Source organism: Rouxiella sp. T17, assembly GCF_036663475.1.
Lineage (GTDB): Bacteria > Pseudomonadota > Gammaproteobacteria > Enterobacterales > Enterobacteriaceae > Rouxiella.
Window position 1 is genome coordinate 1 of record NZ_JAWUEA010000038.1, and the last position, 230686, is coordinate 230686.

At 54.0% G+C, this 230686-nt stretch carries 183 protein-coding genes, 2 tRNA genes, 1 pseudogene, 1 riboswitch and 1 other annotated feature (1 of these 188 cut by a window edge); of the genes and pseudogenes, 63 read left to right on the forward strand and 123 right to left on the reverse strand.

The genetic code is table 11. The features are described 5' to 3' along the window. Nucleotides 1-2 precede the first annotated feature (2 nt). The 9 genes from SC206_RS16500 to SC206_RS16540 all read right to left on the reverse strand — a co-directional run bounded on the left by SC206_RS16500 (nt 3) and on the right by SC206_RS16540 (nt 8112). Nucleotides 3-76 (reverse strand) — tRNA-Arg (locus SC206_RS16500). Between the two features lie 8 nt (nt 77-84). Then, nucleotides 85-177: transfer RNA gene (locus SC206_RS16505), tRNA-Ser, on the reverse strand. Between the two features lie 325 nt (nt 178-502). Beyond that, nucleotides 503-688 (reverse strand): carbon storage regulator CsrA, encoded by a 186-nt coding sequence (gene csrA / locus SC206_RS16510; RefSeq protein ID WP_013574027.1) that lies wholly within the window; start codon nt 686-688, stop codon nt 503-505. A 255-nt stretch (nt 689-943) separates the two neighbouring features. After that, entirely contained in the window at nt 944-3571 is a 2628-nt protein-coding gene (alaS, locus tag SC206_RS16515; RefSeq protein WP_332738786.1) for an alanine--tRNA ligase, read from the reverse strand. A 138-nt stretch (nt 3572-3709) separates the two neighbouring features. Next, a complete protein-coding gene (recX, locus tag SC206_RS16520; RefSeq protein WP_442976119.1) occupies nt 3710-4210 on the reverse strand; it encodes a recombination regulator RecX in 501 nt (166 codons plus the stop codon). A 219-nt stretch (nt 4211-4429) separates the two neighbouring features. Then, nucleotides 4430-5494, reverse strand: coding sequence for a recombinase RecA (recA, locus tag SC206_RS16525; RefSeq protein WP_332738790.1), 1065 nt, complete (start codon nt 5492-5494; stop codon nt 4430-4432). Nucleotides 5495-5623: 129 nt separating this feature from the next. Beyond that, nucleotides 5624-6118: a nicotinamide-nucleotide amidase gene (pncC, locus tag SC206_RS16530; protein ID WP_332738792.1), complete on the reverse strand. Its 495-nt coding sequence runs from the start codon at nt 6116-6118 to the stop codon at nt 5624-5626. Between the two features lie 407 nt (nt 6119-6525). Then, on the reverse strand, nt 6526-7596 hold the full coding sequence (gene mltB, locus SC206_RS16535) for a lytic murein transglycosylase B (RefSeq protein ID WP_332738794.1): 1071 nt from the start codon (nt 7594-7596) through the stop codon (nt 6526-6528). A 174-nt stretch (nt 7597-7770) separates the two neighbouring features. Further along, complete coding sequence (locus SC206_RS16540) at nt 7771-8112, reverse strand: zinc ribbon domain-containing protein YjdM (RefSeq protein WP_332738796.1); 342 nt, start codon at nt 8110-8112, stop codon at nt 7771-7773. 451 nt (nt 8113-8563) lie between these two features. Between SC206_RS16540 and mutS the strand changes: the two genes are divergently transcribed. Beyond that, nucleotides 8564-11119 (forward strand): DNA mismatch repair protein MutS, encoded by a 2556-nt coding sequence (mutS, locus tag SC206_RS16545; RefSeq protein ID WP_332738798.1) that lies wholly within the window; start codon nt 8564-8566, stop codon nt 11117-11119. Between the two features lie 223 nt (nt 11120-11342). Here the strand turns inward: mutS and rpoS are convergent, their stop codons facing one another. From rpoS to cysG, 13 genes are all read right to left on the reverse strand, one after another. Further along, a complete protein-coding gene (gene rpoS, locus SC206_RS16550) occupies nt 11343-12341 on the reverse strand; it encodes an RNA polymerase sigma factor RpoS (protein ID WP_332738799.1) in 999 nt (332 codons plus the stop codon). A 51-nt stretch (nt 12342-12392) separates the two neighbouring features. Further along, entirely contained in the window at nt 12393-13421 is a 1029-nt protein-coding gene (gene nlpD / locus SC206_RS16555) for a murein hydrolase activator NlpD (protein ID WP_332738801.1), read from the reverse strand. A 258-nt stretch (nt 13422-13679) separates the two neighbouring features. Then, on the reverse strand, nt 13680-14306 hold the full coding sequence (locus SC206_RS16560) for a protein-L-isoaspartate(D-aspartate) O-methyltransferase (protein ID WP_332738803.1): 627 nt from the start codon (nt 14304-14306) through the stop codon (nt 13680-13682). Beyond that, nucleotides 14296-15063, reverse strand: coding sequence for a 5'/3'-nucleotidase SurE (surE, locus tag SC206_RS16565; protein ID WP_332739161.1), 768 nt, complete (start codon nt 15061-15063; stop codon nt 14296-14298). The genes SC206_RS16560 and surE overlap by 11 nt, the downstream gene beginning before the upstream one ends. Nucleotides 15064-15138: 75 nt before the next feature. Continuing rightward, nucleotides 15139-16185: a tRNA pseudouridine(13) synthase TruD gene (truD, locus tag SC206_RS16570; protein ID WP_332738804.1), complete on the reverse strand. Its 1047-nt coding sequence runs from the start codon at nt 16183-16185 to the stop codon at nt 15139-15141. 3 nt (nt 16186-16188) lie between these two features. Then, nucleotides 16189-16662, reverse strand: a complete 474-nt coding sequence (gene ispF, locus SC206_RS16575; protein ID WP_332739163.1) for a 2-C-methyl-D-erythritol 2,4-cyclodiphosphate synthase — start codon at nt 16660-16662, stop codon at nt 16189-16191. Further along, the gene (ispD, locus tag SC206_RS16580; protein ID WP_332738806.1) at nt 16662-17381 is read right to left on the reverse strand and encodes a 2-C-methyl-D-erythritol 4-phosphate cytidylyltransferase; all 720 of its coding nucleotides are present in this window, start codon (nt 17379-17381) and stop codon (nt 16662-16664) included. Before ispD ends, ispF begins: the two co-directional genes overlap by 1 nt. Further along, nucleotides 17378-17707 (reverse strand): cell division protein FtsB, encoded by a 330-nt coding sequence (gene ftsB, locus SC206_RS16585; RefSeq protein ID WP_332738807.1) that lies wholly within the window; start codon nt 17705-17707, stop codon nt 17378-17380. The genes ispD and ftsB overlap by 4 nt, the downstream gene beginning before the upstream one ends. 139 nt (nt 17708-17846) lie before the next feature. Continuing rightward, nucleotides 17847-18182, reverse strand: a complete 336-nt coding sequence (locus SC206_RS16590) for a DUF3561 family protein (RefSeq protein ID WP_332738809.1) — start codon at nt 18180-18182, stop codon at nt 17847-17849. Nucleotides 18183-18272: 90 nt separating this feature from the next. Next, nucleotides 18273-18878: an adenylyl-sulfate kinase gene (cysC, locus tag SC206_RS16595; RefSeq protein ID WP_332738811.1), complete on the reverse strand. Its 606-nt coding sequence runs from the start codon at nt 18876-18878 to the stop codon at nt 18273-18275. Between the two features lie 2 nt (nt 18879-18880). Beyond that, nucleotides 18881-20308, reverse strand: coding sequence for a sulfate adenylyltransferase subunit CysN (gene cysN / locus SC206_RS16600; protein WP_332738813.1), 1428 nt, complete (start codon nt 20306-20308; stop codon nt 18881-18883). A 12-nt stretch (nt 20309-20320) separates the two neighbouring features. Further along, a complete protein-coding gene (gene cysD / locus SC206_RS16605) occupies nt 20321-21229 on the reverse strand; it encodes a sulfate adenylyltransferase subunit CysD (protein WP_332738815.1) in 909 nt (302 codons plus the stop codon). Nucleotides 21230-21238: 9 nt separating this feature from the next. Next, the gene (gene cysG, locus SC206_RS16610; RefSeq protein ID WP_332738817.1) at nt 21239-22663 is read right to left on the reverse strand and encodes a siroheme synthase CysG; all 1425 of its coding nucleotides are present in this window, start codon (nt 22661-22663) and stop codon (nt 21239-21241) included. 207 nt (nt 22664-22870) lie between these two features. Between cysG and SC206_RS16615 the strand changes: the two genes are divergently transcribed. Further along, nucleotides 22871-23971, forward strand: a complete 1101-nt coding sequence (locus SC206_RS16615) for an aminopeptidase (RefSeq protein ID WP_332738819.1) — start codon at nt 22871-22873, stop codon at nt 23969-23971. A 106-nt stretch (nt 23972-24077) separates the two neighbouring features. Here SC206_RS16615 and SC206_RS16620 read toward each other — a convergent pair whose 3' ends face one another. From SC206_RS16620 to SC206_RS16635, 4 genes are all read right to left on the reverse strand, one after another. Continuing rightward, a complete protein-coding gene (locus tag SC206_RS16620; RefSeq protein WP_332738821.1) occupies nt 24078-24830 on the reverse strand; it encodes a phosphoadenylyl-sulfate reductase in 753 nt (250 codons plus the stop codon). Nucleotides 24831-24841: 11 nt separating this feature from the next. After that, a complete protein-coding gene (gene cysI, locus SC206_RS16625) occupies nt 24842-26557 on the reverse strand; it encodes an assimilatory sulfite reductase (NADPH) hemoprotein subunit (RefSeq protein ID WP_332739165.1) in 1716 nt (571 codons plus the stop codon). Nucleotides 26558-26571: 14 nt separating this feature from the next. Next, entirely contained in the window at nt 26572-28374 is a 1803-nt protein-coding gene (gene cysJ / locus SC206_RS16630) for an NADPH-dependent assimilatory sulfite reductase flavoprotein subunit (RefSeq protein WP_332738823.1), read from the reverse strand. A gap of 394 nt (nt 28375-28768) precedes the next feature. Next, nucleotides 28769-29800, reverse strand: coding sequence for a hypothetical protein (locus SC206_RS16635; RefSeq protein ID WP_332738826.1), 1032 nt, complete (start codon nt 29798-29800; stop codon nt 28769-28771). 169 nt (nt 29801-29969) lie between these two features. Between SC206_RS16635 and queD the strand changes: the two genes are divergently transcribed. After that, nucleotides 29970-30329, forward strand: a complete 360-nt coding sequence (gene queD / locus SC206_RS16640) for a 6-carboxytetrahydropterin synthase QueD (protein WP_332738829.1) — start codon at nt 29970-29972, stop codon at nt 30327-30329. A 77-nt stretch (nt 30330-30406) separates the two neighbouring features. Here the strand turns inward: queD and queE are convergent, their stop codons facing one another. The 6 genes from queE to relA form a co-directional block, all read right to left on the reverse strand. Beyond that, the gene (queE, locus tag SC206_RS16645; RefSeq protein ID WP_332738831.1) at nt 30407-31078 is read right to left on the reverse strand and encodes a 7-carboxy-7-deazaguanine synthase QueE; all 672 of its coding nucleotides are present in this window, start codon (nt 31076-31078) and stop codon (nt 30407-30409) included. 117 nt (nt 31079-31195) lie between these two features. Then, complete coding sequence (locus SC206_RS16650) at nt 31196-35149, reverse strand: hypothetical protein (RefSeq protein ID WP_332738833.1); 3954 nt, start codon at nt 35147-35149, stop codon at nt 31196-31198. Nucleotides 35150-35357: 208 nt separating this feature from the next. Next, nucleotides 35358-36653: a phosphopyruvate hydratase gene (gene eno / locus SC206_RS16655; RefSeq protein WP_332738835.1), complete on the reverse strand. Its 1296-nt coding sequence runs from the start codon at nt 36651-36653 to the stop codon at nt 35358-35360. Between the two features lie 72 nt (nt 36654-36725). Continuing rightward, on the reverse strand, nt 36726-38363 hold the full coding sequence (gene pyrG, locus SC206_RS16660; protein ID WP_332738837.1) for a glutamine hydrolyzing CTP synthase: 1638 nt from the start codon (nt 38361-38363) through the stop codon (nt 36726-36728). Nucleotides 38364-38716: 353 nt separating this feature from the next. Continuing rightward, nucleotides 38717-39529, reverse strand: coding sequence for a nucleoside triphosphate pyrophosphohydrolase (mazG, locus tag SC206_RS16665; protein ID WP_332738839.1), 813 nt, complete (start codon nt 39527-39529; stop codon nt 38717-38719). 178 nt (nt 39530-39707) lie between these two features. Continuing rightward, nucleotides 39708-41951 carry a GTP diphosphokinase gene (relA, locus tag SC206_RS16670; protein ID WP_332738841.1) on the reverse strand — a complete coding sequence of 748 codons (2244 nt, stop codon included), beginning with the start codon at nt 41949-41951 and terminating at the stop codon, nt 39708-39710. Between the two features lie 465 nt (nt 41952-42416). Here relA and barA point away from each other — a divergent pair, with 465 nt between their 5' ends. Further along, entirely contained in the window at nt 42417-45173 is a 2757-nt protein-coding gene (gene barA / locus SC206_RS16675) for a two-component sensor histidine kinase BarA (RefSeq protein ID WP_332738843.1), read from the forward strand. 55 nt (nt 45174-45228) lie between these two features. Here the strand turns inward: barA and SC206_RS16680 are convergent, their stop codons facing one another. The 4 genes from SC206_RS16680 to dgt all read right to left on the reverse strand — a co-directional run bounded on the left by SC206_RS16680 (nt 45229) and on the right by dgt (nt 51206). Next, nucleotides 45229-46536 (reverse strand): amino acid deaminase, encoded by a 1308-nt coding sequence (locus tag SC206_RS16680; RefSeq protein ID WP_332738845.1) that lies wholly within the window; start codon nt 46534-46536, stop codon nt 45229-45231. Nucleotides 46537-46689: 153 nt separating this feature from the next. Next, nucleotides 46690-47829, reverse strand: a complete 1140-nt coding sequence (locus tag SC206_RS16685; RefSeq protein WP_332738847.1) for a glycerate kinase — start codon at nt 47827-47829, stop codon at nt 46690-46692. Nucleotides 47830-48017: 188 nt separating this feature from the next. Further along, nucleotides 48018-49481, reverse strand: coding sequence for a serine endoprotease DegP (gene degP, locus SC206_RS16690; protein ID WP_332738849.1), 1464 nt, complete (start codon nt 49479-49481; stop codon nt 48018-48020). Between the two features lie 207 nt (nt 49482-49688). Continuing rightward, nucleotides 49689-51206: a dGTPase gene (gene dgt, locus SC206_RS16695; RefSeq protein ID WP_332738851.1), complete on the reverse strand. Its 1518-nt coding sequence runs from the start codon at nt 51204-51206 to the stop codon at nt 49689-49691. Nucleotides 51207-51426: 220 nt separating this feature from the next. Between dgt and mtnN the strand changes: the two genes are divergently transcribed. Together mtnN and btuF are read left to right on the forward strand one after the other, a co-directional pair. After that, complete coding sequence (mtnN, locus tag SC206_RS16700; RefSeq protein WP_332738853.1) at nt 51427-52131, forward strand: 5'-methylthioadenosine/S-adenosylhomocysteine nucleosidase; 705 nt, start codon at nt 51427-51429, stop codon at nt 52129-52131. Nucleotides 52132-52161: 30 nt separating this feature from the next. Further along, nucleotides 52162-53154 carry a vitamin B12 ABC transporter substrate-binding protein BtuF gene (gene btuF / locus SC206_RS16705; RefSeq protein WP_332738857.1) on the forward strand — a complete coding sequence of 331 codons (993 nt, stop codon included), beginning with the start codon at nt 52162-52164 and terminating at the stop codon, nt 53152-53154. Here the strand turns inward: btuF and erpA are convergent. After that, a complete protein-coding gene (gene erpA, locus SC206_RS16710) occupies nt 53137-53511 on the reverse strand; it encodes an iron-sulfur cluster insertion protein ErpA (RefSeq protein WP_332738859.1) in 375 nt (124 codons plus the stop codon). The genes btuF and erpA overlap by 18 nt on opposite strands. 159 nt (nt 53512-53670) lie before the next feature. Beyond that, nucleotides 53671-55104, reverse strand: a complete 1434-nt coding sequence (gene clcA / locus SC206_RS16715) for a H(+)/Cl(-) exchange transporter ClcA (protein WP_332738861.1) — start codon at nt 55102-55104, stop codon at nt 53671-53673. Nucleotides 55105-55359: 255 nt separating this feature from the next. On the opposite strand from clcA, the gene hemL reads away from it, so the two are divergent. Beyond that, nucleotides 55360-56640 carry a glutamate-1-semialdehyde 2,1-aminomutase gene (gene hemL / locus SC206_RS16720; protein WP_332738863.1) on the forward strand — a complete coding sequence of 427 codons (1281 nt, stop codon included), beginning with the start codon at nt 55360-55362 and terminating at the stop codon, nt 56638-56640. Nucleotides 56641-56752: 112 nt separating this feature from the next. On the opposite strand, the gene SC206_RS16725 is transcribed toward hemL, so the two are convergent. From SC206_RS16725 to hrpB, 8 genes are all read right to left on the reverse strand, one after another. Continuing rightward, on the reverse strand, nt 56753-58321 hold the full coding sequence (locus SC206_RS16725; protein ID WP_332738865.1) for a hypothetical protein: 1569 nt from the start codon (nt 58319-58321) through the stop codon (nt 56753-56755). Between the two features lie 153 nt (nt 58322-58474). Next, nucleotides 58475-59848 (reverse strand): phosphoglycerate transporter PgtP, encoded by a 1374-nt coding sequence (gene pgtP / locus SC206_RS16730; RefSeq protein ID WP_442976118.1) that lies wholly within the window; start codon nt 59846-59848, stop codon nt 58475-58477. 380 nt (nt 59849-60228) lie between these two features. After that, on the reverse strand, nt 60229-62217 hold the full coding sequence (gene fhuB, locus SC206_RS16735; protein WP_332738867.1) for a Fe(3+)-hydroxamate ABC transporter permease FhuB: 1989 nt from the start codon (nt 62215-62217) through the stop codon (nt 60229-60231). Further along, a complete protein-coding gene (gene fhuD, locus SC206_RS16740) occupies nt 62214-63098 on the reverse strand; it encodes a Fe(3+)-hydroxamate ABC transporter substrate-binding protein FhuD (RefSeq protein ID WP_332738869.1) in 885 nt (294 codons plus the stop codon). The genes fhuB and fhuD overlap by 4 nt, the downstream gene beginning before the upstream one ends. 61 nt (nt 63099-63159) lie before the next feature. Then, a complete protein-coding gene (gene fhuC / locus SC206_RS16745) occupies nt 63160-63972 on the reverse strand; it encodes a Fe3+-hydroxamate ABC transporter ATP-binding protein FhuC (protein WP_332738871.1) in 813 nt (270 codons plus the stop codon). Between the two features lie 70 nt (nt 63973-64042). After that, complete coding sequence (gene fhuA, locus SC206_RS16750) at nt 64043-66265, reverse strand: ferrichrome porin FhuA (protein WP_332738873.1); 2223 nt, start codon at nt 66263-66265, stop codon at nt 64043-64045. Nucleotides 66266-66551: 286 nt separating this feature from the next. Next, nucleotides 66552-69164, reverse strand: a complete 2613-nt coding sequence (mrcB, locus tag SC206_RS16755) for a bifunctional glycosyl transferase/transpeptidase (protein ID WP_332738875.1) — start codon at nt 69162-69164, stop codon at nt 66552-66554. 150 nt (nt 69165-69314) lie between these two features. Continuing rightward, the gene (gene hrpB, locus SC206_RS16760) at nt 69315-71753 is read right to left on the reverse strand and encodes an ATP-dependent helicase HrpB (protein ID WP_332738877.1); all 2439 of its coding nucleotides are present in this window, start codon (nt 71751-71753) and stop codon (nt 69315-69317) included. Between the two features lie 137 nt (nt 71754-71890). Between hrpB and thpR the strand changes: the two genes are divergently transcribed. The 6 genes from thpR (at nt 71891) to folK (ending at nt 76926) form a co-directional block, all read left to right on the forward strand. Beyond that, nucleotides 71891-72442 carry an RNA 2',3'-cyclic phosphodiesterase gene (gene thpR / locus SC206_RS16765; RefSeq protein ID WP_332738878.1) on the forward strand — a complete coding sequence of 184 codons (552 nt, stop codon included), beginning with the start codon at nt 71891-71893 and terminating at the stop codon, nt 72440-72442. Nucleotides 72443-72457: 15 nt separating this feature from the next. Then, the gene (gene sfsA / locus SC206_RS16770) at nt 72458-73171 is read left to right on the forward strand and encodes a DNA/RNA nuclease SfsA (RefSeq protein ID WP_332738880.1); all 714 of its coding nucleotides are present in this window, start codon (nt 72458-72460) and stop codon (nt 73169-73171) included. 200 nt (nt 73172-73371) lie between these two features. Then, the gene (gene dksA / locus SC206_RS16775) at nt 73372-73827 is read left to right on the forward strand and encodes an RNA polymerase-binding protein DksA (protein WP_332738882.1); all 456 of its coding nucleotides are present in this window, start codon (nt 73372-73374) and stop codon (nt 73825-73827) included. Between the two features lie 65 nt (nt 73828-73892). Beyond that, nucleotides 73893-74771 carry a tRNA glutamyl-Q(34) synthetase GluQRS gene (gluQRS, locus tag SC206_RS16780; RefSeq protein ID WP_332738884.1) on the forward strand — a complete coding sequence of 293 codons (879 nt, stop codon included), beginning with the start codon at nt 73893-73895 and terminating at the stop codon, nt 74769-74771. Between the two features lie 356 nt (nt 74772-75127). Further along, complete coding sequence (pcnB, locus tag SC206_RS16785) at nt 75128-76450, forward strand: polynucleotide adenylyltransferase PcnB (protein WP_332739171.1); 1323 nt, start codon at nt 75128-75130, stop codon at nt 76448-76450. Then, nucleotides 76447-76926: a 2-amino-4-hydroxy-6-hydroxymethyldihydropteridine diphosphokinase gene (folK, locus tag SC206_RS16790; RefSeq protein ID WP_332738886.1), complete on the forward strand. Its 480-nt coding sequence runs from the start codon at nt 76447-76449 to the stop codon at nt 76924-76926. The genes pcnB and folK overlap by 4 nt, the downstream gene beginning before the upstream one ends. A 19-nt stretch (nt 76927-76945) precedes the next feature. Here folK and SC206_RS16795 read toward each other — a convergent pair whose 3' ends face one another. From SC206_RS16795 to qseB, 3 genes are all read right to left on the reverse strand, one after another. Next, complete coding sequence (locus tag SC206_RS16795; protein ID WP_332738888.1) at nt 76946-78610, reverse strand: glucan biosynthesis protein; 1665 nt, start codon at nt 78608-78610, stop codon at nt 76946-76948. Between the two features lie 75 nt (nt 78611-78685). Then, nucleotides 78686-80110 carry a quorum sensing histidine kinase QseC gene (gene qseC / locus SC206_RS16800; RefSeq protein WP_332738891.1) on the reverse strand — a complete coding sequence of 475 codons (1425 nt, stop codon included), beginning with the start codon at nt 80108-80110 and terminating at the stop codon, nt 78686-78688. Further along, complete coding sequence (qseB, locus tag SC206_RS16805; protein WP_332738893.1) at nt 80107-80787, reverse strand: quorum sensing response regulator transcription factor QseB; 681 nt, start codon at nt 80785-80787, stop codon at nt 80107-80109. The genes qseC and qseB overlap by 4 nt, the downstream gene beginning before the upstream one ends. A gap of 181 nt (nt 80788-80968) precedes the next feature. Here qseB and panB point away from each other — a divergent pair, with 181 nt between their 5' ends. The 3 genes from panB to panD all read left to right on the forward strand — a co-directional run bounded on the left by panB (nt 80969) and on the right by panD (nt 83155). Next, entirely contained in the window at nt 80969-81763 is a 795-nt protein-coding gene (panB, locus tag SC206_RS16810; protein WP_332739172.1) for a 3-methyl-2-oxobutanoate hydroxymethyltransferase, read from the forward strand. A 62-nt stretch (nt 81764-81825) separates the two neighbouring features. After that, nucleotides 81826-82680: a pantoate--beta-alanine ligase gene (gene panC, locus SC206_RS16815; RefSeq protein ID WP_332738895.1), complete on the forward strand. Its 855-nt coding sequence runs from the start codon at nt 81826-81828 to the stop codon at nt 82678-82680. Between the two features lie 94 nt (nt 82681-82774). Further along, the gene (gene panD / locus SC206_RS16820; protein ID WP_332738897.1) at nt 82775-83155 is read left to right on the forward strand and encodes an aspartate 1-decarboxylase; all 381 of its coding nucleotides are present in this window, start codon (nt 82775-82777) and stop codon (nt 83153-83155) included. Between the two features lie 115 nt (nt 83156-83270). On the opposite strand, the gene SC206_RS16825 is transcribed toward panD, so the two are convergent. Further along, nucleotides 83271-84041, reverse strand: coding sequence for an ABC transporter permease (locus SC206_RS16825; protein WP_332738899.1), 771 nt, complete (start codon nt 84039-84041; stop codon nt 83271-83273). Beyond that, nucleotides 84041-84964: an ABC transporter ATP-binding protein gene (locus SC206_RS16830; protein ID WP_332738901.1), complete on the reverse strand. Its 924-nt coding sequence runs from the start codon at nt 84962-84964 to the stop codon at nt 84041-84043. Before SC206_RS16830 ends, SC206_RS16825 begins: the two co-directional genes overlap by 1 nt. A gap of 148 nt (nt 84965-85112) precedes the next feature. Here SC206_RS16830 and can point away from each other — a divergent pair, with 148 nt between their 5' ends. Beyond that, nucleotides 85113-85766, forward strand: coding sequence for a carbonate dehydratase (gene can / locus SC206_RS16835; protein ID WP_332738903.1), 654 nt, complete (start codon nt 85113-85115; stop codon nt 85764-85766). A gap of 249 nt (nt 85767-86015) precedes the next feature. Here the strand turns inward: can and hpt are convergent, their stop codons facing one another. Then, nucleotides 86016-86552 carry a hypoxanthine phosphoribosyltransferase gene (hpt, locus tag SC206_RS16840; RefSeq protein WP_332738904.1) on the reverse strand — a complete coding sequence of 179 codons (537 nt, stop codon included), beginning with the start codon at nt 86550-86552 and terminating at the stop codon, nt 86016-86018. A gap of 289 nt (nt 86553-86841) precedes the next feature. Next, on the reverse strand, nt 86842-88440 hold the full coding sequence (gene cueO, locus SC206_RS16845; RefSeq protein WP_332738906.1) for a multicopper oxidase CueO: 1599 nt from the start codon (nt 88438-88440) through the stop codon (nt 86842-86844). 304 nt (nt 88441-88744) lie between these two features. Between cueO and SC206_RS16850 the strand changes: the two genes are divergently transcribed. The 3 genes from SC206_RS16850 (at nt 88745) to speD (ending at nt 91017) form a co-directional block, all read left to right on the forward strand. Continuing rightward, nucleotides 88745-89092, forward strand: a complete 348-nt coding sequence (locus SC206_RS16850; RefSeq protein WP_332738907.1) for a YacC family pilotin-like protein — start codon at nt 88745-88747, stop codon at nt 89090-89092. Nucleotides 89093-89288: 196 nt separating this feature from the next. After that, complete coding sequence (gene speE / locus SC206_RS16855; protein WP_332738909.1) at nt 89289-90194, forward strand: polyamine aminopropyltransferase; 906 nt, start codon at nt 89289-89291, stop codon at nt 90192-90194. Between the two features lie 28 nt (nt 90195-90222). Further along, nucleotides 90223-91017 (forward strand): adenosylmethionine decarboxylase, encoded by a 795-nt coding sequence (gene speD / locus SC206_RS16860; protein WP_332738911.1) that lies wholly within the window; start codon nt 90223-90225, stop codon nt 91015-91017. A gap of 53 nt (nt 91018-91070) precedes the next feature. Here speD and yacL read toward each other — a convergent pair whose 3' ends face one another. The 6 genes from yacL to pdhR form a co-directional block, all read right to left on the reverse strand. Then, nucleotides 91071-91436 carry a protein YacL gene (gene yacL / locus SC206_RS16865; RefSeq protein WP_332738913.1) on the reverse strand — a complete coding sequence of 122 codons (366 nt, stop codon included), beginning with the start codon at nt 91434-91436 and terminating at the stop codon, nt 91071-91073. A 115-nt stretch (nt 91437-91551) separates the two neighbouring features. After that, nucleotides 91552-94149, reverse strand: coding sequence for a bifunctional aconitate hydratase 2/2-methylisocitrate dehydratase (gene acnB / locus SC206_RS16870; protein ID WP_332738915.1), 2598 nt, complete (start codon nt 94147-94149; stop codon nt 91552-91554). Nucleotides 94150-94860: 711 nt separating this feature from the next. Next, entirely contained in the window at nt 94861-96285 is a 1425-nt protein-coding gene (gene lpdA, locus SC206_RS16875) for a dihydrolipoyl dehydrogenase (RefSeq protein WP_332739174.1), read from the reverse strand. A 253-nt stretch (nt 96286-96538) separates the two neighbouring features. Then, a complete protein-coding gene (gene aceF, locus SC206_RS16880; protein WP_332738916.1) occupies nt 96539-98461 on the reverse strand; it encodes a pyruvate dehydrogenase complex dihydrolipoyllysine-residue acetyltransferase in 1923 nt (640 codons plus the stop codon). 14 nt (nt 98462-98475) lie between these two features. Further along, nucleotides 98476-101139, reverse strand: a complete 2664-nt coding sequence (gene aceE / locus SC206_RS16885) for a pyruvate dehydrogenase (acetyl-transferring), homodimeric type (protein WP_332738917.1) — start codon at nt 101137-101139, stop codon at nt 98476-98478. A gap of 210 nt (nt 101140-101349) precedes the next feature. After that, nucleotides 101350-102120 carry a pyruvate dehydrogenase complex transcriptional repressor PdhR gene (pdhR, locus tag SC206_RS16890; protein WP_332738919.1) on the reverse strand — a complete coding sequence of 257 codons (771 nt, stop codon included), beginning with the start codon at nt 102118-102120 and terminating at the stop codon, nt 101350-101352. A 476-nt stretch (nt 102121-102596) separates the two neighbouring features. On the opposite strand from pdhR, the gene SC206_RS16895 reads away from it, so the two are divergent. From SC206_RS16895 to SC206_RS16905, 3 genes are all read left to right on the forward strand, one after another. Continuing rightward, on the forward strand, nt 102597-103970 hold the full coding sequence (locus SC206_RS16895; RefSeq protein ID WP_332738921.1) for an amino acid permease: 1374 nt from the start codon (nt 102597-102599) through the stop codon (nt 103968-103970). A gap of 217 nt (nt 103971-104187) precedes the next feature. Continuing rightward, nucleotides 104188-105624, forward strand: coding sequence for an MFS transporter (locus SC206_RS16900; protein ID WP_332738923.1), 1437 nt, complete (start codon nt 104188-104190; stop codon nt 105622-105624). Next, a complete protein-coding gene (locus SC206_RS16905) occupies nt 105617-106573 on the forward strand; it encodes a glycoside hydrolase family 43 protein (protein WP_332738925.1) in 957 nt (318 codons plus the stop codon). Before SC206_RS16900 ends, SC206_RS16905 begins: the two co-directional genes overlap by 8 nt. Before the next feature lie 28 nt (nt 106574-106601). On the opposite strand, the gene ampE is transcribed toward SC206_RS16905, so the two are convergent. Next, complete coding sequence (gene ampE, locus SC206_RS16910) at nt 106602-107456, reverse strand: beta-lactamase regulator AmpE (protein ID WP_332738927.1); 855 nt, start codon at nt 107454-107456, stop codon at nt 106602-106604. Nucleotides 107457-107528: 72 nt separating this feature from the next. Then, nucleotides 107529-108095 carry a 1,6-anhydro-N-acetylmuramyl-L-alanine amidase AmpD gene (gene ampD, locus SC206_RS16915; RefSeq protein WP_332738929.1) on the reverse strand — a complete coding sequence of 189 codons (567 nt, stop codon included), beginning with the start codon at nt 108093-108095 and terminating at the stop codon, nt 107529-107531. A 92-nt stretch (nt 108096-108187) separates the two neighbouring features. Between ampD and nadC the strand changes: the two genes are divergently transcribed. The 4 genes from nadC (at nt 108188) to hofC (ending at nt 112445) form a co-directional block, all read left to right on the forward strand. Next, nucleotides 108188-109081 (forward strand): carboxylating nicotinate-nucleotide diphosphorylase, encoded by an 894-nt coding sequence (nadC, locus tag SC206_RS16920; protein WP_332738932.1) that lies wholly within the window; start codon nt 108188-108190, stop codon nt 109079-109081. Between the two features lie 202 nt (nt 109082-109283). Beyond that, complete coding sequence (gene ppdD, locus SC206_RS16925; protein WP_332738933.1) at nt 109284-109814, forward strand: prepilin peptidase-dependent pilin; 531 nt, start codon at nt 109284-109286, stop codon at nt 109812-109814. After that, nucleotides 109811-111268 (forward strand): type II secretion system protein GspE, encoded by a 1458-nt coding sequence (gspE, locus tag SC206_RS16930; protein ID WP_332738934.1) that lies wholly within the window; start codon nt 109811-109813, stop codon nt 111266-111268. Before ppdD ends, gspE begins: the two co-directional genes overlap by 4 nt. Further along, nucleotides 111249-112445, forward strand: coding sequence for a protein transport protein HofC (hofC, locus tag SC206_RS16935; protein ID WP_332738935.1), 1197 nt, complete (start codon nt 111249-111251; stop codon nt 112443-112445). The genes gspE and hofC overlap by 20 nt, the downstream gene beginning before the upstream one ends. A 102-nt stretch (nt 112446-112547) precedes the next feature. On the opposite strand, the gene SC206_RS16940 is transcribed toward hofC, so the two are convergent. Next, nucleotides 112548-113588 (reverse strand): GMP reductase, encoded by a 1041-nt coding sequence (locus SC206_RS16940; RefSeq protein WP_332738937.1) that lies wholly within the window; start codon nt 113586-113588, stop codon nt 112548-112550. 267 nt (nt 113589-113855) lie between these two features. Between SC206_RS16940 and coaE the strand changes: the two genes are divergently transcribed. Genes coaE through yacG form a run of 3 tightly spaced genes read left to right on the forward strand, consistent with a single transcriptional unit; the run spans nt 113856 to nt 115440 of the window. Further along, the gene (gene coaE / locus SC206_RS16945; RefSeq protein ID WP_332738939.1) at nt 113856-114485 is read left to right on the forward strand and encodes a dephospho-CoA kinase; all 630 of its coding nucleotides are present in this window, start codon (nt 113856-113858) and stop codon (nt 114483-114485) included. Further along, a complete protein-coding gene (zapD, locus tag SC206_RS16950) occupies nt 114478-115230 on the forward strand; it encodes a cell division protein ZapD (RefSeq protein ID WP_332738941.1) in 753 nt (250 codons plus the stop codon). The genes coaE and zapD overlap by 8 nt, the downstream gene beginning before the upstream one ends. 9 nt (nt 115231-115239) lie before the next feature. After that, entirely contained in the window at nt 115240-115440 is a 201-nt protein-coding gene (gene yacG / locus SC206_RS16955) for a DNA gyrase inhibitor YacG (RefSeq protein ID WP_332738943.1), read from the forward strand. A gap of 224 nt (nt 115441-115664) precedes the next feature. Here the strand turns inward: yacG and SC206_RS16960 are convergent, their stop codons facing one another. The 4 genes from SC206_RS16960 to secM all read right to left on the reverse strand — a co-directional run bounded on the left by SC206_RS16960 (nt 115665) and on the right by secM (nt 120579). Then, nucleotides 115665-116327 carry a hypothetical protein gene (locus tag SC206_RS16960; protein ID WP_332738945.1) on the reverse strand — a complete coding sequence of 221 codons (663 nt, stop codon included), beginning with the start codon at nt 116325-116327 and terminating at the stop codon, nt 115665-115667. Between the two features lie 246 nt (nt 116328-116573). Further along, the gene (gene mutT / locus SC206_RS16965; RefSeq protein ID WP_332739176.1) at nt 116574-116969 is read right to left on the reverse strand and encodes an 8-oxo-dGTP diphosphatase MutT; all 396 of its coding nucleotides are present in this window, start codon (nt 116967-116969) and stop codon (nt 116574-116576) included. A 136-nt stretch (nt 116970-117105) separates the two neighbouring features. After that, complete coding sequence (gene secA, locus SC206_RS16970) at nt 117106-119826, reverse strand: preprotein translocase subunit SecA (RefSeq protein WP_332738947.1); 2721 nt, start codon at nt 119824-119826, stop codon at nt 117106-117108. Nucleotides 119827-120033: 207 nt separating this feature from the next. After that, entirely contained in the window at nt 120034-120579 is a 546-nt protein-coding gene (secM, locus tag SC206_RS16975; RefSeq protein WP_332738949.1) for a secA translation cis-regulator SecM, read from the reverse strand. A gap of 28 nt (nt 120580-120607) precedes the next feature. Here secM and SC206_RS16980 point away from each other — a divergent pair, with 28 nt between their 5' ends. Then, nucleotides 120608-121153, forward strand: coding sequence for a DUF721 domain-containing protein (locus SC206_RS16980; protein ID WP_332738951.1), 546 nt, complete (start codon nt 120608-120610; stop codon nt 121151-121153). Nucleotides 121154-121166: 13 nt separating this feature from the next. Here the strand turns inward: SC206_RS16980 and lpxC are convergent, their stop codons facing one another. The 20 genes from lpxC to leuO all read right to left on the reverse strand — a co-directional run bounded on the left by lpxC (nt 121167) and on the right by leuO (nt 144849). Then, complete coding sequence (gene lpxC / locus SC206_RS16985) at nt 121167-122084, reverse strand: UDP-3-O-acyl-N-acetylglucosamine deacetylase (protein ID WP_332738952.1); 918 nt, start codon at nt 122082-122084, stop codon at nt 121167-121169. Between the two features lie 111 nt (nt 122085-122195). After that, nucleotides 122196-123350 carry a cell division protein FtsZ gene (gene ftsZ, locus SC206_RS16990; protein WP_332738953.1) on the reverse strand — a complete coding sequence of 385 codons (1155 nt, stop codon included), beginning with the start codon at nt 123348-123350 and terminating at the stop codon, nt 122196-122198. Nucleotides 123351-123422: 72 nt separating this feature from the next. Beyond that, nucleotides 123423-124679 carry a cell division protein FtsA gene (gene ftsA / locus SC206_RS16995; RefSeq protein WP_009634688.1) on the reverse strand — a complete coding sequence of 419 codons (1257 nt, stop codon included), beginning with the start codon at nt 124677-124679 and terminating at the stop codon, nt 123423-123425. Continuing rightward, a complete protein-coding gene (ftsQ, locus tag SC206_RS17000; protein ID WP_332738976.1) occupies nt 124676-125581 on the reverse strand; it encodes a cell division protein FtsQ in 906 nt (301 codons plus the stop codon). Before ftsQ ends, ftsA begins: the two co-directional genes overlap by 4 nt. A gap of 1 nt (nt 125582) precedes the next feature. Continuing rightward, nucleotides 125583-126512, reverse strand: coding sequence for a D-alanine--D-alanine ligase (locus tag SC206_RS17005; protein WP_332739179.1), 930 nt, complete (start codon nt 126510-126512; stop codon nt 125583-125585). A 16-nt stretch (nt 126513-126528) separates the two neighbouring features. After that, nucleotides 126529-128004 (reverse strand): UDP-N-acetylmuramate--L-alanine ligase, encoded by a 1476-nt coding sequence (murC, locus tag SC206_RS17010; protein WP_332738978.1) that lies wholly within the window; start codon nt 128002-128004, stop codon nt 126529-126531. Nucleotides 128005-128091: 87 nt separating this feature from the next. Beyond that, the gene (murG, locus tag SC206_RS17015; protein WP_332738980.1) at nt 128092-129159 is read right to left on the reverse strand and encodes an undecaprenyldiphospho-muramoylpentapeptide beta-N-acetylglucosaminyltransferase; all 1068 of its coding nucleotides are present in this window, start codon (nt 129157-129159) and stop codon (nt 128092-128094) included. Next, nucleotides 129156-130370 carry a cell division protein FtsW gene (gene ftsW, locus SC206_RS17020; RefSeq protein WP_332738982.1) on the reverse strand — a complete coding sequence of 405 codons (1215 nt, stop codon included), beginning with the start codon at nt 130368-130370 and terminating at the stop codon, nt 129156-129158. The genes murG and ftsW overlap by 4 nt, the downstream gene beginning before the upstream one ends. After that, nucleotides 130370-131686 carry a UDP-N-acetylmuramoyl-L-alanine--D-glutamate ligase gene (gene murD, locus SC206_RS17025; RefSeq protein WP_332738984.1) on the reverse strand — a complete coding sequence of 439 codons (1317 nt, stop codon included), beginning with the start codon at nt 131684-131686 and terminating at the stop codon, nt 130370-130372. Before murD ends, ftsW begins: the two co-directional genes overlap by 1 nt. 2 nt (nt 131687-131688) lie before the next feature. Next, the gene (gene mraY, locus SC206_RS17030; protein ID WP_055774873.1) at nt 131689-132771 is read right to left on the reverse strand and encodes a phospho-N-acetylmuramoyl-pentapeptide-transferase; all 1083 of its coding nucleotides are present in this window, start codon (nt 132769-132771) and stop codon (nt 131689-131691) included. Continuing rightward, a complete protein-coding gene (gene murF, locus SC206_RS17035) occupies nt 132765-134126 on the reverse strand; it encodes a UDP-N-acetylmuramoyl-tripeptide--D-alanyl-D-alanine ligase (protein WP_332738989.1) in 1362 nt (453 codons plus the stop codon). The genes mraY and murF overlap by 7 nt, the downstream gene beginning before the upstream one ends. Continuing rightward, entirely contained in the window at nt 134123-135610 is a 1488-nt protein-coding gene (gene murE, locus SC206_RS17040) for a UDP-N-acetylmuramoyl-L-alanyl-D-glutamate--2,6-diaminopimelate ligase (protein WP_332738991.1), read from the reverse strand. The genes murF and murE overlap by 4 nt, the downstream gene beginning before the upstream one ends. Next, nucleotides 135597-137363 (reverse strand): peptidoglycan glycosyltransferase FtsI, encoded by a 1767-nt coding sequence (locus SC206_RS17045; RefSeq protein WP_332738993.1) that lies wholly within the window; start codon nt 137361-137363, stop codon nt 135597-135599. Before SC206_RS17045 ends, murE begins: the two co-directional genes overlap by 14 nt. A 62-nt stretch (nt 137364-137425) precedes the next feature. Further along, a complete protein-coding gene (gene ftsL, locus SC206_RS17050) occupies nt 137426-137746 on the reverse strand; it encodes a cell division protein FtsL (protein WP_332738995.1) in 321 nt (106 codons plus the stop codon). Further along, nucleotides 137743-138684, reverse strand: coding sequence for a 16S rRNA (cytosine(1402)-N(4))-methyltransferase RsmH (rsmH, locus tag SC206_RS17055; RefSeq protein ID WP_332738997.1), 942 nt, complete (start codon nt 138682-138684; stop codon nt 137743-137745). Before rsmH ends, ftsL begins: the two co-directional genes overlap by 4 nt. Before the next feature lie 2 nt (nt 138685-138686). After that, on the reverse strand, nt 138687-139145 hold the full coding sequence (gene mraZ, locus SC206_RS17060) for a division/cell wall cluster transcriptional repressor MraZ (RefSeq protein WP_332738999.1): 459 nt from the start codon (nt 139143-139145) through the stop codon (nt 138687-138689). A 715-nt stretch (nt 139146-139860) separates the two neighbouring features. Next, nucleotides 139861-140865: a catabolite repressor/activator gene (cra, locus tag SC206_RS17065; protein ID WP_332739001.1), complete on the reverse strand. Its 1005-nt coding sequence runs from the start codon at nt 140863-140865 to the stop codon at nt 139861-139863. A gap of 187 nt (nt 140866-141052) precedes the next feature. Continuing rightward, nucleotides 141053-141544 (reverse strand): acetolactate synthase small subunit, encoded by a 492-nt coding sequence (gene ilvN, locus SC206_RS17070; protein ID WP_332739003.1) that lies wholly within the window; start codon nt 141542-141544, stop codon nt 141053-141055. A 2-nt stretch (nt 141545-141546) separates the two neighbouring features. Then, nucleotides 141547-143265, reverse strand: a complete 1719-nt coding sequence (ilvI, locus tag SC206_RS17075; RefSeq protein ID WP_332739005.1) for an acetolactate synthase 3 large subunit — start codon at nt 143263-143265, stop codon at nt 141547-141549. Between the two features lie 606 nt (nt 143266-143871). Beyond that, nucleotides 143872-144849, reverse strand: coding sequence for a transcriptional regulator LeuO (leuO, locus tag SC206_RS17080; protein ID WP_332739007.1), 978 nt, complete (start codon nt 144847-144849; stop codon nt 143872-143874). A gap of 638 nt (nt 144850-145487) precedes the next feature. Between leuO and leuA the strand changes: the two genes are divergently transcribed. The 4 genes from leuA (at nt 145488) to leuD (ending at nt 150255) form a co-directional block, all read left to right on the forward strand. Next, nucleotides 145488-147059, forward strand: a complete 1572-nt coding sequence (gene leuA / locus SC206_RS17085) for a 2-isopropylmalate synthase (RefSeq protein WP_332739009.1) — start codon at nt 145488-145490, stop codon at nt 147057-147059. A gap of 91 nt (nt 147060-147150) precedes the next feature. After that, the gene (gene leuB / locus SC206_RS17090) at nt 147151-148242 is read left to right on the forward strand and encodes a 3-isopropylmalate dehydrogenase (RefSeq protein WP_332739010.1); all 1092 of its coding nucleotides are present in this window, start codon (nt 147151-147153) and stop codon (nt 148240-148242) included. Continuing rightward, a complete protein-coding gene (gene leuC, locus SC206_RS17095) occupies nt 148242-149642 on the forward strand; it encodes a 3-isopropylmalate dehydratase large subunit (protein WP_332739012.1) in 1401 nt (466 codons plus the stop codon). Before leuB ends, leuC begins: the two co-directional genes overlap by 1 nt. 10 nt (nt 149643-149652) lie before the next feature. Further along, nucleotides 149653-150255, forward strand: coding sequence for a 3-isopropylmalate dehydratase small subunit (gene leuD, locus SC206_RS17100; protein WP_332739014.1), 603 nt, complete (start codon nt 149653-149655; stop codon nt 150253-150255). Between the two features lie 76 nt (nt 150256-150331). Here the strand turns inward: leuD and SC206_RS17105 are convergent, their stop codons facing one another. Continuing rightward, on the reverse strand, nt 150332-151501 hold the full coding sequence (locus SC206_RS17105) for an MFS transporter (RefSeq protein WP_332739016.1): 1170 nt from the start codon (nt 151499-151501) through the stop codon (nt 150332-150334). A 294-nt stretch (nt 151502-151795) separates the two neighbouring features. On the opposite strand from SC206_RS17105, the gene sgrR reads away from it, so the two are divergent. The 4 genes from sgrR to thiQ all read left to right on the forward strand — a co-directional run bounded on the left by sgrR (nt 151796) and on the right by thiQ (nt 156932). Then, the gene (gene sgrR / locus SC206_RS17110; RefSeq protein ID WP_332739018.1) at nt 151796-153457 is read left to right on the forward strand and encodes an HTH-type transcriptional regulator SgrR; all 1662 of its coding nucleotides are present in this window, start codon (nt 151796-151798) and stop codon (nt 153455-153457) included. 39 nt (nt 153458-153496) lie between these two features. Continuing rightward, a riboswitch (TPP riboswitch) is annotated at nt 153497-153617 on the forward strand. 57 nt (nt 153618-153674) lie between these two features. Beyond that, on the forward strand, nt 153675-154661 hold the full coding sequence (thiB, locus tag SC206_RS17115; protein ID WP_332739020.1) for a thiamine ABC transporter substrate binding subunit: 987 nt from the start codon (nt 153675-153677) through the stop codon (nt 154659-154661). Continuing rightward, nucleotides 154637-156247, forward strand: coding sequence for a thiamine/thiamine pyrophosphate ABC transporter permease ThiP (gene thiP, locus SC206_RS17120; RefSeq protein ID WP_332739021.1), 1611 nt, complete (start codon nt 154637-154639; stop codon nt 156245-156247). The genes thiB and thiP overlap by 25 nt, the downstream gene beginning before the upstream one ends. Beyond that, nucleotides 156231-156932, forward strand: a complete 702-nt coding sequence (gene thiQ / locus SC206_RS17125) for a thiamine ABC transporter ATP-binding protein ThiQ (protein ID WP_332739023.1) — start codon at nt 156231-156233, stop codon at nt 156930-156932. The genes thiP and thiQ overlap by 17 nt, the downstream gene beginning before the upstream one ends. A gap of 233 nt (nt 156933-157165) precedes the next feature. Here the strand turns inward: thiQ and SC206_RS17130 are convergent, their stop codons facing one another. Beyond that, nucleotides 157166-157933, reverse strand: coding sequence for a DedA family protein (locus tag SC206_RS17130; RefSeq protein ID WP_332739025.1), 768 nt, complete (start codon nt 157931-157933; stop codon nt 157166-157168). A 299-nt stretch (nt 157934-158232) separates the two neighbouring features. Here SC206_RS17130 and SC206_RS17135 point away from each other — a divergent pair, with 299 nt between their 5' ends. The 3 genes from SC206_RS17135 to rluA all read left to right on the forward strand — a co-directional run bounded on the left by SC206_RS17135 (nt 158233) and on the right by rluA (nt 164420). Then, complete coding sequence (locus tag SC206_RS17135) at nt 158233-160629, forward strand: DNA polymerase II (protein WP_332739181.1); 2397 nt, start codon at nt 158233-158235, stop codon at nt 160627-160629. A 210-nt stretch (nt 160630-160839) separates the two neighbouring features. After that, nucleotides 160840-163737, forward strand: a complete 2898-nt coding sequence (gene rapA, locus SC206_RS17140; RefSeq protein WP_332739027.1) for an RNA polymerase-associated protein RapA — start codon at nt 160840-160842, stop codon at nt 163735-163737. Further along, complete coding sequence (rluA, locus tag SC206_RS17145; RefSeq protein WP_332739029.1) at nt 163734-164420, forward strand: bifunctional tRNA pseudouridine(32) synthase/23S rRNA pseudouridine(746) synthase RluA; 687 nt, start codon at nt 163734-163736, stop codon at nt 164418-164420. Before rapA ends, rluA begins: the two co-directional genes overlap by 4 nt. A 134-nt stretch (nt 164421-164554) precedes the next feature. On the opposite strand, the gene djlA is transcribed toward rluA, so the two are convergent. Then, nucleotides 164555-165418 (reverse strand): co-chaperone DjlA, encoded by an 864-nt coding sequence (gene djlA / locus SC206_RS17150; protein WP_332739031.1) that lies wholly within the window; start codon nt 165416-165418, stop codon nt 164555-164557. Between the two features lie 198 nt (nt 165419-165616). Between djlA and lptD the strand changes: the two genes are divergently transcribed. The 6 genes and pseudogenes from lptD to apaH all read left to right on the forward strand — a co-directional run bounded on the left by lptD (nt 165617) and on the right by apaH (nt 172591). Then, entirely contained in the window at nt 165617-167974 is a 2358-nt protein-coding gene (gene lptD / locus SC206_RS17155; RefSeq protein WP_332739183.1) for an LPS assembly protein LptD, read from the forward strand. Nucleotides 167975-168096: 122 nt separating this feature from the next. Beyond that, entirely contained in the window at nt 168097-169392 is a 1296-nt protein-coding gene (surA, locus tag SC206_RS17160) for a peptidylprolyl isomerase SurA (RefSeq protein ID WP_332739034.1), read from the forward strand. After that, nucleotides 169382-170380, forward strand: a pseudogene (pdxA, locus tag SC206_RS17165) (4-hydroxythreonine-4-phosphate dehydrogenase PdxA); the annotation flags it as partial. The gene surA and the pseudogene pdxA, both read left to right, overlap by 11 nt. A gap of 65 nt (nt 170381-170445) precedes the next feature. Continuing rightward, nucleotides 170446-171300, forward strand: coding sequence for a 16S rRNA (adenine(1518)-N(6)/adenine(1519)-N(6))-dimethyltransferase RsmA (gene rsmA, locus SC206_RS17170; RefSeq protein WP_332739038.1), 855 nt, complete (start codon nt 170446-170448; stop codon nt 171298-171300). A 13-nt stretch (nt 171301-171313) separates the two neighbouring features. Next, nucleotides 171314-171691, forward strand: coding sequence for a Co2+/Mg2+ efflux protein ApaG (gene apaG / locus SC206_RS17175; RefSeq protein WP_332739040.1), 378 nt, complete (start codon nt 171314-171316; stop codon nt 171689-171691). Nucleotides 171692-171730: 39 nt separating this feature from the next. After that, nucleotides 171731-172591, forward strand: a complete 861-nt coding sequence (gene apaH / locus SC206_RS17180) for a bis(5'-nucleosyl)-tetraphosphatase (symmetrical) ApaH (RefSeq protein ID WP_332739042.1) — start codon at nt 171731-171733, stop codon at nt 172589-172591. A gap of 142 nt (nt 172592-172733) precedes the next feature. On the opposite strand, the gene folA is transcribed toward apaH, so the two are convergent. Further along, the gene (gene folA, locus SC206_RS17185) at nt 172734-173222 is read right to left on the reverse strand and encodes a type 3 dihydrofolate reductase (protein ID WP_332739044.1); all 489 of its coding nucleotides are present in this window, start codon (nt 173220-173222) and stop codon (nt 172734-172736) included. 422 nt (nt 173223-173644) lie between these two features. On the opposite strand from folA, the gene SC206_RS17190 reads away from it, so the two are divergent. Next, the gene (locus SC206_RS17190; RefSeq protein WP_332739046.1) at nt 173645-174259 is read left to right on the forward strand and encodes a LysE family translocator; all 615 of its coding nucleotides are present in this window, start codon (nt 173645-173647) and stop codon (nt 174257-174259) included. Nucleotides 174260-174359: 100 nt separating this feature from the next. On the opposite strand, the gene kefC is transcribed toward SC206_RS17190, so the two are convergent. The 5 genes from kefC to dapB form a co-directional block, all read right to left on the reverse strand. After that, complete coding sequence (gene kefC, locus SC206_RS17195; RefSeq protein WP_332739048.1) at nt 174360-176207, reverse strand: glutathione-regulated potassium-efflux system protein KefC; 1848 nt, start codon at nt 176205-176207, stop codon at nt 174360-174362. Next, on the reverse strand, nt 176200-176775 hold the full coding sequence (kefF, locus tag SC206_RS17200) for a glutathione-regulated potassium-efflux system oxidoreductase KefF (protein ID WP_332739050.1): 576 nt from the start codon (nt 176773-176775) through the stop codon (nt 176200-176202). The genes kefC and kefF overlap by 8 nt, the downstream gene beginning before the upstream one ends. A 159-nt stretch (nt 176776-176934) precedes the next feature. After that, complete coding sequence (gene carB / locus SC206_RS17205) at nt 176935-180159, reverse strand: carbamoyl-phosphate synthase large subunit (protein ID WP_332739052.1); 3225 nt, start codon at nt 180157-180159, stop codon at nt 176935-176937. A gap of 16 nt (nt 180160-180175) precedes the next feature. Then, entirely contained in the window at nt 180176-181324 is a 1149-nt protein-coding gene (carA, locus tag SC206_RS17210) for a glutamine-hydrolyzing carbamoyl-phosphate synthase small subunit (protein WP_332739055.1), read from the reverse strand. A gap of 509 nt (nt 181325-181833) precedes the next feature. Further along, complete coding sequence (gene dapB / locus SC206_RS17215) at nt 181834-182655, reverse strand: 4-hydroxy-tetrahydrodipicolinate reductase (protein ID WP_332739057.1); 822 nt, start codon at nt 182653-182655, stop codon at nt 181834-181836. A gap of 603 nt (nt 182656-183258) precedes the next feature. Here dapB and SC206_RS17220 point away from each other — a divergent pair. Continuing rightward, complete coding sequence (locus SC206_RS17220) at nt 183259-184419, forward strand: porin (protein WP_332739059.1); 1161 nt, start codon at nt 183259-183261, stop codon at nt 184417-184419. 145 nt (nt 184420-184564) lie between these two features. Further along, nucleotides 184565-185431, forward strand: a complete 867-nt coding sequence (locus SC206_RS17225; RefSeq protein ID WP_332739061.1) for an SMP-30/gluconolactonase/LRE family protein — start codon at nt 184565-184567, stop codon at nt 185429-185431. 141 nt (nt 185432-185572) lie between these two features. On the opposite strand, the gene ispH is transcribed toward SC206_RS17225, so the two are convergent. From ispH to ribF, 5 genes are all read right to left on the reverse strand, one after another. After that, nucleotides 185573-186523 carry a 4-hydroxy-3-methylbut-2-enyl diphosphate reductase gene (gene ispH, locus SC206_RS17230; protein ID WP_332739063.1) on the reverse strand — a complete coding sequence of 317 codons (951 nt, stop codon included), beginning with the start codon at nt 186521-186523 and terminating at the stop codon, nt 185573-185575. Continuing rightward, nucleotides 186504-186974, reverse strand: coding sequence for an FKBP-type peptidyl-prolyl cis-trans isomerase (gene fkpB, locus SC206_RS17235; protein WP_332739064.1), 471 nt, complete (start codon nt 186972-186974; stop codon nt 186504-186506). Before fkpB ends, ispH begins: the two co-directional genes overlap by 20 nt. Nucleotides 186975-186978: 4 nt before the next feature. Continuing rightward, nucleotides 186979-187485 (reverse strand): signal peptidase II, encoded by a 507-nt coding sequence (lspA, locus tag SC206_RS17240; protein WP_332739066.1) that lies wholly within the window; start codon nt 187483-187485, stop codon nt 186979-186981. Beyond that, nucleotides 187485-190301, reverse strand: a complete 2817-nt coding sequence (ileS, locus tag SC206_RS17245) for an isoleucine--tRNA ligase (protein ID WP_332739069.1) — start codon at nt 190299-190301, stop codon at nt 187485-187487. Before ileS ends, lspA begins: the two co-directional genes overlap by 1 nt. Before the next feature lie 78 nt (nt 190302-190379). Then, a complete protein-coding gene (gene ribF, locus SC206_RS17250) occupies nt 190380-191321 on the reverse strand; it encodes a bifunctional riboflavin kinase/FAD synthetase (protein WP_332739071.1) in 942 nt (313 codons plus the stop codon). 489 nt (nt 191322-191810) lie between these two features. Here ribF and rpsT point away from each other — a divergent pair, with 489 nt between their 5' ends. Further along, a complete protein-coding gene (gene rpsT / locus SC206_RS17255; protein ID WP_084982354.1) occupies nt 191811-192074 on the forward strand; it encodes a 30S ribosomal protein S20 in 264 nt (87 codons plus the stop codon). Between the two features lie 97 nt (nt 192075-192171). Here rpsT and nhaA read toward each other — a convergent pair whose 3' ends face one another. From nhaA to dnaK, 3 genes are all read right to left on the reverse strand, one after another. Beyond that, the gene (nhaA, locus tag SC206_RS17260; protein ID WP_332739076.1) at nt 192172-193356 is read right to left on the reverse strand and encodes a Na+/H+ antiporter NhaA; all 1185 of its coding nucleotides are present in this window, start codon (nt 193354-193356) and stop codon (nt 192172-192174) included. A 205-nt stretch (nt 193357-193561) separates the two neighbouring features. Further along, nucleotides 193562-194701, reverse strand: coding sequence for a molecular chaperone DnaJ (gene dnaJ / locus SC206_RS17265; RefSeq protein ID WP_332739078.1), 1140 nt, complete (start codon nt 194699-194701; stop codon nt 193562-193564). Between the two features lie 113 nt (nt 194702-194814). After that, nucleotides 194815-196719: a molecular chaperone DnaK gene (dnaK, locus tag SC206_RS17270; protein WP_332739080.1), complete on the reverse strand. Its 1905-nt coding sequence runs from the start codon at nt 196717-196719 to the stop codon at nt 194815-194817. A 354-nt stretch (nt 196720-197073) separates the two neighbouring features. On the opposite strand from dnaK, the gene satP reads away from it, so the two are divergent. Beyond that, a complete protein-coding gene (gene satP, locus SC206_RS17275; RefSeq protein WP_332739083.1) occupies nt 197074-197631 on the forward strand; it encodes an acetate uptake transporter in 558 nt (185 codons plus the stop codon). 121 nt (nt 197632-197752) lie between these two features. On the opposite strand, the gene SC206_RS17280 is transcribed toward satP, so the two are convergent. The 3 genes from SC206_RS17280 to tal form a co-directional block, all read right to left on the reverse strand. After that, the gene (locus tag SC206_RS17280; protein WP_332739085.1) at nt 197753-199072 is read right to left on the reverse strand and encodes an MFS transporter; all 1320 of its coding nucleotides are present in this window, start codon (nt 199070-199072) and stop codon (nt 197753-197755) included. Nucleotides 199073-199195: 123 nt separating this feature from the next. Next, nucleotides 199196-199783, reverse strand: a complete 588-nt coding sequence (gene mog / locus SC206_RS17285; protein WP_332739087.1) for a molybdopterin adenylyltransferase — start codon at nt 199781-199783, stop codon at nt 199196-199198. An 85-nt stretch (nt 199784-199868) separates the two neighbouring features. Beyond that, complete coding sequence (gene tal / locus SC206_RS17290; RefSeq protein WP_332739089.1) at nt 199869-200822, reverse strand: transaldolase; 954 nt, start codon at nt 200820-200822, stop codon at nt 199869-199871. A 208-nt stretch (nt 200823-201030) separates the two neighbouring features. On the opposite strand from tal, the gene SC206_RS17295 reads away from it, so the two are divergent. Together SC206_RS17295 and yaaA are read left to right on the forward strand one after the other, a co-directional pair. Further along, complete coding sequence (locus SC206_RS17295) at nt 201031-202443, forward strand: alanine/glycine:cation symporter family protein (RefSeq protein WP_332739091.1); 1413 nt, start codon at nt 201031-201033, stop codon at nt 202441-202443. Between the two features lie 108 nt (nt 202444-202551). Beyond that, the gene (gene yaaA / locus SC206_RS17300; protein WP_332739092.1) at nt 202552-203328 is read left to right on the forward strand and encodes a peroxide stress protein YaaA; all 777 of its coding nucleotides are present in this window, start codon (nt 202552-202554) and stop codon (nt 203326-203328) included. Between the two features lie 156 nt (nt 203329-203484). Here the strand turns inward: yaaA and thrC are convergent, their stop codons facing one another. From thrC to SC206_RS17325, 5 genes are all read right to left on the reverse strand, one after another. Continuing rightward, nucleotides 203485-204774 (reverse strand): threonine synthase, encoded by a 1290-nt coding sequence (gene thrC, locus SC206_RS17305; RefSeq protein WP_332739093.1) that lies wholly within the window; start codon nt 204772-204774, stop codon nt 203485-203487. A 3-nt stretch (nt 204775-204777) separates the two neighbouring features. Further along, nucleotides 204778-205707: a homoserine kinase gene (thrB, locus tag SC206_RS17310; RefSeq protein WP_332739094.1), complete on the reverse strand. Its 930-nt coding sequence runs from the start codon at nt 205705-205707 to the stop codon at nt 204778-204780. Nucleotide 205708: 1 nt separating this feature from the next. Continuing rightward, nucleotides 205709-208183 carry a bifunctional aspartate kinase/homoserine dehydrogenase I gene (gene thrA, locus SC206_RS17315; protein WP_332739095.1) on the reverse strand — a complete coding sequence of 825 codons (2475 nt, stop codon included), beginning with the start codon at nt 208181-208183 and terminating at the stop codon, nt 205709-205711. 54 nt (nt 208184-208237) lie between these two features. Further along, nucleotides 208238-208355 (reverse strand) — a sequence feature (Thr leader region). Beyond that, a complete protein-coding gene (gene thrL / locus SC206_RS17320) occupies nt 208294-208362 on the reverse strand; it encodes a thr operon leader peptide (RefSeq protein WP_072045096.1) in 69 nt (22 codons plus the stop codon). Its footprint overlaps the feature before it by 62 nt. A 216-nt stretch (nt 208363-208578) precedes the next feature. After that, nucleotides 208579-209265, reverse strand: a complete 687-nt coding sequence (locus SC206_RS17325; RefSeq protein WP_332739097.1) for a tRNA/rRNA methyltransferase — start codon at nt 209263-209265, stop codon at nt 208579-208581. A 666-nt stretch (nt 209266-209931) separates the two neighbouring features. On the opposite strand from SC206_RS17325, the gene arcA reads away from it, so the two are divergent. Further along, nucleotides 209932-210648: a two-component system response regulator ArcA gene (gene arcA, locus SC206_RS17330; protein ID WP_332739099.1), complete on the forward strand. Its 717-nt coding sequence runs from the start codon at nt 209932-209934 to the stop codon at nt 210646-210648. A 210-nt stretch (nt 210649-210858) separates the two neighbouring features. Here the strand turns inward: arcA and creA are convergent, their stop codons facing one another. After that, nucleotides 210859-211335 (reverse strand): protein CreA, encoded by a 477-nt coding sequence (gene creA / locus SC206_RS17335; protein WP_332739101.1) that lies wholly within the window; start codon nt 211333-211335, stop codon nt 210859-210861. A gap of 212 nt (nt 211336-211547) precedes the next feature. Between creA and robA the strand changes: the two genes are divergently transcribed. Beyond that, the gene (gene robA / locus SC206_RS17340) at nt 211548-212417 is read left to right on the forward strand and encodes an MDR efflux pump AcrAB transcriptional activator RobA (RefSeq protein WP_332739103.1); all 870 of its coding nucleotides are present in this window, start codon (nt 211548-211550) and stop codon (nt 212415-212417) included. Nucleotides 212418-212526: 109 nt separating this feature from the next. On the opposite strand, the gene gpmB is transcribed toward robA, so the two are convergent. Beyond that, nucleotides 212527-213174, reverse strand: a complete 648-nt coding sequence (gene gpmB, locus SC206_RS17345; protein ID WP_332739105.1) for a 2,3-diphosphoglycerate-dependent phosphoglycerate mutase GpmB — start codon at nt 213172-213174, stop codon at nt 212527-212529. Between the two features lie 49 nt (nt 213175-213223). On the opposite strand from gpmB, the gene yjjX reads away from it, so the two are divergent. Continuing rightward, the gene (yjjX, locus tag SC206_RS17350; protein ID WP_332739107.1) at nt 213224-213757 is read left to right on the forward strand and encodes an inosine/xanthosine triphosphatase; all 534 of its coding nucleotides are present in this window, start codon (nt 213224-213226) and stop codon (nt 213755-213757) included. A gap of 25 nt (nt 213758-213782) precedes the next feature. Here yjjX and trpR read toward each other — a convergent pair whose 3' ends face one another. Next, nucleotides 213783-214115, reverse strand: a complete 333-nt coding sequence (gene trpR, locus SC206_RS17355; protein ID WP_332739184.1) for a trp operon repressor — start codon at nt 214113-214115, stop codon at nt 213783-213785. Nucleotides 214116-214183: 68 nt separating this feature from the next. Continuing rightward, nucleotides 214184-216112 carry a murein transglycosylase gene (gene sltY / locus SC206_RS17360; protein WP_332739109.1) on the reverse strand — a complete coding sequence of 643 codons (1929 nt, stop codon included), beginning with the start codon at nt 216110-216112 and terminating at the stop codon, nt 214184-214186. 429 nt (nt 216113-216541) lie between these two features. Here sltY and SC206_RS17365 point away from each other — a divergent pair, with 429 nt between their 5' ends. The 4 genes from SC206_RS17365 (at nt 216542) to elbB (ending at nt 220787) form a co-directional block, all read left to right on the forward strand. Continuing rightward, complete coding sequence (locus tag SC206_RS17365; RefSeq protein WP_332739111.1) at nt 216542-216895, forward strand: hypothetical protein; 354 nt, start codon at nt 216542-216544, stop codon at nt 216893-216895. A gap of 152 nt (nt 216896-217047) precedes the next feature. Beyond that, on the forward strand, nt 217048-218715 hold the full coding sequence (ettA, locus tag SC206_RS17370; RefSeq protein ID WP_072045090.1) for an energy-dependent translational throttle protein EttA: 1668 nt from the start codon (nt 217048-217050) through the stop codon (nt 218713-218715). A gap of 126 nt (nt 218716-218841) precedes the next feature. Further along, nucleotides 218842-219843, forward strand: a complete 1002-nt coding sequence (locus tag SC206_RS17375; RefSeq protein WP_332739114.1) for a zinc-binding alcohol dehydrogenase family protein — start codon at nt 218842-218844, stop codon at nt 219841-219843. Nucleotides 219844-220094: 251 nt separating this feature from the next. Continuing rightward, nucleotides 220095-220787 (forward strand): isoprenoid biosynthesis glyoxalase ElbB, encoded by a 693-nt coding sequence (gene elbB / locus SC206_RS17380; RefSeq protein ID WP_332739116.1) that lies wholly within the window; start codon nt 220095-220097, stop codon nt 220785-220787. Nucleotides 220788-220846: 59 nt separating this feature from the next. Here elbB and nadR read toward each other — a convergent pair whose 3' ends face one another. The 3 genes from nadR to serB are packed head-to-tail and all read right to left on the reverse strand — an operon-like array spanning nt 220847 to nt 224499. Beyond that, nucleotides 220847-222091, reverse strand: a complete 1245-nt coding sequence (gene nadR / locus SC206_RS17385) for a multifunctional transcriptional regulator/nicotinamide-nucleotide adenylyltransferase/ribosylnicotinamide kinase NadR (protein ID WP_332739118.1) — start codon at nt 222089-222091, stop codon at nt 220847-220849. 21 nt (nt 222092-222112) lie between these two features. Beyond that, a complete protein-coding gene (radA, locus tag SC206_RS17390; protein ID WP_332739120.1) occupies nt 222113-223495 on the reverse strand; it encodes a DNA repair protein RadA in 1383 nt (460 codons plus the stop codon). Between the two features lie 38 nt (nt 223496-223533). Beyond that, the gene (gene serB, locus SC206_RS17395) at nt 223534-224499 is read right to left on the reverse strand and encodes a phosphoserine phosphatase (RefSeq protein ID WP_332739122.1); all 966 of its coding nucleotides are present in this window, start codon (nt 224497-224499) and stop codon (nt 223534-223536) included. 127 nt (nt 224500-224626) lie between these two features. On the opposite strand from serB, the gene SC206_RS17400 reads away from it, so the two are divergent. Continuing rightward, nucleotides 224627-225430 carry a YtjB family periplasmic protein gene (locus SC206_RS17400; RefSeq protein WP_332739124.1) on the forward strand — a complete coding sequence of 268 codons (804 nt, stop codon included), beginning with the start codon at nt 224627-224629 and terminating at the stop codon, nt 225428-225430. On the opposite strand, the gene yjjJ is transcribed toward SC206_RS17400, so the two are convergent. The 5 genes from yjjJ to deoC all read right to left on the reverse strand — a co-directional run. Further along, on the reverse strand, nt 225431-226804 hold the full coding sequence (gene yjjJ, locus SC206_RS17405) for a type II toxin-antitoxin system HipA family toxin YjjJ (protein WP_332739126.1): 1374 nt from the start codon (nt 226802-226804) through the stop codon (nt 225431-225433). Between the two features lie 257 nt (nt 226805-227061). Further along, a complete protein-coding gene (deoD, locus tag SC206_RS17410; RefSeq protein WP_332739128.1) occupies nt 227062-227781 on the reverse strand; it encodes a purine-nucleoside phosphorylase in 720 nt (239 codons plus the stop codon). Between the two features lie 57 nt (nt 227782-227838). Then, nucleotides 227839-229062 carry a phosphopentomutase gene (gene deoB, locus SC206_RS17415; RefSeq protein WP_332739130.1) on the reverse strand — a complete coding sequence of 408 codons (1224 nt, stop codon included), beginning with the start codon at nt 229060-229062 and terminating at the stop codon, nt 227839-227841. Between the two features lie 75 nt (nt 229063-229137). After that, entirely contained in the window at nt 229138-230475 is a 1338-nt protein-coding gene (gene deoA, locus SC206_RS17420; RefSeq protein ID WP_332739132.1) for a thymidine phosphorylase, read from the reverse strand. 117 nt (nt 230476-230592) lie between these two features. Further along, nucleotides 230593-230686: the 3' portion of a deoxyribose-phosphate aldolase gene (gene deoC, locus SC206_RS17425; protein WP_332739134.1), read on the reverse strand. Its footprint extends 686 nt past the window's final position; only the last 94 of its 780 coding nucleotides appear in the window; the start codon falls outside the window, past its right edge — the gene reads right to left on this strand; the stop codon is at nt 230593-230595.

The window sequence follows — 230686 nt, forward strand, 5'->3', positions numbered from 1 at the left end:
GGTGCACCCAGGAAGATTCGAACTTCCGACCGCTCGGTTCGTAGCCGAGTACTCTATCCAGCTGAGCTATGGGTGCATCTTAAATGGCGGTGAGGCGGGGATTCGAACCCCGGATGCAGCTTTTGACCGCATACTCCCTTAGCAGGGGAGCGCCTTCAGCCTCTCGGCCACCTCACCATACGCTTCTTTCGAATTGTGCTGACTAACTTTGTTTAAGCTCATCGGCACTGCGTGGCGCACATATTACTTTCCCGGGCATATAAGTCAAACCCTTTTTCCCAAAGAATTGTTTGTTTGGACAATTCCCACTCAACCTGCGCAGATTACCGGCAAAATAGTCCTCTTAAACCTTAAAATGCGAGGTTTACTCAGAAAAAAGCAGGCGGCAAGAAAGCAATGTCGGGAAGATTATTTTCGAAAAGAGGGCAAGAGAGAGGAGTAAAACGGGGAAAGGACGGTAAAAGTTCATCAGCGCCTCGCCAAAAACGAGACGCCTGATAAATTAATAACTCGTCTGTTGAGATTTTTCAGCCTGAATGCGCTGGTAGATCTCTTCGCGGTGAACAGAGACCTCTTTTGGTGCGTTAACACCAATACGCACCTGATTACCTTTAACACCTAAAACGGTAACAGTCACCTCATCGCCAATCATGAGGGTTTCACCAACTCGGCGAGTCAGAATAAGCATTCTTTGCTCCTTGAATAATTAAAAGAGTCGGGTCTCTCAGTTTCACAGTCATTATCTATTATAAGCTGTAAAAACGTAAGCCATGACCTCCACATAAAATGTACGGCAGCTCAATACATTAGCTGTGAGTGATCTTTAGTTTAGCCGAAATCGACAGAGCCGTGACGTAAATAGTGAGATTTTACCGGTCATAAAGACTGAAAACGCCATAACAGACAAGAGATTATGGCGTTTTCACAATTACTGAATTTAAGACTACAGCTTGCTGGCTACCCAGGCTTCTACACCGGCCAAGGCCGCAGGAAGCGCCTGTGCATCGGTGCCGCCCGCCTGAGCCATGTCAGGACGACCGCCGCCTTTGCCGCCAACTTGCGAAGCGACCGTACCGATCAATTCACCCGCTTTAACGCGATCGGTTAAATCTTTTGTCACACCAACAATCAGACTAACCTTACCCTCCGCGACGGTCGCCAGCACAATAATGGCAGAACCTAGCTGATTTTTAAGGTCATCGACCATGGTACGCAACATCTTCGGCTCGACGTTATCCAACTGCTTAACCAGCAGCTTAGCACCTTTCACATCAACAGTCTGACCAGACAGTGACGCGCTTTCCTGCGCCGCCTGCTGATCTTTCACCTGCTGCAGCTCTTTCTCAAGCAGGCGCGAACGTTCAATCAGGCCGCGAATCTTGTCGGTCACGCTGTTAACGTCACCTTTAACCAGCTGAGCCACGTCTTGCAGCAAATCGCTCTGCTGATGCAGCGCAGCAATTGCGTTGTCGCCGGTGATGGCTTCGATACGACGAATACCTGCCGCCGTGCCTGATTCGCTTTGAATGCGGAACAGGCCAATGTCGCCGGTACGGCTCGCGTGAATGCCACCACACAGCTCGGTTGAGAAGTCACCCATCGACAGCACGCGCACGTGGTCTTCGTACTTCTCGCCGAACAGCGCCATTGCGCCCTTACCTTTCGCGTCTTCGAGGGCCATGATGTTGGTCTCGATAGGCAGGTTACGGCGAATTTGGGCATTGACCAAATCTTCGACCTGGCGAATTTGCTCTGCTTTCATCGCTTCTGGATGAGAGAAGTCAAAACGTAGGTAGTGATCGTTAACCAGCGAGCCTTTCTGTGCAACGTGCGTGCCCAGAATTTGACGCAGCGCGGCGTGCAGCAAGTGAGTTGCAGAGTGGTTCAGACGGATGCGGTCACGACGAACAGCATCAACGTCGGCTTCTACGCTGTCGTTAACGCTAAGCTTACCGGCGCTCAGAACGCCCTGATGGCCGATTGCCTTACCGTATTTCTGCGTGTCGCTCACGGCGAACTCGCCAGCGGCAGTTTTCAATACGCCTTTATCGCCAACCTGACCCCCTGACTCGCCGTAGAATGGCGTATCGTCAAGAATGACAATCGCGCTTTCTCCGGCCTGAATCTCATCAACCTGCTGGCCGTTAACAAACAGCGCGACAACTTTTGACTGACGTTGCACGTGGTCGTAGCCCGAGAACTGGGTCGCGCCATCGACACGCACCATGCTGCTGTAGTCAGCGCTAAAGCCGCTGGCCTCGCGAGCACGGTTACGCTGAGCTTCCATTGCAGTTTCGAAGCCCGCTTCATCAATCTTCAGATTGCGTTCACGGCACACGTCGGCGGTTAAATCGACCGGGAAACCAAAAGTGTCATACAGGCGGAAGACGATTTCGCCTGCCAGCGTGTCACCTTTTAGTGCAGCCAGCTCGTCATCCAGCAGCGCCAAACCGCGCTCCAGAGTACGGGCAAACTGCTCTTCTTCAGTTTTCAGCAGTTGTTCAACGTTAGCCTGCTGTTTCGCAAGCTCTGCGCCTGCAGAACCCATGACCTGAATCAGTGGTGCCACCAGCTTATAGAAGAAGGCTTCTTTCGCGCCCAGCATGTTGCCATGACGCACCGCGCGGCGAATGATGCGACGCAGCACGTAACCACGACCTTCGTTTGAAGGGATCACGCCATCCGCTATCAGGAATGCACACGAGCGGATGTGGTCGGCAATAACACGCAGCGATTTATTGTTCAGATCGGTCGCGCCGGTCACGTTCGCTACGGCGGTGATCAGTGTCTGGAACAGATCGATGTCGTAGTTGGAGTTGACGTGTTGCAGCACGGCGGTAATACGCTCAAGACCCATTCCGGTATCAACCGACGGTTTCGGCAGTGGCAGCATTGTGCCATCGGCCTGACGGTTGAACTGCATGAAGACTAAGTTCCAGATCTCGATGTAGCGATCGCCGTCTTCTTCCGGGCTGCCCGGAGGTCCGCCCCAGATGTGGTCGCCGTGATCGAAGAAGATTTCGGAGCACGGGCCGCAAGGACCGGTATCGCCCATCTGCCAGAAGTTGTCGGAAGCGTACTGCGCGCCCTTGTTGTCACCGATGCGAATAATGCGCTCTTTCGGCACGCCAATCTGGTTTTCCCAGATATCGAAGGCTTCGTCATCAGTGGCATAAACGGTAACCCAGAGTTTTTCTTTCGGCAGGTTAAACCAGTTTTCACCGGTCAACAGCTCCCAGGCAAACTTGATGGCGTCTTCTTTAAAGTAGTCACCAAAGCTAAAGTTACCCAGCATCTCGAAGAAGGTGTGGTGACGCGCGGTATAACCAACGTTTTCAAGGTCGTTGTGTTTGCCACCGGCGCGCACGCAGCGCTGTGACGTGGTCGCGCGCTGATAATCGCGGTCGTCCATGCCAAGGAAAACGTCTTTGAACTGGTTCATCCCGGCATTGGTAAACATCAATGTCGGATCGTTGGTAGGGATCAGTGAGCTGCTGTCGACAACAGTGTGTCCCTTACTATGGAAGAAATCGAGAAACGCTTGACGGATCTCAGCGGTGCTCTTGCTCATAAATGTCCCGGAATAAGGCTAAAAGGTCGGCCCGTGAGCAAGATTAGCGTGATTACGTCCAGCTTACTTTGTCGCTCACGAACAAAAAGTGGGGATAAGATAAAATTTCTTCGCTGGGAAGTAAAATCCAGTATGCGTTCAATCCTCAAAATCACGATAAATAGACTGAATTTCTTCCTGGAAAAAACCGCGATAGAGCAAATAACGCAAAACTTTCGATTTTTCCTTCCATTCCGTTGGCAAAGGCTGACCGAATTTATGCGTCGCCAATTCATAGGCTTTAGTACACCAGTCTACTTCCGCATTTTCTAACGCTTCGGCAATGACTTCTTTATCGACACCCTTTTGCGTCAATTCAGAGCGAATACGCTGAGCGCCTAATCCTCGATTACTGCGACCGGAAATATAACGCGCGGCAAATTTGGCGTCGTCGAGCCAACCATGTTCGTAGCAGTAGGCGATGACCTGCTCGACCTGTTCCGGGCAGATCTCTTCCGGCTCTTTAGGTGTGGCGGGCTTGCGTGCTTCCTGATTTTGACGAGCTTTATAGGATGAAGGTCGGCTGAAAGGCTGCGGTGGGGTGAGCAGTTTGCGGCGCAGCTCGGCTTCACCGTGATCGCGTTGACCCAATAAACGCATCGCGCGAGCAATCAGATTATTAAGTTTCTTTGCACGATCGTCTTCAGTGGTCGAAAACAGCGAGGAAGGTGCATCGTACTGTTCGTTGTCCTGCGTCATGCCTGTTTCCTTTTCCTTAAAATGCAAAAAAACAGCCGGATAAAGGGCTGTTTTTTTGAGGGGGACAAGCTTGTAAACCTGCCGGTAAAACATGGCTACCGGCGGGCTTGGCGTAGAGGATTAAAACTCTTCGCTGGTCTCAGCATTGTCATCCAGATTTTCGGCAGTCACGGCGGCGCTAAGCTCACCGGTGCCGCTCAACAGCATATCTCTGAGTTTCTTGTCGATTTCAGCGGCCACTTTCGGGTTTTCTTTCAGGAAGTTACTGGCATTCGCCTTACCCTGACCGATTTTGTCGCCGTTGTAGCTGTACCATGCACCGGCTTTCTCGATCAGTTTGTGCTTAACGCCCAAATCGACCAGCTCGCCATTGATGTTGATACCTTCACCGTACATGATCTGGAATTCAGCCTGCTTAAACGGTGCAGCAATTTTGTTTTTCACAACTTTAACGCGCGTTTCGCTACCGACCACGACATCGCCGTCTTTGATTGCGCCGATACGACGGATATCAAGACGTACAGAGGCGTAGAACTTCAGTGCGTTACCGCCGGTAGTGGTTTCCGGGTTACCGAACATCACACCGATTTTCATACGGATCTGGTTGATGAAGATAAGCAGCGTGTTGGCGTTTTTCAGGTTACCGGCCAGCTTACGCATCGCCTGGCTCATCATACGTGCCGCGAGGCCCATGTGAGAGTCACCAATTTCGCCTTCAATTTCTGCTTTCGGCGTCAGTGCTGCAACGGAGTCGACGATGATAACGTCAACCGCGCCTGAACGAGTCAGGGCATCACAGATTTCCAACGCTTGCTCACCGGTGTCCGGCTGCGAACACAGCAGGTTGTCGATGTCTACGCCGAGTTTCTTGGCATAGATTGGGTCGAGCGCGTGCTCGGCATCGATAAACGCACAGGTTTTACCTTCGCGCTGCGCGGCAGCAATAACCTGCAGCGTCAGGGTGGTTTTACCTGAAGATTCCGGTCCGTAAATTTCGACGATACGGCCCATAGGCAAGCCGCCTGCGCCCAACGCGATATCCAGAGACAGAGAGCCGGTGGAGATCGTTTCAACATCCATGGAGCGATCTTCGCCAAGGCGCATGATGGAGCCTTTACCGAATTGCTTTTCAATCTGGCCCAGTGCCGCAGCTAACGCCTTTTGCTTGTTCTCATCAATAGCCATTTTTACTCCTTCGCGTAACGCCGATGTGTGTCACCACACGCCTTTGTCACTGAATGTTGTTGTTTGGATGCACAGTACACATACAGGTAATTGACAGTAATTATACTGTATACGCATACAGTATCAAGTCTATTTTACTAAAAATTCGTCGAGAAGCGTTTGCAGCGCAAATACAGCGGCTTGCAGGCGAACGGCTTCACGGTCACCGGAAAAAACCTGTTTGCAGGCATAGATGCGCCCGTCGTTGTTGGCAAAGCCGAACCAGACGGTGCCCACCGGTTTTGCTTCACTGCCGCCATCTGGACCCGCAATACCGCTGATAGACACGGCAAGATTCGCTCCGGCGGCATAGCGGGCACCGCGCGCCATTTCACGCACGACTTCTTCACTGACGGCGCCAAACTCTTTTAACGTTGAGTCGGAAACATCCAGCAGTTCGCGCTTTGCCGCATTGCTATAAGTGACAAAACCGCGGTCAAACCAGGCAGAGCTGCCGGCAACATCGGTAATGGCTTTTGCTACCCAGCCACCCGTGCAGGATTCGGCGCAGGTGACCCACAGGTCGCGCGCTTTCAGGGCCGCGCCCACCTCAATACTGAGCTGATGCAATTTTTTTTCGGTCATGGATTCTTCCGCAACGTAGGATCAACTCAGGCAATGTTAGCACTTCCTGAGCGAGATTCACTCTCCTCGACAACAATCTTCGAGGCATCGCCAGAACATAAGCAACACCCTCAACGCGCTAACAATATTCTTTCGATACGTCTCTCAAATGGGGACGATAATCGGCAAAATCAAGCCTGAAGGCCTGTTGAATTCTGTGCTGTTATGAGATGTTGGCGAGGTAAATCTGGATAGCTGAAAGTGATGCAGAAAAGTGGGCAAAAAAATGGCGGCTCAATCTTATGGCCGCCATCTTTAATTATCGTATTAAGGTGCAGGTGCAATTAATGCTGAGGTTTACTTAACCCTATTTACCTAACGCTAAGAACCTACTTAACGTTAAGAATTTACTTAACGCTAAAAGACCGTTAAAGGCCGGTGCGCGCCTGCTTGACCGCCAGACCCAGCTGCCACACGGCCATCGCATATTGCGTGCTGTGGTTGTAGCGAGTAATCGCATAGAAGTTTGGCAAGCCATACCAATATTGATAACTGGTGCCCATATCGAGACGCAACAGGCTGGCCTGCTGATATCCGCCAAGCGAGCCGAGCGGCATCAAGCCTGCCGAAGAGAGCGTGGAAACCGAATATTTGGTCTGATAGCCGTTTTCGAGACCCGGCGCCTGACCGCTTGCCTGAACCGCCACCGGCTCGCCACTCGCCCAGCCATTGCCCTGGAAGTAATGCGCGACGCTGCCGATAGCGTCAATCGGATCCCACAGGTTAACGTGTCCGTCGCCATCGAAATCAACGGCATACTGTTTGAACGCCGAAGGCATGAATTGGCCGTAACCCATCGCGCCCGCAAAGGAACCACGCAATGCCAGTGGATCGTCATTTTCAGCACGAGACATCAGCAGGAAGGTTTCCAGTTCGCTGGCAAAATAGTCGGCGCGACGTGGATAATCAAAGGCCAGCGTTGCTAGCGCGTCGATAATGCGCGTTTTACCCATCACCCTGCCCCAACGCGTTTCAACGCCAATGATGCCCACGATAATTTCCGGTGGCACGCCGTATTGCTGATAAGCACGCTGCAACGCGTCTTGATATTGATCCCAGAACAGCACGCCGTTCTGCACGTTATCCGGCGTAATGAATTTGGCGCGATAGCGAACCCAGGCACCATAAGGTCCTGAAGGCGGTTGCCCGGTCGGGGCTTGTCTATCCATCAGGCGCAACACCCAGTCCAGCCTTTTAGCCTGACTCAGCGTGTTGTGCAACTGCTCGCGATCAAAACCGTGCACGCGCACCATCTTGTCGATAAAGGCATTGGCAGCGGTATTATTCGAAAAATCACCGCTCGCAAAGAAAGCATTTTGGTTTTGCGCCGGAGGAGGAAGTAAAAAACCGCCGGTAGGCACATTTTGACTGTTTTTAGGCGTACTGCTACATGCGGAAAGCAGGACAACCAGAGGCAGAAGGGTAGTCAAATAACGCATCAGATATCCGTATGGCAATACAAAAAATTGGATCGACATGTTAATGCATTGTTCAAGGCGAACGAAAGGAATGTTTAGAAAAATTCAATTAATAGGCAGGGTTCAAGACGCAAAAAAAGAGAGCGGCGTAATGCACTGGCTCTCTTTTTATTCACATCATGCCGCACAAAAGTCTTAGTTTTTCTTCACAAATTCGGATTTCAGCTTCATCGGCCCAAAACCGTCGATCTTGCAGTCAATGTTATGATCGCCTTCGACTAAACGAATACTTTTAACTTTGGTGCCTATTTTGAGCGGCGTTGAACTGCCTTTGACTTTGAGATCTTTGATTACCGTCACCGAATCCCCGTCGGCAAGCAGGTTACCGTTGGCATCCTTAACCACCAGCCCTTGCTCATCCGCCGCGGCATTTTCCGTGGCTGACCATTCATGCCCACATTCTGGGCAATTAAATTGTTCGCCATTTTGCCAGGTAAACTCGGAACTGCATTTTGGACAATGTGGTAATGGTTGCACGATAACCTCTTAAAATTATTAATAAAATAAGCTAAAACCCTGCCATCTAAAGACCACAAGGTTTGTCAGCCTATATAGTACCGCTTTACACGGGTTAAAAATACCGTGGCGGTTAAGTGGGAATTTCTTGCCAATTCCTCGAGGTGCATTCCAGTTTACGGGGTGTCAGTTTTCCCGTGCTTGGGCTACTATAGCGTCATAAAATTTAAGGGCTGGCGTCATAAAATTCAAAGGCTGGCGTCACAAAATTCAAGGGCTAGCATTACAGATCTCAGGAACTGGCAGCACAAGTTTTCAATGCTGAACCTGAGTATTAGCTCTCTGAATTCACGCAATTAATTCGATTTTCATGAGCGTCACGCCTGACGGAATTCAATGCAGCGCCCCACTCTTTCGACTGCCGGCCGACCTCATAAAAACATTACGTATAAACAAATAAGAAACCAAGCGCATGAGTAATAGCGATAATTTAGATTCCCACACCCCAATGATGCAGCAGTACCTGCGTTTGAAGGCGCAGAATCCTGAAATCCTGATGTTCTATCGGATGGGCGATTTTTACGAGCTGTTTTACGACGATGCCAAAAAGGCCTCGCAGCTTCTGGATATCTCACTGACCAAACGCGGCGCTTCTGCCGGCGAACCTATCCCGATGGCGGGCGTGCCCTATCATGCGGTTGAAGGCTATCTGGCCAAGCTGGTTCATCTCGGCGAGTCGGTGGCAATCTGTGAACAGGTCGGCGACCCTGCGCTGAGCAAAGGGCCGGTCGAACGTAAAGTCGTGCGTATTGTTACGCCCGGCACCGTCAGTGACGAAGCGCTGCTCAGCGAACGTCAGGACAATCTGCTGGCGGCGATTTGGCAAGATGCCCGCGGGTTTGGTTACGCCACGCTAGATATCAGCTCGGGCCGTTTCCGCGTCGCGCAGCCTTCCGACCTCGAAACCATGGCCGCCGAAATTCAGCGCACCAATCCGGCCGAGTTGCTCTATCCCGAAACCTTCGAGACGATGTCATTAATCGACGGCCGTCGCGGCCTGCGTCGTCGCCCTATCTGGGAGTTTGAGCTCGAAACTGCGCGCCAGCAGCTGAACCTGCAATTTGGCACCCGCGACCTCAGCGGTTTCGGCGTCGAGCAGGCTACGCAGGCGTTGCGCGCCGCAGGTTGTCTGCTGCAATACGTGAAAGATACGCAACGCACCTCGCTGCCGCACATTCGTGGTGTGACGATGGAGCGCCAGCAGGACGGCATTATTATGGATGCCGCAACGCGCCGTAATCTCGAGCTGACGCAGAATCTTGCCGGTGGAATCGAAAACACGCTGGCGGCCATTCTCGACCACAGTGTGACGCCGATGGGCAGCCGCATGCTTAAACGCTGGATCCACATGCCCACCCGCGACTTCAGCGTGTTGGGCCATCGCCAGCAGGCCGTCGGTGCGCTACAAGATTTAACCGCCGAATTGCAGCCGGTGCTGCGTCAGGTGGGTGACCTCGAGCGTATTCTGGCTAGACTTGCGCTGCGCAGCGCCCGTCCGCGTGACTTGGCCCGCATGCGCCATGCGCTGCAACAGCTGCCTGAAATCCGTGAGATTCTACAACCTGTCGACGTGCCGCATATTCAAACGCTGGTGCAACAGGCGGGCGAGTTTGACGAGCTGATTGCCCTGCTCGAACACGCGATTATTGAGGCGCCGCCGGTGCTGGTTCGCGACGGCGGCGTGATTGCGCCTGGCTACAATGCCGAGCTGGACGAATGGCGCGCGCTGGCCGATGGCGCCACCGACTACCTCGATCGTCTCGAGATCCGCGAGCGTGAAAAGCTGGGCCTCGACACCTTGAAGGTTGGTTTTAACGGCGTTCACGGTTATTACATTCAGATTAGCCGTGGGCAAAGTCATCTCGCGCCAATCCATTACGTTCGTCGTCAGACGTTGAAAAACGCCGAGCGCTATATTATTCCCGAGTTGAAAGAGTATGAAGACAAGGTTCTGACCTCAAAAGGCAAAGCCCTGTCGCTCGAAAAAGCGCTGTATGAAGAGCTGTTTGATTTGCTGATGCCGCACCTGTCGGCGTTGCAGCTGAGCGCAGCGGCGCTGGCCGAAATCGACGTGCTGAACAACTTTGCCGAGCGCGCCTACACCATGAATTATTGCTGTCCGATGCTGAGCGAAAAGCCGGGCATTAATATTGTGGGCGGTCGCCATCCGGTGGTCGAACAGGTGCTGCGAGAGCCGTTTATTTCCAACCCGCTCGCCATGTCGCCACAGCGCAGAATGCTGATTATTACCGGCCCGAACATGGGCGGTAAGAGTACTTATATGCGTCAGGCGGCGCTAATTACGCTGATGGCGCACATTGGCAGCTACGTGCCGGCGGATCAGGCAACGCTCGGCCCTATCGATCGTATCTTTACGCGCGTCGGCGCAGCAGACGATCTCGCTTCTGGTCGCTCCACCTTTATGGTTGAAATGACCGAAACGGCCAATATTCTGCATAACGCCACTGAAAACAGTCTGGTGCTGATGGACGAAATTGGCCGTGGCACCTCAACCTACGACGGTCTGTCGCTGGCGTGGGCCTGCGCCGAGAATCTTGCCAGTCGAATCAAGGCGATGACGCTGTTTGCTACCCACTATTTCGAGCTGACTACGCTGCCCGAGAAAATGGAAGGCACGGTAAACGTTCACCTCGATGCCATTGAGCACGGCGATACGATTGCCTTTATGCACAGCGTGCAGGAAGGCGCGGCGAGTAAAAGTTACGGGTTGGCGGTTGCTGCATTGGCGGGCGTGCCGAGAGAAGTTATCAAACGTGCGCGACAGAAGCTTAAAGAGCTGGAAACCCTGTCGAACAACGCGGCGGCGAGTAAAGTTGATGGTCCACAGCTGCCGTTGCTAAGCGAAGAAACCTCGCCTGCGGTTGAAGCACTCGAAGCACTGGATGCCGATTCGTTGTCGCCACGACAGGCGCTGGAATGGATTTACCGCCTTAAGGCGATGGTTTAATTAAAGAAAGTTACCAATGACTTAACGCCATGGTCTCGTCGAGATCATGGTTTCATTGTAATTGAGTGAATGAATAATTGATTTTGTGTTGTGTACAATACAATTGAACGTAATAAAAAAGGTGGGCATATGCCCACCTTTTTTGTTTGTTTCGATAACTATCGGAATGACGAAGATCCGTGCAAAACTTGCCTTCGTCGTTCCGATCTCTATTGAAGATTAGTTATTCACGAAACAACGCTTCAATGCTCAGACCTTGTCCCTGCAGGATTTCTCGCAGGCGACGCAAGCCTTCAACCTGAATTTGACGAACACGTTCACGCGTAAGACCGATTTCGCGGCCAACGTCCTCAAGGGTTGCTGCTTCGTAACCTAAAAGGCCGAAACGACGCGCCAGGACTTCACGCTGCTTGGCATTCAACTCGAACAACCACTTAACGATGCTGTGTTTCATGTCATCGTCTTGGGTGGTGTCTTCCGGACCATTCTCTTTTTCATCGGCCAGAATATCTAACAGCGCTTTCTCGGAGTCACCGCCCAATGGGGTGTCAACAGAGGTAATTCGCTCATTCAGGCGCAACATACGACTTACGTCGTGGACCGGCTTATCGAGCTGCTCTGCAATTTCTTCAGCACTTGGCTCGTGATCGAGCTTGTGTGCCAATTCACGTGCAGTACGCAGGTAAACGTTCAATTCTTTAACAATGTGAATCGGCAAACGAATAGTACGGGTTTGGTTCATGATAGCCCGTTCAATCGTCTGGCGAATCCACCAGGTTGCGTAGGTGGAAAATCTAAAGCCGCGCTCAGGGTCAAATTTTTCGACTGCACGGATCAGGCCGAGGTTACCCTCTTCAATCAGATCCAGCAGTGCCAGGCCGCGGTTACTGTAGCGGCGGGCAATTTTAACTACCAGACGCAGGTTACTTTCAATCATGCGGCGACGAGACGGAACATCTCCACGCAGTGCACGTCGAGCAAAAAAGACTTCTTCTTCTGCTGTTAACAGAGGCGAATAACCGATTTCACCAAGGTACAGTTGAGTTGCATCCAGCACTCTTTGGCTTACAGCCTGCGACAATAACTCTTCTTCTGCTTCAGAAGCGTCGTTGTCAACAGACTCCTCGACGGTGACTTTCTCTTCGTCAAAGGCTTCAGCGCTGTTCTCGTCGAAATCTACATCATCATGTAACTCGTTAATTTTCAGCGTATTCTGATTCATAAGCTGCTCCTACCCGTGGTCCCAAGAGCAGAATCGGTGACTCTGCTCGGCTTATCGCTGCGGAAGATAACGCAGCGGGTTTACGGATTTCCCCTTGTAACGAATTTCAAAATGTAATCTTACTGAACTGGTTCCGGTGCTACCCATGGTCGCTATTTTTTGTCCCGCCTGCACTTCTTGTTGTTCCCGGACCAGCATTGAATCGTTGTGTGCATAGGCGCTCAAGTAATCATCATTATGTTTAATGATGATCAGGTTACCGTAACCCCGCAGTGCATTACCGGCATAAACGACGCGACCACTTGCGGTAGCCAAGACGGCCTGTCCGCGCGAGCCCGCGATATCGATGCCTTTATTTCCCCCTTCGGAAGCTGAGAAATTATCGATAATTTTGCCGTCAGTTGGCCATCTCCAAGAGGAAATAGGGCCGCCATTATTGGTAGTGGTTGCGACGACAGTACTAGGGGCGGTAACCGGTGCTGTTGTTGTCGTGACAACGCCAGCAGTAGGCAACATCTTACCTACATTTGGTTTACTTGAACTTTCAGAATACGTGGTAGTTGGTTGAGATGCAACCACTGTACCCTGCATCATTCCGCTCGACGGCGCTTTCGGCACGCCGCCGCGGGTGGCGTCGGTGCTGGCTAACATTCCACCAGAGCTCGCCGTTTGCGATACGTTGTTGATCTGAATCGATTGTCCGACTTCAAGACCGTAAGGTTCAGCGATATTATTGCGCGCGGCAAGGTCTCGGAAGTCGTTACCGGTAATCCAGGCAATATAGAAAAGTGTGTCGCCGCGCTTAACTTTATAGGTGCTGCCGTTGTAGCTGCCCTTGGGGATACTGTTGTAACTACGGTTATAAACGATGTGTCCCTGAGCGTTGATCATTGGGGCATTATCGCTAGAATTCGGAGTAATCTGACCCCCTGAAGGGCGTGTCAGCATGCCTCCGCCGCCATTAACGCTGCTTATTGGCGCAGTAGTCGAGGCATTATTGGAGCATCCCGCGAGCCAGGCGCCAACAAATGTACATACCGCGAGGCGGCTAAAGGTCTTGATTTGGCTTCCGGTGCTCATAACTCCCCCATGACGGCAATATCAGAATCTATCGCGGCTCAGGCCAGACGCGGTCTGGCTTGACAGTAAAATCGGCTGTCGACAAAACACAGCATGGTAATGTGCTGAGTACGCGGTTTTGGCCTGATGGCGATAGTTTAAAAAACTGTGGCAGTAAAAAACTGTAGTGAATGCTATCAACAACGCAACGTTATCACCATAAATCAGTTGTATTTAATTTTTAAGGATTTAATGTCCGAACGCGCGAAATACGGGTCTTTAGGCAAGCTCGCCTTTGACTAAAGGAACGAAACGCACGGCTTCGATATTCTCGATGATAAAGTCTTTGCCACGTCGTTGAATACGTTGCAAAGTCTGATTTTGCTCGCCGACGGGCAAGACCAGCACGCCGCCTTCTGCGAGCTGGGCGAGTAAAGCCTGAGGGATTTCGGGGGGTGCGGCGGTAACAATAATCGCGTCAAAAGGGCCACGAGACGGCCACCCTTCCCATCCGTCGCCGTGACGAGTAGAGACGTTGTGCAAATCCAGCTGTTTCAGGCGGCGTTTTGCCTGCCATTGCAGCCCTTTAATGCGCTCGACCGAGAAGATGTGCTCGACCAGATGCGCCAGAATCGCTGTCTGATAACCTGAACCCGTGCCAATTTCCAGCACGCGAGACTGCGGATTCAACTGCAACAGCTCGGTCATGCGCGCCACGATATAAGGCTGCGAAATGGTCTGGCCGAGGCCGATAGGTAACGCCGTGTTTTCATAAGCCTGATGCTGGAAAGCCTCGTCGACAAAGCGTTCGCGCGGCACGGTTTCAATCGCGTGCAGCAGCTTCTCATCCGAGATGCCCTGTTTTTTAAGCTGCTCCAGCAGGTTGTACATCGGCTTAATCACCATGCCCGTTCACCTCGGCTTTGGCTAACCACGAACTCACGATATCCTGCGCGGCGTAAGCCGTTAAATCAACGTGCAGAGGCGTAATCGAAACGTAGCCCTGCGCCACGGCGGCAAAATCGGTATCCGGCGCGACATCAAACTTTTCGCCCGGCGGGCCAATCCAGTACATGTCATGGCCGCGCGGATCCTGCTGACGAAAGACTTTATCGGCGGGATGACGGCTTCCGCAGCGCGTAACCCGGATGCCTTTAATCTCTTCCAGCGGCAAATCAGGCACATTCACATTCAAAATACGGCCGGTACGCAGCGGCTCATTTGCCAGCATGCGCAGCAGACGGCAGGTGATCGCCGCCGCCGTGGCGTAATGTTGATGCCCGTCCAGCGAGACGGCCAGCGCGGGATAACCTAAATGCCGCCCTTCCATCGCCGCCGCCACGGTGCCGGAGTAAATAACATCGTCGCCGAGATTTGGCCCGGCGTTAATGCCCGACACCACGACGTCGGGCCGCGGACTCATCAACGAATTCACGCCGAGATAAACGCAGTCGGTTGGCGTGCCGTTGATAACCGCCGTGTCGCCGTTGGGATAAGTGTGTACCCGCAGAGGTGAATCCAGCGTCAGGGCATTGGACGCGCCGCTGCGATTGCGGTCAGGCGCGACCAGCGTCACGTCGGCAAATTCGCGCAGCGCGGCCGCCAGCGTTTGAATGCCGGGTGCCGTTACGCCATCGTCATTACTCAACAATATCCGTATCAAAGGTGTCATGCCTCTTACTTATCGGGTCTGGCTTGTCGTGATGAGACACTCATGTCAACAGGCCGCAACGGGCGATTACTCGCTAATGTCGGCGTCGCCCGCTTCCTGTCCCATCAGTTCGCGCACCAGGCTGGTGGCAAAACTGCCTGCCGGCAGCCAGAATTTCAGCTCCAGCGTGGTGGCGTCGATTGCGTGCCACGCAAGATCTTGCGGATGCAGCATGATCGCGCGCCGCGCAGGGTCTACACGTTCGCGTTTAAGCAGCGACAGGAGATCGGTTTGCTCAGCAATACAGCTTAGCTCAAATTCTTCGGCGGCTAGCTGCGAGCCCAGCGGGCCATCGCCCGGCAGCGGTGCGGTAATCAGCAGTTCGCCCTGCGCCACGCGCGCCTGCACCGACTCTAGCTCCTCTTCTTTGGCCACAAACCAGCTGCCGCGTCCGCTAAGCTGTAACGCATCGCCGAGCAGCGCTTCGCCCATGAGATTTTTGGCAAGACGTTCACTGGCAACGATATTAAACAGCGCGCTGCGGCTGGCAGAAAGATAGAAGCTGCGTTTCGGACGTTCTTTAACGCGGATTTCATCACGCGCCCAACGCGCGGCCTGCACCAGATTATTGCCGCCGCGACCAAAGCGCTGCACGCCAAAATAGTTCGGCACGCCCTGCGTTTTAATCTGTTCCAGTCGCTGCTGCATATCGGCCAAGTGGGTCAGATTACGCAACACTAACGTAAAGCGGTTGCCTTTCAGCGTGCCGATGCGCATTTTCTTGAGGTGTCGCGCAAAACGCACGATTTCGCAGCCTTCAAGCTGGAAATTGGCCAGATCCGGATTTTCTTTGCCCGGCAGATGCACACAAAACCACTGTTCGGTTACCGCGTGGCGATCTTTCAACCCGGCGTAACTTACCGAACGCGGATGCACGCCCGCGAAGCGCGCCAGCTGCTCGGCCACAAACTGCGTGTTGCAGCCGGTTTTACGGATGCGCACCAGCAGATGTTCGCCCTCGCCGTCAGGTTCAAAGCCGAGATCTTCTTCAACGATGAAATCTTCTGCATTGGCTTTCAGCGTGCCGTTAGAAACCGGCTTGCCGTACAGCCAGGTCAGATTATTCATATCCACGGCTTAATCCTTGATTAACAAGGCAACGGCTTCGCACGCGATGCCTTCACCACGGCCAGTAAAGCCCAGTTTCTCGGTGGTGGTCGCTTTCACATTGACGTCGTCCATGTGACAGCCCAGATCTTCGGCGATAAACACGCGCATCTGTGGAATATGCGGCAGCATTTTAGGCGCCTGCGCAATGATGGTGATGTCGAGATTGCCGAGACGATAGCCTTTGGCCTGAATCTGGCGATAGGCTTCGCGCAGCAGCTCGCGGCTGTCGGCACCTTTATAGGCGGGATCGGTGTCGGGAAACAGTTTGCCGATATCGCCCAGCGCCGCCGCGCCAAGCAGCGCGTCGGTGGCCGCGTGCAGCGCCACGTCGCCGTCGGAGTGCGCCAACAATCCTTTGTCGAAAGGAATGCGCACGCCGCCGATCACCAGAGGGCCTTCGCCACCAAATTTATGAACATCAAAACCGTGACCGATACGCATCATGCGCTCTCCTCTTGGTGCAACTGAGTTAAAAAGAATGCTGCCAGTGCCAGATCTTCTGGACGGGTAACTTTAATATTATCGGATCTTCCGGCCACCAGCTGCGGATGATAACCGCAATGCTCCAGCGCCGAGGCTTCGTCGGTGACCGTCGCGCCTTCATCCAGCGCGCGAATCAAACAGCTTTTGAGTAAATCCAGCGGGAAAAACTGCGGCGTCAGCGCGTGCCACAGGTCTTGTCTGTCAACCGTGTGGGCAATTTTTTCGATGCCCGGCTCGCCGCGTTTCATGGTGTCGCGCACGGGTGCCGCCAGAATACCGCCGACCTTGCTGGTTTCACTGATTGCCAGCAGGCGATTGAGATCGTCGAGATGCAAACAGGGCCGCGCCGCGTCGTGAACCAGTACCCAATCAGCCTCGCCGGCCTGTTTTAGGCCCGCCAGCACCGAATCGGCACGCTGAGCGCCGCCTATCACGACGTTAACGCGGGGATCGTTCGCCAGCGCAAGTTGCGCGAAGAAGCGGTCATGCGGGCCGATCGCGACAATCACCTGCCGCACTCGAGGGCTGCGTAACAGCGCGCCAATCGCGTACTCGAGCAGGGTTTTGCCCTCGATGGTCAAATACTGTTTGGGAATTTCGCTTTGCATGCGGCTGCCAATACCGGCGGCGGGTAACACCGCGACGATATCAGCCGGGGAAACGGCTGGATGACTCATGGATTATTATTGGTTCTTGCTTGCGTGGAATTTGAAGCCTGTGTGCGCTTGTTTTGGTCTGGCACAAGGCGATAGAAACTCTCGCCAGGCTTAATCATGCCTAGCTCGTTGCGTGCGCGTTCCTCAATCGCCTCCTGACCCCCGTTAAGGTCGTCTATCTCTGCGAAGAGTTGGTCGTTGCGTGATTTAAGCTTAACGTTGCTGCCCTGCTGGACCTCAACATCGTCGTTAACCCGCACGTAATCGTGAATACCGTTCTTACCCAACCACAGCGAATACTGTAGCCAGCCAAGTATAATCAATAATAACAGCGTTAATTTGCCCATTCCGCCCCCTGAAAAAGCCGCTCAATCATCCCACAACTTTCACAGTTACTCCACAGTGAAGGGGAAATTGACGCAGAGATTAGGAGTGTGGGTAGAAAATTGGCTGATTAGCCAGCAGAAAGGCAGGGTAAGCGCGGTTTTACCAGCCCGAAAGAAAGGAAAATATTGCCCAGAACAGGCAGATGACCGACAAACCGGTCAGCGGCAGCGTTTTCCATAGACTTCCGCCAAACAGCATGCTGAAGGCAATGCCGATTAAAACAGAAACAGGCAGCAGCGCGATAAAAAACGGCCAGGTATAAAGCAGGAAAAACAGCGTATTAGAGCCGTAAACCATAAACGGAATTGCAAACGCCAGCCAAAAGGAGACAAACCCCGTGCAGCCACCCAGCATCGAATAGGACGGTTCTTCCCTATCCTGCGGCTCTGGCTTCTTGCGGGTGAGGTCGATAAAGATCTGACTTAAGGTTTGCATGGCTCGACTCCTGTTCTCATGTCGCCAAGAGTTAGTGGCTGACAATGACGCCGCAGAGTCACAGATTCGGCGGCGTTTTGTCGGCTACATTCAGGAGTTGATGATACCTCTCTGGCGCAGCACGGCTAATAATTGCGGCACCAAATGTGTTACTAATTGTTCACCTTGCAGATGAACGTCAGCCTGCAACGGCGGCTCGTAAACCGAGTCGATGCCGGTGAAGTTTTTCAGCTCGCCCGCACGCGCTTTCTTATAGAGACCTTTCGGGTCACGCGCCTCGCAGATAGCCAGCGGCGTATCGACAAAAATCTCGATAAACTGCCCGTCATTCAACAGCTCACGCACCATGTCGCGCTCGGCACGATGCGGCGAGATAAAGGCGGTCAACACCACCTGACCGGCATCCACCATCAGCTTCGCCACTTCGCCGACGCGACGAATATTTTCACGGCGATCGTCATCGGAAAAACCCAGATCACGACACAAACCGTGTCTTACATTGTCACCATCTAGCAGATAAGTGCTGACGCCAAGGCTGAACAGCGCCTGCTCCAGCGCGCCCGCCACCGTCGATTTACCGGAGCCCGAAAGCCCCGTAAACCACAGCACCACGCCCTGATGCCCGTGCTGCGCTTCGCGATCCGTACGCGTTACGGCGTGCGGATGCCAGACGATATTTTCGTCCTGCTGCGCCATAGCTATTTGCCACCCAGCAGGTCGCGCGCGCCCCAATGCGGGAAGTGACGACGAACCAGCGCGTTGAATTCCAGCTCGAAATCGCTGTAAGCGCTTTTCTCCTGATAAACATCTTCCAGCGCTTCACGCACCAGACCCGCGCCGACGGTCACGTTAGAGAGGCGATCGATAAAGATCATTCCGCCCGTTACCGCGTTTTCCTGATAGTTATCAAGCACCAGTGGCTCATCGAAGGCCAGCTCGACCAAACCGATGCCGTTGAGCGGCAGGCTGTCGACCACGCGCTGCGTCAGCGAGTTGATTTCAACCTGATACTCGATGTTTTCAACGCGCGCGCGCGATTTCTTGCCGCCCACCTTGATGTCATAACTTTGCCCGACGCTCAACGGCTGCTCGGCCATCCACACCACATCAACCTTGGCGTTTTGCACCGGCTTGAGGGTTTCGTTGATGTCGACCAGCGTGTCGCCACGGCTGATATCGACTTCGGTGTCCAGCACCAGCGTAATCGCTTCACCGGCCCAGGCTTCCTGCAGGTCGCCGTCGAAAGTAACGATGCGCGCCACCGTTGACTCCACGCCCGACGGTAACACCTTGATTTTCTGACCAACGCGTACGGAACCCGAGGCCAGCGTACCGGCATAACCGCGGAAATCGAGGTTTGGACGGTTAACGTATTGCACCGGGAAACGCATCGGCTGCTGCTCGCGGATATTAATCACGTTGACGGTTTCGAGCACGTCGAGCAGCGTCGGCCCGTGATACCACGGCATTTTCTGGCTTTCGGTGGCAACGTTGTCACCTTCGAGAGCAGAAAGCGGCACGAATTTGATATCCAAGTCAGTCGGCAGCTGCTCGGCGAAAGTCAGGTAATCCTGACGGAACTGCTCAAACACCTCTTCGCTGTAATCGACCAGATCCATCTTGTTCACCGCCACCACCAGATGACGAATGCCCAGCAGCGTAGCGATAAAACTGTGACGGCGGGTCTGGTCGAGCACGCCTTTACGCGCGTCGATCAGCAAAATAGCCAAATCACAGGTCGACGCGCCGGTCGCCATATTGCGGGTGTACTGCTCGTGTCCCGGCGTATCGGCGATGATAAACTTGCGTTTTTCAGTCGAGAAATAGCGATAGGCCACGTCGATGGTGATGCCCTGCTCGCGCTCGGCCTGCAAACCGTCAACCAGCAGCGCGAGGTCAACTTTTTCGCCCTGCGTGCCGTGACGTTTGCTGTCGTTATGCAGCGAAGAGAGCTGATCTTCATAAATCTGACGGGTATCGTGCAGCAGACGGCCAATCAGCGTACTTTTGCCATCGTCAACGCTGCCGCAGGTCAGAAAGCGCAGCAGACTTTTGTGCTGTTGTGCGTGCAGGTAAGCTTCGACGCCACCCTGCTCGGCGATTTGTTGTGCAATTGCGTTATTCATTGTCCGTGCTCCTTAGAAATACCCTTGACGCTTTTTAAGCTCCATCGAACCTGCCTGATCGCGGTCGATAGCGCGGCCCTGACGCTCGCTGGTGGTGGAAATCAGCATCTCTTCGATGATTTCCGGCAGCGTTTGCGCTTCAGACTCCACTGCGCCGGTCAGCGGCCAGCAGCCGAGGGTACGGAATCGCACCATTTTTTCTTCGATTGTTTCGCCCGGTTGCAGGTCGATGCGCTCGTCGTCGATCATCATCAGCATGCCGTCGCGCTCAAGCACTGGACGCGGCGCGGCGAGGTAAAGCGGAACAATCTCGATATTTTCCAGATAGATATATTGCCAGATATCCAGCTCGGTCCAGTTGGAGAGCGGGAACACGCGGATGCTTTCACCCTTGTTAATCTGGCCGTTGTAGTTGTGCCACAGCTCAGGACGCTGGTTTTTTGGATCCCAGCGGTGGAAGCGATCGCGGAACGAATAAATACGCTCTTTGGCACGGGATTTCTCTTCGTCACGACGCGCGCCGCCGAAGGCCGCATCAAAACCGTATTTGTTCAGCGCCTGCTTCAGCCCCTCGGTTTTCATGATGTCAGTGTGCTTGGCGCTGCCGTGAACGAATGGGTTAATGCCCATCGCCACGCCTTCCGGATTTTTATGCACCAGCAATTCGAAGCCGTAATTCTTGGCGGTGCGATCGCGGAATTCGTACATCTCCTTGAATTTCCAGCCAGTATCAACGTGCAGCAGCGGGAAAGGCAGCGTGCCCGGGAAGAACGCCTTGCGCGCCAGATGCAGCATCACGGAGGAGTCTTTGCCGATGGAGTACATCATCACCGGGTTGGCGAATTCAGCCGCAACCTCGCGGATGATATGGATGCTTTCCGCCTCCAGCTGTCGTAAGTGGGTCAGTCGTTTTTCGTCCATATCAGATCCTTAAGCCAAATTCACGACCGTCGGGCGTTGTGCGCCGGCAGTCTCTGGATGATGCCCAAACCAGGCGAGTTTATGATGAAGTTCTGCCACCTCACCGATCACCAGCAGGGCCGGAGACGGCGCCTGATGGGCTAATTGTTCAAGATTTTGTAACGTGCCGACGCGAACCTGCTGGTCGTGACGCGTCCCGCGCGAAATCACCGCTACCGGCGTCTCGGGCGAACGGCCGTGAGAAATCAGCTGGTGACTTATTTCGGCGGCTTTCATCGCGCCCATGTAAATCGCCAGCGTTTGCTGACCGCGTGCCAGTTCGGACCACTGCAAACCGTCGCCGTCGGTGCGAATCTGGCCGGTGATAAACATCACGCTCTGCGCGCGCTCGCGGTGAGTCAGCGGAATACCGGCATAGGCCGTTGCCCCCGCCGCTGCCGTAATACCCGGCACCACCTGGAAAGGAATACCGGCCGCCGCGACCACTTCAAGCTCTTCGCCGCCGCGACCAAAGATAAACGGATCACCGCCTTTCAGCCTGACCACTTTTTTGCCCTGCGACGCCAGCTCGACCAGCAGACGGTTGGTCTCTTCCTGCATCACCAGATGATTTCCGGCGCGCTTGCCGACGCAGATTTTCTCGGCGTCGCGGCGCACCAGATCCAGCACTTCATCGCTGACCAGATAATCGTAGAGCACCACATCGGCCTGCTGCATAACCTGCAAACCGCGCAGCGTCAGCAAACCGACGTCGCCGGGACCCGCCCCAACCAACGTCACCAGACCGCGATGCGTCGCGTCGTCCGGTGCATCCATTAGCTGTTGTAACGACTTTTCTGCCTCATCAAACTGCCCCCCAGCGGTTAATGAAGCAAAATTGCCGTCAAAGGCCTGTTCCCAGAAACGTCGGCGGGCCGACATCGAGTTAAAACGCTGCTTGACGCGCTCGCGCCAGCTGCCGGCAATTTCTGCCATTTTACCGAGGCTCGCCGGAAGCAGCGTTTCGAGTTTTTCGCGCAGCATTCTCGCCAGCACGGGCGCAGTGCCGCTGGACGAAATGGCGACCACAATAGGTGAACGGTCGACGATCGACGGGAAGATAAACGAGCACTTTGGCTGGTCGTCGACCACGTTAGCCAGCACGCGGCGCTCGTTGGCGTCATCATAAACCTGCGCGTTGAGCACGGTGTCGTCGGTCGCCGCAATCACCAGAAAGACGTCGTCGAGCTGATCGGCGTGATACGCCGTCGCCAGCCAGTGAATGGCCGCCGTCTGGTGCAGATGTTCAACCTCTGAAGAGAGCGATTGCGACACTACTCGTACTTCCGCGCCTGCACGCAGCAGCAGATCAATTTTGCGCGCAGCGATTTCGCCGCCGCCAACAACCAGTACCGGACGTTGTTTCAGGTCGGCAAATATAGGGAGATAGTCCACAACAACCTTTTTATGCTAAGCATATCGATAATATAACTATACGGCGTAGCCGCTAGCCGGATGAAATGACGAAATGGAATGATTAGTTCCAATATGGAATATAGGGCTTAAAAAACTTATTTTGAGAAAACGGTAAATTGTTTATTAGCCTGCTAAATCGCATACTGATACAAGACAAATAAAGAATGAAAAATAAGGATTTTTAGTATGCGTTCTCTTCGCCACGTGGTGCGTTCAGCCGTTCTTCTTGCGCTGAGCGGCCTTTGTGTGGGTAATGCCTTAGGTCAAACTGTTGATAATCTGCCGCTCGGCAAAATTGCAGAACAGCAAACTCGCCACATCGCGACCTATTTCCCAGGCCGGATGGCGGGCAGTCCGGCAGAGATTATTGCCGCGGACTATCTCAACCATACCTTCACCAAAATGGGTTATTCAAGCCGTTTACACCCGTTTGACGCGCAATTTCTCTATCGAAGTCAAAATACGGGTAGTCAACATACAGGTAGTCAACATACAGGTAGCCAAAATACCGGCACTCAAAGCCAGCAGCAGAACGTGCACAGCGTTCACGCGACCTCGGTGATTGCCGATAAAGCCGGTGACGCGCCGCAACAGATTGTGGTGATGGCGCATTTTGATACTTATCTGCCGCAAAGCGATGCCGATAGCGATCGCAATCTTGGCGGACTGACTCTACAGGGCGTTGATGATAATGCTTCGGGCGTGGGCGTGATGCTGGAACTTGCCCAACGAATGAGCACTATCAAAACGCATTACAGCCTGCGTTTCGTGGCGCTAAGCGCGCAGGAAGCCGGCGAGCAAGGCGCGAAGGATTATCTCGCCCAGCTGAGTCCGCTCGAGAAAAAACGCACGCTGCTGGTTATTAATCTTAATTCTCTTATTGTTGGCGATCGGTTGTACTTCAACAGTGGCGTAAACACCTCGTCGGTGGTGGCAAAACTTTCTCGCGATCGCGCGCTGGAAATTGCGCGCCGTCTGGGTATTGCCGCGACGCGCAGCCCCTCGGGCACCAGCTGTTGCGAAGGCCTGAAAGCGCTCGACAGCGAGCACATTCCGCTGCTGCTGGTTTCGGCCAGCGATTGGCGATTGGGCAAGAAAGATGGTCACCAACAGCGCGCGGTGAGCGCCCATTTCCCGAGCGGATCAAGCCGTCATCAGGGGCAAATCGACAACCTGCAATATCTCGATCGCTATTTGCCGGGCCATCTCGCCAAGCGCGAAAAAGAGAGCGTGCGAATCTTGCTGCCGCTGCTGAAAACGCTGGCTAATCCTCCGGCCAACGCCTAAAAACGTTATCGTGATAATGATAAAAAATCGGGATAACGATAGAAAATCGGGATAACGATAAAAAAACCGTCCTCGCTGAGTGAGCAGGGACGGTTTTATCAGGAAATCAGCCTTCGTGCAGTCCGCACTCGCGCTTGAGGCCGAAGAAACGGATCTCTTCTTCCGACATCCCCTCTTCCCATTTTTTGGTGGTGTGCGTGTCGCCCACCGACAGATAGCCCTGATCCCACAGCGGGTGATAGCTTAGCCCGTGCTGCTTCAGATACTGGAAGATCTGGCGGTTATCCCAATCGATAATCGGCAGGATTTTGAACACGCCGCGCTGCACCGCCAACACGGGCAGATTAGCGCGACTGCCAGACTGCTCGCGACGCAGGCCCGCAAACCAGGTCTGCGCCCCTAACGATTCGAGCGCGCGGTTCATCGGCTCAACCTTGTTAATCAGATTGTACTTTTCAATGCCCTCGACGCCCTGCTCCCACAGCTTGCCGTAACGCGCTTCCTGCCACGCCGCAGAGTGCTCGGCGCGATAAACCTTGAGGTTCAGGTCGAGCTGCTCGGTCAGTGAATCAATAAACTGATAGGTTTCAGGAAACAGGTAGCCGGTGTCGGTCAGAATCACCGGAATATCTGCCTTCTGGCGCGTAACCAGATGCAGACACACCGCCGCCTGAATGCCGAAGCTGGACGAAAGGGTAAATTCGCCCGGCAGGTTTTCCAGCGCCCAAATCACTCGCTCTTCAGCCGACAGTTTTTCCAGCTGGCCGTTGATTTCGGCCAGTGCCAACGCCTGCCCGGACTTGGGCAGCGCATTTAGTTCTGTAAGGGCTGTTGATCCTTTGAAGGAAAGTGCCGTCATAACGCCTCCTGTTATTCCCAGAAATCGCGCGCGGGATCGAGAACCGGACGGATAATGCCCGCGCGGATCGTGAAATCACCAAAGCCTTCGTCGGCTTCGCGCTCTTTGGCCCAGCGGCCGACCAGCTCGTCGATAATCGCCAGAATCTCTACGTCACTGATGTTTTCGCGATACATGCGCGGAATGCGCGTGCCTGCGCGGTTACCGCCCAGATGCAGGTTGTAGCGATTCATCGCCTTGCCGACCAGCCCGATTTCAGCCAGCAGCGCGCGGCCACAGCCGTTCGGGCAGCCCGTCACGCGCAGAACAATGTGCTCTTTGCCCACGCCGTGCTTATGCATGATCCCTTCCACGTGGGTCACAAACTCCGGCAGGAAGCGCTCGGCTTCGGCCATCGCCAGCGGACAAGTTGGATAAGAGACGCAGGCCATCGAGTTTTTACGCTGCTCGGTGAGGCCGTCGTCGATCAAACCGTGGTTACGCGCCAGCGCTTCGATGCGGTCTTTGTCTTTCTCGTCCACGCCCGCCACGATCAGATTCTGATTGGCAGTCAGGCGGAAATCGCCTTTGTGAACGCGGGCAATTTCGGCCAGCCCGGTTTTTAACGGACGGCCCGGATAATCCAGAATACGGCCATTTTCGATAAACAACGTCAGGTGCCACTGATTGTCGATACCTTTAACCCAGCCGATGCGATCGCCACGGGCGGTAAATTCGTAAGGACGCACCTCGCCAAAGGTGATACCGGCGCGCTTCTCGACTTCGGCCTTGAAGGTCTCGACGCCGACGCGCTCAAGCGTGTATTTGGTTTTGGCATTTTTACGATTGGTACGGTTGCCCCAATCGCGCTGCGTGGTGACCACGGCTTCTGCCACCGCGAGGGTGTTTTCCAGCGGAATAAAGCCCAGCTCGCTGGCGGTGCGCGCGTAGGTTGCCTTGTCGCCGTGGGCGATAGAAAGCCCGCCGCCGACCAGCACGTTAAAGCCCACCAGCTTGCCATTATCGGCGATTGCCACGAAGTTCAAATCATTGGCGTGCAGATCCACGTCGTTTTGCGGTGGAATCACCACGGTAGTTTTAAACTTACGCGGCAGATAGGTCGGCCCAAGGATCGGCTCTTCGTCGGTGGTTTCGACCTTCTCCTGATCCAGCCACACTTCGGCGTAGGCACGAGTGCGCGGCAATAAATGTTCGGAGAGTTTTTTCGCCCACTGCCAGGCTTCGAGATGCAGCTCGGACTCCACCGGATTTGAGGTGCAAAGCACATTACGGTTTACGTCGTTGGCGGTCGCCAGCGCGTCGAGGCCCAGCTTGTTCAGTAGCTGATGCACCGGTTTTACGTTCGGTTTCAAAATGCCGTGGAACTGGAACGTCTGACGGTTAGTGATACGAATGCTGCCGTACAGCGTGCTTTCTTCGGCAAATTTGTCGATGCCGAGCCACTGTTCCGGGGTCATCACGCCGCCCGGTAAACGGCAGCGCAGCATCATCGCGTGGCGCGGCTCAAGCTTCTGCTCGGCGCGTTCGGCGCGAATGTCGCGGTCGTCCTGCTGGTACATGCCGTGAAAACGGATCAGCAGGAAGTTGTCGCCGTTAAAGCCGCCGGTCAGGCCATCGGTCAAATCTTCTTTAATGGTGCCGCGCAGAAAATTGCTGTCAATTTTCAGACGTTCAGCGTCAGTCAATTTGCCTTCGACCACCAGTGGGCCAGGATGTTTTTCGTTCATAATTTCATTGCTCATTAGTAAACATCTCGCTGATAACGACGATCCATACGCAGGTCACTCAAATACTCGTCGGCGGCTTCCAGATCCATGCTGCCGTATTCGGCGATCACTTCAAGTAACGCCTGCTCGACATCTTTCGCCATCCGATTGGCGTCGCCGCAGACATAGACGTGCGCGCCTTCCTGCAACCATTGCCACACTTCGCGGCCCTTGGCGCGCAGTTTGTCCTGCACGTAGACTTTTTCCGCCTGATCGCGTGACCACGCCAGATCGATATTCGTTAGCAGGCCGTCTTTGACGTAGCGCTGCCATTCGACCTGATAGAGGAAATCGTCGGTAAAGTGCGGATTACCAAAGAACAGCCAGTTCTTGCCGCCTGCGCCGTCGTTATCGCGCTGCTGCATAAAGGCGCGGAACGGCGCGATGCCGGTGCCAGGCCCAATCATGATGACTGGCGCTTCAGGATCGGCAGGCAAACGGAAGTTGTCGTTGTGCTCGATGAACACGCGCACTTCGCCATCTTCCTCTAACCTGTCGGCCAGATAACCCGACGCGCCGCCCGTGCGTGGACGGCCATCGATGTCGTAACGCACCACGCCCACGGTAATGTGAACTTCCGTTTCCGTTTCCGCCTGCGAGGAGGCGATGGAATAGAGGCGCGGCGTCAGCGGACGCAGCAGGTCAATCAGCTGCTGCGGCTGTAATTCGGTTGGCGCGCGGCGCACCATGTCAACGAACGGCGTGTTGTGGGCGAAATGCTGAAGCGCGCTTTTATCGCTAATCAGCGCCAGCAGCTCGGCGTCACGACACACGGCGGCATATTTATCGACGATTACGGTGGTGTTCTGCGTCAGCTCGATATGGTGCTGTAACGCCTCGTTTAATGACAACGCTTTACCGTTGATCTCGACGAGCTCGTCGCCTTTCAGCCACAGCAGCTCTACCAGCTCTTTGACCAGCGCGGCATCATTTTCAAACCACACGCCCAGCGCGTCGCCCGGCTGGTAGCGCAGGCCGGAATCGCCTAAATCGATTTCAATGTGACGCACGTCTTTGTCAGAATCGCGGCCGGTAATCTTCTGATTCACCGCCAGCAACGCCGTCAGCGGCTGCTCTTTGCTGTAAGGACTGCTGTCGACCAGATTCACGCTGCCGGAAATATTGGCCGCCTGTGCCACCGGCGACTCGGCAGGAATGCGCTTTTTCAGCACGTCAACCACGTTGCTACACCACGCCGCCGCCTGCTCTTGATACTCAACGTCGGCATCGACGCGATCCAGCAGACGCTCGCCGCCCAGCTCGGCCAGACGGGTGTCAAAATCTTTCCCCGCCTGACAGAAGAATTCGTAAGAGGTGTCGCCCAGACCGAACACTGCAAAAGCGGTATCCGACATTTTCGGCGCTTTTTTGGAAAGCAGAAACTTGTGCAGCGCCACGGCTTCTTCCGCCGGTTCGCCTTCGCCCTGCGTGGACGCCACGATCACCAGCAGCTTTTCCTGCGCGATTTGCTTGAACTTGTAGTCGCCGGCGTTAACCAGATTAACGTTAAGTTTAGCGGCAACCAGCGCATCGCGCAGCTGTTCGGCCAAACGGCGCGCGTTGCCCGTTTGCGAAGCAGAAATAAGTGTCACGGACGCGGCCGCGGCAACGGGTGCAGGCGCTGCTACCGCGCCCGGCTGCTGGTTGGTCAATCCCCAGAAATAGCCTGAAAGCCAAGCCAATTGGGTCGGCGAATAGTCACCAATCGCCGATTGCAGCCGTGCCATTTGCTCCGGATTTAGGGGGAGCAAAGAAGTAGGAGGTGCCTGAGTCGTCATCGCGGTACGAATTCCCTTATTGCTTAAGTCGATAGTCTGTCGCTAATTAATCGTCTGTCGCTAATTAATAGTCTGTCGCTAGTTATTCGGAAAGAGTGCGGAACTTGTAAAGATTGCATAGCTTGTAAGGTTAACCAGCCAAATCATAACAATTAAATAAGTGATGGGAATATTAAATAACCATAACAACTAAGTGTTTTTTCCGGTTAAACCTATCGATAAAACTGTTAAAGCTATCAATTTAGGCTACTGAAATGACTAAGAAAAAAAGGCGGCGATTTTGGACGGCGATAAATAGAGGCTTATAAATGAGAAAGCCCCGCATTTGCAGGGCTGAAATTATTTTCACCATCGCCTTCACTTTCATGCGCTTGGCTTAACTTCTTTAGAGTTTTTAAGGATTGAACTCGTGGTGCTGCTCGAACTGCGCAAACTGACCGGCGGCATAAACAGACATTTTACTGCCGCTATGGCCGATATCCGGCAGCGCCACGAAATGCCAGTTAAAAGGCATGTAATTCTGTTCGGCCTGCTGCTGCGAGGTAGTAAAGAAACTTTCGGCGCGTTCGAGACGATTACTGCCCTGCGCCATCGCGCCTTTTGAGTGACGCAGAAGACGATTTTCAGGGTCATCGTCGTTCGCTCCCACCGCAATCAGAATCGGCTTGGCAAAATAGGCCGCCAGCTGAGTTTGCCCGACTTTTATCGGCGAGGCGCGCAGTCCGTAAGGCCAGCGCTGATCGGTATCGGGCAGCGTCCACCATCCGGCCGCCGCGCAGATAGCCGCTTTAACCTGTGGCTGAGGTAAAAGCGTCAGCGAGCGATGCACAAACTGGCAGCCCGCGCTGTTACCAAACAGGTAATATTGTGACTGCGTCGTAAGGCCCTGCTGATGCAACGCGTTAAAAATATCGTTGACCAGCGTGAAGCTCCACTGAGATTTCGGCAGGCGATGATGCGTTTTGGCATCCTGCGTATTGCCCAGATTGTAGCCGAAGCTGCCCGGGAAATCCTGCTCGGTGAAACGCGGCACCAGAATGCGAAAATGGTACTGATCGGCGACTTTTATCCAGTCATTGCGATAGGTCGAGGCATTGCGATCCACGCCTGTCATCACCATCACCACCGGCGAATTGGCATCCGTTCCGGCAGGCTGATAGGTGAAAACTTCCAGCGGCTTTTTAGTGCCTCCCGCCGGAAAATAAAAACTGCCCGTGCCGTCGGCCAGCGTTTTTATCACCACGGCAGTCGGTTTAGCCGCCACTTTCGGCGACGCGACGGCTGCCGTGGAAGAGGCAGAAGCGGGTTGAGTGGGTGATTGAGGAATAGAGGCAGGCGCAGATGCGGATTTCACCGGCAAAGCTTCGGCATTGACGGTAGCTGAAAAACTCAGCATCAAGGCGGCCCAACGCAGTGCTTTAATCATTCACTATCTCAATAGGTTAGTAGGCAACGCCTCACTTTAAGTGAAGGGGTCGTGCGGAGTAAAGCGGGAAAAGCGCAATATCTGCCTATTCATAGAGCAGATAACTCATGGCTTAACTGCCCGGTTTCCGTTAATATGCCGCGTTTTTTGCAGTCAACGAGACAGTGTCATGACCACTACATTATTTAAAGATTTTATGTTCGAAGCCGCTCATCACCTGCCTCACGTTCCAGCAGGGCATAAATGTGGCCGCCTGCATGGGCACTCTTTTGCCGTACGTCTGGAGATTACCGGCGACGTCGATCCGCATACTGGCTGGGTAATGGATTTCGCAGAGCTGAAAGCCGCTTTCGCCCCTACCCTCGACAGCCTCGACCACTATTATCTTAACGATATTCCTGGTCTTGAAAACCCGACCAGCGAAGTTCTGGCCGAGTGGATCTGGAACAAGATGAAACCTCAGCTTCCCCTGCTGAGCGCGGTGCGTATCAAAGAAACCTGCACCGCCGGCTGCGTCTATCGCGGCTAAAAACAAATCCCGATGAGCTGACACAGGTCAGTGATTCGGGTGAGTGAACGCCGCCACAGTGACAAGGGAAAAGAAAATCAGGCTATATTTAAGTACTTATGGGTTTGCATAGAGAGCCGCCAGTTTTTCGCGATGCACGTCGCGATACACAGTTTGGTGGCTTCTTCTTTCTGGCTGATTGGCTGTAGGGCGATGATTCGCGCCTTGTCGTCAGTCAGCGTTGCCAGTAACTCTTCCAACGCATCAATATCACGCTGACGGGCAACCGGATGCTTGATTTCGTCCGCGCGCTGCAACGCCTGCGGCAGAATGTCGTAGCCGCCGCGCATATTTACTTTTGGTGAAACCGTGACCCAGGTTTTGGCAGAACAGCGCACTTCATGCGTGCCGCTGGTTTCAATCTGGCAGCTGTAGCCTCTTTCTTCCAGCAGTTCGGTCAACGGCTGCAAATCATAGATGCACGGCTCGCCGCCGGTGATCACCACGTGTTTCGCCGTCCATCCCTGATTCTGAATGACCTGATGAAGCTGCTCGGCGGTGGCATTGCCCCACGCGTCGGTTTCTTCGGTTTTAACCAGGATACGCTGCATATCGACTTCACGATCGGCGAATTTTTCCCAGGTGTGTTTCGTATCGCACCAGCTGCATCCAACCGGACAGCCTTGCAAACGAATAAAAATAGCCGGCACGCCGGTAAAAAAGCCTTCCCCTTGCAGGGTTTCAAACATTTCGTTAATCGGGTACTGCATCGTTATCTCAAATTTAAGGAACCAGCACGCATTATCGCAGACATCCAGCCCCGCGCCAAATCAGGGGTGGCACCAAATGCCTGCAAGAAGCGTAAACCCGAGATTATTCAGCGATTATTAATTTGATGACGAATCTGACCCGTCTGAATCTGAGGCTTCCCAAGGCAAGTTGGCTGCGGGCCGATGCAAAACGCCCTTATTCACGAGATTTTTGGCTAACAGATTATTTGTGGCCGCCAGCAAAGATTGGTAATCCGCAATGCTGTCCGCATTACTGAGCACCACGGCGACGCGCCTCTCTTTATCCATGGCGACGTCATGGATCCAGTTATAAATCGCCTGTATTGCGCGGTGATTAATCACATTGACGGAGGGATCCATATCATGGGCGACGGTTAAGGGTTTAACCTCATAATCTTTTTGCGGCATCCCTACTCTTTTAAAAGCACCATTAATATTTTTAAGGAACTTATTAATGTAATGCTCACTTTGCCTCAGGATTTCATCAGAAGGTTTGGTAAATCTGTTCTTTTCGAGAAAGGTTCTAAAAATCATAATATCTTTTTCGAGTTCGAAACGAATTTTTTCTTCGAATAGTTCTGGATCTTCTATGAGTCTGAACCTGTTACTAAATTCAGATTGAACAAGCAAAAACTCATTATAATTCATTAACTCCAAATGGTTTTCATCCACTTCCTCAAGAGGGATTTTATTGTTTTTTTCGGAGTAATAATTCATCCTAAAATCAATTGTGCCTTCGCCTACCTCGAGATTGTCCATTTCATTGTAAATAAAGTCGGAAGTACAAAGGGCTTTTTTACCGAAAGGAACAGGACTTTCTTTAATATGACTAATTTCATGCAGCAACGTTTGTATCGAATTAACATAATAAAATATATTCGTCCCTTTCCAATCGTTATGGTTAACGATCGACAGGTATTGAATGTCGTAAGCACTCGCTTCTGAAACAAAAGCCAACAGTGGATTAACAACTTCCCCTGCCTTTTCCTCGACAAAAACCAACTTATTAAGACGCTCACCCTCTGCGGAATAATAATGAAGGTTATTTTTCGCATGCGCTATCGAACGTTTAAAAACGTCTACCTTCGCCGGAAGGTTTTCTTTGCCAAAGTAATTTTTAACAAATTTTCTGATATCACGACCGCTTAGCTTATCTAATTCATTTACTATGCTCGTTGCGCTGTTAAATACATCGCGAAGAGTTAAGGCTTCTCCGTTAATGACTCCCGCCGGCTGGTTTAATACCGCCTCTCCACGTGCCAGAATATTATAGTTATCTTTATCCAAATCATTGAGAAAAGCCTTTTCATCGGTTGTCATGCTGCTTAAAGGATCGGCAATAGATTCAGGCAGGCTCAGTTTTAGACTTTCAAGAGTTAACGTATTTGTTTGGCCGAAAGGTTCTGGCATTATCTCTGAGGAATCAGCAATAGTAACGCCGGCCTCTTGCAGCATTAAGTTGAGTTTCTGTTTGATGGCGGCAGGATTGGCGCCGCTTTCAAAGCGCAAAACTTTATTATTGGCCGACCAGGGATTCAAGATAACTACAGGCTCTTGAATTTTTTCCAGCGCAGAAGTGAGTTCAAGCGCGCTATATTCATGCGGGTCTAAAAAGGGTGCCGTGGTACCAAAGAATTTTCGCACGCTCTGCTTCGGAGAATATAACAGCGCAGTATGTTTACTCTCACCGCCGTGCGTAAGATCAAACACTATTAGGTTTTCATCAAATGCTCCGCTGCTTAGCAACTTATCGAGCAAAATATAGCTGTACTCTCTGGCCCCCGCGACAGCGCCTTTTAATGGCTGTCCGACATAATATTCATTGATGATTCTTGCCGTTCTCGCCTGCGCTTTAAAAATATCGGTTAACTGTTCGATAGGGACGTTATTCATCACCTGCTGGTGATACTGCTCTCTTATCGAATTGATCGCAACGTCGTGTAATAGATCCCGCACGCCCGCTCTATTTATTGGTACCAGCTGGAGCGCGTTACTCTCTATTTCAGCGAGTTTTTGTTCAACAACCTGCTGGGGATTAGGTGCTATGCGAGCCCGCTTAGCCACAGGTTCTGCCAATTCAGCGGAAGGCCCGGCCAAGCACGGATTATCGTCGGCGCGCTTTACGCGATGGCATAAAATGCTCTCTTCCAGCGTGAATTCGCCTCCTTCCTGATAGTGATAGTAACGAATCTCATGCCTGTTTCCGTGCTCATCGAGCAGGGTTAGCATAAATCTATTCGCGTTGTCTGCCGCCTGATCTACCTTAATATATTGCGCCACGCCTCGACGCGTATTGCCGGTATGAATGTAGATATCAGGACTATTTTCGCTGCGATAGACGTTTTTAAAGCCTGACAGCGTTAAAGCCCGATTGAAGGGATATTGCGGAGTCACTAACGCATTGGCCGGAAGCTCTTTAAATATCGGCGAGGTCACGCTGGCCGTTATCTGGCCGTGGGTTTGAGCAACAACTTGCCATTTACCGGCGTCTGCTTTCCACTCCAGCAGCGTCTGCTTATCGACAGGTTTATCCGTTTGCCTAATGGTGAAAAATCGCTCTTCTAGATGCCCTTCGATATATTCGCTGACGACTCGATTTAGGTTTACCGGGTCGCGCTTCAAGACTTCGAGATAATGTTTACCTGTCTCAGGTTGCAGCCAGACTTTACCTTCGGCACTCACTTTGCCATTCATGGCTAATACCGATTGTTCGCCCGCAGAGCGGCTCAATAACGCTTCAGGGATTTCAGACATTGATTTCGCCGTGAGATGACGATTACCTGACCAAAATTCACGCCATTCCCCCGTTCGAGGATCCCAATAGATTTTTCGTCCGGAACTGAGACTGAACGTTCCATCGGCGACATTCTGTTTTATGGGGTAAAACTTATCTTGCACCTTAATATGCAGCGCGGGCTTTTTACCGGCAGCATTGGAAATATGGGTCAGTCCGGTGGGAGGATGAATAACTTTCACTCCACCGCGCGCTGTTCGAGTCGGAATGGTGCGCAGATGATGAGAGAGCACGGGCGCTATTTTGAATGCCCGCGCTGCCGCCGCTTCGGGTGGCATAATAAAGTTGTTAGTTAGCCTCATCAGCCATTCACCGGGCGTTTCATAGCGCATTTTTTCAAATATTGTGCCGTCTAGGGTTTTGCCGACGGTTTGAGCCAACGAACCCGCCATAGCCACCAGCCCCGAGCCTAAATAAAGTGCCAGCCCGCCTATTCCATCTTGCCACGCCATTTTAAATAGCAGTTTGCTATCATCCATTCTTTTATCTCCCCAACGAATAATCGTCCCGGATATCGTCTCTCCCTGCGGCTTGGGTTCAACGATGACCATGGTTTGCCACGGCGTGCGCGGTTGCCCATCGTCGAGCTCACGCCTGTTACGTGACAATTTCGATTGCGCCTCATCGTCGCGAGTTAATAAAACGTGTTTATTCTTGAGATAATCGATCAGCACTTTATTTTCATCGGTGGCTGAGGTTAATTGAAAGGCCGCAAGCTGAAGTTTCAATGCCTCGAGGCTGTCACTCGGTTTATGTTCAAGGAAACTGGCAGAGGTTATCGGATTGGCATGGGCTGCCGGTGGCCATTGAGGAAAGTTTGTAAAAGCATTCCCTAGCTGAGTGGCAGCAGCATAAATCATATTTAGACGAAAAGACGGCAATGACGAGTGAGTCGATGACGGGGAAAGTGACACGTGATTAACATCGGCCGTTTTGGTTAGCGGAGACGATTGAGGTAAAGATAATCCTAATAAATACGGGGCATATTTTACGGCAACTTGTTTAACGGTTTGACAGACTTCGGTTTGATTCTGCGGCTCCCCTTTAATTAATTTAATATGCTCGTCGATAACCTGCCAATCATGAGGATCTATTTTTGAAAGGTTTTTATTACTGGCGAGCTGTTTATCGCTGACATTAGTTTTTAATAAGCAACCAAATTTCAAAAGAGGATGCGCTTTATCGTCATCATGTTTATTAGAAATTAATAAAGGTCGATTAATAATGGAAGGCGTAGTTATTATATTATTGGGCATATAACTGTCTCGATAGCATGAAACTCCATGGAGGAAGGCGTCAATAATAATTGCCGCCAGATTTTATGCCTATCTATAACCGCTTATAGTGACTTCACGACTGACTATTTATGCCCAGTTTGAGATTAAATTTTTAGAACTTTATTTTAAAATCAGGCATAAAAAAACCCGCCGAAGCGGGTTTCATGAAACAGGTAAGGATCAGAAATTACTGACCTTTAACTTCTTTCAGACCGTTGAACGGTGCTGAATCACCCAGCGCTTCTTCGATACGAATCAGCTGGTTGTATTTAGCAACACGGTCAGAACGGCTCATAGAACCTGTTTTGATCTGGCCTGCTGCAGTACCTACAGCCAGGTCAGCGATGGTTGCATCTTCAGTCTCGCCTGAACGGTGAGAGATGACCGCAGTGTAACCGGCATCTTTCGCCATCTTGATTGCAGCCAGCGTTTCGGTCAGAGAACCGATCTGGTTGAATTTGATCAGGATGGAGTTAGCGATACCTTTATCGATACCTTCTTTCAGAATCTTGGTGTTGGTGACGAACAGGTCGTCGCCCACCAGCTGGATTTTGTCGCCCAGTACTTTGGTCTGGTAAGCAAAACCATCCCAGTCAGATTCGTCCAGACCGTCTTCGATAGAAACGATTGGATACTGCTTGGTCAGGTCTTCCAGGAAGTGAGTGAACTCTTCTGAAGTGAAGGATTTGTTACCTTCGCCAGCCAGCACGTATTTGCCGTCTTTGTAGAATTCTGAAGCCGCGCAGTCCATCGCCAGAGTGATGTCTGTGCCCAGCTTGTAGCCTGCTGCTTCTACCGCTTCAGCGATAACAGCCAGAGCTTCGGCATTGGAACCCAGGTTTGGCGCGTAGCCACCTTCGTCACCTACAGCGGTGCCCATGCCTTTAGATTTCAGGACTTTAGCCAGAGTGTGGAAAACTTCAGAGCCCATACGAATGGCTTCTTTCAGGGTTTTCGCGCCAACAGGCTGAATCATGAACTCTTGAATGTCGACGTTGTTGTCGGCGTGCTCACCACCGTTGATGATGTTCATCATAGGCAGTGGCATAGAATATTTGCCCGGAGTGCCATTCAGTTCCGCAATGTGTGCGTACAGTGGCAGGCCTTTAGAGGCAGCAGCAGCTTTAGCAGCAGCCAGGGAAACAGCCAGAATCGCGTTGGCACCAAACTTGGATTTGTTTTCGGTACCGTCGAGCTCAATCATTACCTTGTCGATATTGGCCTGGTCTTTTGCGTCTTTGCCAAGCAAAGCCTGAGCGATAGGACCGTTAACCGCATCAACAGCTTTGGTTACGCCTTTACCCAAGTAACGAGATTTATCACCGTCACGCAATTCCAGAGCTTCGCGAGAACCAGTTGATGCGCCGGATGGTGCAGCAGCCAGACCGACGAAACCGCCTTCCAGATGAACTTCAGCTTCTACAGTCGGGTTACCACGGGAGTCGATAATTTCGCGACCGAGCACTTTAACGATTTTGGACATTAGGATTTCCTCAGTACAAGTTAACTAAAGCTTCGGACGCCGAGACGATAGGTCGTCCCGGCATCGTGTATTTTATTTTACCTGACGCTTCTGATACTCACCGGCTGCCTTCACAAAGCCTGCAAACAACGGATGACCATCACGCGGCGTTGACGTAAATTCCGGGTGGAACTGGCAAGCGACATACCACGGATGGTTTGGCAGCTCGATAATTTCCACCAGTTGCTTATCGCCAGAGCGACCCGCTACGCGCAAACCTGCAGCTTCGATTGGTTTCAGCAGCATGTTGTTTACTTCATAACGGTGACGATGACGTTCAACAATCGTCGGCTCGCCGTACATCTGACGAACCAGGCTACCTTCGGTCAGGTGACATTGCTGTCCGCCAACACGCATGGTTCCGCCTAAATCACTCTCTTCGGAACGTACTTCTACGTTACCGTTTTCATCGCGCCATTCGGTAATCAGTGCCACAACAGGGAATTTGCAGTCTGGCACGAACTCGGTGGAGTTCGCGTCTTCCATGCCAACCACGTTGCGGGCAAATTCCATCAGCGCAACCTGCATACCCAGACAAATGCCGAGGTAAGGAATGTTGTTCTCACGCGCATAACGCGCGGTCATCAACTTGCCTTCTACGCCGCGATAACCGAAACCGCCCGGGATCAGGATAGCATCCAGATCTTTCAGCATTTCGACACCACGGGTTTCAACGTCTTGCGAGTCGATAAGCTTGATGTTCACGGTCAGGCGGTTTTTCAGGCCTGCGTGTTTCAGCGCTTCGATAACTGATTTGTAAGCATCCGGCAGCTCGGTATATTTACCGACCATACCGATGTTCACTTCGCCGCCCGGGTTGGCTTCTTCGTAGATAACCTGTTCCCATTCGGCCAGATCGGCTTCTTTGCACTCAAGGTTGAAACGCTTGCAAATATAGTCGTCGAGACCCTGAGATTTCAATAGTGCCGGAATTCTATAAATAGAATCAACGTCTTTCAGTGAAATAACTGCTTTTTCAGGCACGTTACAGAACAGCGCGATCTTCGCACGTTCGTTGGCCGGAACTGCACGGTCTGAACGGCAAATCAGCACGTCTGGCTGAATACCGATAGAGAGCAGCTCTTTGACCGAGTGCTGGGTAGGTTTGGTTTTGACTTCACCCGCAGCCGCCATGTAAGGCACCAGCGTCAGGTGCATGTACAGGGTGTGCTCGCGACCCACGTCAACCGCCATCTGGCGAATCGCTTCGAGGAACGGCAGGGATTCGATATCGCCTACAGTACCGCCGATTTCGACCAGCACCACGTCGTGGCCTTCGCCACCTGCAATGATGCGCTCTTTAATCGCGTTGGTGATGTGCGGGATTACCTGAATGGTCGCGCCGAGATAATCGCCACGGCGCTCTTTGCGCAGGACGTCGGAGTAAATACGACCGGTAGTGAAGTTGTTACGGCGGGTCATTTTGGTGCGAATGAAACGTTCGTAGTGACCCAGATCGAGATCTGTTTCAGCCCCATCTTCTGTTACGAAGACTTCACCATGCTGGGTTGGGCTCATGGTACCCGGATCCACGTTGATGTAGGGATCGAGCTTCATGATGGTAACGTTCAAACCACGGGCTTCGAGAATAGCCGCCAATGAGGCTGCGGCAATGCCTTTACCCAGAGAGGATACAACCCCGCCGGTCACAAAAATATAATTAGTTGTCATGCTGAACCTGAGAGGTTAGGTTTAAAGACGATGGAATAACCAAGACGGGAAAATAGTATACCCGAACCTTGTGTGCGCCACAAACAATCGTTTTACTCTCATCACCTGTCGACCCTCTGGCAACCCCTCGCCCGTATACTTTGGGTCTTAACATGAAAAATCCCTTATAAAACAAGTATATATTTGCAAAATTTACTGTTTTTTGCCGTTCTGGGCACAAAAAAGCTGATGTAATTCAATTTATTATATTTTTGACGGCGACCGTAAACTCATCAACCCGCGCTATGTTACCCGCCTGAGATTTCGACAATTTGATATCGATCACGGCGGGGCAAAGTTTTTTTAACGTCAGATCACTGCGCGCTTTTTTCCAGCGTTTTAACCTGTTGCCACGCCGCTTCCATTTGCTCCAGCGTCGCGTCTTCCATTTTCAGGCCACTGTCTTGAATAATCTGTTCAACCTGTCGAAAACGACGTTCGAACTTTTTATTCGCCGCCTGCAATGCGCCTTCTGCCTTGTGGCCCAAATGACGCGAAAGATTGACGGTGGCGAACAGCATATCGCCAATCTCTTCGCCGAGTTTGTCTTGATCGATAACCGCCTGCGTGGCCTCGAACATCACCTCGTCGATCTCTTCGTAAACTTTTTCGAGTACCGGACCCAGCGTGGTCCAGTCAAAGCCGACGTTGGCGCAGCGTTTTTGAATCTTGTGCGCTTTCATTAACGCTGGCAGGTTGCCGGGAATATCGTCGAGCGCCGAAAACTGCGCCTTTTCAGCCCGTTCCAGAATCTTGCCCTTTTCCCAATCCGCCAGCACCTGCTCTTTGTTTTTGAGCGTGGTTTCGCCTTGCTGATTGAAGATGTGCGGATGACGATGCTCCAGCTTGTCGGCTATCGCAGTGCAGACGTCGTCAAAATCAAACATGCCCTGCTCCCGGGCCATCTGTGCATAAAACACCACCTGAAACAGCAAATCACCCAGCTCGCCGCGCAGATCGTCATAGTCTTTGCGATCGATGGCATCCAGCACTTCATACGCCTCTTCCAGCGTGTAAGGCGCGATGGTTTCAAAGCTCTGCGCCTTGTCCCACGGACAGCCTTCAATCGGGTCACGCAGGGTTTCCATCAGCTTAAGAAGGCGTTGCATTGGCAGTGAAGAATTCATCAGGCTTTCCATGACGTTAATAAATAAAAAAATTAGTAAGTTAATTAATACTGCATCTTCAAAGTAATTGGAGTTGTAGCAAGGCGGCAAGCGAGTGAATCCCCAGGAACTTACATGAGTAAGTGACTGGGGTGAGCAAACGCAGCAGACGCCGCTGCAGCTTCAAGAACGAAGAAGATTAACTTCCGTGTAAACGTTTGGCGTCAATTACGTCAGGTAACTGATTTAATTTGGCGATAACGCGACTCAGCACCTGCGGGTTATAAATTTCGATATCCATATCAATGGTCGCCAGCATGTTTTTGGTGTCGCTGCGGCTGGCTACGCCCAGCACGTTGACCTTTTCGTTGGCCAAAATCGTGGTGATATCACGCAGCAGACCGCTTCTGTCGTTAGCCACGACGCGCAGCACCAGCGAGTAGCCGCTGGAGTAGCTTTCGCCCCACACGGCGTCGACGATACGTTCCGGCGCGTGCGATTTGAGATCTTCCAGCTGGTCGCAGTCGGCGCGGTGAATCGAAATTCCGCGTCCCTGAGTGATGAAACCGATAATCTCGTCGCCCGGAATCGGCTGGCAGCAGCGCGCGATGTGGTGCATCAGATTGCCTACGCCTTCGACGACTACGCGGCCATTATCTTTCGCGTTCGTGCGCGACGGGGCCCGCGTCGATTTTTGCGTCAGCTGGCGCAGCGCCTCTTCGTCCAGCTCTTCGGCACTCGGCTTCTTCAGCTGAGACTGCAGATAGTTCGCCATCTGATTGAGACGAATATCGCCGTTGCCGATCGCCGCCAGCAATTCGTCGAGCGAATTGAAGTTATAGCGCGGCAGCAGCAGCTTTTCGGCATCTTTCAGGTTGATGTCCAGCTTATCGAGCTCGTCATCAAGAATTTGCTTGCCGGCAATAATATTCTTGTCGCGGTCCTGCTTGCGGAACCAGTTTTGAATCTTCGAGCGGCCACGGCTGGTGGTGATATAACCCAGACTCGGGTTCAGCCAGTCGCGACTCGGATTCGGGTGCTTCTGGGTAATGACCTCAATCTGGTCGCCCATTTGCAGCTGATAGCTGAACGGCACGATACGGCCGCCAATCTTGGCGCCGATGCAGCGGTGACCGACATCGCTGTGAATGTGATAGGCGAAATCCAGCGGCGTCGAGCCGGTTGGCAAGTCGACCACGTCGCCCTTCGGCGTAAACACGTAGACGCGATCGTCGAACACCTGACTGCGCACTTCGTCGAGCATTTCGCCCGAATCGGCCATCTCTTCCTGCCACGCAATCAGCTTGCGCAGCCACGCAATACGGCCTTCGTAGCCGCCGCTGCGTCCGCCCACAACCGCCGTACCTTCTTTATATTTCCAGTGCGCGGCCACGCCCAGCTCGGCGTCTTCATGCATCTGGCGGGTACGAATCTGCACTTCAAGCGTTTTACCGCGCGGGCCTAAAACCACCGTGTGAATCGACTGATAGCCGTTCGGCTTCGGGTTCGCGACGTAGTCGTCAAACTCGTCGGGCAGATGACGGAAATGGGTATGCACGATACCGAGCGCGGCGTAGCAATCTTGCAGCCGTTCAACCACCACGCGTACGGCGCGGACGTCAAACAGCTCGTCGAAAGAGAGCGATTTTTTCTGCATCTTGCGCCAGATGCTGTAGATGTGTTTCGGACGTCCGTAAACGTCGACCTTAATGCCCTCTTCCGCCATCGCGTTGCGCACGGTAGAGACGAAATCATCAATGTACTGCGCGCGGTCAATACGACGCTCGTGCAGCAGCTTGGCGATGCGTTTGTATTCATCGGGATGCAGATAACGGAAGCAGAAATCCTCCAGCTCCCATTTTAACTGACCAATACCGAGGCGGTTGGCGAGCGGCGCATAGATGTTGGTACACTCTTTGGCGGCCAGCACGCGCTCTTCTTCGGGCGCGTCTTTGACCTCGCGCAGATGGGCGATACGTTCGGCAAGCTTAAGCACCACGCAGCGGAAATCTTCGACCATCGCCAGCAGCATGCGTCGAACGTTATCGACCTGCTCGGAGGCCATGGAGTCATTTTGCGTAGCCTTGAGCTGGCGGATGGCGTCCATGTCTCGCACGCCGTGCACCAGATAGGTGATTTCCTTGCCGAAATCTTTGGTCAGCGTCTCTTCGTCGATGACGTCGTCATTGACCAGCGGGAACAGCAGCGCCGCGCGCATGCTGTCGTTGTCCATACTCAGCGTAGAGAGGATTTCGACCATCTCCAGGCCGCGCCACAGCAGCAGCGAAGCATCTGGATGCCCCTGAGTTTGTTGTTCGCAGTAGCGCCAGGTTGCAGCTAAACGTTCACATGATTCTTGACTGGAGATGCCTAAAGTCGTGATCCACTCGTCAAGCGCAAATTCGCCAGCCGTATTCAAATGCGCACTTCGTACCGCAACCATAACCTCTCCCTACGTTTCTGGTATACCCATCGAGCCTAACGCTGTCCCTCCCGCGGCGGGTTTCGACCTGTCGTCATGACCTGTCGTTAATGAGACGTTTCGTTAAACGCGAGTCGTTATCTTGCCCATTCACTCTCGGCGTGGCAACTGTTACCCGTTAGGCCAGCTGCATTATAATACTTATATTGGAGAGTCGGCGCTTAGACGCCAGCAGCCACACAGAGTAGAATTGGGACAGTGTCCCTTGCTGACTGGTTCATAAAATTTAACTCCGTTGGCGCAAAAGCGTGTCGTTTTGAGAAAACTTCCAGTCTTGCGCACATTGCCTGGACGTAGCCCGCATCGTGCCTGAACGAAGCTTGCGTCGTGCTTGGACGTAGCTAGCAAAGTGCTTGAACAGTAGCTCGCGTTGCGCCTGAAGTGTCTGGCTTGGCAATATTTTGAATTCTCCCACATTGGAACCTCATGACCAAATATAGCCTGCGGGCAAGGATGATGATTTTAATTCTGGCACCCACGCTGATGATGGGTTTGCTGCTCAGCACCTTCTTTGTCGTGCACCGCTACAACGAGCTGCAAAATCAGTTGATCGACTCAGGTGCCAGCATTATAGAACCTTTAGCGGTAGCCAGTGAGTACGGAATGACCTATCGCGAGCGAACGCCTATCACACGGCTAATAAATCGCCTGCATCGCACGCATTCGGACATCGTGCGCGCCGTCTCCGTCTATGACGCCAATAACCAGCTTTTTGCCTCTTCCAACTCGCTACGTGACCCCGAACTGTTGCAGGTTGCCGCCGGCGAGCCTCTCCCGCAGGCGCTTACCCAGCTGCGTTACGGCGATTCAATTATTCTGCGCACGCCCATTCTGGCCGAAAATCACACCGCCGCCGATGACAGCACCTTCCGCGCTACGGCCGAGCGCAATCTGGGATACATCGCCATCGAGCTTGATCTCGGCGCGGTGCGCCTGCAGCAATATCAGGAGGCGTTTGTCTCTACGCTGTTCCTGCTGCTGTGCCTCCTCATCGCCATGCTGTTTGCTTATCGGCTGATGCGCGACGTGACCGGGCCTATCCGCAACATGGTCAATACTGTGGATAGAATTCGCCGTGGGCAGCTCGACAGCCGCGTTGAAGGCAACATGCTCGGCGAATTAAGCATGCTGAAAAACGGCATCAACTCGATGGCGATGTCGCTGACCGCCTATCACGAAGAGGTGCAGCAAAATATCGATCAGGCCACCTCTGACCTGCGCGAAACGCTGGAGCAGATGGAGATTCAAAACGTCGAGCTTGATCTGGCGAAAAAGCGCGCGCAGGAAGCGGCCCGCATCAAATCCGAGTTTCTGGCCAATATGTCGCACGAGCTGCGCACCCCGCTTAATGGCGTGATCGGCTTTACCCGCCAAACGCTGAAAACACCGCTTTCGCCGACGCAAACCGACTATCTGCAAACCATCGAACGTTCGGCCAATAATTTGCTGACTATCATTAATGACGTGCTCGATTTCTCCAAACTCGAGGCGGGCAAGCTGGTGCTGGAGCACATTCCGTTTTCGCTGCGTGAAATGCTCGACGAAGTGGTGATTCTTTTGGCCCATAGCGCCCACGACAAAGGTCTCGAGCTGACGATAAACGTGCACAATAACGTGCCCGAACAGGTACTTGGCGACCCCATGCGTCTACAGCAGGTGGTCACTAACTTACTCGGTAACGCGATTAAATTCACCGAAAATGGCAACATTGATATCAATGTGGAATTGCGCTCGCAAAACAATTTGCAAGTCGAACTCGAGATGCAAATTCATGACACGGGTATCGGTATTTCCGAGCATCAGCAGTCGCAGCTGTTTCAGGCTTTTCGTCAGGCCGATGCCAGCATTACCCGTCGTCACGGCGGCACCGGGCTTGGGCTGGTCATTACCCAGCGGCTGGTCAAAGAAATGGGCGGCGATATCAGCTTCTACAGCCAGCTGGCGCGCGGCTCGACCTTCTGGTTCCATATCACGCTGGAACTAAACGAGAATCACGCAAGGCCGCCGGTTTCGATGGCCTGTCTGCAAGGCAAAAAGCTGGCCTATATCGAGGCCAATCCGACCGCCAGCAAGGCCGTCAATGAAATGCTCGCCACCACGCCGGCCGAGGTAATGCATCGCACCAGCCACACGTTACTGACCGACGCGCACTACGATCTGATTATTTACGGCATGCCCATCAAGCTGAATCATCATTTGCAGGACTACGAATCTCACTTGCAGCAGCTGCTCGGCCAGTGCAACCGGCTGATTCTTGCGTTGCCAAGCCAGTTCCAGATTTCGGCGGAGCAACTGAAAAATAAAGGGGTTTACGCCTGTCTCAGCAAGCCTCTTTCCAGCGTGCGCCTGCTGCCTTATCTGCTTGAAAACGCCCAGTTGATTGATGATAAAACCGGTAATCGTCGCGGCGCGCGCCTGCCGATGACGGTGATGGCAGTCGATGATAATCCCGCCAACCTGAAGCTGATTGGCGCGCTGCTTGAAGAGCTGGTGGAAACGACGCTGCTTTGCAACAGCGGCGAAGAGGCTATCGAGCTGGCGAGAAACGTCAGTATGGATCTGATTTTGATGGATATTCAGATGCCAAAAATCGACGGCATTCGCACCAGCGAGCTGATCCGCCTGTTTCCGCATCACAGTAAAACGCCGATTGTCGCCGTCACCGCCCACTCGCTAAGTGGGGAGCGGGAGCAGTTTATCAAGGCCGGCATGGAAGATTATCTGTCGAAACCTATCGACGAGGCGATGCTGAAAGTCTTGCTGGCGCGCCATCATTCCCTGCAAACGCCGACGACTCACGCAGCTGAACCCGTGCTTGAAAAAGTCGCGGAGCTGGCGTCGCAAAAGACGCTGGATTGGCCGTTGGCATTACGTCAATCTGCCAATAAAGAGGCGCTGGCCAATGAGTTGCTGCAAATGCTGATTGCGTTTTTACCCGAAGTCAGCGAACGCGTGAACGCGCTGACTCGCGGCGAAAAGGACGACGATATTCTCGCGCTTATCCACAAACTGCACGGCAGTTGCAGCTACAGCGGCGTGCCGCGTTTAAAACAGCTCTGTTTTTATATCGAACAGCAGCTGCGTAAAAACGTCTCCGTCGAGGCGCTCGAACCCGAATGGTACGAACTCCTCGACGAAATCGGCAACGTCACCCGCGAGGCCAACGCGCACTTACAGCGTTAAATTTCTGTGTTTACCAAGCAGCACGCGATAGATTTCGTGCGGTAGGAAGGCGTAGCTAGAACCAGGTGGAGACAATTCCGGTGACATCAAACTGTTCATTAATAAGCAGCAGCTGACGCCATTTATCGAAGGTCAGGCACGGGTGCGAAATATCAAACGCCAGCATGTCGCCGACCTTGATATCGGCCCCTTCCGGAATCGACATAAACGCGTGCTGGTCCATCATGGTGAAGATTTTCCACTCCTCGGGCGCGGGAACCACGGCGGCGTAGGCCGGATGCTGCGCGCTTTGCGGACGATAATGATGGCTGGCGATCGGAAAACCGGCGTCCGACGAGGAATCACGTTTGCCTAGCCCGATAATCGCGCGGCCCGGCTCGGGCAATGACTGCACGTAGGCCCAAACCTGCAACGCAGGCAGCAGGCTGAAATTCATTTCGCGCGCCACCGGATTTTCCTGTTTGATGCGCGCGGCGGCGTGCAGATAACCGCCGACGTCGTGAGTAAGATAACAGCCCGGGCGCAGAATCACGTCGAGAGCAAAGCGTCGTGCGCCATCAAGATGACTGCCCGCGCGGCTAAACTCCTCGGCCACCACGTCATACCACGCTGACCCCGCGCCAGAAAGAATCACCTCGGACTCTCTGAAATTTCCCGCCTCCGCCAACGACTGCGCGCGGCTAATAACGTGTTGCAGAAAAGCGCGGATCGGCGCTTCTTCGTTTACTACACCTTCATAAAGCTCGACGCCCACCAGCGAAATTGAGTGCGGCCAGCGCGCAATCGCCTCAAGCACGGCGTTTTCCTGCGAAAGCGTGCGAATCCCCGTTCTTCCGCCCTGCAAGCCAAACTCAATCAAAATACGCAGCGTCTGCCCGTGTTCGGCAAAGAATGCCCCCAGCGCGTCAACGTTATCGGCGGAATCGACAATACAGACAAATTCAAAGGCGGCGTCTTGCTGCATCAGGTTAGCAATAATCGCCATATTCGCTTTACCGATCAGCTGGTTAGCCATCAACACTTTGCGCACGCCAAAGGCAAATCCGGCCTCAACCTGTGGCGCGGTGGCGAGCGTAATGCCCCACGCGCCTGCGTCGGTCTGCATCTTGAACAGTTCGGGGCTCATGGTCGTTTTGCCGTGCGGCGCGAGTTTGACCTGATAACGGTCGATAAACTCCTGCATCCACGCCAGATTGTGCTGGATTTTCTCTTCCGACAGCACGGCAACGGGCAGGCTGACCTGCTCTTTGAGAATGTTCCAACCCTGCGCGGCGATGTCGCCCATCACGGCGTCGGCGGCCAAAGTACCTAGCCCTTTGGTGTGCGTATTAGCCGGTTGGCTGGCAAAAAAATGCTCTGACATGTTGAGTTCTCTTGAAGGAATTTGCTTCAAAACTAACCTAAAAAAAGAGGCGGGGAAACTGCTTTAGTGAACTGTGAGGCGTATGAAATAAAAAACCGATATCCCGCTTTCAAGATACCGGTTAAGAGGAAAATCCGCTGGCTGGACAGGATATTACAGCGTTTGCGCCAGCTTGAGTGTGGCGGCAATGTTGCGCGCAGATTTACGCAGATTGTCGGCGGCGTTGGCCAGCGCGTCTTCCAGCGAGCAGATGCTGTAAAGCACGGAGAAAACGGCGTCGATGCCGTGATCAAACACTACGTCAACGTCTTTGGTCAGGCTGCCACCGATGGCGATCACCGGTTTGTTATAACGTTTTGCCACGCGCGCGACGCCAATCGGCACCTTGCCGTTAATGCTTTGGCTGTCGATTCGTCCTTCGCCGGTGATCACCAGCGTGGCGTCTTTGACCAGCGCGTCTAACCCAAGCGCTTCGGTCACAATATCAATGCCTTGCCGCAAATCGGCCTGACAGAATCCGTGCAGCGCCGCGCCCATTCCACCCGCCGCGCCCGCGCCGGGTACGTTATCGACCTCTATGCCGAGGTCCCGTTTAATCACCTCGGCGTACTGTTTGAGATAGCCGTCGAGCTGGGTAACCATCTCCGGCGTCGCGCCCTTTTGCGGCCCGAAAATCGCCGACGCGCCGTTTTTGCCGGTCAGCGGATTAGTGACGTCGCAGGCCACTTCAAAACGACAATCTTTGATGCGCGAGTCTAATTCGCTGACATCGATCGTTGCTAACTCCGCCAGCGCGCCGCCGCCGTAACCGATCTCTTTGCCCTGTTTATCAAGCAGTTTCGCACCAAGCGCCTGCATCATGCCCGCGCCGCCGTCGTTGGTTGCGCTGCCGCCGATGCCGATAATGCAGTGATCCACGCCGCGATCGAGCGCGCTTTTAATCAGTTCGCCGGTGCCGTAAGAGGTGGTTTTTAAGGGATTACGTTTTGCCTGCGGCACGCTTTCCAGGCCGCTGGCGGCGGCCATCTCGATAAAGGCTATTTTCTCGTCGCCAGAGAGGCCAAAAAATGCGTCGATCGGTTCGCCAAGCGGCCCGGTAACCTTGATTTTTATCACTTTCCCCTGCGTTGCGGCGACCATGGCTTCAACGGTGCCTTCGCCGCCGTCGGCAACCGGCAGCCGAAAATAGTCGGCATCTGGAAAGATTTCACGAAAGCCGCTTTCGATGGCTTTTGCCACCTCCAACGCGGACAAGCTCTCTTTAAACGAATCGGGTGCGATGACAATTTTCATAAACAATCCCTTTTTGGCCCAAGTCTTTAGCATAGTACGTACAGAGGAATAGTACGTGTAGGAGAATAGTCCGTGTAGAGGAATAGTACGTGCAGGAAAGATGGAGACAAAAAAGGGCAGGCCGAAGCCTGCCCTACTGTTTTTCATTACAACTAAAAGTTTTCATTACTGCTAAAAGCGAAAGCGGGTTACTGTGCGAGCAGGTAGATCTTGCTGTCGCCGCGCTGAATATCCAGCGCCAGCACGCCCGGCTTGCTGTCGAGAACCTTGCGCAGCTCGCCCAGATTATTCACCGCCTGCTGGTTTACGCCGTGAATAATGTCGCCTTTTTTCAGCCCGACACGCGCCGCCGTTGAGCCCGGCTTCACGGTATCAACTTTCACGCCTTTCTGGCCGTTGGCATCAAAGTTGCTCAGCTCGGCCCCTTCGATTCCGGTATACACCGTCGCGGACGCGATTTGCGCAGGCTGCGTGCTCTGCTGCAAGGTCACGTCAACGCTCAGCGGTTTGCCGTCACGCAGCAGGCCGATGGTGATTTTGCTGCCAATCGCCATCGTGCCGACGTCGGCACGGAACGAGGCGAAGCTGCTGATCGGCTTGCCGTTCATGCTGACAATCACGTCGCCCGCTTTAATACCGGCCTTTTCGGCGGCAGATTTCGGCAACACCTGGCTGATAAAGGCGCCGCGCTGCGCGTCAACCTTCATGGCTTTCGCCAATTCGGAATTCAGCTCGGTACCCATAATGCCCAGCTCGCCGCGTTTCACCTGGCCGAACTCAACCATCTGCTTAGTCAGGTTCTGCACCATGTTGCTCGGAATGGCAAAACCAATGCCGATGTTGCCGCCGTCTGGCGCAAGAATGGCGGTGTTCAGGCCGATCAGTTCACCGTTGAGGTTGACCAGCGCGCCGCCCGAGTTACCGCGGTTGATAGCGGCATCGGTCTGGATAAAGTTCTCGTAATTTTCGATGTTCAGCCCGCTACGACCCAGCGCGGAAACGATACCCGAGGTCGCGGTTTCGCCCAGTCCGTAAGGGTTACCGATGGCGACAGTGTAGTCGCCCACGCGCAGCTGTTCGGAATCGGCAAACTTGATGGCGGTCAGATTTTTGGCATCGATCAGCTGAATCACGGCGATATCGGACTGAGGATCCTTGCCGATCACTTTCGCGGTGAAACGACGTCCGTCGTTAAGCTGAACGGTAATTTTATTGGCGTTGTCGACCACGTGATTGTTGGTCACCACGTAACCTTTCGCCGCATCAATAATGACGCCGGAACCCAGCGCCTGGAAGGCCTGTTTGGCCTGCGGCTGCTGTGGCTGGCCGTCGTCGCTGCCATCATCACCGCCCGCGCCGCCCTGCTGGCAAACCGGGGAGTTCTGGAACGGGGAACCATCCTGACAAAGCGGGGAATTCTCACCAAAGAACTGCTGGAATTGTTGTCCCATGCGCGGCGTTTTCACGGGCGCGCTGCCGTCGATATTAATGCTGACCACGGAAGGCATCACCTTCTCGAGCATCGGGGCGAGGCTTGGAACCTGGGTAGAACTTGAAGATGCAGTCTCTGCAGCCAATGCCGATGAAACAGGCGCGACAGCCATACCAACACTTAACGCCAATGCGCTCAAGAATAGAGTAGTTTTTTTCATCAGAAGAAATCTCTTTAAATTATTGGGTGGCGACAGGGCTTTGCCACCTTGTCAGGTAGTCGATTACTGAGATTTTATTAATAACCCGAAGTTCATCTTCGTCGAACTGACAATAGTAAAAAAGTATTGTCATAATTTACAAAAGCCTACTTTTTAATCAGCCTTTTATGGGGATAAACGCGGTGAAAATCGCCGTTTTTACCCCGATTATTCTGCCGCCATCAGTCGGCGATACTCGTCGTAAGCATAAAGATCGGTCATGCCGCTGATGTAATCCTGAATCATCCGCGCACGATGATAATATTCCATCACCTCTCTTTCTTCCTGCGGGCGGTTTAAAAGCCGTGCCATCGCCTCGCTATAGGCTAATCGGTGCTTGGCAGAGAGTTTATGAAATAGCCTTGTTTCAATAGGATAGCTCCGATGCGTGTCTTTCTCGACTAATTCGCTAAAATCGTCGAGCGGCATATCGAGCAACGGGCTGTAAATATCCAGCAGGCCGCTTATCACGCGATACCCCTGTAACTCCAGCTCCTCGACCTCGTAGTGATTAAAGACGTGCTTGAACGCCACGCTTTTATAACTCTCCAGCAGGCGGTTGGCCTGACTGTCATCTTCAAGTAAAGCCTGATTGAAGGTTCCTGAAAATATTGACGATAAATTACTTATGAAACGCGTCGCGGCGTGCGGAACCAGCTGTTTTACCGTCTGGACGCGCAGCTCCATAAAGAAGTAATCGACCGGATTGCGGAAGGTTCGCGCCCGATCCATTTTCTGATACGCCACCTCGACCACCTTATCAAACAGGTCGCCCGCCGCGCTTTCGCCCCACTCTTTTTTAAGATGTCGATAGAGCTGCTCGACGGTAAAAATGTCTTTTTCGACCGCGTCTTCCAAGTCGGCGATACAGTAAGAGATATCATCCGCCGCCTCCATGATGTAGGTCAGCGGAAAGCGACTGAACTCGCCCAACCCGACCTCGGCGCGCAGGCGTTGAATAAATGGCTCTTCAGAAAGATAAAAGCCCGGCTTTTTCATCAGGTAATCACAGGTTTCTGGCAAGGGCTCAAACCAGTAGGCCGGACGGGTATATTTGAGGATGCAGGCGGTTTGGGTAAAGGTCAGATTGAGCTTCAGCAGGGTAAACACCAGCCGAATCGCCTGCGCATTGCCGTCGAAATGACACAGATCGTAGCGCACCTTTTTGCGCAGTAAATCCAGCGTTTCGTCTTGCCCTTCGCGGCGTAAAAAGCCCAGACTACAGCTCTCGAAGGCCGTGCTGCCGCTTTTAAGACTGGCGAGATCCATGCGTTTGGCGAACCAGTTATTGATCGCCGATTCGCCAAAATGCCCGAACGGCGGATTGCCAATGTCATGCATCAGGCAGGCCATTTCGACCACGCTTTCAAAGGGATCGCTGGATCCGCTCAGGCCAAGACTTTCCAGACTGCCCGCCTTGCCGAGATGATAAAGAATCTCTTTGGCGATGTGTCGGCCAACTTGCTGCACCTCCATCGAATGGGTCAGACGGCTGCGCACGGCGGCGTTTTTTTCCAGCGGAAAGACCTGCGTTTTCTGCTGCAAACGGCGGATCGCGGCGGAGTTGATGATTCGCCCGCGATCGCTCTCGAACTGGCGAATAATGTCATACGCATCCGCGGTTTCAATCGGCGGACTAAAGGGACGCTGAACGTTGAATTTCGTTTTAAAATCGATCCCAGACATGATTTCCTACCTTATCAGACACTTCATCCGCCAGTGTTGCCCAGTCTACGCGGCAGCAAACGCATTAATTCCTCTCATTAGCCATGATAGACTATGCCGCATTGGTCGAGGCCGTGTCCAACGCTGCGCCTCCAAAAGAACCGTATTTTCCATGCCCTGACTCCTGGCGAGCGGGGGACAATTTTCTTATCTGCACGCATTTATCTTCAAGGTAGGCATTATGAAAGTAGGCATCATCGGCGCAATGGAGCAGGAAGTCACCCTGCTGCGCGACAAAATCGAAAATCGTCAAACTATTCAACGCGCTGGCTGTGAAATCTACACCGGCCAGCTGCACGGCGTAGACGTCGCGCTGCTGAAATCCGGCATCGGTAAAGTCTCTGCGGCGATGGGCACCACCCTGCTGCTGGAACATTGCCAGCCTGACGTAGTGATCAATACCGGTTCAGCGGGTGGCTTGGCTAACACGTTGAAAGTCGGCGATATTGTGGTCTCTGAAGAAGTGCGTTATCACGACGCCGACGTCACCGCGTTTGGCTATGAGCCGGGCCAGATGGCCGGTTGTCCGCCCTCTTTCGTGGCCGATGCCGAGCTGATTAAACTCGCCGAAAGCTGCATCACCGGTCTGAATCTGAATGCCGTGCGCGGCCTGATTTGCAGCGGCGACGCGTTTATTAATGGCGCAGAGCCGCTGGCGCGTATCCGCAATACCTTCCCAACCGTCGCTGCGGTCGAGATGGAAGCCGCCGCCGTGGGCCACGTTTGTCACCTGTTCAACACGCCGTTTGTGGTAGTTCGCGCGATTTCTGACGTCGCCGACACCGAATCGCACCTGAGCTTTGAAGAGTTCCTGGTGGTCGCGGCCGAGCAGTCGACCTTAATGGTAGATGCCATGCTGAAATCGCTGGCAGCGAAAGCGGCATAATCGACCTTGAAGCCCTTGCCGGGACAAAGTTTGCGTAAAAAGAACCTGCTTAACATTCGTTTGCTAAACATTCGTTTGCTTAGCAGGAGCTTGCTGAGCGCGTTTTTGCTGACCGCGCTGTGGCTGCCTTTTGCGGCGACGGCGCAGGTCGCTGAGCGAGTGATTAGCCTTGCGCCCAATCTCACCGAGCTGGCCTACGCCGCCGGTTTGGGTGACAAGCTGGTGGGCGTCAGTGCTTATTCAGACTATCCGCCGCAGGCAGAGAAAATCGAGCAGGTGGCGAACTGGCAAGGGCTTAACGTCGAAAGAATTTTGGCGTTGAAACCTGATTTGGTGCTGGCGTGGCGTGGCGGTAATCCGCAGCGCCCGCTGGATCAGCTAGCCTCGCTCGGGATCAACATTATTTATCTGGATCCTGAAAGCGTCGAGCAGATTGCCACGGCGCTAGACTTTCTCGCCGATTACAGCGCCACGCCAGAGAGCGCGCACGCGGCGGCAGACAAGCTCCGCCAGCAGCTAAGCCAGCTCAGGGCGCGTCACGTGCAGCGTCCGCCGTTACCGGTATTTATTCAATTTTCGACCCAGCCGCTGTTTACCACTTCCGGAAAAACCCTGCAAAATCAGATAGCCAGCCTTTGTGGCGCCGAGAATATTTTTGCCGACAGCCCCGCGCCGTGGCCGCAGGTCAGCCGCGAGCAGGTGTTAAGCCGTAAACCGCAGGCGATTATTTTTCCGGGCGACGCCAAGGGAAAAGCAGCGATTCAAGATTTTTGGCACGGACAGCTCGAGGTGCCAACGCTGGCAGTTAACGAAGACGGGTTTAATCGCGCAGGTCCACGAGTCATGCTGGCGGCGCAGCAACTGTGTGCCGAAATCGACGCCCTCTCTTCTCGCCTCAACGTGCGCCAAAAAAACCATAAAAAAAACCCGCGCCGAAGCACAGGTTTCTTGTTGTTTCACTCTGTAGAGTCACTCAATCTTCTACTCTCTAGAGCAAATAAACGCTTAGATGCTGAAGGATGAACCACAGCCGCAGGTGGTTTTAGCGTTCGGGTTAGTCACCACGAAGCGGGATCCTTCCAGTCCTTCGGTGTAATCCACCGAACCACCGACCAGATATTGCAGGCTCATTGGGTCAACCACCAGCGCAACGCCAGATTTCTCGATGGTCATGTCGCCGTCGTTAATCTTGTCGTCGAAGGTGAAGCCGTATTGGAATCCGCTGCAACCGCCGCCGGTAATGTACACGCGCAGTTTCAGGGCTGGATTCTCTTCGTCGGCCACCAGATTTTTCACTTTACGGGCTGCGGCTTCAGTAAATTGCAACGGCAGCGCGACGGCTTCGTCGAAGGTTGGCTCGCTTAAAATAGGTTCACTCATAATAATTACTCCCAATCCGAATTCTGTTCAGGCCGTCGGATTGACTGTCTGAATAATGAACTGATTATCTTATACCTGCATCACAGATTCAAGTATGAGCCGTTTTGCCCACGCCGTCCCGCATAATTTAAGAGTTACTTAACTTTATCACAGGGAGGATTATCCGCCCGTGCTATCTGTGCTAACGCCCTGCTGCTGACGTGCGGCCTGTTCTCTTTCCTGCTTCTGTAACGTGCGGGTTAATAGAGCCGAATACAAGGGCTTACCGCCTAAAAACTGCGCCAGCAAGGTCGCGCCGAGGCAGGTAATAATCATCGGCAAAATCAGCTGATAGTTTTCAGTCATCTCGAGCACTAACACAATGCCGGTCAGCGGCGCACGCACGGTGGCGGCAAACAGCGCGCCCATTCCGGCAATCGCAAAGGTGCCCGGCTGAATGCCGTACTGCGGAAATATCGCGGCGGCGGCCATGCCAAACGCGGTGCCAAGCAGCGTGCCGAGCGCCAGCATTGGCGCAAAAATCCCGCCGGGCGCGCCGGAGGAGAAGCACAACAGCGTGGTCGCCACACGGGTGATGAAAATAAACAGCAGCATGCCGAGCGAATATTTGCCCGCCGCCGCCAGCGGGATCAGCGCGAAACCGCCACCCGCCGCTTCGGGCTGGATCAACCCGAGCAGGCCGCAGAAACCGCCCAGCACGCCGCCAATCAGCAGGATTTTGCGCAGATTGCCGCCGTGCAGCTTGGCAAACATGTCCTGCGTGCGGAAAATGAGTGCGTTAAAACAGACGCCTACCCCACCAAATACCATGCCCAGCACTAAATAAAGCCAGAAAGTATTGAGCGAAACGTTCGCCAGCATGCCGACATCAATCACCGCGTGCTCGCCGTTAAACAACCGATAAACAATGCTCGACATGATCACGCCGATAAACACCGCTTTGACCGAAATCAGGCTGTAGCGAAACTGTAGACGCATCTCTTCGATGATAAACAGAATGCCGGCCAGCGGCGCGTTGAAGGCCGCCGACAGCCCCGCCGCCGCGCCCGTCGCCAGTAACGTGTGGCGTGCTTCGGCGCTGCGCATACGGAAAATATCCGCCAGCATCTTGCCAAGATTGGCCCCCATCTGCACCGTCGGCCCTTCACGTCCCAACACCATTCCCGCGCCGAGCGTGCCCATGCCGCCTACAAATTTCACCGGAATTACTCGCCACCAGCGCACGGGCCGCAGCTCTTCCAGCGCGCCTTCAATCTCGGGAATGCCGGAACCGCTGGCCTCGGGCGCAAAGCGGCGCACCAGATAATAGCCCAGCATCGCCAGCAGCGCAGAGGCGATAAAAGTCAGCGGCCACAGCAACCAAGCGTGGCCGCTGACGTGGTCTAAACTCGAAAGCCTGACGTGCATCACCCAGTCAACGGCCTTCTCGAACGCCACGCCGAGCAGTCCGGCCAGCATGCCGACCAGCGCGGCGACGATCAAAATCGCGACGGGCGTTTTGTCACGACGCAAGAATTGGCGCAAAACGTCGGTCGGACGCCTGCGCTGAGGAAGCCCTGAAGGCGTGGGCTGCGTTACCGAGGATTCAGTCATGAGATTCTTTTTAATCTTATTTTTAAGAAAGTAAGCGGAAAAATCAGGGTAAAGAGTTAATCATAAAAATCGCACAGACGGGATGCATAATATATTTCTTAACCTTTCACAGGCCGTCAAAGATTTCATAACGGCGCCATGTTCTTTAGAATAGGGCATAGCGTGAGGCTGTCAGCACAGACGGCCTTTTCACAGTACTCTTTTTCCTCGGGCGAGATTACCAAGCCAGCCCGAAAAAAAACCAGGAGCCGATCAATGAGTAAGTCAGAAAGTCTATTCACCCAAGCGCAAACGCTGATCCCCGGAGGCGTTAACTCGCCGGTGCGTGCGTTTAACGGCGTTGGCGGTGTGCCACTGTTCATTGAACGTGCCGATGGCGCGTATTTATATGATGCGGATGGCAAAGCCTATCTCGACTACGTGGGTTCGTGGGGTCCGATGGTGTTGGGCCACAACAACGCCGCCATTCGCGACGCCGTTATCGAAGCTGCCCAGCGTGGCCTGAGCTTTGGCGCGCCGACCGAAATGGAAGTCAAAATGGCCGAACTGGTCACCACGTTGGTGCCAAGCATGGACATGGTACGCATGGTGAACTCCGGCACCGAAGCCACCATGAGCGCCATTCGTCTGGCGCGCGGCTTCACCCATCGCGACAAAATCATCAAGTTTGAAGGTTGCTATCACGGCCACGCCGACTGCCTGCTGGTGAAAGCCGGTTCGGGCGCGCTGACGCTGGGCCAGCCAAATTCACCGGGCGTGCCGGCCGATTTCGCCAAGCACACCCTGACCTGCACCTTTAACGATCTCGATTCCGTGCGCACCGTGTTCGAGCAGTATCCTGAAGAGGTGGCCTGTATTATCGTCGAGCCGGTTGCCGGTAACATGAACTGCGTACCGCCACAGCCGGAATTCCTGGCGGGCCTGCGCGCGCTGTGTGATGAATTCGGCGCGCTGCTGATTATCGATGAAGTGATGACCGGTTTCCGCGTCGCACTTGGCGGCGCTCAGGCGCATTACAATGTGGTGCCAGACCTGACCTGCCTCGGCAAAATTATTGGCGGCGGCATGCCGGTTGGCGCGTTCGGCGGACGTCGTGAAGTGATGGAAGCGCTGGCACCGACGGGTCCGGTTTATCAGGCAGGTACGCTTTCAGGTAACCCGATCGCGATGGCCGCCGGTCTGGCCTGTCTGACGCAGGTTTCCCAGCCGGGCGTACATCAGAAGCTGACCGACTTGACCACTCAGCTGGCGGAAGGTCTGAAAGCCGCCGCCGCTGCGGAAAACATTCCATTGGTAGTCAACCACGTTGGCGGCATGTTCGGCGTGTTCTTTACCGAGCTCGAAACCGTGACCTCTTATCAAGACGTGATGCAGTCCAACGTCGAGCGCTTCAAGAAATTCTTCCACTTGATGCTGGAAGAAGGCGTTTACCTCGCCCCTTCCGCTTTCGAAGCTGGCTTTATGTCGCTGGCCCACACGCCGGAAGATATTCAGCACACCGTCGACGCCGCACGTCGCTGTTTCGCCAAGCTGTGATTTTCTAAATAAACAGGCCTGTCGCCAGGTAACCTCTCTTCTTGAAAGAGAGGTTGTTAAAACCAAAGTTATTGTAGCGACAGCAGCTTATTAAGGTGGCGACAGCAGCTTGTTAATGTGCCGACAGCAACTTGTTACGGTATCTAAGCACAGTCTCGACCGCCGTGGGGCTGTGCTTATTGTTTACGGATGGGTTAGCAGGTAGATCGGCTGGCCGGCGATTTCCATTCTCCACATCAGCCACTGCCCTTTTGACCTCCAGCAGCTTGTTTTTCGCGCTCGCCCTTACCGCGACGCCGCCGTTAATTCCCTGTTGTCCGAGAATGCCGAGGCTCATTCCCGCATTCATCATCTCCACGCTGGTACTGTTATATTTTCCGCCCAGCGGCGTTTTCCCGATCGCATAACCCGCCGCCACCGCGCCTAAAATGCCCGCTCCGGCAGCATTCCCAATATTCGGCGGTAACAAGAAATAGGCGCCTACGCCGGTAATTCCTCCACCCACCGAACTCAATAGAATGTTTTGCATAAAGGCCGCCCACTCATGCTGCGGATAAGTAGTCTTACTGCTGTAAGTGACATAATCTGACCCTTGAAGCCCTATCTTGGTGTCATTCGACGTTGCCGATAAATTGATTCGGGTGCGCAAAAGCTGCTCGGTGGTGTATTTCAATCCTTTGTAATCGTAATGACCGTTGGCCTTGTTATGCTCAAACAGCAGGCTTACGCCGATTCTATTTCGCGCCAATACGCCTACGCCCGCGCTGAATCCGACAGGCATTTCCTTTGTTATTAGCTTATTCGGCCCCGTCATTAACTTATTGGAAGAGATCCCGGCTAACGCGCCCGTTTCAAGATTAATAAACACGTCGGGAGAGATCTTGTTCGGCTTGCCGAATAGGCTGTCGACAATAGTTTCGGAGGGCAACGTCAGACGCAATTGAAGCGCGATTCGTGCATAACCTACGCCCATGAAAGGTACGCCGTAACCCGCGTGCAGTAAGGCGACGCGAGATTTTGGCGAGCAGGTTTCCCTTATCATCTCGGCCAGCAGGTTTTTATTTTCTATCTTGCATTTCTTGAGTGATTCGGCGAGCGCGTCACGTGCCGACGCCTGCTGATGAGTTTGTTGCTCAATACTGATTACCGCCGATCCGGTTCTGATTGCCGCGGATTCCGCTCTGATTACTGCCGAATAGTCGTCAATGAGTTCACGCACCACGTCGGGCGTCACATTCAACCTCTTCGCCATATTAATAAGCACCTCTTCATGAACTTCACTGAGTAACTGCTCAAGAAATTCGGCTATCTCAGATAAAACTTTATTACTGACCTCCTCATAAGCATGATGATAAATATGGGCGACGGTGTTAACTAACGTATTCTCTTTCACCGAAGGCAGGCATTTTGTTGCGTAATGGCAACAGCTATTATTCTGTTTAGTTGCGGGAATATCATTTTCTGTAATCCGCGGCAGGCTTTTAGGTTGGGTTGAAATAACCTGACCGAGCGAAGGAGAAGCAGAGGCGCTCGCCACGCTTTCAATATTTCGAATGAGATTTGAGGTGTGATTATTTGAAGTTTGGTTATTTGAAAGATAATAATCAGCAGGCAGATTATTGGAAATAATATAAGGCAGCGTGGGCGGAATATCCCCGCGAGAGACAAATAAAGAGAGCATAGTTATTCCTGGTTAATAAATGGTTTTAAATAATACAGAAGAAATAGAAAAGGCATTCCCCCGTCGATAACAGAGGAATGCTTTTATGGGTCTTATTTATAATCTAATGAATAAAAAATAATAAAAAATACATCTGCACTAATAAAAAAGAACTCATTTTTCCATCGCGCATTTCTTTAACGCTAACGCGGCTGATTTACGTTCCAGTTCCAGCGCACCGCGATGAGCCAGGATGCAGAAAATAATGCAGCACACCGATCCGCCCATCAAGAGATAGAATCCGGCATGCCAGCCGTATTTATCAACTAACACGCCAAACAGGATGGTGCCGAACGAGCTGCCCAGAATATAACTTAGGAATCCTCGCAGCCCAACGGCCGAACCGACGGCAAAGCGTGGCACGATTTCCATGGTTTGTACCGAGGCCAAAAATTGCGGCACGTAGATTAAACAGCCGACGGTACAGGCAAAAAACGAAATCAGGAATACCGAATCGCTTTCCCAGTAGCCGAGCAGGCAGAAGAAGATGATGGACATGCAAATAATGGCGAGCGGCATGCGTCGCCCTTTAAATAGCTTATCGGTTAACCAGCCGGCCAGTAAGGTAGACGGTATCGCTGCCCATTCAAAGAATAAGAACGCGACACTCATCTCTTCTTTAGAAAAGTTTTTCACCGTCAGAAGATAGATAGGTAACCAGCTGATAACACCAAACCTGACCATATAAACAAACACGTCAACAAAAGAGACATACCAGGCGTTTTTATTTTTCAGCACGTAGGTGCAGAAAATCTGGTACGAATTCATATTTTCAGGCGGCAGTGCTAAATCATTATCATCAATAATAATTTTTTCATGAGGTAGCATTTCATCGAGGCTGGGTAATCCTTCCTGAGGCGGCGTGCCCTTTCCGAGCGTTAAAATAATGCCGGTAAATAACACCGCGACGCCGGCAGGAATTATATAGTGTGCAATCCGCCAGTGTTCGGTGCCCACCGTCGCCAGAGCAACGCCGATAAGAGGGGCCACAATGCCGCCGCCGATGTTATGCGATATGTTCCAGAAAGCCGTAACGCGACCGCGCACGCTCTTCGGGAACCAGTTGGCGATGGTAATAAACGATGGCCCGACGCCCATGCCCTGAAAGAGGCCGTTACATACCACCAGCGCCACAAAGACCCAGAACATGTTGCTGAATCCGAGCGCGACGTTGACCACGGCGCACATAAACAGGCCGCACGCCATAAAGACTTTGGGGCTCATCTTGTCGGACAGGCTGCTCATAACCCCCTTGCTTATGCCGTAGGCAATCAGCATACAGCTGCTTAAAAAGCCGATTTGCGTCGCGCTTAGTTCAAGGTGATCTTTTAAATAAGGCGTTGAGAGAATAAAATTGCTGCGCACAATATAATAAGCCATATAGCCTAAAAATACGCTCATCAAGGCCTGAACACGATATAGCCGATAGGTTGCCGGAATATCCTCCGTGGCAACCTTTCTGGCGTTTTTACTTTGAAACACTGTCATAATTAAATATTCCTTTATATGATAAAGCCTAATATCGAGATTTTTATTAACAGTCATCAAGCTATTTTAACCGCGCGGCAACCTCTCTTTTCCTTACAAATCAGATGATTTATTTTTAGACACCTTATCTCAGATAAGTACGGCGAATACTCATATAAAACGCGCTTTATATTTTCGATCGCTATTCTTTAATATCTATTTTTTAACTTTCATGTTAATGCAAAAAAAACGGGGGATCTCCTGAGAGATCCCCCGCCAAATGATTTATTATTTTTAAATAAACAGTGTTATTTTTTCTATTTAATAACCCGCTAACGTGACCCTTTAAATCAATCCGTTTAATTCAACCTATTTAACTCAAACTGTTTAACCCGACCTATTTATGCCGCCTGTTTACGTAATAAATAGATAAAATACGGTGCGCCGATAAAGGTCGCCAGCAGCCCGGCCGGGATCTGGTTCGGGAACAGGATCATGCGACCACACCAGTCGGCCAGCACCATCAGTAATCCGCCCAGCACGCTCGCCACCATCCACTGCGGCAAAGCCCGCCTAAAACCTAACATTCGCGCCATGTGCGGGGCCATCAGTCCGATAAAACTCATCGGCCCGACGGTTAACGTCGCGACGGCGGTCATCACGGCGGCCATTGCCAGCAGCGCAATACGACTGAACGTCAAGGGCAAGCCAATCGACCGGCCCGTGACGCTGCCCAGCGGCAGAATGGTTATCCAGCGACGGAAGAACGGCACCAGCGCCAGCAGCACGAGAGCCAAAATGGCGCTGCGCCACGCCTGCGCCACGGTTACCGAATAGGTTGAGCCTGAAATCCACGACAGCAAATCGCCCATGCGCGGGTCGCCGCTCGCCAATAACAGGCTTAAAACCGTGTTAAAGGCGGTGCTAAGCGCGATGCCGGTTAACAGCATGCGCTCCGGCGAAAATCGGCGTAAACCCGAAACCAGCATGATAATCAGCAGCGTTACGCCTGCTCCGAGGCTTCCGGCAGGCAGCAGCCATGCGAAGGCGTCGCCGGGCACTAAAAACAGCATCAGCACTACGCCGAACGCCGCGCCCGAGCTAATCCCCAACACTTCCGGGCTCGCCATCGCGTTGCCCGTCAGTTTTTGGATAATAACGCCCGCAGAGGCGAGCATCACGCCCGCCGCCAGCGCGGCAAAAATACGCGGCGTGCGCCACGGCAGCAGCAGGTCAAGCTCGTGCCCCATCGACCAATTCCAGCCCTGCGCGTTGCGGCCAAAACAGAAGGCGACGGCCAGTCCGGCTAGCAGCAGCGCGCCCGCCAGCAGCATCCAGCGTAGCAAATGGTGACGCTCTTTCGGCACGTGATCGCCCTGATTCATGGGCGGCGGCACGGCGCTGTGGCGCAAACGCGGCAGTAGCCACAGCAGAATCGGCGCGCCCACCAGCGCCGTTGCCGCCCCCGTCGAGACCTCAAACCACACGCCGCTCAGCCACATTACGATTTGGTCGGTGAGCCACAGCAGCAGCGCGCCGATAATCGGTGCCAGCACAAGGCGCGAAAACAGCCGCCGCGCGCCGAGAATTTTAGCCAGCAGTGGGGCAAACAGGCCGATAAAACCGATAATGCCGACCGCGTTGACCAGCTGCGCACTCATCAGAATCGCTATCGCCAACACTACGAATCGCGCCGCCGACAGCCCGAGCCCGAGATTTTTGGCGATGCCGTCGTCCAGCCCCAACAGCGTCATCGGTCGCTGTAGCAAAAACGCCAGCAGCCAGACCACCACGAGGCGCGGCAGCAGAAAGCTCGCCGTGCTCCAATCCTGCTGGTTAAGCGAACCCGTGTTCCAAATGTAGAGGCTTTGCAGCTGCTGGAAGTTGAACAGCCCAAGCAGGCTGCTGACCGCGCCGCAGTAAAGGCCGAGCACCAGACCCGCTAGAATCAGCGTTACCGGCGACATTCGCTTGCCCCACGCCACGCCGAACACCAGCAGGCCGACCACCATCGCGCCGAACATTGCGGCAAACTGCTGGGTGAATTCACCGCCCGGCAGGCTCCACAATGTCGCGACCGTCAAACCCAGCTGCGCACCGGCAGAAACGCCCAGCGTCGAGGGTTCGGCCAGCGGATTGCGCAGCATCTGCTGAAACAGCAGCCCGACCAGCCCGAGTCCGGCACCGGCCAGCAGCGCAACGGCGGAACGCGGTAACAGGCTGTAATGAAACAGCATTTGGCGGACGTCATCGATATTGGGCCGCCATAGCGCCTCGCGCCACAGGGCAAAAGGCAGCTGTTGATGCAGATTATAAAGCGTGAGCAGCACGCAGATTGCCGCAATAAAAATCAGCAAAATCAAGGTCTGGCTGAGTGAGCGGCGATTCATGCGGGCTTCCCGAGCGTATTCGATAAAATATGACAAAAGCGCATGGCGCACAGCGTCGCGCCGTAGAACCAGACGGCGGGCACGATGCTGAGCTGGTTTTCGCGCACAAACGGCAGCGATTGCCACAGCGGCGAGCGAGCGACCTCATCGATTATCGCCTTGCTGCCGTGGTCGAAGCACAGCGCACGGGCGTTTTTGATCGACGCCAGCCGCTCAATGCCGACCGTCGCGCTGCCCCAATAATTTTTCTCGCCGTCCCAGGCGTTAGTTAAGCCGACGTCGCTCATCACTTCCTGCAATAAACTGCCTTCGCCAAACACCAAAACGTGACGTTTATCGAGGAACGAAAACAGCAGCACGGGTCGATCGGCGGCGGATTTCAGCTGTTCGCGGGTTTGTGCGACGACCTCGCGATAGCGTTGCAGATGCGCGGCGGCCCTCTCCTGCAAGCCTAAATAATCGGCTAAGTTATTGAGGGATCGAATCGCCTGTTGCAGCGGATGACCACTGCCGTCGTTGGCGGTCACGGTGAGCACGGGGGAAATAGGCCTCAGCTTGCCGGCTTTGGGTCCATAACCTTGCGAGACCAAAATCAGCGAAGGATTCATCTGCTGAATCAGTTCCAGATTGGGCGCGGTGCGCAGTCCGACCTCAACGACCGACGGCGGCAGCTGCGGCTCTTCCACCCACAGGTTGTAATTGGGGATATCGGCCACGCCCATCGGCGTTACGCCCAGCGCCAGCAGCAGCTCGACGGGCAGCCATTCCAGCGCAATGATGCGGCGCAAATCGAGGGGCGGCGAGGAGAACGCGGGCAGCGAAGCCACCAGCGGTGCCAAAGCCAGCGCCTGCAAGACGCGACGGCGCGTTAAATTATTCATCCAAACCTAATCCACGCTGGTTGATAAGAGGTTGTTAATCAATGGCTTTTATAAACTCTTGCTAATAAACGAAGCTAATCGGCGAACCTCCGGCCGGATGTGGCACGGTGCCCATCGGAATGCCGTAAACCTGCTCCAGTACCTCGCCATTCATCATCGCTTCGGGGCTGCCTTCGGCAATCATTTTGCCACCGCGCAGCGCCACCAGACGGTCACAATAGCGCGCCGCCATATTAATGTCGTGCAGCACGGCAATTACCGTTAAGCCTTTTTGATGGCTAAGCCGTTGAATCAACGCCAATACTTCGACCTGATGCGCAATATCCAGCGCGGAGGTCGGCTCGTCGAGCAGTAAACAGCGGCTGTCCTGCGCTACCAGCATCGCGAGCCAGGCGCGCTGACGTTCGCCGCCGGAGAGGCTGTCGACCAGACGCTGGGCAAAAGGCTTGAGGCCCACCAGCTCGATCGCCTCGTCAACCTTCTCGCGATCCTGCTGACGAAATCGCCCCAGCGCGCCGTGCCACGGATAACGCCCCATCGCCACCAGCTCGTGAACCGTCATGCCTTCCGCGGTGGGAAGTTGCTGCGGCAGATAGGCGACCTGACGGGCAAAGGCCTTGCTTTCCCACTGATCGACCGGCTTTTCGTTAAGCAAAACCTGCCCTGAAGAGGCGGGCTGATGACGGCCCAGCATTTTCAGCAGGGTCGACTTGCCGGAGCCGTTGTGACCAATCAAACCACAGACTTTGCCCTGCGGAAAGGTGAGCGAAAGCGGCGCGAGCAGCGTGCGTCCGGGCACGGTAAAACTGACCTGATCCAGACGATAAACGCTGTCGGCAAGCGCCGGTTGCTGCTCTGTAGGGGCAGTATTCATAAGGGCCTATCTTAAGTTAATCGGGCGCATAACAAGATGCGCCCGACTGTTTTCAGAACGGAAAAACCGGTTAGAAATGGAAAGTTGCGGTGGCGGTAATCTGACGATCGGTGCCCCAATAGCAGGCATAATCGCGATAACAGCTGGCAACGTATTCGCGGTCAAACAGGTTGTTAACGTTTACACCCACGGAAGAGCCCGGCAGGCCGAAACGTCCGAGATCGTATTTCACGGTGGCATCGACAATGGCGTAACTTGCCACGTTAAACGACTTGTTGGTGTCGTTGCCGGTGGTGTAGAAGCTCGATGTCGCGCCAACATAACGCACGCCGGAACCCACGGTAAAGCCGCTCAGCGCCGTCTCGTGGAAGGTGTAATCCGCCCACAGCGACGCCATGTTGCGCGGCACTTCTACCGGACGCTGGCCTTCATAGTTGGTGTCGTGCGTATATTTCGCATCGGTAAAGGTATACGAAGCGATAACATTTATATTGGCATTTACGGCGGCTTTTGCTTCCAGCTCGACGCCGCGTGAACGAATCACGCCGGATTGTACGCTTGCAAACGTGTTGTCTGGGTCAACCGTCAGATTGTTGTCTTTGGTCAGCTGATACACCGCCGCCGTCAGGCTGATTGGGCGATCGTCAGGAATAAACTTCAGGCCCGCTTCGTACTGTTTGCCGATGGAAGGTTTGAACGGCATGCCGTTTGCTGTCGATCCAGAAGTCGGTTCAAACGATTCGCTATAGCTGAAATAAGGCGAAATGCCGTTATCAAACAGATAGTTCAAACCGCCGCGCCACGTGAAACGATGGTCCTTGATTTCCGCCGTCGTGCCGCTGGTGCGCGTTAGGGTTGAGGTTTTAGCGATGTCATAACGGCCACCGGCGGTCAGGATCCAGTGGTTCCACTCGGCCTGATCCTGCATATACAGGCCCGTTTGCTCCTGACGATTCAACACGTTATACAGGAAACCGCCCTGCATATTGGAGTCGTTGTAGTTCGGATTGGTCAGGCTCAAATTGCTGGCGCTGCCGTAATCCGCATCAATACTGTTGCTCATGCGCATGTAATCGACGCCCATCAGCAAGGTGTGCTCGACGGCGGCGGTAGAGAATTTGGCCTGCGCCTGCGTATCAACGTCAAAGTTATTCAGCTTTTCTGCCGAGACCACCGATGCGCGAGAAATCTGCGCTGGCGCGACATAACCGGTGTCATAAATGCCGGTATATTTGCTGTCGATTTTGGTGTAGCGCAGGTTCTGACGCACGGTCCAGGTGTCATCAAACTGATGGCCAAAGCTGTAGCCGACCATCTTTTGATTGCGTGACAGTTTGCTGTTAGCGTCGCCGTCGTTGAAATCGGTCGAGAGTTTGCGCGCATTGCCGTTGGCATCGTAGTAAGGCACTACGGTGCCCTGACGCGGCATCCAGCCGTAGAATCCAGAATCTGGATCGTCCTGGAAATTGCTCAGGAAGGTGAATTCAGTTTTGTCGTCAGGACGCCAGCTGAAGGAAGGCGCAATGGCGAAACGCTTCTCTTTGGCTAACACCTGCTGGGTATTTTGGTCTTTCGCCAAGCCGGTCAGACGATAGGAGTAAACGCCCGCGTCGTCGATGGCGTCGCTGAAGTCGAAGCCGGTCTGATAAAGGCTGTCGGAGCCCATCGAGAACTGAATTTCATGCAGCGGCTGAGTGGTTGGGCGTTTGCTGACCATGGTGATCACGCCGCCCGGATTGCTCTTGCCGTAAAGCACGGAGGCCGGGCCGCGCAGCAGCTCGACGCGCTCAAGGAAATACGGGTCCATCGAGACTTCAGAATAGTTGTCGCCCTGAAGCTTGATGCCATCCAGATATTGGTTGGTGTTGACGGAGGTAAAACCGCGGATAGCAACGGCATCGTAAGTGCTTGAGCTGCCGCGGCTGGCGAAAACGCCCGGCGCATAGTTTAACGCTTCTTTAACCGTCGTCGGCTGGCGCATGTCCATCTCTTCACGCGTGACCACCGAAATTGACTGCGGCGTCTTGACGATTGGAGTGTCGGTTTTTGTGCCGCTCGCGCTTTGCTTGGCAACGATAGTCGGGGCTGGACCCCACGCGGACTCTGGCGCGACGTTGGATGTGCCATCGCCGACCACGGTGATTGTGTCGTTTTTTGGCGCACTCGTCGGCGTTTCAGCGGCAAGCGATTGAAAAGTAAGGCTAGACATCGCGACGGCGATCGTCAGGGCGAGTTTATTTCGGTTAAAGATCAGGGAGCAGTTTTTCACAGATGCAGCGCGCATTTGAGCCATGTTTTTATCTCTGGAGATATTGGAATAGGAATAGAAACGATAATTATTATTATAACGATCGCACTATATGCTTAAGGCCAAGATATCTGCAAGAGCATTTACTTTTAACGCTTCGCTGAACAATAGCGAACGAGGAGATATTTCCCTGCAAAGCCTGTGGGAAATAGTAGGGGAAGCCAGTCAATACGCGGCTTGCCGAGAGAAACAAAAAAAGCGCGATTTGCATCGCGCTTTATATTTTGTGGCTGATATTGCTCTAGACTTTGCGAAAATAGCGCTGTCGGCGTTATTTACTGCCGAACATGTCTTTTATCCACCCTGCCACACCATTACTGTCTTTCTGCTCATCCTGAGGCTGCTGCTGCTGTTGCTGCTGCGGCTGGCCCTGCGGCTGATTTTGCTGCTGCTGCTGTTGCAACAGCTGTTGTTGCTGTTGCTGCTGCTGATAAGCCGCGGCCTGAGCAGCCTGACACAGGTTGTTGGCGTCATCGGTCCAGACTGGAATGGTGCGCAGTCCGCCGCCGGAGAGCAAGCCACCGCCGGAATTACAGATGAAGTTACCGCCGTCATCTATGTTCATCATGCTGACGTCATCCGGCACCTGAAGATCCAGCGGCATCGGCGTAATGTTGCCGAGGTAGCGGCTGTACAACGCCAGCGCGCCGGTTGAACCCCAAAGCTTGGACGGACCGTTGTTATCGCGGCCAACCCAGGTAATCGCCACCTGATTGCCGTCGATACCCGCGAACCAGCTGTCACGTAGTTCGTTGGAGGTACCGGTTTTCGCCGCCAGATGCAGCTTCGGATATTTCACCGCCAGCGCGCGCGAAGTCCCTTCAGACACTACCTGCTGCATCGCGTACAGCGTCAGGTAAGCGGCTTCGGCAGGAACAACGCGTTCGGCCTGCGGATAGCTCTGATAAAGCACCGTGCCGTCATCGCCAATCACCGAACGCACCGCCGACAGTGGCGCCTTGTTACCGCCGCTGGCGATCGTCTGGTACTCCTGCGCGACTTCCATCGGCGTCAGGGCAATCGCCCCGAGCAGCATCGACGGCGTCTGGTTCAGCGACTCTTTCGGCACGCCAAGGTTAATCAGCGTTTTGGTGATGTCATCCAGACCCACCGCCATGCCGAGGTTAACCGTGGGTACGTTCATTGAACGGGCCAGCGCGTCGACCAGCAGCACTTGTCCACGGAACTGATTATCGTCATTGTGCGGCGACCAGGTCTGGCCGTTAGACAATTTGATTGCCAGCGGCTGGTCAGCCAGCACGGTGTTCAGACGGTATTTATTCGGATCGCTCAGCGCGGTCAGATAGGTCGCAGGTTTTGCCAGAGATCCCACCTGACGACGCGCCTGCATCGCACGGTTGAAGCCCGCAAACTGCGTCTCCGCTCCGCCGACCATGGCGCGAACTTCGCCGGTATAACGGTCGACAATCACCATCGCGGTTTCAATATCTTTAAAGCCGCTGCGCTTGCGAAGCTGTGGAATACCCTCTTCCACCGCTTTTTCAGCGCCGTCCTGCGCGATCGGATCCAGCGTGGTGAAGATCTTCACGCCCGACATCTGGGTGATTTTGTCGCCCAGTTTTTGCTGCAATTCCTGACGCACCATCTGCATAAACGCAGGCTGAGGCGAAATCACGCCGCCTTTTGGCTGAACGCCAAGCGGACGCGCAGAGAGCATGTCATACAGCTCTTTGTCGATCACGCCCTGCTCCTGCAACAAACGCAGCACCAGATTACGGCGTTGCAGCGCCAGCGTCGGGTTGCGCCACGGGTTGTAGAGCGACGCGCCTTTAACCATGCCGACCAACAGCGCCTGCTGGTCAAGACTCAGCTCGTCAACCGGACGACCAAAGTAGTAAAGGCTCGCCAGCGGGAAGCCGCGGATCTGGTCGGATCCGCTCTGCCCCAGATAGACCTCGTTGAGATAAAGCTCGAGGATGCGATCTTTGCTGTAACGCGCGTCCATCAGCACCGCCATATAGGCTTCGCGGGCTTTACGCCACAGCGTGCGCTGATTGGTCAGGAACAGGTTTTTCACCAGCTGCTGGGTAAGCGTACTGCCGCCCTGCACCGCGTGTCCGGCGGTAATGTTTGCCAGAAAGGCGCGACCAATCGAGTACGGGCTGATGCCGTCGTGCTCGTAGAAGTGGCGGTCTTCGGTAGCAACCAGCGTCTGCACCAGCAGGTCGGGGAATCCGGCGCGCGGCACAAACAGACGCTGTTCGCCATTCGGCGATTGCAGCATGGTAATCAAACGCGGATCGAGGCGGAACAGCCCGAAGTCGCGATTGTTATCGGTATTTTTGATCTCGCTCAGCTGGTTGCCCTTGAAGATCAGACGGGCGTTAATCTGCCCTTCTTTACCATCAGGGAAATCAAACGGACGACGCAGCAAATCAATATTGCCGCCTTTAACGCTGAATTCGCCCGGACGCGTAATGCGCGTCACTTCGCGGTACTGGGTCCCTTCGAGCAGGTTGATCATCTCTTTCTGGGTGTAAGGCGAGCCCGGTTCCAGCGTAACCATACGGCCATAAACGGCGGCCGGCAGCTGCCAGACTTTGCCATCAATACGGCTGCGAATTTCAGAATCAAGATAAACGCCGTACGCGGCCATGATCACCACGAAAACCAGGAACAGCTTGATCAACAGGCTTAACCAGCGGCGCGGCTTGCGCGTTTTCTTGCCGCCGCCAGACTTGCCTTTTTTCGTCGACTTACCTGTCATGCGCGGCTCCTGAGGTACTGCATTACTGCTAACATCATCATCAAATTGCTCATCATCGTCTTCATCGCGTCGGCGAAACACAGGACGCCCACGGGTGGGCTTGGGGGGTGACGGTTTGCCTTTACGGCCAATCGGCTCGCGATCATCGCCAGACATACTTAATCTCCATCAGACCCAGCTAACATGTGCCGGATACATTTACTGCAGTAATCAAAGGTACTGCGCTTGTTGTAAAGAAGGCCGTGTAAAAACTGGCGCTTACTCTGTGCCGCGTCTTTCCCCAATAATAGAAGAAAGGTCTGAAAACTAGCTGTATTTTTTGACTCTGCGCGTTGGCGCAGCCTCGGCGGGATTATCCGGCCACGGGTGTTTAGGGTAGCGGCCTTTCATCTCTTTTTGAACTTCACGATACGAGCCCTGCCAGAACGCCGCGAGATCGCCGGTTATCTGCAACGGACGATGAGCCGGAGAAAGCAGCTCCAGCACCACGGCGACGCGTCCTTCGGCCAGCATCGGGCTGCGCTGCTCGCCGAACATCTCCTGAATACGCACCGACAGCGCCGGTGGCTGGTCGCTATGATAGCGGATTGCCAGCCGGCTGCCAGTCGGAACGGTGTAATGGGTGGGTAAATTAGCGTCAAGATACTGACGCTGTTGCCAACTGAGCAGCCGCAGCAGCGCGTCGTGCAAATCGACCTGTTGCAGCGCCCGCAGGCTGCGCACGCCGTTTAGCGACGGCAACAGCCACTGCTCGAGAGTATCCAGCAAACTTTGGTCATCGACCGCAGGCCACGGTTTTTCGGGCAGCCATTTTGCGGCGCAGGCCAGACGAAGGCGCAGCTGTTCGGCGGGCGCGGACCAGCTCAGCGCCTGCAAACCTTGTCCACGGATCCAGTCGATTAGCGCCTGCTGTAAATCTTCATCCGCCGGTTTGGCCTGCGGCTGGGCTTTTAACACCAAACGTCCAACCTGCCAGCGCCGCCACGCGCGCAGCGTGCCCTTTTCTTCATCCCATTCGACCGCCGTCTGCTCTTTCACTACCTTCGGCAATCGCGCGGCCAGCTGGCTGACATCAAGGGAAATCGCCAGCAGAATACGCGCATCAGGGCTGTTATTGCCCTGCAACAGCTGAGGCGCAACCAGCCAGCCCGCGCGGCTCAGCGCATCGTCCTGTGGCAGCGACGCGCCCAACCCGTTGGCCAGCAGATAACGCCCGTCAAGCCCGCGACGTTCGGCGATGCGATCGCTAAACGCTTCGGCCAGCAGCCACGGCGCAAGGCTGCTATCAACCTGCCCTGCACTGCGCGAAAGCCGCTGACTGAGCTGACGCGCGCGCCGCTGCCAATGTGGCTGAGGTCGGCTGAGCCAATAGTCGATGTCGGGCTGTCCGCCGCGCGGCGGTTCTTCAATAATGGCCGCCAGCAGCGCGGCCGTCGCCAGCGCGTCGCCTCCCTGCTGTTCGGCGTGGACCAGCATCGCCGCCAGCCGAGGATCACAGCCAAGCTGCGCCATGCGGCGGCCCAAAGGCGTTAAACGCTGCTGATCGTCTACCGCACCGAGCGACGCCAGCAATTTTTGCGCGACCGCCAGCGCGACGGCGGGCGGCGCGTCGAGCCAGGTGAGCTGCGCGGGATCAGGACATCCCCACTGCAACAGGTCGAGCCATAATCCGCTTAAATCGCTCTGTAAAATCTCGGCTTCGCTCTGTGCGGCGGCGCGTTCGGCCTGATCCTTGCTGAATAAATGCCAGCATTGGCCGGGTTCGAGACGCCCTGCACGCCCCGCGCGCTGGGTCATCGCCGCCTGACTGATGCGCTGGGTTACCAGCCGCGTCAGGCCGCTGCGCGGGTCAAACTGCGCGCTGCGTTCGAGGCCGCTGTCGACCACCAAACGAATGCCCTCTATCGTCAAACTGGTTTCGGCAATATTGGTTGCCAGCACCACTTTTCGGCGGCCTGCGGGCGCGGGCTGAATCGCTTTCTGCTGTTGTTCCAGCGACAGCGCGCCGTACAGCGGGCAGATATCCACCTCGTCGCTTAGTCGGCCAGTGAGCAGGTTTTGCGTGCGGGTGATCTCCGCCACGCCCGGCAAAAACAGCAGCATCGAGCCACTGTTTTCGGCCATCAAACGGCTGACTGTTCGCGCCACGCCTTCATCCAGCCGTTCGTGGCTGGCGAGCGGCAGATAGTGGCGTTCAACCGGAAAACTGCGCCCTTCGGAGATAATCACCGGCGCATCGGGCAGTAAAGGCGCGAGCCGCGCGTTGTCCAGCGTCGCCGACATAATCAGCAGCCGCAAATCTTCGCGCAGCCCCTGCTGTACGTCGAGCAGCAGCGCCAGCGCCAAATCGGCCTGCAGGCTGCGTTCATGAAACTCATCGAGGATCACCAGCCCGTAATCGGCCAGCTCGGGATCCTGCTGCACCATGCGGGTCAGAATCCCCTCGGTGACCACTTCAAGCCGCGTCTCGGCACCTGTTTTCGACTCGGCGCGCATCCGGTAGCCGATCGTTTGGCCGGGCTGCTGATTCAGCTGCTGCGCCAGTCGATAAGCCACGCTTTTCGCCGCCAGCCTGCGCGGTTCGAGCAGCAGAATCTTGCCCGTAATCATGCCGGACTCGAGAATTTTGAGCGGCAGCCAGGTCGATTTACCGGCACCGGTAGGGGCGTGCAGCAATACCTGCGGCGACTGTTTTAGCGCAGTGAGAATCGGCTCGAGTACGGCTCCGACGGGCAGTGAGGACACGGTGGCTCCAAAAATCATTCAATATCTTGGCGGGCATTGTAATAGAAAAAATTGTCGTCGGGCGGGATGAATTGTAGCATCTGGCCCTGCTGCCGAAAGGTGACGCCCCGTTTTATGACTCACGCCAAGGAAAATTTATGTCTGAATCACGCCGCCTGTTCTTTGCCCTCGCGCTGCCGCCTGCGCTGCAAAAGCGGGTGATTCGCTGGCGTGCGGAAAGTTTCGACCCCGACGCCGGACGCCCGATTGCGGCGGCGAATCTCCACCTAACGCTGGCATTTTTAGGCGAAATCAGCGATTTCAAAGCGGGCGTGCTGGGCGATATTGCCGGGCGAATTCAGTCGCCAAGCTTTAGCCTGCTGCTTGACGATCTCGGTCACTGGCCGCGGCCGGGCGTAGTGTGGCTCGGCACCCGTCGCGCGCCGAACGCGCTGTTACAGCTGGCGTCACTGCTGCGCTCTCACGCGGCGCGCAACGGCTGTCATCCTTCGACGCTGCCTTTTCATCCGCACGTTTCCCTGCTGCGCGGCGCGACACGGCCCGTCGCGCTGCCCGCCGCCACGCCGCAGTGGACGCTCGACGCCAGCGAGTTTGGCCTGTATGAATCCCGCTATCATCAGGGTCGCACCCGTTATCAGCGCCTGCAAAGCTGGCCGCTGGTGGCGCCCTCTTCCTCCTCTTCTGATTAATCGGGAATCGACCTCATGCAATTTTATCCGCCGCTGCAATCGGCCACGCTCATCAAGCGCTACAAGCGTTTTCTCGCCGATGTCGTGACACCGGACGGCCGCGAGCTGACGCTGCACTGCGCCAATACCGGCGCGATGACCGGCTGCGCCACGCCCGGCGACACGGTGTGGTATTCGACCTCGGATAATCCGAAGCGAAAATATGCCCACAGCTGGGAGCTGTGCCAGACCCAGCTGGGCCACTGGATTTGTGTTAACACGCTGCGCGCCAACCAGCTGGTGCGCGAAGCTATCGAGCAGCAGCGCATCGTTGAATTATCCGGTTACAGTAAACTCGCCTCGGAGATACGGTACGGGTCTGAAAATAGTCGTATCGACCTGTTGTTACAGGCGGAAGGCAGGCCCAACTGCTATATTGAAGTGAAATCTGTCACGTTACTGCAACAAGGTTGTGGTTATTTTCCTGATGCAGTCACGCTGCGCGGTCAGAAACATCTCCGCGAGCTGGAAGCGATGGCAAAACAGGGTCAGCGAACGGTACTTTTTTTCGCTGTATTGCATTCAGGCATTGAAAGTGTGGCAGCGGCACACCATATTGATCCCCGCTACGCAGAATTATTGACGCAGGTGCAAAAAAACGGTGTCGAAGTGATGTGTTACGGAGCCGAACTCTCCGCCGAGGGTATCCAGTTGGCAGAGCGGTTACCGTTGGTCATGACCTCCCGATAAACTGTTGTCTCGTCGAGAAGAGTGACCCCGAACTGAAGTCGTCAGCAGCTAAAACCGTCGGGTGCGAATACGCGTTGCCTCACAGGCTTGTCAAGGGGCCGTGATGATTAATTGCCAACTTCGTCCCCATCTGGTATTTATAGCGGCCTGATTTTTTCCCCCCGTTGGGGATCGATAGTGCGTTATGTAGGAGAAGCATCATGCAAGAAGGGAAAACCCGTAAAGCCTCGTCCCTGAGCATTCTCGCCATCGCTGGGGTGGAGCCGTATCAAGAGAAGCCGGGCGAAGAGTACATGAATGACGCCCAGCTGACCCACTTCAAAAAAATACTTGAAGCATGGCGCAATCAGCTTAGGGATGAAGTCGATCGTACCGTTACGCACATGCAGGAAGAAGCTGCCAACTTCCCTGATCCGGCAGACCGTGCCACTCAGGAAGAAGAGTTCAGCCTTGAACTGCGCAACCGCGATCGCGAGCGTAAATTGATCAAGAAGATCGAGAAAACGCTGAAAAAAGTGGAAGACGAGGATTTCGGTTACTGTGAATCCTGCGGCGTAGAGATTGGCATCCGCCGTCTTGAAGCTCGTCCGACCGCTGACTTGTGTATTGACTGTAAAACTTTGGCAGAAATCCGCGAAAAGCAGATGGCTGGCTAAGTTTCGGGAAATATGGCGGTGCGGCTTTATTGGCCCACCGCCCTCTTCTCAAAAGACCCCTCGTTATGCCCACATCATCTTATATCGGTCGCTTCGCGCCTTCGCCCTCAGGCGATCTCCACTTTGGTTCACTGATTGCCGCGCTCGGCAGTTATCTGCACGCCCGTTCTCAAGGCGGACAATGGCAGGTGCGCATTGACGATCTCGACCCGCCGCGCGAAGTGGCAGGCAGCGCCAGCCGTATTCTGGCGACGCTCGAACAGTACGGATTGGAGTGGGACGGCGAGGTGGTCTGGCAATCAACACGCCACGAGGCGTATCGCGACACGCTGGACTGGCTGCATCGGCAGGGCAAAAGCTATTATTGCACCTGTACTCGCCAGCGCGTGACCCAGCTTGGCGGCACCTATGACGGCCACTGTCGGCTTGCCGGACACGGCCCTGAAAACGCCGCCATTCGGCTTTATCAAACCTTGCCCGTCAGCCGTTTTACCGATGAAGTGCAGGGCGAATTTATTGCCGATGCCAGCCTCGCCGAAGAGGATTTTATTATCCGCCGCCGCGACGGGCTGTTTGCCTATAATCTGGCGGTAGTGATTGACGATCATTTTCAGGGCGTGAATCACATCGTGCGCGGCGCGGATTTAATTGCGCCAACGGTTCGACAACTGTCGCTGTATCAACATTTGGGGCTGCCCGCGCCGAGTTACGCGCATTTGCCGCTGGCCGTTAATGCCAACGGCGACAAATTGTCGAAGCAAAATCACGCTCCCGCATTACCGGGTGGCGATCCTCGTCCTTTAATTGTGCAAACCCTGCTATTTTTAGGACAATCTTTACCAGAATGCTGGCAGGATTTATCCTTGCCTTTATTATTACGCTGGGCAGTGGCGCATTGGTCGTTGGAAAAAGTTCCACGATTTGCCCGTGTGAGCTATGATTAGCCGCTGTTTTCAAGTTGCGACATTTTTATCCGACACTATCGAGGTGTACCATTTTTACCCGAGTAGCCAATTTTTGCCGTAAGGTGCTAGTTCGTGAAGATAAAGTCATCCGTGAAGAACCTCCCGTTCCCGATGATAACGGCCACCGCGATCCCGTCACGTCTCCTGAAGCTGAACGCGTGAAAGCTCCCGCGCCTGAACCGCGCGAAAGACGCAGCACGCCGCGCCCATCGCCGCGTACGCATCAAGCAGAGCCGCCTTCGCAGCAGCGTGCACAGCCGCATTTTTCGCAGCAATCATCGCCGCATTCATCACAGAGAAATGCGAGCAAACCTGTCGACGTTTCTGCGGGCAACATGACCATTGTGCCACGCGACGGCCACGACATTTCACGCCGCGACATCAGTGACAACGCGCTGAAGGTGCTTTATCGCCTGAACAAATCTGGATTCGAAGCCTATCTGGTTGGCGGCGGCGTGCGTGATTTGCTGCTGCACAAGCAGCCGAAAGATTTCGATATCACCACCAACGCCACGCCGGAGCAGGTGCGTAAACTGTTCCGCAACTGCCGTCTGGTTGGCCGTCGTTTCCGCCTGGCTCACGTCATGTTTGGCCCTGAAATCATCGAGGTCGCCACTTTCCGTGGTCATCACGAGCAGGTTCAGGAAAGCGACGACAAAAACCTTTCCCAGCAGGCCCAGAACGGCATGCTGCTGCGCGACAACATCTTTGGTTCGATTGAAGAAGATGCCCAGCGCCGCGACTTCACCATCAACAGCCTTTATTACGGCATTTCAGACTTTACGCTGCGCGATTACACCGGCGGCCTGAAAGATCTGAAAGACGGCGTGATCCGCCTGATTGGCGACCCTGAAACGCGCTACCGCGAAGATCCCGTACGTATGCTGCGCGCCGTGCGTTTTGCCGCCAAACTAGACATGACGATTAGCCCGGAAACCGCCGAGCCTATCCCGCGTCTCGCCTCGCTGCTGCACGAAATTCCGCCTGCCCGCCTGTTTGAAGAGTCGCTCAAGCTGCTGCAGGCCGGTTATGGTTTCAGAACGGCCCAGCTGCTGCGTGAATACCAGCTGTTCCAGCCGCTGTTCCCGCTGATTGCCCGCCAGTTTACCGAGCGCGGCGACAGCCCGATGGAACGTATTCTGGATCAGGTATTGAAGAATACCGACCACCGTCTGCACAACGACATGCGCGTCAATCCGGCGTTCCTGTTTGCGGCCATGCTGTGGTATCCGGTGATTGAACATGCGCAGAAGCTGGCGCAGGAAGGCGGACTGACCTATTACGACGCCTTCTCTCTGGCGATGAACGACGTGCTCGACGAGCAGTGCCGTTCGCTGGCGATTCCGAAACGCATTACCACGCTGGTGCGTGATATCTGGGCTCTCCAGCTGCGTCTGTCTCGCCGTCAGGGCAAACGTGCGCACAAGCTGATGGAGCATCCGAAGTTCCGCGCCGCGTTCGATTTGCTGGCCTTGCGTGCCGAAGTTGAACAGCATCGTGAGCTGCAAAGCCTCACGCTGTGGTGGAGTGAATTCCAGGAAGCGACGCCGGCCTCGCAGAAAAACATGCTGGGTACGCTGGGCGATGATGCACCACCGCGCCGTAATCGTACCCGTCGTCCTCGCAAGCGCGCGCCGCGCTCGGGCAGCGGTCAATGATTCGGGTCTATATCGCGCTTGGCAGCAATCTTGCCAAGCCCGTAGATCAGGTAAACTGTGCGCTGGAAGCTCTGGCGCACTTACCGCGTACTCGTTTGGTGCAAACCTCTTCGTTTTATCGCAGTAAACCTTTGGGTCCGCAGAATCAGCCTGATTTTCTGAACGCCGTGGTGGCGCTCGATACCCAGTTGCCCGCGCACGAGCTGCTCGACGGCACGCAGGGCATTGAACAGAATCAGGGCCGCGTGCGTAAAGCCGAACGTTGGGGGCCGCGCACACTGGATCTCGACATGCTGCTTTACGGCAACGAAGTGATCGCCACCGATCGTTTAATCGTGCCGCACTACGACATGAAAAACCGTGAATTCATGCTCTATCCGCTGGCCGACATCGCCCCCGATTTAGTGTTCCCCGACGGCGAAAGCCTGCAAGATTTGCTCAAGCGCGTGCCGCAAAACGGCATGACGCGCTGGTAGCGTTTTTTCGCCTACGATCTCACACTCCCTGCAGAGGCCTCGGCGAGGACTCAAACGGGAGATATTGATACATCCAGGTTTCCGACAGCAGCCTGTCGCCCACTCGCAAATAGAGCGCTAATTCCACCGGTTCCTTGCCTTCGACGTGCTGATCTTTATCTTCGCCTTTGGCGTCTTTGTCTCCAAAGTGCAAGTCAAAAAACACCCGCCAGTTTTTATTGTTGCCCGGCGATTTCTCGACCTTGATCTCCTCTATTTTGCCTCGTGAATGAGAAACCACGGCTTCGGGCTTTACGCCATCAGGCAGCTCGTCGAGCACCTTGCCCGAAAATTCCAGCATAAACTTGCGCGCGCCGCCGCCCGGATAAGATCCCGGATTGCCGCCACGGCCCAAACGCGTCGCGCCGCAGCGGGCCAGTTTCGAGGGATAAGGCTCGTCGGCCAACCAGTGCAGCCGATAGCTAAACTGATGCTGACTGCCCGCTTTGGCCAACGCTTTCGGCACCCACATCGCGACAATATTGTCGTAAATCTCGTCATCGGTCGGGATTTCCACCAGCTGTACCGCGCCTTCGCCCCACTGCCCTTTTGGCTCGACCCACAAATCTGGACGCCGCTCGTAGCCGACCGAACCCAGATAACTGCTAAAGTTGCGATCCTTTTGCATCAGGCCAAAGCCGCGCGGATTATTATCGGCAAACGCCGACACGCGAATATCCAGAGGATTATTCAGCGGCCGCCAAATGTGCTCGCCGCTGCCGGTCCACATCGCCAACCCGTCGGAGTCGTGCACCTCGGGCCGCCAGTCGGAAGCCGAGCCTTTTGCCATTTTGGAGAACCAGAACATCGAGGTTTGCGGCGCGATGCCAAAGCGTTGAATGTCGCGACGGATAAACAGCGAACAGTCGACGTCCATCACCACGCCTTTGGTGCGTTGCAACACAAAACGGTAGGCACCACAAAGGCTTGGACCGTCGAGCAGCGCGTAAACGGTGAGTTGATTGCTGTCGTCGTGCGGCGTTTCGAACCAGAAATGAGTGAATTCGGGGAACTCTTCCGGCATGTCGCCCTGCACGGTATTGATGGCGATGCCGCGCGCCGAGAGGCCAAACTGCCCCAGCTCGCCCACCGCGCGAAAATAGGAAGCGCCGAGAAAAGAGACCCAATCTTTTTCGGACCGCGCTTGCAGCGTTTTTTGGCTGTCTAACACGCGAAAGCCGATGAAAACGTTACCTTTGATATCAGGCAATGTGCCGGTCTTGTTATCCGATCCGGTTTTGCTGTCGGGAAAGGTAAAGTAACGAATGTCTTGCACGATTTCCCGAGCGCGATTTTTATCGACTACCGACATTTTGACGGGCGTTTTATGTAATCCATTGACGCTGAAAAAAGTCACCGGATAACGGCTCGGACTCTGTGAAAACAGCGCGTAATCAGGGTTATAGATGATTTTTCGATAGACGTCGTAATTGATATTTGCCAGCGCGGCATCTGTGACGGTAGCGGGCGGCGTGTAGGCCGTTTTCGCCATGTCTGCCGCCTGTTTAATCAGGCCGTCAAAGCTGAATGCGGCTTCTTCGCCGAGCTGAAGTTTCTGCGCGGCGAAGGCTTCGGGCGTAATGCCCAACGCCGCTAGAGCCGCCGTAAAAGAGGCATAAGTCAGCAAATCGCGTCTTGTCACCATGAAAACACCCGTCCTTGTTAAAAGTAAATGTCTTCATCAATCTGGCGAAAACAGAATTTATACTAAATAGTCATTTCACTTTAGCAGAACTCTGAGACCGCCTTCGGGTGCGCGCGCATAAACTGCCCGAATTCCATGCAATTGTGCGATACGCAGCACAATAGAGATCCCCAGCCCGCTGCCGGTTTGATCCTGTCCCGGCGGACGATAAAACCGTTCGCCGAGGCGCTGTAAGTGCTCGTCGCTCATGCCCGGTCCGCCGTCGTGGATCTCCAGCCCCGTTTGAGTGAGCGAAAGACGCACCTGACTGCCCGGCGGCGAATAACGGATGGCGTTATCCAGCAGATTTCGCAGCAGCAGCGAGAGCAATAACGGCTGTCCATGTCTCGGCGGCGGCGTGCCGTTTTGCTCCAGCACCAGCTCGATATTTTTGCGATGCGCCGCGCTGTCCTGCTCGATGAGCGCCTGAATGACCAGCGCGGGCCAGTCGATAGGCGAAAGTTCGTCGAGCGAAGAGAAAGATTCAAGGCGCGACAAAGTCAGGAGCTGATCGACCAGCCGCGTGGCGCGATCGATGCTGGTGGTCAGATTCTTCACCGCGTTGTCGCGCATCGGCTGGTCATCGCCCGCCAGCTGCACCACCTCGGTTTGCACGCGCAGCGCGGCCAGCGGACTGCGCAGCTCGTGCGCCGCGTCAGAGGTAAATCGTCGTTCGCGCACCAGCATTTCCTGCGTGCGGGCAAACAGCGCGTTGAGCGATTGCAGCAGCGGCAGCACTTCGGCGGGCACTTTCTCCGTCGAAATCGGCTGCGCTTCGTCGGCGGCGCGCTGCTGTAAATCACGGGTAACGCGTTTCAGCGGCCGCAGTTCGAGGGTCAGCATAATGATCATCGCCAGCATCAGCAGCGGCAGCGAGGCCAGCCACGGCAACAGCTGGCCACTCACCATGTCCCACGCCATGTCGTCGCGATATTCATATTCTTGCCCGACCGCGATGCGATAACGGCCATCCGTCGAGGTGAGCCACAGCAAACGCCAGCGATCGTCGTCATCCTTGAGCCTGCCGTCGATAAAGCCGTGCGCCTCGCCGTTAAAGATAATATCTCTGCCGTTTTCGCCGTCGTTAAGCAGCATGCGGCCCTGCGGATCGAAAATCGCGAAGGTTAGCGCGTCGTCATCGGTATTGCCGCGATGGTGTTTATCGGCCAGCGTTTTGGTGGAGGGTAAACGAATAGCCTCGCCGCCCTGAAATCTGTCGCCCAAACCGGCGGTCGCCAGATGTTTGGCAAACAGCATTTGCTGGGTATCAAACACCTCGTTGATTTTATGTCGGGTCTGCTGCCACGCCACGCCGCTGGCTAATGTCCAGGTGACTCCCGCCAGCAGCGCAAACAGCAAAATCAGCCGCAGCTTGAGGCTCGGATGCCTTAACCGTTGACGAGTAAAAAGATGTTGATGAGTAAAAAGACGGTTTAAGAAAGATTTTAAGGAAGAGATCATGACGTTTGATCACTCGCCACGTCGTCGCCCAGCACGTAACCTACGCCGTGAACGGTGCGAATAAATCCGTTGCCCAGCTTGCGGCGCAGGTGGTGAATGTGAACCTCAACGGCGTTGCTGCTGACTTCCTGATCCCAGCTGTAAAGCTTCTCCTCCAGCGTTTGGCGTTGCAGCACACGGCTTTTATTGCGTAAAAACAGCTCCAGCACCGCGACCTCTTTCGAGGTCAAAACTATTGATTCGCCCGCCAGCGTGACGCTGCGCGAGGCGGGATCGAATTCCAGCCGGCCGTGATTTATCTTGGGCGTAACCTGCCCGTGACGACGACGAATCAGCGCCTCGAGCCGCGCGGCAACTTCCAACAGCGCGAAAGGTTTGCAGAGGTAATCGTCGGCACCGGCTTGCAGTCCGCCAACCCGCTGTTCGAGCGCGTCGCGGGCGGTGAGAATCAGTACGGGAATATCGCGGCCGCTCTGCCGCCATTCGCGCAGCAGCTGCATGCCGTCCATACCGGGCAGGCTGAGGTCGAGAATGACGGCGTCATAAGGCGCGCTGTCGAGCGCATTTTTGCCGGTAATGCCGTCGGTAAACCAGTCGAGGGTAAAACCCAGCTTCGACAAACCCGCCTTAATCCCGTCGCCAATCATCTTATCGTCTTCAATTAATAGAATTCGCATCGCCGTCCGGCTCCTTTTCTGCCCGCTATCCTGCTCTTAAATCAGTATACCCAAGGGTTCTTACGCCGTTCTTAAGTTGTGCAATAACTCTCAACTTTCTTAATGGTGCTACGTGTTAGCCGAGCGTTCCAGTAGAATAGTCGCCAGGTTTTTTAGATTGTTTACAAGGCTGAGAAATATGATGAAAGCAACAACCATGAGTCAACTGCGTCAGTGGAAGCGCGACAAGCATAAATTCGCGACGATCACGGCCTATGACGCCAGTTTCGCCCAGCTGTTTGCCGAGCAGGGAATTCCGGTGATGCTGATTGGCGATTCGCTCGGGATGGTGGTGCAGGGACGTGACTCCACGCTGCCGGTGTTACTGGAAGATATCGTCTATCACACGCGCTGCGTGCGTCGCGGTGCGCCCAAGGCTCTGCTGCTTTCCGACCTGCCTTTCATGACGTACTCCACGCCGGAACAGACCTTTGACAGCGCCGCGCAGCTGATGCGCGCCGGGGCCAACATGGTCAAACTCGAAGGCGGGAGCTGGCTGTGTGAAACCGTGTCGATGCTGACCGAACGCGCCGTGCCCGTCTGCGGACACTTGGGCCTAACGCCGCAGTCGGTGAATATTTTCGGCGGCTATAAAATTCAGGGCCGTGGCGAAGTAGCGGCCAATCAGCTGCTGCAAGACGCGCTGGCACTCGAAAAAGCGGGCATGCAGCTTCTGGTGCTGGAATGCGTGCCGGTTGAGCTGGCGCGCCGCGTCACCGAAGAGCTGACGATTCCGGTGATCGGCATCGGCGCGGGCAACGTCACCGACGGACAGATTCTGGTCATGCACGACGCCTTTGGCATTACCGGCGGCCACATCCCAAAATTCGCCAAAGATTTTCTGGCCGAGGCGGGCGACATTCGCGACGCGGTGCGTTTGTATGTCAAAGAGGTCGAAGAAGGCCTCTATCCGGGCATCGAACACAGCTACCAGTAAGGCTGTTTTACTTAATTCGGGAAACTCGCGAAACTCGGGATAATCCAGACAGAGGCATTAACGTGTTAATTATTGAAACTATTCCGCTGCTGCGTCGTGAAATTCGCTTCTTCAAGCAGAACAATCAGCGCATTGCGCTGGTGCCGACGATGGGCAATCTGCATCAGGGTCACATGACGCTGGTCGACGAAGCCAAGGCGCGGGCCGACATTGTTATCGTCAGCATTTTTGTGAATCCAATGCAGTTTGAACGCGCCGACGACCTCGAGCGTTATCCGCGCACCTTGCAGGAAGATTGTGAAAAACTGACCAAGCGCGGCGTGGATCTGGTGTTTGCGCCCGCGCCTGCCGAAATTTATCCGAAAGGTCTGGCCTCGCAAACGCAGGTCGACGTGCCGGGCCTTTCCACCATTCTCGAAGGCGCGAGCCGTCCCGGACATTTTCGCGGCGTGTCGACTATCGTCAGCAAGCTGTTTAATCTGGTCCAGCCCGACGTTGCCTGTTTCGGGCAAAAAGATTACCAGCAGCTGGCGCTGATCCGCGCGTTGGTAGAAGATATGGGCTACGACCTCGAGATTGTCGGTGTGCCGACGGTGCGGGCCAAAGACGGGCTGGCGCTCAGCTCGCGCAACGGATATCTCACCGCCGACGAGCGTAAAATTGCGCCGCGTCTCGCCAGCATCATGAATCAGGTGGCAAACCAGCTGACTCAGGGCGAGCGCCACGTTGACGAGCTGCTGGCCGACTGCGCCGAACAGCTGCGCGAAGCCGGTTTCACGCCCGATGAGCTGTTCATCCGCGACGCCAAAACGCTGCGTGACCTCTCCGTCGACAGCACCTCGGCGGTGATTCTGATGGCGGCGTGGCTGGGTAAAGCGCGACTGATCGATAATCAGGAAGTCGATTTAACGGTCTAACGGTTTAACGGAATCTTGCTGAGCTGACTTAGGTCTGTGATGCGGGTGAACGGGAGCAGCCAACAGCGCTGCAAATTCAATTAGGAAGGGGATTATGATACGTACAATGTTGCAGGGTAAGCTTCATCGGGTTCACGTGACTCATGCAGACTTACATTACGAAGGTTCCTGCGCCATCGATCAGGATTTCCTCGACGCTTCCGGCATTCTCGAATATGAAGCGATCGACATTTATAACGTGACCAACGGCAAACGTTTTTCAACCTACGCGATTGCCGCCGAGCGCGGTTCGCGGATTATTTCTGTCAACGGTGCCGCCGCGCACTGCGCCAGCGTCGATGACCTGCTGATCATCTGCTCCTACGTGCAGATGCCCGACGCCGATGCGCGCCAGCATCAGCCGAAAGTCGCCTATTTCGAAGGGCAAAATCAGCTGAAACGCACCGCAAAAGCAGTACCGGTTCAGGTGGCTTAACGCTATTTTTCACGCGTCAGCCATAAAAAACGGGAGCCTATCTGGCTCCCGTTTTGCTTTCTTCTGCTTACGCTTTTATCGTCACGCGTTAACGTCACGCCTCACGTAAAAAAGATTAGCTGCGCAGCCCGCGGCCGCGTTCAATCAGGTACCAGGCCAGCAGGTAGAACACCACGATGAAGGCCACCAGCACCAGCATGGTGAACACTAACGGCACGTCGGAGATGCCGAGGAAACCGTAGCGGAAGCCGCTTATCATGTAGACGATCGGGTTCAGCTTGGAAACGGCCTGCCAGATTGGCGGCAGCAGCGTCAGCGAGTAAAACACCCCGCCAAGGTAAGTCAGCGGCGTCAGCACGAAGGTCGGGATCAGGCTGATGTCATCGAAGCTGGTCGCAAACACGGCGTTAAGCAGGCCGCCGAGTGAGAACAGAATCGCGGTCAGCAGCAGCGTCAGCGCAATCACCCACCACGAGTGAATCTGCAAATGGGTAAAGAACAGCGAGATGATGGTGACCAGAATCCCGACGCAAATACCGCGCGCCACGCCGCCGCCAACATAACCGGCGATCACCACGTGCGTTGGCACGGGCGCGACCAGCAGCTCTTCAATGTTGCGCTGGAACTTGGCGCTGAAGAACGACGACGCCACGTTGGCGTAAGAGTTGGTGATGACCGACATCATGATAAGGCCCGGCACGATAAACTGCATGTAGCTGAAACCGTGCATGTCACCGATGCGTGAACCGATCAGATTACCGAAGATAACAAAATAGAGTGACATGGTGATCACCGGCGGGACGAGGGTCTGGATCCAGATGCGTCCGAAACGGTTGATCTCTTTCATCCAGATACTTTTTAGTGCCACCCAATAGAGTTGCGACATTATTTTTTCCCCTCACTGCCATTTACCAGGGTGACAAACAGCTCTTCCAGACGGTTGGCTTTATTACGCATGCTGAGAATCTGCACGCCCTGCTTGCTCAGCTGGCTGAACAGCGAATTAAGCCCCTGCTCGCGCATCACTTCGACCTCGAGCGTTGAGGTGTCGATGAGATTGCTGTGATAACCCTCGAGCTTCGGAATCGAACTTTTCGGCGCGAGATCCAGCACGAAAGTTTCGGATTTCTGTTTCGCCAGCAGCGATTTCATCGAGGTATTTTCAATCAGCTCGCCGCCCTGAATAATGCCGATATTGCGGCACAGCATCTCGGCTTCTTCGAGATAATGGGTGGTCAGAATGATCGTCGTGCCCTGCGCATTCAGCTCTTTCAAAAAGCCCCACATCGAGCGACGCAGCTCAATGTCGACGCCAGCCGTTGGCTCATCGAGGATCAGCAATTTTGGCTCGTGCATCAGGGCGCGGGCAATCATCAGACGGCGTTTCATCCCGCCGGACAGCATGCGCGAACGCTCGTTGCGTTTGCCCCACAAATCCAGCTGCGTCAGGTACTTTTCGGCGCGCGCGATGGCGTCGGAGCGTTTCACACCGTAGTAACCGGCCTGATTCACGACGACCTGCATCACGGTTTCAAAGGGGTTGAAGTTGAACTCTTGCGGCACCAGTCCGAGCTGGCGTTTGGCGTTGACAATATCCTTGTCGATATCGTAACCAAAGACCCGAACCTTACCGGCAGACTTGTTTACCAGCGAGCTGATAATACCAATTGTGGTGGACTTTCCTGCGCCATTTGGGCCGAGCAGCGCGTAGAAATCGCCCGCCTCGACGCGCAAATCGATTCCGCGTAAAGCTTGCACACCGCCTGCGTAAGTCTTGGTTAACTTCTCCAGTTCCAATGCGTATGTCATAAGTGAAGTCTTACCTTGTTTTAAACGAATAGTGATCTTTGTTTAATTAATTATTTAACATCAGGGCGATACAGAACCCTTTTGATTTTCATTGGAGTTGTCCTATATTACCCCAACGTAGACGCTTTCTTACAGGCTATTAACTTTCATGAACGATATCGAAACGCTGATCAGCAACAACGCTGCCTGGTCAAAAATAATGGAAGAGGAAGATCCTGGCTTCTTTGAACGCCTCTCTCTTGCTCAAAAACCACGCTTTTTGTGGATCGGTTGCTCCGACAGCCGCGTTCCCGCCGAACGTCTGACCGGCCTCGAACCTGGCGAACTTTTTGTTCACCGCAACGTGGCCAACCTGGTGATTCACACTGACCTCAACTGCCTGTCCGTGGTGCAATACGCCATCGACGTGCTGGAAGTTGAACACGTGATCATCTGTGGACACCACGGCTGTGGCGGTGTGAAAGCCGCGATTGAAAACCCTGAACTCGGTTTAATCGACAACTGGCTGCTGCACATCCGCGACCTCTATTTCAAGCACGGCGACGCGCTCAGTGAACTGGAGCCGGATGACCGCTTGAATAAACTCTGTGAACTCAACGTGGTAGAACAGGTGTATAACCTGGGCCACTCCACCGTGATGCGCAGCGCGTGGAAACGTGGGCAGAAGATAACCCTGCACGGCTGGGTCTACGGACTTCAGGACGGACGTTTACGCGATCTGGAGATTGCCTCCACCAGCCGCGAAATGCTCGAGCAGCGTTATCATCAAGGCGTTGCCGCGCTAGTCAATCAGACTAAGTAAAGCCGGTCACGACCCACGAAGTACCTATCTCCCAGTACTTAATAATTACGCCCCGAAGTGTACAACTTTCGGGGCGTTAAACCTTTCCACTCTGTGCCCTATCCACTCGTTTAAAAGCACAAATCTCAAGCGCGTAGCAGGTGACGCAAGTTGCGATACGGCCAGCGCGGAAAAACCGGAGTGGACACGTAGTCCATGAGGATTTTGAGCACTGCCCGCATCGGAAATTGCTAAACCTGGTAGCGGTACTTATTCTTCGAGCATGACGACTTTGCCGACATAAGGCAGATGACGATAGCGTTGAGCATAGTCAATGCCGTATCCGACTACAAACTCGTCGGGAATGGTAAAGCCCACGTATTCCACGGGCACGTCAACTTCGCGGCGCTCCGGTTTGTCGAGCAGCGTACAGATCGCCAGAGATTTTGGCCCGCGCAGCTTGAAGATTTCGCGCACCTTGCTCAAGGTATTGCCGGAATCGATAATATCTTCCACGATCAGCACATCTTTACCGCGAATATCTTCATCCAAATCTTTAAGGATTTTCACATCACGCGTTGACGAGGTGCCATTGCCGTAGCTCGAGGCGGTCATGAAATCGACTTCGTGCGGCACATCAATTGCGCGGCAGAGATCGGCCATAAACATAAATGAACCGCGCAACAGCCCGACCAGCACCATCTCACTGCCGCTGTCGCGGTAATGTTCTGTAATCTCACGGCCCAACTCGGCAATACGGGTTTTTACTTCCTGCTCGGAAATCATGACGTCTACAGTGTGTTTCATATCCAACCTGGCTACTTAAAAATAAAATGAGTCTGCCATCATTATGGTCGACAGCAGTCTTTAGCGCGCGGAAGTATAGCAAACATCGTTGCGCAACAAAAAACTCCCTTTGTTTTCTCTTTATCTTTGCCTTCCTCTTTACCTCTGCTTTCGCTTTTACCTTTCACCTAACGATGAGTGACGAGCAAAGGTTAGGCAAGGCGAGAGTCTGCGATAAAAACGGAGTTGACGTGGGTCAATGAGTATTTTAGCGCAGGCTATCAACGCAGCATAACCAACGCGCAGCCACTCATCCCACCGTAAACGAGAGCATCATGCCGGTGTCTTCGTGTTCGAGGATATGACAGTGTGCCATATAGGCGTGATTCTTATCGGCTAGATGATCAAACTTCACCAGTACCTCGCTGCGGCCGCCTTCTACGCGAACGGTATCTTTCCAGCCCTGACGATGTGGCGCCACCGGCTGGCCGTTTTCGCTCAGAATACGGAACTGCGTGCCGTGGATATGGAACGGATGCAGCATCATGTCGCCCTCGCCGGAAATCGTCCAACGCTCGTACTGACCCTGCTTCACCGCAAATGCCGGATTAAACATGTCGTAGGCTTTGCCATTGATTTTATTGGCCGTCATCAGGTCAAACTTCGCGCCCTGTTGCGGCATCGCCATGCCCTGCATCTCGCCGTGACCGCCCATTTTCATGCCCGGCATCGCGGCCATCTTATCGCCGCCGTCGTGATGTTCCATGCTCATTCCCGCCATCGCGCCGTGGCCATAACGTTTCATCAACGCCTGCATTCCCTGCTGGTCAAGCTGAGGGTCCATCATCAATTGCAGCCAGCGCGTCGGCAATCCGTCGAGTGAAGGAAGCGGCGGCAGCGCAATCAGCGAGTCGGGTAACGCGTTGCCTGACTGCGTCGGCGTGGGCTGAATTTTTAGCACCGCCAGCGGCTGGTCAAAAGGCGCAAGCGTCATGCCCATTTGTTTGACCGGCAAAGTGACGAGGTCAAAAGCCTTGCCGTCGGAACAGTCCACCATGACTTCAAAACGCTCGCCCGTCAGCAGCGGCAGCTCGTGAACGCTGACCGGCTCGGGCAGGAATCCGCCGTCGCTGGCAATCACATACAGCGCGCGTCCGTCGCTGGTGGCAATATTCAACGAACGCGCGTTGCAGCCGTTGAGCAGGCGCAGACGCAGCCAGCCGCGAGACACGCCGTGCTGCGGATAAATCACGCCGTTGGTTAACATATGCTGACCAAACCAGCCTGCGGCGGCGGTCATCACATCAAGCTGATAGTCGATTTGCCCGGCATCGTTAAGCCGTTTGTCTTGCAGGATGACGGGAATATCGTCCACGCCCCAGCGCGAAGGAATTTTCAGCTTATCGCCGTCGTCATCGTCGATAATGACCATGCCCGCCAACCCCATCGCCACCTGATAACCGCTGGTTTGATGCGGATGCGGATGGAACCAGCAGGTCGTTGCCGGTTGATCGACCTTAAACTGCACTTCACGACTGCCGCCCGGCGCGATCATCGCCTGCGGGCCGCCATCAACGTCACCCGGAATTTCAAGGCCGTGCCAATGCACGGTGCTGGCATCTGCTAAGCTGTTTTTAACGATGACGCCGACCGTTTTGCCGCGCCGCAGCCTGATAACCGGCCCCAGCAGATTGCCGTTAACGCCCCAGGTGGTGGTGCTCACGCCCGGCAGAAACTGGCTTTTGCCCTGCTGCAAGGTGAGGCGATAAGTTCCTCTGACGTCAGGCTCGAGAATGTCGGGGACAGGCAGCGCGGGGCGAGAGGCGGCAAAAGCCTGGCGGCTCCAGGTAGGCAGCGCGGCCACGCCACCGTACATCGCGGCCAGTTTGATAAAATCTCGACGATGCATGGTCGGTCCTTTTTCGGGTCAGAAGAGAAGCAGAATCTGTCTAGCCTAGACCTTCACCCAAGGTTAAGGTCAAGCCGCGATCGTGTATGCAAAAAACAGCGCAGCGGAAGGCTGTTAAACATAATGTAAAAAACGGATGTAAAAGAAATTTATGTCAGCTGTAGCAAATATGGTAACGTCATTTTGATAAATAACGGGCCTAATCATCACTATGACGAATACTTTTAATGTCGTTAAGACACTTTTGCTTGCCAGCTTTCGGTTGCTGGCAAAGAGAAATTCACCCGCGAAAACAAGGCAGAGCATGAAAAAAACCACCCTGAGTCTGCTATTGCTGACCTTACTTGGATTCTCCTCTGCCAGCCAGGCGCTTAGCGAACCCGAAGCAGAAGATCTTGCCGATCTGACCGCCGTGTTCGTTTATTTGAAAAATAACTGTGGCTACGAGCAGCTGCCCAACACGCAGATCAAACGGGCGATTATCTATTTTGCCCAGCAAAATCATTGGGATTTAACCAACTACAGCGCTTACGACATGCAGTCGCTCGGCGAAGAAAGTTATCGTGACCTTAGCGGCATCGCGGTGGCAAAACCGCTGAAATGCAAATCGCTGGCGCGCGATTCTCTCGGCTTGCTGACCTACACGAATTAAACTCGCCATTACACACCCTGCATTACAGCGTCTTCCCCTCCGTAGAGCGGTTGCTTTTAACGAAACTCTCTCCGCCTCGCCCCTGTTTCTCAGGGGTGAGCTAAAATCTCTAGTTATGCCTCATTTATTCCCCATTACGCGTTAATCAGGGTATTTTGCATGGCACTAATTTAGTATTTAGGAGAAGGCGTAAACCATGTTCCAACAAGATCCATCTCAACACGAACCGTCTCAACCTGCATCCCAAAAAGAAATTTGGCACGAGACGCTGCACGACAGTTTCGGCCAATATTTTACGATTGAAAAAGAGCTGTACCGCGAAAAAACTGCGCATCAGGATTTGGTTATCTTTGAAAACGCCGCGCTGGGCCGCGTGATGGCGCTCGACGGCGTGGTGCAAACCACTGAACGCGATGAGTTTATCTATCACGAAATGATGGCGCACGTGCCGCTGCTGGCGCACGGACAGGCGAAAAAGGTGCTGATAATCGGCGGCGGCGACGGCGGCATGCTGCGTGAAGTCTGCCGTCATCGCGGCGTTGAACACATTACGATGGTGGAAATCGATGCGGGCGTGATTGAATTTTGCCGCCAGTATCTGCCCAATCACAGCGCCGGATCGTTTGACGATAGCCGTTTTAATCTGGTGATTGAAGACGGTGTAAACTTCGTTAATCAGACCGACCTTAAATTCGACGTCATTATCTCTGACTGTACCGATCCTATCGGGCCCGGCGAAAGTCTGTTTACCTCGGCGTTTTACGAGGGCTGCGCGCGGTGTTTAAATCCAGAGGGTATTTTCGTGGCGCAAAACGGCGTCTGCTTCCTGCAACAGGATGAAGCCGTTAACAGCCATCAGAAACTGAGCCACTATTTTACCGACGTCAGTTTTTATCAGGCGGCGATCCCGACCTATTACGGCGGCATCATGACCTTCGCGTGGGCCACCAATAATGCGCAATATCGCCAAATCGATCCCGCCGAATTGCAGGCGCGCTTTACCGCCTCGGGCATCGTCAGCCGTTATTACAATCCGGCCATTCATCACGGCAGCTTTGCCCTGCCACAATATTTATTGAATGCGCTTTCAGCCGCGCGCTGAAACGCTATCCGTAAGGGGGTCAACTAAATTGCAAAAGCTGAAACTGTACGGTTTCAATAACCTGACCAAAAGCCTGAGTTTTTGTATCTACGATATTTGCTATGCCAAAACCGCTGACGATCGCGACGCCTATATCGCCTACATCGACAAAGAGTACAACGCCAATCGACTGACCGAGATCCTCACGGAAACCTGCTCGATTATTGGGGCCAACGTGCTTAACGTGGCGCGACAGGATTACGAGCCGCAGGGCGCGAGCGTGACGATTCTGGTGAGCGAAGAGCCGATGGATCCGAGCGACGTCGATACCTCCGAGCATCCGGGTCCGCTTCCGAGTTCCGTGGTGGCGCACCTCGACAAGAGTCATATCTGTGTTCACACCTATCCGGAAAGTCATCCAGAAGGCGGTCTTTGCACTTTCCGCGCGGATATCGAAGTCTCGACCTGCGGCGTCATCTCGCCGTTAAAAGCGCTTAACTACCTGATTCACCAGCTCGAATCGGATATCGTGACCATCGATTACCGCGTGCGCGGTTTTACCCGCGATATCAACGGCGTGAAGCATTACATCGATCACTCGATAAATTCGATTCAAAATTTCATGTCCGAAAATATGAAATCGCTGTATGACATGATGGACGTGAATGTTTATCAGGAGAATATCTTCCACACCAAGATGATGCTGAAAGAGTTCGACCTTAAACATTATCTGTTCAATGCCAAGCCTGACGAGCTTAGCGCGGCGGAACGCCAGGAGATTACCGATCTTCTTTATAAGGAGATGCAGGAGATTTACTACGGCAGAAATATTCCTAATCTTTAACGAGAAAGCCGCCTACTCTTTTGAATGGGCGGCTTTTTTTGATGGGAAAAAAGTTAGCGATAGGTGACGATAAAGGCGCGATATTTTTGCAGGACCAGCAGGAAATCTTCCATGCCGCAGAAAGAGAGGCTCTCTTCGTCGTAGTAATTCATGCCTTCTTCCATGCCGTCGCTTTCTAAATCCAGCTGATTGGCGCGGACCATCACCTCTTCTTCATCCAGCCACAGCGTGTATTCGCGGCCAATCATCTGCCAGCTTCGTTCGCTGCCTTTTATCTCGGCGGCGGCGGCTTCGATTTTATCGAGCAGGCTTAAATCGCTGTCGATCTCTTCGTTCAGCCAGTGGCCGATTACTTCGTGACCCATTGAAAAGCGGGCCTTTATTTGCCCGGTGATATCACGCAGGAAATCATAATCCATGGTCTTATCTCCCGTTTGGCGTTAAGACTGTTGCGACGCTTAATTCAGTATAAGAAAAAGAACATAAAAAAAGGAGGCCGAAGCCTCCTGATGTTCTGTCGCGCAATATAGCGAGTTAGAGCGCGGTTTGGAAGATCACACTGTCAGCTTTATCGGTATATTCGCTCAGCTTGTCGAAGTTCAGATAACGGTAAGTGTCTACCGCCGTCTTGTCGACTTCTGCCATGTAGCTCAGATACTCTTCCGGCGTTGGCAAACGACCCAGCAGTGAGGCGATGGCGGCCAGCTCGGCCGAGGCCAGATAGACGTTGGCGCCATTCCCCAGACGGTTCGGGAAGTTACGGGTCGAGGTTGAAACGACGGTCGATCCGTCGGCCACGCGCGCTTGGTTACCCATGCACAGCGAGCAACCCGGGATTTCTACACGCGCGCCGCTCTTGCCGAACACGCTGTAATAACCCTCTTCGGTCAGCTGCGCGGCATCCATTTTGGTCGGTGGCGCAACCCATAAACGGGTTGGCAACGCGCCTTTGTGGCTGTCGAGCAACTTACCTGCCGCGCGGAAGTGACCAATGTTGGTCATGCACGAACCGATAAACACTTCGTCGATTTTGCTGTTGGCTACGCTCGACAGCAGACGGGCGTCGTCTGGATCGTTTGGCGCGCAGAGAATTGGCTCTTTGATTTCGTTCAGATCGATTTCGATAATCGCCGCGTATTCAGCGTCGGCATCGGCCTCAAGCAGCGTCGGGTTCGCCAGCCACTCTTCCATGCCGGTGATACGACGCTCGATGGTGCGGCGATCGCCGTAGCCTTCGGAAATCATCCACTTCAGCAGCACGATGTTGGAGCTCAGATACTCTTTGATCGGTGCCTGATCCAGCTTGATGGTACAGCCCGCGGCAGAACGTTCTGCGGACGCATCGGCCAGTTCAAACGCCTGCTCGACTTTCAGCTCTGGCAGACCTTCGATTTCAAGAATACGGCCCGAGAAGAGGTTTTTCTTACCCTTTTTCTCGACGGTCAGATGACCTTCCTGAATCGCGTAATAAGGGATCGCGTGAACCAGATCGCGCAGGGTGATCCCCGGCTGCATAGTGCCTTTGAAACGCACAAGGACTGACTCTGGCATATCGAGTGGCATTACGCCCGTTGCCGCCGCAAACGCGACCAGACCAGAACCCGCCGGGAAAGAGATGCCGATCGGGAAACGGGTGTGGGAGTCACCGCCAGTACCGACGGTATCAGGCAGCAGCATACGGTTCAGCCACGAGTGGATGATGCCGTCGCCCGGACGCAGCGAAACGCCGCCACGGTTCATGATGAAATCAGGCAGCGTGTGGTGCGTCGTGACGTCAACCGGCTTCGGATACGCCGCCGTGTGACAGAATGACTGCATCACCAGATCGGCCGAGAAGCCCAGACACGCCAGGTCTTTCAGTTCATCACGGGTCATTGGCCCGGTGGTGTCCTGAGAGCCTACCGACGTCATCTTCGGTTCGCAGTATTCGTTTGGACGAACACCTTCAACGCCACAGGCGCGGCCCACCATTTTTTGCGCCAGTGAGAATCCTTTGGTGCTGCTGGCAACCGGCTTGGCGATGCGGAAGACCTCGCTGGTTGGCAGTTTCAGTGATTCACGGGCTTTGGTGGTTAAACCACGGCCAATGATCAGCGGAATACGGCCACCTGCGCGAACTTCATCGAGCAGCACGTCGGTTTTCAGTTCGAAACTGGCAATAAGTTCGTTGGTTTCATGGTTACGCACTTCGCCCAGATAAGGATAGATGTCGATAACATCGCCCATATTCAGGTCTGAGACGTCAACTTCAATCGGCAATGCGCCCGCATCTTCAAGGGTATTGAAGAAGATTGGCGCGATTTTGCTGCCGAGAACCACACCGCCGCCCTTCTTGTTCGGCATGTAAGGAATGTCGTCGCCCATGAACCACAGCACGGAGTTGGTCGCGGATTTACGCGAAGAACCGGTACCGACCACGTCGCCGACATAGGCCAACGGGAAACCTTTTTTGTTCAGCTCATCAATTTGCTTGATAGGGCCAACGCTGCCCGGCTGATCGGGATGAATGCCTTCGCGTTCGATTTTCAGCATCGCAAGCGCGTGCAGAGGAATGTCTGGACGAGACCAGGCATCCGGCGCAGGAGACAAATCATCGGTGTTGGTTTCACCGGTCACCTTGAAGACGGTAACGGTGAGTTTTTCAGCCAGTTTAGGACGCGCGGTATACCATTCGGCATCGGCCCATGACTGAATAATTTGTTTGGCGTACAGGTTACCGGCTTTGGATTTCTCTTCTACGTCGTAGAAGTTATCAAACATCAGCAGGGTATGAGATAAGGCTTTGGCAGCAATCGGCGCCAGCTTTTCGTCTTCAAGCGCTTCAATCAGCGGATGAATATTGTAGCCGCCCTGCATGGTGCCCAGCAGTTCTACGGCTTTCTCGCGAGTGACCAGCGGAGACGTGGTGTCGCCCTTGGCAACGGCTGCCAAAAACCCGGCTTTAACATAAGCGGCTTCGTCAACGCCCGGCGGTACGCGGTTAATCAGCAGGTCCAGCAGCGTTTCTTCTTCACCTTCAGACGGGTTCTTCAGGGATTCAACCAGTGCGGCCATTTGTGAAGCATCGAGCGGCTTAGGGACAATGCCCTCTGCAGCACGCTCGGCTACGTGCTTACGGTATTCTTCTAGCACGACTCTCTCCTCGCTCTCATTGTCATTTATTATGTCCAGGACAGGCCTGGTTCCGGCATCAATCAGCGAAAAACCCGTAGGTCAACGCGCCCTGAAAACAGGTTTAAATGTGGTCGATGGCCGGATCACGGCGGGTATGTCTTTATGAGGCGAAGCGAAACATCCTGAACGCTTAGCGACGACAGTCCCCGGTTGCGCTGTGGCAGCATAGCAGGGTTTAACGGACTTGTTAATTCGTTCACAAAAAAGCAACATAAAATATTTGCTGAATCGTTAAGCACAGTGAGATCCACTACCCTTTCCGCGCCACATCCCCTTACGGCATTAACCATAAAAGAATAATGGGCTTTTGGACACTGTTTTTAGATGAATCGAATAAAGTATCGACGGAAGATTTTGCTGCTGAAACGTTGAAACGTAGCGCGTAAAAAATAGCCAAATCGCAGGTACAAAAAAACCGTCCAGAAGACGGTTTGATTGTTTCCAGCCAAGTGTTAGCAGGCGCTTAACCGGAATTACTGATATCGATAAAATACGATACAAGTGCCCCAATGCAAAAGCAGTATGCCTCACATTGTCTAAAAAAACAACGTAATAACGCTGGGTATAATACCAGCATCAGGCTATTATCGTGGCCGGACTGCTTCGCCAGAAAGCAATAAAAAACGGCCCCTTCTCAGGAGCCGTTGGTCACGTTAAGCCTTGATAAAATTACTTTTTCTTGGCTTTGGCGTTTGGCAGGTCAGTGATGCTACCTTCGTAAATCTCGGCAGCCAGACCGACGGATTCGTGCAGCGTTGGGTGCGCATGAATGGTCAGCGCCAGATCTTCCGCGTCACAACCCATCTCGATAGCCAGACCGATTTCGCCCAGCAGCTCGCCACCGTTGGTACCCACGATAGCGCCACCGATTACGCGGTTAGACTCTTTATCGAAGATAAGCTTGGTCATGCCTTCAGCGCAGTCAGACGCGATTGCGCGGCCCGATGCTGCCCAAGGGAAGGTCGCCGTTTCATAGCTGATGCCTTTCTCTTTGGCTTCTTTTTCGGTCAGACCCACCCAGGCAACTTCTGGCTCGGTGTAGGCAATCGAAGGAATGACCTTCGGATCGAAATAGTGTTTCTTGCCAGAGATAACTTCTGCGGCAACGTGGCCTTCGTGCACACCTTTGTGTGCCAGCATTGGCTGACCCACGATATCGCCGATAGCGAAGATGTGTGGCACGTTGGTGCGCATTTGCTTGTCGACGTGGATGAAACCACGATCGTCAACTTCAACGCCGGCCGCGCCGATTTCCAGCAGCTTGCCATTTGGCACACGACCGATTGCCACCAGCACCGCGTCGTAACGCTGTGGTTCAGCAGGCGCTTTTTTACCTTCCATTGTCACGTAGATGCCGTCTTCTTTGGCTTCAACGTTGGTGACTTTGGTTTCCAGCATCAGGTTGAACTGCTTGCCAATTTTCTTGGTAAAGACTTTAACGACGTCTTTGTCGGCCGCCGGAATCACCTGATCAAACATTTCGACCACGTCGATCTGTGAACCCAGAGCGTGATACACGGTCGCCATTTCCAGACCGATGATACCGCCGCCCATTACCAGCAGACGCTCGGGAACGGTTTTCAGCTCCAGCGCATCCGTTGAGTCCCAAACGCGTGGGTCATCATGAGGAATGAATGGCAGAGTGATTGGACGGGAGCCCGCCGCAATGATGGCATTGTCGAAATTGATGGTGGTAGAACCGCCTTCGCCTTCAACAACCAGAGTGTTCGCGCCGGTAAATTTGCCCAAGCCGGTAACGACTTTGACTTTACGGCCTTTCGCCATGCCCGACAAACCGCCGGTCAGCTGATTGATAACCTTTTCTTTCCACGTACGAATTTTATCGATGTCGGTTTTTGGCTCACCGAAAACGATGCCGTGAGCTTCCAGCGCTTTGGCTTCGGAAATCACTTTGGCGACGTGAAGCAGTGCTTTGGAAGGAATACAGCCAACGTTAAGGCAAACGCCGCCGAGAGTGGCATAGCGTTCAACGATAACGGTTTCAAGACCTAAATCCGCGCAACGGAAAGCGGCAGAATAACCTGCAGGACCAGCCCCAAGTACCACGACCTGAGTTTTAATTTCTGTACTCATCATGACCTCTTAATTGTTTGTCCGGCGGGTCAGACGTCTCTTAAAACGCATTCGACAAAGCTGAATGCAGTACGCAACGCCCTTCATCCACCGGGACGCATACACCGCCAGAAGTTTACAGAATTGTTAAATTTCTGCAAACAAACTTCGGGTGACCTGTGTCTCAACAACCTTGCAACCCTCTGCTTAACGTCGCAAACGGCCACAAGATCCGTGTCAAAAACAAGGCCGGCATGAGCCGGCCTCATAACAATTACATCACCAGACGGCGAATATCCGACATTATGGTACCGATGTATGCAGCGAATCGTGCTCCTGCTGCTCCGTCGATCACGCGGTGGTCGAAGGAGAGAGACAGTGGCAACATCAGACGCGGCTGGAACGCTTTACCATCCCAGACTGGCTTGATGGACGATTTGGAAACGCCCAAAATCGCCACTTCCGGTGCGTTGACGATAGGCGTAAACGCCGTACCGCCGATGCCGCCCAGGCTGGAAATGGTGAAACAGCCACCCTGCATATCGGACGCGGTCAGCTTGCCATCACGCGCTTTCTTGGAAATCACGCTCAGCTCACGAGAAAGCTCGACGATGCCTTTCTTGTTCACGTCGCGGAATACCGGCACAACCAGTCCGTTTGGCGTATCAACCGCCACACCGATGTTGATATATTTCTTCAACGTCAGTTTTTGCGCGTCGGCAGAGATTGAGCTGTTAAAGCGTGGGAACTCTTCCAGCGCCTTGGCAACGGCTTTCATGATAAAGACCAGCGGCGTGATTTTCACGTCGAGTTTCTTCTTCTCTGCTTCCACGTTCTGCTGTTTGCGGAACTCTTCAACTTCAGTGATATCGGCTTCGTCGAACTGCGTAACGTGCGGGATCATTACCCAGTTACGGCTCAGGTTGGCACCAGAAATTTTCTGGATACGGCCCAGTTCGACTTCTTCGATTTCACCAAACTTGCTGTAATCGACCTTCGGCCAAGGCAGCATGCCCGGCAGACCACCACCGGCTTGCGCAGCGGCGGCAGGTGCTGCTTCGGCACGTTTCACGGCGTCTTTCACGTAAGCCTGAACGTCTTCGCGCAGGATACGACCTTTACGGCCGGTGCCTTTCACTTTCGCCAGATTTACGCCAAATTCGCGGGCCAGACGACGGATAACCGGCGTCGCGTGAACATAGGCGTCGTTCTCGGAGAACTCGCCTTTGCTCTCGGCAGCCGCAGCAGGAGCCGGAGCCGCCGCTTTCTGTTCCTGTTTCGCAGGCGCAGCCGCTTCTTCTTTCTTGGCCGGTGCAGCAGCAGGCGCAGCGCCTTCTACTTCAAAGACGAAGATCAGGGAGCCGGTGCTGACTTTATCGCCCGCAGCCACTTTAATCTCTTTAACCGTACCGGCGAATGGCGCAGGCACTTCCATTGAAGCCTTGTCGCCTTCAACGGTAATCAGCGACTGCTCGGCAGCCACTTTGTCGCCTACTTTCACCATGATTTCAGTGACTTCAACTTCGTCGCCGCCGATATCCGGTACGTTGACTTCTTTGCTGCCGGAAGCCGCCGGTGCCGCCGCAGGTTTCTCTTCGGCTTTCGCTTCTTCTTTGGCCGCTGGCGCCGCAGCGCCGGAGCCTGCCACTTCAAAGACCATGATCAGAGAGCCGGTGCTAACTTTGTCGCCTGCAGCGATTTTAATCTCTTTAACCGTACCCGCGAATGGCGCAGGCACTTCCATTGAAGCCTTGTCGCCTTCAACGTTGATGACGGACTGTTCAGCTTCAACTTTGTCGCCAACTTTCACCAGGATTTCGGTGACTTCAACTTCGTCGCCGCCGATGTCCGGTACGTTGACTTCTTTGCTTTCGCTGGATGCCGCCGCCGCAGGTTTCTCTTCGGTTTTCGCTTCTTCTTTGGCCGCCGGTTTTTCTTCGGCTTTAGCCGGTGCCGCAGCACCGTCCGCATCGTCGAAGACAAAAATCAGCTTGCCGGTTTCGACGGTATCGCCCACCGAAACTTTAATTTCTTTCACGACACCGGCCTGCGGCGAAGGGACTTCCATCGAGGCCTTGTCACCTTCAACCACGATAAGTGATTGCTCGGCGTCGACCTTGTCGCCCACTTTCACCAGCACTTCGGTGACTTCTACTGCATCGGCACCAATGTCCGGTACATTAATTTCAATAGCCATCTGTCTTTACCCTCTTACGCCAGACGCGGGTTAACTTTGTCAGCATCGATGCCGAACTTGGTAATGGCGTCGGCCACGACCTTCACATCGATCTCGCCACGCTTGGCCAATTCGCCCAGTGCTGCCACAACCACGTAAGATGCATCGATCTCGAAGTGGTGACGCAGGTTTTCGCGGCTGTCGGAACGGCCGTAACCGTCGGTGCCCAGAACGCGGAACTCGCTGGCAGGAATGAAGTTACGGATCTGCTCGGCGAACAGCTTCATGTAGTCGGTTGATGCCACGGCAGGCGCGTCATTCATGATCTGTGCGACGTAAGGAATACGCGGTTCTTCAGCCGGGTGCAGCATGTTCCAGCGCTCGCAGTCCTGACCATCACGGGCCAGTTCGGTGAACGAGGTGACGCTGTAGGTATCAGAGCCAACGCCGTAGTCTTTCGCCAGGATCTGTGCCGCTTCTCGCACGTGACGCAGGATTGAACCCGAGCCCAGCAGCTGCACTTTGCCTTTGCTACCTTCAAGGGTTTCCAGCTTGTAGATACCTTTACGGATGCCTTCTTCGGCACCTTCAGGCATCGCTGGCATGAAGTAGTTTTCGTTCAGCGTGGTGATGTAGTAGTAAATGTTCTCTTGCGCTTCGCCGTACATACGCACCAGACCGTCATGCATGATGACTGCCACTTCGTAGGCATAGGCTGGGTCGTAAGAGATACAGTTAGGAATTGTCAGCGACTGAATGTGGCTGTGGCCATCTTCGTGCTGCAAACCTTCGCCATTCAGCGTGGTACGACCGGAAGTACCGCCGACCAGGAAGCCGCGCGCCTGTTGGTCGCCCGCTGCCCAGCACAGGTCACCGATACGCTGGAAACCGAACATGGAATAGTAGATATAGAACGGGATCATCGGCAGGTCGTTAGTGCTGTACGACGTTGCCGCGGCCAGCCATGAAGAGGCGGCGCCCAGTTCGTTGATACCTTCCTGCAGAATCTGACCTTTCTCGTCTTCTTTATAGTATGCAACCTGCTCGCGGTCTTGCGGAGTATATTGCTGACCGTTCGGGCTGTAGATACCAATCTGACGGAACAGACCTTCCATACCGAAAGTACGCGCTTCATCGGCGATGATCGGCACTAAACGGTCTTTGATCGAGTCGTTTTTCAGCATTACGTTCAAAGCACGAACGAAGGCGATCGTGGTAGAAATCTCTTTCTTCTGCTCTTCAAGCAGCTGTGAGAAGTCTTCCAGTTTCGGCATTTCGAGCTTCTGGGTGAAGTTCGGCAGACGCGTTGGCAGGTAGCCTTTCAGCGCCTGACGACGTTCGTGCAGATATTTGTACTCGGCAGACTCTTTTTCCAGCGTGATGTACGGCAATTTTTCGATGTTTTCATCGGCAATTGGCACGCTGAAACGATCACGGATGTAGCGCACGCCATCCATGTTCATTTTCTTGACCTGGTGAGCAATGTTCTTGCCTTCGGCCGCTTCGCCCATGCCGTAACCTTTGATGGTGTGGGCAAGAATAACGGTCGGCTGGCCTTTGGTGTTCTGCGCCTTGTTCAGGGCAGCAAAGACTTTCTTCGGATCGTGGCCGCCACGGTTCAGCGCCCAGATTTGCTCGTCGGTCATCTCTTTGACCAGCTCGGCAGTCTCTGGATATTTACCGAAGAAGTGCTCGCGAACGTATTTACCGTCGCGTGACTTGAAGGTCTGGTAGTCGCCGTCGACGGTTTCGTTCATCAGCTGAATCAGCTTGCCGCTGGTATCTTTACGCAGCAGTTCGTCCCAGCGATTGCCCCAAATCACCTTGATCACGTTCCAGCCGGCGCCTGCAAAGATGCCTTCCAGTTCGTTGATGATTTTACCATTACCGGTCACCGGGCCGTCGAGGCGCTGCAGGTTACAGTTAATGATGAAGCACAGGTTGTCGAGCTTCTCGCGGGTTGCGATAGTGATCGCGCCTTTAGATTCCGGCTCGTCCATCTCGCCATCGCCCAGGAACGCGTAAACGCGCTGCGCGGAGGTGTCTTTCAGGCCACGGTGTTCCAGATATTTCAGGAACTTAGCCTGATAAATTGCGCCGATTGGACCCAGACCCATGGAAACGGTCGGGAACTGCCAGAATTCAGGCATCAGTTTAGGGTGCGGATAGGAAGAGAGACCTTTACCGTGAACTTCCTGACGGAAATTGTTCATCTGGTCTTCGGTCAGGCGGCCTTCGAGGAAGGCACGCGCGTACACGCCCGGCGAAATGTGGCCCTGGAAGTAAACCAGATCGCCGCCATCTTTGTCGTTGCGCGCACGGAAGAAGTGGTTAAAGCACACTTCATAAATCGCCGCAGAAGACTGGAAGGAGGACATGTGGCCGCCCAGATCCAGGTCTTTTTTAGACGCACGCAGAACGGTCATGATCGCGTTCCAGCGAATTGCGGTACGGATGTTGCGTTCCAGCTCCAGGTTACCCGGATACTCAGGTTCGTCTTCAACAGCGATGGTGTTGATATAATTACGGCTTGCAGCGCCTGCTGCAATGCTCACGCCGCCTTTGCGCGCTTCATTCAGAACCTGGTCGATCAGGAACTGCGCACGTTCAACACCTTCTTCACGGATGACCGATTCGATCGCTTGTAGCCAGTCGCGAGTTTCGATCGGATCCACGTCATTATTTACACGTTCTGACATGGTGCTTTTCCTTATCTGTATCTAATACGTTGGTTTATCTGGAGCCTGTCTTCCTGCACTCTCGCGCGGAGAGCAGCAAAAAGAGTGCACGAAGACAGGCCCGTCAGTTTTATTTCGCCCCCAGAGAGAGCATAAACGCTTCCAAAATTATTCTCGGAGCCTTAAAAATTGCAGGCTACAGGTATGCAGACAGCCATCGTTACCCAGAGTTTAATTTTCTTCTTTACGTTGCTGGAGTCGACGTAGTGAACGGTCACGACGACTGTGCTCCCTGCTCAGATCCAGCAAAACTTCCTCAATGAACGCCAGGTGACGGTGTGATGCTTCGCGCGCCTTTTCCGGTTCGCGGGCCACAATCGCCGCGAAAATCCCGGCGCGGTGATTGCTTACCAGCGGCAGCATTTCGCGCCGCGAGTAGAGCAATTCAAAGTTCTGGCGAACGTTTTTTTCCAGCATCGGCCCCATACAGCGGAGCAAATGCAGCAAGACCATATTATGTGTGGCTTCTGTTACCGCCACTTGATACTGCATGACGGCGTCGGCCTCGGCGTCGAGATCGCCGCTGTCCTGCGCGGTCTGGATAACCAGATGACAATCACGAATGCGCTGCAAATCTTCTTCCGTCCCTCGAAGCGCGGCGTAATACGCGGCGATACCTTCGAGTGCGTGACGGGTTTCCAGGAGATCAAACTGCGATTCGGGATGGTCGGAAAGTAGTTCGGCAAGGGGGTCGCTAAAGCTTTGCCATAAATTGTTTTGAACAAATGTGCCACCGCCCTGACGACGCAACAGCAGGCCTTTACCTTCAAGGCGCTGGATGGCTTCTCTTAACGAGGGCCGTGATACATCAAACTGTTTGGCCAGTTCACGTTCGGGTAACAGTTTTTCACCGGGGCGCAGCGTGCCCTCGAGGATCAGAGATTCAAGCTGCTTCTCGATCGCGTCAGATAACTTCGGCTGTCTAATTTTACTGTAAGCCATAGGAACGTTTATTTGTCCTTAAGTTATTTTGCTTTGACGTTACGCTCTATCGCTATAGTCACGTTAAACACTACAAAGCAAGGTGACGAGCTCGAAGTAAATTGGTAATACCAATTTAAAAAACGTGGCCGTAAAGTAACAAAGTATTTACTCGGTGTCCATATCGCCCCTATCTGAAATGGCCGAATCCCGCACATTTTAACAAATATTTAGCATTTCTTTTTATAGTGTGTTCTGGATCACATTTAACCGCTTTTCGGCAAACTTTTGCGCACTTTGCGCGTTTCTTATGCGCCGATTCAATAAACCAGGTGCAAACTTTTTCGCTTAACACTATTCTTGGCCGAACGGTAGTTCGTGCTGGATATTAGTGGCATGACAGCCGTAAATAATTAGAGACAAAATACGTAATTTTCAGCTTACAGCCTGGGCTTTACGCTGATTTTTAACTTTTCCCTTACACAGAGGATCGGGAAATGGATGACAGGCAACAAGGCGAAGAGCTGAAGCGCGGATTGAAAAACCGCCACATTCAGCTGATCGCATTAGGTGGCGCTATTGGCACCGGACTTTTTCTGGGAATCGCTCAAACCATAAAAATGGCAGGCCCTTCGGTGCTGCTCGGCTACGCGATTGGCGGCATCATCGCCTTCCTTATTATGCGCCAGCTGGGCGAGATGGTGGTTGAAGAGCCTGTTGCGGGTTCATTCAGCCACTTTGCCTATAAGTACTGGGGCAATTTTGCCGGCTTCGCCTCTGGCTGGAACTACTGGGTGCTTTACGTGCTGGTCGCCATGGCGGAACTGACGGCGGTCGGCATTTATGTTCAATACTGGTGGCCGGAGATCCCGACGTGGGTTTCGGCGCTGGTGTTCTTCGTGCTGATCAACGCCATCAACCTGACCAACGTTAAAGTTTATGGCGAGATGGAATTCTGGTTCTCGATCATAAAAGTCGTGGCGATTGTCGGCATGATTGTGTTTGGCGCCTGGTTACTGGCCAGCGGCCACGGCGGACCGGAAGCCTCGGTGACCAATCTCTGGGCGCAGGGCGGCTTCTTCCCGCACGGCGTGAGCGGGCTGGTAATGGCGATGGCGGTCATTATGTTCTCCTTCGGCGGACTCGAGCTGGTCGGCATTACCGCTGCCGAAGCCGATAATCCTGAGAAAAGCATTCCAAAAGCCACCAATCAGGTTATCTATCGCATCCTTATCTTCTATATCGGTTCGCTGTCTATTCTGCTGTCACTTTATCCGTGGGGCAAAGTGGTCGAAGGCGGCAGCCCGTTCGTGCTGATTTTCCACGCGCTGGACAGTAATCTGGTTGCTACTCTGCTGAACGTCGTGGTGCTGACGGCCGCGCTGTCTGTTTACAACAGCTGCGTGTACAGCAACAGCCGCATGCTGTTTGGTCTGGCGAAACAGGGTAACGGCCCGAAATCGTTACTGAAAGTTGACCGTCGCGGCGTGCCTTACGTGGCTATCGGCATCTCGGCACTAGCGACCGCGCTGTGTGTGGTGATCAACTACGTGATGCCGGGCAAGGCGTTTGGCCTGCTGATGGCGCTGGTGGTTTCCGCGCTGGTGATTAACTGGGCGATGATTAGCCTCGCGCACCTGAAATTCCGTCAGGCGAAAGCGCGTGAAGGCGTGACCACCAAGTTCAAGGCGCTGCTTTATCCGGTTGGCAACTATATTTGCCTGCTGTTTTTAGCCGCGATTTTGGTGATAATGTACCTGACGCCAGATATTCAAATCTCGGTCATTCTGATCCCGTTCTGGCTGCTGTTACTCGGCGTGAGCTACAAGCTTAAAGGCAACAACAAGGTTGTCAACGTCGGCAGCAAGTAACGCATTCGTTAAGCGTTCTGAAACTCAAACCCAGCCACGCGCTGGGTTTTTCTTTTTATCTCCTTTAAATACTCTCAAGAAGTGCAAAGCAGCTCACACTTTGATGGGCATAACCAGTTTGTCCATCTCAATGACCTTAATCTCCTGACCGAAATTCATAAGCCGCATCAATACTTCAAGCACTTGGTTAATTGTCATCGGTTTGGAGAGAAAACTCATGAGGCAAGGCGCACTGTCATTTAAGGAAAAAGTTGCATACGGCATGGGGGACGCGGGCTGCAACATGATTTGGGGCACCATCACGCTGTTCCTGAGCTATTTCTACACCGATGTATTTGGGCTCGCGCCCGCGCTGGTCGGCGTGATGCTGCTATCGATTCGCGTCATCGACGCCGTGAGCGACCCGATTATGGGCGCCATTGCCGACCGCACCCAAACCCGCTGGGGCCGCTTCCGCCCTTACCTGCTCTGGGTTTCCGTACCTTTCGCGCTGTTCAGCATCCTGATGTTTTCCACGCCTGACTGGAGCTACACCAACAAAGTTATCTACGCCTTCGTGACCTATTTCCTGATGTCACTGACCTACACCGCCATCAACATTCCCTACTGCTCGCTCGGCGGCGTGATTACCGCCGATCCCAAAGAGCGCGTCTCCTGCCAGTCTTATCGCTTCTTTATGGTGGGCATCGCCACGCTGATTCTCTCCTCTTCTTTATTACCGATGGCGCAGTGGTTTGGCGGCGCGGATAAAGCAAAAGGCTATCAGCTGTCGATTGCCGTGATGGCGGTGATTGCGCTGGCGATGTTCCTGTTCTGTTTCAGCTCGGTAAAAGAGCGAATTCACCCCGCCGTGCCGACTAAACGCGCGCTGAAAAGCGATCTCAAAGACGTGTGGAAAAACGACCAGTGGGTGCGAATTTTGCTGCTGACTTTCTGCAACGTCTGCCCCGGCTTCATTCGCATGGCGGCCACGATGTATTACGTGACGTGGGTAATGGAAAAATCGACCTCTTTTGCCAGCCTGTTTATTAGCCTCGGCGTGGTCGGCATGATGATTGGCAGCGCGCTGGCAAAGCCGCTGACCGACCGATTCTGCAAGCTGAAAGTCTTTTTCTGGACCAACATCATTCTCACCGTCTTCTCCTGCGGCTTCTATTTCCTGAATCCACACTTTACGGCGCTGATTTTGGTGGCCTACTTCTTGCTCAACATCCTGCATCAGCTCCCTTCCCCGCTGCACTGGTCGCTGATGGCCGATGTCGACGACTACGGCGAATGGAAAACGGGCAAACGCAGCACCGGCATCAGCTTCTCGGGTAATTTATTCTTTTTGAAATGCGGATTGGCCGTGGCGGGCGCAATGGTCGGCTTTTTACTGTCGGTTTATGGCTATCAGGCAGGGGCCACATCACAGACTGGACAGGCACTTAACGGTATCGTGCTGTTATTCACCGTGATCCCGGGTGTCGGTTATCTGATTACCGCGGGCGTGGTCAAGCTGTTGAAAGTTGATCGCGAAATGATGAAAAAGATTCAGGCAGATTTAGAACTTCGTCGTCGCAACTTCAAGGATCTGTCGAACGATTACCCTGCAGCTACACAGGGTGCAGCCGAATTACCGGTCTTTGTTAGCAAGGAACCCAAACATGAGTAAAACCGTTTACCCGAATCCGTTTATCAGCCAGCGCGCTGACCCGCATATCTGGCGGCATTCCGACGGCCACTACTATTTCATCGCCTCCGTGCCGGAATACGATCGCCTTGAAATTCGTCGCGCCGCGACCCTTGAAGGCTTGGCCGAGGTGAGGCCGCGCGTGGTCTGGCGCAAACACAGCGGCGGGCCGATGAGCGCACTGATTTGGGCGCCCGAGCTGCATTATATCAATGGCAACTGGTACATCTATTTTGCCGCCGCGCCGTCCGATAAAATCGTCAAAGGCTTGTTTCAGCATCGAATGTTTGTGCTTGAGTGTTCCGATGCCGACCCGCTTTCTGGAAAATGGCAGGAGAAAGGCCGCATCGCCACGCCGCTCGACAGCTTCTCGCTCGACGGCACGCACTTCGCTCACAACGGCAAAAATTATTATCTCTGGGCGCAGAAAGATCCGGCGATTGAAGGCAATTCAAACCTTTATCTGGCCGAAATGAGCAATCCGTGGACCTTAAAATCTGCCCCGGTGATGATCAGTAAACCCGAATTTGCGTGGGAAAAAGTTGGCTTCGCGGTTAACGAAGGTCCGGCGGTGATCAACGGTTACGACAAGATTTTCGTCACCTATTCTGCCAGTGCGACCGACGAAAACTACTGCATGGGCATGCTGTGGGCCGACATTGAAGGCGATATTACCGACCCGGCGCAGTGGCAGAAATCGCCAACGCCGGTGTTTAAAACCCAGGCCGATAACCGGCAGTTCGGGCCGGGCCACAACAGCTTTACCCAGAATGAGAAAGGGGAAGACGTGCTGGTGTATCACGCTCGTAATTACACCGAAATTCAAGGGGATCCGCTGTATGACCCGAATCGTCATACGCGGTTAAAAGTGATCGACTGGGACGACGATGGCGTGCCGGTGTTTGGAGAACCGCCGGCCGACAATCATTGAGGTTGGTACTCTACCCCGTAAATCGTGATTAAAGCAGCGTGCCGTAAATCGTCAGGAACGCGACCACAATCAGAATAATGATGGTGACTTTGCGTGCCATCGACACCGCCGAGCGCGGGGTCTGTACCGGATCAAGGTGCGGATCGCGCGCCAGCGAAAACTGCGCCAGACGCGTTAACACCTGATATTGCGGCGTATGCAGGTCGCCCAAAGAGGCAAACCACGCCGGCAGCGCTTTTTCGCCGTGACCGATCAGCGCGTAGGCCACGCCCGCCAGACGCACGGGGATCCAGTCGAGAATATGCAGCAGATTATCTACCCCTGACTGGCTGCGTTTCAACGGCGCCGTATTGCGCGCCAACCAGCTCTGATAGCCACGCAACGCTGCGTATCCGCCCAGCGCAATGGGTCCGTAAGGCCCGCAAACCACAAACCAGAACAGCGGCGCAAGATAGTAGCGGAAGTTAATCCAGATCAGCGCGTTTTGCAGCTCGCGCAGTCGCATCGCCTCGGTACAATCCACCGGCAGCCCGTGAATCAACGCTAGCTCTTCGGCCATTTCGGAGCAGGCCATCGCGTCGCCCTGCCGCGCAGCTTTCAAATAAGCACGATAATGTGTACGTTTCAGCCCCGCGCCGATACACAGCAGGCACACCAGCACCCACACCACCAGCGACGGAATGCCATAAAACACGCCGTGAACCAGCCGCAACACGGCCCAGATTACCGCCATCCACACGATGACAATCGCCAGCGTTTTGGTCAACGACGCCGCGCGACCACGACGGAAAATCACCTCGAAACGGTGGTCGAGTTGCCAATGTTCACCCAATTTGAATAAACGTTCCCAGGCTAATACCAGTAGCAAAGTAAATAACGTCATGAACGGGGACTCTCTTTTGGTGATTCACTCGGGCCTGTTTTTCGCCGTCGAGACGAGGGCAACGAGACGGGTTTAAGGCATCGACTGTTCTACATCATTACCTTTTAAACCATTAAGGTAGCGTGACCAATCGAAGTGCGGACCAGGGTCGGTTTTCCGCCCGGGGGCAATATCGCTGTGACCGGTAATGTGCTGCGTATTTACAGGATAGTGCCTTAGTATCAAATCGCTAACCTTAAGTAAACTCTGATATTGCGCCTCGGTAAACGGCTCTAAGTCGGTCCCTTCAAGCTCGATGCCGATAGAGAAGTCATTGCAGCGCTCTCGGCCCTGCCAGCTCGACACCCCAGCATGCCAAGCTCGTTTATCAAAAGGCACGTATTGCACAATTTCACCGTCGCGACGAATCAGGCAGTGCGCCGCCACGCGAAGCTGATGGATTTGCTCGAAAAAGGGATCATCAAGAGGATTGAGCGTGCCGGTAAACAGCTGATCGATATAAGGTCCGCCAAATTTTCCGGGCGGCAGGCTGATATTGTGGATAACCAGCAACGAAGGCTTTTCATCGTCTGGACGATTATCGCAATGCGGAGAGATCACCTGCCGCGCGTCTGTGATCCAACCTTGTTCTACCTGCATTAATGACCTCGATGCGCCGTAAATATGGTACTTGCAATGGCAAAAGGGTAGCATGTTTTTTTTATAATCCACCCGCCATTTCGGAGTTTTGTATGCCCACTCGCAGCTACAGCATGGAAAGTCGCCGCGCCGAGTTACTCGACCGTATTCAACATGATATTCCCCTTTCCGTGGCGCAGGCCCTGCGTGAAGACTTGGGTGGCGAAGTGGATGCCAATCGAGATTTAACCGCGCAGCTGCTTCCTGCCGACAAACTGGCCCACGGCACCGTTTTGACCCGCGAAGCTGGCGTGTTCTGCGGCGAAGCCTGGGTCAATGAAGTGTTCCAGCAACTCGGACAAGGTAAAGTCAAAATTCAATGGCGGGTCAAAGATGGCGACGTGCTAGTCGAAAACCAGCCGCTGTTTGATATCACCGGCCCTGCGCGCCTGCTGCTGACCGGCGAAAGAACCGCGCTGAATTTCGTGCAAACGCTGTCGGGCGTGGCCACCGTGGTCAACCGCTACGTCAAACTGCTCGAAGGCACCAAAACGCGCCTGCTCGACACCCGTAAAACCTTGCCCGGCCTGCGCACTGCGCTGAAATACGCCGTGCTGTGCGGCGGCGGCAGCAATCATCGTCTTGGGCTGGCCGATGCCTTCCTGATTAAGGAAAACCACATTATTGCCTGCGGCACCATCAAGGCTGCCGTCGAACGCGCGCTGTGGATCCACGCCGATGTGCCGGTTGAAGTCGAGGTAGAAAATATTGTCGAGCTTGAGGCCGCGCTCGACGCCGGTGCCGATATCATCATGCTGGATAATTTCACCCTCGAGATGATGCGCGAAAGCGTGGCTATCACCGCAGGTCGCGCGCTGCTAGAGATTTCAGGCAACGTCACCGATTACACGCTGCGTGAATTCGCCGAAACCGGCGTCGATTTTATCTCCGTTGGCGCGCTGACCAAGCACGTTCGCGCACTCGATTTGTCGATGCGCTTTCGCTGATCCCTGACCCTTCTCCCCTGCTTAACGGCGGGGGATTTGCGAGCTCTATTCCACTTTTTTGTCGTCTTCTGTCTTCTCCCCCATTCTCTTTGCGCGACGTCGCGGGCGCTGATTTTTTGTCGCTGGTGCCGGTTCTGGCTGCTGGGTAGTTTGAGTCATCTTTTAGCTACTCTCTCAACCCCCTCACGCACTGGAGAACATCATGCAACACTTTTTCTTGGCTCGTTTCCTCTCATCACACTTTTTCTCATTACCTGTCATTTTGCCTCAAGAGCGCGCTCCGACGGATTACCAACGCGGATTCTCGTTAATTGAGCTGATGGTGGTCATCGGCATCATTGGCATTCTCAGCGGCATCGGCATTCCGGCCTATCAGTCTTACACCCAGAAAGCCGCCCTGACCGACATGCTGCAAACCATGGTGCCGTATAAAACTGCCAGCGAACTTTGCAGCATCGATTTAGGCGAACTGGCGAGCTGCAATAACGGTGTCTCCAATATTCCCCTCAGCAAGGCTTCACGCTACGTCAGCGACGTTTTGGTACAGGCCGGAATCATTACCCTTTCGGGTCAACAAGCGTTAAACGGCCTCAAAGTCGTCATGACTCCGGTCATTAACAGCACCGACGGCAGCATCGACTGGACACGCCAATGTACCCACGCGGGCAATCAGGGCCTTGTCGATTCCTGCAAGCAAATCTTCCATTTCACTGACGCCGGTGCCCGCCAATGAATACGGATAATGACACGCTAAAAGCCACGCTGGCGCAGCAGTGCCAGCATTTTGGCGCGGTGTTTATTAGTATCGAAAACGATAATTTACGCGTCGCCTGTCATCAGCAAAGTACCGATACTCCCGCGCTGCTGGCCGCGCTGCGCTTTACCTGCGCGCTGAAAGTCTTTGTAGAATATTGGCCGCAAACGCGGATAGAGCGCGCGTTAAGTCAGATTGAAACGCCGTTGACAGAAAGCGGCGCGACAGGCCAAAACGAAGATTACGACCTCGACGAAAACAGCAAGATTCCGGTGGTGCAGTTTCTCAATCAAACGCTAAAGCTGGCGATTCAACGCCGCGCGTCTGACGTTCATTTCGAACCTTTCGAGCAGCTGTTACGGGTTCGGCTGCGCATCGACGGCGTCTTGCAGGAGATAACGCCGCCCGACTTTTCACTCGCTGCCAGCGTGATTGCCCGACTGAAAATCATGGGCCAACTTAACGTTGCGGAGCATCGCCTGCCGCAGGACGGGCAAATGGCGGTGGCTTGTGACAGGCAGCGCTATTCGCTGCGCATCTCGTCGCTGCCGGTGCTGTACGGCGAAAAAATTGTGCTGCGGATCCTCGACAGAACGCAGCAGGAGCTGTCGATGGCGCAGCTGGGCTTTTCTGCAATCGAACAGCAACAATACTTTTCGGCGCTCGAAAAACCGCAGGGGCTGATTTTAGTGACGGGGCCGACGGGGAGCGGCAAAACCGTCACGCTTTATACCGGCCTGCGCCATCTTAATACCGTTGGCCGCAATATTTGCAGCGTGGAAGATCCGGTCGAAATTCCGGTGCGCGGCATTAATCAAACTCAGGTTAACAGCAAGACCTCGCTCGATTTCGCCCGCGTGCTGCGATCGCTGTTAAGGCAAGATCCCGACGTCATCATGATTGGTGAAATCCGCGATGCCGAGACCGCCGAAATCGCGGTGAAGGCCTCGCAAACGGGCCATCTGGTGCTTTCAACCTTGCATACCAACTCAACGACGGAAACGCTGGTCAGGCTGGCGCAGATGGGTATCGAAGGCTATCAGATTGCCGCCAGCCTGCGGCTGGTGATTGCGCAAAGGCTGGTGCGAAAGCTCTGCCCGCACTGTAAATCGTTCGAGCGAGCGCTGATAAAAACCCCTGAAGAGGCCTCGCCGCGCCCGATTGATGCGTGGCAGGCAACGGGCTGCGCGCACTGCTTTTCGGGTTATTACGGGCGGGTCGGCATTTACGAGATGCTCGAAAACAGTCCAAAGCTGCAACAGGCACTGGTCAAAGGTGCCGATTCGCAGAGGCTGGCGGAAATTGCTACCACGCAAAGCCAGCAAACGCTGTTTGCTTCGGGCATTGCGCTGGTGGAGCAAGGCGTGACTTCTCTTGCCGAGCTTTATCGGGTGATAGGAGAAGGAGCGACCCGTGAGCCTGTATCTGTTTAAGTGGCAGGCGGTCGACGAGCCGGGCACCTTGCACTGTGGCGAAAGCCTGTCGACGCAGCCGCAGGAGATTTTGAATCAGCTGGTGCAAAGCGGGCTTCAGCCGATCGTAATAAAAAAATCGCTCAAACTGCGCGACGGTTTTTGGAAAAACCGAGAGCGCATCGGGTTTATTCGCCAACTGGCGACTCTGCTGCAAACCGGCCTGCCGTTGACGCTAAGCCTGAATCTGCTGGCAAGCGATCATCCCATCGCCGCCTGGTGCTGCGTGCTTGGCGAGATGGTGAAAAAGGTCAACGAAGGGCAGCCGCTTTCTAGCGTGATGCGCCATTATCCCGCCGTTTTTCCGCCGATTTATTCACAGGTGATTGCCATCGGCGAATTAACGGGCCAGCTCGACAGCTGCTGTCTTCAGCTCGCCGTACAGCAGGAGCAGGTCATGCTGCTCCAGAAACGGGTAAAGAAGGCGTTGCGTTACCCGCTGATTGTAATGTGTATTGCCACCGGTATTACGCTGCTGATGTTGACCATGGTGCTGCCGGAATTCGCCAAAATCTACGCCTCCTTTGATGCCGAACTGCCTTGGTTTACCCGCGTATTAATCACGGGTTCGGAGGGCATCGTGCGTTTCGGACCCGCTTTTGCGATGCTGGCGGCGGCGGCAGGCTGGCTCTATGTTCATTATCTGCATCCGCAGGAAAAATGGCGATGGCGCGAGCAAAGCCTGCTATTAAGGCTGCCGCTGGTAAAGAAACTGATTGGCTACGGCTGTCTCTGTCAGCTGTTTCAAACGCTGGTTTTGACCCAGCACGCGGGCATGACGCTGAGCGACGGGCTACAGGCTGCCGAATCGTCGATAGGAAATTTGCATTATAAACGCGCCGTCGGAGAGCTTAATCATTGCCTGACGCGGGGAATTCCATTGCACAAGGCACTGACGGAATCGCCGCTGTTCCCGCCATTGTGTCGGCAGTTGGTCAGGATTGGCGAGGAGTCCGGGTCACTCGATTCATTGCTGGAAAAGCTGGCGCACTGGCACGCCGAGCAGGCGAACGAGCTGGCCGACGGAATGGCGCAGAAAATCGAACCCTTGATGATGCTGTTTATGGGCGTCGTAGTGGGAGGCTTGGTGATTGCGATGTATCTGCCCATCTTTAATCTGGGCGCGGCAATGAACTGAGAGATTATATTTATATCAAAAAGTTACTTTCTCTATTGAGCCATTGAACCGCAGGATCCCTCCACTAAACGGGCCTGCGGTTCAATTATCATTAACGAGAGATTACTTGCCGAACAGGCGGTTTTCCTGCTCTGCCACTCGAATAAAGGTGGTGCGTTTGGTTAGCTCTTTTAAACGTTCCGCGCCTACATAGGTGCAGGCAGAACGCAGGCCACCCAAAATATCGCGCACCGTTTCATCGACCGGACCTCGCAGCGGCAGCTTGACCGTTTTGCCTTCCGCCGCGCGATATTTCGCGACGCCGCCGACGTGGCGTTTCATCGCCGACTCGGAGCTCATGCCGTAAAACAGCATAAATTTCTCGCCCTGCTCTTCCACGATCGTGCCTTCACATTCGTCGTGCGCCGCGAGCATACCGCCGAGCATCACGAAATCTGCGCCGCCGCCAAACGCTTTCGCCACGTCGCCGGGCACCGCGCAGCCGCCGTCGCTGACGATTTGTCCACCAAGGCCGTGCGCCGCATCGGCACATTCAATGACGGCTGACAACTGCGGATAGCCCACGCCAGTTTTTACCCGCGTGGTGCAGACGGAACCTGGACCGATGCCGACTTTAACAATATCGGCACCCGATAGAATCAGCTCTTCGACCATTTCGCCCGTCACCACGTTGCCCGCACAGATAACTTTGTCGGGACAGGCTTCGCGCATGCGCACCAGAAACGAGACAAAATGCTCGGAATAGCCGTTTGCCACATCGAGACAGATAAATTTCAGCAGCGGCGAAAGCGAGAGGATTTTCAGCGTCTTGTGGAAATCGTCTTCGGAGGTGCCGGTTGAGACCATTACGTTCTGCAAGACTTTTTCACTGCTCAGCGCAATGAATGCCTGCCACTGTTCCACGCTGTAATGTTTATGCACCGCAGTCAGCAAGCCGAAAGAGGCAAGCGCTTCAGCCATGCTAAACGTGCCGACCGTGTCCATATTGGCGGCAATAATCGGCGTGCCGGACCAGCTGTGGCCAGAGTGTTTAAAGGTGAATGTACGTTCGAGTTCAACTTCTGAACGGCTCTTGAGGGTAGAGCGCTTTGGACGAATGAGGACGTCTTTAAAACCTAACTTTAAATCTTCTTCAATACGCATGATATGTCCTGGTTTGGGCTAGAAACCCGCCATTTACGCCGGCAGGCAAAAGTCGATTTGCACCTTTTCCAGTGGTTTAATCATACTCGTGAATCGCCATACGGCAAGGGGCGGTTTTGCATGACGCTTCACAGTTCGCCATTTTGGCTAGGGGAATTTCTCAAAAATTAAAATATTCAAAACATCGGGAAATAGAGAGGGAACGCGGCTTGCACTTACTGCCGATCTCTTTATCATTTACGTTATCGAACATTGTAGAGTAGAAGCATGACTTATATTGTTGCACTCACCGGCGGGATAGGAAGCGGCAAAACCACCGTCTCCAACGCGTTTGCACGGCTGGGTGTTACGCTGGTCGATGCCGACGTTATTGCCCGTCAGGTGGTCGAGCCTGCGACACCGGCTCTCAATGCCTTGGCCGAAAAATTTGGTCAACAAATCCTGCAACAGGACGGTTCTTTGAATCGTCCTCGCCTGCGTGAAATTATTTTCAGCGACGGCGCTGCCAAGCAGTGGGTCAATCAGCTTCTTCATCCCGTGATTCAGGCCGAAACGCAGCGTTTGATTAACAACGCGACCACGCCGTACGTGCTTTGGGTCGTGCCGCTGCTCATCGAAAATGGATTGCAGAGCGAGGCGAATCGGGTACTCGTCATTGACGTCAACCACGACGTTCAGCTCGCACGAACAGTCAGCCGCGATGGCGTTAGTCGTCAGCAGGCAGAAAACATAATCGCTGCACAGGTCCCGCGCCAGCAAAGGCTGGAGTGTGCGGACGACATTATTGATAACAACGGTGGTCCCGAGACGATCGAGCCGCGTGTTGCTTCATTACATAGCCGCTATCTGCAATTAGCGGCTTCAGCGACCCGACAGGATATTAACAAGAATGAGTGATGTGGTTTCTACCGTTCTCTTTGAACATCCTTTAAATGAAAAGATGCGCACCTGGTTGCGTATCGAATTTCTATTAGAGCAGCTCTATGCCAATGCGCAGCTGAGCGCCATTGCGCCCGCCCTGACCTTTTTCCGCACCGTTTCCGATTTGCTGGACGTGCTGGAGCGCGGCGAAGTTCGTACCGATCTGTTGAAAGAGCTTGAGCGCCAACAGCAAAAACTGCTGCTGTGGGCCGATGTCCCGGGTGTGGATATGGCGCGCATTCACGAGCTGCGTGCCGAGTTGAAAGAGACGGGTGCCGTGCTGATGAGCGCGCCGAGAATGGGTCAGGCGCTGAAAGAAGATCGCCTGATTGCGCTGGTTAAACAGCGGTTGAGCATTCCGGGCGGTTGTTGCAGTTTCGACCTGCCTACTCTGCACATTTGGCTGCATATGCCGCAGTCACTGCGCGATAACGACGTGCAAAAGTGGCTGTCATCGCTGACGCCGTTGCACAATGCACTGACCAGCGTGCTGGATTTGATTCGTCAGTCTGGGCCTTTCCGCAACCAGATAAGCCTCAACGGTTTCTTTCAGGACAACGCGGAAGATGCCGACCTGCTGCGTTTGCGCCTCTCCCTCGAGCATCAGCTTTACCCGCAAGTGTCAGGCCACAAGACGCGTTACGCCATTCGCTTCCTGCCTTTGGACAGCGAAAAAGGCCAGGTGCCGGCCCGACTTAATTTTGAACTTGCCTGCTGCTAGGAGCTGAACATGAGTAACGACGTTATTAAAGTAAACTGCCCAACCTGTGGCAAAACCGTAGTTTGGGGTGAGCAAAGCCCTTACCGCCCTTTCTGCTGCAAACGTTGTCAGCTGATTGACCTCGGCGAATGGGCCGACGAAGAGAAACGTATTCCGAGTAAAGGGGATATCAACGATCTCGACGACTGGAGTGAAGAAGAGCTCAAATAGTTGTTTAACATGATCAATAAAAACGTGATCAATAGTTACATGATCAATAAGAACGTGATCAATAATTTTAATTAAATTAGCGAAGTCAAAAAGGGCAGGAACCTGCCCTTTATTATTTTTGGATTGGTTTAAAAGTAATTATTCAATGCAGGAGAAATAACTGCAAAATCATGCTTTGCCTTTGGAAATGGTTTTAAAAAAAGCTATTTTTTTCGTTGTATTAACTAAGCCTGTGAATCAGCTCTAAAAGCACCTTCAAACCTTTCGAATGCATCATTAAACTCTTGTGGATATCTACCTGTAACCAACTTATCCGCGCCGCGTATGTCATCCTTTATTTCGCGAATTTTTGCTAAAACCACCTCTTTTTCAGGTTGTGTACCTAGATCATGTAATTTTCCAAAAAGTTTAGTTCTGGCAAACAAGCAACTTTCATCTTTTATTTTTAAGTCATGAACAGCATTTGTAAAATCCAGGACGGTTTTGATGAGGTAACCGTTTTTAATAACAGGCTTAACAACGTCTGAAGAATGGTTAATGGTGGCATCTGAAGAGTGGTTGACGGTGGCATAAGTCGTTGAAGCAGTTTGCACGAATTGCTCTGCAATCAGCATTTTAGGCTGCTTGTTGATCTGCGCGTAGATAGGTTCGCGAGCAATGTATGCTTTCAACTCCTTAACCTGGTTAAGATTGATGCGGGTATGATTCTTATCACCATATAACCCATTTACCAACGGAGCCATTGGCGCTTGTGATTTCATCGCCGCTTTGGCGTTATTAACGCCTTTGATATTCCCAAACATCTTTCCTACATTTTTGCTTATCGTATGAAAAACTCTTTGCAGGGGAATTAAACTTCTCGAAAATAATACATTACCGACAGACATACTTTACCTCCTTTTATAAAGCATTCCTCTCAGCATAACTTTTAATTTAATTTAGCCTGCTACTCAGCAAATTAAAAATATATTATAACAACGGTTATGCTGCACTAGATGTTTACTCTATTGGTATAAACAGAGTGCAGCGATAATACAATGATTGCCTAGCCTCGTCATTTAAATAAGGCTTCGTTAAAAAACTTAACTCATGTTAATTAACGTGTATTAGTAATAACACCCATTAACATTTTATTAGATTTTACCTGCAAGCAATAATAATATAATTTCGGCATTCGCAGGCGGGAAATCACTTTCTTTAAGCGCGGATTGGGCAACCCAGCGTTTCGGCTGACCCTCTTTGCCGTAAGGTTCACCATTCCAGCTTTCGACCAGAAAGAAATGCAGGTTCACAATCCGATCCGGAAAAGTATGTTGCAGCGTGCGGACTGCCACGGGATCGCGCGTATCGATGCCCACTTCTTCCTGTAATTCACGAATCAACGCTTGGGCCGCCGTTTCACCACTTTCAATCTTGCCGCCCGGAAACTCCCAGAAACCGGCCATGTGCGATGAGGCATCGCGCTGGGTAATAAAAATCTCATGGTTTGTGTTACGAATAATCCCCACCGAGATATTCAATTGTTTCAACGTCACAGTCACTACCTCAACCCTCTTCCGAAGGCGCTTCAAAATGGATATTTTATCATTGATGCCGTAAAAAAAAGGGCGGTGATTAGCCGCCCTCTTCTATTTATTGCTTACTCAAGCACGTTAAACAGAAGGATTAGTTCTGCAGACGTCCGTGGCACTGTTTGTATTTCTTGCCGGATCCACAAGGGCACGGATCGTTGCGGCCAACTTTACGATCGGCGGCGGCAGAAGAAGAATTACCAGTAGTAGAGAGCTCGTCTTCAAGCGACGCCACGTGGCTCAGCTGTTGCTGCTGTGCCAGACGTTCGGCTTCTTCACGACGCTGCTCTTCCATCGCTTCCACTTCTTCCGGCATACGAACCTGAACCTTGCTCAGTACGCTAACGACTTCATACTTAAGGGATTCCAGCATCGCAGCGAACATGGCGAAGGATTCACGCTTGTATTCCTGCTTCGGATCTTTCTGCGCATAACCACGCAGGTGAATACCCTGACGCAGATAATCCATCGCGGCAAGGTGCTCTTTCCAGAGGGAATCAAGCGTTTGCAGCATCACGCCTTTCTCGAAGTTGCGCATCATCTCGAGGCCAACGACTTCTTCCTTAAGGGTGTAAGCTTCTTTGGCGTTTTGCAGAATGCGCTCGCGCAGCGTCTCTTCATGCAGCTCGGGTTCTTTGTCCAGCCACTCTCTGATCGGCATTTCCAGCTCGAAATCGTTTTTCAGGCGCTGTTCCAGACCTTCTACATCCCACATCTCTTCAAGAGACTGCGGCGGGATGAAGCTGTCGATGGTGCTCTTGAACACGTCTTCGCGAATGCTGGCGATGGTTTCGCTCACGTCCGTTACGTCCAGCAGTTCGTTACGCTGGGTGTAAATCGCGCGGCGCTGATCGTTTGCCACGTCATCGTATTCCAGCAGCTGCTTACGCATGTCGTAGTTACGGCTTTCAACTTTACGCTGTGCGTTGGCAATCGCCTTGGTCACCCACGGGTGCTCAATGGCTTCGCCCGGCTTCATGCCCAGCTTGCGCATCATGCCGGTCACGCGGTCGGAGGCGAAGATACGCATTAATGGATCTTCCATCGACAGGTAGAAGCGGGATGAACCGGCATCACCCTGACGACCGGCACGGCCGCGCAGCTGGTTATCGATACGGCGCGATTCGTGACGTTCGGTGCCGATGATGTGCAGACCGCCGGAAGCCAGCACGGCTTCGTGACGCACGTTCCAAGCTTCTTTGATGCTGGCGATTTGCTCTGGCGTCACTTCTTCGCCAAGATTTTCGATCTCAACCTGCCAGCTGCCGCCGAGCACGATATCCGTACCACGACCCGCCATGTTGGTTGCAATGGTCACGCGGCTCGGCTGGCCGGCCTGCGCAACGATATCTGCCTCTTTGGCGTGGAACTTGGCGTTCAGAACGCTGTGTTCGATACCGGCTTTGGTCAGCTCGTGAGAGACCACTTCAGACTTCTCGATTGACGCGGTACCGACCAGAATTGGCTGGCCGTTGGCGCTACGCTCTTTGATGTCTTCAATGATCGCGCCGATTTTTTCCATCTCGGTCATGTAGACCAGGTCTGGCAAATCTTTACGCTGCATTGGGCGGTTGGTTGGCACCACGATGGTATCCAGCTTGTAGATAGCGCTGAATTCGAAGGCTTCGGTATCCGCAGTACCGGTCATGCCGGCCAGTTTTTCATACAGACGGAAGTAGTTCTGGAAGGTGATGGAAGCCAGCGTCTGGTTTTCGTTTTGAATATCCACGCGCTCTTTGGCTTCAACGGCCTGATGCAGACCGTCGGACCAGCGACGACCCTGCATGGTACGGCCGGTGTGTTCGTCGACGATAATCACTTCGCCGTCTTTCACGATGTAATCAACGTCACGGGTGAAGAGCACGTGGGCGCGCAGTGCGGCGGTCACGTGGTGCATCAGCATGATGTTGCTCGGCGAGTAGAGTGATTCGCCCTCTTCCATGATGCCCGCGTCGGCCATCATCTCTTCGATGAGGATCAGACCGCGTTCGGTCAGGTGAACCTGACGCGCTTTTTCGTCGACGGAGAAGTGACCTTCACCCTGGAAGGTGTCGGAATCTTCTTTTTCCTGACGGATCAGTTTAGGGATCAGCTTGTCGACGCGGATATACATCTCGGAGCTGTCTTCGGCAGGACCAGAGATGATAAGCGGCGTACGCGCTTCATCGATAAGAATGGAGTCAACCTCATCCACCAGCGCGTAATGCAGTTTACGCTGCACGCGCTCTTCGATGCTGAACGCCATGTTGTCGCGCAGATAGTCGAAGCCGTATTCGTTGTTGGTGCCGTAAGTGATGTCTGCCGCGTAGGCCGCACGTTTTTCCGGTGCAGGCATGTTTGGCAGGTTAATACCGACGGTCAGGCCAAGGAACTCGAACAGTGGGCGGTTGTTTTCGGCATCGCGCTGGGCCAGATAGTCATTCACGGTAACCACGTGAACGCCTTTGCCGCTCAGGGCATTCAGGTAGGCGGGCAGCGTTGCGGTAAGGGTTTTACCTTCACCGGTACGCATTTCCGCGATACAGCGTTCGTTCAGCACCATACCACCGAGCAGCTGTACGTCGAAGTGACGCATGCCGAACACGCGCTTACTTGATTCGCGGACCACGGCAAAGGCTTCTGGGATCAGCGATTCAAGAACCTCACCTTTCGCCAGACGCGCGCGAAACTCGTCGGTTTTAGCGCGCAGCTGTTCGTCGGACATCGCCTGAACTTCAGGCTCCAGACGGTTTACCTGATCGACTACTTTGCGCATGCGGCGCAGGGTACGGTCATTACGACTACCAAAAACTTTGGTTAAAATTTTGCTTAACATGATTCTTGATTTCTCTCTGAGCCACTCGTGGCGGCCACTATTTATAGGTACTTATTGATCTTGCCGGCGCATAATTGTGCTTGTGCCATGCTTAACAAAAGAGACCAACGAAAAGAAACGATCATCGGATTATTGAAACCCAATAGATTTCTCGCGCAGACGTAATACGTTGATTTACCGAATAATAATAAAAGGAAATCGACGCGACTATAGCGAGAAAGAGGAAGGGCTTGCAGCGGGTCCGGCGCGGATGCCAAGCGTATTGGCAAGCCAGAGTTTGGGTTGATGCTTATCGGAAGCCGAGAGCCGCAACTGGCGCGGGTCGCGGACGATAATAGGTGAACGTGTTTCATGCGTTAGCAGCGAATTCAGCGTAACCAGCAGCGCAAGCTGTTGTACGTGAAGAGGTTCAACCTCGGCTAAATCGTTATCCTGGCTGACAACGTTATAGGTGACAACCTGAGGCGACAGCGCAAAAGAAAGGTGACGGATGACCGTGCGCAGTGCATGCTGCTGCCAATAGTCGACGCCAAATGAAGCGCGGCGATGGGCCTGAAGCCAGACCAGATTGGTCAGCCCGCGACTGCCGATATTTAAACGGTTCAGACTTGAGGAGGTATTGGTTACACTGGACAGCTCGGTTTGTGAAAGATTCGTCGACACGCCGAAGCTCGCCGCGACCATCCCCAACAGGAGATGCGGCCAAAAATACTTTCTGCCAAATTGTCGCCAACGATTTAGAATACCAATCACAAGTTTTACAATCCGCCGGAGCCCGTCAATGCGTAACAGCCGCCCACAATTATTAGATATCCTGTTCGATGACGCTACAGCCGCGGGACAAAGCCCTTTACGGGTAGTTCAACAGCGCGCGGCCGCGTTACTCAAGCTCGATCGCACGGTTAAAAGTCTGTTACCTACTCAAATGCAACCGTGGTGCCGAGTCGGTAATTATCGCCAGGGTGTTTTGGTGCTAGAGATAGCAAATGCCAGCTGGATGATGCGCTTACGTTATGAACAACCGGCGCTTCTCTCTGCACTTCGAGCGCAAATACTACCATCATTGTCTTCGATCGACATCAGGATTAATCCTTCGCTCATGGCAAAAAGTGAAAACTTATCGCAGAAAAACGAAAATTATTATCGCATGGACGAGAAGACGGGAGAATCAAAGGGTCCGTTACCGCCGGTAAGGCAATTAAGCAGACAAAGTGCGGATGAACTACGACAACTGGCGAGCCGAAGCCCGGAAAAACTCAGAAAAGCATTAGAACGACTGGCTGAAATGGCCGGAGAGGGTGCCAAGACAACCAGTCGTAATAAGTAATATCAGTACCGATTTACGCGAATACGGCAGAAGGCGCTTTGAAGGCCAATGGCACTTCGGCTTCATCCTGGAAGGTAACAAATTCCCAGGCTTCCTGCTTCGCCAACACGGCTTGCAGCAACTTGTTGTTCAGCGCGTGGCCTGACTTATAGGTGCTTACAGCGCCAATAATGTTGTAGCCACACATGAACAGGTCACCGATGCCGTCCAGCATTTTGTGACGAACGAATTCATCTTCAAAACGCAGACCGTCTTCATTAAGCACGCGGTAATCATCTACCACAATCGCGCAATCAAAGCTGCCACCCAGGCACAAACCGCGTGACTGCAAATACTCGATATCACGTACGAATCCGAAAGTACGGGCTCTGCTAATCTGGCGAACAAAAGATTCAGCCGAGAACTCGAGCTGATAGCGCTTGGTGTCGCCTTCAATTGCCGGGTGGTTGAAGTCGATAGTCCAGTCCAGGAAGAAACCGTTATAAGGTTTCATCTCAGCCCATTTATCGCCATCTTCAACGCGAACCGTTTCCTTGATGCGAACAAACTTTTTAGCGCTGTTCAGAAGCTCAATGCCAGCATCCATCAACAGATAGACGAATGGCGCGGCGCTGCCGTCCATAATCGGCACTTCGGGCGCGTCGACTTCGATAATGATGTTATCAATGCCAAGGCCAGCCAGTGCCGCATTAAGGTGTTCAACCGTAGAAATACGTACGTCATGCTCATTAACCAGGCAAGTACAGAGCATGGTATCACGCACGGATTTTGCATCTGCCGGGAAATCTACCGGTGGATTCAAGTCAGTGCGACGATAGATGACCCCGGTGTTAGCCGGTGCAGGTCGCAAGGTCAAGGTGACTTTCTTACCGGTATGTAAACCGACACCCGTCGCCTGAACGATACGTTTTAATGTACGTTGTTTGATCATCGTTTTTATCTCGCAATGTTATCCATCCAACCGACCTAAGGATACCTTATGATCGGCGGGACAGTTTAGCACAAAGAGCGGAGATACCCAAATTCAGACAATTCGCTGAAATTAGTCTGCCTGCTTGCGCAGGAACGCCGGGATATCCAGATAATCAGGCTCTTTGCTGGATTGCGTGCTTGGCTCGTTGACCACTTTGGCGGCTGGCTTGGTTTCCTGCGGCAGCGGCGACATGCCGTGCTGCTGGTAACGATGGTCCATAACCGGCTGGCTGGCAGGCTTGTTGGTCACCAGGGTGATTTCTGGACGTTTGTCCATGCCAATACCGGTTGCTACCACAGTAACACGCAGTTCGTCGTTCATTTCCGGGTCAAGGGAAGTACCGATTACCACGGTGGCGTTGTCAGAGGCGAAAGCACGGATGGTGTTACCCACGGTTTCGAACTCATCAAGACGCAGGTCGAAGCCCGCAGTAATGTTGACCAGCACGCCGCGCGCGCCAGACAGGTCGATATCTTCCAGCAACGGGCTGGAAATCGCCATTTCGGCCGCTTCTTCGGCACGGTCTTCACCGCACGCCACGCCAGAACCCATCATCGCGTAGCCCATTTCAGACATTACGGTGCGCACGTCGGCAAAGTCGACGTTCATCAGGCCCGGACGGGTGATCAGCTCGGCAATACCCTGCACCGCGCCTTTAAGTACGTCATTGGCCGCACCGAAAGCGTCGAGAAGAGAGATACCGCGACCCAGAACTTTAAGCAATTTATCGTTCGGGATGGTGATCAGTGAGTCAACGTGCTTGGACAGCTCGGCGATACCCTGCTCCGCGAAGGCCATGCGCTTCTTGCCTTCGAAATTGAAAGGCTTGGTCACAACGGCGACGGTCAGAATACCTAAATCTTTTGCTACTTCGGCAACAACAGGCGCAGCGCCTGTACCGGTGCCACCACCCATACCTGCCGCGATGAACACCATGTCTGCGCCTTCGAGTGCAACTCGCAGGGCTTCACGGTCTTCTTCGGCGGAGTTGCGACCCACTTCAGGGTTCGCTCCAGCACCCAGACCTTTGGTAATACCGCTACCAATCTGGATTGTCTGGCCTACAGCCGTTTTACGCAACGCCTGAGCGTCGGTGTTAACGGCAAAGAATTCAACGCCTTCGATGCGCTCACGCACCATGTGCTCGACGGCGTTACCACCACCACCACCGACGCCGATGACTTTAATCACCGCGTCGTTGGTCAGTTCCATAGGTTCAAACATAGTTTCTCTCCGTTTTGTGCCTGTCGCTTCGGGATCACCAATACACTCCACTATGATCCCGTTGTTGAAACATTAAAACTCTTTTCTCAGCCAACTGTTGATTCTTTTGAACCAATTGCCCACTGAGGCGCGTTTTTCCACTTCCGCCTCACCACTGAGGTGAGACTCTTTACCATAGTGCAGCAGCCCTACAGCGGTTGAGTAGTAGGGTTCCTGCGCGTAGTCTGTCAGCCCGGTGATGTTCAAAGGTTGACCAATGCGCACCTGGGTATGGAATACCCGTTGCGCACAGGCTGCCAGACCATCAATTTGTGCTGCGCCACCCGTTAATACGATACCGGCGGCCAAATGGTGTTTTACGCCCTGTTGGCGTAACTGTTCCTGCAACTGCAAAATCTCGTCGTTCACCAGGTTCAGCAGTTCGGTGTAACGCGGTTCGATTACCTCTGCGAGCGTCTGACGCTGCAGGCTGCGCGGTGGACGTCCACCCACGCTCGGCACTTCGACGTTTTCGTCTTTGCCGACAATCGACCCTAACGCGCAACCGTGGCGAACCTTGATGGCTTCGGCGTCGGTTGGCGGTGTGCCAAACGCGTACGCGATATCGCTGGTGACCACGTTACCCGCGTACGGGATAACCTTAGTATGGCGCAGTGCGCCGCCAGTATATACGGCAATATCCATAGTACCGCCGCCGATATCAACGACACAAACGCCTAGCTCACGTTCGTCTTCAGTTAATACTGCATAACTTGCGGCCAAGCCCGCAAAAATCAGTTGATCCACTTTTAAACCGCAGCGTTCAACCGCTTTGACGATGTTCTTCGCCATATCATTGTGGCAGGTAATCAGGTGAACTTTTGCCTGCATGCGCACGCCCGAAAGTCCGACCGGATTTTTAATGCCTTCCTGATAATCGATGGCGTATTCCTGAGGAATAACGTGCAACACTCGATGCTCGTCACGAACGCGTACCGATTTAGCGGTATGCACCACGTTTTCTACATCTTCCTGTGTTACTTCCTCTTCTGAAATAGGAACCATCCCTATTTCATTCTGACAACTGATATGTTTACCAGACAGCGCCAGGTAAACAGAGGAAATTTGGCAGTCCGCCATTAACTCGGCCTGATCAATCGCACGCTGAACGCATTTTACGACTGATTCGAGGTCATTCACCCCGCCCTTGTCCATGCCCCGTGAAGGACAGCTTCCCACACCGATAATATTGACCATGCCATCGGGCAGAACTTCCCCTACCAGTGCAGCTACCTTTGCCGTACCGATCTCCAGCCCAACTACCAGTTTTCTGTCCGTCGACTTGATCATTGTTGTTTAGCCTGTGCCTGATTCTGCTTGTTGTTTTGCTGAATGTTGTTTTGCTGAACATTGCCCTGCTGACCGGCTTTTTGTCCATCGCCGCCATCTTGTTCAATAAACGCCGGGGCCCAACCTGCAGCCGCACCGCTTTCATAACGCAAATCAACATAGCTGATACGTTTATTGTCAGCATCCGCCTGCTGTTTCAGTCGCGGATAAAGGTCGATAAAGCGTTGAAGACGACCATTACGATCGTCTCTTCCCAAATCGATACGGGTGTCGTCGTCCAGCGTAATCTGCCAGGAATGACGCGCCGTCATCGACACGGACTTCACCGTAAACTTGCCTACCGACGAAGCGGCGGCAAGCTGCTGACTCATAGTCTGATAACCCTGCAAAACGTCCTGTTCACTGCCTTCCGGTCCGTATAGCAGCGGCATCTTCTGTTTCACGACCCGCTCGGCCGGAATGCTGAACGCCTTACCCTCGGCATCCATCATGTGCAGATCGTTCCAGTGCGCCACCGGCACATATTCCACCAGATGGATCTTTAATTCGTTCGGCCACTGCTTGCGCACGCTGACCTGCTTGATCCACGGCAGACGTTCGATCTGCTGCTGAATGACGTTTACGTCCTGCGTCATAAAGGTGCCGGGCTCGCCCAGCGACAAAATGGCCTGACGAATGTCGTCATTGCTGGTGTAGTGACGATCGCCGGTCACCACCAGTTCTGATAGCGGCGTGCGTTTGGCGTCGTCCATCCAGCTCAGTACCGCCCAGGCACTCCAGCCGATAGTGGCCAGCACCATCAGCAGGAACAGCATGCCTGCCAGCTGGCCGCCGTTACTGCGTCGGCCTTGGCTTTCGGCCTTCGTCGCGCGTTCGCGTGCATTTAGGGCAGCTTGAGACATATCAGTCGGCGAGCTCCAGAATGCGGGCCACCAGCTGCGGGAAACTCAGTCCCGCCTGTTTGGCCGCCATCGGCACCAAACTATGGCTGGTCATGCCCGGTGATGTATTGACTTCAAGCAAATTGAAGCGACCTTCGCCGTCCTGCATGACATCGACACGTCCCCAGCCGCTGCAATCCAGCGCGCGGTAGGCTTGCAATGCCAGCTCGGCCAGTTCCTGCTCCTGAGAAGCATCGAGACCGCTCGGGCAAAAATACTGCGTCTCGTCAGAGATATATTTCGCCTGATAATCGTAGAAGATGCCCGCTGGCTGAATGCGAATCGACGGCATCACCTGCGAACCAATAATCGCGACGGTGAATTCCGAACCGCTCAACCATTTCTCAATCAGCAGGTTGTCGTCGTGACGAAATGCCTCTTCCAGCGCAGGCAGCAGCTCTTCGGGCTTACTCACCTTGCTCATGCCGACGCTGGAACCTTCGCGGCTCGGCTTGACTATCAGAGGCAGACCCAAGGCGTCGATGCTCGCGCGCAGTGCGCCCTGCCCTGCTTCCCCAAGCTGCTTTTTATTTAATGCTACAAACGGCGCCACCGGCAGACCCAGCGATTGCCACACCAGCTTGGTGCGGAATTTGTCCATGGTCAGCGCAGAGGCCATCACGCCGCTGCCGGTATAAGGCAGCTCGAGGTGCTCAAGAACGCCTTGCAGCGTGCCATCTTCCCCGCCGCGACCGTGCAGCGCGATAAAGACTTTGTCGTAACCTTCGTCTTTGAGACGGGTCACGGAAAACGTTTTGGTATCAACCCCGTGGGCGTCGATCCCGGCTTCGCGCAGGCCCGCCAGAACGGCAGCGCCCGACTGTAATGACACGTCGCGTTCGGCAGAAGTCCCGCCAAACAGCACCGCCACTTTATTGCTTTTATTCGGCATAGTGTTCGAAATAGTATTAGACATAGTGCTCATCTTCCTTCTTGACCGCCTGCAACTTTTGTTCGGCCAGTTTGCGAGCCACCTTGCCAATATTTCCCGCGCCCTGAACCAGAATCAGGTCGTTGGCGTCGAGGATAGGGGCCAGAATGCCCGGCACCGCGTCGATATCTGAGACCAGAATCGGGTCCAGCTTGCCGCGTGCGCGAATAGTGCGACACAGCGAACGGCTGTCTGCGCCCGGAATCGGCGTTTCGCCCGCGGCATAGACGTCGAGCATTACCAGCAAATCGACCTGTGACAGCACGTTGGCGAAATCTTCATACAGGTCGCGAGTACGCGTGTAACGGTGCGGCTGGAAGACCATCACCAGACGCTTGTCTTCCCAACCGGCGCGCGCGGCTTTGATAGTCGCGTCAACTTCGGTCGGATGATGACCGTAATCGTCGACCAGCATCGCGCTGCCGCTTTTGCCATTCACGTTCTCCAGCGGATATTCGCCGAGGAAATCGAAACGGCGACCCGTGCCCTGGAAACCGGCCAGCGCGGTCAGAATCGCGTCATCACTGATGTTTTCGTCTGTCGCCACGGCAATGGCGGCCGCTGCGTTCAATGCGTTATGACGGCCCGGCGAGTTCAGCATCACCTCGATTGGCGTTTTGTCCTGACGACGCACGGTAAAGTGACCCTGCGCGCCAACCTGACGATAGTCTTCGATAAAGACGTCGGCATCTTCGCTGAAACCGTAAGTCGTCACGTGACGGCCTACGCGCGGCAAAAGCTCGCGAATCACCGGATCGTCGATACACATCACCGCACGGCCATAAAACGGCAGGTTGTGCAGGAAGTTAATAAAGGTCTGCTTGAGGATCTCGAAGTCACCCTGATAGGTGTCCATGTGATCCGCTTCGATGTTGGTCACGATAGCGACCATCGGCTGCAAATGCAGGAACGAGGCGTCGCTTTCGTCGGCTTCGGCAATCAGAAAACGGCTCGAACCCAGACGCGCGTGAGTACCTGCCGCTTTCACCAAACCGCCATTGACGAAGGTGGGATCGAGTCCGGCCTCGGCGTAAATGCTGGTCACCATCGCGGTCGTCGTGGTTTTACCGTGCGTTCCGGCGACGGCAATACCGTGGCGGAAACGCATCAGCTCGGCCAGCATTTCGGCACGGCGAATCACGGGAATACGCGCTTCTCTTGCTGCAATCAGCTCCGGGTTATCGGCAGCGATTGCCGTAGAGACCACCACCACACTCGCATCCAGCACGTTTTCGGGACGATGATTGAAATAGATCGTCGCGCCCAGCGCAGAGAGCTGCTGAGTCACCGGATTCGGCGCCAGATCGGAACCACTAATTTGATAGCCTTCATTGGCCAACACTTCGGCGATACCACCCATGCCGGCACCACCGATGCCAACAAAGTGTATGTGCCGGACGCGATGCATCTCGGGCACGAAGGTACGCAGTTTCGCCAATTGTTGTGTATTCACGTTTCTCTTAAACCTTTTCATTTAATGGACCGAACACGGAAAACCGCGTTCAGTGCTGCATCTATTTATTGTGACTTATCTCTACAGTCACTTGAGACTGGCGGCGACCACTTCGGCGGCCACGCGCTCGGTTGCGTCAGGAATGGCCACTGCGCGCGCGTTTCGCGCCATCTCAAGCAGACGCTGGCGATCCCAGCTCGCTAGAATGTCGGCTACGGCACCGGCATTAAAATCTTTCTGCTCGATAATCTTCGCGGCACCGGCTTTTTCAAGCGGCAGCGCGTTCCAATACTGTTGGCGATCTTTATGCTGGAAAGGCACAAAAATGGCCGGTAATCCTGCGGCGGCGATTTCGCTGACGGTCAATGCACCCGAACGGCACACCACCACGTCGGCCCACGCATAGGCTTCCGCCATGTCGTCGATAAATTCGGCCACTTTATGCTGCGTCTGTTCGGCTTCTTCATAAGCCTGATTAACCGACTCCAGCGCGCCCTTTCCGACCTGATGCCAAATCGTGACGCGGTCGCCGAGCAGCGCGGCGATTTTTGGCATCGCCTGATTCAAGACGCGCGCGCCTTGACTGCCGCCAATCACCAGAATGCGAATCTTGCCTTCGCGACCCGCAAAGCGTTGATCGGGCAAAGGCAGCGCCAGCACGTCGGTGCGAACCGGATTACCGACAACGGCGGCTTTCGGAAACGCGCCCGGAAACGCCTGCAATACCGTTTTGGCAATCCGTGACAGCCAGCGGTTGGTCAGTCCGGCAATACCATTTTGCTCATGTAAAACAACGGGAATACCGCACGACCAGGCGGCCAAACCACCCGGTCCGGAGACGTAACCGCCCATCCCCAACACCACGTCAGGCTGGAAACGTCGCATGATCACTTTCGCCTGACGCCACGCATGATATATGCGAATGGGGGCGTAAAGTTTCGCTTTCAGACCTTTCCCACGAATTCCGGCAATTTTTATGAAATCTATTTCAATTCCGTGCTTCGGAACCAAATCCGCTTCCATTCGATCGGCGGTTCCGAGCCAGCGAACTTCCCAGCCCTGCGCGATTAAATGATGCGCCACGGCCAGTCCGGGAAACACATGACCTCCGGTACCGCCTGCCATCACCATTAAACGCCTGGTCTTGCCACTCATCGGGCACTCCTTACAAACGCCTGCGCTTTCGCCAGACGCGTTTCATAATCTATTCGCAGCAACAGCGTGATCGCCGTCGACATAATCAGCAGGCTCGAACCGCCGTAACTGATAAGCGGCAGGGTCAGACCTTTGGTCGGTAACATCCCTGCGGCAGCGCCTACGTTGACCAACGCCTGGAAGCTTATCCACACGCCAATCGAACAGGCCAGAAAGCCGGAAAAACGCTGATCGAGCTCCAGCGCGCGGCGGCCAATCGACATGGCACGAAAAGCGACGAAGAATACCATTAACAGTGTTAAAACCACACCGAAATAGCCGAGCTCTTCACCAAGAATCGAGAAGATAAAGTCAGTGTGCGCTTCCGGCAGATATTCCAGCTTTTGTACCGAGTTTCCAAGGCCTTGGCCCCAGAACTCACCGCGACCAAAAGCCATCAGCGATTGCGTTAACTGATAGCCGCTGCCGAACGGATCGGCCCACGGATTCCAGAACGACGTTACGCGGCGCATACGGTAAGGTTCGGCGACGATAAGCAGACACACCGCAAACGCGCCCGAGCCGATAATCGCCAGGAACTGCCACATTTTCGCCCCCGCCAGAAACAGCATCGCCAGCGTGGTAATAAAGAGTACAACGACGGTACCCAAATCGGGCTGAGCCAGCAGCAGCACGGCGAGAATAACCATCACGCCCATCGGCTTGCAGAAGCCCCAAAAGTTGCTGCGTACCTCATCGACCTTGCGCACCAGATAGCTGGCCAGATAGCAAAACAGCGACAGTTTGGAAAACTCGGCGGGCTGTATTCGCAGCGGCCCAAGTGAAATCCAGCGCGAGGCCCCGTTAATCGAACTCCCCACGACCAATACCACCAGCAGCATGATAATCGATATAAATAACAGGACGTTACTATATTTTTGCCACACCATCATGGGTAAGCGTAGTGTGATTAGCCCGATAATAAAGGCCAAAACAAGATATATTGCATCGCGCTTGGCAAACATGAATGGATCGTTAGCCAAACGCTGGCCGATTGGCATCGACGCCGAGGTCACCATCACGAAACCGACAATCGCCAGCCCAAAAGTCAGCCACAGCAAGGTGCGGTCATAAAGCACCAACGTTGGGCTGTCGTTCTCTTTCGCGCCCATCACCCAGTCGTTAGCCTTGGTGCCGAGGCGACCCATCATCGCGAGTCCGGGAATACGCATTAGCCTAGCTCCTTGGCGAGGGCGGTGAAGACGTCACCGCGCTGTTCGAAATTCTTGAACTGATCGAGGCTGGCACAGGCCGGAGAGAGCAGCACCATGTCGCCAGAGCTTAACTTGCCGGCGATATCGCGCATCGCCTGCTCCATCGTTTCAAACATTGATGAAACGTCAGGACGGAGATCGGCCAGCTCTGCGCCATCGCGGCCAAAGCAGTAAACGCGAATCTTGTCGCCCTGAAGATAAGGAATTAAAGGCGCGAAATCGGCCGATTTGCCGTCGCCGCCGAGCAGCAGATGCAACGTACCTTCAACCTGCAAGCCGTTTAACGCCGCTTCGGTGCTGCCCACGTTGGTGGCTTTCGAATCGTTAATCCAGCGCACGCCGTTGTGCACGCGCGCAATCTGGAAACGGTGCGCCAGCCCGGTAAAGGTGGTCAGCGCTTTCAGGCTCGACGCCTGCGGAATGCCTACGGCGTCGGCCAATGCCAGCGCGGCCAGCGCGTTGGTGTAGTTGTGACGGCCCGTCAGCGGCATTTCACGAGTATTAAGGATTTTTTCACCGCGCACCCGCAGCCAGATGTCGCCCTGCTGCTGGTTCAGGTGATAATCGCCGACGTCGACGCCAAAGCTCACGCAGCGAGTATCTGCACCGCGAATCGGCATGGTCAGCGCGTCGTCCGCGTTCACCACGCACAGTTTGGCGTTCTCATAAACTTTCAGCTTGGCGGCGCGATACTGCTGCAAACCAAACGGATAGCGATCCATATGATCTTCAGTGACGTTTAAAATCGTCGCCGCGGCGGCTTTCAGGCTGTGGGTGGTTTCAAGCTGGAAGCTGGAGAGTTCGAGCACGAACAGCTGATAATCCTGATCCAGCATGCTCAGCACCGGCAGGCCAATATTGCCGCCTACGCCCACGCTCCAACCCGCTGCCCTGCCCATCTCGCCGACCAGACTCGTCACCGTGCTTTTGCCGTTGGAACCGGTAATCGCGATGATAGGCGCGGTCACTTCACGGCAAAACAGTTCGATATCACCGACAATTTCAACGCCAGCGTCAGCGGCCGCGCTCAGCGCAGGCGTGGCTAAGGCCATGCCCGGACTGGCAACTATCAGGTCGGCATCAAGCAGCCAGCTCTCGTTGAGAGAACCCAAATGGCGCTCGACGTTATCCGGCAGCTTGTCCAGTCCCGGCGGACTGACACGGGTATCGATAACACGGGGCGTCACGCCGCGTGAAACGAAGAAATCAACACAGGAGAGGCCCGTAAGCCCCAACCCGATAATGACCACTTTTTTACCCTGATAGTCAGTCATGATTACCGCACCTTCAGCGTCGCCAGGCCAATCAGCACCAGCATCAGCGAAATAATCCAGAAGCGCACGATCACGCGCGGTTCCGGCCAGCCTTTCAATTCATAGTGGTGATGAATAGGTGCCATGCGGAAAATACGCTGGCCGCGCAGTTTGAACGAGCCAACCTGCAAAATCACCGACAGCGTTTCTACTACAAACACGCCACCCATAATCAGCAGCAGGAACTCCTGACGCAGCAGCACGGCGATTGTGCCGAGCGCGCCGCCGAGCGCCAGTGAACCGACGTCGCCCATGAAGACCTGCGCCGGATAGGTGTTGAACCACAGGAAGCCCAGCCCCGCGCCGACGATTGCCGTACAGACAATCACCAGCTCGCCCGCGTGACGCAGGTAAGGAATGTGCAGATAGTTGGCGAAGTTCATGTTACCGGTCGCCCACGCCACCAGCGCAAAACCGGCGGCGACGAAGACAGTTGGCATAATCGCCAGCCCGTCGAGACCATCGGTCAGGTTAACCGCGTTGCTGGTCCCTACAATTACGAAATAGCTCAGCAGGATATACAGCAGGCCCAGCTGCGGCATGATGTCTTTGAAGAACGGCACCACCAGCTCGGTAGCAGGCGTGTCTTTGCCCACGGCGTACATCACGAAGGCGACAACCAGCGCGATCACCGACTGCCAGAAATATTTCCAGCGGGCGATTAGGCCTTTGGTATCTTTGCGCACCACTTTGCGATAGTCATCGACAAAGCCGACCGCGCCGTAACCGACCAGTACAAACAACACGCACCACACGTAAGGGTTTGATGGATAAGCCCACATCAGCACGGATACGGTGATCGAGAACAGAATTAGCACGCCGCCCATCGTTGGGGTGCCGCGTTTACTGAAATGTGATTCTGGACCGTCGTGACGAACAACCTGGCCGATCTGCAATTTTTGCAGGTAGGCAATCAGGCGCGGACCCATCCATAAAGAGAGGAAAAGGGCCGTCAGCAGGCTGACAATGGCGCGAAACGTCAGGTATGAAAAGACGTTAAAGCCGGAATAATATTTGACCAAGTGCTCGGCCAGCCAAACTAACATGTTGCATTCTCCTGTAACGCCCGTACTACCTGCTCCATCGCGGCACTACGTGAACCTTTAATTAAAACGGTGATTACCGCGTGTTCAGATAACAAGCGAGCCAAACGGGCTGTTACAGCTGCTTTATCTTCAAGATGTTCGCCGCAGCCACTCGCGTCGCTGATTGCGCGACTAAAGTGTCCGACGGTTAAAACTTTGTCTACGCCGGCCAGACGAATTGCCTCGCCGACCTGCTGGTGGCAGGCTTCGCTTTCATCGCCCAGCTCCGCCATGTCGCCCAGCGCCATCACCCGATAGCCCGGCATTTCGGCCAGAACCTGCGCGGCGGCGGTCATTGAACCGACGTTGGCGTTGTAACTGTCGTCGAGCAGCGTTTTGCCTTCGGCCAGTTTGATGGCGTAAAGACGGCCTTTCACGGCCTGCAACGTGGCTAACCCGTCGCGCACCGCCTCAAGCGTGGCGCCCACGGAAAGCGCCAGCGCCGTAGCGGCCAAGGCGTTGGCGACGTTATGACGACCCGGCAGAGGCAAGCTCACGTCGATTTGGCCGACGGGCGCGTGCAGCGTAAAGGTGGTCGCCGAGGCGCCAACCTGCACATTGCTGGCAAAGAAATCAACGCCATCGGCGGCTTCCGGCGAGAAACGCCAGACGGTTTTATTGCCGATACGCGCCTGCCAGTGCGGCCAGTCGTTATTATCGGCATTCAGAATCGCGATACCGTCGGCAGGCAGGCCTTCAAAAATTTCGCCTTTCGCCTGCGCCACACCGGCCAGCGACCCAAAACCTTCAAGGTGCGCCGCAGAAAGATTATTCACCAGCGCGGTCTGTGGACGAGTCAAATCGGTGGTGTAGGCAATTTCGCCCTGATGATTGGCACCCAGCTCAACCACGGCAAAATCATATTCCGGCGTCAGGCGCAGCAGCGTGAGCGGCACGCCGATGTCATTGTTGAAATTGCCCGCGGTGTACAGCACGTTGCCGCACTGACGCAAAATAGCGGCGGTCATCTCTTTAACCGAGGTCTTGCCGGAGGATCCGGTCAGCGCCACCACGCGGGCAGGCACCTGCGCGCGAACCCATGCACCGAGTTTGCCAAGCGCGAGACGCGTGTCCGCAACCAGCAGCTGTGGCGCATCAATCGCCAGACGCTGGCTGACGATTAACGCCGCCGCGCCAGATTTCACGGCCTCGGCGGCAAAATCGTGGGCATCAAAATTCTCGCCTTTCAGCGCGATAAACAGACAGCCCGCCGTAATCTGACGGGTGTCGGTGGTCACGGCGTCAATCTGTCGATCTTGGCCTATCAGTTCCGCGCCAAGAATGTCGGTCAACTGTTTTAAGGAAACAGGAATCATGCCATCACCCCTAACAAACGTGCTGCGGTGAGGCGATCCGAGTAATCGAAACGCTGATTGCCGACCAGCTGGTAATCTTCATGGCCTTTGCCGGCCAGTAAAACGACGTCGTTTTCAGACGCCTGCATAATGGCGCTGGTCACCGCTTCGGCGCGGCCCGTAATCGCCAGCGCGCGGCCAGCGTCAAGCAAGCCGGAAAGAATGTCGTTGATAATGGCGCGAGGATCTTCGCTGCGCGGGTTGTCGTCGGTGATAACCACGCGATCGGCGAACTGCTCGGCGATGCCGCCCATCAGCGGACGCTTGCCTTTATCGCGATCGCCGCCGCAGCCAAACACGCACCAGAGTTGTCCGGTACAGTGCAGACGCGCGGCCGCCAACGCTTTTTCGAGCGCGTCAGGCGTGTGGGCGTAATCGACAACCACGGTCGGGCGATTCGGCGAATGGAACACTTCCATGCGCCCGCAAACCGGCTGTAAACGCGGCGCGGCGTCGAGCAGCGCGGCGAGCGGGAAATCGAGGGCCAGCAAGGTGCCGAGCGCCACCAGCAAATTGCTGACGTTGAACGCGCCCATCAGACGGCTTTCAATGGTGCCTTTGCCCCAGCTGGAATCCAGCTCGACGGTCGCGCCTTTATCGTGATAACTCACGCGGCTCGCCGACAGCCAGCGCCCTTGCCAATCGGCAGGAATTTTATTTTCCATGCTGACCGCGACGGCGTCTGGCAGCTTGGCCAGCCAGCGTAGGCCGACAGCGTCGTCGGCATTAATAATTTTTTGCTCGCTGTGATGCGATGAAAACAGCTGCCATTTGGCTTCTTCGTACTGCTGCATATCACCATGATAATCAAGGTGATCGCGGCTTAAATTGGTAAACGCCGCCGCTGCAAACGGCAGGGCCGCCACGCGATGCTGCACTAATCCGTGGGAAGAGACTTCCATCGCCGCCAAGGTCGCGCCCTGTTTAACGAGGTCGCGCAGCAGCTGCTGAACCTGCACCGCAGAGCCAGTGGTGTTTTCGGCGGGGACCACATTGTTGAGCAGGCCGTTACCCACCGTGCCCATCACCGCGCTGGTTTCGCCCAGAATTTGCGCCCACTGCGCCAGCAGCTGAGTGGTGGTCGTTTTGCCATTGGTGCCGGTAACGCCAATCAGGCGAAGCGCCGCGCCGGGCTGCTGGTAAAAGCGCCCCGCAATCTCGGAGAGCAATTGATGCAGATTTTGCAGATACACCACGGGCACGCCGTGCTGCATGACTATTGCGCCGTGTTCGGCCTCTCCGTGCGCCTCTGCGACGACCGCGCTGACGCCCTGAGCGATCGCTTGAGGAATATAGTGACGGCCATCGCTAGTGTGGCCTGAAATCGCGACAAACAGATCGCCAGCAGCCGCCGTGCGACTGTCGAGGGTCATCTCTTTTAATGCCGTCTCTGGGGCATCACTCACCCAGGGTGCCAGCAGGTCGCGTAAATTACGATCTGTCACCTGAAGCCTCTTTATGATTATTAACGATGTCATTGCCTACGTCGGTGGGTAAGGCATCAGGCTCGATGTTCATCGTGCGCAGAACGCCGCCCATAATGGCGCCGAAGACCGGTGCAGAAACCGCACCCCCGTAGTATTTACCCGCCTGAGGATCGTTAATGACGACCACCAGCGCAAATCGGGGATTACTGGCAGGCGCAACGCCCGCCGTGTAGGCAATGTATTTGTTGACGTATTTACCGTCCGGTCCGACTTTTTTCGCCGTACCGGTTTTAATCGCGATTCGATAACCTTTGATTGCGGCTTTTACGCCGCCGCCGCCCGGCAAGGCCACGCTTTCCATCATTCGCACCACGGTACGAACAAGAGGTTCAGGGAAAACGCGTTCGCCGGAAACAGGCGGATCGACCTTGGTTATCGACAGCGGACGGGCGATGCCCATGCTGCCAATCGTGGCGTAGACTCGCGCTAGCTGGAGAGGTGTCACCATTAGCCCGTAGCCGAATGAGAAGGTGGCCCTCTCTATGTCAGACCACCGTTGTTTTTTGGGATATAAGCCACTGCTTTCCCCAACCAGTCCCAAATTGGTCGGTTTACCCAATCCAAAGCGCGAGTAAGTGTCTACCAGCTCTGAGGACGGCATCGCTAACGCTAGTTTAGATACGCCAACGTTACTCGATTTTTGCAAAATACCGGTGATTGAAAGCTCGGAGTAGCGCGCCACGTCTTTGATTTCATGACCGTTAATGCGGTACGGCAGAGTGTTTAACACGCTGTTTTCACGAATGACGCCCTGCTTCAGCGCGGTCATGACCACCATCGGTTTTACCGTCGAACCGGGTTCGAAGATGTCGGTAATGGCGCGGTTACGCATGCTTTCTTTTGGGGTATCGGCGAGATTATTCGGGTTGTAGGACGGGCTGTTGGCCATCGCCAGCACTTCGCCGGTCTGCACATCGACCAGCACGGCGGTGCCGGATTCGGCCTTGTTAAAGGCGACGGCGTTGTTGAGTTCGCGATAAACCAGCGCCTGCAAACGTTCGTCGATGCTCAGCACCAGATTGTGGGCGGCCTGACTGTCGAGCGACGAAATATCTTCGATTACGCGACCGCGACGGTCTTTACGCACCGTTCGCTCGCCGGGTTGCCCGGTCAGCCAACGATCAAAACTTTTCTCAACGCCTTCAATACCTTCGCCATCGATATTGGTCACGCCGATAACGTGCGCCGTCACCTGCCCTGCCGGATAATAACGACGAGATTCCTGACGCAGGAAGATACCCGGCAATTTTAGCTTATGAATATAGTCGCCGATGGCAGGGTTAACCTGACGCGCGAGATAGACGAAACGGCCTTTCGGATTGGCGTTAACGCGAGACGTGAGTTGATCGAGCGGAATGTTCAGCGCATCGGCCAGCGCTTTCCAGCGACTGTCGACGGTGATCCCGCCGTGCTCGTTAACTTCTTTCGGATCGGCCCAGATAGCATTGACCGGCACGCTGACCGCCAGAGGCCGCCCCGCACGATCGCTTATCATGCCGCGCGACGTTGGAATGGTTTGAACACGAAGAGAGCGAAGATCGCCCTCTTTCACCAGTTTGTCGGGATTGATCACTTGAAGGTAGGCAACGCGCAGCATCAGCCCAACCAGCGCCAGAAGAATTCCTCCGCACAGCAACGCAAAACGCCAGCTTATAAAGCTGGCTTTATCTTCCTGACGCTTGAACTTCGCGGCACCGGTCGCTTTCTTCATCTGTCGCCTATCATCTCCGTGAACAAACTGACGTTTACATCAGGGCGTGTTTCTGTCCCGCATTATGGCTGCACGACGATGGTTTCCTGCGAAGGATCAACGTGTTGCATCTGCAATTTCTCTGTCGCGATCCGCTCTACCCGGCTGTGATCGCCGAGGGCATTCTCTTCGAGGATCAGGTTGCGCCATTCAATATCCAGCGCATCCTTTTCCAATACCAACTGCTCGCGCTGAGCCGTTAGCAGGCGTGTCTTGTGCGACACGGTGACGACCGCCATGGCGCTGATCAAAGTGGAAATCAGCAGGATCAGAGGGATTTTTCCGTGGCGCACGATGTCGCCAAAAATAACGCCCACTAAACCATGACGTTCGTTACCTATCATTGCGCGGTCCTCGCGGCAAAACGCAGAACGGAGCTGCGTGCACGGGTGTTTTCAGCCACTTCGGCTTCCGACGGCATCATTTTACCGAGTGATTTCAGCGTACGTCCGCCGAGGCTTTGCAGCTGCGCTTCGGTCATCGGAATACCCGATGGAACCTGCGGCCCGCGGCTGTGCTGGCGAATAAAGCGCTTCACGATACGGTCTTCCAGCGAGTGGAAGCTGATCACGGAAAGACGGCCATCGAGCGCCAGAACTTCATGCGCGCCGTCGAGCGCACGTTCAATTTCTTCAAGCTCGCTGTTGATATAAATACGGATCGCCTGGAAGCTGCGCGTTGCCGGATGCTTGTGCTTCTCGCGGAAAGGCGAGGCGTTGGCAATCAGGTCGGCCAGCTCTTTGGTGCGCGTCATCGGCTGCTCGCGGTTACGATCGACAATGGCGCGGGCAATACGTTTGGCAAAACGCTCTTCGCCGAAAGTCTTCAATACCCAGGCGATGTCATCGGCTTCGGCCTTCATCAACCATTCAGCGGCTGAATAACCACGGGTCGGATCCATACGCATGTCGAGAGGTCCGTCACGCATAAAGGAAAAACCGCGCTCGGCATCGTCGAGCTGTGGCGATGAAACGCCCAGATCAAGCAGAACGCCGTCGATCTTGCCGACTAAATCGCGATCGCGGACATATTGCGCGAGATCGGAGAAAGGCCCGTGAATAATGGAGAAGCGCGGATCGTCAATCGATTTCGCGGCTTCGATCGCCTGCGGATCGCGGTCGATCGCCAGCAGACGTCCTTCAGGGCCAAGCTGTGACAAAATCAGGCGCGAATGTCCACCGCGACCAAAAGTTCCATCAATGTAAATGCCGTCGGGGCGAATGTTCAGCCCGTTTACGGCTTCATCCAGTAACACGGATGTGTGTTTATAATTTTCAAGCATGCTTATAGTGACAAGTCCTGTAATCTCTCGGAAAGGGGTTCGCGAGGCGATTGTTCAGCGTCAATGTCTTCCTTAACTTGTTGATACCAGGTCTGTTCATCCCACAGTTCAAATTTATTAAACTGTCCAACCAGCATCACTTCTTTGGCCAGCCCGGCGTGCTGTCGCAGCGTGGTTGCGATCAGTAAACGCCCGGCGCTATCCATCTGACATTCACTCGCATGCCCCAATAACAAACGCTGAATACGACGTTCGACCGGGTTCATGCTCGACAGACGGGACAATTTGCGTTCGATAATTTCCCACTCGGGCAAGGTATAAAGCAGCAGGCAGGGGTGATGAAGGTCGATTGTGCAGATCATCTGACCTTGCGACTCTTCGCTCAGCAAATCCCGATAACGGGTGGGTACGGCGAGCCGCCCTTTGCTGTCGAGGTTAACCATCGTTGCCCCACGAAACATTGCCGAGCTACCCCTTAATGACCCAATTCACCACTTTACACCACATTTTCCCACTCGAGGGAGTTTACGGATGCTTTTAAAACCTTGTCAAGCAAGAGAGACGGCGGTATCTGATTATTTACAAGCGTTGCGTGGAGTAAAAACCGGCTAACGAAGTTTTAAATCGGAGAGGTCAAAAAATAACGTGATGATAAATTAAGAAAAATTCGATTAAATAATAACAACGGTCAAAAAAAAATCAATTTGAGCATTAATTAACTATTTATATTCTTCTGTAATCAATCTCTCATTTCTTAAGCCACAGACTTTACAGGATTCTTAATAATCAGGCTTTTACCCTGACTCCTTAAAATGTCGTGTGCTTTCCGCCAAACCCGCTCCCCTCAAGGCCTGAGCGCTTTATCAACGCGTTAGCCATTCAGGCGGACCAAATTAAGCCGCGAATTCTACAGCAGAATAGCGCGCAGTATTAACGTATTTTTGAAATCAATTATTGTGTTTTTATGAGGGAAATCATTTTCAAATAATTATTGGGGTGAGATTGCTCTTAAACTTTATCTGGGCAGACTTTTTAATGGCGCAGTGCGTCGTGGCCGAAAGTTTTTTGGCCGAGACTTTTACCAAAGGTATTGTTTTGTAAATCCGGGAGGCGAGAGAAGAACAAAGAGAAATGGCAGGTCCAGAAATGTCGTTACGCATTATCTGAACCCGACAATCATTTACGGCTGAGGCGGCCGCGTCTAAATAGATTACGCCGAATCCGAGTTAATCCCGGCTTGGGCTTTTTCGGCTCATCGAGGCAGGCAAGCACCAGTTCTAGCACTCTTTCGGCAACGTCACGATGGCGCTGCGCCACGGCCAGAACCGGACATTCGAGGAAATCGAGCAGCTCGTTATCGCCAAAGGTGGCAATCGCCAAATCGGCAGGCAGCCTTCCCTGCTGTTTGAGCGTCACGTCCATCACGCCCTGCAACAGCTGGAACGAAGTGGTGTAGAGCGCTTTCGGCATCTCGTGAGTCTTGAGCCACTCGGCAAACACCTGCGCCGCCGAATCGCGATCGTAGGCGTTGGCATAAAGGTAATCAGGCTGACGCGTGTCACCTTCCCAGCCTTGACGGAATCCCTGCTCGCGCAGGAAGCTGACCGACAGCTCGGGCAGCGCGCCAAGATAAAGCACGCCTTCGCCCGGGAAAGTACGCAGCTCTTGCGCCAGCATTTGCGCATCTTCCTGATCGGCCCCGACAACGCTGATGAAATTTTCGGGATCCAGCGCGCGGTCAAGCGCGATAATCGGGAAAGCGTCTTTGGCCCAGCGCTGGTAGAACGGGTGTTCTGGCGGCAGCGAGGTGGAGATGATAATCGCATCGACCTGACGCTGGAGCAGGTGCTCAATACAGCGCATCTCGTTATCGGGCTGATCTTCAGAGCAGGCAATCAGCAGCTGATAGCCGCGCTGACGCGCCTGACGTTCAAGGAAATTGGCGATTTTGGTGTAGCTGGTGTTCTCCAGATCGGGAATGACCAAACCTATCGAACGGGTTCTTCCGGCGCGCAAACCTGCCGCGACGGCATTTGGGTGGTAATTATGTTCCTTCACAACGGCCATGACTTTCTCGACCGTCTTATCGCTGACACGATACTGCTTCGCTTTGCCATTAATTACGTAACTGGCAGTCGTACGCGAAACACCCGCTAACCTCGCGATTTCATCCAGTTTCACCTAGAACCCCTTAATTAAATGAATGACTCTCAATATCTAACCCGAGAAGACCCTACTCGGCAAGGTGTTTTACCATAACCCTCGGCGAGGTAACAAAAAAAGCCCAACCGAAGTTGAGCTTTTTTGAAGGTGCGCAGGTTTTGACGCGTTATTTGCTACGTTTTCGAAACGAAAACATAAAGCGTGATTAACGCATTACCTTGTCACCGCGCGATACGCCGACCACGCCCGAACGCGCGACCTCAACGATTTCGGCCACGTCGCGAACCGTGTCGAGGAACGCGTCGAGCTTGTCGCTGGTGCCTGCAAGCTGAACCGTGTAAAGCGTAGCAGTCACGTCAACGATTTGCCCACGGAAGATTTCGGTAGAGCGTTTGATCTCTTCGCGGCCATAACCTGAGGCCTGCAACTTAACCAGCATGATCTCGCGCTCGACGTGCGCGCCCTGCACCAGTTCGGTCACGCGCAAAACGTCCACCAGCTTGTGCAGCTGCTTCTCGATTTGCTCGATAACCTTGGCGTCGCCGACGGTTTGAATCGTCATGCGCGACAGCGTTGGGTCATCGGTTGGCGCGACGGTCAGGCTTTCAATGTTGTAGCCACGCTGGGAAAACAGCCCGACCACGCGGGACAGTGCGCCTGACTCATTTTCCAACAGTACTGATAAAATCCGGCGCATGATTATGTCCTCTCCGTTTTGGTTAACCACATTTCGTCCATTCCACCGCCACGGATCAACATTGGGTAAACGTGCTCGGTTTCATCCACGCTGATATCAACAAATACCAGACGATTTTTCTGCGCCAACGCTTCGGCCAGCTTGCTTTCAAGCTCTTCAGGATGGCGAATGGCGATCCCGACGTGTCCGTAGGCTTCGGCCAGCTTGACGAAATCAGGCAGCGACTGCATGTAAGACTGCGAATGGCGGCCGGAATAGATCATGTCCTGCCACTGCTTCACCATGCCGAGATAACCGTTGTTAAGGTTAACCACAATGACTGGCAAATCGTATTGCAGCGCCGTGGAGAGCTCCTGAATGTTCATCTGGATGCTGCCGTCGCCCGTTACGCAGACAACCGTTTCATCAGGCAGGCCCAGTTTCACGCCCAGCGCGGCGGGTAAACCGAAGCCCATCGTGCCGAGACCTCCAGAGTTTATCCAGCGACGCGGTTTATCAAACTGGTAATAAAGGGCGGCGAACATCTGGTGCTGACCGACGTCGGAGGTCACGTAAGCCTCGCCTTTGGTCAAACGATGCAGGGTTTCGATAACCGCCTGCGGTTTGATGGTGCCGGTATTTTTGTCGTAGCCCAGGCAATTTTTCGCCCGCCACTGTTCGATATCCTGCCACCAGTTACGCAATGCCTCGCTCTCCTGCTTCTCGCTGGCGTTATCCAGCAGTTCCAGCATTTGAATCAGTGTCTGCTTGGCGTCGCCAACGATCGGGATGTCGGCATTGACCGTTTTTGAAATCGAGGTTGGGTCGATATCAATGTGCATGATGGTGGCGTTCGGACAGTATTTCTCGAGATTGTTGGTAGTACGGTCATCGAAGCGCACGCCCACGCCGAAAATCAGGTCGGCGTTATGCATGGTCATGTTGGCTTCATAAGTGCCGTGCATGCCAAGCATGCCCACGCTTTGACGGTGCGTGCCCGGGAAAGCGCCCAGCCCCATCAAAGTAGAGGTCACCGGGAGATTCAGCGTTTCGGCCAGCTTCAGCAACTCGGCAGAACACTCGGCATTGATTGCGCCACCGCCCACGTACAGCACCGGCTTTTTCGCGGCGATGAGGGTTTGCAGCGCGCGTTTGATTTGCCCGCGATGACCCTGCACCGTCGGATTGTAAGAGCGCATCGACACCTGCTCGGGATAGGCATAAGGCAGCTTTTCCTGAGGATTGACCACGTCTTTTGGCAGATCGATAACGACCGGGCCCGGTCGGCCCGTCGAGGCGAGATAAAACGCCTTCTTCAATACGGTCGGAATATCTTCGGCGCGTTTGACCAGGAAGCTGTGTTTGACGATCGGACGCGAGATCCCGACCATGTCACACTCCTGAAACGCGTCATAGCCGATGAGCGAACTATGAACCTGGCCAGAAAGCACCACCATCGGAATGGAGTCCATGTAGGCCGTGGCGATACCGGTGATCGCGTTGGTTGCGCCGGGTCCGGAGGTGACGAGCACGACGCCGACCTCGCCCGTTGCGCGCGCATAGCCATCAGCCATATGCACAGCGCCCTGTTCATGTCTGACGAGCACATGATCAATCCCGCCGACTGTGTGCAGGGCATCATAGATATCCAACACCGCTCCGCCGGGATAACCGAATACATGTTTTACGCCCTGATCGATTAACGACCGGACGACCATCTCGGCTCCTGACAACATCTCCATGGGTTTGCCTCCAGGCTTTTATTCTTTATGACGACTCGTTTCTAATGGCTGAAATATCAAGTATTTCATCCGAGGTAAGAGGGCTTGGCACCCTTCTGTACTATTCTTTCTTGTTCTTCAATATAACTGATTACATTAACGTCAGAATTTAGAGCAGGCAAACGGCAAAAGACCTTACAAACTGCGCGACTACCCCGAGCCGCTGCCCTCTGCTGCAAAAGCGGAACAATCAACCACGTAACCGGAATCAAGAGTCAGGTATATCGCGAAGGAGAGGGAAATTACAGAATTAAATTATGACCATAACGGGCATAATTTTTTAAGCATATTTAAGTGATCTGCGTCACGTTATTAAAATGCAACGCCTGCAGTTTGATTGATTTTTAATTTCATATCTGAAGGGAAAGCGTTTAAAGGAAAAGGCCGCCGCTAAACTCACTCCCCCATCACAAAATAGAGGATTAAAAAGGAGTGAGTTGAGGCGTAACGCATAACTTTTTTAACAAACAGGAAGCTGAAAATACCTCCAGAAGAAAAAACTGCTAAATCAAAAATAGCTGACATTTACCTCTACCATTAAATGCGTAAACGCTTAGGACCTTCTTTCTATTCAACATTACTCACACATTGAACTAACAGCTCTTTCAACCAGAGATTGCCTTTGTCTTTTCCGGCCGATTCATGCCATGAGAGATAACTGATTAACTTATTGCTGAGCCAGGGTAAGCCGTCAATTTTGAGATGTAATCTTTGCGCGTTGGCCTGCGCCAATGATTTGGGAATGAGGGCAATCATTTCGGTCTTCGACACTATTTCCATCACGCTCATCAGGCTAGCGCCCTGATAACACACCTTTTCCTGCGTTTCAGGATTACTATAATAAGGAAAACTAAATGAAGAAGGGCTATTTAACCGCTCGACGGCGTGTTTTTCTTTGAAATAGTAGCTTTGACTAGGCTGTTTTTGAATACGTGGATGCGTGAGCGACGAGACTAATACCAGCTCATCTTCAAACAGCCGCTGATTATAAAAATCCGAACGCTCTATGCAATGATAACCGATAGCGAACGACAGCTCCTGATAGCGCAGCTGGTTTTCTATATTGTCGTTGATTACCGACTCGATATTTAGCGTCACGCCGTGCGCCGCCTGCTTGGCTGCCGCCAGAATTTTGGGTGCCAGCAGGAGATCCAGCGGGCTGCTGAGGGTCATCGAAAACTGCCTTTTGCTCGACAGCGGATTAAAGCAGAGACCCGGCAGCTCGTTGGTCACTAATTGCAGCGCCTGACGAATGGGGCCGTAAAGCTGACGCGCACGCGCAGTAGGAACAATCCCCCTTCCGGAGCGTATAAACAGTTCATCATTAAACATATTCTTTAAACGCGCGACGGCATTGCTGACCGCCGGTTGCGACATACCCAGTAATCGCGCGGCGCGAGTAATATTCTGCAATTTCATCACGGCATCGAATACCGTTAATAAATTTAAATCAGCACGACGCAGGTGATTATCTTCATTGCTGGCTTGCCTTTTTTTTTCGGCGACTTTTTTAATCTCAACTTTCTCAATAATAATGTCGGTCATCACGCCTCCCGATTAGAAAGATAAATCCACTTAACCAACAAAGAAAGCCACAAATAGTTAGTCGCATGTTGGTAACTGCCTGCCCAGGATAATTAACACTCCGTTAAATAAACTACTCCAAAAGGTTAGGTTTCCATCTGATTAATTCATGATAATAAACCTGAGGAGAGCCGCTAACCTGAGAGAAACCTGAGTAAACCCTGAGTAAAACCTGATAATTTGTGCAAAGTGGAGTAAACAATGGCCGAGATCACTGCACAGCCCTTATCACCATAGTCATCGAGAGAAACAGTATTTTATGCCGCGACTAAACCTCTACATTTATCGTGCCAGTGCTAGCCTCCGGGTATTCAAGAGTTGACATCAACGGCGCATTCACGTATCAATTTAAAGCACAGGCAGCGGATTACGAATAATCCTTCGCGCCACCCAATTTCAAATCATAGAGAAGCTGAAAATACCCATGTTTACATTCACCCGTCTACTAGGCCTACTACTTAACGCAGATTCATTGCGCGGTATGCCAGTGGGTGAAATTCAAAACTGATTTCAGCCTCCGAAACTAGCAAACCCGCGCAAATGCGCGGGTTTTTTTTTACCCGCAAAGCGCGAAAGTAACCAGGACAAGGAACATAAACATGAGCGAACAAGTCATTATTTTCGATACCACGCTGCGTGACGGTGAACAGGCTTTGCAAGCCAGCCTGAGTGTTAAAGATAAGCTGCAAATCGCCATTGCTCTGGAAAGAATGGGCGTGGATGTTATGGAAGTCGGCTTCCCCGTTTCTTCTCCTGGTGATTTTGAATCGGTACAAACCATTGCCCGCCAGATCAAAAACAGCCGCGTTTGTGGTCTGGCACGCTGCGTAGACAACGACATTGACGTCGCCGCCGAAGCGCTGCGCGTCGCGGAAGCCTTCCGTATCCATGTGTTTTTGGCGACCTCTACCCTGCACATCGAGTCAAAATTGAAACGCTCGTTTGATCAGGTGCTGGACATGGCCGTGCATTCGGTAAAACGCGCGCGCAACTATACCGACGACGTAGAATTCTCCTGCGAAGATGCGGGCCGCACGCCGCTGGACAACCTGTGCCGCGTCGTTGAAGCCGCCATTAAAGCGGGCGCGACCACAATTAACATTCCAGATACCGTCGGATACACCACGCCTCACCAGTTTAGCGGCATCATCACTAACCTGTACGAACGCGTGCCGAATATCGACAAGGCCATTATTTCCGTACACTGCCACGACGATTTGGGTATGGCGGTAGGCAACTCTATCGCCGCGATTCAGGCCGGTGCCCGTCAGGTTGAAGGCACGTTGAACGGCATTGGCGAGCGCGCCGGCAATACCGCGCTGGAAGAAGTGATCATGGCTATCAAGACCCGCTCCGATTACATGCAGGTCCATACCAACATCAATCATAAAGAAATCTATCGCACCAGCCAGATTGTCAGCCAGATAACCAACATGCCGATTCCGGGCAACAAGGCGATTGTCGGCTCCAACGCGTTTGCGCACTCATCAGGCATTCATCAGGACGGCGTGCTGAAAAATCGTGAGAATTACGAAATCATGACGCCTGAGTCTATCGGATTGAATCAGGTACAGCTGAACCTGACCTCTCGTTCAGGCCGCGCGGCCGTGAAGCACCGCATGGAAGAGATGGGCTATAAAGAATCCGACTATAATATGGATCATCTGTATAGCGCGTTCCTGAAACTGGCCGATAAAAAAGGTCAGGTATTTGACTACGATCTGGAAGCGCTGGTATTCATTAACAAGCAGCAGGAAGAGCCAGAATTCTATCGTCTGGACAACTTCAGCGTGCAGTCAGGTTCGAGCATTACGGCGACCGCGTCAGTGAATCTGGCCTGCGGCGAAGAAGTGCAAACCGAAGCCGCCACCGGAAACGGCCCTGTCGACGCCGTCTATCAGGCGATCAATCGCATCACCGGCTATCAAATTGAATTAATCAAATATCAGCTGACCGCCAAAGGTCATGGCCGCGACGCGCTGGGTCAGGTTGATATTGTCGTCTCTTATCTGGGCCGTCGTTTCCACGGCGTTGGGCTGGCAACGGATATCGTTGAGTCCTCCGCCAAGGCGATGGTCCACGTGCTGAACAGCATTTGGCGCAGCAAGCAGGTAGAAAAAGAGAAACAGCGCCTGCAAAATGAAAGTGCTGCACAGGAAAGTACGATATAAAAACTATTTTCTTAACTAATTTAAAGAACAGCAGTGCCTATAAACTGAACGAACAGACTAGCAAACATAATAATCAGGAAACGGTGTGAACATGAGTAAGACCCATCATATTGCTGTATTGCCCGGCGACGGAATCGGCCCGGAAGTTATGGCTCAGGCTTACAAAGTGCTGGAAGCGGTACGTCAGCGTTTTGGTTTTGACATCACCACCAAAGAGCACGATATTGGCGGCGCGGCCATCGATAATCACGGCACGCCGCTGCCAGCCTCGACGATTGCGGGCTGCGAGCAGGCCGACGCCATTCTGTTTGGATCGGTCGGCGGCCCAAAATGGGAACATTTACCACCCGACTCTCAACCTGAGCGCGGCGCTCTGCTGCCACTGCGCAAACATTTCAAGTTATTCAGCAACCTGCGTCCGGCTCGCCTGTATGAAGGTCTGGAAGCGTTTTGCCCGCTGCGTAGCGACATCGCGGCGCGCGGTTTCGATATTCTGTGCGTGCGCGAGCTGACCGGTGGCATCTATTTCGGTCAGCCTAAAGGTCGCGAAGGCGAAGGCGCGCAGGAAAAAGCGTTTGATACCGAGGTTTACCACCGTTTCGAGATTGAGCGAATCGCCCGCATTGCCTTTGAATCCGCGCGCAAACGCCGTCATAAAGTGACCTCGATTGACAAGGCCAACGTGCTGCAATCGTCAATCCTGTGGCGTGAAGTGGTCGGCGAAGTAGCGAAGGATTATCCTGACGTCAGCCTGACGCACATGTATATCGACAACGCGACCATGCAGTTGATCAAAGATCCGTCGCAGTTCGACATCATGCTGTGCTCCAACCTGTTCGGCGACATTCTTTCCGACGAATGCGCGATGATTACCGGCTCGATGGGCATGTTGCCTTCTGCCAGCATGAACGAGCAGTCGTTTGGCCTGTTTGAACCGGCGGGCGGCTCTGCGCCAGATATCGCGGGCAAAAACATCGCCAACCCTATCGCGCAAATCCTGTCGCTGGCCCTGCTGTTACGCTACAGCCTGGGCGCAGACGACGCCGCGACGGCCATTGAACAGGCTGTCACCAAAGTACTGGATCAGGGGCATCGTACGGGCGATTTGGCCAACGGCGGTCCTGCCATTGGCACTAGCGAAATGGGCGACATCATTGCACGCGTTGTCGCCGAGGGGGCGTAATGTCCAAAACGTTATATCAGAAATTGTTCGATGCGCACGTGGTGTATGAAGCCGAAGGCGAAACTCCCCTGCTGTACATTGACCGCCATTTGATTCACGAAGTCACGACTCCGCAGGCCTTTGACGGGCTGCGGGCGATGAATCGTGGCGTGCGCCGACCGGATAAAACCTTCGGCACCATGGATCATAACGTTTCAACTCAGACCAAAGACATCAATGCCAGCGGCGAAATGGCGCGAATTCAGATGCAGGAGCTTATCAAGAACTGCGCAGAGTTCGGCATTGAGCTGTACGACTTGAAGCACCCGTATCAGGGTATCGTTCACGTGATGGGTCCGGAACAGGGCCTGACTCTGCCGGGCATGACGCTGGTTTGCGGTGATTCGCACACCTCGACTCACGGCGCGTTCGGCACGCTGGCGTTTGGCATCGGGACTTCCGAAGTCGAGCACGTGCTGGCGACGCAAACCCTGAAACAGGGCCGCGCCAAGACGATGAAAATCGAAATCACTGGCGAAGCGCCTGTCGGTATCACGGCGAAAGATATCATTCTGGCGGTGATCGGCAAAACCGGCACTGCGGGCGGCACGGGTCACGTGGTTGAATATTGCGGGCCCGCCGTTGAAGCGTTGAGCATGGAAGGTCGCATGACCCTGTGCAATATGTCGATTGAACTGGGTGCCAAAGCCGGTTTGGTCGCCTCCGACGCCACCACCTACGCCTACCTGAAAGGCCGAAAATTCGCGCCAAAAGGCCAGGATTGGGACGACGCCGTGGCGTATTGGGAAACCATGAAGACCGACAAAGACGCCGTTTTTGATCGCGTGGTCACGCTCGACGCCGCTGAAATCGCGCCACAGGTGACGTGGGGAACCAACCCGGGTCAGGTGATGGCCGTGAATCAAACCATTCCCTTCCCGGCGTCGTTTACCGATCCGGTTGAACGCGCTTCAGCCGAAAAAGCCTTGGCTTATATGGACTTGAAGCCCGGAATCAAGTTGACCGACGTGGCTATCGACAAAGTGTTTATCGGCTCCTGCACCAACTCGCGCATCGAAGATCTGCGCGCGGCGGCGGCGGTTGCCAAGGGCCGTAAAGTGGCGACGGGCGTGCAGGCGATCGTGGTGCCGGGTTCAGGACCGGTGAAAGCGCAGGCCGAAGAAGAAGGGCTGGACAAAATTTTCCTTGATGCCGGTTTCGAATGGCGTCTGCCGGGCTGCTCGATGTGTCTGGCGATGAACAACGACCGCCTGAATCCGGGCGAACGTTGCGCGTCTACCAGCAACCGTAACTTCGAAGGTCGTCAGGGTCGCGGCGGACGCACGCATCTGGTGAGTCCGGCAATGGCAGCCGCGGCGGCCGTCACCGGACATTTCGCCGACGTTCGCGAACTGAATTAAGGAAACGCTCATGGCAAAATTTATTACGCATACCGGTTTGGTCGTGCCATTGGACGTGGCGAACGTCGATACCGATGCCATCGTCCCGAAGCAGTTTTTGCAGATGGTGACGCGCGTCGGTTTCGGCCAGTTCCTGTTTTATGACTGGCGCTATCTTGAAGGCCAGGGCTACACGCCTAACCCTGATTTTATTCTGAATAAGCCGGAATATCAGGGTGCCAGCATCTTGCTGGCTCGAGAAAACTTCGGCAGCGGCTCTTCGCGCGAGCACGCGCCGTGGGCGTTAACCGATTACGGTTTCCACGCAATTATCGCCCCCAGCTTTGCCGATATTTTCTATAACAACGCCTTCAACAACCAGCTGTTGCCGGTCACGCTGAGCGAAGAGCAGATTGACGAGCTGTTTACACTGGCTCAGGGCAATCACGGCGTTCAGTTTGAGGTTGATCTTGAAAATCTGGTGGTGCGCGCAGGCGGCAAAAGCTATCCGTTCGAGATAGACAGTTTCCGCCGCTACTGCATGATGAATGGGCTGGACAGCATCGGCCTGACATTACAGCACGAAGAAAATATCTCGGCCTATGAGAAGATCCAGCCGTCGTTTATGAAGTGATTGGGTAAGCGCTTAATAAACGATTCGGTAAACGATCAGCACTTTCAGCTCTCCCCTAACCCGTCGACTCGACGGGTTAAACGTTTTTAACCCTCGTCATCAAAATCAGCGCCAATCCTGACAGCGCCAGCGCGGCCCAATAGACCTGATAATGGCCAAAGGTTTCAACGATGCTGCCCTGCAAAACGCCTGCAAGTATCGCGCCGGTCGAAATACTATTGGTAAACAAGGTGGTAGCCGATCCTGCTCTTCCGGGCATTAAATCTTGAAAATAGAGCATGCCGATTCCCGCAATAATGCCAATGAAAATCGCGTTGAACAGTTGCAGGATCATCAACGCCGCCTTGAACTGGAACAGCACCATGCCGAGATAAAACAGCACGCCACAGCCCGCGGCCGCCAACATTAGCTTGCGCTTGCCCGTGCGCTTCACAAAGTATCCGGCAAGCAGCATGACGGGGATTTCCAGCCCGGCCGCTGCGCCCATTAACAGGCCCGCAAGCCCTTCGGGCAGACCCATATTAGTCGTGATATACAGCGGCATATCAATGATATACATGATGTTGCAGGTCCACATCAGCAGCGAGGCAAAGAACAGCAGACGCACGTCCCTGTTTTTCCACGCGCTGGCGTGCACCACGACATTGTCGACGGGCTGTTCGAGACGGGCCACCGACGGCAGGAAAAACCACACCATCGCCGCACTAAAGACAAACACCGCCGCCGCGCAAAGATACATCAGGGTAAAGCCGTAATTCAGCGCCAGCATGAAGGAAACCGGCGGGCCTAATACCCACGCCAGTGACAGCGTGGCGCGCATCATCGAGCTGAACATCACCACTTCGCGCGCCGAACGGTCGGCATATTCACGCGCCAGCGCAAACAGCTGCGGCATCGAAGCATTGCCTATCGCCGCCAGCAGCACGCCCACGCTAATCAGCACCAGATAATCGCGACTAAAAGCGAAAACCAGGCTGTTGCCGATAGCCATCAGCGAGCAGAAAAACAGGAGAATGCGGCGATCGCCCTTCTTGTCGGAATAGTTCGCCAGTAAAAAGCTGATGACGATGCCGGCCAGCGCATTGATGGTATAGAAAAGCCCGACCCACAGCGGCCGAACCTTAACTTCGTGAGATAAAAACAGGCTGAGCGTGGGCGCTTGAAGCGCGCCCGCAATCCCCGTCAAGAAAGAGACCAGCAGGAAAGTGGCGAATATAAAAGATAAACGGCGTGAAGAGGCAGACATAAACCATCCCTGTTAACGGCGAAACTGTCAGGCGAAAAAGCGCATTAATGCTTAGCGTAGTCGGTGAAAGCCTAAAGTAGCAAAGACAAAAAAACCAGTGAGTTGCCTCACTGGCTGGTGAAATTTCACCATTACTCAGAAAATTGTTAAACCATTAATGACGCTGATAGCGTCATGTTGAGGATTTGGCTTTGCCAATGCGCATTTATTGGCAGTACGGCTTGATGTCAGAAAGTATGGCCGTAATATGAGGAAAGAAAAATTGATGAGTTCACTCATTGGAGTTCCTCTTTTATGTCATCGCCTCGTCTGCAACAACAGTTTTTACGCCTGTGGCAACATTGCCACGGTAAACCGACGAAAACCACGCTACAGGCGCTTTCGGCGGTGCTTAACTGCTCGCGTCGACACGTGCGATCGCTGCTCGGCGGTATGCAAAAAGAAGGCTGGCTGAGCTGGCAGGCAGAGATAGGAAGAGGCAAAAAATCGCGGCTGACGTTTCTGCTAACCGGCTTGGCGTTGCAACAACAACGGGCCGAAGAGCTGATAGATCAAGACCGCGTCGACCAACTGGTGCAGCTGGTGGGCGATAAAACCGTGGTGCGGCAGATGCTGCTTTCCCAGCTCGGGCGGCGTTTTCGTCAAGGAAAACATATTCTTCGCGTGCTCTATTACCGCTCGCTGCCTAATCTGCTGCCCGGCACCATGCTGCGGCGTTCCGAAACGCATCTCGCCAAACAGATTTTCAGCGGGCTGGTCGGCATAAATGAGGAAAATGGGGAACTGCGCGGCGATTTAGCTCATCACTGGCAGGCCATCAGCCCGCTGCACTGGCGTTTTTATCTGCGCCCCGCGATTCATTTCCATCACGGCAGAGAGCTTGAGATGGCGGATATCATCAGCACTTTCAGTCGCTTGCAACACCATCCGCTGTTTACTCATTTTTCGCGTGTCGAATCGCCGAACGCCAACGTCATTGATATTCATCTGCACACCCCCGACCCATGGTTGCCTTGGCTATTAGGCAGCGTTCATGCCCTGATTTTGCCGCAGGAATGGCCATCGCTGGCGGATTTTGCCCGTCATCCTATCGGTACGGGGCCTTATGCGGTGATTAATAACCAGCAAACCCAGCTAAAAATCCGCGCATTTGATGACTATTTTGGCTATCGCGCGCTGATCGACGAGGTCAATATTTGGGTCTTGCCCGAACTGACCGAAGAGCTGGTTCATTCCGGCGTGCAGTTGCAGGCCGACGACACGGCCAACGATCAGCTTGAAAGCCGGCTCGAAGAAGGCTGCTATTTCGTACTGTTTGACCAGCGTTCGCCGGTGGGCAGTCATCCGCAACTGCGCAAATGGCTGTGTGAAATCTTTAATCCGATTGCGCTACTCAACGCCTCGGCTCCGGCATATCAACGTTATTGGTCGCCCGCCTACGGATTATTGCCGCGCTGGCACCATCGGCGTCCGCAGGAAAAAATGCCCAAGCCCGTTGATATTGAAGAGATAACCGTGACCTTTTACAGCGATCACTCGGAGTATCAGGATATCTGTCAGGCGCTGGTTCCGTTGCTGGCTGAACAGGGTGTTAAACTGAAGGTACAGATCGTCGATTACGCCACGTGGCACAGAGGTGAAGCCACGAGCGACGTGTGGCTCGGCAGCGCCAATTTTACGCTGCCGATTGAGTTTTCCCTGTTCGCCACGCTGCTCGAACTGCCTTTGCTCCAGTATTGTCTCGAAGAGAAACTGGATAACGCGGCGAAAAAATGGCGCACCGGTGAGCTGCCTCTGGCCGAATGGGCGCATCATCTGGTTAACGAGGGCCACGTGCATCCCCTGTTCCACCATTGGCTGTTGTTGCAGGGCCAGCGCAGTATGCGCGGCGTCAGGATGAACACGCTCGGCTGGTTTGACTTTAAATCTGCCTGGTTTGCGCCTCCCGACGTATAAACCTGCTTTCAACCCAGTCACTTAATCACTACAATAACGCCGTTCTCAACGGGGTGCTGACTGACTGTTTTTGCTCGCGCAAAGCAGGAGAAGGCTGAGAAAAAACCCGTCGAACCTGATCCGGTTAATACCGGCGAAGGGATTTGAGAGTGCAGTTCGCTGACTCAAACTCCTTTGCCACGCCTACTCTTTTTCAAGGTAAAAGTTGGAGTGCAAAGTGTTTAAAAAATTATTGCCCTGCCTGTTGATCGTTTCGGCGCCCGCGCTGGCCGCCAAGCCCGTGCTGACCGTTTATACCTACGACTCCTTCTCGGCCGATTGGGGCCCGGGCCCTGCCATCAAGAAAGCCTTTGAAGCCGACTGCGGCTGCGAGCTTAAATACGTGCCGCTCGAAGACGGCGTGTCGCTGCTCAATCGCCTGCGCATGGAGGGGAAAAACAGCCCGGCCGACGTTGTGGTTGGACTCGATAACAACCTGCTGCAAGCCGCAGAACAGACCGGCTTATTCACTAAACCTGCCGTCGAAAAAACCACGCTCGACATTCCGGGCGGCTGGACTGACAGCACCTTTGTGCCTTATGACTACGGCTATTTCGCCTTCGTCTATAACAAGGACAAGCTGAAAAACCCGCCGAAAAGCCTGCAAGAGCTGTTCGACAGCCCGCAGCCGTGGAAGATTATTTACGAAGATCCGCGTACCAGCACGCCGGGTCTGGGCCTGCTGCTGTGGGTGCAAAAAGTTTACGGCGATAAAGCGCCTGAAGCGTGGCAGAAGCTGGCGAAGAAAACCGTCACCGTCACTAAAGGCTGGAGCGAGGCCTACGGTCTGTTCCTCAAGGGTGAAAGCGATTTGGTGCTGAGCTACACCACCTCTCCGGCTTATCACATTATCGAAGAGAAAAAAGATAACTACGCGGCAGCCAACTTCTCGGAAGGTCACTACATGCAGGTTGAAGTTGCGGGCCAGCTGGCCGCCAGCAAACAGCCAGCGCTGGCCGCGAAGTTTATGAAATTCGTCACCACGCCGGGATTCCAGAAAGCCATTCCAACCGGCAACTGGATGTATCCTGTTGTTAATACGCCTTTACCGGCCGGATACGACAAACTGACCGTGCCGACTATTTCGCTGCAATACAGCGCCAAAACGGTCGCCGATAATCGCGCGCAATGGATTCAGGCATGGCAGAACGCCGTCAGCCACTAATCCCGGTCTGGCTGTGGCCGGGCGCGGTCGCCGCAACGATTATCCTGCTGGTCGCCTTTTTGGCGCTCGGCTCGCTGCTGCGCCACGCGCCCGCGCTTTCTCTGCGCGCCGTCTGGCAGGATAATTACCTGTGGCACGTGATTCGCTTCACCTTCTGGCAGGCGCTGCTTTCGGCGCTGTGCTCCGTACTGCCCGCTATTTTGCTGGCGCGAAGCCTCTATCGGCGGCGTTTTCCGGGGCGTCAGTGGCTGCTTAGACTCTGCGCCATGACGCTGGTTTTGCCCGTGTTAGTCGCCGTGTTCGGCATTCTCAGCGTCTATGGTCGCGAAGGCTGGCTGGCGCAGCTGTGCGCCGCGCTGGGTATTCGCTACGCCTTTTCGCCCTACGGCTTGCAGGGCATTTTGCTCGCCCACGTGTTTTTCAATTTGCCCCTCGCCACGCGTCTTCTGCTGCAATCCCTTGAAAACGTAGCCATTGAGCAACGCCAAATAGCGGCCCAGCTTGGGATGAACGGCTGGCAGCTGTTCCGTTTTGTCGAATGGCCCGCGTTGAAAAGGCAGATTCTGCCCGCCGCTGCGCTGATATTTATGCTCTGTTTCGCCAGTTTCGCGACCGTGCTGTCGCTGGGCGGCGGCCCGAAAGCCACCACCATCGAGCTGGCTATCTATCAGGCGTTGAGTTACGACTATGACCTCGGACGCGCGGCGCTGCTGGCGCTTATCCAGCTGGTTTGCTGTTTGGGTCTGGTGTTGCTGAGCCAGAAATTGAGTCAGGCGCTGCCGGTCGGCCACACGCACGCCCAGCGCTGGCGCGATCCCGCCGATTCTATTGGGCGAAAGATTGCTGACGTGGTGCTGATTGCTCTGGCTTTACTGCTCATTCTGCCGCCTTTAATCGCCGTATTGATTGGCGGCATCAATCAGTCATTACTCGACGTGCTGCATCAAACCGCCCTGTGGCAAGCGCTGTGGATGTCGGTTCGTCTGGCGCTCGGCAGTGGTTTGCTGTGCCTGCTGCTTGCGATGATGCTGTTGTGGAGCAGCCGAGAGCTGCGCCTGCGCCAGCGACAAAATTGGGGCCAAGGTCTGGAGCTGTCGGGCATGCTGATTCTGGCGATGCCGGGCATTGTGCTGGCGACCGGCTTCTTTCTTTTACTCAGCGATACCGTTGGCTTGCCGCAGTCGCCGTGGATGCTGGTGATTTTGACCAACGCGCTGATGGCGATTCCTTACACCTTGAAAGTATTGGAAAATCCAATGCGTGACGTGGCCGAACGCTACTCACTGCTTTGCCTTTCACTGGATCTGCGCGGCTGGAACCGGCTGCGCTGGATTGAATTAAGTGCGCTTAAACGGCCGATGACACAGGCACTAGCCTTTGCCTGCGTACTGTCGCTGGGTGATTTTGGCGTTATCGCGCTGTTTGGTAATGAGAATTTCCGCACGCTGCCTTTTTATCTTTATCAGCAGATGGGCTCTTACCGCAGTCAGCAAGGTGCCGTAACCGCCATGTTGCTGCTGATACTCTGTTTCCTGTTGTTCACGATTATCGAAAGATTACCGGGTCGCCATGCTGACACTCAATAAAGTTACCTATCTCTATGAACACCTGCCCATGCGTTTTGACCTGCACATCGCGGCCGGTGAACGTGTCGCGGTCCTTGGCCCAAGCGGCGCGGGTAAAAGCACGCTGCTCAGCCTAATCGCCGGTTTTCTTGCGCCGGGCATGGGAAAAATCGAGATTAACGGGCAGGATCACAGCCACACTCCGCCCGCCAAAAGGCCGGTTTCGATGCTGTTTCAGGAGAACAATCTTTTCTCGCACCTGACCGTGCGGCAAAACATGGGGCTTGGCTTGCATCCGGGACTTAAACTCGACGCGCAGCAGAAGCAGCGTCTGGAAGAGATTGCCGCACAGGTAGGATTGGCCGACTACCTCGACCGCCTGCCTTCGCAGCTTTCGGGCGGCCAGCGCCAGCGTGTAGCTCTGGCGCGCTGTCTGTTACGCAGTCAACCCGTTCTGTTGCTCGACGAGCCTTTCTCCGCGCTCGATCCTGCGCTGCGCAACGAGATGCTTTCACTGCTCGATAAAGTCTGCCACCAGCAGCAGCTCACCTTGCTGATGGTGTCGCATAATCTCGACGACGCCGCCCGCATCGCCGAACGCACCCTGCTCATCGTCGATGGCCGCGTCTATTACGACGGCCCAACGCAATCACTCATCGACGGCAGCGCCCCCGAAGCCTCTATCCTCGGCATCATCAAGAAATAACTTTTTAACTACAACCCCCCTCCCGCTAAGTCATTGGCGCTAGAGCAAGGCGGCAAGCGAGAGAGCCCGATGAGCTGACTCAGGTCAGTGATTTGGGCGAACAAACGCAGCCAACACAGCTATCGCGTCAATGACGACGCGGAAAGTGAGAGAAGCCCGATGAGCTGACACAGGTCAGTGATTTGGGCGAACAAACGCAGCCAACACAGCTATCGCGTCAATGACGACGCGGGTTAGCGAGTGATGACGTGGTAAAGGAGATGTGCGTAAATTGGCATTAAAGGCTGTTGGCTGAGCATAAAAATACTGTAAGCCGTTGCAGCCAAACTGATAACCGTTACCCAGCGTAAACGCGTCAACGGCAGCCATTTTGTCAGCGCATCCGGATTCGCCTTGCCTGAACGCGCCCAGCGCCATACCAGCCAGCCGCTTAACCAGATCAGCACCACGGTAACGAACAGCAGCCATTTGAAGGTTGTACTGTCGGCGCTGTGCGGAATATCAATCGCCACTCCAGCTAGAATTCCCGGCAAGAAATAAACCGGCGGCCAGGTAATACAGCCCACTATATTCGGCGGTGCAAACTTGTAGGGCGGCAGGTTAAGCATGCCCGCAAGCAGCGGCACCAGCGGCCTTGTCGGACCAATAAAGCGGCCAAGAATCACTGTCGCAAAAGAGTGTTTTTCGAGCGCGTTACCTGTTTTGTCGAGCAGCGCCTGATAGCGTTTCAAAAACGACCAGTTATGCAGCGGCTCCTTGAAACCTCGGCCAATAAAATAAGAGGCCCAATCGCCAAGAAAACAGCCGACGCCAGCCGCCAGCCAGGCTTCGTACAGCCCGACTTGACCGCTGCCAATCAGCGCACCCAAGGTCGCCATCATCACCGTGCCCGGCAATAGTAATCCCACCAGCGCCAACGACTCGAAAAACGCGACGACACAAACAAGAGCAAGCGCGAAACCCACTGACTGAGCGACCAAATGTTGTAAATAGGCTTCCATAAAATTCCAGAGTAAAGGTACGCACTCAGCTTACAGCACGGTAAACCTGTTAGGTTTAAGGTTTAAAAATAAAGAGCTGGAATTGTCGGTAAATGGTAAAGGCGAGTCAACCTGCTAATTGTATGCGCATCTGATCCCATGCCTTTTCTCAACACGCGAACTGTATAAATAACCATGCTATATTTAGCGCATTAGCTTCTGTTTAGCGCATTAACTTCTGTTGCACCAAACTGAATGCTTCACCCTGAACGCTCTATCCTATCGCGCCACCTGTTGTACCAACGTTTATCGAGGCCATTATCAACCACGTCACTGCGCCACAACATTCTTCCTCCGAGCCACGTCAGGGTTTTGTTCTGACCCGCCACTGGCGCGATACGCCGCAGGGGACGGAGGTCGAATTATGGCTCGCGACCGAGCACGGTCCGCAGAAGGTTCGCCTGCCGCCGCAGGAATCGGTCGCCTTTTTGCCGGTCGAGCAGCAAGCCGATGCCGAAAAACTGTTGGTCGGCGAAAGAAATTATAGCCTGCGTCCGTTGCCGCTCAAGGATTTCAGCCTGCGGCCGGTTTTAGGCCTGTATTGCGCCAGCCATCGTCAGCTTATGCGCATAGAAAAAACGCTGCGCGACGGCGGCATCAGCCTGTACGAAGCCGATATCCGCCCGCCGGATCGCTTCCTGATGGAGCGCTATATCACCGCGCCCGTGTGGTTTACCGGCACCCCCACCGGTGACGGCACGCTAATTAATGCCAAAATGAAGCCCGCCGAAACCTACCGGCCTACCCTGAAGCTTTGTTCGCTGGATATCGAAACAAGCGGCAACGGCGAGCTTTATTGCATTGGTCTCGAAGGCTGCGGCCAGCGCGACGTGTACATGCTCGGCCCTGCCAACGGTACGCCGGGCAGCCACGGCGATTTTAATCTGGAATATGTCGATAGCCGCCCGCTGCTGCTGCAAAAACTCAATGAATGGCTGGAGCGCAATGACCCCGACGCGATTATTGGCTGGAGCGTGGTGCAATTTGACCTGCGCGTGCTGCAGAAACACGCCGATCGTTACAAGATCCCGCTGCGTTTTGGCCGCGATGGCAGCGCCCTCGAGTGGCGTGAACACGGCTTCAAGCAGGGACACTTTTTTGCGCAGGCGGCGGGCCGTTTACTGGTCGACGGGATTGAAGCACTAAAATCTGCGACCTGGAACTTCCCCTCCTTCAGTTTGGAATACGTCTCGCAAACTTTACTCGGCGAAGGAAAGGCGATTGACAACCCCTACCAGCGTCTGGCAGAAATTGAGCAACGTTTTCGTCAGGATAAACCGGCCCTCGCCCGGTATAATCTGAAGGACTGCGAGCTGGTAACGCGTATTTTCGAGAAGACCGAACTGCTCGCCTTTTTGCTGGAAAGGGCGTCGGTGACGGGTCTGGCGGCGGATCGCAACGGCGGGTCGGTCGCGGCATTCACTCACCTGTATCTGCCGCGCATGCATCGAATCGGCTATGTCGCGCCAAATCGCGGCGATCGTCCGGAAGAAAACAGTCCCGGCGGATTTGTGATGGACTCGCGCCCCGGCCTGTATGATTCGGTGCTGGTGCTCGATTATAAAAGTCTGTATCCGTCGATTATTCGCACCTTTTTGATTGATCCTGTCGGGCTGGTGACGGGTCTCGACAACCCCGATCCCGCGCATTCTATCCCGGGTTTTCGAGGCGCCCATTTTTCACGGACCCAGCACTGTCTGCCGGAAATAGTGCGTCAAATCTGGCAGGGTCGCGAGGCTGCGAAGAAGCAAAAAAATCAGCCGTTGTCGCAGGCGCTGAAAATTATCATGAACGCGCTGTATGGCGTTTTGGGCACGCCTAGCTGCCGCTTTTTTGATTCAAGGCTCGCCTCATCTATCACTCTGCGCGGGCATGACATCATGCAGCAGACCCGCAGACTGATTGAAGAAGAAGGCTTTGAAGTGATTTATGGCGATACCGATTCGACCTTTGTCTGGCTCAGGCGCGCGCATGAGGCGGACGAAGCCAACGAGATTGGCAAACGGCTGGTCGAAAAGGTCAATCTTTGGTGGCAGGCGCATCTTGAAGAAGAATATGGCCTGGAAAGTGCGCTTGAACTGGAGTTTGAAACCCATTATCAGCGCTTTTTGATGCCCACTATTCGCGGATCAGATCAGGGCAGCAAGAAGCGTTATGCCGGATTAGTGATTAACGACGACGGCGAGCACATCGTCTATAAAGGCCTTGAAACGGTGCGCACCGACTGGACGCCGCTGGCGCAGACTTTCCAGCAGGCGCTGTATCAGCGTATTTTCCATCATCAGCCTTATCAGGATTACATTCGTGATTACGTCAGCAGCACGCTGAACGGCGAATTTGACGACCGGCTGATTTATCGCAAACGCCTGCGCCGTCGTTTGACCGAATATGAGCGCAACGTGCCGCCTCACGTGCGCGCGGCAAGGCTGGCAGACGAGTATAATCAGGCTAACGGACGGGCGTTGCAGTACCAAAACGGCGGCTGGATAAGCTACATGATGACCACGTCTGGCCCCGAGCCGCTGGAAAATCGCGTTTCGCCTATCGATTACGATCATTACATCGAGAAGCAGCTGGAACCTGTAGCCGACGGCATTCTACCGTTTCTGCATGACGATTTTGCTACACTGATCACGGGGCAAATGGGATTGTTTTAATCAGAAGGCGCAATGACAGGTGACGAATGGCCCACCTTCAATTAACATAGCGCCCTTTCCCGTTTCTTATCTAACCTCGCACATTTAATGACTCCACGCCTCTCGGGCGGGGATTGAAAAGCTATTACGTAAAATTTAGTACTAACAGTTAAGGGCCCGATTACCTGCTCGTTAAAGGTGGCCCCAATCAGTCAGACACAGAGAGACATTATGCCCTTTACACTTGGTCAACGCTGGATCAGCGATACGGAAAGCGAATTAGGTTTAGGTACTATCGTGGCGGTCGATGCGCGCATGGTTACCGTGCTTTTCCCCGCTACTGGTGAAAACCGCCTGTATGCCAGAAATGATTCACCCATCACCCGCGTAATGTTTAATCCGGGCGATACCATCAGTTGTCACGAGGGATGGCAGCTGAAAGTTGAAGAAGTCGTTGAGGACAAAGGTCTGCTCACTTATGTGGGGACACGTCTGGACACCGAGGAAGAAGGTGTCGCGATGCGCGAGGTGCTGCTCGACAGCAAGCTGACTTTCAGCAAGCCTCAGGACCGTCTGTTTGCGGGTCAAATCGATCGCATGGACCGTTTTGCGCTGCGTTTTCGTGCGCGTAAATATCAGCGTGAACAGTTCCGTCTGGAGTTTGGCGGCCTGCGCGGTATGCGCGCCAGCCTGATCCCGCACCAGCTGCACATCGCCTATGAAGTGGGTCAGCGTCACGCGCCGCGCGTCCTGTTGGCGGATGAAGTCGGTTTGGGTAAAACCATTGAAGCCGGGATGATAATCCACCAGCAGCTGCTGTCTGGTCGCGCCGAACGCGTGCTGATCGTGGTGCCTGAAACGCTGCAACACCAGTGGCTGGTCGAAATGCTGCGCCGCTTCAACCTGCGTTTCTCTCTGTTTGATGACGATCGCTACGCCGAGTCGCGTCACGACGCAACTAACCCGTTCGAGTCAGAGCAGCTGGTTATCTGTTCTCTTGATTTCGTGCGCCGCAACAAGCAGCGTCTTGAAGAGCTGAACGACGCCGAATGGGACATGCTGGTCGTCGACGAAGCGCACCATCTGGTGTGGAGCGAAGACGCGCCAAGCCGTGAATACATGGTGATTGAGCAGCTGTCGCAAAATATTCCGAGCGTGCTGCTGCTGACGGCAACGCCAGAGCAGCTGGGTCAGGAAAGCCACTTTGCGCGCCTGCGCCTGCTCGATCCCGATCGTTTCCACGATTACGAAGAATTTATCGAAGAACAGAATCAGTATCAGCCGGTGGCTGACGCCGTCACCCTGTTGCTCAACAAACAGCCGCTGACTTCTGACGCGCTGGCGCTGCTGGGCGAACGCGTGGGCAATGCCGACGTCGATAACCTGCTGGCCGCCGCTAATAAGGGCGACGAAGACGCGGCTAAAAAGCTGGTTGCGATGCTGATGGACCGCCACGGCACCAGCCGCGTGCTGTTCCGTAACACCCGTAACGGCGTGAAAGGCTTCCCGCAGCGTCATCTTGAATCCATCAAGTTACCGTTGCCGACCCAGTATCAAACCGCGATTAAAGTCTCGGGCATCATGGGCAGCAAGAAAACTCAGGAAGCGCGCGCGCTGGACATGCTTTATCCGGAGCAAATCTATCAGGAATTTGAAGGCGACAACGCCACCTGGTGGAACTTCGACCCGCGCGTCGAGTGGCTGCTTGGCTATCTGACCGCCAACCGTGACAAGAAAGTGCTGGTGATCTGCGCCAAGGCCGCGACCGCGCTGCAATTGGAGCAGGTTCTGCGTGAGCGCGAGGCGATTCGTGCCGCCGTGTTCCACGAAGGTCTGTCGATTATCGAACGTGACCGCGCCGCCGCCTATTTCGCTTCCGAAGAAGATGGCGCGCAGGTATTGCTGTGTTCCGAAATCGGTTCCGAAGGCCGCAACTTCCAGTTCGCCAGCAAAATGGTGATGTTTGACCTGCCGTTTAACCCGGATCTGCTGGAGCAGCGTATTGGTCGTCTCGACCGTATCGGCCAGCAGAATGACATCGAAATCATGGTGCCTTATCTGGAGCAAACCGCGCAGGCTATCCTGTTACGCTGGTTCCACGAAGGTCTGGATGCGTTCGAACACACCTGCCCGACCGGCCGTACTATTTATGACGGCAGCTATCAGGCGCTGATCGGCTTCCTCGCGACGCCTGCCGAGCAGGAAGGTCTGGACGAATTTATCGTCACCTGCCGCGAGCAGCACGACGCTCTGAAACAGCAGCTGGAACAGGGCCGCGACCGCCTGCTCGAGATGCATTCCAACGGCGGCGAACCGGCTCAGGCGCTGGCGAAGGCAATTGGCGAGCAGGACAACGACGTCAATCTGGTGAATTTTGCGCTCAATCTGTTTGATATCGTGGGTATTAATCAGGAAGACCGCAGCGATAACCTGATCATTCTGACCCCGTCCGATCACATGCTGGTACCTGATTTCCCAGGGCTTCCGCAGGATGGTTGCACGGTAACCTTCGACCGTGAACAGGCGCTGTCTCGCGAAGATGCGCAGTTTATCAGCTGGGAACACCCGATTATTCGCAACGGTCTGGATCTCATCCTTTCCGGCGATACCGGCAGCTGTGCCGTTTCTATTTTGAAAAACAAGGCGCTGCCAGTAGGCACGCTGCTGGTTGAGTTGCTCTACGTGGTTGAGTGTCAGGCACCGAAGCATCTGCAGCTGACCCGCTTCCTGCCGCCAACGCCGGTGCGCATGTTGATGGATAAAAACGGCACCAATCTGGCCGCTCAGGTTGAGTTCGAAAGCTTTAACCGCCAGCTGAATGCGATTAATCGTCACAACTCCAGCAAACTGGTTAACGCCGTGCAGCAAGACGTTCACGCGATGCTGTTGCAGGCCGAGCCGCTGGTGGCCGTCGAAGCGCAGGCGTTAATCGAAGCCGCGAAAATCGAAGCTAACCAACAGCTAACTGAAGAACTTGAACGTTTGAAAGCGCTGAAAGAAGTGAACCCGAATATTCGCGACGACGAGCTGGAGTCGGTGGAATCAAACCGTCAGCAGGTGCTCAACAGTCTTAACGATGCGAATTGGCGTCTCGATGCCATTCGTCTGGTCGTGGTAAGCCATCAATGATAACGCCACCACCGTCGAACATTCTGCCACTTGAAAACTACCATCCGCCCACGGATCCGTGGCTGCGGGTGCTGTTCCAGGACGAACATCTGATGGTGGTGAACAAGCCAAGCGGCCTGCTTTCTGTTCCGGGCAAGGCCGCCGAGCATCACGACAGTCTGATGACCCGTATTCAGCGCGATTTTCCGATTGCAGAATCGGTCCATCGTCTGGACCTGTCGACCAGCGGCGTGATTGCCGTGGCGCTGACCAAAGAGGCTGAACGCGAGCTTAAACGTCAGTTCCGCGAGCGCGAAACCAAGAAAGCCTATATTGCGCGGGTGTGGGGACACATGGCGGAAGATTACGGCATCATCGATTTGCCGCTGATCTGCGACTACCCGAATCGTCCGAAGCAGAAGGTTTGCTATGAAACCGGCAAGAAAGCGCTGACTCAGTATGAGGTGCTTTCTTATGATAATGACGGCACGACGCGAGTAAAATTGCGTCCGATTACGGGCCGTTCGCACCAGCTGCGCGTTCACCTGCTGGCGCTGGGGCATCCGATTCTTGGCGACAAGTTTTATGCGCATCCAGAAGCGCTGGCGATGGCGCCTCGTTTGCAGCTGCACGCGCAGGAGCTCTCAATTTATCATCCGATTACCGATGAGCCGATGACCTTTAGCTGCGATCCGGATTTTTAGAAACGGACCTTGCTTCTGTCGTTCCGTTTTATTAAAAGTAAAAAGCAAAACGCCGTGATTTAACTCACGGCGTTTTTTTGGCTTCTATTGTTTACTTCAGAAGCTGACCTCAACGATCTACAACGGCAGACGCGTTATTTGAAGCCTTTCTCACGCTTGATCAGGTCATAAGCGGCTTGAATCGCCTGCGCTTTTTGCTTGGCCATCTCCATCATTTCTGGCGGCAAACCTTTTGCCACCAGCTTGTCGGGATGATGCTCGCTCATCAGCTTGCGGTAGGCGCGCTTGATGGTCGTGACGTCGTCGGTTGCCGCCACGCCCAGCACTTTACAGGCATCGGCAAGCGTTGGGCCGTGAGGCGTCCGCCGATGATTGCCTGAATAGCCGCCCTGCGAATAGCCGTTGCCCTGAGCATACCCGTTGCCTTGACCCGAACCCTGATAGCCGCCGCCAAACTGCTGGCCGCCCTCCATCATCGAGAGGAACTGGTCAAACTGATGACGCGAAATGCCCAGCTCTTCGGCAAGCACGTAGAGCACCGTTCGCTGGTTCGGATGCAGCGAACCCCCGGCGTATGCCGCCTGAATCTGAATTTCCAGAAAAGTGCGGATCAGGTCGAAACGGCCAAAGCACACGCTGCGCATTTCACGCATTTTCTCGCGCAGAGGATAAGTACCGCCCTTGCCGATTCGAAACGCCTGCTGCGCCGACTCACGCTGTGCGCCGTGCAGCTGCATGCGGTCCATAAACAGGCTCGCAATCTGAATATCTGCTTCTGTCACTCGTCCTTTTGATTTGGTTAAATGCCCCATCACCTCAAAGGTGGTGCGGAAAAAAATGGTTTGACGTGTTTGCTGATCGGCAAAAAATCCACGGCTTCTCGCGGCGCGTGCCTTATCAACCATGTGTCCGATCAACAACCCCAATACGATTCCCCAGAAGCCTACACCAGACAGATAGCCCAATATAAGTCCGAGCAGCTTTCCCCAATACTGCATATACTCCTCAATTCACAATGCCGTCGCGTAAGATTTGCTTTATCATAACCGGCATTTATCGCTGTGCCTAACGGCGACAGCGTTAACACCGCGGATTTAACACTAGCGCAACGATGATGAGTAAGATAGTCTCTGACCGTTTGCCGGCATGACGCCTCTGATGACGGAACACACATTTTACGTATGAAAAATAGACGTATGAAAAAAAGCTTCCCCACCCTGCTGGCCACAATGATTTGGACGGCACTTTATAGCCAGGGCGCGCTGGCCGATCTCGCTGAACAATGCATGCTCGGTGTGCCGACCTATGATAAACCTCTGGTTCAGGGCGATCCCAATCAGCTTCCTGTGACTATCCACGCCGACAATCTTCAGGGTAATTATCCCGACAGCGCGGTGTACACCGGCAATGTGACGGTTGAGCAGGGTAACAGTTCGTTGAAAGCGGACCAGGTTCAGCTGAATCAAATTTCTCATCCTAACGAGACCACGCCGCTGCGCACCGCGACGGCGACCGGCGACGTGCTGTATTTCGATAATCAGGTCAAACTGAAAGGGCCAAAAGCCTTCTCCAACCTGAATACCAAAGATACCGACGTCGAGAAAGGCGATTACCAGATGGTAGGTCGTCAGGGCCGTGGTACCGCGGATTTGATGAAGCAGCGCGACAACAACCGTTATACCATTTTGAACAACGGCACCTTTACCTCCTGTCTACCCGGCGATAATAGCTGGAGCGTGGTAGGAACGACCGTTATCGAAGACCGTCAGGAAGAGTTGGCCGAAATCTGGAACGCCCGTTTTCACATTGGCCCGGTTCCGGTGTTCTACAGTCCGTATATGCAGCTTCCTATCGGCGATCGTCGTCGTTCCGGCTTCCTGATCCCGAACGCCAAATATGGCAGCAATAACGGTTTCGAGCTGATCGTTCCTTATTACTGGAACATCGCGCCAAACTACGATGCAACGATTACTCCGCACTATATGAGTAAGCGTGGCACGCAGCTGCAAAACGAATTCCGCTACCTGACCGTCGCCGGTTCGGGCGTGATGGAATTCGATTATCTGGCCAATGACAAACTGGTAGAAGACGATCACCCAAGCGTGGATAAAACCAAGCGCTGGATGTACTACTGGAGCCATAACGGCGTCTACGATCAGGTGTGGCGCTTCAACGTTGACTACACCAAAGTCAGTGATCCTTACTACTTTACCGATCTGGATTCCAAATACGGATCGACGACCGACGGTTATGCTGCTCAAAAATTCAGCGTAGGGTATGCTGATGAAAATTGGGATGCGACGCTGTCGACCAAACAGTTCCAGATTTTCGCCGACACCACCACGACCAGTACTAACGTCTACCGCGCCATGCCGCAGCTGGACCTTAACTACTATAAAGACGATATCGGTCCGTTTAATTTCCATACTTACGGACAGGTGGCGAAATTCACCAACGTTAACCCGATCTATCCAAATGCGACCCGCTGGCATATCGCGCCGCAGATTGACCTGCCGCTGAGCAATCGCTGGGGCAGCTGGGATAACGAAGTCAAGGTCATGGCGACCCACTATGAGCAGGACATCCCGAACAGCTACAACGAGATGTTCCCGGACAACAAGCTCAAAAGTACCTACAACCGCGTTTTACCCGAGTTTAAAAGCGACGGTAAAATGGTGTTTGACCGTCCGATGGACTGGAATCCAGGCTACACGCAGACGTTGGAACCGCGTTTGCAGTACCTCTATATTCCGTATCGCGACCAGAGCGCCGTGCAGCAATATGACTCCACGCTGCTGCAAACCGACTATACTGGCCTGTTCCGCGACAGAAGCTACAGCGGTTTAGACCGTATTGCTTCGGCCAACCAGCTGGCGTCGGGCGTGACTACGCGTATTTACGATGACAGCCTGGTTGAACGTTTCAACGTTTCTGCCGGTCAGATCTACTACTTCACGCCTCCACGTACCGGCGATGCGAGCAGTAGTTTAGACAAGAACGACGACAAAGGTAGCATGGTGTGGGCAGGCGACACCTACTACAAAATCAACGATACGCTGGCCTTCCGCGGCGGATTGCAGTACGACGCGCGTCTTGATGCGCTGGCAGTGGGCGATGCGATTCTCGAATACCGTTCCGCCGCCGAAAAAATGGTTCAGTTGAGCTACCGTTATGCCAGCCCCGAATATATTGAGGCAACGTTACCGAATCTGACCAACCCGGGATATCAGCAGGGTATTTCTCAGGCGGGAATTATCGGCAGCTGGCCGATTGCCGACCGTTGGGCCGTTGTCGCCGCGTATTACTACGACACCAAAGCCAAGCAGACAGCCGATTCCTTGCTGGGCGTGCAGTACAGCACCTGTTGCTGGGCGGTTAACTTCGGTTATGAACGTCGAATTACTGAATGGGATTACACGAGTTCTACGCCTGGCAGCGTTTATGACAACCGTATTTCATTTAACATTGAACTTCGTGGCCTAAGCAGCAATCAAAGCCTGGGTACCAAAGAAATGTTAGCCAGTGGCATACTGCCTTATCAACGCGCTTTCTAGATTTTAAACGTCTGACGTTTTTGAAACCGAGCTTTCAGGAACGTCAGGCTTTGAACGCCCGTTGAATTCAGTAAACTTGAAACTTGAACCCGCATTTGCGGATTAAAATAAATGGATAAAGTATGAAGAACTGGAGAACACTTCTCCTCGGCGCGGTGCTTTGTGCCAACACCGCGATCGCAGCACCTCAAGAGGTTGATAAAGTCGCCGCTGTTGTAGACAACGGCGTCGTTCTGGAAAGCGAAGTCAATGACATGCTGCAATCCGTACAGCAGCAGGCAAAAGAAGCAAAACAGCAGCTTCCCGATGAAAAAACGCTGCGTCGCCAGATTCTCGATCGCCTGATTATGGACAATATCCAGCTCCAGATGGCGACAAAAATGGGCATCACGCTGACTGACGATGACGTTAACAAAGCCATCGCCAACATCGCGCAGCAGAACAACATTACTGTCGATCAGCTGCGTAGCCGTCTGGCTTATGAAGGCCTGAACTACAACACTTACCGCAGCCAGATTCGCAAAGAGATCCTGATTTCTCAGGTGCGTAACGGTGAAGTTCGCCGTCGTGTAACCATTCTGCCGCAGGAAGTTGACGCGCTGTCCAAACAGCTGGTTGCGCAGACCGGTAACGAAGCCGAATACAACCTCAGCAACATTTTGCTGCCTCTGCCGCAGAACCCGACGCAGGATCAGGTTAATCAGACCGAAATGCTGGCTAAAAAGCTGGTAAGCGACCTGAACCGTGGCGCCGATTTTGCAAAAACTGCCATGACCTACTCTGCCGATCCGCACGCGCTGGACGGCGGTAAAATGGGCTGGGGCAAGTTGCAGGGTCTGCCTTCACTGTTTGCCGAAGCGCTGGCTAACGCGAAGAAAGGTCAGGTTGTCGGCCCGATTCGTTCAGGTGTTGGTTTCCACATCCTGAAAATCAACGACATCCGTGACGTTGACCAAAAAGTTTCCGTGACCGAAGTTCACGCTCGCCACATTCTGCTCAAAACCTCCGTGGTTCTGACAGATGCGCAGGCGCAGGCTAAACTTCAACAGGTCGCCACGGCAATTCGTGCAGGTCGTGCAAACTTTGCCGACGAAGCGAAACAGCTGTCGCAGGATCCGGGTTCAGCCAATCAGGGCGGCGATCTGGGTTGGGCTTCGCCTGACATGTACGATCCGGCGTTCCGCGATGCGTTGCTGAAACTGAAAAAAGGCGAACTTAGTGCACCAGTGCGCTCTTCATTCGGCTGGCATTTGATTCAGCTGCTGGATACCCGTCAGGTTGACCGCACCGATGCCGTGCAGAAAGACAAGGCTTACCGCCTGTTGTTCAACCGTAAATTTGCCGAAGAGGCACAGTCCTGGATGCAGGAACAGCGTGCTCAGTCGTACGTGAAAATTCTGGATGGCAATGGACAATAATTCCCATGTGACGCAATCCGTGGTCATTACCCCCGGCGAACCTGCCGGGGTTGGACCCGATTTGGTACTCGCACTGGCTCAACGGGACTGGCCCGTTGAGCTTGTCGTTTGTGCCTGCCCGTCTTTGCTGCTTTCACGCGCCAAGGCGTTGAACCTCCCTATTCGGTTACTCGATTATCGTCCGGGCTTTGCCAAACCGCAGGCCGCCGGCACCTTAACCGTGTTGCCGGTGCAACTGGCCGAGGCTGTTACGCCGGGCGAGTTGAACGTCGCCAACGGTCCGTACGTGGTCGAAACGCTGGCTCGCGCCTGCGACGGCGCGATGAACGGTGAATTCGCGGCGCTGATTACGGGTCCGGTTCAGAAAAGCATTATCAACGATGCCGGTATTGCCTTTACCGGACATACGGAATTCTTTGCCGATCGCAGCCTGTGCTCGCGCGTGGTGATGATGTTGGCGACCGAAGAGCTTCGCGTTGCGCTGGCGACGACGCATCTGCCGTTGAAAGACGTTGCCGATGCCATTACCCAGCAGAGCCTGCACGAAGTCATCACCATTCTCGACAACGATCTGAAAACCAAATTCGGTATCGCGTCCCCGCAGATTTACGTGTGCGGCCTGAATCCTCATGCAGGAGAAGGCGGCCACATGGGACGTGAAGAGATAGACACCATTACGCCAGCGCTTGATTCGCTGCGTGAAAAAGGCATCAACCTGATTGGTCCGTTGCCCGCTGACACGCTTTTTCAGCCGAAATATCTGCAACATGCCGATGCCGTGTTAGCCATGTATCACGATCAGGGCTTACCGGTGTTAAAATATCAGGGATTCGGCCGCGCCGTGAATATCACCCTCGGATTGCCTTTCATCCGCACCTCGGTGGATCACGGCACCGCGCTGGATCTCGCTGCCACCGGCAAAGCCGACGTAGGCAGCTTTATTACCGCTTTAAATCTTGCCATTAACATGGCCTCAGTCAGTAATGACAATACCTTGTCTGCCGCGACAACTTCTGTCAGCACCGACAACAACAGTAGTGATAAAACACAGCAATGAATAATCGAGTCCACCAAGGCCACTTCGCCCGTAAACGTTTTGGACAAAACTTTTTAAAAGATCAGTTTGTCATCGACAGTATCGTTTCCGCTATCCACCCAATGCCCGGCCAAGCCGTTGTTGAAATCGGCCCCGGTCTGGCGGCGTTAACCGAGCCTGTCGCGTCACGTCTTGACAGCATGACCGTCATCGAGCTTGACCGCGATTTGGCGGCCCGTCTTGAAGTGCATCCGAAAATCGGCAGCAAGCTGCGGATCATTCAGGCCGATGCCATGACCATCAACTTTGGCGAGCTTTCAGAAGAGCTGGGCCAGCCGCTGCGCGTGTTCGGCAACCTGCCTTACAACATCTCGACGCCGCTGATGTTCCACCTTTTCACCTACACCAACGCTATCAGCGACATGCATTTCATGTTGCAGAAAGAAGTGGTCAACCGTCTGGTTGCGGGTCCGAACAGCAAGGCCTATGGCCGTTTGAGCGTGATGGCACAGTATTACTGTAACGTCATTCCCGTGCTGGAAGTGCCGCCAGAATCCTTTACGCCTGCGCCTAAAGTCGATTCTGCCGTGGTACGTTTGACGCCGCACGCGGAAATCCCTTATCCGGTTTCCGACATCCGCATTCTGGCCCGTCTTACCACCGACGCGTTCAACCAGCGCCGCAAAACCGTGCGCAACAGCCTGGGTCACCTGTTCACTCCGGAACAAATGACCGAGCTGGGTCTTGATCTCTCGATGCGTGCCGAAAACATTTCTGTCGAACAGTATTGCAAGCTGGCAAACTGGATCTCAACCCGCAAGGCTAAAGATCAACAAGACAACGAACAGCAAAGCAACGAACAGCAACCTTAACCGGAGTCACGTTATGCTTAATGCGCCGCGAGTCAGTATTCAGGTCCAAAGTATCTACATTGAGTCCCAGTCGATACCGGAAGAACAGCGATATGTTTTCGCTTACACCATTACTGTGCGCAATCTCGGGCGCTTTAACGTACAGCTGCTGCGCCGTTACTGGTTGATTACCAACAGTAACGGCCACAAGACCGAGGTTCAGGGCGAAGGCGTCGTTGGCGAACAGCCGCTGATTGTTCCCGGCGGTGAATTCCACTACACCAGCGGCGCGATCCTCGAAACGCCGATGGGTACGATGGAAGGTCATTACGAAATGATCGACCACAATGGCGACGCTTTCCGCGTGGCGATCCCCGTCTTCCGCCTTGCGCTGCCCACGCTTATCAACTAAGCCTATTATTTTCGCCCCTGTTTCAAGTAAGAAGGTCAAATGTCGACATATTTAGTTGGGGATATCCACGGGTGTCTCGATGAGCTGCAAGCCCTTTTGCATCAGGTTGAATTCAATCCCGAGCACGATACTCTCTGGCTGACGGGCGATCTAGTGTCACGAGGTCCGCAATCGCTGGAAGTGTTGCGCTTTGTCAGCGGTCTGGGCGACGCGGTGCGCATGGTGCTGGGCAATCATGACCTGCATCTGTTAGCGATTTTCGCGGGCATCACGCCGAATAAACCTAAAGACAAACTCACGCCGCTGCTTGAAGCGGAAGATGCCGACACGCTGATCAACTGGCTACGCCGTCAACCCGTTTTACAGGTCGATGAAGAGCAGAAGATTATTATGGGACACGCCGGCATTACGCCTCAGTGGGACGTTGAAACCGCTAAAATGTGCGCCCGCGAAGTCGAAGCGATTTTGTCGAGCGACAGCTATCCGCTGTTCCTGAATGCGATGTACGGCGACATGCCGAACAACTGGTCGGAAGAGCTGACGGGCCTTGCTCGCCTGCGTTTCAGCACCAACGCGCTGACCCGGATGCGCTACTGTTTCCCGAACGGCCAGCTGGACATGATTTGCAAAGACGCGCCCGACGATGCGCCGCGTCCGCTCAAGCCGTGGTTCGCGTTACCGAGTCTGGTGATGGACGAAGGTTACAGCGTTATCTTTGGTCATTGGGCTTCGCTCGAAGGCAAAGGCACACCGGAAGGCGTGTACGGTCTGGATACCGGCTGTTGCTGGGGCGGCGAAATGACGCTGCTGCGCTGGGAAGATAAAGCGTATTTCACGCAGCCTTCCAATCGCAAGAAAGACAAAGATAAAGAGCACGCGTCCGTGCCGAAAGCGATGTAATTTCCTGCCGCGTTTTCTTCAAATAGCTGCCGTAGCAGGCAAAGAACAACAAAAAAGGCATCCGGAAAGGGATGCCTTTTGCATGGGTGAAGCTTTAATAATCTTTCGATTTACTCATCGAGCAATCTAACAAACTCGCCGATTATTCGCCGCGACGGTCGAGAATTTCGAAGCAGTAACCGTGCGTGTTGGCTTCATCCGCGTCGTGGAATTCGCTGAACACGCTTTCCCATTCGTCTGGCTCGTAATCAGGGAACTGGGTGTCGCCTTCAACTTCGGCATCGATGTGCGTCAGGTAAAGACGGTTGGCGCGGTTCAGGAACTGCGTGTAAACACGTCCGCCGCCAATCACCATCACTTCTTCGACACTGCCCGCCGTGCTCAGCGCGTCTTCAACGGAGGTGACCCAAGTGACACCTTCGTGATTTCCGGGCTGACTACTGATAACAATGTTGAGACGACCGGGCAACGGTCGGCCGATCGATTCGAATGTCTTGCGCCCCATAATAACCGGTTTGTTCAGCGTATTGCGCTTGAACCAGGCCAGGTCAGCCGGTAAATGCCAAGGCATGGCGTTTTCCATACCGATAACGCGATCCGCTGCCATTGCAGCGATCAGGCTGATAATCATCGTGAAACCTTTGGTGAAGAGCTAATAAGAACGTATTCGTGGCTCCGCCGGCAGACGACATACAGCAGACCAGGAACACATTCTATGTCGGGGCAGAAAAGAGCCACACTATACGGAAAGGCTATTCCGCCGTCGATACTCCGCTAAAGATATAAGAGACCTCTTAGCAGCAGCGGGCTTAGTTAGCACAATGTACTGACCCTTTTCGCGGGATGAGGTTCAACGCATCACCTGCGCGCGGCTATCCAGCGGATCCTGCTACGGCGTGGTGCAGAATTGTCACGCATGTAAACTGTTCAATACATTTTGGCTGATTAAGTATACAAACGAAATAAACCCTTGTGCGCACCCCCTGTTAAAAATCGGCAGTTGGCGTATGATGCCGCCACTATTTTGCTTGCTCCTTGATGACGGTCAGTTTAATGCTTGAAACCTCCTTGTTTGTCGCCACGATCGCCGCGTTGGGGATGATTTCCCCGGGCCCGGATTTCTTTCTGGTTATCAAAAATGCCGCGCGCTATCCGCGCCTGGCGGCGTTGATGACATCTGCGGGCGTGGTCTGCGGCGTGATAACCCACATGTCTTACTGCGTGGCCGGTTTGGCGGTGGTTATCACCCAAACGCCTTGGCTGTTTGATTTACTAAAATATGTCGGCGCGGCTTATCTGATTTGGGTCGGTATTCAGGCGCTGTTTTCGCGCACCAACAGCAAGATGAATCTCGAGAACATCGCGCCGCAGCAGGTGACCTTGCGCAAGGCGTTTGTGCAGGGTTATCTCTGCAACCTGCTGAATCCAAAGGCAACGTTGTTTTTCCTGGCGATGTTTACGCAGGTTTTGCAGATTAACTCGACCCTCAGCGAGAAGCTGGGTTACGCCTCGATCATTGTCGGCTTGTCGGTGATTTGGTGGCCGATGCTGGTGATCCTTATCCAGAGCGGTCCGGTGCGTCGCGGTCTGGCGAAGGCGCAAAAGCTGATCGACAAACTGCTCGGCGGCGTACTGATCGCCCTCGGCATTAAAGTGGCGTTAAGCTAAAAAACGGCTGAAAATACCCCATAAAAAAAGCGCATCCACGTAGCTGAATGCGCTTTTTCTTTTTAGATCGGCTTTTAAATCGTTAAAAAGCTCACTGGCCTTACTTCGCCTCGATCACTTCCTCTTCCGGCGCTTTACCATCAATACTGCCGCGCCAGCTTTGCTGCTGTTCACCCAAACGTTCCTGATCCTGCTCAATTGCCGCAGTCAGCATGTCGCTGGCACGCTTGATACTCGCCAGACGGAACTCGGTATCCTCATAATTCTCGAGGGTCGCTTCGAGCATTTTAAGGTTGTAACGTTTGAACAGATCGGCTTTTTCGCGCGCCTCGTAAGGATCCAGCCCGAGAATCTCCAGCGTTTCGCGCCCCACGCGCAGCGAACCTTCAAACAGTTCACGCTCCGGTGCTTCAACGCCGAGCTGGCGCAGCTGATACCAATGGTCAACGTCGCGCGCACGGGCAATGATTTTCAGGTTCGGGAAGTTTTCCTTCGCCAAACGCGTCAACTCAAGGTTAGCCTCAACGTTGTCGATGGCGTTAATCAGCACTTTTGCCTGCCCTGCTCCGGCAGATTCCAGCAGGTCAACGCGCGTCGCATCGCCGTAAAACACCTTGGTGCCGAACTTGCGCAGCGTTTCGATGTGATCCGGATCGTTATCCAAAACCACCGTGTGAACGTTGTTGGCCAACAGCAAACGACCCGCAATCTGCCCGAAACGACCAAAACCGGCGATGATAACGCTGGCGTGCTCGTCGTCGATAATATCCTGCGGACGATCGCTCTTCGGCGCGTTACGCTCAAGACGGCTGGCGAGCACCAGCAGCAGCGGCGTGACGGCCATCGACAGCGCAACCGCCAGCGTTAAGGCTTTCGCCCAATCGGCAGGCAACACGCCGGCAAGCTGCGCGGCGCTAAAGATAACGAAGGCAAATTCACTGCCCTGCCCCAGCAAGATGGCAAACATTCCGCGCTGGCGTTTCGGCACGTTGAGCCACGGCGCGACGATCCACAGCAGCGCGGCTTTCAACACCATAAAACCAAACAGCAGCACGGCAATCAGCGCCGGATGATTGATCAGCGTGCCAAAGTCGATAGACATGCCGACGCCGATAAAGAACAGGCCCAGCAGCAACCCTTTGAACGGCTGAATATCGCTTTCCAGCGCGTGGCGATATTCGGAGCTGGCGAGCATCACGCCGGCCAAAAATGCGCCCATCGCCATCGACAGTCCGGCCATTTCCAGCAGGATGCCAAAACCAAAGACCAGGAACAGCGCCACGGCGCTGAACACTTCGCGCATGCCGGAACGGGCCACAAAATGCAGCACCGGACGCGCCACGTAGCGACCCAGCAAAATCACCATCGCCAGCGCGCCAACCACTTTCGCCGCCGAAATCCCGAAGGCTAGCAAGGTGGTTGATTCGCCGGTGCTGGCGAGCAGCGGCACCATCGCCACCAGCGGAATCGCGGCGATATCCTGGAACAGCAACACGGCAAACGTACTGCGACCGATTGGCGTCGGCGTCAGGCTGCGTTCGCTCATCGCCTGCATGGCGATGGCGGTAGAAGAGAGCGCCAGCGTCAGGCCAATCAGCAGCGCGATTTTCCAGTCCAGCCCGAGCGCGGCGCAGAAAGCGCTCAGCACTAATCCACAGCCGACCATCTGAATGCTGCCGCCGCCAAATACCGAGGCGCGCAGCGTCCACAGGCGTTTAGGGTCCAGCTCGAGGCCGATGATAAACAGCATCAGCACCACGCCGATTTCGGCGAAAGTCAGAATCGATTCGGCGTCGGAAACCAGCTTGAGTCCCCACGGGCCGATAATGCAGCCCGCAATCAGGTAACCCAATACCGATCCCAGACCAAAACGTACCGCGATAGGCACAAACAGCGCGGCGGAGCCGAGATAAATCAGCCCCTCAATCATCATGCTGTGGTTATCCATTGGCTTTTTCTTCCCCTTCAACTTCCAGCACCGGCTGTGGCAACGGATGCGCCGCGCGCCAATCAATTAAACGCTGACGATATTCCTGTGCGCCCGACTTTAGCGTGACCTCATCGCAGGTAAAGGTATTGTGCAGCGCGAAATATGGCTGCCATTGCATGCCGCAATACAGCGCCGTGGCCTCGAGAGGCTGACCCAGCGCGGCGAAATCAGGGAAACGCCCCAGCTCGAAATGCGCTTCGTTGCCGCCGGTGGTGACGGCCCACATACAGCCTTTGTCTTTCAACGCGTCGCCGTCTTGACCATACGCCCAGCCGTGCTCGAGCACTTTGTCGATCCAGAGTTTGATCAACGGCGGCAGGCCGTACCATTGCATCGGATGCTGGAAAACAATCAGATCCGCCTCTTCGACCGCCGCTTGTTCAGCCTTGATATCAATGTTGAAGTCCGGGTAGAGATCGTATAACGATCGGATTTTAACGTCAGGGAGGTCGTTGATTTCCTCGAGGAGTCGCCGATTGGCATGAGAGTGCCGAGGATAAGGATGAGCATAGATAATCAGGATCATAAAACTTCCATTTGAAAGCGTATTTCGTTCAGCATACGCAACTTGCGCCAGAGGAAAAACCAAACAGTAATGTTAAAAATAAAAAACAAAAAAGAAAGGCGCAGCATGATGCCGCGCCTTTTACTGCTACTCAATCGCTTACAGGACTAATTTATCCAATTAGCCGGTAATTTTTGCATGCATTTCCTGTACGGAAGTGACCTGCTCGGTTGGGTCGGATGACAGAGCCGTCGTCGTCGCAAAACCGCCGTTCATCGTGGTGTCGTAGTGCACCTTGTATTGCAGGGCGCTGCGGCGAATCAGCTTGGAGTCTTCAATCGCCTGACGACCGGCCGTAGTGTTGACGATATACGCGTATTCACCGTTTTTGATACGGTCCTGAATATGCGGACGACCTTCATGCACCTTGTTAACCTGACGCACGTTGATGCCCGCTTCAGTCAGCACGGCTGCCGTGCCCTGAGTGGCATCCAGCTCGAAGCCGTGTTTTTGCAGCTTGGCGGCCAGTTCAACCACGCGAGTTTTGTCGCCATCACGCACGGACAAGAATGCGCGACCGGTTTTCTTCATTCCAGACAGGCTGCCCAGCTGCGCTTTGGCAAAAGCTTCGGCGAATGAACGACCTACACCCATCACCTCGCCGGTTGAGCGCATTTCAGGGCCGAGGATTGGGTCAACGCCCGGGAATTTGTTAAACGGCAGCACCACTTCTTTTACAGAGTAGTAAGGCGGAATAACTTCCTTGGTCACGCCCTGCTGAGCCAGCGTCTGGCCTGCCATCACGCGCGCGGCCACTTTCGCCAGCGGCACGCCGGTCGCCTTGGACACAAACGGCACGGTACGTGCGGCGCGTGGGTTGACTTCAATCAGGTAGACTTCATTGTCTTTAACCGCGAACTGCACGTTCATCAGACCACGAACAGAAAGTTCGAACGCCAGTTTTTCAACCTGCTGACGCATAACATCCTGAATTTCCTGGCTCAGCGTATAGGCTGGCAGTGAACACGCGGAGTCACCGGAGTGAACGCCCGCCTGCTCGATGTGCTCCATGATGCCGCCAATCAGCACGCGCTCGCCGTCGCAGATTGCGTCGACGTCAACTTCAACCGCGTCGTCGAGGAAACGGTCAAGCAGTACCGGCGCATCGTTGGAAACGCTCACCGCGTTCTGGAAGTAACGACGCAGGTCGATTTCGTCATAGACGATTTCCATTGCACGGCCGCCCAGCACGTAAGAAGGACGCACAACCAGCGGATAACCGATACCAACCGCTTTTTCTACCGCCTGCTCAATGGTCGCGACGGTGGCGTTGGCTGGCTGTTTCAGGCCCAGACGAACGACCGCCTGCTGGAAACGCTCGCGGTCTTCTGCGCGGTCGATAGCGTCAGGGCTGGTGCCGATAATCGGCACGCCGCAGGCTTCGAGTTCACGCGCCAGTTTCAGCGGAGTCTGGCCGCCGTACTGCACGATCACGCCTTTCGGCTGCTCGATACGCACGATTTCCAGCACGTCTTCCAGCGTGACAGACTCGAAGTACAGACGATCCGAGGTGTCGTAATCGGTAGAAACCGTTTCAGGGTTACAGTTAACCATGATGGTTTCGAAGCCGTCTTCGCGCAGCGCCAGTGAGGCGTGTACGCAGCAGTAGTCGAACTCAATCCCCTGGCCGATACGGTTTGGACCGCCGCCCAGCACCATGATTTTTGGCTTGTCATTGGTCGGGTTGGATTCGCACTCTTCTTCATAGGTGGAGTACATGTACGCGGTGTCGGTAGAGAATTCCGCCGCACAGGTATCAACACGCTTGTAAACCGGATGCAGATTCAGCTTGTGACGCAGCTTGCGCATTTCGCTTTCAGACACGCCGGCCAGCTTGGCCAGACGCAGGTCGGCAAAGCCTTTACGCTTCAGCACGCGCAGGAAATCGTAGTTCAGGACGTTGATGCCGCCTTTTGCCACTTCGCCTTCCAGCTTGACCAGCTCTTCAATCTGCACCAGGAACCAGCGGTCAACGTTGGTCAGGTTAAAGACGCCTTCAACGGACATGCCCGCACGGAATGCGTCGGCGATGTACCAGATACGGTCGGAGCCGGCGTCTTTCAGTTCGCGGCGGATTTTGGTCAACGCTTCAGGATCGTCGAGGCTAACCAGCGGGTCGAAGCCGCTTGCGCCCACTTCCAGACCGCGCAGCGCTTTCTGCATCGATTCCTGGAAAGTACGGCCAATCGCCATCACTTCGCCGACAGATTTCATCTGCGTGGTCAGACGGTCATTGGCACCGGCAAATTTCTCGAAGTTGAAACGAGGGATTTTAGTCACAACGTAGTCGATAGACGGTTCAAACGACGCTGGCGTTTTGCCACCGGTGATGTCGTTCATCAGCTCGTCGAGGGTGTAACCCACCGCCAGCTTGGCCGCGACTTTGGCAATCGGGAAACCGGTCGCTTTTGACGCCAGCGCAGAAGAACGCGACACGCGCGGGTTCATCTCGATAACGATCAGACGGCCATCTTTCGGGTTAACGGAGAACTGAACGTTGGAACCGCCCGTCTCTACGCCAATCTCACGCAGCACCGCCAACGAGGCGTTACGCATGATTTGATACTCTTTGTCGGTCAGCGTCTGGGCAGGTGCAACCGTGATGGAGTCACCGGTGTGAATGCCCATAGCGTCGAAGTTTTCGATAGAACAGACGATGATGCAGTTGTCGTTTTTATCACGCACCACTTCCATCTCGTACTCTTTCCAACCGATCAGCGACTCGTCAATCAGCAGCTCTTTGGTTGGCGAGAGGTCCAGACCGCGAGTACAGATCTCTTCGAACTCTTCGTGGTTGTAGGCGATACCGCCGCCCGTTCCGCCCATGGTAAAGGAAGGACGGATGATGCACGGGAAGCCGACGTCAGCCGCGATAGCCAGCGCTTCTTCCATATTGTGTGCGATACCGGAACGCGCGGTGCCCAAACCGATTTTCTTCATCGCGATGTCAAAACGACGGCGGTCTTCTGCCTTGTCGATGGCATCGGCGGTGGCGCCAATCATGGTCACGCCGAATTCGGCAAGCACGCCCTGACGCTCAAGCTCCAGCGCACAGTTCAGTGCAGTCTGGCCGCCCATGGTTGGCAGCACGGCGTCTGGACGCTCTTTTTCGATGATCTTGCGCACGACTTCCCAGTGGATCGGCTCGATGTAAGTCGCATCGGCCATTTCCGGGTCGGTCATGATAGTCGCCGGGTTGGAGTTCACCAGAATGACGCGATAACCTTCTTCGCGCAGCGCTTTACACGCCTGGGCACCCGAGTAGTCAAACTCACAGGCCTGTCCGATAACGATCGGACCTGCGCCCAGAATCAGAATGCTTTTTATGTCTGTACGTTTTGGCATTATCTGCTCCTGTTAATTATTTCGCGCTGTTACGGTAAGCTTCGATCAGTTCAATGAAGTGATCGAACAGAGGGGCTGCATCGTGCGGGCCTGGGCTGGCTTCAGGGTGACCCTGGAAGCAGAAGGCCGGCTTGGTGGTGTGATGCAAACCTTGCAACGTACCGTCGAACAGAGATTTGTGAGTCGTGCGTAACGTGGCGGGCAGCGTCGCTTCGTCTACCGCAAAACCGTGGTTCTGCGCGGTGATCATCACGGTATTGTTATCGAGATTTTTAACCGGATGGTTGCCGCCGTGGTGACCAAACTTCATCTTGGACGTTTTCGCCCCGCAGGCCAACGCCAGCAGCTGGTGACCCAGACAGATACCGAAAATCGGGATCTCGGTGGTCAGGAAGGTTTTAATCGCGTCAATCGCGTAATCGCACGGCTCAGGGTCGCCCGGGCCGTTGGACAGGAAAATGCCGTCCGGATTGAGCTTTAACACCTCTTCGGCAGAGGTTTTTGCCGGTACAACTGTCAGGCGACAACCGCGATCCACCAGCATGCGCAGGATATTACGCTTCACGCCGTAATCGTACGCCACCACGTGGAAAGGCAGTTCTTCCGCTTTTTTAGCTTCAGGCAGGTCGCCTTCCAGCGTCCAGCTGCCCTGTTGCCAGCTGTAAGATTCCTGCGTAGAGACTTCTTTCGCTAAATCCATCCCTTTCAGGCCCGGGAAAGCTTTGGCTTTCTCCAGCGCCAGCGCCGCGTCGACAGAGTCACCGGCAATAATACAGCCGTTCTGCGCGCCCTTTTCGTTCAGCAGGCGAGTCAGCTTACGCGTGTCGATATCTGCAATGCCGACAATGTTCAGGCGTTTCAGGTAATCAGACAGATTCTCTTCATTACGGTAGTTGCTGGCAATAAGAGGGAGATCGCGGATAACCAGGCCTTGGGCGTGTACTGCAGAGGATTCTTCATCAGCGGCGTTGGTGCCGACATTGCCGATATGAGGATAAGTAAGGGTGACTATCTGACGGGAATAGGAGGGATCAGTGAGGATTTCTTGATAACCGGTCATCGACGTATTGAAGACCACTTCCCCCACTGCCGTTCCTTCTGCCCCGATGGCACGACCGTGGAATTGGGTTCCGTCTTCCAGAACCAATAGCGCTGACTTTATCAAAGCATCCTCCAAGAATAATCAATCATTATATTTGCATATTAATTCAGATCCTGTGACCTAATCAATGCAAAAATTGCACTCAGAGCGGTTATTTTTTCTGGCTCAAAGCCAATTTTTGGCAAATTGCGCGCATTCTAATGATGAGCGCTGAATTTGTCTACCAAAAGCGCCATTATTTTACGGTTTTTTGCTGAACTCAACGAAATGAGCCATTAATAGCGATAAAAGGATAGGATAAGTGGGCATAGTAAACGTTTGCGAAGGGGATTGTCTGAAAAAATGCTTATTTCGTTAACTTTGCTTGAAGCAGAGGAAATTGACCGAACACAAAATAGCCAATACGGTAAAACCTAGCCACCAAACTGGGTAAAATAGCGCTTAAAACTAAAAACAGACGTAAAACCTCTATTTGATCGATAAAAGATAAATAAAAAGAAGGGCAATAAAATAATTGCCCTTTTATCAAAGCGTTATGATTAAAACAACCACATCACAGTTGTCGATAAATATTATAAATCTTCTAGGCCAAGCACGTCTTTCATATCAAAGAGGCCGTTTTTCTTGGCTGACACCCACTTTCCGGCACGAACCGCGCCATTGGCGAAGGTCATGCGGCTGGAAGCCTTGTGAGTAATCTCGACGCGCTCGCCGATATCTGCAAACATCGCGGTGTGTTCGCCCACAATATCGCCTGCGCGAATCGTGGCAAAACCAATGCTCATCGGGTCGCGTTCGCCAGTGTGGCCTTCGCGCGCGTAGACGGCGCAGTCTTTGAGGTCGCGACCTAACGCGCCCGCGATTGCTTCGCCCATCGCCAATGCCGTGCCGGATGGCGCATCGACTTTATGACGGTGGTGCGCTTCAACGATTTCAATGTCAGTGTAATCGCCCATGACTTTAGCGGCTTTTTCCAACAGCTTGAGCACGACATTCACGCCGACGCTAAAGTTGGCCGAGAAAACCACCGGAATTTGGGTCGCTGCCTGTTGAATGGCGGCTTTACCTGCATCATCGAAGCCTGTAGTGCCGATAATAATGCCTTTTGCATTATTGAGGCAGAAATCCAAATGTTCCAGCGTGCCTTCAGGGCGAGTGAAGTCGATCAGAATATCGAAATCATTGGCCACCGTTTGCAGGTCGTCGCTGACTTTAACGTTCAGCACGCCTACGCCGGCCAGTTCACCGGCGTCGGTGCCGACCAGTGAAGATCCTTTGCGCTCAAGTGCCGCGCCTAACACTACGCCATCGGCCTGCTGAACGGCCTGAATTAGCTGGCGGCCCATGCGCCCGCCGGAACCGGCAATCGCCATGCGGATATCAGCTTTGCTCATAATTTCTCTCTTTATTAATGTATGCTGCCGTGAAACAGAAGCAGGTTAACGAGCCTGCCCCATCGCGGCTAGTGAAATTGCCTCATAATTAGAAAATTATGATAGAGGCGCGCTAGCATCAGTAAAATCTATTTCGCTATGCCGCGATAATGTCGGACTTTACCCCGCTTCGACAAGACAAATCGTTGTAACCGCTCAATAAACACCCAATTTATAGCAAATGAATAATCATGCAGTGAAATGACTGATTATGCTTTCCCTTTCAAGATGTTTCTCCGCCTCTCAATCGGTGTCTGTTTTTAGCAATGTTATAAATAATTCATATTTCGTTATTGGATTTTGCCAAAAGGTTATGTTAATAAATAGCCAGCTAATTTTATCCCACTAAATTATTGCAAAGTGACTTATTATTCTGCTTTCTAATAATCACGTTCGGACAATCTCCTAGCTCGGCTATTTATATTAAAAATAACATTATAAACAGACGCTTAACGATACTGATCGCCATTAGAAGCGGCAGATTATGTTATGCGTTTATCACCTATTCACCCCTTCAAACAGGGAAATACGGATGCCAGCAAAGTATTGGCACCTGGAGATGTAATGAAATTTAAAATGAACAGGGTTTCACAACTGATCGCTGCTGGCGTATTGCTGGGCGGCGCGTCTTTCGCGGCACAGGCAGAAATTACGCTGCTGAAACAGGACCCTCAAGCTAACGATCCCTTAAGCCGTCTTGATTTCAAAGTCGGCGGCAGTATTCGTCCGCAGGTTATCAACACCATGGGCGGTTCGGATAAAGGCTCCTATAAAAACAATGGCTACGACGGCGGCACGCGTTTCCGTTTCACTGCCGATTATTTCCTGTTTGACGATATTCACTGGGTCGGTTATTACGAACTCGGCGTCAATATTCCGGCCGTATTCGACTGGGATCACCACTATTCGCCGGGCGCGAACAACACAACTCGTCGCCAGCTTTATACCGGTTTCAAAAGTGATACCTACGGCACCCTGACTTTCGGCCAGCAAAACAGCATTTACTATGATGTCGTCGGGATCAAAACCGATAACTGGAACGATGACATGCTGGCGCAGGCGCCGGGCAACGGGATTAACGGCGATTACGACGGCTCTTATCGTTCGCGCAAGATGCTGAAATACAAGTATGCCGCGGGTCCGGTTGACCTGTATGCCGCCTACCTGTTCTCCGACGATGACTATTACGTTGGCAGCACCGGCAACAATTTAGCCTACAAACGCAAAGGCGGCGGCTCGATTGGCGCCAACTGGCACATCGCCAAGGATCTGAGCTGGGGTGCGGCGTATAACGTCACTAGCGCCGAAATGAAGAACCGCGCGAAGAGCGATTCCAAAGACTACGACCAGCACATTCTGGGTACCGCGCTAACGTGGGCGCCGGGTCCGTGGAACTTCTCGGCTGGCGGCGGTTGGTATCACAACTTCCTGGCCACCAAATTGTCCGACGAGCAAAATTACTTTGCGGGTAACGCCTACGGTATTGAATACTATGCAAGTTACACGATTCCGGTGGATTCCTACGCCGTTAAAAGCGTTAAACCTTACGTGATGGGCGACCATCTGAAATACGTGAGCGGCCGCAACTATTCTCGTACTGACAACGGCTTAGGGGTCAACGTGAAGTTTGCCTACAACTTTAGCGTCAGCTACGAGCACATGTTTACCAACTCGACCGATAACATCGGCGACCTGAATCTGGTGCGTCTGACCTACGATTTCTAATCGTAAATTCGGTTATTTATTCTCGAGCCTGCCCGTTTGCGGCAGGCTTTTTTTGCTTTTAAAACCGCCCGTTTCTCCCGTTCCGTTCCCGCGCAGCTAAACTCATTTCGTTGAAATAATTTTTTACCTTGCCGGAGAATCCTTTATGCCCGCATTTTTTAGATCCGACCTCGTGCCGGTTACCGATTATCGCGCCACGTTAGGGGAAACGCCGGTTTGGTGCGCACGCACCCAGTCACTGTTATGGATGGATATCGACAACCAGCGCCTGCTGCGCTATTGGCCCGACAGCCAGATTTTTGAACATCGCGAGCTGCCTTCCGTCACCAGCGCCGCGCTGTTGACCGACGAACAGGACGTGTTTTTGCTGGTCGCCCAAGACGGCATTTTCCTTTACGAATTTTATGCCGAGACGCGCATTCCGCTGTGCGATTATCCGGGCGCGGCGGGCACTCGGCCCAATGAGGCAGCCATCGCGCCTGACGGTTCGCTGTGGTTTGGCAGCATGGATTTACAGGAAAAAGAGCGGATCGGTGCCTGGTATCGTTTCGAAAAAGGCGATGAAAACGCCCAGCTGATGATGGACAACGTCGGCACGCCGAACACGCTGGCGTGGTACGAGAATAAAGTGTGGTTCGCCGACAGCATGCAAAAACGCTTTTACTCGGGCAATGCGCGGCTGATTAATCCGCTCAAGCTCTCCTGTTTCTCCTCCGGCGATAAAACGCCCGACGGCTCTACGCTGAGCGAAGACGGCCTGCTGATTACCGCCTGTTTCGGCGATGCCTGCCTGCTGCGCCAGCAGATTAATCAGGGCGAATTACTGACGCTCGACACGCTTGATCTGCCGGTCACGCAGCCCAGCTGCTGCACCTTTGGCGGCGCGGAGATGAACCAGTTGTTTATTACCTCGGCGAGAAAGGGGCTCGAAAATCCGGGTGAAATCGAAGGCGCACTGCTGCACGTCGAGACCACGACGCGCGGCGCGGGGCAGCATCAGTTTAAACTTTAGCGGTTTAGGCTTTAGCGGTTTTAGAAATCTTTAGACGTTTTAGAAATAGATAGACGTTTTAGAAATAGAAAGAAGAAAGGCTCTGCTTCCAATGCGAAAGCAGAGCCTTTTTTTGATTATCAACGCGCTAAAAGCCGGGAATTAACCCACAGCCTTCACGTCAATACGCAGCTCTTTCGGGACTTCGAAGACGATATTTTCTTCGCGTCCGTCCATGTTAACCACGTCCAGACAGCCCAGCGTTTGCAGGCGACTAATCACCTCCTGCACCAGAATATCCGGCGCGGAAGCCCCCGCCGTGACACCCACGGAAAGCGCGCCTTTCACCCACTCTTCCTGAATGTCGTCAGCCGAGTCAATCAGGTAGGAAGGTTTACCCACGCGCTGTGCCAATTCGGCCAAACGGTTGGAGTTGGAGGAGTTTTTCGACCCGACCACCAGCACCACGTCGGCGTCATCAGACAGGTTACGCACGGCTTCCTGACGGTTGGTGGTGGCGTAGCAGATGTCATCTTTACGCGGCCCGACGATTTTCGGGAAGCGCGCACGCAGCGCGTCGATAACGTCTGAAGTGTCGTCGACCGACAGCGTCGTCTGGGTCATGAAGCACAGATTTTCAGGATCTTTCACTTCCAGCGTCAGCACGTCTTCGGGTGATTCCACCAGATACATGCCGCCGACAGGGTTGTTATATTGACCCATGGTGCCTTCAACTTCCGGATGTCCGGCGTGACCAATCAGAATCGCTTCGGTGCCTTTACGGCTGGCGCGTGCGACTTCCATATGTACTTTGGTCACCAGCGGACAGGTGGCATCAAACACGGTCAGATCACGGGATTTAGCTTCCGTTCTGACGGCTTGCGACACGCCGTGCGCCGAGAAAATCAGGATCGAGCCGTCGGGCACTTCGCTGATTTGTTCGATAAATACCGCGCCGCGCTGACGCAGGCTGTCTACCACGTAGCGGTTATGCACCACTTCATGACGGACATAAATCGGCGCGCCATACAGCTCGAGCGCGCGCTCAACGATGGTAATGGCGCGGTCAACACCGGCACAGAAACCGCGTGGATTAGCCAGCAGAACTTGCATCGGACGCCTCCAGTTCAGGATCAATTTTCAGGACTTCGATGTCGAAAGCAATGTCATGACCGGCCAGCGGATGGTTGAAGTCGACGGTTACAGAACCTTCGGTGACTTCGCGCACCACGCCCGGCATTTCGCTGCCATCGCGGGTCGTGAACAGCATGATTGTACCGACATCGGGCACGCCGGTTTCGATAAAATCACGCAGCGGGAAGAACTGAACCAAATCGGGACTTTTAGTCCCAAAGGCCGACTCCGGCGACAGCGTAAACGCCTTTTTGTCGCCGACGCGCAGACCCAGCAGCTGGTTTTCAAGCGCATCGGACAGGCTGCCGTCGCCCAGTCGGAACAGGGCGGGCTTGCCGTGGCTCAGCGTTGATTCCGCCGTGGAGCCATCTTCCAGCTTCAGGGTGAAATGCACCAATACCGCGCTGTCGTGTGTCACCTGCTCGGTCATTCTCTTATCCCTTACTTTTAGCCGTTTTGTCCGAGGAGGTCATAAAACCTTCCAGGACCACCAACACTGCGCCGACGCAGATAAAGCTGTCGGCCAGGTTGAAAATGGGGTAATGCCATTCATTCACGTAGAAATCGATAAAGTCGATAACAAAACCGTGCACCATGCGATCGAACAGGTTACCCAGCGCGCCGCCGATAATCATCGCAAAGGCGATGTTATTCAGCTTCTGGCTGCCCTTGCTGCGATACATCAGCACGGCCAGCACGACGACGATAACCAGCGCGATGGCGGCAAAGAACCAGCGCTGCCAGCCGCCTTTGTCCGCCAGAAAACTGAACGCCGCGCCCGGGTTGTGGGCGTAGGTCAGATTAAAGAACGGGATCAGCGGCATTGATTCGCCGAGTTGGAAATGATTCATCACCAACACTTTGCTGCCAAGGTCCAGAATCAGCACAACAACCGCCAGCCAAAGCCAGCGGAGTCCGGTAGAACAGATTGGTTTAGACATTATGCAAAATCACGCTCTTCGCCATCACCGGCGATGTTGGTGGCACAGCGTCCGCACACTTCCGGATGCGCAGCGTCGTGACCGACATCAGTGGTGTAATGCCAGCAACGCGGACACTTGTCGCCCTGCGCCTTTTCGAGACCGATTTTCAGGCCTTTCAGCAGCTCGCTGGCAACCGCGGCGTCGTCGGCTTCAGACAGCGGCGCAACTTTCGCACCAGAAGTCAGCAGCACGAAACGCAGTTCGTTGCCCAGGCTGTTAAGCTTGGCGGCCAGCGCGTCGTCGGCGTACAGCGTGACGGAAGCTTCGAGCGATCCGCCAAGACGTTTGTCGTTACGCGCCTGCTCGATAACCTTGTTCACTTCGCCACGGACTTTCAGCAGCTCGGCCCAGAACTCGTCATTCATCGGCTGGCTTTCTTCGAGTCCAAACAGGCCGTCATACCACTCTTCGGTGAAGACGAACTGCTCGCGTTTGCCCGGCAGGAAGCCCCAGATCTCGTCGGCAGTAAAGGACATGATCGGTGCCATCCAGCGTACCAGCGCTTCGGAAATGTAGTAAAGCGCGGTCTGGCAGCTGCGACGCGCGTTGCCATCGCTTTTCGCGGTGTACTGACGGTCTTTGATGATATCCAGATAGAAGGAGCCCATCTCGACCGAACAGAACTGCATCAGACGCTGCACCACGCCGAGGAAATCATAGCGCTCGTAGGCGGCAATGATCTCTTCCTGTGCGGCTTTCGCGCGACCCACGGCCCAGCGATCTAGCACTACCATCTCTTCCGGTTTCACGCTGTGCAGCGCCGGATCGAAACCGTTAAGGTTCGCCAGCAGGAAGCGCGCGGTGTTACGGATACGACGGTAAGAGTCGGCAGCACGTTTGAGGATTTCGTCCGACACGGCCATCTCGCCAGTATAGTCAGTTGACGCCACCCAGAGACGCAAAATGTCGCCGCCGAGCTTGTTCATGACTTCCTGCGGGCTCACAACGTTGCCGATCGATTTTGACATCTTGCGGCCGTTGCCATCGACGGTAAAGCCGTGAGTCAGCACCTGCTTGTAAGGCGCGCGGCCTTTCATCGCGGTTGCAATCATCAGCGATGACATAAACCAGCCGCGGTGCTGGTCGGAACCTTCCAGATACATGTCAGGTTCGTGACCGTTGAATTCAGGACGCACGTCAACCACGGAAGAGTGAGTTGAACCGGAGTCGAACCACACGTCCAGCGTGTCAGGCACTTTGACGTAATCGGCGGCGTCGGCACCCAGAATCTCTTCCGGGTTGAGATCCCACCACGCCTGAATGCCGTCAACTTCAACGCGCTTGGCGACTTCTTCCATCAGCTCGAGGCTGCGCGGGTGCAGCTGCTCGGTCTCTTTGTGGACGAACAGCGACATCGGCACGCCCCACGTGCGCTGACGGGAAATACACCAGTCAGGACGGTTGGCGACCATGTTTTCGATACGCGCCTGGCCCCACTCCGGGATCCACTGCACGCCTTTGATCTCGCCCAGAGATTTTGCACGCAGGCCTTTTTGATCCATGCTGACGAACCACTGTGGCGTCGCGCGGAAGATGATCGGCGACTTGTGACGCCAGCAGCACGGATAGCTGTGGGTGAATTTCTCGAAATGCACCAGCGCGCCGTGCTCACGCAGCAGCTCGACGATGATGTCGTTGGCTTTGAAGACAAATTTGCCGTCCAGCGCAGGATAAGTGCCCGGCAGGTAGCAGCCGTTTGGACCGACAGGGTTTGCCACTTCCAGACCGTATTTCTTGCCGATCTCGAAGTCATCGGGACCGTGGCCCGGCGCGGTGTGAACGGCACCCGTACCGGCATCCAGCGTGACGTGGTCGCCGAGAATGGCCGGAACGTCGAAGCCCATGAACGGGTGATTAAAGCGCAGCAGCTCGAGGTCGGCGCCTTTGCATTCGCCCAGCACGGTCCATTCGGTTACGCCGATGCGTTTCATCACGCTGGCAACCAGATCGGTGGCTAAAATCAGGCACTGGCCGTCGATTTGCACCAGCTGGTAAGCAAATTCGGCGTTCAATGCGACGGCACGGTTAGCCGGCATGGTCCACGGGGTGGTGGTCCAGATAACCAGTGAAATCGGGCCGTTAAATGCCGTGGCGCCAAACTTGGCGGCAACTGCTTCGGCATCGACGGCGTTAAATGCGACGTCGATGGCAGGCGACACTTTGTCGTAATATTCAACTTCGGCTTCGGCCAGAGAGGAGCCGCAGTCGGTACACCAATGCACCGGCTTGGCGCCTTTGTGCAGGTGACCGTTACCGATGATTTTGCCCAGCGCACGGATGATGTTGGCTTCGGTTTTGAAGTCCATGGTCAGGTACGGGTGATCCCAGTCGCCCAGCACGCCCAGACGAATGAAGTCAGCTTTCTGGCCTTCAACCTGCTCGGCCGCGTATTTACGGCAGGCGGCGCGGAATTCGGCGGCGGTCACTTTCTCGCCCGGCTTGCCGATCAGCTGTTCAACTTTCAGCTCGATAGGCAGACCGTGGCAGTCCCAGCCTGGTACATAAGGCGAGTCGTATCCGGCCATCCCTTTCGACTTGACGATAATGTCTTTGAGAATCTTGTTTACCGAGTGACCAATATGAATGCTGCCGTTCGCATACGGAGGGCCGTCATGCAAAATAAAGGATTTTTTGCCCTTTTTGGCGGCGCGGATAATCCCGTACAGATCCTGCTTGTACCAGTTATCCAGCATGGCAGGTTCACGCTTGGCTAAATCGCCGCGCATCGGGAACCCTGTTTCCGGCAAGTTCAGGGTATTCTTAAAGTCACTCATAAGATTCTCGGTTCCGTTTTTCGGCTAGAAGCCGGGCTACTTGGGTATTGCGCTAGGTGTTAGCTTAAAAGCTAGGGTTTAGCTCAAAAAAGGTTTCAGCCCAAAAAATTCGCGGGCTGTTTGCTCGTCGTTGGCAATCTGCTGCTTCAACGCATCGAGCGAGGTAAAACGTTGTTCGTCGCGAATCTTCGCGCGCAGCACCACGTCAATGTGGCGCCCGTATAAATCTAATGTGGTGTCAAACAGGTGAACTTCCAACTGTTTACGGACACCGTTGACCGTAGGTCGTGTGCCAATGTTCGCAACGCCCGGGATTGGATTCGGACCCAAACCCGCGACTTCAACCGCATAGACCCCTTTCACAGGGCTGACGAGGCGCTTGAGCGGCACGTTGGCGGTCGGAAAACCGATCGTACGGCCTAGTTTGTCGCCGTGAACCACCCTTCCCGAAATGGTGTAAGGATGACCCAAAAGCGTTTCGGCCAGCGCCAGATCGTTGTCGCGCAGCGCATCGCGAATGGCGGTGCTGCTGATGCGATGGCCGCCTTCGCGGAAAGTCTGGGTACTGACGATATTAAAACCGTACTCCACGCCGGCCTGAAGCAGCAGCGTAAAATCACCGAGACGCGCCGCACCAAAGCGGAAATCGTCGCCGACGGTCAGAAACTTTACACCCAGCTTTTCGACTAGCAGCTGCGTGACAAACGCCTGCGCGCTGTTGGCGGCAAAACGTGCATCAAACTTTACACACAGGAGATAGTCAATGCCGCACTCGGCCAGATATTTCGCCTTCTCACGCAGATTGGTCAAGCGTGCGGGGGCATTTTCGGCCGAAAAAAGCTCAAGAGGCTGAGGTTCGAAAACCATCACCATCGTGGGCAAACCTAAACGACGACCTTCCAGTTTCAGCTGTTCGATCAACGCCTGATGACCCCGGTGTACCCCGTCAAAATTACCAATAGTGAGGACGCACCCGTGGTGACGTGCCCGAATATTGTGTATCCCGCGAATTAGCTCCATAACAGGCTCAAATCCATAGCTGGCTCAAAACTGAGGAAATCGGCGGATTATACCTTGTACAGCCCATAAGGTTAACCAGCGATTCATGGGATCGCAGGAATCTCTCATCGATACCGTAGTTTTTTTGGTATCAGGGCGACTTGGCCGTAGATTATCTCTATACTCGGCGCTGAAAAACAGTGAGGCTTCATCGAAACCCCGTTTTCGCCAATCCTTTCTGTTTTCTCAAAAAATCTCGGCTTTAACAATCTCTGTTGGAAGAATAATCACTTCTTAACTGAATTTTATTGCGATGGACTGTATTCCGAGGCGGGAAGCTGTTAAAATCCTGCGCCATCACAACGTAACAAGCGTCGCATAAAGTTCGGATGAAGTTCGAGCAAAGAAACGGCGCTTATTTGCACAAATCCGTTGACAAAAGAAGTCCGAAAAGGCATATTCCTCGGCCTTCGAATTGTCCTCAATAGAAAAATATTTGGGAGTTGGACCTTGGCTAACATCAAATCAGCTAAGAAACGCGCCGTACAATCTGAAAAACGCCGTCAGCATAACGCTAGCCGTCGTTCAATGATGCGTACCTTTATCAAAAAGGTACACACGGCTATTGCAGCTGGTGACAAAGAAGCTGCACAAAATGCATTCAACGCAATGCAACCAATTGTGGACCGTCAGTCTTGTAAAGGCCTGATCCACAAGAACAAAGCTGCGCGTCATAAGTCAAACTTGACTGCGCAAATCAACGCAATGCAATAATCGCATTTTGTTGAGAGCTTGATAAAAAAACCGGCATCTGCCGGTTTTTTTATTTTCTATCGATAATAACTGTTCACTACACGTCAATAACTTCTCACTACCCTTCTACTCTTTTCGCCCTTCGCTTTGCGGGCAAAACGCGTCCAAGCAGCAGATAACCTATCACCGCAGACAGCACCGATCCCAGCAAAATACCGATTTTGGCATAGACCATCATCGAGGCATCCGCGTTTCCAAACGCCAGCGACGCCAAAAATATCGACATCGTAAAACCAATTCCGCATAAAACCGACACCGCCGCAATCTGCTTGAAGTTAACGCCTTCCGGCAATTGGGTGATTTTCAGCTTCATCGATCCCCAGCAGAACAGCATGATGCCTATCGGCTTGCCGAACAGTAAACCGGCCGCGATACCCATCGGCAGCAGTGAAAACAGCCCTTCGCTTGAAACGCCCTGTAGCGACACGCCCGCGTTGGCGAAGGCGAACAGGGGCAGAATCAGCCAGGCAACCCACGGATGAATCCCGTGCTCTACGCGGCGCGCAGGCGAATTATCTTTGGTGCGCAGCGGGATCAGGAAACCTAAAATAACGCCCGCCAGCGTGGCGTGAATGCCCGATTGCAAAATACACACCCACAGGAAGATACCGAGCACCACGTATGGCGTGAGCTTGGTGACGCCGCGCCAGTTGAGGTAGCCGAGCGCCAGAATCGACAGGCCGGCCAGCACCAGCGCGGTAATCGACGCGTCGTGGCTGAAGAACACGGCAATAATGACGATAGCGCCGAGGTCGTCGATAATCGCCAGCGCCAGCAGAAACACTTTCAGGCTGGTCGGCACGCGGGAACCTAGCAACGCCATGACGCCGAGCGCGAAGGCAATGTCGGTCGCCGCCGGAATCGCCCAGCCCTGTCGCGCGACCTCATCGCCGCCGTTGAAGGCTAAATAGATAAGCGCGGGTGCAATCATGCCACCCAACGCCGCGATAGCTGGAAACAGCGCCTGTTCGCGGCTCGACAGTGCGCCTTCGAGCAGCTCGCGCTTAACCTCAAGCCCGACGATCAGAAAGAAGATCGCCATTAACCCGTCGTTAATCCATAGCAGAAGAGGTTTATCGAGGCCGTGCTGGCCAATGCCAAAGGAGACGGGGGTGTTGAGGAATTCGAGATACAGGCCGTTTAACGAGGTGTTGGCCATGATCAGCGCAACGATGGCCGCTGCAATCAGTACGATCCCGCCCGACGCTTCCATACGCAGGAACTGGCGAATCAAGTTGGTCACTTTTTGACACTCCTTTTACAGACAAGGTCCGCGAATAAATTTCGCGCGGAATGAGTGCTGAAGTGTACTGATATTGCCTGCAAATAAAAATCCCCGACTTTGCAGCCAGGGATTTTGTGGTACCAAAAAACGCCTAAACGTCGATGTTCACATTCAAACGCCGATAACCTGAAGCTCGCCTTTATAAAGCTCGCCCTTGTGAAACCTAGCGCGTCAGATCGTCAAAGAACTTTTTCACGCCGTCGAGGAAGCTTTTGGAACGCGGGCTGTTTTTCTCGCCCGATGCGCCGCCAAAACTCTCTTCGAGGTCACGCAGCAGCTGCTTTTGCTTCTCGCTCAGGCTAACCGGTGTTTCTACCACGACGCGACACATCAGGTCGCCCTGTGCGCCACCGCGAACGGATTTCACACCGCGCCCGCGCATGCGGAACATCTTGCCGGTCTGCGTTTCGGCAGGAATTTTCAGATTCACGCGGCCATCGAGCGTTGGGACTTCAATCTCGCCGCCCAGCGCAGCCATCGCAAAGTTGATCGGCACTTCACAGTACAGGTTGTTGCCTTCGCGCTCGAAAATCTTGTGCGCTTTGACTTGAACCTGAACGTACAAATCGCCTGCCGGTGCGCCCTGCTCGCCCGCTTCGCCTTCGCCTTCAAGACGGATACGGTCGCCGGTATCAACGCCCGCCGGGATTTTCACCGACAGCGTTTTAGCGCGCTCTACGCGGCCATGACCGTGACACTTGGAGCACGGATCTTTAATGATGCTGCCGCGACCGTGACAGGTCGGACACGCCTGCTGCACGGTGAAGAAGCCCTGACGCATCTGCACCTGGCCCTGACCGTGACAGGTCGAACAGGTCACCGGCTTGCTGCCCGCTTTCGCGCCGCTGCCGTGGCAAAGGTCACACTCTTCCAGCGTAGGAATACGAATTTCTTTGGTTACGCCACGCACTGCCTCTTCGAGAGTCAGGTCCATGTTGTAGCGCAGGTCTGCGCCACGGCTGGCACGTTGACGACGGCCACCACCAAAGATATCGCCAAAGACGTCACCAAAGATGTCGCTGAAATCTGCTCCGCCGCCACCGCCGCCGTAACCACCACCGCCACCCATGCCGCCTTGTTCAAAGGCTGCGTGACCGTATTGATCGTACGCCGCGCGTTTTTGCGCATCGGTCAGAATTTCGTAGGCTTCTTTAATTTCTTTAAATTTGCTTTCGGACTCTTTATCGCCCTGATTGCGGTCAGGGTGATGTTTCATCGCCAGGCGCTTATAAGCCTTTTTGATTTCGCGCTCGTCCGCTGTTTTGGAGACGCCCAAAATCTCATAGTAATCTTGCTTCGCCATGCTTTTGCTACCCTCAATATGCGCACGGGCGCAGAGTAAACTCAACGCCCGTACTGGTTACCAACAGCTTCTGAAAATGCTCGGAAGCTGTTGATTACTGTGCCTCAAGGGCATTATTTTTTGTCTTTAACTTCTTCGAACTCAGCGTCAACAACGTCGTCATCTTTCTGAGCCGTTGCGTCGGCGCCTTCAGCACCTGCTTGCTGCTGCTGAGCCAGTTCCATCAGTTTGCCGGAAACCTGCACCAGCGCCTGAGTTTTGGCTTCGATATCAGCTTTATCTTCGCCTTTCGCAGCAACTTCCAGCGCTTTCAGCGCGTCTTCGATAGCGGTTTTGTCTTCAGCTGGCAGTTTGTCACCGGCTTCTTCCAATTGCTTACGCGTACCGTGGATCAGGTGATCCGCCTGGTTGCGAGTCTGGACCAGCTCTTCGAACTTACGGTCGGACTCGGCGTTAGCTTCCGCGTCGTTAACCATTTTCTGGATCTCTTCTTCGCTCAGACCAGAAGATGCCTTGATGGTGATCTTCTGCTCGCGGCCGGTGTTCTTGTCTTTTGCAGAGACGTGCAGGATACCGTCGGCGTCCAGATCGAAAGTAACTTCGATTTGAGCCATACCGCGTGGCGCTGCCTGAATACCGTCCAGATTGAACTGACCCAGAGATTTGTTATCGGCACAACGTTTACGCTCACCCTGCACCACGTGGATGGTTACCGCAGACTGGTTGTCTTCAGCGGTAGAGAACACCTGGCTGTGCTTGGTTGGGATAGTGGTGTTCTTGGTGATCAGCGGAGTCATCACGCCGCCCATGGTTTCGATACCCAGGGAGAGTGGAGTCACGTCGAGCAACAGAACGTCTTTTACTTCACCAGACAGCACGCCGCCCTGAACCGCAGCACCGATAGCAACCGCTTCGTCCGGGTTAACGTCTTTGCGTGGCTCTTTACCGAAGAAGTCAGCGACTTTCTTCTGAACCATAGGCATACGAGTCTGACCACCCACCAGGATAACGTCCTGGATGTCGGAAACAGACAGGCCTGCATCTTTCAGTGCAACTTTCAGAGGCTCGATAGAACGGGCAACCAGGTCTTCAACCAGAGATTCCAGTTTTGCACGGGTTACTTTGATGTTCATGTGTTTCGGGCCGCTGCCATCAGCAGTAATGTATGGCAGGTTCACGTCGGTCTGCTGTGCAGAAGAAAGCTCGATTTTCGCCTTCTCTGCCGCTTCTTTCAGACGCTGCATTGCCAGAGGATCGTTACGCAGATCCATGCCCTGATCTTTCTTGAACTCTTCTACGAGGTAGTTGATCAGACGGCTGTCGAAGTCTTCACCACCGAGGTGGGTGTCACCGTTGGTAGACAGAACTTCAAAGGTTTTCTCGCCATCAACTTCGTCGATTTCGATGATTGAGATATCGAAAGTACCGCCGCCAAGGTCGTATACCGCGATGGTGCGGTTGCCGACTTCGCGATCAAGGCCGTAAGCCAGTGCCGCTGCGGTTGGTTCGTTGATGATACGTTTAACTTCCAGACCTGCGATACGGCCAGCATCTTTGGTTGCCTGACGCTGTGCATCGTTGAAGTATGCAGGAACGGTGATAACCGCTGCAGTCACTGGCTCGCCCAGATAATCTTCAGCCGTTTTCTTCATTTTCTTCAACACTTCGGCAGAGATCTGCGGAGGTGCGATTTTCTGGCCTTTCACGTCGATCCAGGCGTCACCGTTTTCAGCACCAACGATGCTGTAAGGCATGATGCCTTTGTCACGCTGAACTTCTTCGTCCTGGAAACGACGACCGATCAGACGCTTGATTGCAAACAGGGTGTTTTGCGGGTTAGTGACAGCCTGACGCTTAGCAGGTTGGCCAACCAGGATTTCACCATCCTGCGCATAAGCAATAATTGAAGGTGTGGTACGGTCCCCTTCGGCGTTTTCAAGCACACGTGCAGTAGTGCCATCCATGATCGCTACACAAGAGTTGGTGGTACCGAGGTCGATCCCAATAATTCTACCCATCTAAAACGTCTCCACTAAAATTCATTATTCGTTGAGGTTGTTACCTATATGCGGACGGTTTTTTTGATTTCAACTGTCCGATATTGTTTTCGATCTTGTTCAAGACCGGCGCAACAACTGCGGTTGAGAATAAGATGGGGCCAAGTCGCTCAGCATCAAGGGCAATAACAAAAAAAATTTCATCTAATTGTGCTTTAGGATCAATATTTGCTCGCTTGCCCCTCTTTATGATGCCTGTCCCTCAGGTTACGACAGAAAAAGCCCCGCTTTTTTGCCCTGAAAGCTCGTTCGCTCCCCTACTTTTATTGATTCGGGGCGACATTATTTTTAGCCATGATTTTTTTCAGGACATTTATGCCTTGTAGCAAACTCGCCAACCCCGGACCTTTAGGTCTGATGGGATTTGGTATGACCACTGTTCTTCTTAATCTGCACAACGCCGGATTTTTCCCGCTGACCGCTGTCATCCTCAGTATGGGGATCTTTTTCGGCGGTTTGGCGCAAATTCTGGCTGGCCTGCTGGAGTATAAAAAGGGCAACACCTTCGGAATGACCGCGTTTATCAGCTATGGCGCGTTCTGGCTCAGCCTGATTGGTATTTTACTGCTGCCAAAAATGGGGCTGGGCGCGGCCTGCGACGGCAAACAGCTCGGCGTCTATCTGGCGCTGTGGGGTGTTTTTACTCTGTTTATGTTTGTCGCGTCGCTCAGACACAATGTCATGCTGCGGGTGGTGTTTGCCACGCTGACGCTGCTTTTTGCCTTGCTGGCGATAGGAAATTTCACTGCTAACGTCGCGTTAATACGCGTGGCTGGCATTGAAGGGGTTTTCTGCGGAGCCTGCGCGATTTATCTGGCGATGGCCGAACTGATTAATGAACAGTATGAACGCCAGATACTGCCGATTGGCTGATTTTCGGCTTAATGTTTAGTAAGTTAAGGTTAGATAGAAAAAAGGGCGGTGAACCTGAATCGTTCGCCGCCCTTCTCTCTTCTTCTATTACATTACTTTTCTCTTACTGTATTCAAAAGTATTAAACTTCCGGCACAGAACCGCTCAGGCGATTTTGATCTTTGGCGACGTGATTGATATCGCGATTAAGATACACGCCGAGCGCCAAACCGATCGCCGCCAGCGCCAGCACGTAATAGGCGGGTGCCATCGGCGTTACGCGCATCATCAGCGTGACAAAAATCGGCGTCATGCCGCCGAAAATGGCGTAAGAGAGATTATAAGAGAAGGAAAGGCCCGTAAAACGCACCTCCGCCGGGAAAGCGCGCACCATCACAAAAGGCACCGCGCCGACAATGCCGATACTGAAACCGGCCAGCGTATACAAAGGCTTAAGCAGCGAACTGTCCTGCGCCACTAAATGATAGAACGCCCACGTGCAGAGGCCGAAGAACAGACTGCCGGCGATAAACGTCTTGCTGGCACCAAATTTATCTGCCGCCCAGCCGGCAATCACACAGCCGAACAGCAGCGCGATAGTCGCCATGCTATTGGCCTGTAACGCCTGCGCCGCGGGAATACCCCACTGCTTTTGCAGAAACGTTGGCGTCATCAAAATCACCACTACGATGCAGGCCGACAGCAGCCAGGTCATCAGCATCGACACCACAATCTCTTTCTTGTGATCGCGGATCACTGATTTCAACGGCAGCTCTTCTGCCAGCACTTTATTGGCTTTCATCTCGGCGAAAACAGGCGTTTCATGCAGCCAGCGACGCAGATAAAGCGCGATCAGGCCGAAAATCCCACCGATAAAGAACGGGATACGCCAGCCGCCCGCAATAATGGAAGACGCGGGCATCAGCGTCGTCATTAAGGTCGCGACTAACGAACCGAGCAGAATACCGGCCGTCAGCCCGGAGGTTAAGGTGCCACAGGCAAAGCCGATACGTTTTTGCGGCACGTGCTCCGCGACAAACACCCAGGCGCCGGGCACTTCGCCGCCGATCGCCGCGCCCTGCAACAGGCGCATCAGCAGTAATAGTAGAGGCGCAGCAATGCCGATAGCGGCGTAGGTTGGCAGCAGGCCAATCGCTAGCGTCGGCAGCGCCATCAGCAGAATACTCAGGCTAAACATCCGCTTACGCCCGACTTTATCGCCAAAGTGCGCCATCACGATGCCGCCCAGCGGACGCGCCAGATAACCCGCCGCAAAAATGCCGAAGGTCTGTACCTGTCGTAACCAGTCAGGCATCGACGACGGGAAAAACAGATCGCCAATCACCGCCGCAAAGAAGACGAAGATAATAAAGTCGTAGAATTCGAGCGCGCCGCCCAGAGCCGCGAGGGAGAGAGTTTTGTAGTCCTGCCGATTCAGTCGGCGATTATTGTCGTGTTGCATAAGCTACCTGAAGCACCGTGTAGGGGAAAAAATTGCCGCCATCTTGTAAAGTTATGATTACTATAAGCGGCAAATAATTTTCACACCACAGAGACTGAATCTAATCGCAGAAAAAGCCTAACTTCAGTTTTTTATCTCGCGGATTGCACTCTTTGGACGAAAAGCTGCTACCACGGAGGATTCTGTTTCGATGTAAGGCCCATCGAGCAGCTGTATACAGTAAGGTACACTGGCAAATATTCCTGACACTATCACCTTGCCGTCGGCATCTTTCAGCCCTTCCAGCGTTTCTTGAATCGATTTCGGCTGGCCCGGCAGATTAAGGATCAGCGCCTGCTTGCGAATAACACCGACCTGACGCGACAAAATTGCGGTCGGCACAAAATGCAGGCTTATCTGACGCATTTGCTCGCCAAAGCCCGGCATCAGCCTGTCGGCGACGGCCATCGTGGCATCGGGCGTCACGTCACGGCGCGCCGGGCCCGTTCCCCCCGTCGTCAACACGAGGTGACAACCGGCTTCATCCACCAGCTCGCAAATTGCCTGTTCAATCAGCGGCTGTTCGTCAGGAATAAGGCGTTTCTCGAGGCTGAAAGGGGTGATTAATGCCTGTTGCAGCCACGCTTCCAGCGCCGGAATGCCTTTATCCTGATAGACACCGCTCGACGCGCGATCGGAAACCGACACCAGACCAATGCGTAATTTATCCATTTCACTCCTCCAAATGACTCAACAAATGCTGTAAAAAAAAGGCGGCCTAAGCCACCTTTTCATTTTATTTATCGCTTAGCGAAAATTACAGCAGGTCAGCGATCATCTTCTCAAGTTTGCCCTGGTCTACGGCAAACTTGCGGATACCGTCGGCCAGCTTGTCGATAGCCATTGGATCCTGGTTGTGATCCCAGTAGAACTGCGATTCGGTCAGCGGCTCTGGACGTGGTTTCACTTCACCGGAGTAAGAAAGCTTGCGCTCAACGGTGCCTTCAGTTTCTTTCAATTCTTTCAGCAGCGCAGGTCCGATGGTCAGACGGTCACAACCGGCCAGCTCAATGATTTCATCGGTGTTACGGAAGCTTGCGCCCATAACAACGGTTTCATAGCCGTGCTGTTTGTAGTATTCGTAGATCTCGGTAACGGAAACAACGCCCGGATCTTCGTTTGGTGCGAACTCTTTCTTGTCGCCATTGGTTTTGTACCAGTCGAGGATACGGCCAACGAACGGGGAGATCAGGTAAGCACCGGCTTCTGCACAGGCACGCGCCTGAGCGAAGGAGAACAGCAGCGTCAGGTTACAGTTGATGCCTTCTTTTTCCAGCTGCTCGGCGGCACGGATGCCCTGCCAGGTTGAAGCCAGTTTAATCAGGATACGGTCGTTGCTGATGCCGTGATCGTTGTAAAGCTTGATAAAACGATGCGCCTTGGCGATGCTCGCTTCGGTGTCGTAAGAGAGACGCGCGTCGACTTCGGTAGAAATACGGCCTGGAACCAGTTTCAAAATTTCGAGGCCGATATTTACTGCAAGCTTATCAGCGGCATCGGTGATCTGCTGCTCGCGATCGCTGCTCTGGTCTTTTGCCCAGGCAATAGCTTCGTCGATCAGTTTACGGTATTCAGGGATCTGTGCAGCGTTAAGGATCAGTGAAGGGTTAGTGGTAGCATCCTGAGGCTGATACAGCTTTATTGCCGCGATATCACCGGTGTCTGCAACGACTTTGGTCAGTTCGCGTAGAGAAGTAAGTTTATCGGTCATTGTGGCATATCTCATCGTTTGATAATTATCGTTGAGGCATTTTCATGCCTTGCCTTCTCTTGATGATAACATGCGAAATGACATGCGCAAGGCAGATATGGCGGTGAAAATTTTGCACATTAAAAGTTGATTATTCGTGCAATAAATGAGTAATAAGTAGGCGATAGATAGGGATTAGTCAGGTAATTATTAAGGAATAGGGAATTTAATGACCAGTTTACTGAACTTTCTCGACGATATTTTATGGCAATCGATACTGATCTACTTTCTGCTCGGATTCGGCCTTTTCCTCACGTTGCGCACCCGCTTTGTGCAGTTTCGGCGCTGGCGCGACATGTTTCTCCCCTTCAAACGCGACCCCGCCGCCGATAAGCGCGGCATCTCCGACTGGCAGGCGCTGGCGGTTACGCTTTCGGGCCGGATTGGCGTCGGCAGTTTAGTGGGCGTGGCGATGTCGCTGGCCGCGGGCGGTCCCGGCGCCATCTTCTGGATGTGGGTGATTAGCCTGCTCGGCATGCCTCTGACGCTGGTGGAAAACACCTTGGCGCAACTGTTTAAAACGGTCGACCAACGGCAGCAATTTCGTGGCGGACCGGCTGAATACATGACGCGCGGCCTCGGCATGCGCTGGATGGGCGTGCTTTTTTCCGTCTTGATGATGGTGACCGTCAGCGTGATTTTTAACGCCCTGCAAGCCAAAGCGGTGATCCACGCCCTCTCCAGCGCCTTCAATTTTAATCCGTGGTATACGGCGATTACGCTCGGCATCGTGTTTACGCTGACGCTGTTTGGCGGCCTGCGAGCGATCAGCAAAGTGTCGGTCTGGCTCGCTCCGCTGATGAGCATCGGATATTTGCTGCTGGCCTGCTGGATTATGGCCGAAAATATCGAACGACTGCCGAGCGTGTTTCTGCTGATTTTCCGCAGCGCGTTTGGCCTCCAGGAATTTGCCGCCGGCGCGCTGGGCTACGGCGTAACGCTTGCCCTGACGCAGGGCGTCCAGCAGGGGCTGTTTTCAAATGAGGCGGGTTCCGGCTCTACGCCGCACATTGCCGCCCTCGCCGCCGCCAAGCATCCGGCCAGTCAGGGTTTCGTGCAGATGTTGGGGATTTTGGTCGACACTTTTGTCGTCTCGAGCGCCACCGCGATGATCATTCTCTCTTCCGGTTTGCTCAGCGCGCCTACCGATCGCATTAGCGGCATCGGCCTGTTGGCGCGGGCGGTAAACGCCAGCGTCGGCGTGGTGGGTCCGCAGCTGCTGGCGCTGTTTGTGCTGGTGTTCGGCTTCACCACCATGATAGCCAACTATCTGTATTGCGAGAATAATCTGCTGTTTTTACAGCGCGGAAAAACCGGCTCGATTTATCTGCTGCGCGTAATGATGCTGGTGATGTTGCTGGCGGGATGTCTGATAGGCACGCCGCTGCTGGTGCAGACGGCGAGTATTTCGCTGGCGCTGATCACCATGATTAACCTCACCGCGCTGACGCTGCTTTCCGGTTTGGCGCTTAAAGTAGTGAAAGACTATGAGCGTCAACGGCTGATGGGTCGCCTTCCCGTGTTTAATCCCGATAATTTTCCAGAACTTAAAGGCCAGTTGCAAGATGGCGTGTGGAAATAAAGGCCACGCCTATTGGTTTGATTTTTCTAAAACCGGCGATTTTTTGGTAAACTGCGTTTTCTAAAGTAGGGTCTGCCAACCTACTGCTCACACTAACCGGATGCCCTTATGCTGACTATTATTTCTCCAGCCAAAACGCTTGATTTCGAGAGTGAGCTCGCGACCCGACGCTTTACGCAGCCCGAGCTGCTGGACAAGTCTAGCCAGCTGATTTCTATCGCGAAAAAGCTCTCGCCCGCCGAGATTTCGAGCCTGATGGGCATTAGCGATAAACTGGCGCATCTCAACGCCGAGCGTTTTAACAGCTGGCAGCCCGACTTTACGCCGGACAACGCGCGTCAGGCGATTCTGGCATTCAAAGGCGACGTTTATACCGGTTTGCAGGCGGAAACGTTCAGCGAAAAAGATTTCGATTTTGCCCAGCAACACCTGCGCATGCTCTCCGGACTTTACGGCCTGCTGCGCCCGCTGGACTTGATGCAGGCTTATCGCCTTGAGATGGGTATTCGCCTGAACAATCCTGAAGGTAGTAATCTCTATCATTTCTGGGGCGATTTACTGACTGAAAAACTGAACGCCGAGTTGAAGAAACAGGGCGATAACCTGCTGGTTAACCTCGCTTCTGACGAATATTTCAAGGCGATAAAGCCGTCGAAACTGGAAGCTGAAATCATCAAGCCTGTGTTCCTCGACGAGAAAAACGGCACGTTTAAAGTGATCAGTTTCTATGCCAAAAAGGCGCGTGGATTAATGAGCCGCTTTATTATTCAGGAGCGGCTCACCCAGCGTAAGCAGCTGCAAGAGTTTGAATTAGAAGGATATCGGTTTGATGAATCGCGCTCTGTCGGCAACGAACTGGTATTTACGCGGCCAGAAAGCCAGTAAATTCTTCTTATTTCGACGCCCTTAAGCATCGCGGCTTAAAGCATGAAGTTATAAAGCATGAAGTTATAAAGCAGGACGTTATAAATCATTGCCGCATAAAAAAAGGCCATCTTTCGATGGCCTTTTGCGTTTCAGGAAGCGGCTTTCAGAAGGTGATTATTCTGGCAGCGCCATCAAGAATTTACGCATCTCGCTGAAATCAGCAGGTAAATCGTGAGACAGCAGCGGCAGCTCGGCACGATCGGCCAACGCTTTCGGCAGCGGTAACGCCTGACCCAAAATCGCCTCGACGCTCTCCTTGAATTTCGCCGGATGCGCGGTGCCGATAAACAGGCCATATTCGCCGTCTTGCAGCTGGTCGCGCAGCGCACGGTAGGCAATCGCCGCGTGCGGTTCGGAGATGTAGCCTTTTTCGGCCAGCTCGCGCATCGTCTCTTCCGTAGTCTGATCGCTCACCGCAGCGTAACCCAAATCTTTAAGCTGCCAGATTTTGCGGCGATACAGCTCTTCGACGCGCGGCCAGTTGTTTGGCTGGGAAACGTCCATCGCGTTGGACAACGTCGCCACGGTTTTATTTGGCGTCCACTCGCCGTTGCCCAGGAAACGCGGCACGGTGTCGTTGGCGTTGGTCGCGGCGATGAAACGTTTGATCGGCAGACCCAGCGCTTTCGCCAGTAATCCCGCCGTTAAATCACCAAAGTTGCCGCTCGGCACGGACACCACCAGCTGATTACGCGCTTCCTGTGGCAGTTGCGCCACGGCTTCGAAGTAATAGCAGATTTGCGCCAGCAAGCGGCTGATATTAATCGAGTTTGCAGAGTTCAGATGCAGCGTGGTTTTCAGCTCTTCGTCGTCGAACGCCTGCTTGACCAGCGCCTGACATTCGTCGAAATCGCCGTCGATCGCGACAGTGTGAATATTGTCGCCGAGCGTACAGAACAGTTTTTCCTGTAGCGGACTGATTTTGCCACGCGGATAAAGGATAACTACGCGCACATTTTTCAGGCCGTGGAAGGCGTGAGCGACGGCCGCGCCCGTGTCACCGGAGGTCGCGGTCAGAATCGTGACCGGCTGATCGCCAGCAACTTCAGTCAGGATCTGCGCCATAAAACGGCCGCCGAAATCTTTAAACGCCAGCGTCGGGCCGTGGAACAGCTCCAGACAGGCGACGTCGTCTTCGACTTTTGCGACCGGTGCCGGGAAGGCAAAGGCGTTTTTAACACGCTGATAAAGCTGCTCTTCGGAGATTTCGTCGCCGATAAACGCGGAAAGAATACGGCTGCTGCGCGTGACAAAGTCCTGCTCGAGCAGTCTGTCGATTTCGGTCAGCTCAAACTCGGGCAGATCCAGCGGGAAAAACAGTCCTTGTTGCTTGCCCAGACCCTGCTTCACTGCCTGCGCGAAGCTGACCTGCTCGTTGTGATCCTTCAGATTATAGAGTTTCATTGATTATCCCAATAGTCTCGCGCCTGTGGTGTCCAGGCGACAAATATGAACAAAGCCTTCGTCATTTTGCAGATAGTGCGTCTGCAACCAGTCAGCCATACGTTGTGCCGTCGCGCTATCGTTGCAGATAGCAAACAGCGTCGGGCCAGAGCCTGAAATCCCGCAGGCCAGCGCGCCAATCTCTTCGGCGGCGGTGCGTGCCTGAGCAAAGCCCGGCAGCAAACGGGTGCGGTAAGGCTCGGCAATCACGTCTTTCATCAATTTAGCGGCCAATTCTGGCTGCTGGGTATGACAGGCGTGGACAAATCCCGCCAAATAACGGCCGTGGCTGATACAGTCCTGACGGCGATACTGCGCGGGCAAAATCGCGCGCGCTTCGGCGGTTGACACCTTGATGCCCGGATAGGCCATGACCCACAGCCAGTCGTCGAAACACGGCACGTCCTGCGAGATAATGCCCAGCTCTTCAAGCATCAGCTGCAAGCCACCAAGATAGCACGGCGCGACGTTGTCAAAATGCACGCTGCCGGAAATACGCCCTTCCAGCTCGCCCATCAGCTCGAGCATTTTATTGTCGTCGAGCTGATTGTTGTTGAATTCGTTCATCGCCATCAAACCGGCTACCACGGAGCAGGCGCTGGAACCCAGCCCCGAGCCGATCGGCATGTTTTTTTCCAGCGTCATCGCAACCGGCAGCTCTCTGCCAATCTCCTGACAGTAACGCTGCCAGCACTGGTAAACAATGTTCTCTTCCATCTTGTCAGGAAGTTTGGAGACGAAACGCCCCTCATTTTTCAAGCTAAATTCCGAGGCCGCCTCGACAGTCACGCAGTCACCCAGCAGCGAACCGTCTACCGGAGAAACCGCCGCACCCAGCACATCAAAACCGACGCTAACGTTACCAATTGATGCCGGGGCATGTACCTTAACCATATTAAACTCCTAACTTCCATGACAGCGTTCGCAAAAGATCGGCGAAGACGCCAGCGGCGGTAACATCGTTACCCGCACCGTAGCCGCGCAAAACTAGAGGAATCGGTTGATAGTAACGGCTGTAGAACGCCAGCGCATTCTCGCCATTTTTTACTTTATAGAGAGGATCGTTGCCGTCGACGGCTTCGATCCTGACACGGCAACGCCCTTCGTCGATCGCGCCCACGTAGCGCAGCACTTTGCCTTCGGCGGCGGCGGCGGTAACGCGCTGCTTAAATTCGGCGTCAATTTCTGGCAGGCGAGCGAGGAACGTGCCGACGTCGCCGCTGGCGTCAAAGGATACCGGCAGAACCGACTCGACTTCAATATCGGAAAGCTCAAGTTTGTAACCGGCTTCACGGGCCAGAATCAACAATTTGCGCGCGACGTCCATGCCTGACAGGTCGTCACGCGGGTCCGGCTCGGTAAAGCCGCTTTCACGCGCGGCAAGAGTGGCGGCAGAAAGTGATACGCCTTCATCCAGCTGGCCGAAAATCTGCGACAGCGATCCGGAAAGAATGCCGCTGAAACGCACTAATTCATCGCCGGCGTTCAGCAGGTTTTGCAGGTTCTCGATAACTGGCAGACCCGCGCCGACGTTGGTGTCGTAGAGGAATTTACGGCGTGAACTCGCAGCGGCTTTGCGCAGCTGATAGTAATAGTTCATCGACGAGGTGTTGGCGCGCTTGTTTGGCGTCACCACGTGGAAACCGTCGGCGAGGAAATCGGCGTACTGATTAGCGATATTTTCGTTGGAGGTACAGTCGACAATCACCGGATTCAGCAGGTGATACTCTTTCACCAGGCGAATCAGACGGCCAATGCTGAAGGTTTCCTGCGCCGCGCCCAGCTCGTCGCGCCAGCTTTCCAGCGCAATCCCGTGAACGTTGGTCAGCATGGCGCGCGAGTTGGCGATGCCGCAAACGCGCAGATCGATGTGCTTGGCCTTGAGCCACGCCTGCTGACGACGGATCTGTTCGATCAACGCGCCGCCCACGCCGCCCGCGCCGACCAGGAACACTTCAATGACCTGATCGGTGTTGAACAACATTTGATGGCTGACGCGCACGCCCATGGTGGCGTCGTCATTGCTGACCACCACGGAGATTGAGCGCTCGGACGAGCCCTGCGCGATCGCTACAATATTAATGTTGGCGCGCGCCAGTGCCGAGAAGAATTTGGCCGAGATGCCGCGCAGCGTGCGCATGCCGTCGCCGACGACGGAAATAACCGCCAGCTTTTCGGTGACGTCCAGCGGCTCCAGCAGGCCATCTTTCAGCTCGAGATAGAACTCATCTTCCAGCGCTTTGCGGGCGCGAACCAGCTCGGACTGCGGCACGCAGAAGCTGATGCTGTATTCGGAAGAAGATTGAGTGATAAGCACCACGGAAATGCCCGAGCGCGACATCACGGCAAAAACGCGCGCCGCCATGCCAATCATGCCTTTCATGCCCGGGCCGGAGACGTTGATCATCGCCATGTTATTCAGGTTGGTGATGCCTTTAACCGGCGTGTTTTTGTCTTCAAATTCACTGCCCGCGGAGTGGCTGCCGATGAGCGTGCCCGGCGCCTGCGGATTGGCGGTGTTCTTGATAAGGCAAGGGATCTGGAATTGGGCGATCGGCGTAATAGTGCGCGGATGCAGCACTTTGGCGCCGAAATAGGAGAGCTCCATCGCCTCCTGATAAGACATCGATTTCAGCAGGCGAGCATCGGGTACGATGCGCGGGTCGCAGGTATAAACGCCGTCGACGTCGGTCCAGATTTCGCAACAGTCGGCGCGCAGACAGGCTGCCAGCACCGCCGCCGAATAGTCGGAACCGTTACGACCCAGCACGACCAGCTCGCCTTTGTCGTTTCCGGCGGTGAAACCGGCCATCAGCACGATGTCGCTTGGCGGAATGTTGCTGGCGGCGATGCGGGCGGTGGATTCGTTGATATCCACGGTCGATTCAAGATAGTGACCCACGGCCAGCAGCTTTTCGACCGGATTAATCACCGTCACGCCGTAGCCTTTGGCTTTAAATACAGCCTCCATGATGGCGATCGACAGCTTTTCGCCGCGGCAGATGATGCTGGCGTTAACGCTGTCTGGACACTGTCCGAGCAGGCCGATGCCGTGCAGCAGCTGCTTGAGCTGACCAAATTCCTGCTCGACGAAACGCTTGACCGTCGGCAGGTCAAAGCTTGGCAAAGCCTCGGCCAGACCGTTAATCAGGTCGGCAAAAATGCGTTCTGCATCGCTCATGATCGGCAGGATATCCTGCCCGGCAACGGTTTTTTCGATCATCGCGACCAGATGATTGGTAATTTTAGCAGGGGCTGACAATACCGTAGCGACCTGTCCCTGACTTGCATTGCTTTCCATGATATCCGCGACCCGCAGGAAGCGTTCGGCATTTGCTACTGAAGTCCCGCCAAATTTCAATACTCGCATTTCTGGTTTCTCCTACTCTCGTAATGAGCAATTTTTACAAGGGAATGTAGCCGTAAAAAAAAAGCCCGCACTGGTTAGGTGCGGGCTTTTTTCTGTTTTTCCTGTACGCGTCAGCCCGCCCCGTTACCGATGGTAATGGTGGTGGTAATAATTGTTGTGTTCAGGCTGATGTGTCGCATTTTTTTATGTTTGTCTTATTGGTTATTACTCTGTCTACCCTATTAGCTAAAGCATAAGGCACCGTAAGTCAATTTTTTTCTATTTTTTAGCCAAAACGCAGGCGTCTTTCAGGCAGTGTTATTCACCCCTTTATTGCGACATTTTCAGCTAATAAAACCAGCAATTCGCATAAAGGATAGACATTCCACTTGGCGCGGCGAAAAATGCCGCCTAGGCTAATCGGCTAATTTTTTTTCGATATCGTGCAGCAAAGTGTGCAGCATTGCCGCATCGCGCTGCTCGAGAACGCCGAGTCTTTGCTGTAACCAATCGGCCAGTTTATGGTCGTCCTGCGCGTCTAAATTAACCAGCAAACGCGAAACGCGAGCACGCAACGCGTCGAGCTGGCCCGCTTCCGCCTGCACCGACTGCTTTTGCGCCAACTGGTTTAATGAAGAGAGCTGATAGCAGAACACCATCACCGCCTGCCCAAGATTCAGGGAAGGATAATCGGCCACCATCGGCACGCCGGTCAGCAGGTCGGCCAACTCCAGCTCTTCGTTGGTTAATCCGGAATCTTCGCGGCCAAACACCAGCGCGACATTGTTGGTCCAGTTCTGGCGCTCGGCGAGCTGCGTTTCTAGCTCCTGCGGCGTGCAGTAATAATGAAAGCGCGCGCGACTGCGAGCCGTGGTGGCAATCGTGAAATCGATGTCGGCCAGCGCCTCTTTCAGGCTGTCGAAGTGCTGCGCATTGTGCAAAATCTCATTCGAACCGTGCGCGACCCAGCCCGCTTCAGGCTGTAAATGCGCCTGACTTTCGACAATGCGCAACGAAGCGAAGCCCATGGTTTTCATTGCCCGCGCCGCTGCGCCGACATTTTCGGGCCGAGCCGGAGAAACAAGAATAATATGCAGCTGCATGCGCTACCTCTGAAAAATGAAGATTAAAGAAGATCAGTAGGTCGCCGTTTCGATTTATTTCAGGCAACAGACAATCGCGATGGCCGCAATTATAATTCACATCCGTTTAACAGTCTTCGAATATGTCGGCCCGAAGTCAGGGAGAAAAGCATTTAGCCTGCTTGGGAGGCGTTGAATAGGCTGCTTATGCCAAGACATTATTATTAACTATTATAAATCAGCATGATAAGAACTTTGATACTACTCGTTAACTTTTATGAAACTTAAGGTTATTTAACTATCAAATAATTTTTAATAAAGGACAAAATGTAAGAAACAGAGGTCGGATTTTAAGTATTTTTCACCTTTCTGTTACCGTGCTACAATTGAAATTGATATATGTCAACAAAGCGTAGTTTTGTTGCATGGCAGTTTCGGTACTCGCTGTTATATTGCTGTTAATAGGGTTAGGATATGCGCCGCTCAAGGTACCTACGGGACTGCAGGAAGTGGTATCCGAACTGGGCTGGCGATGTTGTTGCCGTTGATGGAAAGTGTACCTAGAACGCGTTTACGTACTTTAGTCGTGTAACGAGTGAAACAGGACAAGAAACTGTCGAATTCATGTATATATCAAAGACTTCTGTACTCCTATTTTCTATTTGTTGGCAATCTTAGGTAGCAAAAATGCAGACCCCCCAAATTCTTATCGTCGAAGACGAATTAGTAACCCGTAATACTTTAAAAAGTATTTTTGAAGCAGAAGGCTATGAAGTTTTCGAAGCCAACGATGGCGCCGAAATGCATCACATCCTTTCTGAAAACAATATCAATCTGGTGGTGATGGACATCAATCTGCCAGGTAAAAACGGCTTGCTGCTGGCGCGTGAACTGCGCGAACAGGCGAACGTTGCGCTGATGTTCCTGACGGGCCGCGACAACGAAGTCGATAAAATCCTTGGCCTGGAAATCGGTGCCGACGATTACATGACCAAACCGTTCAACCCGCGTGAGCTGACTATTCGCGCACGTAACCTGTTGACGCGCACCATGAATCTGAGCCCGGTGGGTGAAGAACGCCGTCTGGTCGAGAGCTATCGCTTCAACGGTTGGGAGCTGGACATCAACAGCCGCTCTCTGGTGAGCCCAACGGGTGACCAGTACAAACTGCCACGCAGCGAATTCCGCGCGATGCTGCACTTCTGCGAAAACCCGGGCAAGATCCAGACCCGTGGCGATTTGCTGAAAAAAATGACGGGCCGCGAGCTGAAGCCACACGATCGTACCGTCGACGTGACCATCCGCCGCATTCGTAAACATTTCGAAGCGACGCCGGACACGCCAGAAATCATCGCCACTATTCACGGCGAAGGTTATCGCTTCTGCGGCGATCTGGAAGAGTAAAACGGTCGGCTATTATGCTGAATGCGTTTAATAACCTCTTGATAAGTCGTAAGTTTAGTGAAGTTGCTGTAGATCTGAATCGTTAACAAACGGGTTGCCAACCGGTCTGTAACAGTAAAAAAAGGCCAGCTTCTGCTGGCCTTAACTTTTATGGGTATCTAACAATTACCGTCTGATGAATGACGGCAATCTGTCGAAAAAGCCCTGACGTTAGCGATTACCCCAAGGAATAATCGGCACCGCGCTGATCGCATTCTTCGGCGAACCGTCAACCACCTTGTCGGAATAGCTCAGATAAACCAACGCGTTACGTTTCGGATCGTAGAAACGCACCACCTGCAATTTCTTGAAGATCAGCGACGTGCGCTGCTTGAAGACCACCGTTCCCTTATCTCCGCCCTTCTTGATGTCATCCGAAACGTCTACCGGTCCGATCTGCTGGCAAGAGATAGCGGCGTCAGAGGTATCTTCCGCCAGACCTAATCCTCCCTTGATACCGCCGGTTTTCGCACGGCTGATATAACAGGTTACATTTTTGACATCAGGATCGTCGAAGGCCTCGACCACTATTTTATGATCCGGTCCAAACAGTTTGAAGACGGTATCAACCGAACCGATCTGCTCGGCCTGCGCGGCGGCAGAACACATGGACAACATACCAAGAACAAAAATTAAACACTTTTTCATGAGGTTACCTTACCTACTTTTTATAAATCGAGACGTTCAGAGTAGCACTCTATCCGCTTGAGCAAGCTCACAAAGTGAAAATCATTACGCCGCTTTTTTTGTTAAAGCGCACATTAAGCTAAAAAATATCTGCGAGTTTTACTGTTAAAAAATTGCTATCATGCTGCGGTTAATAACATTACGCGCCTATATTAGTTCAACGAGGATGATCTATGGATCAAGCAGGAATCATTCGTGATCTTCTCAGCTGGTTAGAAACCCATTTGGACCAGCCGTTATCACTCGACAACGTTGCAGCAAAAGCAGGCTATTCAAAATGGCACCTGCAGCGGATGTTCAAGGATGTCACGAATAATGCTATCGGTGCTTACATTCGGGCTCGCAGGCTTTCTAAAGCTGCGGTAGCACTGCGTCTGACCAGTCGGCCAATTCTCGATATTGCCCTGCAATACCGTTTTGACTCTCAGCAGACTTTCACCCGGGCTTTCAAAAAACAATTCGCACAAACGCCTGCACTGTATCGCCGTTCCGAAGATTGGCACTCTTTCGGCATCTGTCCGCCAATTCGACTGGGCGCGTTTATCTTGCCGCAGCCGGAATTCCTGTCGCTGCCAGAAAAACATTTGGTCGGCGTAACGCAAAGCTACTCCTGTACGCTGGAGCAGATCTCCACCTACCGCAATGAAATGCGTGACCATTTCTGGCGTCAATATATTGGCGAATCGACGGCGCTGCCGCCGCTGCTTTACGGCCTGCATCACTCGCGCCCGAGCCAGGAAAAAGACGACGAGCAGGAAGTGATGTACACCACGGCCCTTGAGCCAAGCCACATCACCGAAAACATGACCGAAGGCAAAGAGATTGTGCTCAACGAAGGTGAATACGCGCTGTTCCGTTTCAAAGGTACGCCGACGGAGTTGCAGGAATTCATTCTGACCCTGTACACCACCTGCCTGCCAATGTTGAAACTGACCCGTCGTAAAGGCCAGGACATCGAGCGTTTCCACCCAACGCGCAAAACGATGGGTACCGAGCCGCCGAAAGAGCTGGACTGTGATTATCTGATCCCAATCCGCCGCTAAAACTCGCCAGACGCGACAGGTTTCTGACACCTGCCTGCGCCTGGTTAGTTATCTTCCGATCATTTATCTTTCAAGACGTTAATTTAAATAAACCGTCTTTAGCCTGCTGTTAACGCTGAATTTCGTCTAACGCTGGCTGGTCCAGATGCGCAATATCGCCCGCTGTTTCAACAATCCATCCCGATGCCAACCACGCGCTTTGCTGGTGATCCACGCGAGAAAGCGAACAGTTTCGCAGACGCAAACGACGTTCGGCATAGGCCGGCAAGCCAAGAATAGTACTGACCAGACACCCCAGCGCAATCCCGTGACTGACCAGCAGCGGCTTGCTGCCCGGCGGCAAATCGAGGCAGCTATTCAGCGCCTCGTGCATGCGCGTTGCCAGCTCGGTCATGGTTTCACCCTGCGGAATACGGCCTTCCGGCGTGCCATCGACCATTTGCTTGCGCCAGGATTCCTCTTCGGCGGTGAGCTTGTCCAGATGACGGGTTTCGAGCACGCCCATGTGCAGCTCACGCAGGCGCGGGTCGGTAATGACTTTACAGCCACAGGCATCGGCGATAATTTCTGCGGTACGTTTAGTCCGCCCGAGATCGCTGGTGATAACATGTGTGATACCCTCACTGCGCACTCTTTCGGCAACTTGCTGCGCCTGAAAAATCCCTTTTTCAGTTAATGGGCTGTCAGTTTGCCCTTGAATTCGGCGTGCGGCATTCCATTCAGTTTCGCCATGACGGACGAGATATACCTGTAACATGAGTTTTTTCCGTTATACTGCGTGAAATAAGCTAAGGACAATAAAATCTATGTATCACGTTATCGCTGCGACGACGAACCCGGCAAAAATTAACGCTATTGCCCAGGCTTTTGAAGACATTTTCGGCGCCGACGCTTTTCGTATCGAAGGCGTTGATGTCGATAGCGGCGTTTCCGCCCAGCCTATCGGCAATCTCGAAACCCGCACCGGCGCAAGACATCGCGTTATCAGCGCTCGACAGGTTCGTCCTGAAGCAGACTTTTGGGTCGGCATTGAAGCGGGAATCGAAGACAATATGACGTTCGCCTGGATGGTGATCGAAAACATGCACCAACGCGGCGAGTCGCGCTCTGCCAGCCTTATGTTGCCTGAAATTATATTACAGGAGATCAATCAAGGGAGTGAATTGGGCGACGAAATGGAAAAACTTTCTGGAATTGCCGAAGTGAAACGCAAAGGCGGCGCGATTGGCATTTTCACCGCCGGTAAACTGACGCGTACCAGCGTGTACCATCAGGCTCTGGTGCTGGCCCTTGCGCCTTTTCATAACGTGATTTATCAGACGCGTTCACAAACGCACTAATCTTTTAATCGTACTGTAGCCCTGCTTATTCTTCGGGCTTTTCAAGTAATTGCGCTGCCAGCCAAGCCTTAAGCTCGGGCGGCGCAGATTTCAAGCCGTTAGATCCTCGCGTGACCGTCGCAATCCCCGCACCCAATTGGTTTTTCAGCTCGCGTTGACTCATCTCGCCTTTCATCAGCTCCTGAATAATTCTTAACCGCGTGCCGAGCGCCGTGCGTTCGTCGGGCGTCAAGAAGAGCTGTAACAGGGGATAGTGCAGATTTTCAGCAAAAGATTGCTGTAGCAATGCCAGAAAGCATTGCCAGTCCTCATTGCCTTGTTGGGAAAGAGCTGGGTCGTTTAAAGATTCTTGTGCCATCTTTTGTGCCATAAACATGCTGCCATACTATTTAACTAGTACAGCAGCATAGCATAATGACGCAGAAATCAGTAACGCCGCTGCCACTCCGCATCGGTTAGGATTTTGGCTGGCTGATGTAAAAAGTAACGATAAAACGCATCATACGCTAACACATTTTTAACATATCGGCGAGTTTCGGAGAACGGAATGCTCTCGATAAAGGCCACCGCATCAACCTGTCCCTGCGTATTGCCCAGCCAGGTATTGACCCGCGACGGACCGGCATTGTAGGCCGCGCTGGACAAGATACGGTTGCGACCAAACATCTGGTAAACATACTCCAGATAGCTGGTGCCGATAGTAATATTGGTCTGTGGATCAAGCAGTTGGCTGCTGTTCATGTAACCTGGAATGCCGCTCATGTCGACCGTGTGCTGCGCCGTGGCGGGCATAACCTGCATCAATCCCGATGCGCCAACCGGTGAACGCGCCTGCGGATTCCACGCGCTCTCCTGACGGGCGATCGCCATCGCGTAACTCTGAGTAATGCCTTTATTTTCCGTGGCCTGACGGAATTCTGGCGACCACGCCAGCGGGAAACGCTCCTGCAAATTATCCCACAGTTTGCCCGCAATCGTGGCCTGCACGCTCAGCTCCGGCCAGCCTTTTTCATAGGCGTAGCGCGCCAGAGCTTCCTGCTGCGATTTGCTGCGACTCTGCACCAGATAGGTCCATTCGGTGCGCGCAAGGTTGTCCATCCGCCAGTACATCAGCTCGCGTACGCGGGCGATTTCAGGCGATTTATCATAATTGCTGTCGGGCTTGGCTACTACCGGAACCACGATCGGATAAGGCACTTTCAGCTTCTGCGCCGCGGCCATCGGATAGAAACCGCGCCCCTGCATCAGGGATCGCAAAATGCTGTCGCCTTCGCTACGACGACCCTGATCGATCAGCAGCGAAGCGTGCCAGTAACGCCATTCGTCTTCCTGCATCGCATCATCGGGCAGGCGAGCAATCCAGCGCGCCAGCCCCTGCTTGTCGCCGGTTGCCAGCGTCATGCGAATTCGACGTTCCACCAGCGACGTTGAATGGCTGCGCAGAATGACATTGTCGCGCCACGCGGCCTGCTCGGGCGTAGCGTCACTGCCGAGATAGCGCCACGCAATCACCTCTTCAAGCTTAAGCCGATCGCTGTCATCCATCTTTTGCAAACGGGCCAGAATCGGCAGCATTGAACGGGCATTTTCGACGTCATCGCGCGCCACGCGCTCAAAGGCGATGGTGACGGCATTACGGGTAAAGTCGGTAGGTCCGACGGTGCGGGCAAAACCTTCAACCGTTTTAGGATCGTTTTGCAGCGCCACCAGCGCGTCGCTCATGGTTTGATAATCAGGCGGCAGCTGTTTGGCGAGGAAATTGACCAGACCCGAGTTGCCCGCTTTCATGGCCAAACCAATGCGTTGCAAGGTCGTCAACGCCGTTTGATTGCCCGCCTGCTGCCACACGGTAAACAGCTTGTCGCAGGAGTTTGGCAGCGTGGTGCCGGTCATCCAGATATCTTTCGCGGCGTCTAAAGCAACCTGCTGCTGGCCGGTCGACCATTTGGCAAAATAGTAGTTACAGCGCGCGGCAACCGGGCGTGGCGGCTGCGGGCTAAAGGCTAATAATCCCTGCCAATCCTGCCGGCTAGCGAGCTCATTGACGAAGCGCGCAGGCAGTGAGCGCGCGGGCGGCAAAGTTGGATTAGCTTCAACAAAGCTCTTCACCTGCTGGGGCGTTGCCAGCGCAATATTTTGCGTTAGCTGCCGATATTCGAGATAAGGATATAAAGGATAGTCTGTCAGCGACGGCATCAGCTGGCTGACGACGTCCAGCTGGTTGGCATCCCATGCCTGTTTAATTTGGGTATAACGTTGACGCTGTGCATCGAGAGAGTCGGCATGCGCCGCGCCCGCTGCCGTCACCAACAACAGTCCCGCTGCTAAAAATTGCCATTTGTCCGCCTTGACCATACTTACCTTTATCCTCGCTGGTTGTGTTGCTGACTGCCTACCGTGACGGCGGGTGAGGTTTTCATTTTCATCTAAAAACGCCTGCCGCAAAAATATCCAGACGTCAGTATAGACACTGCCTACGCTAATCTATTCATCAGCAGAAATGAAGAAATGCCCTGCCTGCGCCGCAAACTTTACATAGTTTGAAGAAACTGCCCTCTTTTGAACGCCAAAAGCCTCTGATTCACGATTTTTCTCTTCCTGATCCTGATTAATAAGGCAGAGAAACCTGAGTAAGATCGGATAAAACCCTGAGTGAAACCTGAGCTAAACCTGAACTAAATCTGAGTAAAACCTGATAAAGCCTTAATTAAGGCGCTTTACGTTTTCAACTGCCCGGTAATGGTTAAGATAACTGCTCAATAAATAGACTATCAAGCCACCCTCTTGAATAAATTAATTAAAACGACGCTTTGTGCGCATATTTGTGCGCACAAGTTACTCTTTACGGTGCTTTTTCTGCTGGCGGTGATTGCAGCGCTGACGCTAACGCTCGATCTTCAAACTGATGATTTACAAAATGCGCCCGTGAACTCGCCCGCTTCTGCGGCTAGCCAACCGCTTGAAAGTGAATCAACTTCTTTGCCTCCCTCTCACCTGTTCGAGGCGGAACGAGAAAGCCAGCGACGCAGTCAGGTAGTGACGCGTCCCGCCGGTAAAATAAAGCCCCTGCTGTTAAGAGAGCCCGCCCTGCCTGCTGCCGCGAAATCTGACAGAGATCTATTTGCCGTTGGGGGGTGAGAGTTAGGGCGAAACAGGCTAAACTTCGCAGTCGGAACACATCTCAGTCATGCCGTAGTCAGGCGCGACTGGCTTTAATCTGCCGGTGCGCGCGCAGCGTCTCTTCGACCTGCTCCCTGCAACCGGCCTGCAAGCAAGAGGCTCAAAACAACGTGGCTCAATACGTATACAGCATGCATCGCCTTGGCAAGGTCGTCCCGCCAAAGCGCCATATCCTGAAAAACATTTCACTCAGTTTCTTCCCGGGCGCCAAAATCGGCGTGCTCGGCCTTAACGGCGCGGGTAAATCCACTTTGCTGCGCATTATGGCCGGCATTGATACCGACATCGAAGGCGAAGCGCGTCCACAGCCAGGCCTGAGAATCGGTTACCTGCCGCAGGAACCTAAGCTGAACCTCGAACACACCGTGCGTGAGTCCGTTGAAGAAGCCGTAGCAGAAGTGGTCGGCGCGCTGAAGCGCCTTGATGAAGTCTATGCACTTTACGCCGATCCCGACGCTGATTTCGACAAGCTGGCCGCTGAACAGGGCAAGCTGGAAGAGATTATTCAGGCGCACGACGGCCACAACCTGAACGCTCAGCTGGAACGCGCTGCCGATGCGCTGCGTCTGCCAGAGTGGGACGCCAAAATCGCCAACCTGTCTGGTGGTGAGCGTCGCCGCGTGGCGCTGTGTCGCCTGCTGCTCGACAAGCCTGAAATGCTGCTGCTCGACGAACCAACCAACCACCTGGATGCCGAATCCGTAGCGTGGCTCGAGCGCTTCCTGCACGATTTCGAAGGAACCGTTGTGGCGATCACCCACGACCGTTACTTCCTCGACAACGTGGCCGGCTGGATCCTCGAGCTTGACCGCGGCGAAGGTATTCCGTGGGAAGGCAACTACTCCTCATGGCTGGAGCAGAAAGACGAACGTCTGGCGCAGGAAGCTTCTTCCGAAGCGGCCCGTCGCAAGTCTATCGAGAAAGAGCTTGAGTGGGTGCGCAAAGGCGCCAAAGGCCAACAGTCGAAAGGCAAAGCGCGTCTTGCTCGTTTTGAAGAGCTTAACAACGCCGAATACCAGAAACGTAACGAAACCAACGAACTGTTCATTCCACCGGGCCCACGCCTAGGCGACAAAGTTGTCGAAGTGAAGAACCTGAACAAATCCTACGGCGACCGCGTGCTGATTGACGATCTCTCCTTCTCCGTGCCGAAAGGCGCGATTGTCGGGATCATCGGTCCGAACGGTGCGGGTAAATCTACCCTCTTCCGTATGATGTCAGGTCAGGAACAGCCTAACGGCGGCAGCATCGAGCTGGGCGAAACTGTGAAGCTGGCTTCAGTCGATCAGTTCCGTGACGCGATGGACAACAGCAAAACCGTGTGGGAAGAAGTTTCCGGCGGTCAGGACATCATGCGCATCGGCACTACCGAAATGCCAAGCCGCGCCTACGTCGGCCGCTTTAACTTTAAAGGCGTCGATCAGGGCAAACGCGTGGGCGAGCTGTCAGGGGGTGAGCGCGGTCGTCTGCACCTTGCCAAACTGCTGCAAGTCGGCGGCAACATGCTGCTGCTCGATGAACCGACCAATGACCTGGATATCGAAACCCTGCGCGCGCTGGAAAACGCCCTGCTTGAGTTCCCGGGCTGTGCGATGGTTATTTCCCACGACCGTTGGTTCCTCGACCGTATCGCGACCCACATCCTCGACTATCAGGATGAAGGCAAAGTTGAATTCTTCGAAGGTAACTTTACCGAATACGAAGAGTACAAAAAGCGCACTCTGGGCGCAGATGCGCTGGAACCACGCCGCATCAAATACAAAAAGATCACCAAATAAGTTTTTTAAGAAACGTTTGGACGATCGACAGAACAACCCGGGTGCTTTTAGCCCGGGTTTTTTAATGGATCGAAGAGCGACTACACTTAACTTATTACTCAATTAAATCAGAGATTGGAGAAGTACATGAGCCTTAAAGCCATCGCCGTCGATCCAAAAAATACCCAACAGTTTATCGAGATTGATCTGCCGCAGCGTGACGTCGGCGACAACGATCTGCTGGTGGAAGTAAAAGCCGTTTCAATCAACCCAGTCGATACCAAAGTGCATCAGGGCGCGATTAAAAACGGGCTGGATCAGCCAAAAGTGCTCGGATGGGATGCCAGCGGCATTGTGAAAGCCGTGGGCAAAAAAGTTTCCGGCTTCGCTGCCGGCGACGAAGTTTGGTACGCGGGCGACATTACGCGTCCGGGCAGCAACGCCAGCGAGCAGCTAATCGATTACCGCATCGTGGCGAAAAAGCCGCAGTCGCTGAACTGGGCCGAAGCCGCCGCCATGCCGCTTACCGCGCTCACCGCCTGGGAAGGCCTGTTCGAACACCTGAAGATTCAGGAAGCGGGCGAAGATAAAACGCTGCTGATCGTCGGTGGCGCGGGAGGTGTCGGTTCGCTGGCCATTCCTTTCGCCGCGCTGCGCAGCAAGGTCAAAATTATCGCCACGGCGTCGCGCCCGGAATCGGCGGCCTGGTGTCTTGAACGCGGTGCGGATCTGACGGTTAACTATAAAGATCTGGTCGGCGAGCTGGAAAAACAGGGCATCAAGCAGGTCGATTACATCTTCTGCCTGAATGATACCGACGGCCACTGGGACGCGCTTGGCAAGCTGATCGCGCCGCTGGGTAAAATCTGCACCATCGTCGAGAACTCGCATCCGCTGGATCAAAACCAGCTCAAGCTGAAAAGCGCGTCGCTGCATTGGGAATTCATGTTCACTCGCAGCATGTTCTCCACGCCTTGCATCGCCGAGCAGGGACATATTTTGCAGCAGGTTGCCGAGCTGGTGGACGCAGGCAAAGTGCGCACCACGCTGACTGAAACGCTGAACGGTTTGACGGTCGAGAATATTCAAGCCGCGCATCACAAAGTGCTCGACGGCCACATGCAGGGCAAAGTCGTCGTCAGCTTCTAAGCTTGTCGTTAGACTCTTTTAAAGGCCGCCACTGCGCGGTCTTTTCTTTAGCACGTCTTTTTATCTTTCAAGATGACGCCTCTTCGATAAAGAATTCCTACAAGATTAAAATCCTTTCAAAGTGACCCCCTTCACACTCTTCAATGTTAAGCGGAAAAAAACAGCCACAACTTTAATTCAGGTCACAAAGAGCCCGTTAATTTTAAGCAAAAATAAAGTTAACAAAGCGCTAACAAGAAGAGGAACTGTGAATGAATAATAAGAAAGTTGCGGTGATCCTTTCAGGCTGTGGCGTGTATGACGGCGCCGATATCAACGAAGTGGTGCTCACTCTTTTAGCGCTGGAAACCCAACAGGTGGCTTACCAGTGTTTTGCTCCCGATATTCCACAACATCACGTGATTAACCATTTAACCGGCGAGCTGGCGCATCAGCAGAGAAACGTTTTATTTGAAGCTGCGCGCATGGTGCGAGGCGAAATTAAACCTTTAACGGCCTGTCGCTCGCAGGAGTTCAGTGCGTTGATGGTGCTCGGCGGCGCGGGCGTAGCGATTAATCTCTCTGACTTTGCTTTCAAAGGGCCAGATTTTTCCATCGACAGCGCTACGCTCGATGTGCTGACGCGTTTTAAAGAAGAGAACAAACCGGTCGGCTATATGGGGATCGCCGCCGTCTTGCTGCCGCTGATTTATGGCGAAGGCGTGGAATTGACCGTCGGCAATGACAAAGAGACGATTGAATTAATTGAAAGTATGGGCGGCGTGCACCGCGTGACAAACTTTGATCAGACGGTTATCGACGAGAAAAACTATTTGGTGACCACGCCGGGTTATATGGTGGCAACCACGCTGATTGAGGCGAAAATAGGCATCGACAAACTGGTAAAAGAGATGCTGGCGATGAGCCTCAGCCCGTGCTCCTACTTCCTGCACGCGGTGAGCTAATTAGCTGATTTAAGGTGACATTATTTTATAATAATGTCACAGATAAGCTTGCAAACACGTCAATCAAACTCAGGATGTTCGTTGCCCAGCATTCTTTGCACTAACTCCACGCAATCTAGAAAACGCTGGTCGTAATCTGCCGAGCTGACGTGAGTGAAGGCAATATTGTTTTTCTCCATCATCTCAATCAACAGATTCTGGAACTCCGAACGATCCAGCGAGCTGCCCAGACTGCGCAATCCATCGGCCACCCACGGCGTATTATTCTCCAGCAAAATCACCAGATCAAAACGGTATTCGTCGACCAGCGCCTGCACGAAGGGATGTTCGCGACCCTCATATTTCTTGCAAAACGCCTGCGTAGTCAGAAAATCGGTGTCGATAAATGCCACTTTATTGGCATATTTTACTGCAAAATCAATGTACTGCGCCTGGCCTAATGCGATTTTGTCATAGTCGGAATATTGCAACGCCATCTCATCGCCGCCCAAGTGCGAGAAGACATATTCGCGACCGTATTCCCACGCGCTGGTAGTATTAAAAATATTGGCTAACTTATTGACCAGCGTCGATTTTCCGCTAGATTCACCGCCCAGAACCGCCACCGTGCGTACGAAAAACGGCTTCACTTCGGTTGGAATATAGTCCCAATAACGGAAGGGATCGCGGCGGATCTGCGAACCGCTGATCTTCATAAACGATCGTTTTGGATCGATCAGAACCGTGTCTATTCCCAGATGTTCGCGATAGCGCGGCGCATCGTTTTCTTCACTGGTATAGATGGTATTGGGCTGAATGCCCTTCTGCTCCATGAAGGCGGTGATGCCTTCGCTCCACACGTCCCAGCCGTGCGGATACGGCTCCATGCCCTCTTCGTTAAAGGCATGAATGCGGATATTCTTTTGATATTTAAAGGTTTGTAGCAACCAGCGCAGGCGATCGCTCAGGGTAGGCTGCTGCGACATTGAACTGTTCTCAAACAGCTCCAAGTCGCGCGGCTCGTCGTAACCTAAAATAATGTGCAGCTCGTCAACCTGGCTGCACGCGCGCTGGATCAGATAAATATGGCCGGTGTGCAGCGGATAAAACTTGCCGAACACTACGCCGATTTTCTTTTCGCGGCGCGGGAATTCGAGATCCAGAAAACGGTGTAACGCCTCCAGCTTTTGCGCGCTGGGACTTTTGATCTTGTCGTTTAAAAGCTGACTCAAATAACCTTTGGTCATGCCGCTGGCTTCGGCGACCTGCTGCAGCGTACATCCCTGTTGCTTAATCGCTGCCTTAAGATAATCAAACTGCGGCATAGCGGGTCCTTTTAAACAGATTTAGAGATCGTCAAGAATCGACAGGGCATCAGCCAGCTTTTTAACGCCAAACACTTTCATTCCTTCCGGGATCTTTTTCGGCACGTTGGCGTGCGGCACGATGGCGCGCTTGAAGCCGTGCTTGGCGGCCTCGGTGATGCGCTCCTGCCCGCTCGGCACCGGACGAATTTCTCCGGCCAGCCCAACCTCGCCGAACACCACTAAATCCTGTGGCAAAGGCCGGTCACGCAGGCTCGACACCAAAGAGAGCAGCAGCGCGAGGTCGGCACCGGTTTCGGTGACTTTAACGCCGCCGACCACGTTGACGAACACGTCCTGATCCGCCATCTGCAAGCCGCCGTGACGGTGCAGCACCGCCAGCAGAATCGCCAGCCGGTTTTGCTCAAGCCCAACGGCGACGCGACGCGGATTGCCCATCATCGAGTGATCGACCAGCGCCTGAATCTCCACCAGCAGCGGGCGCGTGCCTTCCCACAGCACCATCACCGAACTGCCGGAGGTAATTTCATCGCCACGACTGAGGAAAATTGCCGACGGATTATTCACCTCGCGCAGGCCCTGTTCGGTCATCGCGAACACGCCCAGCTCGTTAACGGCACCAAAACGGTTTTTATGACTGCGAATAGTACGAAAACGCGAATCGGCATCGCCGTCGAGCAGCACGGAACAGTCGATGCAGTGCTCCAGCACTTTCGGACCTGCAAGCGAACCGTCTTTGGTGACGTGGCCAACCATCACGATAGCCACGCCGCGCGTTTTGGCATAGCGCGTCAGGTAAGCCGCGCTCTCACGCACCTGCGCGACGGTGCCCGGCGACGACTGAATATCCGCCATGTGCATCACCTGAATGGAGTCGATAACCATCAGTTTCGGCTGTTCCTGATCGGCAATCTGGCAAATTTGCTCGATGCTGGTTTCGGACAGCATATTCATGTTGGCAGTGGGTAATCCGAGGCGGTGCGCACGCATCGCCACCTGCTGCAATGACTCTTCGCCGGTGACGTACATGGTTTTCATGCTTTCGCTGAGCCTGCACAGAATTTGCAGCAGCAGGGTACTTTTACCGGCGCCGGGATTACCGCCGATCAAAATCGCGCTGCCCGGCACTACGCCGCCGCCGAGCACGCGGTCAAATTCTTTAAAACCGGTGCTGAAACGCGGCGTCTCGTCGAGGCTGATATCTGACAGCTTTTGCACGCGGCTCACGCCCGCATCACCGGCATAACCGGTTAAACGTTCGTTGCGCGCCACGGTAGGCGAAGCAGACAAACGGATTTCGGTAATTGAGTTCCAGGCCTGACAGGCACTGCATTGCCCCTGCCAGCGCGGATAATCTGCGCCGCATTCATTACACACAAATGCGCGTTTTACTGCTTTTGCCAAAATTTACCTCGTTGGGACGTAACGCCCCGTTATTCAGATTACGCCACGCTGCCGCTGAGAATACAGAGCAAACCAATCAGATCCGCATGACGAATGCTGACCTCGGCCTGCTCGTAAACTTTCGGTTTGGCGTGGAAGGCGACGCCCAATCCTGCGACGGACATCATTTTCAAATCGTTTGCGCCATCGCCGATAGCCACGGTTTGCTCTACCGGAATGCCAAGCTTTTCGGCCAGCGCCAGCAGGGTATCGGCCTTGTGTTGCGCGTCGACAATCGGCCCGATCACTTCACCGGTCAGCTTGCCGTCGAAAATTTCCAGCTCGTTGGCGACAGCCGCGACTAGATCCAGCTCGTCACGCAAATAGTTGGCATAATAGGTAAAACCGCCGGACGCGATAGCAACGTGCCAGCCCATTTCCTGCAAACGCGCGACCATTTTGCGCAGACCTGGCATAAATGGCAGCGTTTCGCGAACTTTCAAGAGGATGTTGGCATCGGCATCTTTCAGCGTGCCCACGCGTTGACGCAGGCTGGCGGAGAAATCCAGCTCGCCAAGCATTGCACGTTCGGTGACTGCGGCCACCTGTTCGCCCACGCCCGCGAGTTTGGCAATTTCATCGATGCATTCAATCTCGATTGCCGTAGAATCCATGTCCATCACCAGCAGGCCCGGCGTGCGCATGTGCGGCACTTTACGCAGCGGCGTGAGATCGAATTCAAACTGTTCGGCCAGCATGAAGACGTCGGGAGTCAGCGGACCCGCCAGACGCACCACCTGATAGTCTTCGACCATCCAGGCGCTGACGATAACCAGCGCGCGACCGAGCGCACTCTGGAAACGGCTGAGGCTTAACTTGTCGAGCTTTCTACTGTACAGGAGCCAACCCGTGTGCCCTGCTCGATAATCGAGCGGCATCACTTCGTCACCGCTGAGTGAAAGTGGAAGTCCCGGCCATTGGTGGATCTCTGAAGGAAGATCGCAATAGGTCAGACGGTTTGGCATGATTTCTCCTGTAAGAGCAAAAACTCTGGCGAAAAGCAGAGGGGCCGCGATAAAACGACGCATCAAGCTACCCTATCGCTAACGCTTCTGGCAACATTAAAGTGGTCGAATATCTTAAGGAAACAGAATGGCAGAGGCCAAACTGAAACTTCGCAGACACCGCACGGTTATCGTGCTGATTTGCTTGGCTTTATTAGTTTTATTAATGCAAGGTGCGTCCTATTTTAGCCTAGGCCACCAGTTAGCGCGATCACAACAGGTCGAACAGCTGACTCAAACGCTTGCCCGTCAGGTGGCGTTTTCGCTTGCGCCGCTGATGGACAGCCAGAATGATGGCGCAGACATCGCACAGATTACTACCATTTTAAATCAACTTACCGATCAGAGTCGCATACTTGATGCCAGCGTTTACCAGCTCGACGGCTCGCTGATTGCCCACGCCGGAGAAACCGTGCCGGTGCGCGACAGGCTGGCGCTCGACGGCAAGCGCGCGGGGAGTTATTTCAATCACCAAATCGTGCAGCCGATTGGCGACAAGGCCGGGCCGAGCGGCTTTCTGCGCATGACGTTAGATACGCACGTGCTCGCCACCGAAGCCAAGCAGGTCGATAACACCACCAACCTGCTGCGTCTGATGATGCTGCTGGCGCTGGCGATCGGCATTATTCTGGCGCGTAGTCTGTTGCAAGGCCGCCGCAGCCGTTGGGAACAGTCGCCGTTCCTGCTGACGGCCAGCACGCGTTTGAAGGAGCGCGATGAAGATGACGACTTACCTGCTCACAACCCTGAGCCGCTGGTTATTGCCATCGCTGAAGAGAGAATAGAAGACAAACCGACGCTGACGCCGGAAAAAGAGGCCGAACTCGAAGCCGTGCAGGCCGCGCACCGCAACCTGCAACGCAGCCGCAAGCCGAGAAAACCGAAGAAATAATCAGGCCAGACGGCTGATATTGGCCGTCAGCCTTTCAACCTGCTCGCGCATCTGTAGGGCCAGCTGGCGGAATTCGGCACTGATTGTCGAACACTCCGCCGCCTGCTGCCAAAAATCCAGCGCCCATTTTTGAGCACGCTGCCAGTAAATCCGACTCACCCGACTATCCAATTCAAGCGGCGCGATGCTTTGGCGCATATTCCCGCTGCTGGTCGGAGAAAACGCCATCGGCAACATGTCGTAAACCGGCGAAAGCGCCAGCGGAAGGCTTTTAGGATCAATCAATTTGCTGTCATGACGATCATCAATGAAAGAAAGATTTCCAGCGTGCATGTCACTATTAGCGATAAGCTTGCCGAAGGCGTAAAGCTGGCAAATTTGCTCAAACACAGCCTGCGTAATTACCCCTTCTATTAATAGCCCTTTACCCGCCTCAATCCAGTTTACGGCGCGGCTGCCTAAAAATTCTGCCGCCACGGCTTCTAGCGAGATAAGGCTACGACGTCCGTGCACGCCAAGGCGATCAAAACGCTGTAATTCGAGGAAAACCTCCCCGTGCGGCCCCAAAATTATCTCTGCCAGAGAAGTAGCAATATTTTCGGCGCGCAAGGTAGCCAACGCGATCGCCTCGGCCTGCAATAAATCTGCCCAGCGTGCGGCGTTTTCGTTTGTCGCGCCGAGAGAAAACTTCACTAAAACGTGCTGGCTTTCTTCAGCATCATCGTCGTTTAAGGCCTTGATACAGCTGAACTTTGGCTGTTCACCGCCTGCCGAAGATCCCACCTGCTCACCCGCTAGACTCAGTTCCGCCAGCTTCAAATAACCGTGCAGCCGATTGCCTGCCGAAATCCGGAAATCATCCTGCTCATCCAAAAAGCGCTGATAAGAGGCTTCACCCAGCAGCAAATCACCTACTGTCGCCTCGCCCCATTGCGAGAGGGCGAGCAGCGTGTGTTTTTCCGTCCACAGCCGGATATCTTCTGGTAAATCAAGGTGCGCCGCCATTTCTCGCCCCCAGACTCGCCCTAGAAAACCCTGTGGTCGCATGTCGCTCAAATACCACGGCAAGCCGTCGTGAAGATGCCAGCCGCCAGCGCTATCTTCTACCGCGCAGGCGTCGCCCGGCCAAATAGGAAACAGCGTAGCAATCTGATTAACCTGTCCGTGCTGATTTATTCGATAAAGAGGAAAACGCCTTTCACCCCCTATCTCTCTGCTCAGCGCATAACCGGTGGCTCTGCCTTTCCCCATCTTAAGCACGTGAGGCGCGTCGTTAATTTTGCGCGACAGCGTGGGCTGACTAATATCGAGCGCGGCGATAAGTTCTGCGGCGCTGGCAGGCGCTTGTCGCAGCATTTCTTCAATCGTTTTCATCGCAGCGCGGCCTCGTGAATAGATGAGTGAATAGATGAGTGAATAGATAGCTGAATAGAGCCACAGGAATTTTATAGTCCTAAATAACTATAAATAATAGCCTTTTTACAGCTAATAAATAGCCTGTGAATAGATTGGTGAATAGATAATCTGGATAGGATGAATAGAAAGGCGAAGGTTTTCAAAGCAAAACGGAGGCGCGAGGGCCTCCGTGTGTATCGACTACTTTTTTTATCAAGCTAGTTAGAAAAGAGAAATTACTCTTTGTCGCCCAGCAAGACTGATTCCAGCGCGATTTCGATCATGTCGTTGAAAGTCGTTTGACGTTCAGCCGCCGTGGTTTGCTCACCGCTGCGGATGTGGTCGGAAACGGTGCAGATAGCCAGCGCTTTAGCGCCGAACTCTGCCGCCACGCCGTAAATGCCGGCCGCTTCCATCTCAACGCCCAAAATGCCGTATTTTTCCATAACATCAAACATTTGCGGGTCTGGCGTGTAGAACAGGTCGGCGGAGAAGATGTTGCCCACGCGCGCCTTGATGCCTTTTGCCGCCGCCGCGTCTGCCGCGTGACGCACCATGTCGTAGTCGGCGATGGCCGCATAGTCGTGGTCTTTGAAACGCATACGGTTAACTTTGGAATCGGTGCAGGCACCCATGCCGATCACTACGTCACGCAGCTTAACGTCACTGCGCACCGCGCCGCAGGAACCCACGCGGATGATTTTTTTCACGCCGAATTCGGTGATCAGCTCTTTGGCATAGATTGAGCAGGATGGAATGCCCATGCCGTGGCCCATTACGGAGATTTTACGGCCTTTATAAGTGCCGGTGAAACCCAGCATGCCGCGCACGTCATTCACTTGCTTGATGTCTTCAAGGAAGGTTTCGGCGATGTGTTTGGCGCGCAAAGGGTCGCCAGGCATCAGGACTACGTCTGCGAAATCGCCCATTTCTGCGTTAATGTGTGGCGTTGCCATGGTTTGTTATCCTTGTAGATCTCATTGAGTTGACTGAATCTTCGCAAAAATTTTGCTTTAAAGCATGGATTTTCCGTATTCCATCGGCGACAGGTCGAAATAGTGAGCGACCGTCTGGCCAATATCGGCGAACGTCTCGCGATAACCCAGGAAACCGGGCTTCACTTTCGGGCCATAAATCAGTACCGGAATGTGTTCACGGGTGTGATCCGTGCCGCGCCAGGTTGGGTCGCAGCCGTGGTCGGCGGTGAAGATAATAATGTCGTCATCTTTTACCAACGCCAGCAGTTCAGGCATCCGGCGGTCAAAGAGTTCCAGCGCGGCGGCGTATCCCGGCACGTCGCGGCGATGGCCGTAAGAAGAGTCGAAATCAACAAAGTTAGTGAAGACGATCGTCTGGTCGCCTGCGACTTTCATCTCGGCGACGGTGGCGTCGAACAACGCATCGAGGCCCGTGGCTTTGATCTTTTTGGTGATGCCGACGTGGGCATAAATATCGGCGATTTTGCCGACGGAGACCACTTCGCCGCCCTTTTCTTCCACCAATTTTTTAAGGATGGTTGGCGCTGGCGGTTCAACGGCCAAATCGTGGCGGTTGCCGGTGCGCTCGAAGTTGCCTTTTTTGTCGCCCACAAACGGACGCGCAATCACGCGGCCAATGTTGTAGCCGCCTTCGGTCAGCTCTTCGCGGGCGATTTCGCACAGCTCATACAGGCGATCGAGACCGAACGTTTCTTCATGGCAGGCGATTTGAAACACGGAATCGGCGGAGGTATAGAAGATAGGCTTGCCGGATTTCATGTGCTCTTCGCCCAGCGCGTCAAGTACGACGGTGCCGGAAGAGTGACAGTTGCCGAGATAACCCGGCAGGTTGGCGCGTTCGACCAGCTTGTCGAGCAGCTCTTGCGGGAAGCTGTTTTGCTCGTCGGAGAAGTAACCCCAGTCAAACAGCACCGGCACGCCGGCGATTTCCCAGTGACCGGAAGGCGTGTCTTTGCCCGATGAGAGCTCGCTGGCGTAAGCGTAAGCGCCGATGATTTCGGCGTCAGGAGCCATGCCTTCAGGGAAGCGGCCGGTTGACGCTTCGGCGGCTTTCGCCAGACCCAGGCTGGTCAAATTCGGCAGATGCAGCGGGCCTTGACGGCCAACGTCCGCTTCGCCGCGCGCACAGGCCTCGGCGATGTGACCCAGCGTGTCGGAACCCACGTCACCAAAACGGTCGGCGTCTTTGCTCGCGCCAATCCCAAATGAGTCCAACATCATGATAAATGTACGTTTCATTTCGTTCTCCTGCGCATCATGCGCGTTGCAAACGGCACTTTACGCGCCGTTTTGGTGATTGGGTTAACGGGTCTGTCAGCTGATACGGCGATAGACCACAGGCAGCGTTTCTGGCGCTTCGTCGCTCAGCGTTACGGCTGAACGAACGGCCTCGGCGGCCTGCTGCCACGCCTCTTCGCTGTTGGCATGAATCATCGCCAACGGATGCTGCGTATCGACTTTCTGGCCAATGCGCGACATTTGCGTTAACCCAACGCTGTAATCGATGGCGTCAGTGGCGCGACGACGTCCGCCGCCCATCGCCACCACGCTCATCCCGAGCGCGCGAGTATCCATTGAAGTAATGATCCCCGCGCTTTCTGAATAAACCATTTTACTCAACGTCGCCTGAGGTAAATAGCGATCGTAATGTTCGATAAAATCGATCGGGCCTTTCTGTGCCGCGACCATTTTGCCGAAAATCTCCGCCGCGCGGCCGTTATCCAGCACGGTTTGCAGCTTTTGACGCGCGTCGGCGTCGTTTTCGGCCAGTCCGGCTGACAGCAGCATTTCGACGCACAGCGCCATCGTCACTTCAAGCAGGCGCGGACTGCGATAATCGCCCGTCAGGAATCGCACGGCTTCACGCACTTCCACTGCGTTACCGGCGCTGGAGGCCAGCACCTGATTCATGTCGGTCAGCAGCGCGGTCGTTTTGCATCCGGCCCCGTTAGCCACGTCGACAATTGCCTGCGCCAAATCCTGCGACAGCTCGAAGGTCGGCATAAACGCGCCAGATCCCACTTTGACATCCATCACTAGCGCGTCCAGCCCTTCGGCCAGCTTTTTCGCCAGAATCGAGGCGGTGATCAACGGAATTGAATCGACCGTCGCGGTGATGTCACGGGTGGCGTAAAAACGTTTGTCGGCGGGTGCCAGCGAATTGGTCTGGCCAATAATCGCCACGCCCACGTCTTGAATAATTTTCTTGAAACGATTGTCATCGGGGAAGATATCGAACCCCGGAATACTTTCGAGCTTGTCGAGCGTGCCGCCGGTGTGACCCAAACCGCGACCCGAAATCATCGGAATGTAACCGCCGCAGGCCGCAACCATGGGGCCGAGCATTAACGACGTCACGTCGCCCACGCCGCCGGTTGAATGTTTATCAACAATCGGCCCGTTGAGCGCCAGCTGTTTCCAGCTCAGCACCGTGCCCGAATCGCGCATCGCCATGGTCAGCGCCACGCGTTCTTTCATGTTCATGTCATTGAAAAAGATGGTCATCGCCAGCGCGGCAATTTGCCCTTCCGACACTTTACTGTCGCGCACGCCGTTGATAAAGAACCGAATTTCTTCTTCACTCAGCGCGTGTCCGTCACGCTTCTTACGAATTATTTCCTGAGCCAGAAAGGTTTGTTGTGCAGCAGCCACGTTCTCACTCCAATGGGATACAGAGAGGAAATCACACTATCAGGGATAAAACCGAGGCCGCCGACACAACACTGTGCGGCCACCTCGGAATGCGCATTCAGCCAGTTAATTTAAAATTTAATAACCGCTGCCGGCTTTTTCGCTCTGATGACCCAAAGTGGTCAGCAGGCTCGCCAACAGGCTGGACGCGCCAAAGCGGAAATGGCGGGCG

Excerpts from the sequence above, each read along its gene's own strand:
- csrA (WP_013574027.1), bottom strand. The coding sequence starts at position 688 with ATGCTTATTCTGACTCGCCGAGTTGGTGAAACCCTCATGATTGGCGAT.
- alaS (WP_332738786.1), bottom strand. The coding sequence starts at position 3,571 with ATGAGCAAGAGCACCGCTGAGATCCGTCAAGCGTTTCTCGATTTCTTC.
- recX (WP_442976119.1), bottom strand. The coding sequence starts at position 4,210 with ATGCGTTTATTGGGTCAACGCGATCACGGTGAAGCCGAGCTGCGCCGC.
- recA (WP_332738790.1), bottom strand. The coding sequence starts at position 5,494 with ATGGCTATTGATGAGAACAAGCAAAAGGCGTTAGCTGCGGCACTGGGC.
- pncC (WP_332738792.1), bottom strand. The coding sequence starts at position 6,118 with ATGACCGAAAAAAAATTGCATCAGCTCAGTATTGAGGTGGGCGCGGCC.
- mltB (WP_332738794.1), bottom strand. The coding sequence starts at position 7,596 with ATGCGTTATTTGACTACCCTTCTGCCTCTGGTTGTCCTGCTTTCCGCA.
- mutS (WP_332738798.1), top strand. The coding sequence starts at position 8,564 with ATGAGTAATAGCGATAATTTAGATTCCCACACCCCAATGATGCAGCAG.
- rpoS (WP_332738799.1), bottom strand. The coding sequence starts at position 12,341 with ATGAATCAGAATACGCTGAAAATTAACGAGTTACATGATGATGTAGAT.
- nlpD (WP_332738801.1), bottom strand. The coding sequence starts at position 13,421 with ATGAGCACCGGAAGCCAAATCAAGACCTTTAGCCGCCTCGCGGTATGT.
- SC206_RS16560 (WP_332738803.1), bottom strand. The coding sequence starts at position 14,306 with ATGGTGATTAAGCCGATGTACAACCTGCTGGAGCAGCTTAAAAAACAG.
- ispF (WP_332739163.1), bottom strand. The coding sequence starts at position 16,662 with ATGCGTATCGGTCACGGTTTTGATGTTCATAAATTTGGTGGCGAAGGC.
- ispD (WP_332738806.1), bottom strand. The coding sequence starts at position 17,381 with ATGAGTCATCCAGCCGTTTCCCCGGCTGATATCGTCGCGGTGTTACCC.
- ftsB (WP_332738807.1), bottom strand. The coding sequence starts at position 17,707 with ATGGGCAAATTAACGCTGTTATTATTGATTATACTTGGCTGGCTACAG.
- SC206_RS16590 (WP_332738809.1), bottom strand. The coding sequence starts at position 18,182 with ATGCAAACCTTAAGTCAGATCTTTATCGACCTCACCCGCAAGAAGCCA.
- cysC (WP_332738811.1), bottom strand. The coding sequence starts at position 18,878 with ATGGCGCAGCAGGACGAAAATATCGTCTGGCATCCGCACGCCGTAACG.
- cysN (WP_332738813.1), bottom strand. The coding sequence starts at position 20,308 with ATGAATAACGCAATTGCACAACAAATCGCCGAGCAGGGTGGCGTCGAA.
- cysD (WP_332738815.1), bottom strand. The coding sequence starts at position 21,229 with ATGGACGAAAAACGACTGACCCACTTACGACAGCTGGAGGCGGAAAGC.
- SC206_RS16615 (WP_332738819.1), top strand. The coding sequence starts at position 22,871 with ATGCGTTCTCTTCGCCACGTGGTGCGTTCAGCCGTTCTTCTTGCGCTG.
- SC206_RS16620 (WP_332738821.1), bottom strand. The coding sequence starts at position 24,830 with ATGACGGCACTTTCCTTCAAAGGATCAACAGCCCTTACAGAACTAAAT.
- cysI (WP_332739165.1), bottom strand. The coding sequence starts at position 26,557 with ATGAACGAAAAACATCCTGGCCCACTGGTGGTCGAAGGCAAATTGACT.
- cysJ (WP_332738823.1), bottom strand. The coding sequence starts at position 28,374 with ATGACGACTCAGGCACCTCCTACTTCTTTGCTCCCCCTAAATCCGGAG.
- SC206_RS16635 (WP_332738826.1), bottom strand. The coding sequence starts at position 29,800 with ATGATTAAAGCACTGCGTTGGGCCGCCTTGATGCTGAGTTTTTCAGCT.
- queD (WP_332738829.1), top strand. The coding sequence starts at position 29,970 with ATGACCACTACATTATTTAAAGATTTTATGTTCGAAGCCGCTCATCAC.
- queE (WP_332738831.1), bottom strand. The coding sequence starts at position 31,078 with ATGCAGTACCCGATTAACGAAATGTTTGAAACCCTGCAAGGGGAAGGC.
- SC206_RS16650 (WP_332738833.1), bottom strand. The coding sequence starts at position 35,149 with ATGCCCAATAATATAATAACTACGCCTTCCATTATTAATCGACCTTTA.
- eno (WP_332738835.1), bottom strand. The coding sequence starts at position 36,653 with ATGTCCAAAATCGTTAAAGTGCTCGGTCGCGAAATTATCGACTCCCGT.
- pyrG (WP_332738837.1), bottom strand. The coding sequence starts at position 38,363 with ATGACAACTAATTATATTTTTGTGACCGGCGGGGTTGTATCCTCTCTG.
- mazG (WP_332738839.1), bottom strand. The coding sequence starts at position 39,529 with ATGAATTCTTCACTGCCAATGCAACGCCTTCTTAAGCTGATGGAAACC.
- relA (WP_332738841.1), bottom strand. The coding sequence starts at position 41,951 with ATGGTTGCGGTACGAAGTGCGCATTTGAATACGGCTGGCGAATTTGCG.
- barA (WP_332738843.1), top strand. The coding sequence starts at position 42,417 with ATGACCAAATATAGCCTGCGGGCAAGGATGATGATTTTAATTCTGGCA.
- SC206_RS16680 (WP_332738845.1), bottom strand. The coding sequence starts at position 46,536 with ATGTCAGAGCATTTTTTTGCCAGCCAACCGGCTAATACGCACACCAAA.
- SC206_RS16685 (WP_332738847.1), bottom strand. The coding sequence starts at position 47,829 with ATGAAAATTGTCATCGCACCCGATTCGTTTAAAGAGAGCTTGTCCGCG.
- degP (WP_332738849.1), bottom strand. The coding sequence starts at position 49,481 with ATGAAAAAAACTACTCTATTCTTGAGCGCATTGGCGTTAAGTGTTGGT.
- dgt (WP_332738851.1), bottom strand. The coding sequence starts at position 51,206 with ATGTCTGGGATCGATTTTAAAACGAAATTCAACGTTCAGCGTCCCTTT.
- mtnN (WP_332738853.1), top strand. The coding sequence starts at position 51,427 with ATGAAAGTAGGCATCATCGGCGCAATGGAGCAGGAAGTCACCCTGCTG.
- erpA (WP_332738859.1), bottom strand. The coding sequence starts at position 53,511 with ATGAGTGAACCTATTTTAAGCGAGCCAACCTTCGACGAAGCCGTCGCG.
- clcA (WP_332738861.1), bottom strand. The coding sequence starts at position 55,104 with ATGACTGAATCCTCGGTAACGCAGCCCACGCCTTCAGGGCTTCCTCAG.
- hemL (WP_332738863.1), top strand. The coding sequence starts at position 55,360 with ATGAGTAAGTCAGAAAGTCTATTCACCCAAGCGCAAACGCTGATCCCC.
- SC206_RS16725 (WP_332738865.1), bottom strand. The coding sequence starts at position 58,321 with ATGCTCTCTTTATTTGTCTCTCGCGGGGATATTCCGCCCACGCTGCCT.
- pgtP (WP_442976118.1), bottom strand. The coding sequence starts at position 59,848 with ATGACAGTGTTTCAAAGTAAAAACGCCAGAAAGGTTGCCACGGAGGAT.
- fhuB (WP_332738867.1), bottom strand. The coding sequence starts at position 62,217 with ATGAATCGCCGCTCACTCAGCCAGACCTTGATTTTGCTGATTTTTATT.
- fhuD (WP_332738869.1), bottom strand. The coding sequence starts at position 63,098 with ATGAATAATTTAACGCGCCGTCGCGTCTTGCAGGCGCTGGCTTTGGCA.
- fhuC (WP_332738871.1), bottom strand. The coding sequence starts at position 63,972 with ATGAATACTGCCCCTACAGAGCAGCAACCGGCGCTTGCCGACAGCGTT.
- fhuA (WP_332738873.1), bottom strand. The coding sequence starts at position 66,265 with ATGGCTCAAATGCGCGCTGCATCTGTGAAAAACTGCTCCCTGATCTTT.
- mrcB (WP_332738875.1), bottom strand. The coding sequence starts at position 69,164 with ATGTCTGGCGATGATCGCGAGCCGATTGGCCGTAAAGGCAAACCGTCA.
- thpR (WP_332738878.1), top strand. The coding sequence starts at position 71,891 with ATGTCTGAATCACGCCGCCTGTTCTTTGCCCTCGCGCTGCCGCCTGCG.
- sfsA (WP_332738880.1), top strand. The coding sequence starts at position 72,458 with ATGCAATTTTATCCGCCGCTGCAATCGGCCACGCTCATCAAGCGCTAC.
- dksA (WP_332738882.1), top strand. The coding sequence starts at position 73,372 with ATGCAAGAAGGGAAAACCCGTAAAGCCTCGTCCCTGAGCATTCTCGCC.
- gluQRS (WP_332738884.1), top strand. The coding sequence starts at position 73,893 with ATGCCCACATCATCTTATATCGGTCGCTTCGCGCCTTCGCCCTCAGGC.
- pcnB (WP_332739171.1), top strand. The coding sequence starts at position 75,128 with ATGACCATTGTGCCACGCGACGGCCACGACATTTCACGCCGCGACATC.
- folK (WP_332738886.1), top strand. The coding sequence starts at position 76,447 with ATGATTCGGGTCTATATCGCGCTTGGCAGCAATCTTGCCAAGCCCGTA.
- SC206_RS16795 (WP_332738888.1), bottom strand. The coding sequence starts at position 78,610 with ATGGTGACAAGACGCGATTTGCTGACTTATGCCTCTTTTACGGCGGCT.
- qseC (WP_332738891.1), bottom strand. The coding sequence starts at position 80,110 with ATGATCTCTTCCTTAAAATCTTTCTTAAACCGTCTTTTTACTCATCAA.
- qseB (WP_332738893.1), bottom strand. The coding sequence starts at position 80,787 with ATGCGAATTCTATTAATTGAAGACGATAAGATGATTGGCGACGGGATT.
- panB (WP_332739172.1), top strand. The coding sequence starts at position 80,969 with ATGAAAGCAACAACCATGAGTCAACTGCGTCAGTGGAAGCGCGACAAG.
- panD (WP_332738897.1), top strand. The coding sequence starts at position 82,775 with ATGATACGTACAATGTTGCAGGGTAAGCTTCATCGGGTTCACGTGACT.
- SC206_RS16825 (WP_332738899.1), bottom strand. The coding sequence starts at position 84,041 with ATGTCGCAACTCTATTGGGTGGCACTAAAAAGTATCTGGATGAAAGAG.
- SC206_RS16830 (WP_332738901.1), bottom strand. The coding sequence starts at position 84,964 with ATGACATACGCATTGGAACTGGAGAAGTTAACCAAGACTTACGCAGGC.
- can (WP_332738903.1), top strand. The coding sequence starts at position 85,113 with ATGAACGATATCGAAACGCTGATCAGCAACAACGCTGCCTGGTCAAAA.
- hpt (WP_332738904.1), bottom strand. The coding sequence starts at position 86,552 with ATGAAACACACTGTAGACGTCATGATTTCCGAGCAGGAAGTAAAAACC.
- cueO (WP_332738906.1), bottom strand. The coding sequence starts at position 88,440 with ATGCATCGTCGAGATTTTATCAAACTGGCCGCGATGTACGGTGGCGTG.
- SC206_RS16850 (WP_332738907.1), top strand. The coding sequence starts at position 88,745 with ATGAAAAAAACCACCCTGAGTCTGCTATTGCTGACCTTACTTGGATTC.
- speE (WP_332738909.1), top strand. The coding sequence starts at position 89,289 with ATGTTCCAACAAGATCCATCTCAACACGAACCGTCTCAACCTGCATCC.
- yacL (WP_332738913.1), bottom strand. The coding sequence starts at position 91,436 with ATGGATTATGATTTCCTGCGTGATATCACCGGGCAAATAAAGGCCCGC.
- lpdA (WP_332739174.1), bottom strand. The coding sequence starts at position 96,285 with ATGAGTACAGAAATTAAAACTCAGGTCGTGGTACTTGGGGCTGGTCCT.
- aceF (WP_332738916.1), bottom strand. The coding sequence starts at position 98,461 with ATGGCTATTGAAATTAATGTACCGGACATTGGTGCCGATGCAGTAGAA.
- aceE (WP_332738917.1), bottom strand. The coding sequence starts at position 101,139 with ATGTCAGAACGTGTAAATAATGACGTGGATCCGATCGAAACTCGCGAC.
- pdhR (WP_332738919.1), bottom strand. The coding sequence starts at position 102,120 with ATGGCTTACAGTAAAATTAGACAGCCGAAGTTATCTGACGCGATCGAG.
- SC206_RS16895 (WP_332738921.1), top strand. The coding sequence starts at position 102,597 with ATGGATGACAGGCAACAAGGCGAAGAGCTGAAGCGCGGATTGAAAAAC.
- SC206_RS16900 (WP_332738923.1), top strand. The coding sequence starts at position 104,188 with ATGAGGCAAGGCGCACTGTCATTTAAGGAAAAAGTTGCATACGGCATG.
- SC206_RS16905 (WP_332738925.1), top strand. The coding sequence starts at position 105,617 with ATGAGTAAAACCGTTTACCCGAATCCGTTTATCAGCCAGCGCGCTGAC.
- ampE (WP_332738927.1), bottom strand. The coding sequence starts at position 107,456 with ATGACGTTATTTACTTTGCTACTGGTATTAGCCTGGGAACGTTTATTC.
- ampD (WP_332738929.1), bottom strand. The coding sequence starts at position 108,095 with ATGCAGGTAGAACAAGGTTGGATCACAGACGCGCGGCAGGTGATCTCT.
- nadC (WP_332738932.1), top strand. The coding sequence starts at position 108,188 with ATGCCCACTCGCAGCTACAGCATGGAAAGTCGCCGCGCCGAGTTACTC.
- ppdD (WP_332738933.1), top strand. The coding sequence starts at position 109,284 with ATGCAACACTTTTTCTTGGCTCGTTTCCTCTCATCACACTTTTTCTCA.
- gspE (WP_332738934.1), top strand. The coding sequence starts at position 109,811 with ATGAATACGGATAATGACACGCTAAAAGCCACGCTGGCGCAGCAGTGC.
- SC206_RS16940 (WP_332738937.1), bottom strand. The coding sequence starts at position 113,588 with ATGCGTATTGAAGAAGATTTAAAGTTAGGTTTTAAAGACGTCCTCATT.
- coaE (WP_332738939.1), top strand. The coding sequence starts at position 113,856 with ATGACTTATATTGTTGCACTCACCGGCGGGATAGGAAGCGGCAAAACC.
- zapD (WP_332738941.1), top strand. The coding sequence starts at position 114,478 with ATGAGTGATGTGGTTTCTACCGTTCTCTTTGAACATCCTTTAAATGAA.
- yacG (WP_332738943.1), top strand. The coding sequence starts at position 115,240 with ATGAGTAACGACGTTATTAAAGTAAACTGCCCAACCTGTGGCAAAACC.
- SC206_RS16960 (WP_332738945.1), bottom strand. The coding sequence starts at position 116,327 with ATGTCTGTCGGTAATGTATTATTTTCGAGAAGTTTAATTCCCCTGCAA.
- secA (WP_332738947.1), bottom strand. The coding sequence starts at position 119,826 with ATGTTAAGCAAAATTTTAACCAAAGTTTTTGGTAGTCGTAATGACCGT.
- SC206_RS16980 (WP_332738951.1), top strand. The coding sequence starts at position 120,608 with ATGCGTAACAGCCGCCCACAATTATTAGATATCCTGTTCGATGACGCT.
- lpxC (WP_332738952.1), bottom strand. The coding sequence starts at position 122,084 with ATGATCAAACAACGTACATTAAAACGTATCGTTCAGGCGACGGGTGTC.
- ftsZ (WP_332738953.1), bottom strand. The coding sequence starts at position 123,350 with ATGTTTGAACCTATGGAACTGACCAACGACGCGGTGATTAAAGTCATC.
- ftsA (WP_009634688.1), bottom strand. The coding sequence starts at position 124,679 with ATGATCAAGTCGACGGACAGAAAACTGGTAGTTGGGCTGGAGATCGGT.
- ftsQ (WP_332738976.1), bottom strand. The coding sequence starts at position 125,581 with ATGTCTCAAGCTGCCCTAAATGCACGCGAACGCGCGACGAAGGCCGAA.
- SC206_RS17005 (WP_332739179.1), bottom strand. The coding sequence starts at position 126,512 with ATGCCGAATAAAAGCAATAAAGTGGCGGTGCTGTTTGGCGGGACTTCT.
- murG (WP_332738980.1), bottom strand. The coding sequence starts at position 129,159 with ATGAGTGGCAAGACCAGGCGTTTAATGGTGATGGCAGGCGGTACCGGA.
- ftsW (WP_332738982.1), bottom strand. The coding sequence starts at position 130,370 with ATGCGTATTCCCGGACTCGCGATGATGGGTCGCCTCGGCACCAAGGCT.
- murD (WP_332738984.1), bottom strand. The coding sequence starts at position 131,686 with ATGACTGACTATCAGGGTAAAAAAGTGGTCATTATCGGGTTGGGGCTT.
- mraY (WP_055774873.1), bottom strand. The coding sequence starts at position 132,771 with ATGTTAGTTTGGCTGGCCGAGCACTTGGTCAAATATTATTCCGGCTTT.
- murF (WP_332738989.1), bottom strand. The coding sequence starts at position 134,126 with ATGATTCCTGTTTCCTTAAAACAGTTGACCGACATTCTTGGCGCGGAA.
- SC206_RS17045 (WP_332738993.1), bottom strand. The coding sequence starts at position 137,363 with ATGAAGAAAGCGACCGGTGCCGCGAAGTTCAAGCGTCAGGAAGATAAA.
- ftsL (WP_332738995.1), bottom strand. The coding sequence starts at position 137,746 with ATGATAGGTAACGAACGTCATGGTTTAGTGGGCGTTATTTTTGGCGAC.
- rsmH (WP_332738997.1), bottom strand. The coding sequence starts at position 138,684 with ATGCTTGAAAATTATAAACACACATCCGTGTTACTGGATGAAGCCGTA.
- mraZ (WP_332738999.1), bottom strand. The coding sequence starts at position 139,145 with ATGTTTCGTGGGGCAACGATGGTTAACCTCGACAGCAAAGGGCGGCTC.
- ilvN (WP_332739003.1), bottom strand. The coding sequence starts at position 141,544 with ATGCGCCGGATTTTATCAGTACTGTTGGAAAATGAGTCAGGCGCACTG.
- ilvI (WP_332739005.1), bottom strand. The coding sequence starts at position 143,265 with ATGGAGATGTTGTCAGGAGCCGAGATGGTCGTCCGGTCGTTAATCGAT.
- leuO (WP_332739007.1), bottom strand. The coding sequence starts at position 144,849 with ATGACCGACATTATTATTGAGAAAGTTGAGATTAAAAAAGTCGCCGAA.
- leuA (WP_332739009.1), top strand. The coding sequence starts at position 145,488 with ATGAGCGAACAAGTCATTATTTTCGATACCACGCTGCGTGACGGTGAA.
- leuB (WP_332739010.1), top strand. The coding sequence starts at position 147,151 with ATGAGTAAGACCCATCATATTGCTGTATTGCCCGGCGACGGAATCGGC.
- leuC (WP_332739012.1), top strand. The coding sequence starts at position 148,242 with ATGTCCAAAACGTTATATCAGAAATTGTTCGATGCGCACGTGGTGTAT.
- leuD (WP_332739014.1), top strand. The coding sequence starts at position 149,653 with ATGGCAAAATTTATTACGCATACCGGTTTGGTCGTGCCATTGGACGTG.
- SC206_RS17105 (WP_332739016.1), bottom strand. The coding sequence starts at position 151,501 with ATGTCTGCCTCTTCACGCCGTTTATCTTTTATATTCGCCACTTTCCTG.
- sgrR (WP_332739018.1), top strand. The coding sequence starts at position 151,796 with ATGTCATCGCCTCGTCTGCAACAACAGTTTTTACGCCTGTGGCAACAT.
- thiP (WP_332739021.1), top strand. The coding sequence starts at position 154,637 with ATGGCAGAACGCCGTCAGCCACTAATCCCGGTCTGGCTGTGGCCGGGC.
- thiQ (WP_332739023.1), top strand. The coding sequence starts at position 156,231 with ATGCTGACACTCAATAAAGTTACCTATCTCTATGAACACCTGCCCATG.
- SC206_RS17130 (WP_332739025.1), bottom strand. The coding sequence starts at position 157,933 with ATGGAAGCCTATTTACAACATTTGGTCGCTCAGTCAGTGGGTTTCGCG.
- rapA (WP_332739027.1), top strand. The coding sequence starts at position 160,840 with ATGCCCTTTACACTTGGTCAACGCTGGATCAGCGATACGGAAAGCGAA.
- rluA (WP_332739029.1), top strand. The coding sequence starts at position 163,734 with ATGATAACGCCACCACCGTCGAACATTCTGCCACTTGAAAACTACCAT.
- djlA (WP_332739031.1), bottom strand. The coding sequence starts at position 165,418 with ATGCAGTATTGGGGAAAGCTGCTCGGACTTATATTGGGCTATCTGTCT.
- lptD (WP_332739183.1), top strand. The coding sequence starts at position 165,617 with ATGAAAAAAAGCTTCCCCACCCTGCTGGCCACAATGATTTGGACGGCA.
- surA (WP_332739034.1), top strand. The coding sequence starts at position 168,097 with ATGAAGAACTGGAGAACACTTCTCCTCGGCGCGGTGCTTTGTGCCAAC.
- rsmA (WP_332739038.1), top strand. The coding sequence starts at position 170,446 with ATGAATAATCGAGTCCACCAAGGCCACTTCGCCCGTAAACGTTTTGGA.
- apaG (WP_332739040.1), top strand. The coding sequence starts at position 171,314 with ATGCTTAATGCGCCGCGAGTCAGTATTCAGGTCCAAAGTATCTACATT.
- apaH (WP_332739042.1), top strand. The coding sequence starts at position 171,731 with ATGTCGACATATTTAGTTGGGGATATCCACGGGTGTCTCGATGAGCTG.
- folA (WP_332739044.1), bottom strand. The coding sequence starts at position 173,222 with ATGATTATCAGCCTGATCGCTGCAATGGCAGCGGATCGCGTTATCGGT.
- SC206_RS17190 (WP_332739046.1), top strand. The coding sequence starts at position 173,645 with ATGCTTGAAACCTCCTTGTTTGTCGCCACGATCGCCGCGTTGGGGATG.
- kefC (WP_332739048.1), bottom strand. The coding sequence starts at position 176,207 with ATGGATAACCACAGCATGATGATTGAGGGGCTGATTTATCTCGGCTCC.
- kefF (WP_332739050.1), bottom strand. The coding sequence starts at position 176,775 with ATGATCCTGATTATCTATGCTCATCCTTATCCTCGGCACTCTCATGCC.
- carB (WP_332739052.1), bottom strand. The coding sequence starts at position 180,159 with ATGCCAAAACGTACAGACATAAAAAGCATTCTGATTCTGGGCGCAGGT.
- dapB (WP_332739057.1), bottom strand. The coding sequence starts at position 182,655 with ATGAGCAAAGCTGATATCCGCATGGCGATTGCCGGTTCCGGCGGGCGC.
- SC206_RS17220 (WP_332739059.1), top strand. The coding sequence starts at position 183,259 with ATGAAATTTAAAATGAACAGGGTTTCACAACTGATCGCTGCTGGCGTA.
- SC206_RS17225 (WP_332739061.1), top strand. The coding sequence starts at position 184,565 with ATGCCCGCATTTTTTAGATCCGACCTCGTGCCGGTTACCGATTATCGC.
- ispH (WP_332739063.1), bottom strand. The coding sequence starts at position 186,523 with ATGCAAGTTCTGCTGGCTAATCCACGCGGTTTCTGTGCCGGTGTTGAC.
- fkpB (WP_332739064.1), bottom strand. The coding sequence starts at position 186,974 with ATGACCGAGCAGGTGACACACGACAGCGCGGTATTGGTGCATTTCACC.
- lspA (WP_332739066.1), bottom strand. The coding sequence starts at position 187,485 with ATGTCTAAACCAATCTGTTCTACCGGACTCCGCTGGCTTTGGCTGGCG.
- ileS (WP_332739069.1), bottom strand. The coding sequence starts at position 190,301 with ATGAGTGACTTTAAGAATACCCTGAACTTGCCGGAAACAGGGTTCCCG.
- ribF (WP_332739071.1), bottom strand. The coding sequence starts at position 191,321 with ATGGAGCTAATTCGCGGGATACACAATATTCGGGCACGTCACCACGGG.
- dnaJ (WP_332739078.1), bottom strand. The coding sequence starts at position 194,701 with ATGGCGAAGCAAGATTACTATGAGATTTTGGGCGTCTCCAAAACAGCG.
- dnaK (WP_332739080.1), bottom strand. The coding sequence starts at position 196,719 with ATGGGTAGAATTATTGGGATCGACCTCGGTACCACCAACTCTTGTGTA.
- satP (WP_332739083.1), top strand. The coding sequence starts at position 197,074 with ATGCCTTGTAGCAAACTCGCCAACCCCGGACCTTTAGGTCTGATGGGA.
- SC206_RS17280 (WP_332739085.1), bottom strand. The coding sequence starts at position 199,072 with ATGCAACACGACAATAATCGCCGACTGAATCGGCAGGACTACAAAACT.
- mog (WP_332739087.1), bottom strand. The coding sequence starts at position 199,783 with ATGGATAAATTACGCATTGGTCTGGTGTCGGTTTCCGATCGCGCGTCG.
- tal (WP_332739089.1), bottom strand. The coding sequence starts at position 200,822 with ATGACCGATAAACTTACTTCTCTACGCGAACTGACCAAAGTCGTTGCA.
- SC206_RS17295 (WP_332739091.1), top strand. The coding sequence starts at position 201,031 with ATGACCAGTTTACTGAACTTTCTCGACGATATTTTATGGCAATCGATA.
- yaaA (WP_332739092.1), top strand. The coding sequence starts at position 202,552 with ATGCTGACTATTATTTCTCCAGCCAAAACGCTTGATTTCGAGAGTGAG.
- thrC (WP_332739093.1), bottom strand. The coding sequence starts at position 204,774 with ATGAAACTCTATAATCTGAAGGATCACAACGAGCAGGTCAGCTTCGCG.
- thrB (WP_332739094.1), bottom strand. The coding sequence starts at position 205,707 with ATGGTTAAGGTACATGCCCCGGCATCAATTGGTAACGTTAGCGTCGGT.
- thrA (WP_332739095.1), bottom strand. The coding sequence starts at position 208,183 with ATGCGAGTATTGAAATTTGGCGGGACTTCAGTAGCAAATGCCGAACGC.
- SC206_RS17325 (WP_332739097.1), bottom strand. The coding sequence starts at position 209,265 with ATGCAGCTGCATATTATTCTTGTTTCTCCGGCTCGGCCCGAAAATGTC.
- arcA (WP_332739099.1), top strand. The coding sequence starts at position 209,932 with ATGCAGACCCCCCAAATTCTTATCGTCGAAGACGAATTAGTAACCCGT.
- creA (WP_332739101.1), bottom strand. The coding sequence starts at position 211,335 with ATGAAAAAGTGTTTAATTTTTGTTCTTGGTATGTTGTCCATGTGTTCT.
- robA (WP_332739103.1), top strand. The coding sequence starts at position 211,548 with ATGGATCAAGCAGGAATCATTCGTGATCTTCTCAGCTGGTTAGAAACC.
- gpmB (WP_332739105.1), bottom strand. The coding sequence starts at position 213,174 with ATGTTACAGGTATATCTCGTCCGTCATGGCGAAACTGAATGGAATGCC.
- yjjX (WP_332739107.1), top strand. The coding sequence starts at position 213,224 with ATGTATCACGTTATCGCTGCGACGACGAACCCGGCAAAAATTAACGCT.
- trpR (WP_332739184.1), bottom strand. The coding sequence starts at position 214,115 with ATGGCACAAGAATCTTTAAACGACCCAGCTCTTTCCCAACAAGGCAAT.
- sltY (WP_332739109.1), bottom strand. The coding sequence starts at position 216,112 with ATGGTCAAGGCGGACAAATGGCAATTTTTAGCAGCGGGACTGTTGTTG.
- SC206_RS17375 (WP_332739114.1), top strand. The coding sequence starts at position 218,842 with ATGAGCCTTAAAGCCATCGCCGTCGATCCAAAAAATACCCAACAGTTT.
- elbB (WP_332739116.1), top strand. The coding sequence starts at position 220,095 with ATGAATAATAAGAAAGTTGCGGTGATCCTTTCAGGCTGTGGCGTGTAT.
- nadR (WP_332739118.1), bottom strand. The coding sequence starts at position 222,091 with ATGCCGCAGTTTGATTATCTTAAGGCAGCGATTAAGCAACAGGGATGT.
- serB (WP_332739122.1), bottom strand. The coding sequence starts at position 224,499 with ATGCCAAACCGTCTGACCTATTGCGATCTTCCTTCAGAGATCCACCAA.
- SC206_RS17400 (WP_332739124.1), top strand. The coding sequence starts at position 224,627 with ATGGCAGAGGCCAAACTGAAACTTCGCAGACACCGCACGGTTATCGTG.
- yjjJ (WP_332739126.1), bottom strand. The coding sequence starts at position 226,804 with ATGAAAACGATTGAAGAAATGCTGCGACAAGCGCCTGCCAGCGCCGCA.
- deoD (WP_332739128.1), bottom strand. The coding sequence starts at position 227,781 with ATGGCAACGCCACACATTAACGCAGAAATGGGCGATTTCGCAGACGTA.
- deoB (WP_332739130.1), bottom strand. The coding sequence starts at position 229,062 with ATGAAACGTACATTTATCATGATGTTGGACTCATTTGGGATTGGCGCG.